185 protein-coding genes and 2 pseudogenes (2 of these 187 only partly in view) are annotated in these 230,686 nt (G+C 60.6%); 88 read left to right on the forward strand and 99 right to left on the reverse strand.

Going from position 1 to position 230,686, the window contains the following annotated elements; all coding sequences use genetic code 11:
• Positions 1-884 carry the beginning of a fatty acid cis/trans isomerase gene (locus AC07NR_RS08350; RefSeq protein ID WP_248740624.1) on the reverse strand. 1,411 nt of this gene lie to the left of the window's left edge, so 884 of the gene's 2,295 nt are visible here — the first part of the coding sequence; its start codon is at positions 882-884; its stop codon lies beyond the left edge, outside the window.
• Between the two features lie 158 nt (positions 885-1,042).
• Between AC07NR_RS08350 and metH the strand changes: the two genes are divergently transcribed.
• Both metH and AC07NR_RS08360 read left to right on the forward strand, forming a co-directional pair.
• Positions 1,043-4,753: a methionine synthase gene (metH, locus tag AC07NR_RS08355; RefSeq protein WP_085710091.1), complete on the forward strand. Its 3,711-nt coding sequence runs from the start codon at positions 1,043-1,045 to the stop codon at positions 4,751-4,753.
• Between the two features lie 100 nt (positions 4,754-4,853).
• Entirely contained in the window at positions 4,854-5,072 is a 219-nt protein-coding gene (locus AC07NR_RS08360) for a DUF2970 domain-containing protein (protein ID WP_065257810.1), read from the forward strand.
• Between the two features lie 6 nt (positions 5,073-5,078).
• Here AC07NR_RS08360 and AC07NR_RS08365 read toward each other — a convergent pair whose 3' ends face one another.
• A complete protein-coding gene (locus AC07NR_RS08365; RefSeq protein ID WP_248740626.1) occupies positions 5,079-6,152 on the reverse strand; it encodes an ABC transporter substrate-binding protein in 1,074 nt (357 codons plus the stop codon).
• 525 nt (positions 6,153-6,677) lie between these two features.
• Between AC07NR_RS08365 and AC07NR_RS08370 the strand changes: the two genes are divergently transcribed.
• Together AC07NR_RS08370 and AC07NR_RS08375 are read left to right on the forward strand one after the other, a co-directional pair.
• Positions 6,678-8,336, forward strand: a complete 1,659-nt coding sequence (locus AC07NR_RS08370; protein WP_495078324.1) for a nitrite/sulfite reductase — start codon at positions 6,678-6,680, stop codon at positions 8,334-8,336.
• Positions 8,320-8,814 carry a DUF934 domain-containing protein gene (locus tag AC07NR_RS08375; RefSeq protein ID WP_007959510.1) on the forward strand — a complete coding sequence of 165 codons (495 nt, stop codon included), beginning with the start codon at positions 8,320-8,322 and terminating at the stop codon, positions 8,812-8,814. The genes AC07NR_RS08370 and AC07NR_RS08375 overlap by 17 nt, the downstream gene beginning before the upstream one ends.
• Before the next feature lie 59 nt (positions 8,815-8,873).
• Here the strand turns inward: AC07NR_RS08375 and sohB are convergent, their stop codons facing one another.
• Positions 8,874-9,896, reverse strand: coding sequence for a protease SohB (sohB, locus tag AC07NR_RS08380; protein WP_305832762.1), 1,023 nt, complete (start codon positions 9,894-9,896; stop codon positions 8,874-8,876).
• A gap of 206 nt (positions 9,897-10,102) precedes the next feature.
• On the opposite strand from sohB, the gene AC07NR_RS08385 reads away from it, so the two are divergent.
• Both AC07NR_RS08385 and AC07NR_RS08390 read left to right on the forward strand, forming a co-directional pair.
• Complete coding sequence (locus tag AC07NR_RS08385; RefSeq protein WP_134826522.1) at positions 10,103-10,813, forward strand: histidine phosphatase family protein; 711 nt, start codon at positions 10,103-10,105, stop codon at positions 10,811-10,813.
• A 48-nt stretch (positions 10,814-10,861) separates the two neighbouring features.
• Positions 10,862-11,179 (forward strand): SCP2 sterol-binding domain-containing protein, encoded by a 318-nt coding sequence (locus AC07NR_RS08390; RefSeq protein WP_010223709.1) that lies wholly within the window; start codon positions 10,862-10,864, stop codon positions 11,177-11,179.
• A 57-nt stretch (positions 11,180-11,236) separates the two neighbouring features.
• On the opposite strand, the gene AC07NR_RS08395 is transcribed toward AC07NR_RS08390, so the two are convergent.
• From AC07NR_RS08395 to AC07NR_RS08455, 13 genes are all read right to left on the reverse strand, one after another.
• The gene (locus tag AC07NR_RS08395) at positions 11,237-11,827 is read right to left on the reverse strand and encodes a hypothetical protein (RefSeq protein WP_248740629.1); all 591 of its coding nucleotides are present in this window, start codon (positions 11,825-11,827) and stop codon (positions 11,237-11,239) included.
• A complete protein-coding gene (locus tag AC07NR_RS08400; protein WP_248740630.1) occupies positions 11,824-12,876 on the reverse strand; it encodes a hypothetical protein in 1,053 nt (350 codons plus the stop codon). The genes AC07NR_RS08395 and AC07NR_RS08400 overlap by 4 nt, the downstream gene beginning before the upstream one ends.
• A gap of 12 nt (positions 12,877-12,888) precedes the next feature.
• Complete coding sequence (locus AC07NR_RS08405; protein ID WP_134826519.1) at positions 12,889-13,416, reverse strand: PAAR domain-containing protein; 528 nt, start codon at positions 13,414-13,416, stop codon at positions 12,889-12,891.
• A 35-nt stretch (positions 13,417-13,451) separates the two neighbouring features.
• Positions 13,452-15,086 carry an ABC transporter ATP-binding protein gene (locus tag AC07NR_RS08410; protein WP_495078325.1) on the reverse strand — a complete coding sequence of 545 codons (1,635 nt, stop codon included), beginning with the start codon at positions 15,084-15,086 and terminating at the stop codon, positions 13,452-13,454.
• Between the two features lies 1 nt (position 15,087).
• Positions 15,088-16,110, reverse strand: a complete 1,023-nt coding sequence (locus AC07NR_RS08415) for an ABC transporter permease (protein WP_495078326.1) — start codon at positions 16,108-16,110, stop codon at positions 15,088-15,090.
• Positions 16,110-17,174 (reverse strand): microcin C ABC transporter permease YejB, encoded by a 1,065-nt coding sequence (locus AC07NR_RS08420; protein ID WP_495078327.1) that lies wholly within the window; start codon positions 17,172-17,174, stop codon positions 16,110-16,112. Before AC07NR_RS08420 ends, AC07NR_RS08415 begins: the two co-directional genes overlap by 1 nt.
• Positions 17,161-19,011, reverse strand: a complete 1,851-nt coding sequence (locus AC07NR_RS08425; protein ID WP_495078328.1) for an extracellular solute-binding protein — start codon at positions 19,009-19,011, stop codon at positions 17,161-17,163. Before AC07NR_RS08425 ends, AC07NR_RS08420 begins: the two co-directional genes overlap by 14 nt.
• Positions 19,012-19,125: 114 nt before the next feature.
• Complete coding sequence (locus tag AC07NR_RS08430; protein ID WP_495078329.1) at positions 19,126-21,780, reverse strand: TonB-dependent receptor; 2,655 nt, start codon at positions 21,778-21,780, stop codon at positions 19,126-19,128.
• A 119-nt stretch (positions 21,781-21,899) separates the two neighbouring features.
• A complete protein-coding gene (locus AC07NR_RS08435) occupies positions 21,900-22,403 on the reverse strand; it encodes an RES family NAD+ phosphorylase (protein WP_248740636.1) in 504 nt (167 codons plus the stop codon).
• Entirely contained in the window at positions 22,400-22,777 is a 378-nt protein-coding gene (locus AC07NR_RS08440; protein ID WP_318653957.1) for an antitoxin Xre/MbcA/ParS toxin-binding domain-containing protein, read from the reverse strand. Before AC07NR_RS08440 ends, AC07NR_RS08435 begins: the two co-directional genes overlap by 4 nt.
• 368 nt (positions 22,778-23,145) lie before the next feature.
• Positions 23,146-26,067, reverse strand: a complete 2,922-nt coding sequence (locus AC07NR_RS08445; RefSeq protein ID WP_495078330.1) for a TonB-dependent receptor domain-containing protein — start codon at positions 26,065-26,067, stop codon at positions 23,146-23,148.
• A gap of 91 nt (positions 26,068-26,158) precedes the next feature.
• The gene (locus AC07NR_RS08450) at positions 26,159-27,109 is read right to left on the reverse strand and encodes a FecR domain-containing protein (RefSeq protein ID WP_495078331.1); all 951 of its coding nucleotides are present in this window, start codon (positions 27,107-27,109) and stop codon (positions 26,159-26,161) included.
• Positions 27,106-27,612: a sigma-70 family RNA polymerase sigma factor gene (locus AC07NR_RS08455; RefSeq protein WP_085710106.1), complete on the reverse strand. Its 507-nt coding sequence runs from the start codon at positions 27,610-27,612 to the stop codon at positions 27,106-27,108. The genes AC07NR_RS08450 and AC07NR_RS08455 overlap by 4 nt, the downstream gene beginning before the upstream one ends.
• Positions 27,613-27,909: 297 nt before the next feature.
• Here AC07NR_RS08455 and AC07NR_RS08460 point away from each other — a divergent pair, with 297 nt between their 5' ends.
• The 4 genes from AC07NR_RS08460 to AC07NR_RS08475 all read left to right on the forward strand — a co-directional run bounded on the left by AC07NR_RS08460 (position 27,910) and on the right by AC07NR_RS08475 (position 32,904).
• Positions 27,910-29,628: a hydrogenase maturation protein gene (locus AC07NR_RS08460; protein WP_495078332.1), complete on the forward strand. Its 1,719-nt coding sequence runs from the start codon at positions 27,910-27,912 to the stop codon at positions 29,626-29,628.
• Positions 29,629-29,712: 84 nt separating this feature from the next.
• The gene (locus tag AC07NR_RS08465; protein WP_085710108.1) at positions 29,713-30,576 is read left to right on the forward strand and encodes a LysR family transcriptional regulator; all 864 of its coding nucleotides are present in this window, start codon (positions 29,713-29,715) and stop codon (positions 30,574-30,576) included.
• Positions 30,577-30,685: 109 nt separating this feature from the next.
• On the forward strand, positions 30,686-31,831 hold the full coding sequence (locus AC07NR_RS08470) for a sterol desaturase/SRPBCC family protein (protein ID WP_495078333.1): 1,146 nt from the start codon (positions 30,686-30,688) through the stop codon (positions 31,829-31,831).
• Between the two features lie 56 nt (positions 31,832-31,887).
• Positions 31,888-32,904 carry an SMP-30/gluconolactonase/LRE family protein gene (locus AC07NR_RS08475; RefSeq protein WP_495078471.1) on the forward strand — a complete coding sequence of 339 codons (1,017 nt, stop codon included), beginning with the start codon at positions 31,888-31,890 and terminating at the stop codon, positions 32,902-32,904.
• Positions 32,905-32,937: 33 nt separating this feature from the next.
• Here the strand turns inward: AC07NR_RS08475 and AC07NR_RS08480 are convergent, their stop codons facing one another.
• Positions 32,938-33,108 carry a hypothetical protein gene (locus AC07NR_RS08480; protein WP_167443776.1) on the reverse strand — a complete coding sequence of 57 codons (171 nt, stop codon included), beginning with the start codon at positions 33,106-33,108 and terminating at the stop codon, positions 32,938-32,940.
• 109 nt (positions 33,109-33,217) lie between these two features.
• On the reverse strand, positions 33,218-33,460 hold the full coding sequence (locus AC07NR_RS08485) for an HP1242/YdcH family protein (protein WP_085710111.1): 243 nt from the start codon (positions 33,458-33,460) through the stop codon (positions 33,218-33,220).
• Positions 33,461-33,665: 205 nt separating this feature from the next.
• On the opposite strand from AC07NR_RS08485, the gene AC07NR_RS08490 reads away from it, so the two are divergent.
• From AC07NR_RS08490 to AC07NR_RS08520, 7 genes are all read left to right on the forward strand, one after another.
• On the forward strand, positions 33,666-34,187 hold the full coding sequence (locus AC07NR_RS08490; RefSeq protein WP_305832747.1) for a DUF4142 domain-containing protein: 522 nt from the start codon (positions 33,666-33,668) through the stop codon (positions 34,185-34,187).
• Between the two features lie 239 nt (positions 34,188-34,426).
• Positions 34,427-35,278 (forward strand): STAS domain-containing protein, encoded by an 852-nt coding sequence (locus AC07NR_RS08495; protein WP_495078334.1) that lies wholly within the window; start codon positions 34,427-34,429, stop codon positions 35,276-35,278.
• Positions 35,279-35,281: 3 nt separating this feature from the next.
• Entirely contained in the window at positions 35,282-35,644 is a 363-nt protein-coding gene (locus tag AC07NR_RS08500; RefSeq protein ID WP_007959463.1) for an STAS domain-containing protein, read from the forward strand.
• Positions 35,641-36,045 (forward strand): anti-sigma regulatory factor, encoded by a 405-nt coding sequence (locus tag AC07NR_RS08505; protein ID WP_085710114.1) that lies wholly within the window; start codon positions 35,641-35,643, stop codon positions 36,043-36,045. Before AC07NR_RS08500 ends, AC07NR_RS08505 begins: the two co-directional genes overlap by 4 nt.
• A complete protein-coding gene (locus AC07NR_RS08510) occupies positions 36,042-37,052 on the forward strand; it encodes an ATP-binding protein (RefSeq protein WP_495078472.1) in 1,011 nt (336 codons plus the stop codon). Before AC07NR_RS08505 ends, AC07NR_RS08510 begins: the two co-directional genes overlap by 4 nt.
• Complete coding sequence (locus tag AC07NR_RS08515) at positions 37,045-37,920, forward strand: sensor histidine kinase (RefSeq protein WP_495078335.1); 876 nt, start codon at positions 37,045-37,047, stop codon at positions 37,918-37,920. Before AC07NR_RS08510 ends, AC07NR_RS08515 begins: the two co-directional genes overlap by 8 nt.
• Complete coding sequence (locus tag AC07NR_RS08520) at positions 37,910-39,853, forward strand: PAS domain-containing hybrid sensor histidine kinase/response regulator (RefSeq protein WP_495078336.1); 1,944 nt, start codon at positions 37,910-37,912, stop codon at positions 39,851-39,853. The genes AC07NR_RS08515 and AC07NR_RS08520 overlap by 11 nt, the downstream gene beginning before the upstream one ends.
• A 31-nt stretch (positions 39,854-39,884) precedes the next feature.
• Here AC07NR_RS08520 and AC07NR_RS08525 read toward each other — a convergent pair whose 3' ends face one another.
• The 3 genes from AC07NR_RS08525 to AC07NR_RS08535 form a co-directional block, all read right to left on the reverse strand.
• Positions 39,885-42,518 (reverse strand): excinuclease ABC subunit UvrA, encoded by a 2,634-nt coding sequence (locus tag AC07NR_RS08525; RefSeq protein WP_495078337.1) that lies wholly within the window; start codon positions 42,516-42,518, stop codon positions 39,885-39,887.
• A gap of 29 nt (positions 42,519-42,547) precedes the next feature.
• Positions 42,548-44,659 carry a hybrid sensor histidine kinase/response regulator gene (locus tag AC07NR_RS08530; protein WP_495078338.1) on the reverse strand — a complete coding sequence of 704 codons (2,112 nt, stop codon included), beginning with the start codon at positions 44,657-44,659 and terminating at the stop codon, positions 42,548-42,550.
• A 132-nt stretch (positions 44,660-44,791) separates the two neighbouring features.
• On the reverse strand, positions 44,792-45,481 hold the full coding sequence (locus AC07NR_RS08535; RefSeq protein WP_085710119.1) for a GntR family transcriptional regulator: 690 nt from the start codon (positions 45,479-45,481) through the stop codon (positions 44,792-44,794).
• Between the two features lie 139 nt (positions 45,482-45,620).
• Here AC07NR_RS08535 and AC07NR_RS08540 point away from each other — a divergent pair, with 139 nt between their 5' ends.
• The 7 genes from AC07NR_RS08540 to AC07NR_RS08570 all read left to right on the forward strand — a co-directional run bounded on the left by AC07NR_RS08540 (position 45,621) and on the right by AC07NR_RS08570 (position 52,915).
• A complete protein-coding gene (locus tag AC07NR_RS08540) occupies positions 45,621-46,706 on the forward strand; it encodes an ABC transporter ATP-binding protein (protein ID WP_265814265.1) in 1,086 nt (361 codons plus the stop codon).
• A 1-nt stretch (position 46,707) separates the two neighbouring features.
• Positions 46,708-47,625 (forward strand): ABC transporter permease, encoded by a 918-nt coding sequence (locus AC07NR_RS08545; protein ID WP_085710121.1) that lies wholly within the window; start codon positions 46,708-46,710, stop codon positions 47,623-47,625.
• Positions 47,622-48,410 (forward strand): ABC transporter permease, encoded by a 789-nt coding sequence (locus AC07NR_RS08550; RefSeq protein WP_085695903.1) that lies wholly within the window; start codon positions 47,622-47,624, stop codon positions 48,408-48,410. Before AC07NR_RS08545 ends, AC07NR_RS08550 begins: the two co-directional genes overlap by 4 nt.
• Positions 48,411-48,425: 15 nt before the next feature.
• Positions 48,426-49,478, forward strand: a complete 1,053-nt coding sequence (locus AC07NR_RS08555; RefSeq protein WP_119429319.1) for an extracellular solute-binding protein — start codon at positions 48,426-48,428, stop codon at positions 49,476-49,478.
• An 85-nt stretch (positions 49,479-49,563) separates the two neighbouring features.
• A complete protein-coding gene (locus AC07NR_RS08560) occupies positions 49,564-50,760 on the forward strand; it encodes an amidohydrolase family protein (protein WP_495078339.1) in 1,197 nt (398 codons plus the stop codon).
• A complete protein-coding gene (locus tag AC07NR_RS08565; RefSeq protein ID WP_495078340.1) occupies positions 50,757-52,244 on the forward strand; it encodes an amidohydrolase family protein in 1,488 nt (495 codons plus the stop codon). Before AC07NR_RS08560 ends, AC07NR_RS08565 begins: the two co-directional genes overlap by 4 nt.
• 11 nt (positions 52,245-52,255) lie before the next feature.
• Positions 52,256-52,915 (forward strand): flavin reductase family protein, encoded by a 660-nt coding sequence (locus AC07NR_RS08570; protein ID WP_114883506.1) that lies wholly within the window; start codon positions 52,256-52,258, stop codon positions 52,913-52,915.
• Positions 52,916-52,954: 39 nt separating this feature from the next.
• Here AC07NR_RS08570 and AC07NR_RS08575 read toward each other — a convergent pair whose 3' ends face one another.
• The 8 genes from AC07NR_RS08575 to AC07NR_RS08610 form a co-directional block, all read right to left on the reverse strand.
• Positions 52,955-53,614 carry a DUF799 domain-containing protein gene (locus AC07NR_RS08575; protein ID WP_085710127.1) on the reverse strand — a complete coding sequence of 220 codons (660 nt, stop codon included), beginning with the start codon at positions 53,612-53,614 and terminating at the stop codon, positions 52,955-52,957.
• Positions 53,611-53,973, reverse strand: coding sequence for a DUF4810 domain-containing protein (locus AC07NR_RS08580; RefSeq protein WP_085710128.1), 363 nt, complete (start codon positions 53,971-53,973; stop codon positions 53,611-53,613). The genes AC07NR_RS08575 and AC07NR_RS08580 overlap by 4 nt, the downstream gene beginning before the upstream one ends.
• 29 nt (positions 53,974-54,002) lie before the next feature.
• Positions 54,003-54,689, reverse strand: a complete 687-nt coding sequence (locus AC07NR_RS08585; RefSeq protein ID WP_167748751.1) for a CsgG/HfaB family protein — start codon at positions 54,687-54,689, stop codon at positions 54,003-54,005.
• 152 nt (positions 54,690-54,841) lie between these two features.
• Positions 54,842-57,940 carry an error-prone DNA polymerase gene (locus AC07NR_RS08590; RefSeq protein ID WP_495078341.1) on the reverse strand — a complete coding sequence of 1,033 codons (3,099 nt, stop codon included), beginning with the start codon at positions 57,938-57,940 and terminating at the stop codon, positions 54,842-54,844.
• A complete protein-coding gene (locus tag AC07NR_RS08595; RefSeq protein WP_495078342.1) occupies positions 57,916-59,331 on the reverse strand; it encodes a Y-family DNA polymerase in 1,416 nt (471 codons plus the stop codon). The genes AC07NR_RS08590 and AC07NR_RS08595 overlap by 25 nt, the downstream gene beginning before the upstream one ends.
• A gap of 7 nt (positions 59,332-59,338) precedes the next feature.
• Positions 59,339-59,956 carry a translesion DNA synthesis-associated protein ImuA gene (gene imuA / locus AC07NR_RS08600; RefSeq protein WP_305832735.1) on the reverse strand — a complete coding sequence of 206 codons (618 nt, stop codon included), beginning with the start codon at positions 59,954-59,956 and terminating at the stop codon, positions 59,339-59,341.
• Positions 59,956-60,573, reverse strand: a complete 618-nt coding sequence (gene lexA, locus AC07NR_RS08605) for a transcriptional repressor LexA (protein ID WP_305832734.1) — start codon at positions 60,571-60,573, stop codon at positions 59,956-59,958. Before lexA ends, imuA begins: the two co-directional genes overlap by 1 nt.
• A 92-nt stretch (positions 60,574-60,665) precedes the next feature.
• Positions 60,666-61,583, reverse strand: coding sequence for a LysR family transcriptional regulator (locus AC07NR_RS08610; RefSeq protein ID WP_423203611.1), 918 nt, complete (start codon positions 61,581-61,583; stop codon positions 60,666-60,668).
• A gap of 103 nt (positions 61,584-61,686) precedes the next feature.
• Between AC07NR_RS08610 and AC07NR_RS08615 the strand changes: the two genes are divergently transcribed.
• Positions 61,687-63,441 carry an amidohydrolase gene (locus AC07NR_RS08615; protein WP_423203612.1) on the forward strand — a complete coding sequence of 585 codons (1,755 nt, stop codon included), beginning with the start codon at positions 61,687-61,689 and terminating at the stop codon, positions 63,439-63,441.
• A gap of 104 nt (positions 63,442-63,545) precedes the next feature.
• A complete protein-coding gene (locus tag AC07NR_RS08620) occupies positions 63,546-64,283 on the forward strand; it encodes a TorF family putative porin (protein ID WP_423203613.1) in 738 nt (245 codons plus the stop codon).
• A gap of 22 nt (positions 64,284-64,305) precedes the next feature.
• Here the strand turns inward: AC07NR_RS08620 and AC07NR_RS08625 are convergent, their stop codons facing one another.
• The 11 genes from AC07NR_RS08625 to AC07NR_RS08675 all read right to left on the reverse strand — a co-directional run bounded on the left by AC07NR_RS08625 (position 64,306) and on the right by AC07NR_RS08675 (position 74,489).
• The gene (locus tag AC07NR_RS08625; RefSeq protein WP_114883524.1) at positions 64,306-64,584 is read right to left on the reverse strand and encodes a DUF971 domain-containing protein; all 279 of its coding nucleotides are present in this window, start codon (positions 64,582-64,584) and stop codon (positions 64,306-64,308) included.
• A complete protein-coding gene (locus AC07NR_RS08630) occupies positions 64,581-65,543 on the reverse strand; it encodes a HEAT repeat domain-containing protein (RefSeq protein ID WP_495078343.1) in 963 nt (320 codons plus the stop codon). The genes AC07NR_RS08625 and AC07NR_RS08630 overlap by 4 nt, the downstream gene beginning before the upstream one ends.
• A complete protein-coding gene (locus AC07NR_RS08635) occupies positions 65,540-66,388 on the reverse strand; it encodes an ABC transporter ATP-binding protein (protein ID WP_495078344.1) in 849 nt (282 codons plus the stop codon). Before AC07NR_RS08635 ends, AC07NR_RS08630 begins: the two co-directional genes overlap by 4 nt.
• Positions 66,388-67,170, reverse strand: coding sequence for an ABC transporter permease (locus tag AC07NR_RS08640; protein WP_495078345.1), 783 nt, complete (start codon positions 67,168-67,170; stop codon positions 66,388-66,390). Before AC07NR_RS08640 ends, AC07NR_RS08635 begins: the two co-directional genes overlap by 1 nt.
• 2 nt (positions 67,171-67,172) lie before the next feature.
• Positions 67,173-68,576: an ABC transporter substrate-binding protein gene (locus tag AC07NR_RS08645; RefSeq protein WP_495078346.1), complete on the reverse strand. Its 1,404-nt coding sequence runs from the start codon at positions 68,574-68,576 to the stop codon at positions 67,173-67,175.
• Between the two features lie 110 nt (positions 68,577-68,686).
• Positions 68,687-68,932, reverse strand: coding sequence for a 4Fe-4S dicluster domain-containing protein (locus AC07NR_RS08650; protein WP_007959413.1), 246 nt, complete (start codon positions 68,930-68,932; stop codon positions 68,687-68,689).
• A gap of 25 nt (positions 68,933-68,957) precedes the next feature.
• Positions 68,958-70,688: a fumarate reductase/succinate dehydrogenase flavoprotein subunit gene (locus AC07NR_RS08655; protein WP_423203618.1), complete on the reverse strand. Its 1,731-nt coding sequence runs from the start codon at positions 70,686-70,688 to the stop codon at positions 68,958-68,960.
• Positions 70,685-71,437: a GntR family transcriptional regulator gene (locus AC07NR_RS08660; RefSeq protein ID WP_119429335.1), complete on the reverse strand. Its 753-nt coding sequence runs from the start codon at positions 71,435-71,437 to the stop codon at positions 70,685-70,687. The genes AC07NR_RS08655 and AC07NR_RS08660 overlap by 4 nt, the downstream gene beginning before the upstream one ends.
• A 95-nt stretch (positions 71,438-71,532) precedes the next feature.
• Complete coding sequence (locus AC07NR_RS08665; protein WP_495078347.1) at positions 71,533-72,501, reverse strand: Gfo/Idh/MocA family protein; 969 nt, start codon at positions 72,499-72,501, stop codon at positions 71,533-71,535.
• Between the two features lie 9 nt (positions 72,502-72,510).
• A complete protein-coding gene (locus tag AC07NR_RS08670; RefSeq protein ID WP_495078348.1) occupies positions 72,511-73,398 on the reverse strand; it encodes a Dyp-type peroxidase in 888 nt (295 codons plus the stop codon).
• A gap of 56 nt (positions 73,399-73,454) precedes the next feature.
• Positions 73,455-74,489, reverse strand: coding sequence for an AraC family transcriptional regulator (locus tag AC07NR_RS08675; RefSeq protein ID WP_085710145.1), 1,035 nt, complete (start codon positions 74,487-74,489; stop codon positions 73,455-73,457).
• 211 nt (positions 74,490-74,700) lie between these two features.
• Here AC07NR_RS08675 and AC07NR_RS08680 point away from each other — a divergent pair, with 211 nt between their 5' ends.
• From AC07NR_RS08680 to AC07NR_RS08690, 3 genes are all read left to right on the forward strand, one after another.
• A complete protein-coding gene (locus AC07NR_RS08680; RefSeq protein WP_423203621.1) occupies positions 74,701-75,648 on the forward strand; it encodes a SphA family protein in 948 nt (315 codons plus the stop codon).
• A gap of 255 nt (positions 75,649-75,903) precedes the next feature.
• Positions 75,904-76,098, forward strand: a complete 195-nt coding sequence (gene relB / locus AC07NR_RS08685) for a type II toxin-antitoxin system RelB family antitoxin (protein ID WP_085710147.1) — start codon at positions 75,904-75,906, stop codon at positions 76,096-76,098.
• A gap of 37 nt (positions 76,099-76,135) precedes the next feature.
• Positions 76,136-76,372: a type II toxin-antitoxin system RelE/ParE family toxin gene (locus tag AC07NR_RS08690; protein WP_240789134.1), complete on the forward strand. Its 237-nt coding sequence runs from the start codon at positions 76,136-76,138 to the stop codon at positions 76,370-76,372.
• Between the two features lie 49 nt (positions 76,373-76,421).
• On the opposite strand, the gene AC07NR_RS08695 is transcribed toward AC07NR_RS08690, so the two are convergent.
• The 9 genes from AC07NR_RS08695 to gspG all read right to left on the reverse strand — a co-directional run bounded on the left by AC07NR_RS08695 (position 76,422) and on the right by gspG (position 98,663).
• On the reverse strand, positions 76,422-88,922 hold the full coding sequence (locus AC07NR_RS08695; protein WP_495078349.1) for a filamentous hemagglutinin family protein: 12,501 nt from the start codon (positions 88,920-88,922) through the stop codon (positions 76,422-76,424).
• A 198-nt stretch (positions 88,923-89,120) separates the two neighbouring features.
• Positions 89,121-90,230: a substrate-binding domain-containing protein gene (locus AC07NR_RS08700; protein WP_248740672.1), complete on the reverse strand. Its 1,110-nt coding sequence runs from the start codon at positions 90,228-90,230 to the stop codon at positions 89,121-89,123.
• A 349-nt stretch (positions 90,231-90,579) separates the two neighbouring features.
• The gene (gspF, locus tag AC07NR_RS08705) at positions 90,580-91,791 is read right to left on the reverse strand and encodes a type II secretion system inner membrane protein GspF (RefSeq protein ID WP_495078350.1); all 1,212 of its coding nucleotides are present in this window, start codon (positions 91,789-91,791) and stop codon (positions 90,580-90,582) included.
• Positions 91,791-93,197 carry a type II secretion system ATPase GspE gene (gene gspE, locus AC07NR_RS08710; protein ID WP_495078351.1) on the reverse strand — a complete coding sequence of 469 codons (1,407 nt, stop codon included), beginning with the start codon at positions 93,195-93,197 and terminating at the stop codon, positions 91,791-91,793. Before gspE ends, gspF begins: the two co-directional genes overlap by 1 nt.
• Entirely contained in the window at positions 93,194-95,566 is a 2,373-nt protein-coding gene (gene gspD, locus AC07NR_RS08715) for a type II secretion system secretin GspD (RefSeq protein ID WP_495078352.1), read from the reverse strand. Before gspD ends, gspE begins: the two co-directional genes overlap by 4 nt.
• Positions 95,563-96,108, reverse strand: coding sequence for a type II secretion system protein M (locus AC07NR_RS08720; protein WP_495078353.1), 546 nt, complete (start codon positions 96,106-96,108; stop codon positions 95,563-95,565). The genes gspD and AC07NR_RS08720 overlap by 4 nt, the downstream gene beginning before the upstream one ends.
• Entirely contained in the window at positions 96,101-97,246 is a 1,146-nt protein-coding gene (gene gspL / locus AC07NR_RS08725) for a type II secretion system protein GspL (protein ID WP_495078354.1), read from the reverse strand. Before gspL ends, AC07NR_RS08720 begins: the two co-directional genes overlap by 8 nt.
• Positions 97,243-98,196 carry a type II secretion system minor pseudopilin GspK gene (gene gspK, locus AC07NR_RS08730; RefSeq protein WP_495078355.1) on the reverse strand — a complete coding sequence of 318 codons (954 nt, stop codon included), beginning with the start codon at positions 98,194-98,196 and terminating at the stop codon, positions 97,243-97,245. Before gspK ends, gspL begins: the two co-directional genes overlap by 4 nt.
• 8 nt (positions 98,197-98,204) lie before the next feature.
• On the reverse strand, positions 98,205-98,663 hold the full coding sequence (gene gspG, locus AC07NR_RS08735; RefSeq protein WP_085610505.1) for a type II secretion system major pseudopilin GspG: 459 nt from the start codon (positions 98,661-98,663) through the stop codon (positions 98,205-98,207).
• A 146-nt stretch (positions 98,664-98,809) separates the two neighbouring features.
• Between gspG and gspI the strand changes: the two genes are divergently transcribed.
• A complete protein-coding gene (gspI, locus tag AC07NR_RS08740) occupies positions 98,810-99,187 on the forward strand; it encodes a type II secretion system minor pseudopilin GspI (RefSeq protein WP_495078356.1) in 378 nt (125 codons plus the stop codon).
• Positions 99,188-99,255: 68 nt separating this feature from the next.
• Here gspI and AC07NR_RS08745 read toward each other — a convergent pair whose 3' ends face one another.
• Positions 99,256-99,477, reverse strand: a complete 222-nt coding sequence (locus tag AC07NR_RS08745) for a hypothetical protein (protein WP_495078357.1) — start codon at positions 99,475-99,477, stop codon at positions 99,256-99,258.
• A 663-nt stretch (positions 99,478-100,140) separates the two neighbouring features.
• Here AC07NR_RS08745 and AC07NR_RS08750 point away from each other — a divergent pair.
• Positions 100,141-100,503, forward strand: coding sequence for a DUF6124 family protein (locus AC07NR_RS08750; protein ID WP_096820019.1), 363 nt, complete (start codon positions 100,141-100,143; stop codon positions 100,501-100,503).
• Positions 100,504-100,687: 184 nt separating this feature from the next.
• Here AC07NR_RS08750 and AC07NR_RS08755 read toward each other — a convergent pair whose 3' ends face one another.
• Positions 100,688-100,990 carry a hypothetical protein gene (locus AC07NR_RS08755; RefSeq protein WP_495078358.1) on the reverse strand — a complete coding sequence of 101 codons (303 nt, stop codon included), beginning with the start codon at positions 100,988-100,990 and terminating at the stop codon, positions 100,688-100,690.
• A 421-nt stretch (positions 100,991-101,411) separates the two neighbouring features.
• On the opposite strand from AC07NR_RS08755, the gene AC07NR_RS08760 reads away from it, so the two are divergent.
• The 3 genes from AC07NR_RS08760 to AC07NR_RS08770 all read left to right on the forward strand — a co-directional run bounded on the left by AC07NR_RS08760 (position 101,412) and on the right by AC07NR_RS08770 (position 103,072).
• Entirely contained in the window at positions 101,412-101,684 is a 273-nt protein-coding gene (locus AC07NR_RS08760; RefSeq protein ID WP_495078359.1) for a hypothetical protein, read from the forward strand.
• A gap of 139 nt (positions 101,685-101,823) precedes the next feature.
• Positions 101,824-102,297 (forward strand): hypothetical protein, encoded by a 474-nt coding sequence (locus AC07NR_RS08765; RefSeq protein WP_495078360.1) that lies wholly within the window; start codon positions 101,824-101,826, stop codon positions 102,295-102,297.
• Between the two features lie 412 nt (positions 102,298-102,709).
• Positions 102,710-103,072: a DUF6124 family protein gene (locus AC07NR_RS08770; RefSeq protein ID WP_096820019.1), complete on the forward strand. Its 363-nt coding sequence runs from the start codon at positions 102,710-102,712 to the stop codon at positions 103,070-103,072.
• Between the two features lie 682 nt (positions 103,073-103,754).
• Here AC07NR_RS08770 and AC07NR_RS08775 read toward each other — a convergent pair.
• Both AC07NR_RS08775 and AC07NR_RS08780 read right to left on the reverse strand, forming a co-directional pair.
• Complete coding sequence (locus AC07NR_RS08775) at positions 103,755-104,141, reverse strand: DUF6124 family protein (RefSeq protein ID WP_085730684.1); 387 nt, start codon at positions 104,139-104,141, stop codon at positions 103,755-103,757.
• 473 nt (positions 104,142-104,614) lie between these two features.
• Positions 104,615-104,866, reverse strand: a pseudogene (locus tag AC07NR_RS08780) (hypothetical protein).
• A 466-nt stretch (positions 104,867-105,332) separates the two neighbouring features.
• Between AC07NR_RS08780 and AC07NR_RS08785 the strand changes: the two are divergent.
• Positions 105,333-107,105, forward strand: coding sequence for an ATP-dependent nuclease (locus AC07NR_RS08785; RefSeq protein ID WP_495078361.1), 1,773 nt, complete (start codon positions 105,333-105,335; stop codon positions 107,103-107,105).
• The gene (locus AC07NR_RS08790; protein ID WP_495078362.1) at positions 107,098-108,987 is read left to right on the forward strand and encodes an ATP-dependent helicase; all 1,890 of its coding nucleotides are present in this window, start codon (positions 107,098-107,100) and stop codon (positions 108,985-108,987) included. Before AC07NR_RS08785 ends, AC07NR_RS08790 begins: the two co-directional genes overlap by 8 nt.
• 353 nt (positions 108,988-109,340) lie before the next feature.
• Here the strand turns inward: AC07NR_RS08790 and AC07NR_RS08795 are convergent, their stop codons facing one another.
• The 3 genes from AC07NR_RS08795 to AC07NR_RS08805 form a co-directional block, all read right to left on the reverse strand.
• A complete protein-coding gene (locus AC07NR_RS08795; protein ID WP_495078363.1) occupies positions 109,341-110,372 on the reverse strand; it encodes a hypothetical protein in 1,032 nt (343 codons plus the stop codon).
• 221 nt (positions 110,373-110,593) lie between these two features.
• A complete protein-coding gene (locus AC07NR_RS08800) occupies positions 110,594-111,298 on the reverse strand; it encodes a DUF6602 domain-containing protein (RefSeq protein WP_495078364.1) in 705 nt (234 codons plus the stop codon).
• A 126-nt stretch (positions 111,299-111,424) separates the two neighbouring features.
• Positions 111,425-111,856, reverse strand: coding sequence for a type II secretion system protein N (locus AC07NR_RS08805; RefSeq protein ID WP_495078365.1), 432 nt, complete (start codon positions 111,854-111,856; stop codon positions 111,425-111,427).
• Positions 111,857-111,989: 133 nt separating this feature from the next.
• Here AC07NR_RS08805 and gspH point away from each other — a divergent pair, with 133 nt between their 5' ends.
• Positions 111,990-112,442 carry a type II secretion system minor pseudopilin GspH gene (gene gspH / locus AC07NR_RS08810; RefSeq protein ID WP_011334577.1) on the forward strand — a complete coding sequence of 151 codons (453 nt, stop codon included), beginning with the start codon at positions 111,990-111,992 and terminating at the stop codon, positions 112,440-112,442.
• Positions 112,439-113,047, forward strand: a complete 609-nt coding sequence (locus AC07NR_RS08815) for a type II secretion system protein GspJ (protein WP_495078366.1) — start codon at positions 112,439-112,441, stop codon at positions 113,045-113,047. The genes gspH and AC07NR_RS08815 overlap by 4 nt, the downstream gene beginning before the upstream one ends.
• Before the next feature lie 155 nt (positions 113,048-113,202).
• Here the strand turns inward: AC07NR_RS08815 and AC07NR_RS08820 are convergent, their stop codons facing one another.
• Genes AC07NR_RS08820 through AC07NR_RS08830 form a run of 3 tightly spaced genes read right to left on the reverse strand, consistent with a single transcriptional unit; the run spans position 113,203 to position 115,409 of the window.
• Positions 113,203-114,141 carry a FecR family protein gene (locus AC07NR_RS08820; protein ID WP_475275235.1) on the reverse strand — a complete coding sequence of 313 codons (939 nt, stop codon included), beginning with the start codon at positions 114,139-114,141 and terminating at the stop codon, positions 113,203-113,205.
• 45 nt (positions 114,142-114,186) lie between these two features.
• Complete coding sequence (locus tag AC07NR_RS08825; RefSeq protein WP_011334580.1) at positions 114,187-114,738, reverse strand: RNA polymerase sigma factor; 552 nt, start codon at positions 114,736-114,738, stop codon at positions 114,187-114,189.
• Positions 114,735-115,409 carry an STN domain-containing protein gene (locus AC07NR_RS08830; RefSeq protein ID WP_495078473.1) on the reverse strand — a complete coding sequence of 225 codons (675 nt, stop codon included), beginning with the start codon at positions 115,407-115,409 and terminating at the stop codon, positions 114,735-114,737. Before AC07NR_RS08830 ends, AC07NR_RS08825 begins: the two co-directional genes overlap by 4 nt.
• 195 nt (positions 115,410-115,604) lie before the next feature.
• Here AC07NR_RS08830 and AC07NR_RS08835 point away from each other — a divergent pair, with 195 nt between their 5' ends.
• Entirely contained in the window at positions 115,605-115,919 is a 315-nt protein-coding gene (locus AC07NR_RS08835; RefSeq protein WP_025109823.1) for a hypothetical protein, read from the forward strand.
• A gap of 46 nt (positions 115,920-115,965) precedes the next feature.
• Here the strand turns inward: AC07NR_RS08835 and AC07NR_RS08840 are convergent, their stop codons facing one another.
• The gene (locus AC07NR_RS08840) at positions 115,966-116,409 is read right to left on the reverse strand and encodes a carboxymuconolactone decarboxylase family protein (protein ID WP_248741893.1); all 444 of its coding nucleotides are present in this window, start codon (positions 116,407-116,409) and stop codon (positions 115,966-115,968) included.
• A 311-nt stretch (positions 116,410-116,720) separates the two neighbouring features.
• Here AC07NR_RS08840 and pdxR point away from each other — a divergent pair, with 311 nt between their 5' ends.
• The 4 genes from pdxR to AC07NR_RS08860 all read left to right on the forward strand — a co-directional run bounded on the left by pdxR (position 116,721) and on the right by AC07NR_RS08860 (position 120,086).
• Positions 116,721-118,157, forward strand: a complete 1,437-nt coding sequence (pdxR, locus tag AC07NR_RS08845; RefSeq protein WP_495078367.1) for a MocR-like pyridoxine biosynthesis transcription factor PdxR — start codon at positions 116,721-116,723, stop codon at positions 118,155-118,157.
• 120 nt (positions 118,158-118,277) lie between these two features.
• Entirely contained in the window at positions 118,278-118,571 is a 294-nt protein-coding gene (locus AC07NR_RS08850; protein ID WP_085711307.1) for a putative quinol monooxygenase, read from the forward strand.
• A gap of 158 nt (positions 118,572-118,729) precedes the next feature.
• Positions 118,730-119,131, forward strand: a complete 402-nt coding sequence (locus AC07NR_RS08855) for a cupin domain-containing protein (protein ID WP_085711308.1) — start codon at positions 118,730-118,732, stop codon at positions 119,129-119,131.
• A 241-nt stretch (positions 119,132-119,372) separates the two neighbouring features.
• A complete protein-coding gene (locus AC07NR_RS08860; protein ID WP_495078368.1) occupies positions 119,373-120,086 on the forward strand; it encodes an ATPase in 714 nt (237 codons plus the stop codon).
• Between the two features lie 70 nt (positions 120,087-120,156).
• Here AC07NR_RS08860 and AC07NR_RS08865 read toward each other — a convergent pair whose 3' ends face one another.
• On the reverse strand, positions 120,157-125,043 hold the full coding sequence (locus AC07NR_RS08865; protein ID WP_495078369.1) for an NAD-glutamate dehydrogenase: 4,887 nt from the start codon (positions 125,041-125,043) through the stop codon (positions 120,157-120,159).
• Positions 125,044-125,559: 516 nt separating this feature from the next.
• Here AC07NR_RS08865 and AC07NR_RS08870 point away from each other — a divergent pair.
• From AC07NR_RS08870 to AC07NR_RS08900, 7 genes are all read left to right on the forward strand, one after another.
• The gene (locus tag AC07NR_RS08870; RefSeq protein WP_085711311.1) at positions 125,560-125,913 is read left to right on the forward strand and encodes a hypothetical protein; all 354 of its coding nucleotides are present in this window, start codon (positions 125,560-125,562) and stop codon (positions 125,911-125,913) included.
• Positions 125,914-126,184: 271 nt separating this feature from the next.
• Positions 126,185-127,144, forward strand: a complete 960-nt coding sequence (locus AC07NR_RS08875) for an AAA family ATPase (protein WP_007913915.1) — start codon at positions 126,185-126,187, stop codon at positions 127,142-127,144.
• A gap of 5 nt (positions 127,145-127,149) precedes the next feature.
• Positions 127,150-128,094, forward strand: coding sequence for a DUF58 domain-containing protein (locus AC07NR_RS08880; protein WP_248740690.1), 945 nt, complete (start codon positions 127,150-127,152; stop codon positions 128,092-128,094).
• On the forward strand, positions 128,091-128,588 hold the full coding sequence (locus tag AC07NR_RS08885) for a DUF4381 domain-containing protein (RefSeq protein ID WP_085734027.1): 498 nt from the start codon (positions 128,091-128,093) through the stop codon (positions 128,586-128,588). The genes AC07NR_RS08880 and AC07NR_RS08885 overlap by 4 nt, the downstream gene beginning before the upstream one ends.
• Positions 128,581-129,660: a vWA domain-containing protein gene (locus AC07NR_RS08890; protein ID WP_192551884.1), complete on the forward strand. Its 1,080-nt coding sequence runs from the start codon at positions 128,581-128,583 to the stop codon at positions 129,658-129,660. The genes AC07NR_RS08885 and AC07NR_RS08890 overlap by 8 nt, the downstream gene beginning before the upstream one ends.
• Entirely contained in the window at positions 129,657-131,393 is a 1,737-nt protein-coding gene (locus AC07NR_RS08895) for a tetratricopeptide repeat protein (protein WP_495078370.1), read from the forward strand. Before AC07NR_RS08890 ends, AC07NR_RS08895 begins: the two co-directional genes overlap by 4 nt.
• A complete protein-coding gene (locus tag AC07NR_RS08900) occupies positions 131,390-133,030 on the forward strand; it encodes a BatD family protein (RefSeq protein ID WP_495078371.1) in 1,641 nt (546 codons plus the stop codon). The genes AC07NR_RS08895 and AC07NR_RS08900 overlap by 4 nt, the downstream gene beginning before the upstream one ends.
• 428 nt (positions 133,031-133,458) lie before the next feature.
• Here AC07NR_RS08900 and AC07NR_RS08905 read toward each other — a convergent pair whose 3' ends face one another.
• Entirely contained in the window at positions 133,459-133,695 is a 237-nt protein-coding gene (locus tag AC07NR_RS08905) for a hypothetical protein (protein ID WP_248740694.1), read from the reverse strand.
• Positions 133,696-133,711: 16 nt separating this feature from the next.
• A complete protein-coding gene (locus AC07NR_RS08910) occupies positions 133,712-145,468 on the reverse strand; it encodes a two-partner secretion domain-containing protein (RefSeq protein ID WP_495078372.1) in 11,757 nt (3,918 codons plus the stop codon).
• Between the two features lie 419 nt (positions 145,469-145,887).
• Here AC07NR_RS08910 and AC07NR_RS08915 point away from each other — a divergent pair, with 419 nt between their 5' ends.
• Genes AC07NR_RS08915 through AC07NR_RS08925 form a run of 3 tightly spaced genes read left to right on the forward strand, consistent with a single transcriptional unit; the run spans position 145,888 to position 151,351 of the window.
• The gene (locus tag AC07NR_RS08915; RefSeq protein WP_248740696.1) at positions 145,888-147,132 is read left to right on the forward strand and encodes an exonuclease SbcCD subunit D C-terminal domain-containing protein; all 1,245 of its coding nucleotides are present in this window, start codon (positions 145,888-145,890) and stop codon (positions 147,130-147,132) included.
• On the forward strand, positions 147,129-150,770 hold the full coding sequence (locus AC07NR_RS08920; protein WP_495078373.1) for an SbcC/MukB-like Walker B domain-containing protein: 3,642 nt from the start codon (positions 147,129-147,131) through the stop codon (positions 150,768-150,770). Before AC07NR_RS08915 ends, AC07NR_RS08920 begins: the two co-directional genes overlap by 4 nt.
• Positions 150,767-151,351 carry a glutathione S-transferase gene (locus AC07NR_RS08925; protein ID WP_495078374.1) on the forward strand — a complete coding sequence of 195 codons (585 nt, stop codon included), beginning with the start codon at positions 150,767-150,769 and terminating at the stop codon, positions 151,349-151,351. The genes AC07NR_RS08920 and AC07NR_RS08925 overlap by 4 nt, the downstream gene beginning before the upstream one ends.
• Before the next feature lie 5 nt (positions 151,352-151,356).
• On the opposite strand, the gene AC07NR_RS08930 is transcribed toward AC07NR_RS08925, so the two are convergent.
• The 8 genes from AC07NR_RS08930 to AC07NR_RS08965 all read right to left on the reverse strand — a co-directional run bounded on the left by AC07NR_RS08930 (position 151,357) and on the right by AC07NR_RS08965 (position 158,020).
• Entirely contained in the window at positions 151,357-151,614 is a 258-nt protein-coding gene (locus tag AC07NR_RS08930) for a hypothetical protein (RefSeq protein WP_495078375.1), read from the reverse strand.
• Positions 151,611-151,823: a hypothetical protein gene (locus AC07NR_RS08935; RefSeq protein WP_248740700.1), complete on the reverse strand. Its 213-nt coding sequence runs from the start codon at positions 151,821-151,823 to the stop codon at positions 151,611-151,613. Before AC07NR_RS08935 ends, AC07NR_RS08930 begins: the two co-directional genes overlap by 4 nt.
• A 254-nt stretch (positions 151,824-152,077) precedes the next feature.
• The gene (locus AC07NR_RS08940; RefSeq protein ID WP_007941320.1) at positions 152,078-152,257 is read right to left on the reverse strand and encodes a hypothetical protein; all 180 of its coding nucleotides are present in this window, start codon (positions 152,255-152,257) and stop codon (positions 152,078-152,080) included.
• Positions 152,258-152,413: 156 nt separating this feature from the next.
• Positions 152,414-153,589, reverse strand: coding sequence for a lactonase family protein (locus AC07NR_RS08945; RefSeq protein ID WP_248740701.1), 1,176 nt, complete (start codon positions 153,587-153,589; stop codon positions 152,414-152,416).
• Positions 153,586-153,894 (reverse strand): DUF5629 family protein, encoded by a 309-nt coding sequence (locus AC07NR_RS08950; RefSeq protein WP_495078376.1) that lies wholly within the window; start codon positions 153,892-153,894, stop codon positions 153,586-153,588. Before AC07NR_RS08950 ends, AC07NR_RS08945 begins: the two co-directional genes overlap by 4 nt.
• Before the next feature lie 198 nt (positions 153,895-154,092).
• Positions 154,093-155,673 carry an aldehyde dehydrogenase (NADP(+)) gene (locus AC07NR_RS08955; protein ID WP_495078377.1) on the reverse strand — a complete coding sequence of 527 codons (1,581 nt, stop codon included), beginning with the start codon at positions 155,671-155,673 and terminating at the stop codon, positions 154,093-154,095.
• A gap of 9 nt (positions 155,674-155,682) precedes the next feature.
• A complete protein-coding gene (gene araD1, locus AC07NR_RS08960; protein WP_495078378.1) occupies positions 155,683-156,675 on the reverse strand; it encodes an AraD1 family protein in 993 nt (330 codons plus the stop codon).
• A 22-nt stretch (positions 156,676-156,697) separates the two neighbouring features.
• On the reverse strand, positions 156,698-158,020 hold the full coding sequence (locus tag AC07NR_RS08965) for an MFS transporter (RefSeq protein ID WP_495078379.1): 1,323 nt from the start codon (positions 158,018-158,020) through the stop codon (positions 156,698-156,700).
• Between the two features lie 193 nt (positions 158,021-158,213).
• Between AC07NR_RS08965 and AC07NR_RS08970 the strand changes: the two genes are divergently transcribed.
• Both AC07NR_RS08970 and AC07NR_RS08975 read left to right on the forward strand, forming a co-directional pair.
• Positions 158,214-159,950: an IlvD/Edd family dehydratase gene (locus tag AC07NR_RS08970; RefSeq protein WP_495078380.1), complete on the forward strand. Its 1,737-nt coding sequence runs from the start codon at positions 158,214-158,216 to the stop codon at positions 159,948-159,950.
• 187 nt (positions 159,951-160,137) lie between these two features.
• Positions 160,138-160,857 (forward strand): FadR/GntR family transcriptional regulator, encoded by a 720-nt coding sequence (locus tag AC07NR_RS08975; protein WP_085711331.1) that lies wholly within the window; start codon positions 160,138-160,140, stop codon positions 160,855-160,857.
• Positions 160,858-160,913: 56 nt separating this feature from the next.
• On the opposite strand, the gene AC07NR_RS08980 is transcribed toward AC07NR_RS08975, so the two are convergent.
• Entirely contained in the window at positions 160,914-163,298 is a 2,385-nt protein-coding gene (locus tag AC07NR_RS08980; protein ID WP_495078381.1) for an efflux RND transporter permease subunit, read from the reverse strand.
• Between the two features lie 28 nt (positions 163,299-163,326).
• On the reverse strand, positions 163,327-164,355 hold the full coding sequence (locus AC07NR_RS08985; protein ID WP_495078382.1) for a WD40/YVTN/BNR-like repeat-containing protein: 1,029 nt from the start codon (positions 164,353-164,355) through the stop codon (positions 163,327-163,329).
• A gap of 325 nt (positions 164,356-164,680) precedes the next feature.
• Here AC07NR_RS08985 and AC07NR_RS08990 point away from each other — a divergent pair, with 325 nt between their 5' ends.
• The 7 genes from AC07NR_RS08990 to AC07NR_RS09020 are packed head-to-tail and all read left to right on the forward strand — an operon-like array spanning position 164,681 to position 169,889.
• Complete coding sequence (locus tag AC07NR_RS08990) at positions 164,681-165,271, forward strand: amino acid synthesis family protein (RefSeq protein ID WP_007957412.1); 591 nt, start codon at positions 164,681-164,683, stop codon at positions 165,269-165,271.
• 31 nt (positions 165,272-165,302) lie between these two features.
• Positions 165,303-166,136, forward strand: coding sequence for an alpha/beta fold hydrolase (locus tag AC07NR_RS08995; RefSeq protein WP_408984860.1), 834 nt, complete (start codon positions 165,303-165,305; stop codon positions 166,134-166,136).
• The gene (locus tag AC07NR_RS09000) at positions 166,133-167,614 is read left to right on the forward strand and encodes an aldehyde dehydrogenase (protein ID WP_495078383.1); all 1,482 of its coding nucleotides are present in this window, start codon (positions 166,133-166,135) and stop codon (positions 167,612-167,614) included. Before AC07NR_RS08995 ends, AC07NR_RS09000 begins: the two co-directional genes overlap by 4 nt.
• 12 nt (positions 167,615-167,626) lie before the next feature.
• Complete coding sequence (locus AC07NR_RS09005; RefSeq protein ID WP_127798405.1) at positions 167,627-168,112, forward strand: flavin reductase family protein; 486 nt, start codon at positions 167,627-167,629, stop codon at positions 168,110-168,112.
• 11 nt (positions 168,113-168,123) lie between these two features.
• On the forward strand, positions 168,124-168,513 hold the full coding sequence (locus AC07NR_RS09010) for a carboxymuconolactone decarboxylase family protein (RefSeq protein WP_007957404.1): 390 nt from the start codon (positions 168,124-168,126) through the stop codon (positions 168,511-168,513).
• 58 nt (positions 168,514-168,571) lie between these two features.
• The gene (locus AC07NR_RS09015; RefSeq protein WP_134826442.1) at positions 168,572-169,324 is read left to right on the forward strand and encodes a GntR family transcriptional regulator; all 753 of its coding nucleotides are present in this window, start codon (positions 168,572-168,574) and stop codon (positions 169,322-169,324) included.
• Between the two features lies 1 nt (position 169,325).
• Complete coding sequence (locus AC07NR_RS09020) at positions 169,326-169,889, forward strand: NUDIX hydrolase (protein WP_114883603.1); 564 nt, start codon at positions 169,326-169,328, stop codon at positions 169,887-169,889.
• A 57-nt stretch (positions 169,890-169,946) separates the two neighbouring features.
• Here the strand turns inward: AC07NR_RS09020 and AC07NR_RS09025 are convergent, their stop codons facing one another.
• Together AC07NR_RS09025 and AC07NR_RS09030 are read right to left on the reverse strand one after the other, a co-directional pair.
• The gene (locus AC07NR_RS09025; RefSeq protein ID WP_495078384.1) at positions 169,947-170,429 is read right to left on the reverse strand and encodes a hypothetical protein; all 483 of its coding nucleotides are present in this window, start codon (positions 170,427-170,429) and stop codon (positions 169,947-169,949) included.
• A gap of 138 nt (positions 170,430-170,567) precedes the next feature.
• Positions 170,568-170,861, reverse strand: coding sequence for a DUF1330 domain-containing protein (locus AC07NR_RS09030; protein WP_495078385.1), 294 nt, complete (start codon positions 170,859-170,861; stop codon positions 170,568-170,570).
• Positions 170,862-170,926: 65 nt separating this feature from the next.
• Here AC07NR_RS09030 and ribBA point away from each other — a divergent pair, with 65 nt between their 5' ends.
• From ribBA to AC07NR_RS09055, 5 genes are all read left to right on the forward strand, one after another.
• A complete protein-coding gene (ribBA, locus tag AC07NR_RS09035; protein WP_085711338.1) occupies positions 170,927-172,036 on the forward strand; it encodes a bifunctional 3,4-dihydroxy-2-butanone-4-phosphate synthase/GTP cyclohydrolase II in 1,110 nt (369 codons plus the stop codon).
• A 166-nt stretch (positions 172,037-172,202) separates the two neighbouring features.
• On the forward strand, positions 172,203-173,228 hold the full coding sequence (locus AC07NR_RS09040; RefSeq protein WP_248740713.1) for an ABC transporter substrate-binding protein: 1,026 nt from the start codon (positions 172,203-172,205) through the stop codon (positions 173,226-173,228).
• Positions 173,225-174,172: an ABC transporter permease gene (locus tag AC07NR_RS09045; protein ID WP_176504839.1), complete on the forward strand. Its 948-nt coding sequence runs from the start codon at positions 173,225-173,227 to the stop codon at positions 174,170-174,172. Before AC07NR_RS09040 ends, AC07NR_RS09045 begins: the two co-directional genes overlap by 4 nt.
• 6 nt (positions 174,173-174,178) lie before the next feature.
• On the forward strand, positions 174,179-174,988 hold the full coding sequence (locus AC07NR_RS09050; protein WP_085711341.1) for an ABC transporter permease: 810 nt from the start codon (positions 174,179-174,181) through the stop codon (positions 174,986-174,988).
• A 16-nt stretch (positions 174,989-175,004) separates the two neighbouring features.
• Entirely contained in the window at positions 175,005-176,159 is a 1,155-nt protein-coding gene (locus tag AC07NR_RS09055) for an ABC transporter ATP-binding protein (RefSeq protein WP_248740715.1), read from the forward strand.
• Between the two features lie 61 nt (positions 176,160-176,220).
• Here the strand turns inward: AC07NR_RS09055 and map are convergent, their stop codons facing one another.
• Together map and AC07NR_RS09065 are read right to left on the reverse strand one after the other, a co-directional pair.
• Positions 176,221-177,012 (reverse strand): type I methionyl aminopeptidase, encoded by a 792-nt coding sequence (map, locus tag AC07NR_RS09060; RefSeq protein ID WP_495078386.1) that lies wholly within the window; start codon positions 177,010-177,012, stop codon positions 176,221-176,223.
• A complete protein-coding gene (locus AC07NR_RS09065; RefSeq protein ID WP_248741922.1) occupies positions 177,009-177,269 on the reverse strand; it encodes a ParD-like family protein in 261 nt (86 codons plus the stop codon). The genes map and AC07NR_RS09065 overlap by 4 nt, the downstream gene beginning before the upstream one ends.
• Before the next feature lie 296 nt (positions 177,270-177,565).
• Here AC07NR_RS09065 and AC07NR_RS09070 point away from each other — a divergent pair, with 296 nt between their 5' ends.
• The 3 genes from AC07NR_RS09070 to AC07NR_RS09080 all read left to right on the forward strand — a co-directional run bounded on the left by AC07NR_RS09070 (position 177,566) and on the right by AC07NR_RS09080 (position 181,317).
• Positions 177,566-178,501, forward strand: coding sequence for a Ppx/GppA phosphatase family protein (locus AC07NR_RS09070; protein ID WP_495078387.1), 936 nt, complete (start codon positions 177,566-177,568; stop codon positions 178,499-178,501).
• 264 nt (positions 178,502-178,765) lie between these two features.
• Complete coding sequence (locus tag AC07NR_RS09075) at positions 178,766-180,142, forward strand: pyridoxal-phosphate dependent enzyme (protein WP_495078388.1); 1,377 nt, start codon at positions 178,766-178,768, stop codon at positions 180,140-180,142.
• The gene (locus AC07NR_RS09080) at positions 180,139-181,317 is read left to right on the forward strand and encodes a cystathionine gamma-synthase (RefSeq protein WP_495078389.1); all 1,179 of its coding nucleotides are present in this window, start codon (positions 180,139-180,141) and stop codon (positions 181,315-181,317) included. The genes AC07NR_RS09075 and AC07NR_RS09080 overlap by 4 nt, the downstream gene beginning before the upstream one ends.
• A 562-nt stretch (positions 181,318-181,879) precedes the next feature.
• Here the strand turns inward: AC07NR_RS09080 and AC07NR_RS09085 are convergent.
• Positions 181,880-182,443 carry a hypothetical protein gene (locus AC07NR_RS09085; RefSeq protein ID WP_495078390.1) on the reverse strand — a complete coding sequence of 188 codons (564 nt, stop codon included), beginning with the start codon at positions 182,441-182,443 and terminating at the stop codon, positions 181,880-181,882.
• A gap of 327 nt (positions 182,444-182,770) precedes the next feature.
• On the opposite strand from AC07NR_RS09085, the gene AC07NR_RS09090 reads away from it, so the two are divergent.
• Entirely contained in the window at positions 182,771-183,085 is a 315-nt protein-coding gene (locus tag AC07NR_RS09090; protein WP_495078391.1) for a hypothetical protein, read from the forward strand.
• A gap of 44 nt (positions 183,086-183,129) precedes the next feature.
• Positions 183,130-183,438, forward strand: a complete 309-nt coding sequence (gene yecR, locus AC07NR_RS09095; protein WP_007950440.1) for a YecR family lipoprotein — start codon at positions 183,130-183,132, stop codon at positions 183,436-183,438.
• Here yecR and AC07NR_RS09100 read toward each other — a convergent pair.
• Entirely contained in the window at positions 183,410-185,047 is a 1,638-nt protein-coding gene (locus AC07NR_RS09100; protein WP_495078392.1) for an ATP-binding response regulator, read from the reverse strand. The genes yecR and AC07NR_RS09100 overlap by 29 nt on opposite strands.
• A 113-nt stretch (positions 185,048-185,160) precedes the next feature.
• On the opposite strand from AC07NR_RS09100, the gene AC07NR_RS09105 reads away from it, so the two are divergent.
• The gene (locus AC07NR_RS09105) at positions 185,161-185,766 is read left to right on the forward strand and encodes a LuxR C-terminal-related transcriptional regulator (RefSeq protein ID WP_495078393.1); all 606 of its coding nucleotides are present in this window, start codon (positions 185,161-185,163) and stop codon (positions 185,764-185,766) included.
• Between the two features lie 12 nt (positions 185,767-185,778).
• Here AC07NR_RS09105 and AC07NR_RS09110 read toward each other — a convergent pair whose 3' ends face one another.
• Positions 185,779-186,054: a DUF2798 domain-containing protein gene (locus tag AC07NR_RS09110; protein WP_495078394.1), complete on the reverse strand. Its 276-nt coding sequence runs from the start codon at positions 186,052-186,054 to the stop codon at positions 185,779-185,781.
• Positions 186,055-186,184: 130 nt separating this feature from the next.
• Between AC07NR_RS09110 and AC07NR_RS09115 the strand changes: the two genes are divergently transcribed.
• On the forward strand, positions 186,185-187,108 hold the full coding sequence (locus AC07NR_RS09115) for a LysR family transcriptional regulator (RefSeq protein WP_495078395.1): 924 nt from the start codon (positions 186,185-186,187) through the stop codon (positions 187,106-187,108).
• A 3-nt stretch (positions 187,109-187,111) separates the two neighbouring features.
• Here the strand turns inward: AC07NR_RS09115 and AC07NR_RS09120 are convergent, their stop codons facing one another.
• Positions 187,112-188,110 (reverse strand): bile acid:sodium symporter family protein, encoded by a 999-nt coding sequence (locus AC07NR_RS09120; protein WP_495078396.1) that lies wholly within the window; start codon positions 188,108-188,110, stop codon positions 187,112-187,114.
• Positions 188,111-188,194: 84 nt separating this feature from the next.
• Between AC07NR_RS09120 and AC07NR_RS09125 the strand changes: the two genes are divergently transcribed.
• Both AC07NR_RS09125 and AC07NR_RS09130 read left to right on the forward strand, forming a co-directional pair.
• Complete coding sequence (locus tag AC07NR_RS09125; protein WP_248740725.1) at positions 188,195-188,983, forward strand: AraC family transcriptional regulator; 789 nt, start codon at positions 188,195-188,197, stop codon at positions 188,981-188,983.
• A 138-nt stretch (positions 188,984-189,121) separates the two neighbouring features.
• Positions 189,122-190,834, forward strand: coding sequence for an amidase (locus AC07NR_RS09130; RefSeq protein WP_495078397.1), 1,713 nt, complete (start codon positions 189,122-189,124; stop codon positions 190,832-190,834).
• Positions 190,835-190,870: 36 nt separating this feature from the next.
• Here AC07NR_RS09130 and AC07NR_RS09135 read toward each other — a convergent pair whose 3' ends face one another.
• Positions 190,871-191,809: a Dyp-type peroxidase gene (locus tag AC07NR_RS09135; protein WP_412546979.1), complete on the reverse strand. Its 939-nt coding sequence runs from the start codon at positions 191,807-191,809 to the stop codon at positions 190,871-190,873.
• A gap of 203 nt (positions 191,810-192,012) precedes the next feature.
• On the opposite strand from AC07NR_RS09135, the gene AC07NR_RS09140 reads away from it, so the two are divergent.
• Positions 192,013-192,990 (forward strand): TerC family protein, encoded by a 978-nt coding sequence (locus tag AC07NR_RS09140; protein WP_495078398.1) that lies wholly within the window; start codon positions 192,013-192,015, stop codon positions 192,988-192,990.
• A gap of 42 nt (positions 192,991-193,032) precedes the next feature.
• On the opposite strand, the gene AC07NR_RS09145 is transcribed toward AC07NR_RS09140, so the two are convergent.
• Positions 193,033-194,133, reverse strand: coding sequence for a polyamine ABC transporter substrate-binding protein (locus tag AC07NR_RS09145; RefSeq protein ID WP_432216914.1), 1,101 nt, complete (start codon positions 194,131-194,133; stop codon positions 193,033-193,035).
• Positions 194,134-194,386: 253 nt separating this feature from the next.
• A complete protein-coding gene (locus tag AC07NR_RS09150) occupies positions 194,387-195,793 on the reverse strand; it encodes a purine-cytosine permease family protein (protein WP_495078399.1) in 1,407 nt (468 codons plus the stop codon).
• A 322-nt stretch (positions 195,794-196,115) separates the two neighbouring features.
• Here AC07NR_RS09150 and AC07NR_RS09155 point away from each other — a divergent pair, with 322 nt between their 5' ends.
• Positions 196,116-196,601, forward strand: coding sequence for a flavin reductase family protein (locus AC07NR_RS09155; RefSeq protein WP_007950450.1), 486 nt, complete (start codon positions 196,116-196,118; stop codon positions 196,599-196,601).
• A 67-nt stretch (positions 196,602-196,668) separates the two neighbouring features.
• Positions 196,669-197,712: an LLM class flavin-dependent oxidoreductase gene (locus AC07NR_RS09160; RefSeq protein ID WP_114883637.1), complete on the forward strand. Its 1,044-nt coding sequence runs from the start codon at positions 196,669-196,671 to the stop codon at positions 197,710-197,712.
• A 152-nt stretch (positions 197,713-197,864) separates the two neighbouring features.
• Here AC07NR_RS09160 and AC07NR_RS09165 read toward each other — a convergent pair whose 3' ends face one another.
• From AC07NR_RS09165 to AC07NR_RS09200, 8 genes and pseudogenes are all read right to left on the reverse strand, one after another.
• Positions 197,865-198,449 (reverse strand): hypothetical protein, encoded by a 585-nt coding sequence (locus AC07NR_RS09165; protein WP_495078400.1) that lies wholly within the window; start codon positions 198,447-198,449, stop codon positions 197,865-197,867.
• A gap of 107 nt (positions 198,450-198,556) precedes the next feature.
• Positions 198,557-198,841 carry a hypothetical protein gene (locus AC07NR_RS09170; RefSeq protein ID WP_495078401.1) on the reverse strand — a complete coding sequence of 95 codons (285 nt, stop codon included), beginning with the start codon at positions 198,839-198,841 and terminating at the stop codon, positions 198,557-198,559.
• A 924-nt stretch (positions 198,842-199,765) separates the two neighbouring features.
• A complete protein-coding gene (locus tag AC07NR_RS09175) occupies positions 199,766-200,227 on the reverse strand; it encodes an SMI1/KNR4 family protein (protein ID WP_248740915.1) in 462 nt (153 codons plus the stop codon).
• A pseudogene (locus AC07NR_RS09180) lies at positions 200,224-200,340 on the reverse strand (deaminase domain-containing protein); the annotation flags it as partial. The gene AC07NR_RS09175 and the pseudogene AC07NR_RS09180, both read right to left, overlap by 4 nt.
• Before the next feature lie 268 nt (positions 200,341-200,608).
• The gene (locus AC07NR_RS09185; RefSeq protein WP_305833679.1) at positions 200,609-201,136 is read right to left on the reverse strand and encodes a hypothetical protein; all 528 of its coding nucleotides are present in this window, start codon (positions 201,134-201,136) and stop codon (positions 200,609-200,611) included.
• A complete protein-coding gene (locus AC07NR_RS09190; protein WP_495078402.1) occupies positions 201,133-209,430 on the reverse strand; it encodes a two-partner secretion domain-containing protein in 8,298 nt (2,765 codons plus the stop codon). Before AC07NR_RS09190 ends, AC07NR_RS09185 begins: the two co-directional genes overlap by 4 nt.
• A gap of 24 nt (positions 209,431-209,454) precedes the next feature.
• A complete protein-coding gene (locus tag AC07NR_RS09195; RefSeq protein WP_495078403.1) occupies positions 209,455-211,161 on the reverse strand; it encodes a ShlB/FhaC/HecB family hemolysin secretion/activation protein in 1,707 nt (568 codons plus the stop codon).
• Between the two features lie 237 nt (positions 211,162-211,398).
• A complete protein-coding gene (locus AC07NR_RS09200) occupies positions 211,399-211,848 on the reverse strand; it encodes a winged helix-turn-helix transcriptional regulator (RefSeq protein WP_495078404.1) in 450 nt (149 codons plus the stop codon).
• 181 nt (positions 211,849-212,029) lie between these two features.
• Between AC07NR_RS09200 and AC07NR_RS09205 the strand changes: the two genes are divergently transcribed.
• The 6 genes from AC07NR_RS09205 (at position 212,030) to AC07NR_RS09230 (ending at position 218,446) form a co-directional block, all read left to right on the forward strand.
• Positions 212,030-212,848: an alpha/beta fold hydrolase gene (locus AC07NR_RS09205; RefSeq protein WP_495078405.1), complete on the forward strand. Its 819-nt coding sequence runs from the start codon at positions 212,030-212,032 to the stop codon at positions 212,846-212,848.
• A 260-nt stretch (positions 212,849-213,108) separates the two neighbouring features.
• Complete coding sequence (locus AC07NR_RS09210; RefSeq protein ID WP_495078406.1) at positions 213,109-214,416, forward strand: flavin-containing monooxygenase; 1,308 nt, start codon at positions 213,109-213,111, stop codon at positions 214,414-214,416.
• Between the two features lie 58 nt (positions 214,417-214,474).
• Entirely contained in the window at positions 214,475-214,891 is a 417-nt protein-coding gene (locus AC07NR_RS09215; protein ID WP_007950460.1) for a RidA family protein, read from the forward strand.
• Positions 214,892-214,918: 27 nt separating this feature from the next.
• Positions 214,919-215,596, forward strand: a complete 678-nt coding sequence (locus tag AC07NR_RS09220) for a DUF1028 domain-containing protein (protein ID WP_495078407.1) — start codon at positions 214,919-214,921, stop codon at positions 215,594-215,596.
• On the forward strand, positions 215,593-216,741 hold the full coding sequence (gene argE, locus AC07NR_RS09225; protein WP_495078408.1) for an acetylornithine deacetylase: 1,149 nt from the start codon (positions 215,593-215,595) through the stop codon (positions 216,739-216,741). Before AC07NR_RS09220 ends, argE begins: the two co-directional genes overlap by 4 nt.
• Positions 216,742-217,030: 289 nt before the next feature.
• Positions 217,031-218,446: a purine-cytosine permease family protein gene (locus AC07NR_RS09230; RefSeq protein ID WP_495078409.1), complete on the forward strand. Its 1,416-nt coding sequence runs from the start codon at positions 217,031-217,033 to the stop codon at positions 218,444-218,446.
• A 68-nt stretch (positions 218,447-218,514) separates the two neighbouring features.
• Here the strand turns inward: AC07NR_RS09230 and AC07NR_RS09235 are convergent, their stop codons facing one another.
• The 3 genes from AC07NR_RS09235 to ptrR form a co-directional block, all read right to left on the reverse strand.
• Positions 218,515-218,943 carry a TOBE domain-containing protein gene (locus tag AC07NR_RS09235; RefSeq protein WP_007950468.1) on the reverse strand — a complete coding sequence of 143 codons (429 nt, stop codon included), beginning with the start codon at positions 218,941-218,943 and terminating at the stop codon, positions 218,515-218,517.
• A 131-nt stretch (positions 218,944-219,074) separates the two neighbouring features.
• Positions 219,075-219,737: a M24 family metallopeptidase gene (locus AC07NR_RS09240; protein ID WP_495078410.1), complete on the reverse strand. Its 663-nt coding sequence runs from the start codon at positions 219,735-219,737 to the stop codon at positions 219,075-219,077.
• A gap of 88 nt (positions 219,738-219,825) precedes the next feature.
• Complete coding sequence (ptrR, locus tag AC07NR_RS09245; RefSeq protein WP_085711607.1) at positions 219,826-220,707, reverse strand: putrescine utilization regulator PtrR; 882 nt, start codon at positions 220,705-220,707, stop codon at positions 219,826-219,828.
• 103 nt (positions 220,708-220,810) lie between these two features.
• Here ptrR and AC07NR_RS09250 point away from each other — a divergent pair, with 103 nt between their 5' ends.
• Positions 220,811-222,202 (forward strand): aldehyde dehydrogenase family protein, encoded by a 1,392-nt coding sequence (locus AC07NR_RS09250; protein ID WP_495078411.1) that lies wholly within the window; start codon positions 220,811-220,813, stop codon positions 222,200-222,202.
• Positions 222,203-222,251: 49 nt separating this feature from the next.
• Here the strand turns inward: AC07NR_RS09250 and AC07NR_RS09255 are convergent, their stop codons facing one another.
• Together AC07NR_RS09255 and AC07NR_RS09260 are read right to left on the reverse strand one after the other, a co-directional pair.
• The gene (locus AC07NR_RS09255) at positions 222,252-223,784 is read right to left on the reverse strand and encodes an MFS transporter (RefSeq protein WP_495078412.1); all 1,533 of its coding nucleotides are present in this window, start codon (positions 223,782-223,784) and stop codon (positions 222,252-222,254) included.
• Positions 223,785-223,857: 73 nt separating this feature from the next.
• Positions 223,858-224,688, reverse strand: a complete 831-nt coding sequence (locus tag AC07NR_RS09260; protein WP_495078413.1) for an oxidoreductase — start codon at positions 224,686-224,688, stop codon at positions 223,858-223,860.
• 129 nt (positions 224,689-224,817) lie between these two features.
• Here AC07NR_RS09260 and AC07NR_RS09265 point away from each other — a divergent pair, with 129 nt between their 5' ends.
• Positions 224,818-225,723 carry a LysR family transcriptional regulator gene (locus tag AC07NR_RS09265; RefSeq protein ID WP_495078414.1) on the forward strand — a complete coding sequence of 302 codons (906 nt, stop codon included), beginning with the start codon at positions 224,818-224,820 and terminating at the stop codon, positions 225,721-225,723.
• Here AC07NR_RS09265 and AC07NR_RS09270 read toward each other — a convergent pair whose 3' ends face one another.
• Positions 225,724-226,893 (reverse strand): acetyltransferase domain-containing protein, encoded by a 1,170-nt coding sequence (locus AC07NR_RS09270; protein WP_495078415.1) that lies wholly within the window; start codon positions 226,891-226,893, stop codon positions 225,724-225,726.
• A 105-nt stretch (positions 226,894-226,998) separates the two neighbouring features.
• Positions 226,999-230,028, reverse strand: coding sequence for a D-2-hydroxyglutarate dehydrogenase YdiJ (ydiJ, locus tag AC07NR_RS09275; protein WP_495078474.1), 3,030 nt, complete (start codon positions 230,026-230,028; stop codon positions 226,999-227,001).
• Between the two features lie 159 nt (positions 230,029-230,187).
• On the opposite strand from ydiJ, the gene AC07NR_RS09280 reads away from it, so the two are divergent.
• On the forward strand, positions 230,188-230,686 hold the 5' portion of the coding sequence (locus AC07NR_RS09280) for a LysR substrate-binding domain-containing protein (protein ID WP_495078416.1). 386 nt of this gene lie beyond the right edge of the window; only the first 499 of its 885 coding nucleotides appear in the window; its start codon is at positions 230,188-230,190; its stop codon lies beyond the right edge, outside the window.

Consider the following 230,686-nt stretch of genomic DNA (forward strand, 5'->3'; position numbering starts at 1 on the left):
GGATAGGTGATGTGGGTCTTGTGCACGATCACGCCCTGCACCGGCCACAGGCGGTAATACACCTGGGTGCCCGGATCGTCATTGGGACGGCGGGTGGCGATCAGATCGATCGGCTGACCGGTGGGCGTGCGCGAACGCACCCACTGGAAGAAATGCCCCGGCTCGCCGTCCTTGAAGTAGATGTGCGCCAGGAACCAGTGTTCGAACAGCCAGCGCCCGACCAGGCTTTCCCGCGCACCTGGCTGGTTGAGCAGGTTTTCCCACTGCACGATCTGCAGCGCTTCCTTGGCACTCGGCGCCAGGCCTTGCTCATCGATCGGCGCGCCGGACGCCAGCCAGCGCTGCAATGTCTGGTATTGCTGATCGGTCAGGCCGGTCACCGCCAGCGGCATACCCTCTTTCGGGTGAGCACCGGCATAGCCGTCGAACTCAGCGGGCATCGCACACATGTTTTCCCGTTGCAGGCCGAGGACGATGTCTTCCGGCAGTTTGGCGTTGGGTGTCAGCGGCGTTTTGTGCCCCAGTTCCAGCATGCGCGCCATCAGTGCGGCCTGGCTGCCCTGGGCGTCGAGCACCGAATAGAAGTCTTTCTGTTGCCAGGCGCGTTTGCCAAAAGCGTCGTAGAACAGCCGCGTGGTCGGCGCTGCCTGAGTGCGCTCGCCATCGTAGACCGGCATCTTGCTCGCGCCACGGGCCGCGCCTTCACCGCTGCCCAGGTTCAATTGGCAGGCAGAGTCGTAGCACGCATGGCAGGCCACGCACTTCTCGGTGAAGATCGGCTGGATGTCGCGGGTGTAAGAAATGGCAGGCGAGATCGCAGGACTTTGCGCCGCCGCGCCAAAGCTCAAAAACAGCAACACCATGCTGACGACGCGGTACGACATATCCCTGATCCTGATCCTGAATAAAAACGCCGCGATTCTACCGTTATGACGCCCGTGCCAACATGAGCGATATTCATGCAAAAGTGCCACATGCTCTAAATCCGCACAGGTTTGTTATGATCCCGCTCCTTCGTCATGGTCTTTTTCGAGTAGTCCCAATGTCCGATCGCAGCGTCCGCCTTCAAGCTCTCAAGCAAGCCCTCAAAGAGCGCATCCTGATACTCGATGGCGGTATGGGCACGATGATCCAGAGCTACAAGCTCGAAGAGCAGGATTATCGCGGCAAGCGTTTCGCCGACTGGCCGACCGACGTCAAGGGCAACAACGACCTGCTGGTCATTACCCGTCCCGACGTGATCGGCGGCATCGAGAAAGCCTACCTGGATGCCGGTGCCGACATCCTGGAAACCAACACCTTCAACGCCACCCGCATTTCCATGGCCGACTACGGCATGGAAGAGCTGGCCTACGAACTCAACGTAGAAGGCGCACGACTGGCGCGCAAGGTTGCCGACGCCAAGACCGCCGAGAACCCGGACAAGCCGCGCTTCGTCGCCGGCGTCCTCGGCCCTACAAGTCGCACCTGCTCGTTGTCGCCGGACGTCAACAACCCGGGCTACCGCAACGTCACCTTCGATGAACTGGTGGAAAACTACACCGAGGCCACCAAAGGCCTGATCGAGGGCGGCGCCGACCTGATCCTGATCGAAACCATCTTCGACACCCTCAACGCCAAGGCAGCGATCTTCGCCGTGCAAGGCGTGTTCGAAGAGCTGCACATCGAATTGCCGATCATGATCTCCGGCACCATCACCGACGCCTCCGGCCGTACCCTGTCGGGCCAGACCACCGAAGCGTTCTGGAACTCCGTAGCTCACGCCAAGCCGATTTCGGTCGGTCTGAACTGCGCCCTCGGCGCCCGTGAACTGCGTCCGTACCTGGAAGAGCTGTCGGACAAGGCCAGCACCCATGTTTCGGCGCACCCGAACGCCGGCCTGCCGAACGAATTCGGCGAGTACGACGAACTGCCGGTGGACACCGCCAAAGTCATCGAAGAATTCGCCCAGAGCGGTTTCCTCAACATCGTCGGCGGTTGCTGCGGCACCACCCCGGGCCACATCGAAGCCATCGCCAAAGCCGTCGCCGGTTACGCGCCACGGCAGATTCCGGACATTCCCAAGGCCTGCCGCCTGTCCGGTCTGGAACCGTTCACCATCGATCGCAGCTCGCTGTTCGTCAACGTCGGCGAGCGGACCAACATTACCGGTTCCGCGAAATTCGCCCGTCTGATCCGCGAAGACAACTACACCGAAGCCCTGGAAGTCGCCCTGCAGCAGGTCGAGGCCGGCGCCCAGGTGATCGACATCAACATGGACGAAGGGATGCTCGATTCGAAGAAGGCCATGGTGACCTTCCTCAATCTGATTGCCGGCGAGCCGGACATCTCCCGCGTACCGATCATGATCGACTCCTCGAAATGGGACGTGATCGAAGCCGGCCTGAAGTGCATTCAGGGCAAGGGCATCGTCAACTCGATCAGCATGAAAGAAGGCGTCGAGCAGTTCATCCACCACGCCAAACTGTGCAAACGCTACGGCGCTGCTGTGGTGGTGATGGCGTTCGACGAAGCCGGCCAGGCCGACACCGAAGCGCGCAAGAAAGAAATCTGCAAACGCTCCTACGACATTCTGGTCAACGAAGTCGGCTTCCCGCCGGAAGACATCATCTTCGACCCGAACATCTTCGCCGTGGCCACCGGTATCGAAGAACACAACAACTACGCTGTGGACTTCATCAACGCCTGCGCCTACATCCGCGACGAGCTGCCGTATGCCCTGAGCTCCGGCGGCGTGTCCAACGTGTCGTTCTCGTTCCGCGGCAACAACCCGGTGCGCGAGGCGATCCACTCTGTATTCCTGCTGTATGCGATCCGCGCCGGCCTGACCATGGGTATCGTCAACGCCGGTCAGCTGGAGATCTACGACCAGATCCCGCAGGAACTGCGCGACGCCGTTGAAGACGTGATCCTCAACCGCACGCCGGAAGGCACCGACGCCCTCCTCGCCATCGCCGACAAGTACAAGGGCGACGGCAGCGTCAAGGAAGCCGAGACCGAAGAATGGCGCAGCTGGGACGTCAACAAGCGTCTGGAGCACGCACTGGTCAAGGGCATCACCACCCACATCGTCGAGGACACCGAAGAATCCCGTCAGTCCTTCGCTCGCCCGATCGAAGTGATCGAAGGCCCGCTGATGTCCGGCATGAACATCGTCGGCGACCTGTTCGGCGCCGGCAAAATGTTCCTGCCGCAGGTGGTGAAATCCGCCCGCGTGATGAAACAGGCCGTGGCTCACCTGATTCCGTTCATCGAGCTGGAAAAAGGCGACAAGCCGGAAGCCAAGGGCAAGATCCTGATGGCCACGGTAAAAGGCGACGTACACGACATCGGCAAGAACATCGTCGGCGTGGTGCTCGGTTGCAACGGCTACGACATCGTCGACCTCGGCGTGATGGTGCCGGCGGAGAAGATCCTGCAGGTGGCCCGCGAAGAGAAATGCGACATCATCGGCCTGTCCGGTCTGATCACTCCGTCGCTGGATGAAATGGTCCACGTGGCCCGCGAGATGCAGCGTCAGGACTTCCACCTGCCGCTGATGATCGGCGGCGCGACCACCTCCAAGGCACACACGGCGGTGAAGATCGAGCCGAAGTACAGCAACGACGCAGTGGTCTACGTTACCGACGCTTCCCGCGCCGTGGGCGTGGCGACGCAGTTGCTGTCCAAGGAGCTGAAAGCCGGTTTTGTCGAGAAGACCCGCGAAGAGTACATCGACGTGCGTGAGCGCACGTCCAATCGCAGCGCCCGTACCGAACGCCTGAGCTACGCCGCCTCGATCGCGAAAAAACCGCAGTTCGACTGGGCTTCCTACACACCGGTCAAACCGACGTTCACCGGCACCCGGGTGCTGGACAATATCGACCTCAACGTCCTGGCCGAGTACATCGACTGGACGCCGTTCTTCATCTCCTGGGACCTGGCCGGCAAGTTCCCGCGCATCCTTGAAGACGAAGTGGTCGGTGAAGCCGCGACCTCGCTGTACAAGGACGCCCGCGAGATGCTGACCAAGCTGATCGACGAGAAACTGATCAGTGCCCGTGCGGTGTTCGGTTTCTGGCCGGCCAATCAGGTGCACGACGACGATATCGAGCTGTACGGCGATGACGGCAAGCCAATGGCGCGCCTGCATCATCTGCGTCAGCAGATCATCAAGACCGACGGCAAGCCGAACTTCTCCCTCGCCGACTTCGTCGCGCCGAAGGACAGTGAAGTGACCGACTATGTCGGCGGTTTCATCACCACCGCCGGGATCGGCGCCGAAGAAGTGGCCAAGGCTTATCAGGACGCTGGCGACGACTACAACTCGATCATGGTCAAGGCCCTGGCCGACCGTCTGGCCGAGGCCTGCGCCGAATGGCTGCACCAGCAGGTGCGTAAAGAGCACTGGGGTTACGCCAAGGATGAAGCCCTCGACAACGAGGCGCTGATCAAAGAGCAGTACTCCGGCATTCGCCCTGCCCCCGGCTACCCGGCCTGCCCGGATCACACCGAGAAGGCCACGCTGTTCGCCCTGCTCGATCCTGAGGCGCAGGAAATGCGCGCCGGTCGCAGCGGCGTGTTCCTGACCGAACACTACGCGATGTTCCCGGCGGCAGCGGTCAGCGGCTGGTACTTCGCCCATCCGCAAGCGCAATACTTCGCCGTGGGCAAGATCGACAAGGATCAGGTGCAGAGCTACACCTCCCGCAAAGGTCAGGAACTGAGCCTGACCGAACGCTGGCTGGCGCCGAACCTGGGTTACGACAACTAACCCGGAGCCCGAACAAAAGACCGCAGCCTGCCCCGCAGGTTGCGGTCTTTTTTCATGGGTTGGCTATGCTTGTCTGACACACACGGCAGACGAGGGATTTATGGACGATCCAGTCGACAACAAGCCACCGACCTTCTGGCAGATGCTGCACAGCGTCATGGCGGCGGCGTTCGGCGTGCAGAGCGGCAAGAACCGGGCAAGGGACTTCACCCATGGCAAGCCCAGCCATTTCATCTTCCTGGGCATTGCGTTCACGGCAGTGTTCGCCCTGACGCTGTTTGGCATCGTGCAACTGGTGGTGCATCTGGCGGGCGCCTGAGCAGCCTCAGTGCATCAGGGTCTGCAGGTTGAACGGATAGCGGTACGAGGCCGGGCGACCCTTCGCCGACATCTTGTGAAAGTGCACGCCGTAATCCGGCGACGTGCCCATGGCCAGCATTCGGCGGGCATGATCCTTGTCGATCAGTTGCAGCAAGGGGATCTGCCGGTCGCGGCCACCGTAGCGATTCAGGTCGACGCCCTGTGCATGGTCGTGCACTTCCACCAGCGCCCAGCCTCCCAGGGTGAAATGACCGCCGAGCAATGCGCTCAAGCGTCCGTCGATCATGGCCTGCAACGCCGCAGGCGAGGTATTGACCGCGCTGAACAGCACGTCTTTGCCCGGCACTTTGCCGATCTCGGAAACCGCTCGCATCGCACCGAAGGCCATTTCGTCGTTGGCCGCCCACACCAATGACACCTTGGGGTAACGAACCAGCAACTGCCGGGCCTGCTCGTAAGCGCGCTGCTGTGTCCAGCCGCCGTAGACCAGTTGCCGCAAACGGACTTCAGGATGTTCGGCCAGCGCCCGTTGCATGCCCTGCTCGCGCAACTGCGACGACGGGGTGATCTTCAGGCCGGAGAACGCCAGCAATTCGATGCTGGCGCCGGGGGCCACCGGTGGATGCAGGCGGATCAACTCCTTCATCAACAGGTAACCGCCCTCCTCATCATTGGGCACGAGGCTGCCGATGCGGTCGGCCCGGTCCCCGACCAGCGCTTGCTGATTGGGGGTCAGCGCGGCATTGACGATAAACAGCTTCACCCCGCTCTGATTGGCCATGCGCAGGATCTGCGGCGCGATGTATTGCTCGTTGGCGAACATCAGATAGTCGGGGCGATCGGGGCCCTGCAAGGCCACCCGGGCCTGGGCCAGGGTCATTTCTGGCTGGCGCTGGGAATAGAGGATCCGCAGATCGACGCCCAGGTCTCGCGCGGCAGCCTGCATGAATTGCGAGTAGCTGACCCAGAACGCCTCGTCCGTGGCACCCGGATTCAGAAACAGCACAGACTCTGCCCGCGCGCCGGCTCCAAAGGCCAGGCCCAGCACAAGCAGACTGATGTGGAGAAACTTGAACATGAAACATCCGGGCCCGGGGAAAAATGGCCGCGCATTATAGCCATTCAATCGCCGGCCATTAGCGCCTGATCCCGCTTTTTGTCCGACAATCGTCGGAAGCGGGCCCGGAGGGGTCGTTTTACTGATGACTGACCCAGAACACCGCTGTGCCCACGACCAGAATGATCAGGAACAGAATGGCCCACGCATCGACACTGCTATCGCTTTTCCTTGCCTTGGTTGGATTGCTCATTGCATCGCCTCTTGTCGGTTTTATCGGTGATTGCAGAAAGACTCGACCACAGTTAAGACGATGATTGTCCGCACGACAAATGTGGGTTAGTTGACACTCATTCCTGTTAGGCGATTTGGTTCTTTACATATACTCAAACATCACTTTTGCGCATAACTGCAAACGGGTATATTGCCCCGGCTCCATTAGGGAGTGCGCGGCCGTGCGCGCGTAATTGCCGAGGCACCATCGGACTCCAGCAAGCGAAAACGCAGCGTTTTCCGAGTAGCCCAAAGCCTGAGAACAGGACTTATATGTACGTATACGACGAGTACGATCAGCGGATCATCGAGGACCGCGTCAAGCAGTTCCGTGATCAGACCCGACGCTATCTGGCAGGTGAGCTGAGCGAAGAAGAATTCCGCCCCCTGCGCCTGCAGAATGGCCTGTACATCCAGCGTTTCGCGCCGATGTTGCGGGTGGCGGTGCCTTACGGCCAACTGACCTCGCGTCAGATGCGCATGATGGCCAAGATTGCCCGCGACTACGACAAGGGCTACGCCCACATCAGTACTCGCCAGAACGTGCAGTTCAACTGGCCGGCGGTCGAAGACATCCCGGACATCCTCGCCGAGCTGGCCACCGTGCAGATGCACGCGATCCAGACCAGCGGCAACTGCCTGCGCAACGTCACCACCGACCAGTTCGCCGGTGTTGCGTTCGATGAGCTAATTGACCCGCGTCCTTGGTGCGAAATCGTTCGTCAGTGGACGACCTTCCACCCGGAATTCGCTTACTTGCCGCGTAAATTCAAGATCGCCGTCAACGGTTCGACCTCCGACCGTGCGGCCATCGAAGTCCACGACATCGGTCTCGAGCCGGTGCACAACGCCGCTGGCGAACTCGGTTTCCGCGTGCTGGTCGGTGGTGGTCTGGGCCGTACTCCGGTGGTTGGCGCGTTCATCAACGAGTTCCTGCCGTGGCAGGACCTGTTGAGCTACCTCGACGCGATCCTGCGGGTCTACAACCGCTATGGCCGTCGCGACAACAAATACAAGGCGCGGATCAAGATCCTCGTCAAGGCGCTGACTCCAGAAGTCTTCGCCCAGAAAGTCGATGCCGAGATGGAACACCTGCGCGGCGGCCAGACCACGCTGACCGAAGCCGAAGTTCATCGCGTCGCCAAACACTTTGTCGATCCGGACTATAAGGCACTGAGCAGTCAGGACGCCGAACTGGCCGCCCTCGACAAGGAACACCCGGGTTTCGCCCGCTGGCGCACCCGCAACACCCTGGCGCACAAGAAGCCGGGTTATGTAGCCGTGACCCTGTCCCTGAAGCCGACCGGGGTTGCACCGGGCGACATCACCGACAAGCAGCTCGACGCCATCGCCGATCTCGCCGACCGCTACAGCTACGGTCAACTGCGCACCTCCCACGAGCAGAACATCATTCTCGCCGACGTCGAGCAGAGCCAGTTGTTCACCCTGTGGGGCGAGTTGCGTGAAGGCGGTTTCGCCACGCCGAACATCGGCCTGCTGACCGACATCATCTGCTGCCCTGGCGGTGATTTCTGCTCCCTGGCCAACGCCAAGTCGATCCCGATCGCCGAATCGATCCAGCGCCGTTTCGACGACCTGGACTACCTGTTCGACATCGGTGAACTGGACCTGAACATCTCCGGTTGCATGAACGCCTGCGGTCACCACCACGTCGGCCACATCGGCATCCTCGGGGTGGACAAGAAAGGCGAAGAGTTCTATCAGGTCTCCCTCGGCGGCAGCGCCAGCCGTGATGCGAGCCTGGGCAAGATCCTCGGCCCGTCGTTCGCCCAGGACGACATGCCGGATGTGATCTCCAAACTGATCGACGTGTACGTGGAACAGCGCACCGAAGACGAGCGCTTCATCGACACCTACCAGCGTATTGGCATCGACCTCTTCAAGGAACGCGTCTATGCAGCGAATCATTAAGAACAACGAGGTCGTCGACGAAACCTGGCACCTGCTGCCCAAGGATTTCAACATCGACGAAATCAGCAACTGCGACGACCTGATCGTCCCGCTGCAGCTGTGGCGTGAACATGCCCGCATGCTCAAGGCCCGCGACGGCGGTCTGGGTGTGTGGCTGGACGCTGACGAAGAAGCCGAGGAGATCGGCGACGACGTGAATGAGTTCCAGGTGATCGCCCTGAACTTCCCGGCGTTCACCGATGGCCGCAACTACTCTAACGCCCGCCTGCTGCGTGACCGTTACGGTTTCAAAGGCGAACTGCGGGCGATTGGCGACGTGCTGCGCGATCAGCTGTTCTACATGCGCCGCTGCGGTTTCGATGCCTTCGCCCTGCGCGCGGACAAAGACCCGTACGACGCCCTTGAAAGCCTCAAGGACTTCTCGGTGACCTATCAGGCCGCCACGGACGAACCGCTGCCGCTGTTCCGTCGCCGGTAAATCCCCGGGTCGTACTCAAAAAAACGCCGGTCATTCGACCGGCGTTTTTTATGCCCGCTTTACCAGAAACGTTGCTGGGTCAAACGGCTCCACCAGCTCAGCAACACGCGATCCACCGAACCGCTGGCCGCCATGCCGATGCGCTCCTGCAGGCTTTTGCGTTCGGCATAGTGCAGGTGATAGACCTCAGACTTTTTCGCCCGGTCCGCCAGGTATTCGTCGCTGGTCTTGAGTTCGTCCACCAGCTGTTTTTCCAGCGCCGCGAGGCCAAGCCAGACTTCACCGGTGGCGACTTCGTCGATCGCCAGCTGCGGGCGATATCGGGCGACGAAGTTCTTGAACAACTGATGGGTGATGTCCAGGTCTTCCTGGAATTTCTCCCGGCCCTTCTCGGTGTTTTCGCCGAACACGGTCAGGGTGCGTTTGTATTCGCCTGCGGTCAGCACTTCGAAGTCGATATCATGCTTTTTCAGCAGGCGGTTGACGTTGGGCAACTGCGCGACTACGCCGATGGAGCCGAGAATCGCGAATGGCGCGCTGATGATCTTCTCGCCGATGCACGCCATCATGTAGCCGCCGCTGGCTGCCACCTTGTCGATGCACACGGTCAATGGCACGCCGGCTTCACGGATACGTGCCAGTTGCGACGACGCCAAACCGTAGCTGTGCACCATGCCGCCACCGCTTTCCAGACGCAGGACGACTTCGTCCTTCGGTGTGGCCAGGGTCAGCAAGGCAGTGATTTCATGACGCAGGCTCTCGGTAGCGGAGGCCTTGATATCGCCGTCGAAATCCAGCACGAACACCCGAGGTTTGCTTTCGGGATTCTTCTTCTGTTTCTTCTCGGATTTGGCCTCGCCCTTGCGCAGGGCCTTGAGCTGATCCTTGTCGAGCAGGCTTTGCTCCAGGCGTTCACGCAAGCCCTTATAGAAATCGTTGAGCTTGCTGACCTGCAGCTGGCCCGCGGCTTTGCGCCGGCCCTTGCTGCGCAACGCAGCAAAACTGGCCAGCACCACCAGAATGGCGATGACCAGTGTGACGGTCTTGGCCAGGAAACTGGCGTATTCAGTCAAAAACTCCACAGTGACTCCTTCAAACGATGCGCCGTTGAAAAACGCGCGCGGGGATGACTCCAGCATACCCATGCACCGCCTCGTCGGCCAGCCGTGAAACCTCTGGAAACAGCCCTGTAACGGGCATTTCAAACAAGCGTATGTTTTTTCATTGACAGCTCTCCATCATCCCCATAACCTCGCCACAACCTTCAACGTACCGGGATGACGCGGACGTGGGCAGCATCTACTTGATTCGACATGGCCAGGCCTCCTTCGGTGCAGACGACTATGACGTCCTGTCGCCGACGGGTGTGCGCCAGGCAGAAATCCTCGGACGTCACCTCGCCGAACTCGGAATCAGCTTCGACCGCTGCCTGTCGGGCGACCTGCGTCGTCAGCAGCACACGGCCAACAGCGCGCTGGAACAGTTCGCCGCTGCCGGCCTGCCGGTGCCTGCTCTGGAAATCGATTCGGCGTTCAACGAGTTCGACGCCGACGCCGTGATCCGCGCCCTGCTGCCGGCCATGCTGCCCGAAGAACCCGAAGCGCTGGACATCCTGCGTAACGCCGCACAGAACCGTGGCGAGTTCCAGCGCATCTTTGCCCTGATCATCGAACGCTGGCTGGCCGGCACCTACGACACGCCCGGCCTGGAAAGCTGGCTGGGGTTCGTCGAACGGGTCCAGGCCGGTCTGAACCGTATTCTCGATCAGGCCGACAACACTCAGAAGATCGCGGTGTTCACCTCCGGTGGCACCATCACCGCCCTGCTCCACCTGATCACGCAAATGCCTGCCCGGCAGGCTTTTGAACTGAACTGGCAAATCGTCAACACCTCGCTCAACCAGCTGAAGTTCCGCGGTCGCGAGGTGGCTCTGGCTTCCTTCAACAGTCATGCGCACCTGCAACTGCTGAAGGCCCCGGAACTCATCACTTTCCGCTGAGTCCGGATTACTGTGACCCTGCTGCAATCAACCAAAAAGGATCGAACCATGACCTCCGTAGCTGATGCCGTAAAAGCAATGCAAGCCAAGTTCAACCCAGCCGCTGCTGCCGGCCTGGATCTGGTCTTCGGTTTCAACATCACTGACGAAGACAAGCACTACGCTCTGATCGTCAAAGACGGCACTTGCGACATCCAGGAAGGCGAAAACGCTGACGCCAACTGCACACTGGTGCTGGACAGCGAAACCCTGAAAGGCATCGTCAGCGGCGAAACCGACGGCATGCAAGCCTTCATGGGCGGCAAACTGCGCGTTGAAGGCGACATGATGCTGTCGATGAAACTGTCCGAGCTGTTCCCGGCGTAAGACGCAGGCCAGCCAAAAACAAATCCCGCCTTGATGGCGGGATTTGTCGTTTCAGCGTCACTGGATGCCGGCGGCGTCCAGCTCCTTGAAGACCTCACGATCGGCGATCTGGGTCTCACTGTCGGGGTACATCAACTGGACGTTGCCCCCGGGGATGATTTCACCTGTCTGCCCATCACGGGCGAAGGTGATGACATACCGCTCCCCCTGATACTTCAAGTAAATATTGTAATAATCCTGTGGTTTATCCGGCGCTGCGAAAGCGCTGTAGCGATAACGAATTCGCGGAACCAGCATCGGCCAGGTATTGCCGAGCAAGTCGCCATTGACCGCCGGATCAGCTGCTTCGAGCGCCACAATGGCAGCCGCTACCACTTCATCGTTGTCGCTCGACTTGAAAGGCAATGGGCGGTTACGCAACATGGTTACGGCGCTTGCCTTGCCCTCGACAACATCACGACGGTACAGGTCGTTACGAAACCATTTTGTTGCATCAAAACGGTTTTCTTCCGGGCTCCAGTCGCCGTAATACATCATTACTTTCTCGCTCATCGCATCTTCCCTTGTGTGCAGATACAAACCCATTGCACTAAAAACCAGCAAAAAAGCCGCTATCACGCCAATGCGCGTGCGAAAACTAACAGTCATGGTTGTGCCAACTGCCCCTTTTTAAACTTCAGTTGCTGCTTCGGCGGCCCCAAAGGCGTGCTGCCTGAACGAACCTTTCCGACAGCGCCGTAATCGTCCAGCGGAAATTTCATGTTCTTTTCGTTTTTCGCTCGACTGTCGGCATGCATCAACAGCTTTTTATCGTTTTCGCTCGCCTGCTCCGGCGGCTGGACCGGGGCTGATTCACCCGGGAGTGCCAGGGTATCGTCCTTTTTGGACAATCTGTATTCAGCAAGACGTCGTTCATAACCGCGCTGCCTGATTCTGAATGCCGATTTGGCTTTGGCATCCGACGCCACACGCTCACGCGCTCCGTCCAGGCCGTCGCGATCTTTTTCACTGCCATACGTCTGGTCATAAAGACTGCGGCGCGGGTAGGCATGAATGGTTGCCCCCGTAGCATCGGCAAGTTTCTGCGCGAGGCTGAGCTCGTAATGTTCCTGACCTTCGCTGACCAGCGCCGTCTCATCCACCCCCAATCCGGTTCGGCAAGCGTAAGAAAAGATGTTGGCGCCCAGAGCAAAGGCCTCAGGCTTCAGCTGACTGGCCTGGGCTGGTCCAAAGCGATAGGTAGCGTCCTTGCCTTCGATTTCATAACCGAACTCGATATTGAACACCACACCATGGGCAAAAATGTCGAGCTGTTTAATCTCGCGCTTTTCTTCGACTCGCTTGTTTATAAAGGCAACCAGTGCGTCCGCGGAATCGATCTCCAGGTATTCGGCTTTGTATTTGTTGACGACAAGCTCTTTGAGCGTCGCGCGCATTTTGGGATCGTATTCGGCTGTAAACAGCAGAAAGAAGGTTTTGTCCGCAGCGCCCTTTTTAATGCCCAGATAGTCTCTCAACTGCCCGACACCCTGGTTGATGAAGCTCATCTTGTTGCCGTAATTTCCGCGAAACTCGGTCCAGCGACTGATGTGATAGGAGCCTACCACCGTCACATAATCGTATTTGAGCGTTCCCGTGACCTGGGTAGTTCCGTGCTGGTCGCTGGTCTGTCCCTGCTTTTTCTTCGGTGGTGGCACGTTCAACTTTCCTTAGTAATCAATGCCCAGGGCATCCAGGTGAGCGGCGGCTTCCTTGCCCCATTGCACGACAATCGATGTCGGATCGGCTGTGAATACCCGTGCCGCGTTACCGTGATTGTCGGTGTGGCCGACCAGACGCTGACCGTCACCGGTTTCGATGCAATAGAGCATGTCGGGAATGGCTTCGCCGGTGCCTTCGTCCACCAGCTGGAAGCGCTCACTGTGCTTGGGTACGGTAATGATCGGCGTGAAAGGAGCGGAGCCGACCTGAGTGCCGACGAACACATCGCCGGAACCGGTAATGATCATGCCGCCATGAGCAGTGGCACTGCCGAGAAAGGCGATGGGCTTGCCATTGATCAGGATGTTGCCGATGCCTTCGGTGACCGTATCACCACACGCCGTGGTGTCGCCGACACGCAACACGGGCATGCCGTTGATGTTCACATCGGGTGAACCACTGGTGCTGGGGTTGGTACCGTGGCCAGTGACCGGACAGGCATTGAGATCGCTCAGGCGCGCGGCAGGCTTTGCCATCGTTTACTTCCGTGTGAGGGCTGGGGACGCGGAATTTACCGGATCTGATCAATTGATGAAAGGCTGCTCTCCTGCCCGGCCTGCACCCTCGTGACCGGTGTCACAAACGAAGCCGCCAGCAATTCCCGGGTGTACGGATGCTGTGCCGAACGAAACAATTCGGCCGTTTCCCCACGCTCGACGACCTCACCGTCCTTCATGACGATCAGGTCGTGGGCCAGTGCCCGCACCACCGCCAGATCATGGCTGATGAACAGATACGTCAGACAGTGTTCCTTCTGCAGACGGCGCAACAGCGCGACAATCTGTTTCTGTACGGTACGATCCAGTGCCGAAGTGGGTTCGTCCAGCAGGATCAAATCCGGCTTGAGCACCAGCGCCCGGGCGATGGCGATGCGTTGCCGCTGCCCGCCGGAAAACTCGTGGGGATAGCGATGACGTGTCGCCGGGTCGAGTCCCACGTCCCGTAACACATCGATCACGGCCTGCTCGCGCTCCCGCGCGTTCAAGTCACTGTGTACCTGCAAACCTTCGGCGATGATCTGCTCCACGCACAAGCGCGGACTGAGGCTGCCGAACGGGTCCTGAAACACCACTTGCAGGCGCTTGCGCAATGGTCGCAGTTGTTTGCCGCTCAAATGTTCCAGCGCTTCACCCTCGAAGCGGATACTGCCCTCGGCATCGATCAGGCGCAGGATCGCCTGTCCGAGGGTGGATTTTCCCGAACCGGATTCACCGACGATTCCCAGGGTCCGGCCACGTTGCAGGCTCAGATCAATGCGATTGACCGCGTGCAGCCAGGACTTGCGGCGCAGCCAGCCACCACCGAGCCTGAAGCGCACGTTGAGATCGCGCACTTGCAGCAGGTCCTCCGCGCCGACCCTGTGCAGCGCCTCGCCGCCGGGTTCGGCATTGAGCAACTCGATGCTGTAGGGATGCTGCGGTGCCCGGAATAACTGCTCGCAAGTCGCTTGCTCGACGATCTCGCCGGCGCGCATCACCGCCACCCGCTGGGCGATGGTGCGCACCAGATTCAAGTCGTGGCTGATGATCAGCAGCGCCATGCCCAGTCGTTGTTGCAGGTCCTTGAGTAACAGCAGGATCTTGCGTTGCACGGTAACGTCGAGGGCAGTGGTCGGCTCATCAGCGATCAATAACTGAGGCTCACACGCCAGCGCCATGGCGATCATCACTCGCTGCCGTTGCCCGCCGGAGAGCTGATGCGGATAAGCCTTCAGACGCTCGTGCGGGTGTTGAATGCCCACAAGGTCCAACAGCTCCAGAATCCGTCTGCGCGCCGCTGCGCCTGCCAGACCTTTGTGCAGCGCCAGACTTTCGCCCAGTTGCCGCTCGATGCTATGCAACGGGTTCAGCGAACTCATCGGTTCCTGAAAGATCATCGCGATCCGGTTGCCGCGCAATTGCCGCAGATAACGCTCATGCACGCCGAGCAACTCTTCGCCCCTATAACGGATGCTGCCATCGATCCGCGTGATGTTCGGGTCGAGCAGTTGCAGGATGCTGTGGGCCGTCACCGACTTGCCGGAACCGGACTCGCCCACCAGCGCCAGGCATTCACCCGGGCGGATGTCGAGGTCGATGCCGTGGACCACTTCCTGGCCTTTGAAGGCAACCTTCAGGTCGCGTATTTCGATCAAATGTTCACGCATATCAAGTCCTCGGGTCGAAGGCATCACGGCAGGCTTCGCCGATGAAGACGAGCAATGAAAGAATCAGCGCCAGCGCAAAGAACGCCGTCAGGCCCAGCCACGGCGCTTGCAGATTGGCCTTGCCCTGACCGATCAACTCACCCAGCGAAGCACTGCCCGCCGGCATGCCGAAGCCGAGAAAGTCCAGTGCCGACAAGGTCGCAATCGCCCCGGTAAGAATGAACGGCAGGTACGTCAGCGTCGCACTCATGGCGTTGGGCAGGATGTGCCGCACGATCACCTGTGCATCGCCGACACCCAGTGCCCGTGCGGCTTTCACGTACTCCAGCCCACGGCTGCGCAGGAACTCGGCGCGCACCACATCCACAAGGCTCAGCCAGGAAAACAGCGCCATGATCCCCAGCAACCACCAGAAATTTGGCTCGACAAATCCGGACAGAATGATCAGCAGATACAGCACCGGCAGCCCCGACCAGACCTCGAGCAAACGCTGCCCGATCAAGTCGACCCAGCCACCGTAATAGCCTTGCAAGGCCCCGGCAGCGATACCGATCAACGCACTGGTGGCGGTCAATGCCAAGGCAAACAGCAGCGATACCCGGGTGCCGAAAATCACCCGCGCCAGCACATCCCGCGCCTGGTCATCGGTGCCCAGCCAGTTGTCGCCGGAGGGCGGGCTCGGTGCCGGTTCCGTGAGATCGTAATTGACCGTGTCGAAACCGAACGGGATTGACGCAAACCACATTCGCCCGCCCTGCCCCTCGATCAGCTCGCGCACCTGGGCGCTGCGATAGTCAGGCTGGAACGGCAGCTCGCCGCCGAAATCCTGTTCGGTGTAGCGTTTGAAGGCCGGGAAGAACCATTCACCTTGAAACGTCACCAGCAAAGGTTTGTCGTTGGCAACCAGCTCACCGCCCAGGCTTACGCCGAACAGTCCCAGAAACAGCCACAACGACCACCAGCCGCGCCGGTGAGTCTTGAAGCGCGCCCAGCGGCGCTGCCCGATGGGAGAAAGTGTCAGCATCAGGCAGCCCTCGCCGTAAAGTCGATACGCGGATCGACCAGCGTGTAGCACAGGTCGCCCAGCAGTTTTATCAAGAGCCCGAACAGGGTGAAGATGAACAGCGAACCAAACACCACGGGGTAATCCCGCGACACCGCCGCTTCGTAGCTCAGGCGTCCGAGGCCGTCGAGGGAGAAGATCACCTCGATCAGCAGCGAGCCGCCGAAGAACACCGTCACCAGCGCCTGGGGCAGTCCGGCGACCACCAACAGCATCGCGTTGCGAAACACATGCCCGTACAGCACCTGCCGCTCACTCAGCCCCTTGGCCCGGGCCGTGACCACATACAGCCGCGAGATCTCGTTGAGAAAACTGTTCTTGGTCAGGATCGTCAGCGTCGCGAAACCGCCGATCACCAGCGCACTGACCGGCAGCACCAGATGCCAGAAGTAGTCCGCCACCTTGCCCCACAGCGTCAGCTCGGCGAAGTTGTCCGAGACCAGCCCGCGCACCGGAAACCAGTCCAGCGCGGTACCACCGGCGAAGACCACGATCAATAGCAGCGCAAACAGAAACCCCGGCATCGCATAACCGATGATGATCGCGGCGCTGCTCCAGACATCAAACGCAGAACCGTTGTGCACGGCCTTGCGGATGCCCAGCGGGATCGATATCAGATAGGTGATCAGCGTCGCCCACAGCCCCAGCGACAAGGTCACCGGCAACTTCTGCCAGATCAGCTCGGTCACCGTCGCGCCACGGAAGAAGCTCTTGCCGAAATCCAGTTGCGCGTAGCTCTTGAGCATCAGCCACAGGCGTTCACTGGCGGGTTTGTCGAAGCCGTACTGACGCTCGATATCGGCCACCAGTTTCGGGTCCAGGCCACGGGTCGCAAGGGACTCGCCGCCAATGGTTTCGACATGGCTTGCACCTACTGCCCCACCGACACCGATCCCCTGCAGACGAGCGATGGCCTGCTCGACCGGTCCACCGGGCGCGGCCTGCACGATCACGAAATTCACCAGCAGAATCGCCAGCAAGGTCGGCACGATCAGCAGCAGACGCCGCAGGCTATAACCCCACATGGGCGAACTCCTTTTGCTGTTTTTGCGCCTGAATGGCGGTCAACGCCGTGGGGCTGATTTCCCACCAGGTGTCGAGACCGGCGTCATACAGCGGTGCAATCCCCGGTCGGCCGAAACGGTTCCACCACACCGTGGAAATGCCCGGCGGGTAATAGTTCGGAATCCAGTAGTAGCCCCACTGCAGCACCCGATCCAGCGCCCGGGCATGGCGCAAGAGACTTTCACGGCTGTCGGCCTGCACCACGCCTTCGAGCAATGCATCCACCGCCGGATCACGCAGCACCATATAGTTGTTGGAGCCTGGATCTTCGGCGCCGTCGGAACCGAAGTAGTTGAACATCTCACGCCCCGGCGCCTGGCTCACCGGATAACCGACGACGATCATGTCGTAGTCGCGACTGCGCACGCGATTGGTGTATTGCGCGGTGTCGACCTGACAGATATCGAAGCCGATGCCGATCTGCGCCAGGTTGCGTTTGAACGGCAGCAGCAGACGCTCGAAGCCTTTCTGGCCGTTGAGAAAGGTAAATTGCAGCGGCTCGCCGGCAGCGTTGACCAGTTGATCGCCCCGGGGTTTCCAGCCGGCGGCCGCCAGCAGTTTCAACGCCTGCAACTGTTGCGCACGAATGTTGCCGCTGCCATCGGTGCGCGGCGCTTCGAACACCTGGCTGAACACCTCATCGGGGATCTTGCCGCGCCAAGGTTCGAGGATTTTCAGTTCTTCGGCGTCCGGCAACTCAGTGGCTGACAGCGCGCTGTGGGAAAAAAAACTGCGCTGGCGCAAGTACATGCTGCGCATCATCTGCCGGTTGCTCCATTCGAAATCCCAGAGCATGGCAATCGCCTGCCGCACACGCCGATCCTGAAACATCGGCTTCTGCAGGTTGAACACGAAACCCTGGGCACCTTGAGCCGCGCCGGGCGCGAGGTGTTCACGCAACAACTTGCCCTGCTCCAGCGCCGCGCCGGCATAACCGATGGTGTAACTGGTAGCGGAGAACTCGCGGTTGTAATCAAAGCCGCCGGCCTTGAGCACTTGTCGCGACACGTCGGTGTCGGCAAAGAACTCCACACTCAACTGATCGAAGTTGTAGAGCCCCCGGGTGACGGGCAGATCCTTGCCCCACCAGTCCTTGACCCGTTGAAATTTCACACTGCGCCCGGCATCCACCGCGCTCACCCGATAAGGGCCGCTGCCGGGTGGAATCTCGAAACCACCACCCTCGGCAAAGTCCCGGGTACGCCACCAGTGCTCAGGTAAAACAGGCAGCACCGCCAGATCCAGCGGCAAGGTTCGGCTGTCGTTGTTCTTGAAGAGGAAGCGCACCTGGGTTGGCGACTCGACCTGCACCTCGGCGACGTCGCGAAACTGTTGCCGGTACTTCAGGCTCCCCTGAGTGGTGAACAGTTCAAAGGTGTAGCGCACGTCCTCGGCGGTGATCGGCGTACCGTCTTCAAAACGCGCTTGCGGATTGAGATAGAAACGTACCCAGCGTCGATCCGCATCCAGCTCCATCCGCTGCGCCACCAGACCGTAGACGCTGTAAGGCTCGTCTTTGCTGCGATAAGCCAGCGGCGCATAAAGCCACCCGTCGATTTCGGCGACGCCGGTGCCTTTGTCGATGTAGGGAATCAGGTGATCGAACGGACCGCTTTCCAGCGAAGAACGCCGCAGGCTGCCGCCTTTGGGCGCATCGGGATTGGCGTAGGCCAGATGCTGGAAGTCCGGGGCGTACTTCGGGGCTTCGCCGTAGACCGTGAGGGCATGCTGAGGCTGCGCAAATATCGCAGGGCTCAGCAGAAGACATACGCCCAGCAAAGTGAGTCTGGAAAACATGGGCAGATCCTTTAACCGCGTGCCTGCCTGATTGTGTTGTGCAACAGGCGGGCACTTTTTATAGGGCCGGTTTTAGAACGATGGGTTACTAAAACCGGCCATGTCTGGTCATTCTCAGAACTTGTAGTTGAGCCGCGTGTACAGCGTTCGCCCGAACGGGTCGCCGTATTTCGGGTCGTAGCCGCTCTGAAAGGTGTAGGTCTGGTTACTGAATGGCGGCTCGCGATCGAACAGGTTTTTCACCCCCAGCGTCACCGCCAGGGTCTTGCGCCAGGTGTAGGTGCCGGCCACGTCCCAGACGTTGTAGGAGCCAACGTAGTCGTGGGTCTCCCGGTCCGAGTCGTGATAACCGCTGGTGTAGCGGTTGGTCAGGCTCGCGCCGAACGGGCCGTGGTTCCAGCTGCCGGTCAGGCTGTGACGCCAGCGGGCCACCGCGCCGGCCGACGCGAAGTCACCCCCGCGAAAATCTCCGAGCTTGTCGATGAAATCGCCCTTGAGCTGCTGCTGATACTCATAACGGCTGACATAGGTTCCTTGCAGGCCAATACCGAAGTCGCCATATGGCGTGCTCGGCAGCCGATAGTCGAAACTGACGTCGACGCCATTGGTCTTGATCTTGCCGAGGTTAGCCAGGCCGGTGACGACGTGATCGATGGAGCCGTCAGGCTTGCGGATCAAGCGTTCCGGATACAGTTCCGGATTTTCGAACACCGCCGACTCGGGGAACTCGGCGATCTGGTTGGCGATGCTGATCCACCAGAAATCCAGCCCGGTGGTCAGGCGATCGAACGGCTGATAAACGAAACCGACGGTGACGTTGCGCGCGGTTTCCGGGCTCAGGTCCGTGTTGCCGCCCGTGGTCCGGTTGAACTGCTGGGCGCAGTCGCGATTGGCGATGCCGCCGTTGCTCGGATTACCCCCGGCGCACAGGCGCGGGTCGTTGTAGTTGGCGTTGGTGAAGGTGGTGAAATTCGGGTTATAGAGTTCATACAGCGACGGTGCGCGGAAACCTTCGCTATACGCGCCGCGCACCACCAGTTCCTTGAACGGCTGGAAACGGAACGAGTATTTCGGGTTGGTCGTGCTGCCGAAATCGCTGTACTTGTCATGCCGCACGGCAGCGGACAACTCCAGGCTGTCGAGCACCGGCACATTGACCTCGGCATATTGCGCCGAGACGCTGCGATCCCCTGACACGCTGCCGTTGGGGTCCACGCCGAGGCTCTGCACATCACCGGCAAACGCGGCGAAATCCTGATGGAAGTCTTCCTTGCGGTACTCGCCGCCCAGCGCCAATGCTGATGGACCAGCACCGAACCAGTCGCCGATCTCGCGGCTGACACGGCCGTCAATCGCCTTCACCCGGCCCACGGCAGTTGCGTAATCACCATCCACCGCGTTGGCCGCCAGCAACGCCGAACCGGCAGCCGTCTGCGGCCCGAACGGGTTGATCACGCCATTGACGATCCCCTGGCTGACGGCGCGGTCGTTCACATAACCACTGCGGATCGTGTTGACCACTTTGTTCTGGTTGTACGAAGCGCCAAGGTTGTAATCCCACCCAACCAGCGTGCCGTCGAAATTCAGCAGCAGGCGCTGACCGGTGTTGTCGTCTTCGTGGCGGCGGGCGCCGACCGCCGTTTCACGCCAGTTCACGTCCACCGGTTGCGTTGAATCAAGGGCAAAACCGCTAGGCCCGGGGGTGATGCCGTTGCCCGGATAAAACGCCGTGCCGGGATTGACCTGATTACCCATCAGGGTGCCGGGACCGATCTGGGTTCGGTTTTTATTGCGCGCCCAGAAGTATTCGAGACTGACGTTGTGATCGTCCGACAGCTTGCCGGTGGCTTTGGCGAAGGCCGAGGTCTTCTCGGTTTCCGGCACCAGATCCAGGTAATTCCAAAGGCTCTGGCGGCAGATACCGTTACGCGACAGCAGACCCGGTGCATTGCAACCGGACCCCGCCAACGGGTTGGTAGCGTTGCTGCCCTGGCTCCAGTTGGCCGGTGATGCCGTGCCGGAGGTGTAATCGAGCCCGCGCCCCGGCTGGTAGTTGTAGGTGTAACCACGATCTTCAGCGGCCAGCCGTTGCTGCTTGTCGTAACTCACGACACCGAAGACGTTGAAGCGATCGTCCTGCAAATCACCGAATCCCCAACTGCCACTGAAATTACGACTTTCACCGCCGCCGGAATGGGTCGGCGTGTCGTAGTTGGTGCTGATCTGGCCCTCGGTGAGGCTGGTCTTGGTGATGAAATTGATCACCCCGCCGATGGCATCGGTGCCGTACAGCGCCGAGGCACCATCACGCAGCACCTCCACCCGGTCGATGGCGGCGAACGGAATGGTGTTGAGATCCACACCGGAGCCATTGATGGCGTTGGTCGCGTTGTTGCTCAAGCGGCGACCGTTGAGCAGCACCAGGGTCTTGTTCGGGCCGATGCCACGCAGGTCGGCGTAAGACGCCCCGCCGCTGCTCGAACCCACCGAACGTCCTGAACCTACGGAGGACTGGTTGGCAGAGATGCGGTTGACCAGCTCTTCAGTCGTCGTCACACCCTGCTTCTGCAATTCTTCCACCCGAAGGATGGTGACCGGTACTGCCGTTTCGGCATCGACCCGGCGGATCGCGGTGCCGGTCACTTCGACCCGTTGCAGTTGAGTGGTCGGTTCTGTGGCACTGCTGTCGGCGGCAATCGCCGGCAATGTGTTGATCGCCAGCAGCAAGGCCAGGCTCAACGGGGATTTAACGGGTGAAAATCGAATCATGAACAGCCATCCCTGCGTTTTGGTTTATGCAGGGATGTGCGATGACCAATAGGGATTTATAGGGCGCGATTTAGACCGTTGGGTGATGAGGTTATGCAAAAAAGAGGAATGTGATTTTCTCAGACCAATTCTGCGTCCCGCAGCAATCGCGTATCCAGCCCGAACCGTTCCTGAGAGACCATCCTGAATTGCCCCTCCGCCAGATCGCAGCTCACCAGCAAGTTCCACGAATGCCGGGTGGCTGCCGAGGGGATCAGTACGAACGGATGCTGGGCGAGCAAAGCATCGGCAAAATCCTGCTGGTTGGGCGACGCCTGTGCCGGGCTCATCCAGTAGGGGTTTGGCAGTTCCTCGGGTTGCACGATTTTCACAAGTGCCTCACTGAGCACCTCAAAGCACGTCAGCACATAGGGACTTCTATCCAGTGCGTTAAAGCTACCATGAGCTGCCACCTCCAGAATGGCGGTAGAGGGATCGATCGAGGCATAGACGACACGCCGGCCGGGCCGGTTCCATCGGCCACCCTGCAGTTCCGAACCAATTCCGCTGTCCCAGGTGCATCGATAAACCTCCGGGTCCAGCCGCCACGCATACCAACGGTCGTCCCAAGGCAACGGGTTCATTGATAAACCCCGTATTTGATTCGGTGCAGATACGCATCGACCGATTGATACCCCAAAGAACTCTCAATCAATGCGACGGGCCTGTAACCGTTTAACCATTTGGTTGCCTTGTTCAACCATTCCTCGGCGCTCGACTGATCGTGGAACACCTCGATGGCGGACTCCAGAGTGTGCGCATACTGGAAGGCGATCATGCTCTGCTGGCGGCTCAGGCGCGTAGGCTCGTCGCTGTTAAGCAAGCGCCGTACGGTTCTGACGGACCTTCCGGTGATGAGCTGCACAAGTTCGCTCTCCCGGTATAGCTCGGACGTTGAAATCATGTTCACAACGTCGCGCAGATCAAAGCCTTCCAGCGCATAACGGATGATGTACATGGTGTCTCTGTCCCATATCCGGCCACGCAGCAACACCTCCACGGGTTTTCCCTCGACCTTCGTCAGACCGGTAAGTCTGGGTGCTTTCGTCTGGGGCACTGGAGCACCCTCCGTAGGGCACCTGGCGTGATCGGCACGCCAGAAATCACGAGGGGAATAAGCAGAGTTTTCGTGCTCGAGATGTGCGGTTCGCATAATCCATCCAATGTCAGGGGCCCGAGCGTTCAGGCCGGTCAGTGACTTCATGTCACGACCGATGCTATAGGCCCCGCTTCCGACGGCCAACCTTAAAAAGTCGTCGGAAATATCCCCGTTTTCGCGCAAAGTCCGGCAACTTCCGTAGGACGCTGCCGGGCGTCTTTCCGCTCTCAACTGCCAAAGTGATAACTCACATCCAGCCACCACTGCCGCCCATACGGGTCGTAGTTGCCGGTCGGGTAATACGGCCAGCCGGCCGAGTCGTCATGTTTGACCTGATTGAGCACGTTGTTCACGGTCAGCCCGACACTCGCCCGGTCGTTCAAGCGATAGCGCGCACTGGCGTTGAACACCGTCCACGGTGACAGACGCCCGTCGCCCGCGCCGTTGGTGACGGAGCCATAACGGATGCCCATCAGGGTCGCCGTGGCCTTCTGATAATCCCAGGTCAGGCTGGCGTTGACCTTGCTGCGCCAGTCGTAGTTGCTGCGCGAAGTGCGCAAGTCCTGGGTCGGGGCTTCGTCCGATTCCTTGTAGAAATGCGACAGCACCAGGGTGTAGCCCAGCGCCGAACTGAACGCACCGTACTGCCCGGCGCCCCAGCGAATGTTGCTCTTGAAATCGAGACCGCTGACCCGCTCGCTGGCGGCGTTGATCGCGTTGACCCGCACCCGCTGCAACTGGTTGGGATCGATGGCGGCATTGCCGGGATTACGATCGACGCGTGCCAGGGTGGACTGACAGTTGGCCGAGTTGATGTCCTGAGTGCCGTTGCGGCATTCGTTCTCTTCCTGCAACAGGCGGTTTTCGTCGACGGTGGTCAGCAGGTCGTCGATTTCCACCCGCCAGAAATCGGTGGAGAAATCGAAATTGCGCGACGGCGACCAGACAAACCCGTACGTCCAGGACTTTCCGCGTTCGGATGCCAGATCCGCCGTGCCGCTCTGGGTGTAATTGACCCGCCCACGATCACAGGCGCCTTCCACGCCCTGGCTGCAGCCGTAGTAGTCGATCTGCGCCGGGTAGTAGCCGTTGCTGTCGGACTGGTAGATGTAATTCAGATCCGGCGCGCGAAAACTGGTGCCGTAACTGCCGCGCAGCAACAGGCTGGTGATCGGCCGCCATTCCAGGCCGAGGTTGTAGGTTTTCTGCTGCTCGGTGCGGCCGCTGAATTTGTATTGGTCCCAACGCCCCGCCGCTGTCGCCAGCACGGTGTCGGTGACCGGAATGCTGAATTCGCCGCCCGCCGCGTAGCGCTTGCGCGAACCGCCGGAGCTTTGTGCAGGCGTCACACCATAGTAACTGCCGTCATTCAGGCTGTCGTCCGGGTCGATGCGGTATTCCTGTTTACCCGCCTCCAGTACGCCGGCAAATCCGACCGCGCCGGCTGGCAGGTCAAACAGATCGCCATTGACCGAGGCGTTGTAACTGGTGGACACCGACTTGCTGCTCTGGGTCAGGTCACCGCGGAACTGCTGCCATTCCTGAGGCGTCAATGGCCGGTCGAGACGCGAAGCATCCGGGGAAAATACCGGGTAGCCGCCACGTGTACCGAGCTGCGGGCCCAAGTAGAAATCCTGGATCGACGACAGCGGCGTATAGCGCGTGGTGCGCACGCTTTTGTATTCCGAGCGATTGGCCGCCAGGTCATAGTGCCAGCCGGTGTCGGCGATCTTGTCCGACAGCCCGAGGGTGCCGGTCCACGAGGTATCGCGCCACTTGCTGTTGTTGCTGGTGCGCCCGCCGATTTCCTCTTCACCGAAGCGCCGATACCAACGCTCCAGATTGCCGCTGTTCTGGTTGATGAAGTCCGGCGACGTGAAGGTCGGGCCACGGGTGTTGTTCTGGATGTGATCGAGGCCATACATCAGATCAGCGAACACCTGACCGCTGTCGCTGAAATGCCAGGTGCCGCGAGTGTAGCCGTCGTAGTTTTCCTTTTGCGTCTGGATCGTCCAGTAATCGTTGTACATCTGGTCGGTGCGGCAGCGCCCGCCGCTGTTGAACAGTTTGTTGTCGAACGTGCCTTGATAAGCACCGCAGCCCGGTCCCAGATAACGGTTGTTGCTCAGGTCGCGACGATAACCGACATCCGCCAGCGGCCCGCTCTGCATGAAGCCCCGGTCATCGGCCCAGATCGGGTCGCGATGGGTCAGCTCAAGCCCGAACAGGCCGTCGAAGTCACCCCAACTGCCGCCGCCGCTGATCTGCAACCGTTGATTGTCACCGCCACCGCGCTCGCTGGTACCGCCCTTGAGGTTGACGTCGACGCCATTCATCTTGTCCTTGAGGATGATATTCACCACCCCGGCAATCGCATCCGAACCGTAGATGGCGGATGCGCCGCTGCTGAGGATTTCGATGCGGTCGATGATTGCCGAGGGAATGTTTGCCAGGTTGGTGAAGTTGACCTTGCCGTCGTACGGCGTCGGGTAATCGGCGACCCGTCGGCCATTGATCAGCACCAGTGTGTGGTTAGGGCCAAGGCCGCGCAGGTTAAGGGCGCTGGCGGCCGGTTGCCAGGTGTTGCCGTAGTCTTCGCCCTGGGTCATGCCGGTGTTCTGGGTTTGCGTGGCGAGCGCGTCGTAAACGTTCTTGTAGCCCCGCGCTTCCATTTCTTCGTGGGTGATGACGTTGACCGGCGTCGCGCCATCGCTCTGCGCCCGGGCGATCCGCGAGCCGGTGACCGTGACCTTTTCCATGCGGTAATCGGCACTGCTGGCGGGCACCACGGCGGCAGCCTTGACCGGTGCGGCGCTCGGCGCATCTGCCTGGCGAATGCTCAAGCCTTGAGCGCCCTGCTCGACTTGCAGACCGCTGCCGAGCAAGGCCTTCTCCACCGCCTGCCGGCCACCCAACGCACCGCGCACTGCACTGCTGCGCTTGCCCTGCACCAGATTCTGGCTGAAAGAAATCGGCACGCCTGTCTGGCGCGAGATATCCAGCAGTACCTCGTCGAGCGCTCCCGGGGCGATATCGAAAGTGAACACCTGAGTGGCGGCGTCTTGCGCCAGAACGGCCGAAGGCACGATGCCCATCGCCAGCGCAGCGGCCAGCGTCAGGCGGGTTGATTGTTGTTTGAATGAGAACATCGAGGGGCTTCCCTGTTGAAGGCGTCTGCAGGGAATGAGCAGTGGGCCGGCGCTTTTTATAGGGGGGCAGATAGACCGGGAAGTTATGGTTTTATAACCGGGCGTCGATGCTCACCCAGTACGGGTTGTGCCAGGTGACGCGAATCGGCAGCGAGCGTTCGAGCAACTGCAAGGTACGGTCGCTGTCGTCCAGCGGATAGAGACCGCTGAGGCGCAGACCCGCAACTTCCGGGCTGAGGTGGAGAATCCCGCGACGATAGCTGCGCAGGCTGTCGATGACTTCGCTCAAGGGGCGGTCGCGCACTTCGAGACGTCCCTGGACCCAGGCACCTTCCTGTCCCTTGCTGCGTTCCAGTGCGAGGATTTCCCGTTCGTTGAACAACAGGCTTTCGCCCGCCTCCACCACTTGCCGTGCGCCGCCGGCAGTGACCACTTCGACCTGCGAATGCAGCATCACCAGCCGCGTCGAATCCTCAGCGCGCTGCACCAGGAATTTCGTACCGAGGGCGCGCATCCATCCGTGTCCGGTCTCGACCACAAACGGCCGGGCCGGATTTTTCGCCACATCGACCAGCAGTTCCCCGCTGCGCAGGGCAAGCAGACGCTCTGCGCTGTCGAATCGCGGCACCACGCGGCTGCGGGCGTTCAGCATCAAGGTACTGCCATCTTCCAGCGTGAATTCGCGTCGCTCGCCTGTTCCGGTCGACAACTCGCCGGCCTCGGGCAACCAGCCATAACGTCGCCCGAGCAGCCCGGCCAGCACCGCGAGGCCGAGCACGCTCAGGCTGCCGCTGATGAATCGACGACGGCTGCTGGAGGGCGCATTCAGGCTGTGCAGCACACTCTCACGGGGCAACCCGCGCAGGTTCGCATGGCGCAACAGATTCAGTCCGCCGCCCATCTGCTCGATGATCTGCTGATGCCGGGGATCCGCCGCACGCCAAGCTTCGAACGCTGCACGCTCTTGCAGGCTGACGTCGCCCGACTGCAACAACGCCATCCATTGCGCTGCTTCGTCGATCAGTGTTTCGTCCGGCCTCATGCCTGCATCGCCTGATAGCAACGTTTGAAGGCTTCGACCATGTACTGCTGCACCCGACTGGTGGAGACGCCGAGGCGTTCGCCGATTTCGCTGTAGGTCAGGCCGTCGAGTTGATGGTAGAGAAACGCAGCCTTGGCCTTGGCCGACAGACCGTTGAGCAAGCGATCCACCGCCAGCAACGCTTCGATCACCAGTTCCCGCTCCTCCGGCGACGGATGCACCGGCTCCGGCGCCAGCGCCAGGCTTTGCAGATAGGCGCGTTCCAGATCCTGCCGGCGCCAGCCTTCGTAGACCAGACGCCGGGCAATCGTGGTCAACAGCGCACGGGGTTCGCGAATAGCCAGCGGATCGGGCAGCGCCAGCACCCGCAGAAAGGTTTCCGAAGCAATGTCCTGTGCGCTGTGCGGGCAGCCGAGGGTACGGCTGACTGCGGCGCATAACCATCGGTAGTCCTTTTGGAACATTTGCCCGATGAGCTGGTAATGCGGGTTGTGACTCCCCATGCCTTACTCCCTGAAAACGGGCTCCACCCGCTGCGAAAATCCATGGATACGCCGGGATCGTCCGGCGTTGATCAGGGCTGCGACTGTGCAATAGCGTCGCGGACATTTGAAGTAATAAAAAATCAGGATATGCAAACCATTGAGCATAAGACGCTTTGTCGCCACGGCAACATTGGCTGACACAACGTTGATCTCGATCAGTGGCGCCCGCCGCGCCTCTCTCTAACCTTGCGCCTCCATCGATAGCCACGGACGGCTCACCGGAGCCTGCGGCTGCCCCTTCAAGGAAGAGCAATCATGCGATCACTCAACATCATTCTTCTGTCTTCGGCGTTCAACGGTCTGACCCAACGTGCCTGGCTGGAGCTGCGTCAGGCGGGCCATTCGCCGAGCGTGGTGCTGTTCACCGATGAAGCCGCCGTGTGCGAGCAGATCGAAAACAGCGGCGCCGATCTCGTGATCTGTCCGTTCCTCAAGGACCGCGTTCCCCATGCGCTGTGGAGCAATCCGCAACGTCCGGTGGTGATCATTCACCCCGGCATCGTCGGTGATCGCGGCGCCAGCGCGCTGGACTGGGCGATCATGCGCGAGCTGCCAACCTGGGGCGTGACCGCCCTGCAAGCGGTGGAAGAAATGGACGCCGGCCCGGTCTGGGCCACCTGCGAATTCAATCTGCCGGCAGGCCTGCGCAAATCCGAGCTGTACAACGGCCGGGTCAGTGACGCGGCGATCCGTTGCATCCGCGAAGTGGTCGAGAAATTCATCGACGGTTTCGTCCCGGTGCCCCTGGATTACACCGATCCCAAAGTTCGCGGCTGCCTGCAACCGAACATGAAACAGGACGACCGCACCTTCAGCTGGCACGATTGCTCGCGCTTCATCAAGCGCTGCATCGACGCGGCGGACGGCCAGCCCGGCGTGCTCGCCAGCCTCGCGGGCGGCCAGTATTACGTGTATGACGCGCACCTCGATCAGCGCACCGGCATCCCCGGCGAGATCCTCGCGGTACATGACGATGCGGTGCTGGTGGCGACAGGTGATCACAGCCTCTGGATCGGCTCGCTGCGACGTAAACCGCAACCGGGCGAAGAAACCTTCAAGCGTCCGGCACGGCATGTGCTGGCCGGGCAATTGGCGGATGTACCGGTGCTGGACTGGTCGATTGCCAACGCGCCATTCAGCGATGAGGCCTATCAGCCGATCCGCTATCGCGAGTCCGGGCGGGTCGGCGAGCTGACACTTGAGTTCTACAACGGCGCCATGAGCACCGAGCAGTGCCAACGCATGGTCGAAGCGCTACGCTGGGCCAAGTCCCGCGACACGCAGGTGCTGCTGGTCAAGGGCGGGCGCGGCAGCTTTTCCAACGGTGTGCATCTGAACGTGATTCAGGCGGCGGAAGATCCGGGCGCCGAAGCCTGGGCCAATATCCAGGCCATCGATGATGTCTGCGCAGAACTGCTCAGCGCACGGCAACTGGTGGTCAGCGGGGTCACCGGCAATGCCGGTGCTGGCGGTGTGATGCTCGCCCTGGCGGCTGACATCGTGTTCGCTCGCGCCGACATCGTGCTCAATCCGCATTACAAGAGCATGGGCCTGTACGGCTCGGAATACTGGACCTACAGCCTGCCCCGCGCCGTCGGCCCGGCAATGGCCGAACAATTGACCCAGGCCTGTCTACCGGTCAGCGCTGCCCAGGCGTTGCAACTGGGCATGGTCCAGGAAATCGGCCCGCGCTGCCCGGACGAATTCGGTTTGTGGTTGCTGCAACGGGCCAATTCGGTACTGACCGATCCGACGTATGCAGCGGTGCGTGAGCGCAAGCTGCGGGTCGATCATGAGTTGATCCGCCAATGCCGCGATAGCGAGCTGCAAGAGATGCAGGAAGACATGCTGTACAACCGCAATCAGTTTGCCGAGAAGTGCCGCAATTTCGTGTACAAGCGCAAGACGTGCTGCACGCCGGCGCGGTTGGTGGAGGACTGGGCGCGGGTGCGTGAGGCTGAGTTGGCCGGTTGAATCCCGATGCAGGTTCGCGATTGCACGATGACGTGATCGCGAACCTGCACCTACAATGCCGACACCTCAATCTCCGGCCCGCCCATGGACATCGACCTCGCCCGCACCTTTCTGGAAATCGTCCGCCACGGCAGCCTCGCGGCGGCGGCGGAAAAGCTGTTCGTCACCCAGACCGCGATCACCGCCCGCGTACAAAAACTCGAAAGCCAGTTGGGCAGCACGCTGTTCGTGCGCAACCGAGCCGGTGCGCGGCTGACTGCCAATGGCGAGGCGTTCGTGGTCTACGCCAATCAACTGGTGCAGACCTGGGAAGCCGCGCGCCGCGACCTGCCGCTGCCCGAGGGCTACGACAACGTGCTGCACATCGGTGGCGAGGTCAGCCTGTGCAACCCGTTGATGCTCAGCTGGGCCGCCGAACTGCGCGAGAAGATCCCCAGCCATGCCCTGCGCATGGACATCCGCGATGGCGAGAACCTGTTGCGTCAACTGGAACTCGGCGTGCTCGACGCAGCGTTGGTCTACCAGCCGGAATACTGGCCGGGCCTGCAGGTCGAGCAAGTGCTGGAAGAGAAACTGATTCTGGTCCGGACACCCAACCGCCCCGCTCCCTACGTGTACATCGACTGGGGCACCGACTTCCGCCGTCAGCACGATGCTGCATTGCCGGAAAAAGCCAAGGCCGCCCTGAGCTTCAACCTCGGCCCGCTGGCCCTGCAATACATTCTGGAGAACGGCGGCAGCGGCTATTTCCGCACCCGTGTCGTTCGCACCTACCTGGAAAGCGGCGCCCTGGAAGTCGTGACCAAGGCTCCGGAGTTCGGCTATCCGACCTACCTCGTCTATTCCCGCGACCGTGATTCGGCGACCCTGCAACAGGCGTTCGATCTGCTGCGCGAAGTGATCAAGGCCGATGACGACTGGTCGCAGCGCTGGAACCCGTTGAGCTGACGACCGCTATGCACCGGAGCATGGCAGTTGTGACCTCAAGGTAGACCCTGCACAAACGGCGGGATCGGCTAATCTGCCGGGATAACGACAATATCCGCAGGTAACCGCAGTGAGGCAGACCACCGAGGCATTTCGCAGCCGCTATCGCGCGGCGATTCATCCGCTGTACAACCCATGGCTGCACGGTGCGTTCGTGCTGCTGTTCGGCGTACTGGCCGTCGGCGCGTTCTGGAGCAGCGTGCAGCAGGTGCGTCCGCTGGAATGGCTGGCGGTGCCGCTGACCTTGCTGTTCTTCAATTTCGGTGTGTACGTGGTGCACCGCCACCTCGGGCATCACAAAAAAGCCTTCGCCAAAATGTTCTACGCCCGCCATGCCGGCGACCATCACAGCTTCTTCACCCCCGGCCACATGACCTGGGACAGTGCCCGCGACTGGCGGGTGATCCTGTTTCCGGCGTGGCTGATCGTGGTGCACACGCTGGTGATCACCCTGCCCCTGTGGTGGCTGTTCGCACAGGTCAACGCCAACGTCGCCGGGCTGTTCGGTGGCTGCATGGTGCTGGGCTACCTCACCTATGAAGTGTTTCACGCCTGCGAGCACTTGCCGGAAAAGCATCCGCTGAGCCGTCTGCCGTGGATTCGCCAGATGCGCCGTCTGCACGAGTTGCATCATCGGCGTGAACGTATGCAGGAGCGCAATTTCAACATCGTCCTGCCGTTGATGGATTACCTGTTCGGCACCCTCTACTGGGAGCCGGAACCCGTCCCCCTCACCGATTCGAGAACGCCCATGACCCGCATGCAGCATCCGATCGACATCGCCGGCGAGCCGATTGCCGTCCTCGCCTACGCCGCCACTGTCAGCCGCTGGCCCGAGTGGCATCCGTCCTCGCTGAAAATCGACGGCCCCGCCGGCCCGTTGCATGCCGGCGCGCGTTTTGAGGAAGACATTCATGCCGGTGGCCGCGAAGGCCATTTGAGCTGGGAAGTCACTGAATACCTGCCGGGCAGGCGCTGGTGTGCCCGGGCTCAGGGCGATCATGGGCTGTCATTGCATCTGACCTACGAATGTTCGGCCGCAGGCGAAGGCACGGCCTTCGTACGTACTCTGGATTACCGCTTCGAAAGTCTGGGTATGCGCATCGCCAATCAGCTGTTGCTCAAACGGCGCATCGAACGTGAGTCGGCGGCCTCGTTGCTGGCCTTGCGCGATATGGCGACCCGGCATCTGGCACTCGCGGGGGCTCACGTGTGAAGCTGCGCCATCTGATCCTGCTGCTGGTGATTTTGATTCTGGCCTTCCTGTTGCTGATGCCGACCAAAGTCGAGCCTGTGGCGTGGAAGCCGCAAGCAGCCCCCTCATTGACTGAAGGAATCTACGCGGACAACCAGCGCCTCAAAAGCGCGAAGCAGGTCGGCCCGGGCAATATCGAAGGCCCTGAGGCGCTGCTGCTGGAAGAGGACTTTCTGATCACCGGCCTGCATGACGGGCGCCTGTTGCGCACCAGCCTCGACGGCCAGCAGCGCCAGGTACTTGCCGATACCGGCGGGCGGCCACTGGGCCTGGCGCGACACCCCAACGGTTTGCTGGTGATTGCCGACGGGGTCAAGGGCTTGCTGTCCCTGGATGCTCAAGGGCGACTGACCGCGCTGACCACTGAAGCCAATGGCCTGAAGTTCGGTTTCACCGATGACGTGGCCATCGACAAGTCCGGGCATTACGCCTACTTCAGCGATGCCAGCAGTCGCTGGGGTTACGGTCATGACGGCGAGGCGATCATCGAACATGGCGGTGACGGGCGTCTGCTGCGCTATGACTTCCAGACCGGCAAGACCAGCGTCCTGCTCGACAAGCTGGAGTTCGCCAATGGCGTGACCCTCGGCCCGGAAGACGCCTATGTGCTGGTCAATGAAACCGGCGCCTATCGCATCAGCCGCTACTGGCTGACCGGGCCGAAGGCCGGCACCCATGACCTGTTCATCGACAACCTGCCGGGGCTGCCGGACAACCTCGCCTTCAATGGCCGGGACCGTTTCTGGGTGGCGCTGTACACGCCGCGCAATCCGCTGCTCGATGGCACCGCCGGGCATCCGTTCGTGCGCAAGATGATCGTCCGGGCGATGACCGTCGTGCCCAAACCGGTGGAGAAACGCGGGTTCGTGCTGGGGCTGGATCTGGACGGCAAGGTCATCGCGAATTTACAGGATGCGAGCGACGGCAATTACTCGCCGATTACTACGGCACGCGAGTATGGCGACTGGTTGTATTTCGGCTCGTTGAAGGCTACGCACATGGCGCGGATGCCGTTGGATGCAGCCTTGAAGTGAATACCGTATCGATTTGCCAGCGATGGCGGACGGTCAGTTGCTGGACCGATCGAACTTGTCCGGATCTTCATCCTCCGGCACCTCGTCGTCCTTCCGCTTTTCTTCCGGATGGCGGACGGTATGTGCTGGACTGTTGGGCTCGGGATGGGTGGGAACCGGGTCGAATGCGCCCTGCTCTTCACTAGGAAATTTGGGATCTTTCATAAGGCACCTCGCAAAGAGTCGCTAAGTGAAGACTCTGTACATTCGAGGTGCCGGTCGTGGCTGTCGTTCCAGTCGTGCCAGCCCCGAAAGTCGATGGCGCGACTGACGGTCAGGTTCGAGCCTGCAATTGCTCGACGATCTTGTCTTTGACCTGCAAGCGTTTCTCTTTGAGTTTCTTCAGTGCGTCATCACTGGGCGCATCCGAGGCTGCCGTCTCGGCCTTGACGACCTCGGCGTCCGCCTGGGAATACTTGTTGATGAGTGCGTCCAGATGTGGATCCTCGGTGCGTCGTTGCTGGATCTCTTCCTTCGTAAGCTTCAAGTCCTGATACAGGTCATGGGTCACCGGCATGGAACACCTCCGTCAATTGATCGGCAGCCGACGCGACCGATTGCGTCAGCCATTACCAGAATGGCCTTGGTTGTACCCTTCTGTCGACCACCTGTCAGACCAGCGGTGGCCGTTCGTCGCCCTGAGGCAAATACGATAAAACCTTACGCCGCAGGCTTCCCTCCATTGAGTAACACCCCCAAAACATCTGCGTGGAGAAACACCAATGGACGGATTGAATCTGCGTCATCTCGCCCTGGCGATCGCCTTGAGCACCGGTATGGGCAGCGCCTTCGCCGCCACCTCCAACAGTTTTGTCGATAACGCGGCGGCCGGCGGCATCGCCGAAATCGAAACCAGCCGCCTGGCCCTGGAAAAGAGCCAGTCGGCAGACATCAAGGATTTCGCCAACATGATGATCACCGACCACAGCAAGGCCAACGATGAATTGGCGGCCATTGCCCAGGCCCACGACATCAAGGTCCCGGACTCCACCACCCTCGTGAAACAGGCCAAGGAGAAGATCCTCGACATGCGCGACGAGTCCTTCGACGCTGCCTACGCCAACAACCAGGTGAAGGCCCACGAAGAAGCCATCGAGCTGTTCAAGAAAGAAGCCAACACCGTGACCGACGACCAGGTCAAGGGCGCTACCGAGCTCAAGGGCTTTGCGCAGAAAATGTTGCCTGGCCTGGAAAAACACTTGGCAGCCGCCAAGGAATTGCAGGCCAAACACCCTTCCAAATAACAACAAGACATACAAAGAGGCCGCCTCCACTGGACGCGGCCTCTTTTTATTGGGCATTCAAAGGTGCGAAAGATCGGCGTCACCGGCCACGCCAACTAGAGTTAACGGGGCATTCCTTGCGCCGGATCAAAAATATCCTCACAGGAACGAACAACTATTTCGAACGGCCAGGGTCATTCACTTCGCGCCGGTCATTTTCCGAAGAGCCGGCCCCCAATTCGCAATGGAGCACGACGCACATGGCAGCACTGCAGAACAGCACACTCGATGCGATGAAAAACAAACAGACACAACTGCTGGGCGAATGGATCAACGGATTGCAGGCCAGCGGCGCCACCCGCAACCTCAAGGAACACGACATACAGCAACAGACCAGCGAATTCCTGCAACTGGTGGTCACTGGCCTGGAAAACGACAACGGCACCAACATTGCCGCGCCGGGCTGGGAAAACACTCGCCAGTTCCTCGAAAAGCTCTCCCACAGCCGCGCGCTGCTCGGTCAGGACTCGCAACAAACCGCCAGTTTCATTTTCTCGCTCAAAGGCCCGCTGTTTGCCTTGCTGCAAAACCATTACCAGGATCAACCGGCGCTGTTGGCCGAACAGCTCTGGGAAATCTCCGAACTGCTCGACGCCTTCGGCCTGCACACCATCCGCACCTTCCAGAAATCCCGTGAAGCGGTGATCAAGCGTCAGCAGGAAGAACTGCTGGAGCTGTCCACCCCGGTGGTCAAGCTCTGGGACGGCGTACTGGCGCTGCCGATGATCGGCACCCTCGACTCGCAACGCACTCAGGTCGTCATGGAATCGCTGCTGCAACGCATCGTCGACACCGGTTCGGAAATCGCCATCATCGACATCACCGGAGTGCCGACCGTCGACACTCTGGTCGCCCAGCACCTGCTCAAGACCGTCACCGCGATCCGCCTGATGGGCGCCGACTGCATCATCAGCGGCGTGCGTCCGCAGATTGCCCAGACCATCGTCCACCTGGGCCTCGACCTGCAAGGCGTGGTGACCAAGGCCAACCTGGCCGACGCCTTGAAGCTGGCCCTGACCCGCCTGGGCATCACCCTCAGCAAAGCGGTTTAAGCGATGGAACGGATCCCGATTCTCCAGATGGGCGACTTCCTGCTGGTGACCATCCAGGTCGACATGCATGACCAGCTCGCCCTCACCCTGCAGGACGATCTGTCCGAGCGCATCAGCAAGACCTCTGCCCGCGGGGTGTTGATCGACATTTCGGCGCTGGACATGGTCGATTCGTTCATTGGCCGGATGATCGGCACCATCTCCGGCCTGTCGAAAATCATGGACGCCGAAACCATGCTGGTGGGCATGCAACCGGCGGTGGCGATCACCCTGGTCGAGCTCGGCCTGAACCTGCCCGGCGTCAGCACCGCGCTGAATGTCGAGCGCGGCATGAAACTGCTTCAGGAACGAGTACGCCAGCAATGACGGTGCGCAGCAGCGGTACGCAACCGATCAACATCGAACAGGACGTGGTGCTCGCCCGGCAACTGGCGCGCAAACTGGCCACCGAGTGCGGCATGCGCCTGATCGACCTGACCAAACTGGTGACCGCCGTCAGCGAACTGGCGCGCAACACCATGGTGTATGGCGGGGGTGGCGACATGGACTGGCAGATCCTCGACGACAACCACAAGGTCGGCCTGCGCCTGACCTTCCGCGATGAAGGCCCGGGCATTCCCGACATCAAACTGGCGATGACCGATGGCTGGACTTCCGGCAGCGGTCTGGGCCTGGGCCTGACCGGCGCCAAGCGGCTGGTGGACGAATTCGAACTGGACACCGCACCCGGCAAAGGCACTCGCATAACGATCACCCGATGGACATGAACATCAGCGGGTCGTTGACCCAGGTCTTGCTGATCGAAGACAGCAGTCAGATCGGCCATGCACGGCGCACGGCGCAGCAGCTCGCCGAGTATCACGGCTTCGATGAACGCGATGCCGGGCGGGTGGCGCTGGTGGCCACGGAACTGGCGAGCAACGTGCTCAAGCACGCCGGTGTCGGCGAGTTGCACCTGCGCGCGCTGCCCCGCGCCAACGGTTTCGGCATCGAGATGCTGGCGGTGGACCGGGCCAAGGGCTTCGATCTGGAGGCCTGCATGATGGATGGCTTTTCCACCGGCGGTACCCAGGGCATCGGGCTGGGCGCGGTGGCGCGGCAGACCGAGGTTTTCGACGTGCATGCCGATGCCCGTGGCGCGGTGCTGCTCGCACGCCTTTATCCACGCAATGACCAGACGCCGGACCTGCGCTACGGCGTCAGCCAGCACTCACTGCACAACGACCCGGCATGCGGTGATGTCTGGCATCTGGCGGTGGATCGCAACAGTATCAGCGCGCTGATCGTTGACGGTCTGGGCCATGGCGAGGACGCCGAACGCGCGGCCCGTGCCGGAGAGAAAGCCTTCGCCCTGGATCCCTTCGCGACCCCGACAATGCTGATGGAAGACCTGCACCGGGAAATGATCGGCAGCCGCGGCGGTGCAGTGGCGTTTGCGCAGTTCCATGGCGAGCGCGACAGCCTGAGCTTCGCCGGTATCGGCAACATCGGCGCCAGCCTCGTCAGCGCCGACAAATCCCGTGGACTGGCCTCGCACCCGGGGATCGTCGGCGGCCAATACCGGAAAGCCCAGCCCTTTGACTATGCTCACGTGAGTGGACATCTATTGATCATGTACAGCGACGGCTTGCAGTCCCGTTGGAACCTTCAAGACTACCCCGGTCTGGTGCATCGCCATCCCGCCGTGATAGCCACCGTCCTGTACCGCGATTTCTGTCGCGGTCGCGACGATGTAACGGTGCTGGTCGTTGCCCTGGAGGCCGCCCATGGCTGAGTCCCCGACTTTGAGCAGTGCAGAACAGAGCGCGTTGATCGCCCAGTTGCAGAGCGAAACCGCGGCACTGCGCGAAGAACTCGATGAAACCAATCAGGGTGTACTGGCCCTGTACGCCGAACTCGACACCCAGGCCGAACAACTGCGTCAGGCCTCGGACCTGAAAAGCCGCTTCCTGTCGTACATGAGTCACGAATTCCGTACCCCGCTGGGCTCGATCCTGAGCATCAACAGCCTGCTGGCCGACGAACTCGACGGCCCGCTCAGCCCGGAGCAACACAAGCAGGTGGCGTTCGTCAGCAGCGCCGCCCGTGAACTCAGCGACATGGTCGATGACCTGCTCGATCTGGCGAAGATCGAGGCCGGGCGCATCACCATTTCCCCGGCGTGGTTCGACATGTTCGACCTGTTCGCGGCATTGCGCGGGATGTTCCGGCCGATTGTCGACGCCACGGCGGTGGACCTGATTTTCGAAGAACCGGTCGGCCTGCCGCGCCTGTACACCGACGACAAGAAGCTCGCGCAGATCCTGCGCAATTTCATCTCCAACTCGCTGAAGTTCACCACTCGCGGCGAAGTCCGGGTTTCGGCACGACTTGAAGGCCAGGACAAAGTGCGTTTCGCCGTCAGCGACACCGGCATCGGCATCGCCGCCGAGCTGCACGGCACCCTGTTCGAGGACTTCTCTCAGGTCGACTCGCCGCTGCAGAAACGCCTGCGCGGCACGGGGCTCGGATTATCCCTGTGCAAGCGTTTTGCGGAGCTGCTGGGCGGCGAAGTCGGCGTGGAAAGCGCACCGGGGGTCGGCTCGACCTTTTTTGTGATCATCCCGTTGGCGATCGCTCTGGAGAACGTCGATGAAACATGACATCCGCCTGTTGATCGTCGACGACAACGTCGCCACCCGCTACGCCCTGCGCCGGCGCCTGGAGGGCCACGGCTACGAAGTGCTGGAGGCCGGTACCGGCGGCGAAGGTCTGGCGCTGATTGCCAGCGAAGAGTTGGATGCGCTGATTCTCGACGTCAACCTGCCGGACATGAGCGGCTTCGATATTGTCCGCGAACTGCGCGCCGACCCCGGCACCGCCCTGCTCCCGGTGATCCATGTGTCGGCGGCGTCGATCCAGACCGGCGACATCATCACCGGCCTCGACGCCGGGGCCGACGCCTACCTGATTCACCCGGTGGACCCGGACGTACTGCTGGCAACCCTGCGCACCCTGCTGCGAGTGCGCGACACGGAAAATGCCCTGCGCGAAAGCGAGGCGCGCTTCCGGGAAATCTTCGTCAATGTTTCGGCGCCGATTGCGGTCATCGATGCAACCCTGAAAGTCCACGAGTGCAACCACGCTTTTGCCCAACTGATCCAGGACAACCGCGACGCGCAGATCCTCGACGAGTGCTTCGCCGAAGATCAGGGCGCAATCCTCAAGGAATTGCGTCTGCGACTGGTGGACGGCGAACGCTGGAAAGGCACGCTGAACATGCGCGTGCAGGGCGAAATCCGCGAAACCCAGTGGCAGATTTCCCCGTACCGCACACCGGAACTGAGCCTGGTGTTCGTCGAAGACGTCACCGAACACCGCCACCGCGAACGCTCGCACCTGGCGCGACTGGACGACACCACCACGCAACTGGCCAAGGAAGTCGCTGACCGGGTACGCGCCGAAGCGCAATTGCTGCAAGTACAGAAAATGGACGCGCTGGGCAAGCTCACCGGCGGCATCGCCCATGACTTCAACAACCTGCTGACCGGGATCATCACCAGCCTGGAACTGATCCAGAAACGCGTCGCCGATGCCCGTCTCGACAAGGTGCAGTTCTACGCCGACGCCGCACTGAATTCGGCGATGAGCGCCGCGTCACTCACCCATCGCCTGTTGGCCTTTGCCCGGCAACAGCCGCTGGACACCCGGCCGGTGGACATCAACGATCATGTGCGTTCGCTCGAAGAATTGCTGGTACGCACCATCGGCGAACGCATCGCCCTCAAGCTTGAGCTGACCACCAAACCGGCCATCGCTCTGGTTGACCCGATCCAGCTGGAAAGTGCGGTGCTCAACCTGGTGATCAATGCCCGGGACGCGTTGCCCCAGGGCGGCAATATCTGGGTCAGCACCTATGCGGCGTACTCCCATGGCGACCCGAATCTGACCGATGGCTCTTACGTGGCGCTGTCGGTGCGCGACGACGGTACCGGCATCGAGCACAGCCTGATCGACAAGGTGTTCGACCCGTTTTTCACCACCAAGCCATTGGGCCAGGGCACCGGTCTGGGGTTGTCGACGATTTACGGTTTCGCCCGTCAGTCCGGTGGCGACGCGCACATTCGCAGCGTCGCCCGGCGCGGCACCGAAGTGACCATCATGCTGCCGGCTACCAGCGACCCGACCGCCGCCGATCTGGTGCCACCTGCGGTGGATCCGCAAGGTTCCGGCGAGCATGTGCTGATTGTCGAGGACATGCCGTCGGTGCGGCTGTTCGTCACTGAAGTGCTGGAGGATGCCGGTTACCGCTGCACCCAGGCCGGCGATATCGAAACCGCGCTGGAGCGCCTGCAAAACGATCCGTCGATCAACCTGCTGCTGACCGACGTCGGCCTGCCGCGCATGAGCGGCCGCGAACTGGCGGACGTCGCCCGGGGCTGGCGCGAGGGGTTGCCGATCCTGTTCATGACCGGCTACGCGGAAACCGCGATCAACCGTCAGGTGTTCCTCGGCGCCGGCATGGACATGCTGGTCAAACCGTTCCAGATCAGTGAATTGCTGGACAAGGTGCGCCGTACGCTCGACGGCGCCTGATACACCGCCATCGCGGGCCCTGACGACGCAGTTAGCGGCTCAAGGCCCGGGCAAGAAACGGCGCAGTCCGGCTTTTCTTGCTCGTCGCCACTTTCTGCGGTGTACCGGCCACAACAATCCTGCCGCCCTGATCTCCAGCGCCCGGACCAATGTCGATCACCCAGTCGCTCTGCGCCACCACGCGCATTTCGTGCTCGACCACAATCACCGTGTGCCCCGCCGACACCAGCGTATCCAGTTGTTCCAACAAGCGGTCGACGTCTCGCGGGTGCAGCCCGGTAGTGGGCTCGTCCAGCACGTACAACGTCGCGCCGCGCTGGTTGCGCTGCAGTTCAGTGGCCAGTTTGATCCGCTGGGCTTCGCCGCCGGACAACTCGGTCGCCGGTTGCCCGAGCCGCAGGTAACCGAGGCCGATATCGCGCAGCACTTCCAGTGAGCGACGGATCGCCGGTTGTTCGGCAAACACCGTCACCGCCTCGTCCACGGTCAATTGCAGCACCTGAGCAATGCTCAACCCCTGCCACTGAATCGCAAGCGTCTCGGGGTTGTAACGTGCGCCATGGCAGGTCGGGCACGGCGCATACACGCTGGGCATAAACAGCAATTCGACACTGACAAAGCCCTCGCCTTCGCAAGTCGGGCAACGGCCCTTGGCGACGTTGAAGGAAAACTGCCCGGCGTCGTAGCCCGCCTCTTGCGCCTGAGGGGTGGCGGCGAACAGCTTGCGTACGTTATCGAACAGCCCGGTGTAGGTCGCCAGATTGGAACGCGGCGTGCGGCCGATAGGCTTCTGATCGACCTGCACCAGACGCTTGATCGACTCCAGCCCGGCGCTGACCTGGCCTGTGCTTGCAGTCGGGGTATCGTCTTCCAGATTGAGCTCTTCCGGCTCGGCGTCATTGTTGCTGCGACCGAGCTGCGCCCCGACCAGCTCCAACAGCGCCTGACTGACCAGGCTCGACTTGCCCGAACCCGAGACCCCGGTCACCGAGGTAAAGCAGCCCAGCGGAAACTCGACGCTGAGGTTGTTCAGGTTGTTGCGGGTGACATCGTCGAGCTTCAGCCAGCCCGACGGTTTGCGCGCGGCGCGGGTTGGCCGTTGCTGTTCGGCGAACAGGTAAGCGCGGGTCTGCGAGTGCTCGATCGTCGCCAGCCCCGGCGGCGGGCCGCTGTAGAGAATCTGCCCGCCCTTTTCACCCGCCGCCGGGCCGACGTCGATCAACCAGTCGGCACGGCGCATGGTTTCCAGATCGTGCTCGACCACAAACACGCTGTTGCCGTCAGCCTTGAGCCGCTGCAAGGCTTCGAACAACGCCTCGCCGTCAGCCGGGTGCAAACCGGCGGAGGGTTCATCAAGCACGTAAATCACACCAAACAGTTGCGAGCCCAATTGTGTGGCCAGGCGCAGGCGCTGCAACTCCCCGGACGAGAGAGTCGGCGTACTGCGTTCCAGCGCCAGATAACCGAGGCCGAGATCGGTCAGGGTGCTGACTCGCTCCAGCAAGTCCTCGGCAATACGCTGCGCGGCCAGGCGTTTTTCCAGCGACAGGTTCGGCGTGTGGCGCACGTCCGGTGCGTTGGCGTGACCGCTGGCGCCATGGGCCACGCGCTGCTGTCGGGCTTCGCGGGTCTGGTTGTGGGTCAGGGTTTCGCCGGTTTCATCGGCGTGTTCCAGCCAGCTCGCGTCCGCCACCGGTTTCAAGACTTCGGCGACTTGCAGAAGCGGCATCCGCGACAACTCGCCGATGTCATGACCGGCAAACGTCACCGACAGCGCCTCGCGCTTGAGGCGCTTGCCATCGCACAACGGGCACAGGCTGCCGAGCATGAATTGCGACACGCGCTTCTTCATCAGCGCGCTTTGCGAATGGGTAAACGTATGCAGGATGTAGCGCCGGGCGCCGGTGAACGTGCCTTGATAACTCGGTTCCATCTTGCGCTCGAGGGCGACGCGGGTTTCTTCCGGCGTCAGCCCGGCAAATACCGGAACGGTCGGGGTTTCTTCAGTGAACAGGATCCAGTCGCGCTGTTTTTTTGGCAGCTTGCGCCATGGAATATCGACATCGATGCCCATGGTCACCAGGATGTCGCGCAGGTTCTGCCCCTGCCAGGCCAACGGCCAGGACGCCACGGCGCGCTGGCGAATGGTCAGTTCCGGATCGGGCACCATCAAGGCTTCGGTCACTTCATAGACCCGGCCGAGCCCGTGGCATTCCGGGCAGGCACCTTGTGGCGTATTCGGCGAAAAATCCTCGGCGTACAGCATCGGCTGGCCCGCCGGGTAACTGCCGGCACGGGAATAGAGCATGCGGATCAGGCTCGACAGCGTGGTCACGCTGCCCACCGACGAACGTGTACTGGGCGTGCCGCGTTGCTGTTGTAGCGCCACCGCCGGTGGCAGACCGTCGATGGAGTCAACGTCCGGCACACCTACCTGATCGATCAGCCGACGCGCGTAAGGCGCTACCGATTCGAAGTAGCGCCGCTGTGCTTCGGCATACAAGGTCGAAAACGCCAGCGACGACTTGCCCGACCCGGACACGCCGGTGAACACCACCAGCGCATCCCGGGGGATGTCGACATCAACGTTCTTCAGGTTGTGTTCACGGGCGCCGCGCACGCGAACCATGCCGGCGGCGGAATTTGAGCTGCGCTTGGAAGTCATTGGCCAGCCTTGGTCAGGGGATTCGAAGCTCAGGCACTGAGCACGGAGCGGATCATCTGCAACAACGCTTCGGGGCCGTAAGGCTTGCCGAGCAAATGGGTGTCGGGGCTGAGCTGGTGATTGCGCGAGATGATGTCGCGGGTGTGGCCGGAAGTGAACAGCACGGCCACCGGCGGCATTTGCACCTTGGCCCAGGCGGCGAGATCAGAGCTTTTGATCAGCCCGGGCATGACCACGTCGGTGAAGATCAGGTCGACCCGGGCGCCTTCCAGCAGCATTTGCATGGCCGCGTCGCCATTCCCGGCGATCAGCACGCGGTAGCCTTCTTCGCGCAACAGCTCCACCGCCGAAGTGCGCACCGCTTCGTTGTCCTCTACCACCAGAATCGTTTCGTTGCCGCCCGCCTGCTGTCGACGTACACCGGGCGTCTCATCGATCAGCGGCCGCAGGCTGCGCGGGAAATACAACTGCACCCGCGTGCCCTCGCCGATCTGGCTGTCGATCTCGACATGCCCGCCGCTCTGTTTGACGAAGCCGAACACCATGCTCAGTCCCAGGCCGGTGCCCTGGCCATCGGCCTTGGTGGTGAAGAAGGGTTCGAAGACCTGCTCCAGCATGTGCGGGGCGATGCCGACGCCGCTGTCACTGACCGAAACCCGCACGAAATCCCCCGGCACGATGCCCTTGCCGGCACAGAACGCCCGGTCCAGCGATGTGTTGGCGGCGCCAAGGACGATGGTGCCCTCGCCTTTCATGGCATCCCGGGCATTGATCGCCAGATTGAGAATGGCGTTTTCCAGTTGATTGCGATCGACGTTGATGTGCCACGGTTCTTCGGGCAGTAGCACATCGATCTGAATGGTTTCCCCCAGTGCCCGTTGCAGCAATTCGCCGACGCCTTCGAAGATTTGCCGTGGATCGCACACCGCCGGCGACAGCGGCTGACGCCGGGCGAACGCCAGCAGTTGCGAGGACAGCTTGGCACCGCGCTCCACCGCCGCCAGCGAGGCGCTGACCCGGCGTTGCACGTTGGCGTTGTTCGGCTCGTGCCGCGCCAGCAGGTGCAGGTTGCCGGCGATCACTTGCAGCAGATTGTTGAAGTCGTGAGCCACGCCGCCGGTGAGGCCGCCAATGGCTTCGAGTTTCTGCGACTGGCGCAATTGCTCTTCGGCGTTGAGGCGCGCTTCCACTTCATCAGCCACGCGCTGCTCAAGGTTGCGGGTGAATTTGAGCAGGGACTCTTCAGCGGTCTTGCGTTCATGGATGTCGATCAGTACGCCAGGGAAACGGTACGGCTGGCCTCGTTCATCGAACTCGCAACAGCCGCTGGCCAGCACCCACAGATGGCTGCCGTCGGCGCGGATCACCCGGTACTCGGCGTTGTAGGGTTCGCCGGTGCGCACCGAATTTTCGACGCACTCCTGCACCCAGGGGCGGTCATCGGAATGAATGTGTGCTTCGGCAATGTGCTGCGGCAGGTTGGTCAGGTCCTGATCCGGGGGGAAGGAAAAGGTCCGGGCGAAGCGCTCGTCCGCCGACAGCACGTTGTTTCTCACGTCCCAGACAAAGGAACCGAGCAATGCCCCGGCATTCAACGCCAGGCGTACTCGCTCGTTGTCGGCACGATAGGCGTCTTCGGCGGCCTGGCGCAGGCGTTCGGACAGCACCAGTTCGGTGGTTTCCACCACCATTGCCATCACGCCTGCCGGAACCCCGGCATCGTTGGCTACCGGGCTGTAATAAAGGTCGAGCCACACGTCCTCGGGCACGCCGTCGCGCAGCAGTACCAGATCCTTGTTGCGATATTCCAGGGTGCCGCCCGCCAGACAGGTGTCGACCACATGCCGGTTGAAATCGGCGACTTCCGGCCAGCCCAGCTCCACCGGTACACCGAGCAGGTATGGATGACGCCCGCCGGCAAAGCGCGAATAGGCATCGTTGTAGATCATGTAACCGGCGTAGCCCCAGAGCATGACCATCGGCAACGGCGAGGCGAGCATCAGTTGTACCGTGTTGCACAGGCTGGCCGGCCAGCTTTCGAGGGGGCCCAGATCCGTGCCGCTCCAGTCGAACGCACGGATTCGCCCGGCCATCTCGCCTTGCCAGCCGTCACACCCATGGCTATCGGATAAAAACTGCATTGGCTGCTTCAACGCCTTGTGGTTGATCCGGTTCAATCGCTGCGCGGTCAAGCGTCGCGCCCGTCTGTTTCGAGCGCACCGGGCAACGATGGTTTCATTAGAGGTATAGCCGATTTCACCCTTACCCGACGCTCAGACTTCGATCAGGTGTTTGAGCGGGTGGTAGCCGGTCTTGAGCTTCGCTGCGACGTCGAGAATCGCCTTCTGGATGCCATCCAGATGCATGCAGGTCAGTTCGATGGCGGCGCTCTGGTTACCGGCCTCGATGTACTCGATCAGCCGCAGGTGTTCGTCATCGCGACAGGCTTCGTGGCTGTCGTCGTCCAGCGCAGCGGCGTACAGCGAAGCGCGGGAAATCAGCTTCTGGAACCAGTCGAGCAGCACCGGGTTGTTCAGGCTGCGGGCCAGTTTTAGGTGGAACTCGCCGAGCAGGTGAATCAGCCGCTCGTGGTCACCAGCCGCATGGGCTTCATCTTCCAGCAGCAAATGCTCGCGCAGGTCCTGCATCGCGGCGGAGTCCTTGCGCCGGCACAGCTCGGTGACGATGCCGATCTCGATCAGACGCCGGGTTTCGAACAGCGAACGGATTTCCTCATCGCTGGGCAGTGACACCGACGCACCTTTATTGGGCTCGGTGGTGACCAGACCGTCGGCCTCCAGCTGCTTGAGCGCGGCGCGAACCGACGTGCGGCTGACATTGAACAATTCCGCCAGCGACGCCTCACCCAGTTTCATTCCCGGACGCAGCGAACGCTTGCTGATCGCCTCGTAAACCCCTTGGTAGACGCGGTCGACCGTGGTTTCCGTTTTCTTTTCGGTCATTTGAAAGCTCCTTCGATGCTGGCAACGCGCCCCGGCGAAAGACTCAGCCAGGGAAATGGGGGTTGCACAAGCAGATTAATCCGGGTATTTCTAAATTGCATTCAGATATTGCATACAATAATTAGAGGATTGCACCATTATGGGTCAACCAATAGCAATTGAAGTGCGTAATGTCTCCAAACGGTACTCCGACGATCCCGGCCTCGCGCCAGCCCTCGACAATGTCTCGGTGAACATCGCCGACAATGAGTTTTTCACCCTGCTCGGCCCCTCGGGCTGCGGCAAAACCACCCTGCTGCGCACCATCGCCGGATTCGAACACGTCAGCGACGGCGAGATCCGTCTGGCGGGCGAAACCGTGAATCACCTGCCGCCGTTCAAGCGCCGGGTCAACACGGTGTTCCAGAGTTACGCGCTGTTTCCGCACATGAGTGTCGCGCAGAATATCGCCTTCGGCCTCGAGATGCAGGGTCTTGATCGCAAGACGATCCCCGGACGGGTCGACGAGATGCTCGCGCTGGTGCAAATGGAGCACCTGGCCGGGCGCAAACCGGCGGAATTGTCCGGCGGCCAGCAGCAGCGCGTGGCTCTGGCCCGGGCTCTCGCGCCGAAACCGAAAGTGCTGTTGCTCGATGAACCGCTGTCGGCGCTGGATTTGAAGCTGCGCAAGGAAATGCAGGTCGAACTCAAGCGCGTGCAGCAGGAAGCCGGGATCACCTTCATCTTCGTCACCCACGATCAGGAAGAAGCCCTGACCCTGTCCGACCGGATTGCGGTGATGTCCGCCGGCAAGATCCTGCAGATCGGCACCCCGACCGACATCTATGAACGCCCGCAGCACCGGTTCGTCGCCCAGTTCATCGGCGACATCAATTTCCTCCCCGGCCAGCTCAAGCGTGGCGACCACAACCAGAACCTCTTCGTGCCCAACGGCATGCCGGTGGAAATCCCCTGCCCGCCCCAAGGCGTCAATGGCAGCAGCGTGCAACTGGCGTTTCGTCCCGAGCGTTCGCAACTGGTCACGGCGGATCAGCCCCATCATTTGCGCGGGGTGATCGAGGCAGTGCTGTATGTCGGCACCGCGACTCTTTACCAGTGCCGCTTGAACAACGACATCAAAGTCATGCTGCGGGAAAACAACGAAGGCCTGAGCGCGTGTCGCGCGGTCGGTGAACCCGTGGCGGTGCACCTGCCGCCCCAGGCCTGCCTGTTGATGGAGGCCTGAGATGAGCGTCAGCAGCACTTCCCCCTCCCTCAACCGTGCTCTGTTGCTCAGCCCGGTGGTGTTGACCCTGCTTGCCCTGATCGCCATTCCGCTGGGGATCATGGGCTACATCAGCCTGCTGCCGCGCAACACCTACGGCGGTGTGGACTGGCAGGCCCAATGGCAACTGCAGAGTTACGTGCAGCTGTTTTTCCAGGAAGGCTTCGACGGCGAACTGGAGCTGAACTGGGTCTACGCCCAGGCGTTGTTGCGCTCGGTGTTCCAGGCCGGTGGCACCACGCTGTTGTGCTTCCTGTTCGGCTTTCCGGTGGCGTTGTGGATGTCGAGCCTGACCCCGCGCCGACGCAATCTGATGGTGCTGCTCATCACCATTCCGTTCTGGACCAACCTGCTGATCCGCAACTACGCGTGGCTGATCATCCTGCGCGAACAGGGCTGGGTCGCCCAGAGCCTCAACGCGCTGTTCCCGAGCGCCGGCGGCATCACCCTGCTCTACAACGACTTCGCGGTCAGCGTCGGCCTGGTCTACAGCTTCCTGCCGTTCATGATCCTGCCGATCTACTCAACCCTGGAAAAACTCGACTGGCGCCTGGTAGAGGCCGCCTATGACCTGGGCGCCAACCGCTGGCACGCGCTGCGCCGGATCATCCTGCCGCTGTCGATGCCCGGGGTGATTGCCGGTGCGTTGCTGGTGTTCGTGCCGAGCCTCGGCGCCTTCATCACCCCGGCGATTCTCGGCGGCGGCAAGACCCTGATGATCGGCAACCTGATCCAGCAACAATTCGGCACCGCACGCAACTGGCCGCTGGGCAGTTCACTGTCGTTCCTGCTGCTGGGGATTCTGCTGTTGTCGCTGGTGCTCTACGCCCTCTACAGCCGCAGCGCGGCGAAAACCCTGAACCGGGGAGCGAAAGCATGATCTCTCTGCACCTGAAAAAACTCCCGGCAACCCGGGAAATCAGCCTGCTGATCCTCGCCTATCTGTACGTGCCGATCCTGGTGTTGATCGTCTACAGCTTCAACGCCAACCGCTCGGCGACGGTGTGGACCGAGTTCTCGTTCGCCTGGTACGGGCGGATCCTGGCCAACCCGTCGATCCAGACGGCGGCGCTGAATTCGATCATCGTCGCGACCATCGCCACCGTTTGCGCCACGGCGATTGCGCTGCTGGCGGCGCTGGCGACTTACCGGCCGTTCTACGGGCAGAAAATGGTCGAGGGCGGAATCAACCTGCCGCTGATCCTGCCGGAGATCGTCACCGCCGTGGCCACCCTGCTGCTGTTCATGGCGCTGGGGATCAAGCTCGGGCTGATGACGGTGATCGTCGCGCACATCGGCTTCTGCATTCCGTTCGCCTACCTGCCGATCCGCGCACGGCTCAACGATCTGGACAAGAGCCTGCTGGAGGCCGCCAACGACCTGTACGCCAACCCGTGGCAGGTGTTTCGCCGCGTGACCTTGCCGCTGCTGTGGCCGGCGGTGCTGTCCGGTTCGGTACTGGCGTTCGTGGTCAGCCTCGACGATTTCATCATGACCTTCTTCGTCGCCGGCCCCGGTTCGACCACGTTGCCGGTGTACATCTTCTCGGCGATCAAGGCCGGTGTGACACCGGAGATCAACGCGATCTCGACCCTGATGCTGGTGATTTCCATCGTTCTCGTGGTGCTGGCCTTCTGGCTCGGCCAACGCGGCAAACAACAATAAACCTGGAGCGCGCTCATGAAAGTCAAAAACATGCGTCTGGCAGTATCCGGTCTGGCCCTGAGTTGTTTCACCGCGTTCGGCGCCCACGCCGCCGAGCCCAAGGAATTGTTCTTCTACAACTGGACCGACTACTACCCGGTGGACCTGCTGGCCAAGTTCGAAAAGGAGACCGGAATCAAGGTCACCATGGACGGCTACGACAGCAACGAAACCCTGCTCGCCAAGCTGCAGGCCGGTGGCGCGGCGTATGACGTGATCGTGCCGTCGCAGTCGATCATGCAGACGCTGATCAAGCAGGACCTGCTGCTGGAAATCGACACCCCGACCCTGAGCAATTTCCAGTACGTCAAAGGCCCGTTCCGCGATCCGAGCTTCGATCCGGGGCGCAAATATTCGGCGCCGTACCTGTGGGGCACCACCGGGTTCTCCTATGACAGCGCCCGGGTGCCGGGTGGCAAGCTCGACGACTCGTGGAAAGAGTTCTTCGAGCCGCGCAAGGAACTGCAAGGCCAGCTCGCCGCCCTCGACACCTCCAGCAGCGTGATCAACGCCGCCAGCCATTACCTGAACGTCGACGAATGCACGGAAAACCCGCAGGACGCCAAGCGCATCCTCGAGCTGCTGCAAAAGCAGAAACCGTTTTTGAAGATGTACAGCTCCGACAACACCGTCGACCGCATGGCCTCCGGCGAAGTGATCATGATGCAGAACTGGAACGGCTCGACGGCCCGCGCCACCTTGCAGAAGAACACCATCAAGTACGTTTACCCAAAAGAAGGCGTGGCGATGTTCCAGGACAACTTCGCCGTACCGAAAAGCGCACCGCATCCGGGTAACGCGAAGATTTTCATCGACTGGATGATGAAACCGGAGAACGCCGCTGCCGTGTCCAACGCGATTGCCTATGCCAACGGGATACAGAGCGATCAGTTGCTGGATGCGAAATGGAAGGTCATGGACGCCATCAACATGCCCGAGGAATACGCTTCGCGGCTGCGTCCGGAGAAAGAATGCAGCAACAAGGCGCGGGAGCTGCAGGATCGGATTTGGTCGAAGCTCAAGGGTTGATCGCCTGACTCAAGACCGCGTCGCGGCCATCGCTGGCTTGCCAGCGATGAGGCCCGCCCAGACAACATAGAAACAGAGGTATGAAATGTCCCACCCCCGCTGGCTCAGAAACATCCGCCCCTACGGCGCTTCCGCCGAAGACCTGCTGATCGAAAACGGCAAATTCACCCAACGCCGCCCGGCCTCGAACACGCCATTGGCCGCCACCGACATCGACGGCCAGAATCAGCTGCTCACCGCCCCGCTGGTGGAAAGCCACGTCCACCTCGACAAGACCTTGTACGGCCAGCCCTGGCGCCCGAACAGCGCCGGCCCGACGCTCAAGGACTACATCAGCAACGAGCGCCGCGTGTTGCGCGAAGTGAAAGCGCCGATTGCCGAACGCGCCGGTGCGCTGCTGGAAAACTGCATCGCCCGGGGTTCGCTGACCATGCGTTGCCACGTCGATATCGACCCGGAATTCGGCCTGCGTCATGTCGAAGCCATGCAACAACTGCGCGAACGCTACAACGACCTGATCGACCTGCAACTGGTGGTGTTCCCACAAACCGGCCTGATCAGCCGTCCCGGCACCGCCGAGCTGATGCGCGAAGCCATGGCCCTGGGCGTGGAAAACGTCGGTGGGCTCGACCCTTGCGGCATCGACAACGACCCCATCGCGCAACTGGATTTCGTATTCAAACTGGCCAGTGAATTCCAGCGCGGCGTCGACATTCACCTGCACGACAAAGGTGAACTGGGCCTGTGGCAGATCGCCCGGATCGCCGATTACACCGAGCGTTTCAACCTGCAGAACCGGGTGATGATCAGCCACGCCTATTGCCTCGGCATGCTGCCGTGGAGCCAGGTCAGACCCGTCGCCGAACGCCTTGCTGCACTGGGCATTTCGCTGATGAGTTCGGCGCCGGCCGACTGCGCAGTGCCACCGTTTTTGGCGTTGCGCGAGACCGGGGTCAACGTGTGCCTGGGCTCCGACGGCATCCGCGATGCGTGGTCGCCGATGGGCAACGGCGACATGCTGGAACGGGCGATGTTGCTGGCGTTCCGTTTCGACCTCGGCAAGGACGATGAATTGGCGGCGGCGTTCGACGCGGCGACGGTCAATGGTGCCCGCGCATTGGGGATCGAGGGTTACGGCTTCGACATTGGCAAGCCTGCGGACTTTCTGCTGATGCCCGTCGAGACCCTCGGTGAAGCCGTGGTCGCGCGACCTGTACGTCAGGTCTATCGCGGCGGCGAACTGATCGCCAGCGGCGGTCGCTTGCTGGGCAGCCGTCTGTGAAACGGATCGGCCTGAAGGCCGGTTGCGTGGTCGGTTTCGACGGCACGCAACATGTGCTGTGGCGTGACGGCGAAGTGGTGTTTGTCGGCTCGCGCATCGAGTTTGTCGGGCGCGGTTATCAAGGGCCCGTAGATGAGTGGATCGACTACGGCAACGCACTGATCGGCCCCGGCTTCATCGATCTCGACGCCCTCGGCGATCTCGATTCCACGGTACTGACCCTGGACAACGGCGATGAACGCGCCATGGGCCGGATGTGGTCGGCAGAGTATCTGGCGGCCGGCCCGCGTGAGTCGTTCAACCCCGAGGAAGAGATTTTCAAATACCGCTACGCCTTCACCCAGTTGATCCGCAACGGCATCACCACGGCGATGCCGATCACTTCGATGTACTACCGCGAATGGGCGGAGACCTACGACGAATTTGCGGCCGTCGCCGACGTGGCGGGTGAACTGGGGCTGCGCACCTATCTCGGCCCCTGCTACATGAGCGGCATGAGTTACTGGCGCGCCGACGGCACCCTCGCCCATCACTGGGATGAGGCTCGGGGCCTGGCCGGGCTCGACGCGGCCGAACGATTCTTCAAGGATTTCGATGGCGCACACGCGGGGCTGATTCGCGGTGCACTGCTGCCGGATCGCATCCAGACCTGCACCCCGGCGCTGCTGCAACGTACATCCGCCTTGAGCCGCGAACTGAATGCACCGATGCGTCTGCATTGCTGTCAGGCGCCCGGTGAAGTGGCGATGGTCGAGCAATTGCGTGGCACCTCGCCGTTGGGCTGGTTGCAGCGACTGGATTTGCTTACACCGCGCAGCCTGTTGCCCCACGGCATCTACACCTCAGGCGATGACGATCTGCAGCGGGTCATTGATGGCGGCGCCAGTCTGGTGCACTGCCCGCTGGTGTTCGCCCGCGACGGCGAGGCACTGAACTCGTTCGGCCGCTATCGCGCCAAAGGTATCAACTTCGCCCTCGGCACCGACACCTGGCCGGCGGACTTGCTGGCCAACATGCGCCACGGTTTGAACATCGCGCGGTTGATGGAGGGCGGCCCGGCGCTGACCAGCGGCCTCGACTTGTACAACGCTGCAACACTCGGCGGCGCCAAGGCTCTGGGCCGTGACGACCTCGGTCGCCTGGCACCCGGCGCCAAAGCCGACATCACCGTATTCAGCCTGCGTGGCCTGCATCTGGGCCCGTTGTTCGACCCACTGAAAAACCTGCTGCTGGCCGGGCGCGGCGACGACTGCATCGCCAGTTACATCGACGGTCGCTGCGTGATGCACGACGGTCAGGTCAACGGTGTCGACTACCCGGCCCTGCAACGCCAGGCCCAACGCCAATACGAAAAACTGATGCGCAGCCACAGCGACCGGGCTTTTGGCCGACCGGACTGGAAAACCCTGTTCCGGCCAGCCATTCCGTTCGCCGATGACTACAGCGCCGAAGCGCCGTTGAGCGCCATCGATCCACTTCTTTAGAGATATCTGCCATGCACAGCTTCGATTTCAGCCAACTGAGCCCACGGGAAAAATACAAGATTCTGATCGGCAGCGTGGTGCCACGCCCGATTGCACTGGTCACCACCATCGACGGCGAAGGCCGGGTCAACGCGGCGCCGTTCAGCTTCTTCAACGCGCTGTCGGCGGACCCGCCCATTCTTGCGCTCGGCGTGGAGAACTACGGCGACCAGAGCCCCAAGGACACCACGCGCAATATCCAGATGAACCAGGAATTCACCGTCAACATCGTCAACGATGCACTGGTGGAAGCCATGAACGTTTGCGCGGTGCCATTCGCACCGGGATTCGATGAGTTGACCGCTGCGGGCCTGACGGCGATCCCCGGCACCTCGGTCAAATGCCCGCGTATCGGCGAAGCACCGGTGGCGCTGGAGTGTCGGCGGATGATGGCGCTGAACATCGGTCAGTCGCGGGAGATCATTTTTGGCGAGGTGTTGATGGCGCATGTGCGCGACGAGTTGATCGACCCGAAAACCCTGTACATCGATCAACTGGGGCTGGATGCGATCGGGCGCATGGGCGGCCATGGTTATGCACGGACCCGGGATTACTTCGATCTGCCGACCCGCTCGTTGCAAGCGTGGACGGAAGCACCGGGGGGTGGCGAGCGGTTCTGGCCTGGCAAATAAAAAAACGGCCCACCGAGGTGGGCCGCCGTGACAGGTCGATCAGTCAGTGCCGTACTTCGGCGACCGCGGCCCGTACAGCAGGCCTGCCGGATGTCCGGCCGACAGCAGTCGATTGCTGGCCACACCGGCAATCGGGTAGCCGGCATCGGTGGAACTGTTGACGATCTGTTTCACCGCAGCGGTGATCAGCGCGCCAATCAGGCCGCCGCCACTGTTGTTGCCACCCTCTTCGCTCGACGCCCGGGCCGCACCGGTCCACAGGGTGGCACCGGTTTTCAGGTCCACCAGTTTGGCGCTGGCGGTCACTGCGGTTTCGCTGCTGATCACCATGTAGCGCGTGCCGTATTCGCTGACGGTGATGTACAGCGCCGCGTCGGCACCGAAGATTTCGTGCAGTTTGTTGACCGGCGCCTGATGAATGTCATCCGGCGTGGTCAGGCCGTTCTGGCGGAACGTCTCGTCGACCAGGGTAATCGGCAGCACGTAGTAACCGGCCTCGGCCAGCGGGAACGTCACTTGCGACAACAGGCTGTAGGACGCCTTGACGTCCGGCGAGGTGTTCAGCGGCGGCAATACCAGAATGGACTTCGGACGCGCTTGCTTGTACGCCGAATAGTCCACGGTTTTCGGTGCGACGCAGCCACCGAGAACGGTCAGCGCCAGCCCGGCGGCCAGCAGTTTCAAGGCACGGGAGATCATTTGGCGTCTCCGGTCTTGGCGTTCTTGAGCAAGAAGTCCATGTAGGTGCCGGACTCGGGGAACAGGGTCTTCTCGGTGCGCAATTGCTGCACCATCTGATCGTCCTTGCCCATGCTCAGGTACAGCAGACCGAGGTGTGCGTGGTAACCCGGCGGTACGGGCTTGCCGCTGGCGCGGATTTTTTGCAGATCGGCTTCCAGCGCTTCGGCCTGGGCCTCTTTCGGCGTTTCGCTTTTGAAGTATTCGTAGACTTGTGGCTGGTAGCCTTCCCACTGGTACAGGGTTTGCGGGCTGCTGCAACCGGCCAGCAAGGCGCTGGCGGTCAGGGCCATCAGCGACCGAGACAGGGACAGATTCATGGTGTGTTGCTCCTTGCGATGGGCGTCTATCAGTTGCCCGGTTTCCAGGCGCCGGCGTTCATGCCATCGACCAGGCGATTGATCGCCTCGCGCATGGCCAGATCGAGGACTTTGCCGTTGAGGGTGGAGTCGTAGGCAGCGGTGCCGCCGAAGCCGATGATTTCGCGGTTGGACAAGGCGTATTCGCCGGCGCCCTGGGTCGAATAGACCACTTCGGAAGTGCTGATGTTGACGATGTTCAGGTTGACCTTGGCGTAGGCGACCTGAGTCTTGCCACGGCCGAGAATGCCGAACAGCTGATGATCGCCGGTCTCTTTGCGGCCGAACTCGGTGACGTCACCGGTGACCACGTAATCGGCGCCTTTCAGACGCTGGGCCTGGCCCTTGATCGCCGCTTCCTGCTGGATTTCGCCCATGTTGTCGCGGTCGAGCACGGAGAAACGGTTGGTCTGCTGCAAATGAGTGATCAGGATGGTCTTGGCCTGGCCGCCGAGACGGTCGACGCCGTCGGAGAAGATCCCGCGCATGTAGCTCGAACGGTTGTCGAATTTGCCCACGGCCATCGGGATACGGACACCGGTCCAGGCTTGGGTGGCGCTTTCCACCTTGGCCACCGGCAGTGCGCGGGAGCTTTCGGTGGCGCAGCCGGAAAGCGAGCCGGCCAGAGTGCCGAGGACGGCAATCGCAACGCCCGAGACCAACATCCGGGAGATCATTCTCACTGTGCATTCCTTCTGAAAAATGATGTGTCCCGGCACGGCAAAAATCGTGGGGGATCGGGAAAGGGCCGGCATTATGCCAAAGTGCCATCAGTGAGGACAGGTTTTTTTGACGTCAGTGAATTGGCTTTCTGATCACCCAGCAGACATCAGTGGAAATCGCGGCTTTGCACCCGAATCCCTTTGAGCAACGGGCTGAGATCGCTCAAGCGTCCGGCAATCAAGTGCCGCACCTCGCCTTCGCGCTCCCAGCGACCATCGACCTTGAGCAGTTGCGAGCCGACCAGCACCTGACGCTGACGCTCGGCCAGATCGCGCCAGACCACCACGTTGACGTTGCCGAACTCGTCTTCCAGGGTCACGAAGGTCACGCCACTGGCGGTGGCCGGGCGCTGGCGGCCGGTCACCAGCCCCGCCACGCTGACCGGCCGGCCGTGCTCGACCTCCAGCAACTCCCGGGAACTGCGACAGCGCCGCGCCCGCAACTCGTCGCGCAACAACGTCAGCGGGTGCGGCCCCAGCGTGGTGCCGAGGGTGGCGTAGTCGGTGAACAGGTCTTCGCTGACACTCGGTGTGGGCAGCCGCACATCGGGCTCCTCCTGACTCGGCAACCCGGCAAACAGCCCGAGCTGCTTCTGCACCCCGGCCACCTCCCAGCGTGCCCGATGACGGTGACCGGCCAGGTCGCGTAACGCACCGGCATCCGCCAGCAACGCCTGGGCCCGACTGTCGAGCCCGGCCCGGTCACCCAGATCGGCGACATCGGCAAACGCACCCCTCGCCCGAGCCTTTTCAATGTTCCGCGCATCGTCCTCGCGAAAACCCTTGATCATGCGCAAGCCCATGCGAATCGCCGGTTGCTCGCCGGTGATCGGCTCCAGGCTGCAATCCCAGTCGCTGGCGCGCACGTCCACCGGGCGGATCTGCAAATGATGCCGGCGCGCGTCCTGAAGAATCTGATCCGGGCTGTAGAAACCCATCGGCCAGCTGTTGATCAGCGCACAGGCGAACGCCGCCGGTTCGTGGCACTTGAGCCAGCAACTGGCATAGGTCAGCAAGGCAAAACTGGCGGCATGGGACTCGGGAAAACCGTAACTGCCGAAGCCCTTGATCTGCTCGAAGATCTGCGCGGCGAATTCCGGGCTGTAGCCGTTTTTCTTCATGCCGGCGGCCAACCGCTCCTTGTGAGGTTCCAGCCCGCCGTGGCGTTTCCATGCGGCCATGGAACGCCGCAACTGGTCGGCCTCGCCAGGGCTATAGTCGGCGGCGACGATGGCGATCTGCATCACCTGCTCCTGAAACAGCGGCACGCCGAGGGTGCGCTTGAGCACCACTTCCAGTTCCGGGGACGGATAGGTTTCCTTTTCTTCCTTGTTCCGGCGGCGCAGGTACGGATGCACCATCCCGCCCTGGATCGGCCCCGGCCGGACGATGGCCACCTCGATCACCAGGTCGTAGAAGTTCTGTGGGCGCAGGCGCGGCAGCATCGACATCTGCGCCCGGGACTCGATCTGGAACACGCCGATGGTGTCTGCGCGACTGATCATGTCGTAGGTCGGGCGATCGTCAGCCGGGATGGTGGCCAGGCTCAGATCCTGGTTGCGATGACGACGCAGCAGGTCGAAACAACGACGAATCGCGCTGAGCATGCCGAGAGCAAGGATATCCACCTTGAGCAGCCCGACCGCATCGAGGTCGTCCTTGTCCCACTGGATGATCGTGCGGTCGGCCATGGCGGCGTTTTCCACCGGCACCAGGGTGTCCAGCGGCTGCTCGGAAATCACGAAACCGCCGGGGTGCTGCGACAGGTGCCGGGGGAAGCCGATCAGTTGTCCGGTCAGGCTCAGCACCCGGTGCAGGATCGGGCTGTCCGGGTCGAAGCCGTTTTCACGCAGGCGTTCCACGGGTGGCGTCTCATCGCTCCAGTGGCCGCAGCAGTCGGCCAGCGCATTGATCTGGTCCGGCGGCAACCCCAGCGCCTTGGCCACATCACGGACCGCGCCGGCAGCGTGATAGGTGCTGACCACCGCCGTCAGCGCCGCACGACGGCGGCCATAACGACGGAACACGTATTGCAGGACTTCTTCGCGGCGCTCGTGCTCGAAATCCACGTCGATGTCCGGCGGCTCGTTGCGTTCTCTCGACATGAAACGCTCGAACAGCAACGTGGTGCGATCCGGGTCGATCTCGGTGATGCCCAAGGCAAAACACACCGCCGAGTTGGCCGCCGAACCGCGACCCTGACAGAGGATTTTCTGCTCCCGGGCGTAGCGCACCACGTCGTGCACGGTGAGGAAGTAGCTTTCGTAGCCGAGTTCGGCTATCAGCTCCAGCTCATCGTCGATTTGCTTGAGCACCTTGGGCTGTGCGCCTTTCGGCCAGCGCCAGGCGATGCCTTCTTCGGTCAAATGACGCAGCCAGGAACTGGCGTCGTGTTCCTCGGGCACCAGTTCTTTGGGGTATTGATAGCGCAACTGACCGAGGTCGAACGTGCAGCGGCGGGCCAGCCTCACAGATTCGTCGAGCAGGTTCTGCGGATACAACTCGCGCAACACATCGAGGCTGCGCAAATGTCGTTCACCGTTAGGGTGCAGGCGCAACCCGGCTTCGGCCACCGGGACGTGGTGACGGATCGCGGTCATGGTGTCCTGCAAGGCCCGCCGGCCACGAGCGTGCATGTGCACATCGCCGCTGGCCACCGCTGGGATCTGTACTTCATCCGCCAGACTCAGCAGTGCGGCCAGCCGTTGCTGATCGTTCTGCCCTCGATGCAATTGCACCGCCAGCCACAGCCGTTCACCGAAGGTCTGTTTCAGCCAACGCCCCTCTTCCACGTCATCGACCGCATCCGGCACCCACAGCACCAGCAACCCCGGCAACGGTTCACTGAAATCTTCGCGCAGTATTTGATACTGACCTTTCTGGGTGCGCCGTCGAGCCTGGGTGATCAAGCCGCACAGGGCCTGATAACCCTCGATGTTCTCCACCAGCAACACCAGTTTCGGGCCGTTCTCGATGCGCATCTCGCTGCCGATGATCAGCGGCAGCTCCACGGACTTGGCCGCCTGCCAGGCACGGACAATTCCGGCGAGGGTACATTCATCGGTGATCGCCAGCGCCTGATAGCCGTGTTTTTTCGCCCGTTGGAACAACTCCAGCGCACTGGACGCACCGCGCTGAAAACTGAAGTTCGACAGGCAATGCAGCTCGGCATAACCCTGATTCACGCGAACCAGCCCTGCAGCCACAACGGGCCGCCCTCACCCACAGCCCGGTACGCCCAGCCTTGCTGGCCGGCGCGGTTCTGGATCAGGTAATAATCGCGGCGCACGTCGTCACCGTCCCACCAGCCGGACTCGATCCGTTCCGGGCCCATGAGGATGCGCGCCGAACCTTCGGGCACGGACTGCGGCTCGCCCAACAACCAGCCCGGACGCTGCACGCCCGGCAACGCAGCACAAGGCTGCTTGTCATCGGCGTTCTGCCACGCGCACTCCGGTCGATGATCGGCCTGGAAGCGCAGCCCCTGCACCGCCTCATCCCCCAGCCGTGCGCGCAAGCGTTCGCGCAGTTGCTCCCAGGGCAACGTCTGCTGCGGGCGGTCGTCGAACAGTTCCTGAAACTGCGGCACGAAACTCGGCAGATCCTCGGCGCGCAGACGAAAACCGCGCACCGGGGCTTCGACCTGAACCTGCTCCAGCCGGCCACGGGCCAGTTCGAAGAGCATCGCCGGGTCGCGCTCGGCGCTGAGCAGGCCGACCTTGATCAATGTGTCCGGCAACCCTGCATGCTCCAGATGCAGATCGAAACGCTGCACGCCGCTGTCCCGTCCGCACAGAAACGCTGACAGATCCCCCGTCAAACGACGCAACGGAAACAGCAGCGCCTGATGGGACTGCACGTCGAAATTGAGTTCGATGCGCACGTCGAAACGATCCGGCGGCAGGTAGAACGCCAGCGCCAGCGGCCGTGCGCCGAACAGCGTGTCCAGATGCTTGAGCATCGGCGCCTCGAAACGCCGGGCCAGAGCCTGACGCGGCAAGCTTTGTACCTGATGGAGGTGGCGCAGGCCCATGCGCGACAGCGCCGTGGCTACACCCGGTTCAAGCCCGATGCGGTCGACCGGCAATTGCCCGAGGTGATGGCGCAGGGCTTCACCATCCGGCACCACCAGGCCGTCATAGGCGTTGGCCAATACACGCGCCGCCACCGGGTTGGGCGCGGCGACGATGCGGTGACGAAAGCCCAGCTCCGTCAGCTCCGTGCGTAAGCGCGCCTCGAACTGCGCCCAGGAACCGAACAGCCCGAGGCTCGACTCGATCTCGAACACCACGGTGCGCGGATAATGCACGCTGACCTGGGCGCTGAAGCGATAGGCCCAGGCGGCAAGAAATTGCTGCCAATGCTCGACCTCGGCCGCATCGTAATCGACGGTGACAAACCCTTTACTCATGGCCTGCGCCGCGGTCATCGACTGCCCCGGACGCAAGCCCAGTGCCCGCGCCGCCGGGTTGACCGCTTGCAGCACCCGGCGCTGAGCCGGGCCGCTGAGCAGCGCCAAGGGTTGCTCGGGATCGGGGCGCTGACGCAGCACGGCGTCGAGGGCCAATTGCGGGAACAGAATGCAAACCCAGCGCATGGCGACCTCAATGCCCCACAGCGAAGGCAATCGGTGCGGTACGCGCCAGTCCGCCCCGGCATTTGAGTACGCGCAATTGCGCCGGGCGCGCATCGATGGCAATCCGCAACGCGGCTGGCGACGGGTTGACCGCTTCGCTCAATGGCCGCCACGCGAACGCCAGGGTCTGGCCGGTTTCCGCCGCCACCTGCAAACGGCGCAAGGCGCGGTCATCGGCCTTGTGCGGCCAGCACAGCACCGCGCCGCAACTGCCCGAGCGCAGGCATTGCTCCGCCGCCCACAAGGCATCACGCTCACTGGCCTGGATTACCGACAACTGCCGCAGATCGACCCCGGCATTGGCCCAGGCCTGCGGGTATGGCACGAACGGCGGCGCCACCAGCACGATGCGCTCGCCCGCCGCCGACAGCCGCGCCAGGGTCGGCCACACCAGTTGCAGTTCGCCGACACCGGGCCCGGCCAGGAGGATTTCGCTCAGCGCCGCTTCCGGCCAGCCACCACTGGGCAAGGCTGCGTCCAGCGCCGCATGCCCGGTGGGTTGCGGGCTGACGGTGGGTGGCGCAGGCCGGCCCTTCCAGATCTGGCCGCCATTGAACAGCGTATCCAGCGCAACGACGGCACCCATCAGCCTTGCCTCACCAGACCGCAGAACACGCCTTCGATGGCCAGGTCCTGATCGTCACGCACCACAATCGGCTGGTACGCCGGGTTACGCGGCAACAGGCGAACCTCATCGCCGACCCGCTCGAAGCGTTTGATGGTGACTTCGCCGTCGAGCCGCGCCACCACGATCTGGCCGTTGAGTGCCTCGGGGTTGCGGCGTACGCCGACCAGATCGCCGTCGAGAATCCCGTCCTCGATCATCGAGTCGCCCTGCACCCGCAGCATGTAGTCGGGCGTGCGGGAGAACAGCGCCGGATCGAGCATCAACCGATTGTGGATGTCGGCATCGGCGCCGATGGGCGCACCGGCAGCCACCCGGCCGAGCACCGGCACTTCAAGCAGTTCCGGTCGCGCCGGCTGCCCGAGCAGGCGAATGCCCCGGGCCTGATGCGGATTGACCTCGATGAACCCGGCTTCGGTGAGCGCCAGCACATGCTTGCGCGCCACGCTGCGGGAGGCAAAACCAAAAGCCTCGCTGATTTCAGCGAGGCTTGGGGGCTGACCGTGTTCGGCGATGCGTTCGCGGATAAAGGTCAGGATGGCGGTACGGCGGGGAGTCAGAGTCGTCATGGAGTACATTTGTACTCTTGTGGGAATTTCCTGACAAGCACCGCCAGTCAGCTCAAATCCTGTGACTGATCGTTCCCACGCTCTGCGTGGGAATGCAGCTGTCAGTTCAAACCGCGTTCGGCGAGAAACCCTGCGATGTAGTCGATAAACGCCACAACCTTGGCCGTCGCCCGCCGATGACTCGGGTACACCGCCAGAATGTGCGGGCCGAAGCTGTCTGGATCGATCTCGTAATCAGCCATGACCCGCACCAGTCGCCCGTCGGCGATGTACGGCGCGGCGCTCCACAGCGGCGTGTGCAGCAAGCCGCGCCCGGCCAAAGCGCTGGCCAGCAACAGGTCGTAATTGTCGCTGCGCAACAGCGGCGCCGCCGGTTGCGCCAGGCTCAGGCGCTGGCCGTCGCGCTCGGCCCACCAGAATTCGCGGCTAAGCAACGGATGTCGGTACAGCAGCCATTCATGCTGATCGAGGGTTTGCGGCGTCACCGGCAAGCCCTTGCGCGCCAGGTATTCGGGGCTGCCGCACAGCGCCAGGCGATTGCTGCCGACCACCCGGGCAATCAGCCCCGGCAAATCGTCATGGCCCTCGCGCAGCGCCAGGTCGTAGCCGCTTTCCAACAGATTGACGAACTCGTCGCACAAATCCACTTGCAGGCTGATCTGCGGGTATTGCTGCAAAAAGCCGTCACACACCTGATCGAGAAACGCCCGCCCGTAAGCCAGCGGCGCGGTGATTTTCAGGCTGCCGCGCAGGCCGTGTTGCAACTGTTCGATTTCTTCGCCGGCCTCATCCAGCCGTTGCAACACCTGACGTGCGGTTTCCAGATAGAGCCGGCCGATTTCCGTCAGCAGAATCCGCCGCGTGCTGCGCTCGAACAGCCGCGCGCCAAGTTCGGACTCCAGATGATTGACCGCTTTGGTCAGGGCCGACGGGGTCTTGCCCAGTTGCTCGGCAGCGCGGCTGAAACTGCCGAGCTGCGCGGTGACCACAAACATTTTCAGTGCACCCAGCTTGTCCATGCTTTTTCCATTCAGGCAAAAACGTTTTTCGTGAGGGAGGCGTTCTGTCGGGCGTTGGCAGCCACTAATCTGGCCATCAGACGCAATAACAAGGAAATGTTCAATGAAAAGATTCATCCCGCATTTCAGCAAAAACCTGTTGATCGCCGCTGTGAGTTTTGCCTCGATGGAAGCCATGGCCGCCACCGATCTGGTGCTGCTCAACGGCAAGATTTTCACCGCCGACCGCGCTCAACCGCAGGTTCAGGCGCTGGCCGTGGAGAACGGCAAGGTGCTGAAAATCGGCACCGATGCGCAGATCAAGACCTTGATCGAACCCGGCACCCAAGTGATCGACCTTCAAGGCAAGGCCATGATGCCCGGCTTGATCGACAGCCATTCCCACGCGATTTTCGGCGGACTGGAAATGGTCTCGGCGAACATGGAAGACGAGGTGGTCGAACTCGACGAACTGGAAAAACGCCTGCGCGGCTGGCGTGACGACGGCAAGGCCCGGCATGGCGATGTGCTGAGCGTGGCCGGCATGAGTTCGGCGTACTGGGCCAAGGCTGAAGCGCTGGGCAAGATCTTCAACCATGGCGAATGGGCCGACGTGCCGGTGGTGTTCACCGGCAGCGATCACCACACAGCGTGGGCCAACAACGTGATGCTCAAGCGTGCGGGCATCGACGCCGCGCTGCTGAAAACCCTGCCGGACGCGGAAAAAGACACCATCGGCAAACTGGCCAGCGGTGAGCCGAACGGCTTTGTGGTCGATGCCGGTTGGGATCGGGTCGCCTCGAAAATGCCGGTGCCGAGCCCTGCCGACCTGCTCAAGGCTGCGCAATCGGCGGTGCGCTTCAACAACAGCCTCGGCATCACCGCGTGGATGGACCCGGCCGCCAACGCCGCGCCGGGCGAGCCGGTGTTCGCCCTCAAGCCCACCGAGAAAACCGTAGGCGTGCTGCCGGCCTACAAGGCCCTGTCGGACAGCGGCGGCATGACCGCCCACGTTGCCGCGCTGCTGGTGGCCAACCCGAAAAGCGTCCCGGCCGATCTCGACACCCTCGACAAGGTACGCCAGCAGTTCCAGGGCATTCCCAACCTGACTTTGCCGGGAATCAAGATCTTCGCCGACGGCGTGATCGAATACCCGGCCCAGAGCGCGGCGATGATCGATCCCTACAGCAACTCGCACAAACAGGGCGAACTGCTGATCGATCCGCAGCACTTCGGCGAACTGGTCAGCGCCATCGACCAGCGCGGCTGGCTGGTGCATATCCACGCCATCGGCGACCGCGCGGTGCGCGAGTCACTGAACGGCATTGCCCAGGCACGCAAGGACCGACAGAGCGGCGTGACGCACTCGATCACCCACCTGCAAATGGTCAATCCGAAGGAATTCGCCCGGTTCAAACCGCTGAACGTGATTGCCTCGATGCAACTGCTGTGGGCCAGCGCCGACGACTACACCACCGACATGATCAAGCCGTACGTCAGCGCCCTCGCCTTTCGCTATCAATACCCGGCGCACTCGCTGCTCAAGCAAGGCGCGACGATTGCCGGCGCCAGCGACTGGCCGGTGTCTTCGCCGAACCCGTTCAACGCCATCGCCCAGGCCATCACCCGCACCGGGCCGCTGGGCGTGCTCAACGCCGACGAACGCCTGGACCGCGAAACCATGTTCTACGCCTACACCGTCAACGCGGCGCGTACCATCGGCCTGGAGCAACAGATCGGCTCGCTGAGCCCCGGCAAGCAGGCCGATTTCATCGTGCTCGACCGCGACGTGTTCAGCGTCGATGACAAGGCGCTGCATGACACGAAGGTGCTGCAGACCTGGTTCGGTGGTCGTCAGGTGTACGCCCCTACCCTCTAATAACAATCGCCGTCCCCCCCCTGCCCGCCCCCACGCCAGCCGCCGGGGTCCGGCGCAGCCTTGCCTGCTTCCTGCCCATAACAATCACAACATCGGGACTTCACATGAAAGCCATGCCTCTGCTCGCCCTCACTTCCTTGAGTCTGTTGCCTTTGAGCAGCCACGCGATCCCTCTGAACGATGATTTCGCGGTACTGGTGGATCTGACCCTGGCCAGCGACTACCGCACCCGCGGCATCTCCCAGACCCAGAACGATCCGGCGGTACAGGCCGGTTTGACCCTGGCCCACAGCAGCGGTCTGTACCTCGGTGCGTGGAGTTCGAACGTCGATTTCGGCGGTGGCCTGAAAACCCGTCAGGAGGTGGATTACTACGCCGGCTGGCTGTGGCAGGCCACCGAGGATGTGAGCCTGGACCTGGGCACCATCCGATACGCCTACCCCAAAGAAAGCCAGTTCAATCAGACCGAGGTCTACGGGATTCTCGGCGTCTACGGGGTGAAGCTTGCGGCTTACTACTCTAGTGACGCCCCGGGCATCGACAGCAAACAGAGCTCGCTCTACAGCTACATCGGCTATGAAACCGAATTGCCGTTCGATTCCGGGCTGAAGCTGCGCTACGGCAACATGGACTTCAAGGACCCGCATCTGTACTCGGCGTCCGGGCATGGCGAAGAGTCCTACCGGGAGTGGGAAGTCAAACTGACCCACAACCTGGCCGATGTGGTGCTGGGCCTGAGCTACATCGACACCGACCTTTCGCAGAGCCAATGCCTGAGCAACTGGGGCTTCAAGGATGTGTGCACGGCGACGGTCGTGGCCAGCGTCAGCAAATCCTTCTGAGCCCAGGTTGATTGCGGTGAACCTAAGGTGTGAGTTGCGCCAGGTACTGCCACGGATAGATCCCGCGTTGATGGCCGTCGCTGAACACCAGTTGCAATCCGTAACCCTGCTGGTTGAGTTCGATCACGCGCACTCGATCATCCACCAGCGGAGCCGAACCCCGCAGGCGAAACGCCCGGCATTGCGAGCACGGACACTGGCGGCGCAGTTCGGCATGGTCGAGCAACTGCTCGCGGCCGTCCGGCCAGCTCAGCCGCAAGCGGTGTTCACTTTGGGAATTGCCGATCGCCAGCGGATTCATTGCAGCTGACTCAAGGCAATCCGCACGGCTTTGCGCACTTCCGGGTCGCCGTCATCCTGCGCGGCCTGCAACGCCGCCACGGCGCCGCGATCATTCAACTCGCCCAGCGCCAGCGCCGCTTCCTTGCGCAGGTTGCTGATGCGATGGCCGAGGGTGTCGATCAGGGCGTCGAGGGCCGGCACGTAACGCAAACGACCGAGGCTGCGGGTGGCGCGCAGGCGAACCTGCCAGTAGTCGTCGCCCAAGGCTTCGATCAGTGCCGGGCCTGCATCGGTATGGCCGACTTTGCCGAGGGTGGTTGCGGCCTCTTCGCGCACTTGCCAGGCGTTGTCCTGCAAGGCCTGACGCAAGGCCGGCAGCACATCTGCGCCACTCGCCAGGCCCAGGGCGCCGGTGGCTGCGCGACGTACTTCGGTGTCAGGATCGGCGCTTGCCAATCGGGCCAAGGCTGGCAGTGCGTCGAGTTGTTTGAGCCAACCGAGCACGCCCACGGCTTCACGACGGACACTGGCGTCGGCATCGTTCAGCGCCTGAATCGCGGCCGGCGCAGCGCCGGGGAAACGCAACTCGCGCAAGGCCCGGAACGCGGCAATCCGCACGCTGGTTTCGACATGAGCAGTCCACGGCAGAATCACCCTCCCCGCCGCTTCGGTCTTGAGCAGGCTCAGGCTCTGCGCCGCAGCGGCTTGCACCGCTGGCGACGGATCCGTCAGCGCCTGGCACAGCGCTTCGACCACCGGTTCGTCTTCCCAGGCTTCCAGCAAACGCGCCGCTTCGGCACGCACCTCTTCGGCTGGGTCTTCAGCCAGTCGCTCGACCAGCCAGAGCAAGCCGTCCGGTTCTTCGAGGTCAGCCAGGTCAATCAAGGCAATCCGGCGTACTCCCGCGTCATCAGCCGTCAGGCGCGGTTGCAGGGCGAGAATGTCGTCGTTATCGGTCACAGCAAAAAATGAGGTCACAGGGCAAATCTCGGCAAGGCGTTTTCAGGAGGCAAACCGAGCGGGTTGAGGCGCGGCAGCGGTCGGTCGTTGTCGTGGCGCAGCAGGTCTAGGCAGTGGCGCTTGAGGCGCGAGAACTCGTGGCTGGTGACCAGTCCGGTGGTGCGTGGACGGGGGAAATCCAGGCGCAGGTCTTCGATGATTCGCCCCGGCCGTGCGCTCATCACCAGCAAACGGTCGGCTAGGAACAGCGCCTCGTCGATGTCATGAGTGACGAACACCACGGTGGTGCGAATCCGCGTCCAGATGTCCAGCAGCAGTTCCTGCATGTTCAGGCGGGTCAGCGCATCCAGTGCGCCGAAGGGTTCGTCCATCAGCAATAGCCGTGGGCGATTGACCAGCACCCGGGCGATTTCCACCCGTTGCTGCATGCCGCCGGAAAGTTGATCCGGCCAGCGCTCGGCGAAGCCTTCGAGGCCGACCAGATTGAGGATGTCATCGGCGGCGCGATGGCGCTCGGTCTTGCCGATGCCGCGCATCTTCAGGCCGAAAGCAACGTTGTCGCGCACCGTACGCCACGGGAACAACGTGTGATGCTGGAACACCATGCCGCGCTGTGGCGACGGGCCGGACACTTCAGTGCCGTCGACTTTCAACTGCCCGCCATGGGGTTGCAGATGCCCGGCCAATGCGCCGAGCAAGGTCGACTTGCCGCAACCGGACGGGCCGAGAATGCACACGAACTGGCCCGGTTCGATCTGGCAATCCAGCCCCTGCACCGCTTCGAACGCCTGCCGGCCTTCGCCGAGGACGATGGATAACTGGCGGATGTCGATCCGCCCTTCCGGGGTTTGCATCACGCTCATCAGGCTTTTCCTCGTGGTCGGTGCCAGGGCGTGAACAGCCCGCCCAGGCGTTTGATCAGCAGGCTGCTGCCCATGCCCAACACGCCGATCAGCAACATGCCGACCACGATGTCGGCGTAGTTCTGGATGGTGTAGGACTCCCAGGTGTAATAACCGATGCCGAACTGGCCGGAGATCATTTCGGCGGTCACCAGACAGAACCACGACGTGCCCATGCCGATGGCGAGCCCGGTGATGATGCTCGGCGCAGCGCCCGGCAGGATCACTTCCAGCAGGATCGCCCGGCGCCCTGCCCCGAGGCTTTTCGCCGAGGCGATCAACCGTGGATCGACACCTTCGACGCCATGCACGGTGTTGAGCAGGATCGGGAACAGTGCGCCGGTGAAGGTGATGAACACCATCGACAGTTCGGATGACGGGAACATCAGGATCGCCAGAGGAATCCACGCCACGGCGGGGATCGGGCGCAGCACTTCCAGCGGTGGCAGCAGCAGGTCTTCGGCCCATTTCGAGCGGCCGATGGCCAGGCCAAGGGCGATGCCGATCACCAGTGCGGCGAGGTAACCGGCGAAGACCCGGCCGAGGCTGGCGCTCAGGTGCTGGATAAGCTTGCCAGAGTCGCCGAGGCCCAATGCGGCTTCGATCACGGCCAGCGGGGTTGGCACGTTGGCGAAGGTGACGAGGCCGAGGTTCCAGTGGTGGCTGGAGGCGAGTTGCCAGAAGAGCAGGCAGAGCAGCAGTGAGGCGGCTCTTGATATCCAGCGTCCTTTTGAGATTTTCATGATTAGCGACTGACCACGGCCTGCGCGGTGGCATCGGTGAAATCAAACACCTTGCCTCCCTGCGCCGAAGCAAACTGCTGCGCCTGCCCTTTGAGCAGGAACGCACTCAACCGCCCCTTCGCATCACTGGCAAACCACGCCTGCTCCGCCAGCAACTTGATCCCGCTGTCACTCGCCTGCGCATACACCGCCCGGATGTTCTTGCCTTCCGACTTCAGGCCCGCCAGTGCGGTAAACGCCTCTTCAGCCGAGGCATAACGCCGAACCTTGTCCTCCCCCCGCACCCAGATTTCCGCGACATGGCTGAAATCAGAAATGGCTTTCCCGGTCACCGCATCGACAGACTTCAACGGCGTCTGCGAGTAATTGGCCAGTTGCGCGGTGTAATCCAGATTCGAGGCCTTGAACGCCGCGCGAATGTACTGATCGTCGATAAAGGTATTCAGGTCGAGCCCGCGATCGGCCTTCTTCAGCAGCTTCAGCGTGTCGATGGCAGTGCCCACGGCCTGGCGATATTCCGGTTTCCAGCTCAGGTCGCGAGTCTGCACGCCGAGCGGGCCGTGGAACAGGTAATTGACCTCGGCATCGACGCCGGTGACTTTGGCGATCAGTTCGCTGTACTTCTCCGGTTCGGCGGCCAGCAGTTGATTGGCCTCGATGCTTGCGCGCAGGTAGGCGACGACGATTTCCGGGTACTTTTTCGCGTAGGCCTGATCGACCAGCGCACCGTGGAAGGTCGGCGCATTGGCCTGGGCGCCGTCGTAGATCTTGCGGGCGAAGCCGCGGCTCGGGAACAGCTCGGCGAACGGCACGAAGTCGGCGTGGGCGTCGATCTTTCCGGCCTGCAACGCGGATCCTGCGACCTCCGGCGGCTGAGCGATGATGTTCACGTCCTTGAGCGGATCCCAGCCCTGCTCGGCCACGGCGCGCAGCAACATGCCGTGGGCGGTGGAGGCGAACGGCACGGAAATGGTCTTGCCCTTGAGCTCGCTCAGCGACTGCACGCCGGACGCGCTCGGCACCACAATGCCGTTGCCGCTGCCCTTGATGCTGCCCGACAGCACGCTGATGAACAGGCTGTGCTTGCCGGCGGTTTCAAACGCCACGCCATTGAACGCGCCGGGGAAATCGGCCATGGCGCCGAAGTCGAGTTTGCCGGCGACCATCTCGTTGGTCAGCGGTGCGCCGCTGGTGAAGTTCTTCCACTGCACGTCGTATTTGGCGTCCTTGTAGGCGCCGTCGTGGGGCAGGTATTTGTCGAGCAGGCCCAGCTCGCGGATCAACAAACCGCCGGCGGCGCAGTTGATGGTGGTGTCCTGGGTGCCGATGGCAATGCGGATGGTTTCGGCCGAGGCCGACAGGGTGAACGAAGCCAGTACCAGACCGGCGATTGCTGCACGCAACATGGTTGAATCCCCTCGAATCATTTATTGGATGTTCGTCTCCGCCGCGATCAGGGCGCGGTGGGAAACGAGGGGTGTCTTGAATCAGGCGTCCGGTGTTGCCGGATAGCGTTTTAGCGGAGCAGGTACGGGATTTCGACTTTCACCGCACCGGTCGGGCAGTCCTTTTCGCACGGCATGCAGTACCAGCATTCATCGAACGCCATGTAGGCCTTTTGCGTGGCCGGGTTGATCGCCAGCAGGTCCATCGGGCAGACGTCGACACACACGGTGCAGCCTTTTTCGGCGATGCATTTGTCCTCGTCCACGGTGACGGGGGCATTGGAGCGGAAGAAGATTTCCTGGGCTTGATAGGCCATGGTCCGGACTCTCTCTAGTGATGGCTCAAGCGGCAAAAGCGCCGACCCGAAGGCGGTCGTAGGCCTGCATTTCCTCGGCATCGAGGGGGATGATGTAAGGCTCGACGGCTTTCTTGAAACTGGTCATGCGCCCGTCTTCGCCCTTCTTCAGGTGGCAGTGGCAGAACCATTCGCGGTCGTCCCGTTGCGGGTGATCGACGCGGTAGTGGTACAAACCCCAGCGGCTTTCGGCGCGGAACAGCGAAGCGCGCGCAGCCATTTCGGCACAGTCGCGGATCACGCTGGTTTCCATCGCGCGCATCAGTTCGTGGGCGTTGTTGGCCTTCATCTCGTTGAGATCGCGTTCGATGTCGCTAAAACGTTGCAGGCCGATTTCCATCTTCTTCGTCACTTTCGGCGGTTGCAGGTAGTCGTTGACGAAGCGCCGCAGCTTGTACTCGACCTGCGCCGGCGGCAGCCCGTGTTCGCGGTCCAGCGGTGCGTAGACCCGGGCCTTTTCCTTTTCGATCTGCTCGGCATCCAGCGCGGAGAACTCGCGCCCGGCGACAAACTCCGCCGCGTTGTGACCCGCAAACCAACCGTAGGTGAACGCGCCGAGCATGTAGTTGTGCGGTACGGCGGCCATATCACCGGCCGAATACAAACCTTTCACCGACGTCTCGGCGCGCTCGTTGACCCACACGCCGGATGCCGAGTGGCCGCTGCAAAAACCGATTTCCGAGATGTGCATCTCGACCATCTGCGTGCGGTAATCGGTGCCGCGATTGGCGTGGAACTGGCCACGGCTCGGGCGCTCGTTGCTGTGCAGGATTTCCTCGATGTTCTGGATGGTTTCCTCGGCCAGATGATCGAGTTTGAGGAACACCGGGCCATTGCCGCTTTCCAGTTCCTGGTGGAATTCCCACATCATCTGCCCGCTCCAGTAGTCGCACTCGATGAAGCGTTCACCCTTGTTGTTGGCGGTGTAGCCACCCAAAGGGCCGGTGACGTAGGCGCAGGCCGGGCCGTTGTAATCCTTGATCAGCGGGTTGATCTGGAAGCACTCGAGGTTCGCCAGTTCCGCCCCGGCGTGATATGCCATCGCATAGCCGTCGCCGGCGTTGGTCGGGTTTTCGTAGGTGCCCATCAGGTAACCCGAGGACGGCAGACCGAGGCGCCCGGCAGCGCCGCAGGCGAGGATTACGGCTTTGGCCTTGATCACGTGGAAGTCGGCGGTGCGGCAGTCAAACCCCATCACACCGTTGACGGCACCCTCCTCGTCGGTCAGCAAACGGGTGCAGACCAGGCGATTGGTGATGCTGACCCGTGCGCGTTTCAACTGGCGATACAGGACTTTCTTGATGTCGTGCCCTTCCGGCATCGGCAGCACATAGGCGCCCATGTGGTGGACTTTCTTCACCGCGTAATCGCCGGTTTCGTCCTTCTCGAACTTCACGCCCCAGCGGTCGAGCTGCTCGATGGTTTCGAAACTGTGCGTCGCATAGGCGTACACCGCCGCCTGATTGACGATGCCGTCGTTGGCGATGGTGATTTCCTTGGTGTACTGCTCCGGTGTCGAATGGCCGGGAATGATCGCGTTGTTCAGGCCATCCATACCCATGCTGATCGCGCCACTGCGCTTGACGTTGGCCTTGTCGACCAGCAGCACGCGCAGATCCTTGTTCCGTTCCTTAGCCTTGATCGCCGCCATCGGGCCGGCGGTGCCGCCGCCGATCACGACGATGTCGTATTCCTGTTCGAGTGTCGTTCGACTCATGCCTGCTCCCCTTTTTGCCGGTCGATCCGCAGGCGGTACTGGAACGCATCGCCACGGTAGTAAAGGTGTTCGAAATCCAGCGGCTGGCCATTGGCGTCGTGGGTCAGACGCTCGATGCGCATGATCGGCGAGCCGGCCTCGACGTTCAGCGCCTGGGTCAGGTCGCTGTCGGCCAGCACCGCGTCGATGGCCAGATCGGCGTGGCCGAGGGCGATGCCGCAGTCGTTTTCGAGGATCAGGAAGATGTCGCGGGTCACCAGATCAGCCTTCTCCAGCCGTTCGCCGACGGCTTTGGGCAGGTAGGTGATTTCCAGCGAGATCGGCTCGCGGTTGATCAGCCGTACGCGTTTGATCTGCGCGACGATTTCGCCTTCGGCGACCTGCAAACGCTCGGCGACCAGTTTGTCGGCGGCGATGAATTTGAAGCTGCGCAGGCGGTTGATCACCTCGTAGCCACGGCCGGTCATGGACTCGGCGAGGCCTTGCAGGGTGCTGACGTTTTGAAAGGTCTTGGGCTTGGCAACGAAGGTGCCTTTGCCGTGGATCTTGAAGATCAGCCCTTCTTTTTGCAGATCGCCCAGCGCCTGGCGCACGGTGATGCGGCTGACCTTGAACAGCGTGCCGAGCTCGCTTTCGGACGGCATCTGGCTGTCCTGCGGGTATTCGCCGTCGAGAATCCGGGCGCGCAGCACGTCGCGCAGTTGGGTGTGTAGAGGAACACTGCCCAGGGAGAGAACGTTATCGGTCATCACGGGATCACTTGTTATAACGAGTTATGACGTGATCTTAGAGACGTTATGACAAGCTTGAGAAATACCGAATGAGCATAAGGTTAGATGCGCCTTCAGTGGCGCTTGAGGATCCGGTCCATGACCCAATCGGTCTTCAGGGCCTCTGCCCCGGTCGCCGGATGCTGTGATTCGCCGCAAATCTGCGCGTTCATGCCCAGCACGTGATGCCACTGGATATGTTCGTGATGGGGGATTTCCAGGCTGATGACCTCTTCGGCATGCAGTTCGACCGGATGCTCGTCGAACACCGAAAACCCGATCCGCCCTTGGCTGCCGATGATCTCGACCCGATCCTCGCGCCGGTCCGCGACAAAGCTCCAGCAGCCCATGCCCAGTGCGCCCGAGGCAAACCGCCAACTGGCGCTGACCGCATCTTCCGCCGCGTACAACCCGGCCTGACGCGCGGTGAAACCGGCGACTTCAACAATGTCACCGAGCAGATACTGGAACAGATCGAAACCATGGCTGGCCAGATCCGCGAAATAGCCGCCACCGGCCACCGTCGGATCGGTGCGCCAGTTGGCGCTGCCGTCCAGATCCCTGGGCGACGGCGCCTTGGTCAGCGACCAGCTCAGGTGTCGTATCTCGCCGATCCGCCCCTGCTCCAGCCATTGCCGAACCTGCTGGAAGCGCGGCAACGAACGGCGGTAATAGGAGACGAACAGGTGCAGACCGGCATCGGCGAACACCTGCTGCATCTCGCGGCTTTGTCCGGCGTTGAGGGCCATGGGTTTTTCCACGCAGCAATGCTTGCCGGCAGCGGCGACTTTCAGGCTATAGGCGTGGTGACTGTCGGGTGGCGTGGCGATGTACACCGCGTCCACTTCGGGGTCGTTGATCAGGGCATCGACGTCGGTGTAAGTCCGGGCGATGCCGTGGCGCGCCGCATAATCGGTCACGGATTCGAGGCGTCGCCCCATCACCGCCACCAACGCCGAGCCGGGCGCCTTGTAAAAGGCCGGCCCGCTCTTGCGTTCGGCGACACTGCCGCAACCGATCATGCCCCAGCGCACCACGTTCATCGTCACGCCTTAGCCGATGCGCAGTGCGCGCAGGTCGAGGTGGCCGTTTTGCAGCGGCGGGCACCAGTAGTAGCCGCCAGTGATCGGCCGGCTGATGCGGTACAGACCGTCGGTGATGCCGTCTTCCAGACCGCTCATGCGGCGCAGTTGCGCTTCGAAGGCATCGAGGGAGAAACCGAACGCCAGGAACATCAGACCGGCGCGCTCACCTTCGATCCACGGCATCGAACGGCGCACGACGAAGGCTTCCGGGGCGAAGCTTTCCTGGGCGGTGCGCTTGACGTGGGCGGACACCGGGGCGTCGTCGATCTCTTCGTTGTCGCTCAGGCGACGGCCCATGATGTTGTCCTTGTCTTCGGCGGACAACGCATGGAAACCCTTGAGGTCGTGCTGCCACTGCTGGATCGCGGCGAAGCTGCCACCGACCAGACCTTCGGCGCCTTCACTTTGCAGTGCGGCGGCGATGGCGGCTTCGTCATGCGGGTTTTCGGTGCCGTCTTCATAACCGGTGAGGTCATGGCCGTCCTTGTGGCGGAAGGCTTCCTGCATCTGTACCAGACGCAGCGCCGGGGCCAGTGCGGCCTCAAGCGCGGTGCTGCGGTTGAGCAGATCGCCACGGTCGACACCGTGCAGCCAGACCCACAGGGCGTGCTGGGTCGACGGGTTTTCCACGCCGACGCCGGTCAGCGCAGGGAAGCTGCGCAGGCCGTCGATGTTCACATTCAGGGCCTTGGCCAGGGATTCACCGAAACCGACCACCGCCGACTTGCCGTCCACCAGGTTCAGCAGGTTGTCGATCGCCTGCGGCAGCGCTTCAACCGACTCGAGGGCGAAAAACAGGTGACGTGCTTGTGGCGGAACTGGGGTGGCGAGGATGCCCGGCTGGTAGTAACTCATGTCGACTCCTTGGAAAGAGCGCGGAGTTTAACTGTAGCCGGAGAGTTTGTGGGGGATCAGATGACACACTCGTTGCGCCACGCGCTCGGGCTTTTGCCGGTCCAGCGCTTGAACGCCCGACGAAAACTGCGCACGTCGCTATAGCCAACTTCCTCGGTGATGCGCTCGATCGGCATGTCGGGATTGGCCAGCAGGCTCATGGTGCGGGCCTGGCGCACTTGCTCCAGCAGCGCCTCGAAAGTCAGTGAGTGCTCGGTCAGCCGCCGGCGCAAGGTGCGGCTGCTCATGTTCAGGTCGCCGGCGATCTTTTCGATATGGCTGCCCCGGCTCAGGTCTCGGGCAATGGCGCGCTCCACAGCCTGGATCAGATCGAGCTTCTGATGGACTTGCGCCGCTTCCAGCTCCAGCAACTTGACTGCCTGACGCAACGCCAGCGAATGATGGTTGGGCAGGTTCACATCCAGCCATTGCACGTCGATCAGCATGCGGTTGTGCAGGCAGCCGAAGCGCACGTCCGGCCCCAGCAGCCGCCGGTATTCATCAACGTAATCCGGCGCGGCATGCACAAACTCCACGGCAATCGGCTTGAACGTCTCGCCCACCAGCGCCCGGCCGTAGACCAGCAGGCTGGCGTAAAACTCTTCGACGGCGAATATCTGCACCTCAGCGAACGGCAAACGGCATTCCACGTCGACGTACACTTGCTCGCCCACCACATCCACGCTGATCACCACGATCCCGCCGGACGTGTGCTGATGGCGAATGCCCAGCTCGAACGCATCACGCAGGTTCTTGCACAGCGACAGCACATGCCCGAGCAACCCCAGTGTGCCAAGCACATTTTGCGCGCCGACCCACAGCCCCAGCCCCTGATTGGGCAAGGCCTTGAGCGCCCGCTGGATCATGGCCACGGCCTGGCGATAGGAAATCCGCTGCGACGGGTCCTGCAGATCCTCGACGTCAAAGCCCAGGCCACGGCACAGGCTTTGCGGCTCGATGCCCTTGTTGGCGGCGACTTCGGCCAGGGTCTGCAGCAGAAATGGCGACACCAGCGCCAGATCGAAGGTGGGGTCTTGGAGTTTTGCGTTCATGGGGGCTGACATTCCGGATCACGCTGAATTGTTATTTTTGTTACCGGTTATGTCGAAGGAAGTTAGCACAGGGTTGATGAAGTGTCCGCAGAAGCCCCCTTCCGTGTCCGCCAATACCCTGCCCCGGCGTGCGCCAAGGGCTTATTTCTATAGTGGCCGGGCGTCCTGCGCGCCGGCGGTGCGCCCAAACACAATAATAATGAGGACGGACATGACCCCGAACCGCGCGACATTCCCTGTGCGACTGGCGCTGAGCCTGCTCGGCTGCGCCACCACCCTGCCGGCGCTGGCCACCGAAGCCGGCGTCGACAACATCGGCCCCGGCACCGACGGCTTCTTCATGCTGCCGCTGGAGGTCGACAGCCTTCCCGAGAACATGGTCGCCTTCAACCTCTACTACAACCATTACAAGGCGACCAAGCTGAACATCAGCTCGTTCGGCGGCAAGGTTCCGAATGTCGAGATCGAATCCACGGCGGTCATCCCGCGCATCGACTACTTGAGCCCGGTGCGGGTGTTCGGCGGACGCCTGGCCGGCTACATCGCCCAGCCGTGGCTGAAGCAGGAAGTCTCGGTGTTCGGCCAGAGCGACACCCGCGAAGGCATGGGCGATACCACCATCGCCCCGATCATCCTGTGGGACATGGGCAAGAACCTGACGCTCGGCGCCGCCGTGGAAATCACCGTGCCCACCGGCGAATACAGCGTCGACCGGCTGGCCAACACCAGCAACAACTTTTACACCTACAAGCCGCTGTTCTCCTTCACCTGGCTGCCGACGGACAAGACCGAAGTCTCGATGAAGACCACCTACAGCTTCAACGAGAAAAACAAGGACACCGACTACAAGTCCGGGCAGATCTTCCACTTCGATTACTCCGCCAGCTACAAGATCACCGACGACCTGATGCTCGGCGTCAATGGCTATTACCTCAAGCAGACCACCGACGACAAACAGTTCGGCCACACCGTGCAGTTCGCCGGCCAGGACGTTGACGACGGCGTACGCGGCAAGGTGTTCGCCATCGGCCCGGCGCTGCACTTCACCTTTCTCAAGTACGCCAGTGCGGAAATCCGCTGGGCCAGGGAGTTCGACGTGGAGAACCGGCCGGAGGGCGATATGTTGTGGGCGAAGGTGAGTATTCCCTATGCGTTTTGAGCGCATTTGTAGGAAAACGCGCCTGAATGTGTAGCCGGAAAACCTGAAAAACACTGGGGTGGAATAGGCCTACAACGGCGGTCGAGATTGCCGGACAACGGAGGGAAACGTCCTGCAGATTTGAAAGGGGGGACTTGCAGATACTGGGTCCCGCTACCTCATGGTTCCTCAAGGGCTCATGGGGTGCATCGTCTGCCAGTGACGACAATGGGCCCTTCCCCCCTTAGACTGCTGAAATTGATCACGGAGATCACTATGAGCATATTGCATTCCCCGTTCTACTCTGACTTCGACTCCGAAGAAGAGGCAGAGAGCTACGATCGCTGGTTTCGTGCCAAGGTGCAGGAGGCACTGGATGATCCTAATCCGGGCATTCCCCATGAAGAAGCCATGATGCGGCTCGACCAACTATTAGAAGAGAGACGCAAGAATCGACGCGCTGCCGCTTGAATGGAGCGAACAAGCTCTGGACGATCTGGCTGACATTATCGATTACGTTGAACAATACAACTCAAACGCTTCAACGGCTCTGCAGCACAAGGTTGGTGCAGCAACGCAAAGGCTTTCATCAATCCCTTATGGTTACCGGTCCGGTCGAGTGCCAGGCACTCGGGAAATGGTGGTCAATCCAAACTATCTGCTGGTCTATCGAGTGAACGGGCGCATCAAAATACTGACGTTAGTCCACACCCGACGACAATACCCACGAACCTCATCAACCTAAAAAAAGGGCGGCCAAATGGCCGCCCGAAGCGTACTACACGAGAGTCCTTTTACAACGTCAGCTGCCCCCGCTCCTCCTCGGTCAGCTGCTGTTTCGCCTGTTCATCCAGCACCCCGGCGCCCAGCACCTGCACCGGGCTGTTGGGGTTGTAGCCCGGCGTCGGTGCACGGCTCGCGCCGTCGCGGGTCGGGGCCAGTTGCTCGTTGCCGAAGCTCAGCACCTGCACGGTGAACACCGAGGCCTGGTTCTGGCGCGACGCGGCTTGCTGCTGACGGGCGACGTCTTCTGCTGCCTGGGTCGCCGATGACGCGGCGGAACTGGCCGAGGTGATCGCCCCGGTATTGACCGCCGAGACCACCGGCACACCGGTCGCCTTGCCCTGCACCGAGATGTTGGCGGCGTTGACCACCGTCAGCGCAGCGATGTTGACGTTGCCCGAGACGCGAATCCCCGCCTCGCCCGCATCGATGGTGCCCAGCGGCGCGATCAGGTCGATATCCCCCGGGGCCACTTCGGCAATCGGATTGAGCGTGGCGATACCGGCGCCGGTGCTCGGCACCGATGGCGACAGGGTCACGTTGCCCCAGGTGTCGTACACGCGTTTCGGCGGCGTGTAGACCACGGTGGTTTTCGAGCCGCGACCGGCGTTGATGTCGCCCTTGGCGGACCAGCCAAGGATCGAGCCGCCAAAAGTGGTCATGATCCGGCTCTGCCCCAGCAGAATGCTGCCCTCGGAGTAGAGCTGAATATTGCCCGAGCCCTGGGTGATGATCCCCGCCGTGGACGGCGGCGCCGCGCCCTCGATGCCGAACACCTGACCGCCGCCCGGCGTGAGCATCTGGATGTCGCCGCCGAACAGGGTTTTCACCCCCGCTCCGCCGTACATCGTGATATCGCCGTCATAACGGACCGGATTGCCGGCCACATCGGTAGTCGGGAACAGCGCCGCGATGGCGTTGCGACCGCGCAGGTAACTGCCTTTGCGTGGGCCGCCAACCTGGTTGTACTCCAGGCCACCGGCACGCAGTTCGGCGAAGTACACCTGGCGGGCGAAGATCGCTTGTTCGGCACTTGGCAGCGCAGCGAAGAAGGTTCTGGCCTGTTCTTCACTGCCGCTGAAGCCGTAGCCGAGGGTCAGCCAGCTTTGCAGTTCACCGAGGTAGTTTTTCACCACTTTGCCAGGTTGCGCGGCAAGGGACAGGTTCGCGTCAGCGAGATTGTCCCGGCTCAGGTAACGGGCGATGAAACGTCCGTAATCCGCACCTTGTGCACCGATGCCGGCCTGCAACACGACGCTGGCGCCGGGTCGACTGTCGCCCTGCACAATCGGCCCGAGGCTGGTGATGCTCGCGCGATCTTCCATGAGGATATTGCGCCCGGCATTGATGTCGAGCAGGCCGGGGCCGGTGATGTCGAAGCTGCTGTAGAGAATGTCGCGCCCCGCCGAGACCCGCGAAACATCACGCGCACCGTTGTGGACGAACAGGTTGCCCGAAGAGGCAATGGTTTCGCCGTTCCAGCCCAGATCCGACGGCGCAGCAGTCGGTTTGCCCAGGTCGGTGCCGGCCGCGACGATATCGCGACCGGCCAGCATCCACACGGGCGCAGCCGCGACATACCAGGTGCGCAGTGAATCGCTGAAGCGCAAGGTTTCACCGCTGCGCACACCGACCAGATCACCAGCCAATGCGTAAAAACGTGCCGGTGCCTGCACACCGCTGGTGCCCGAATACGTGTCGGCACCAAATGCAAACAACGGATAACTCAGGTTCTGACTCGGTGCCACGCCATCAACGCTGTAATTGCTCAGGAGCGGCTTACTGCTGCCGTATTGCGCATAGCCGCTGAACGCCGGCGCGAACGGCGTGGCGATGGCCGCCCGGCTGGCGCCGGACTGATCGATGGCATAGCCGCCGGCGTAGATCGAGTCGCCGGCCAGCATCTCCAGTTGGCCAGCGGTTGAAGGTGCCAGTACCAGCGAATAAGCCGATGCAGCTGGATACGCGCTGGAGACAGACACCGCAGACGCGCCGGCATAGATCGAACCCTGACCGGCCACGGCGCGCAAGATCGACGGGTAGACAAAGCGCAGATCGCTCGGCGAGCTGTTGCGATTCGTCAACGGCCCCTGGGTGCTGGTCTCGGCCAACTGGGTGCTTGGAGTCAGATTGCCCCCGACTGAAAACAGATCGATGGCGGTGTGGTCGGTCCACAGCGAGAAGCCCGCCAGCCCGCCTCCGCCATGCACGACGCCGGCGGCATCGGTGAACGGCGTGCTGTTTTGCAGACGCACACGCCCCGGGTCCGCCGCGCCACCGAGCACCAGATCGCCACGGGTGCTCAGGCGCATGCCCGAGTCACCCGGGATCAATACCAGACCACCGGTAGCAACGCCCAAGGTCGAGGTGAACGGGTCGAAGGCCCGGGTTTCGCGCGCATCCTGCAACGCCGGTGCCGCACCGTATTGCAGGTTGATCGCGCCGAGCGCCCCGCCTGACAACTGCGCCGCGCCGCGCAGGTTGATCAAGGCACCCTGCAAATCATGGTTCGGTGAGCCATTGCCGTTCTGCCCTGTGCTTGCTTGCCGCGACGGGTTGAGCGTGCCGCCGATGCGGATATCCATGTCGCCGCCACCGGTCAATTGCAGGCTGCCGTCGCTGCCGACCCGTCCGGTGCTGCCGACCGCAACGATCAAGCCTTGGCTGCGCGGGTTCAACCCGGTGTCGCCCAACGGCCGGAGCATGCCGCCGTCGCCGCCGGCGCGCAGGCTGACATTGCCGCCACCCAGCGCACCAAAACCCGTGAAGCCGACCAGATAAGGGCCGCTATCGGTACCCTGATCCGGTAGGGGTTGGGTCGCATAGCTGCCAAAGTTGATCCACCAGGCAGTCGGCACATCGCTGTTGCCGGTGCCCTGGCGCCAGAGCCAGTTGCCCACCGAGACGCTGGCAACCTGCTCGCGAAGCTTGGCCAGGGGGTTGAGGCTGCGACGGCCCACGGCGTCGCCGGACACCGAGCCGCCGGCATTGATCGTCAGGTTGCCGCCCCCCTGCGGATACCACGCCTGATACAGGCTGTCGCTACCGCCGTTGACCCATTTTTCATAATCGGCGCCCTGGCTCCCCAGCACCGAACCGTTGTCGGTCAAGGTGCCACGGCGCAAGTTGTAGCGCGGATCGACGTCGCTCGATTGAGTGCCGGCGGTGTAAACCCCGAACGGCGAGTCCATGCTCAGGTTGCCGGCCGCCAACAGGTCGAGATCGCCGGTGCCGGTGCGCAACACGCTGAACATCTGCGAGTGAGTCGTGGTGCTGATGCCGCCCTTGTTCGGTGCGCAGGAAAACGGATCCGCATCACACCACCACAGGTCGCCCTCGGCCACCGGTGTGCCCGCCGGCATCCCGGCAATGTTGTCCGGCGCCCAGAGGAACTTGGCCGGCAACAGGCAGGCGCCGGGGAACACGTCACACAAATACAGTTCATCATCGCTGACCACCGTGCCTTCCGGATAACCCATCGGGTTGCCGTCGACCCAGGTCGTATCGAGTTTTTTCTCGGTCACTTTCAAGCCGTAGTGGGTATCGGCCAGACGCAGGTTGCCGTCACTGGTCAGCGGTTTCAGTGCGCGGCTGTCGGCGGCATCCAGGTCGGAGCCGGCTACCAGACGCATCGACCACGACGTGCTGCCCGCCGGCAACATGCTCGCCACGGCCCAGTTACGACCCTGTTGAGTGGTGTTGGTGTAACCGCGCAGTTCAATGAAAGCCGTACCGTCAGCCAGCACCACATCGGTCATCGACGGAATCAGCGAGCCACGCAGCAGCGCCAGCGCACCGCTCAATTTGACCCCGCCAAGCACGTTATCCGCACCGAGCGTGCCCGGCAGCGGCACGCCTTTGGGCCAGCGCAGGGCTTGCAGTGCGGTGGCCGTGTTCAAGCGGGTGCCGGCGCCCAGGCGACTGCCGATCGGCAAGGTCACGTCCTGTGTGAGCAGAGTGCCGGCCGCGTACAGCAAATTACCCGCCGAGTCGTGGATGGCGGCGGACAATACGCTGCCGGCATTCAAGGTGTACGCACCGGCCAGAACCGCCTGGGTCGGCAACAGTGTGCCGCTGGCGAAGGTGGCCGCCTGAATCGGCAAGTCGTAGTTCAAGGTCGTGCCGCTCGGGAACAGCGTACCCTCGGCCAGCGTCACACCGCTGCCCGGCACGATCAGATCGCCGCCGAACGGCTGCACGCCCGGCAGCAGTTTCCAGCCGGCGTCATCCACGGTTTCCGGCGGCGGCGCGAAACCGTCGTTGATACTGCCGTAGATATCGAGGTTGCCACCGGCCCGCATCACCAGACTTGCCGACTCACCGGAGCCATACAGCGCAGTTCTTTGCGTGTGCGGGTTGAGGCTCGCGTAGCGATAGCGCGACAGGTCGATCTCGCCTTCGACCAGCAGATCGCCGTCGGCGGTCTTGCTGACGATTTCCACGCCCGGGCGCAGATGGAAGGCATCGCGGTAGGTCGCGTTGTTCAACCCTGCCAGTTTGCGTTGCAGCAGGTCACTGTTGCCCAGCGCCGCGTTGATGAAGGCGTCGCTGTCGCCATGAATCCGATCGAACAACGCCTGATCAATCACCTGATACGGGCGGCCGCTCGCTGCCGGATCAACGCCGTCGCGGGCATCCGTGTAGCGGCGCACGGCGTTGAGGCCAATGGAGCGAGCGCCTTGGATGCTCAGCGTGCCATTGGCATCAATCGCGATATCACCGGCGCCCAGACGCGGCGCGTTCAGCTCCAGGGTGCCCCGTGCACGACCATCGTTTTGCCCGGGCAGATTGCCCAACGCGGCATCGGTGCCGTGGCGCAAATCGATCCGCGCGCCGGAGGCCAGCGTCAGCACGCCCGCACCGGAATCGAGCTCGACCATCGCCCGGTTCGGCGCATCGATGATCTTGCCGTAGCTGTCGACCCGCAGCACTCGACCATGAGCGTCGAGGACCGAACTGCCGCCCAGGGTCAAACCGTTTTTGCCGGACAGACGAATGCTGCCGACCCGCTCGCCACTGGCATCGATAGTGCCGGCCACGCTCAGGTGGCCATTGTCCAGGGAGACATTGACCTCGCCGGCACGCAGGCCATCGCCGATAAGCAGATCGCCCTGTTTGAACTGGAAGCTGCGACTGCCGAACACCTGGCCGTCGTTCAAGCGCTGGTTGAGCGCGGCAAATTGCTGATTCAGATCGCCGCCCAGTTGCTGCGCACGAATCTCCACGCCCCCGGCCTTGTACGGCACCCAGGTGCCACCGGCATCGTAATGACCGCTGCTGGCGCCGAGGATCTGGCCTTGCAGATCGACCACCCCGGCGCCCGCCCCCAGCGCCACCGCGCTGAGGTTGCCGGCCTGATTGTTCTGCGCCGACAGGTCGATGCGCGAACCGGCTGCCTGACGGATATTGCCGCTGTTGCTGAAGAGCGATACGTCACCGCCCCAGCTGTATTTGTTGACGTCGTTGAATGGCAAGGTACGCCCGGCCAGATCCAGCTGTGCATTGCCGGTCAGGGTCAGGTCATTCTCGGCCTTGACCACCAGTTTGCCGCTGGCCAGCGCAATCCGGCTGTCGAGGACAATATTGCGTGCATCGAGGGTCAATTCCGCGCCCAGCGCATCGGCTGCCGCGCCGGTGGCGCTGCCGGTCAGGGTCAGGTTATTGCCCGCCTTGAGCGCGTTGATCGAAGCCGCTTCACCGGTCAGCAACGGCGTACGCAACGTGAGGTTGCCGCCGCTGTAGGCATAGCCCTTGACCGGGTCGTATGCGCCCTGCTCCTGATACACCGCAAGACTGCCCTTGTGATTGGCGGTGATGCGCTCGCTGGCGCTGAGATTGACGTTGGCAAACCCCAGCGCCAGACGATCGTTCTGATCCAGGCCGCTGGGCTGCGGATTCGGCCCGTAGCCGAATTCGATCCGCTGCGCTTCAACCTGCAGGGTTCCCTGTCCGGTGCCGGCGCCACCACTGACCACGGCTCCCGGCGCCTGAGTGGCACCGTTCCAGGTCAGATTGGCGGTGCGCAAGGTGGCTACATCCTGGCTGCCGCCCTGGCCGTAGATCGCCGGGGTCGTCAGGATCAGATTCTGCAGTTTGCTCTGGCCGGTTTGCGGGTCCAGCGTATCGAGCGTGGTGGTGCCAAAGAAGTTGAACGAGTCGCGAGCGGTCAGGTTCAGCGACTCCAGGGCCGGTGCCCCGAACTGGGTGTCGCCCTGCAGCAAGCGATTGAGCACGTTCTGGCTGAGGGTCAGACCGACCGGCACGCGTCCCGCCGCATCGACCAGGGCTTGTGTATTGCCGATATTGACCGCGCCGACCGCCAGGGTCAGGTGGCGGGTGCCGAAACGCACCGCCTCATCAAGTTCGAAGTGGTTGTCGGTGGCAGCGCTGATACTGCCGTTGGAATACAGGATGGCCGGATTACTGCACGGCGCCAGCGTGCAGGTGCCGATATGGATACTGCCGGCACCGGTCAAGTCGACGGCTTTCTCCGGCGCCAACACGCTGTTCCAGCCATTGGAAACCAGCAGCAGGCTGGCTTTCCCCGGCTGGTAGACAAAGCCGTCGGTGGAGTCGAACGAGACATCGCCGCGCCCCAGGGTATTGATCCCCGCCCCGGCCTCGACGGTAATGCCGCCGCGGGTGTTCTGAGTGCGCAACATGACTTCCGGCGCCGAGAGGATCGCGCCTTCACGCAAGAAAATGTCGGTGCTTGAGCCGCCGTTGACGAAGGTCACGATATTGCCGCCAGCGCCGTAGTCCACGCTCGGAGCCGAGCCGATGGCCAGACGTCCGGCATTCAGACGGTTGAGGCTGTCGGCATACAGCGAGACACCTTGAAAACCCGGCGTCGGCTCATGGCCTGCGCCCAGCACTTCGAGCACGCCGATGGACTGTTCGCGTACCACGGCCGTGCCCGTAACGCCGCCCTCGGCGGGCTGAAACAACACCTGGCCGTTGAAATCCAGGGCAATGGCAGGCTTTTCACCATGCTCCAGATTCAGACTCAGGGTTTTGCCATCCATCGGTGCCAGTGCCCGTGGTATTCCACGCCGCGCCGCATCACTGGTGATGAACTGGCTGTAGCTGGTTTCGTTGTATTGCGAGTAGCGGCGCAGCACATCGGCCGACGTCAGCGTCAGCGTGCTCGGCAGACTGTCACGCACGCCGGTATTGGCAATCGACATCCGGCCGCTGCTGGTCCATGAACCATTGCGCATCTGCAGCGCGCCCCCCATGGCCGCCGGCGTCGCCTGGCCGTTGACCTCGACCCGGAACGCCCCGGGCAGCAAGGCGAATGTCGAAGGCAGCAAGGTATAGGTGCCGGCCGGCAAACCCGGCACACCCGCACCGATCGTGACCTGTTGACCGATGCGCGGATCGACTGCGCCAGCCTCGGCGACCACCGGGGCATAGACACTCTGATTGCCCGGCAGGATTGCGTAGACCGGGTTGCTCCCCAGGCCCGGCAGGCTGAACGTGCCGTCAGCGGCATTGCGCACCAGCGGGTTATAGCGGGCATCGGTGGAACCGCCACGCCCGGAGACGAAACCGGCGCCGCGCAGATCCCCCCCGCCCGACAGGTCAATCACCGCGCCTTGCGCGACATCCAGGTACTGCGACTGCACGGTCACCCCGGCCGTGGTGCCGACGATGCCCTTCAACACCACCGGGCTGCCGTTATAGCGGTAATCGATGCCGTCGGTCGTGCCGCCGTAAGGCATGACCAGTCCGGCGGCGCTGACCGACGTGAGACTGCCGGGCAACAACGTAACCTCACGGGTCTGCACCGACTTGCTGCTCTCACCCAGGGTAATCAGGCCGAGCGGTGCCCGCACCACCCCGCCCTGTTCGATGTGGCTGGCGGCGAGGATCAACTCGCCGAACACCGAGTAAGGCAGTGCAGCCGGGACGCCACCCTGAGCGAAAATGCGCAAGGTGCCATCGCTCGGATCGGTCTGCTGGTGGAAGCCGGCGCGCACTCGGGCGTGGATCCCGCTCACCGGATAAATCTGTGCGGCGCCGAGGTTCAAGTCACCCGCCGTCCACAGGTCGGCATAGGTTTGCGTGGAAGAGCCGATGAACCGCAGGTCGCCCTGACTGGCCAGCGTGACGTCGGCAAAGCTGCGGCGACCGACTTCAAGGGCCGGCGCACCGAGTTGCAGGATATTGCCCTTGGTGCCGAACGACAGGCTGTTACCAATATCCAGCAGGTCGGCGCTGGCGGTGAACTGCGCCGCCGAGACGTCGGGCGTCGGCGCATGCATGACCCGAGGGCGGATAAAGGCACTGGAGTCGTAATACGCGCCCGGCCCCAGCAACCGCAGATAAGGCGCAGACAGATTGATCCGCGCATTGCCGCTCGAACCCTCGGCCAGGGAAATCGCGCCGGCGTACAGGCTCAGACTCTGATTCAGATGCAGATTGACGTCGCCATCGAACGAAATCAGGCCATTGCTCAGCAGGCCCAGATGATCGAAGCCGCCGGCCATCAAGGCATCGGCACTCAGCCGGGCACTGCCGTAAGTCAGCATGGGCGCGGCGTCACCGGGTGCAAGATCGGCCGCCAGGGTGGTCTTGCCGGCGCCCTGGCCGATGATGATTTCCCGTGGCCGCCGGACCTCGTTGCTGGCGGTATTGATGCGATACAGCGGCGTTTCCAGGGCGATGTCCAACCGTCCGCCACCGGCGCCGGCACCACCGGCTGTGGCGCGCAGGTCGCCGTCGATGAACAGGCCGTTGTAGGAACTCAGGGAAATCCGCCCGCCGTCGGTGGCAACCGTGGTTGGCCCCTGCCCGGCAATGTCCAGCACCGCCTGGGTGCCCGAGGCGTCAAGGCGCGCACCCTGGCGCACGATCACATACGCGTCGGCCGATGTCGCGGTGGCCTTCTTCGAATCGATTTCACCGCCAATGACGATGCTGCCGCCCTTGCCGACCTGGCCGTACACCCTTCCCAAGGCATCGACCGCTGTGGCGGCGCGCGCCGCTACATCGAGCACCGCGTGCTCACCGATCCAGATTGAGCGGTTGTGCGCCTGTATCGGCGCTTCCTGCTGGCTCTGGGCCGGGTCAATGTTGCCGAACTGCTGCTGGCGAATATCGATCGTGCCGCCCCAGGCCTGCAGCGTACCGTCAACGGTGATCTGCCCCGCCCCGCGCAAATTGATGCGCTGCCCCGGATCGACGCTCAGGCGTGAACCCGTGCCGAGGGTCAGTGTGGCGTTGCCCGGATCGATCAGCCCCACGAGGGTGGGACCGGCCTGCAACGACAGGCTGGCGCCGGCACGTTGGGTCAACAGCGCTTTGGTCGGGTTCTCCTGATACAGCGTCGGTGTCCATAGTTCCAGCGCCGTGCGCGGATCGCCGCCACTGACCCGGTTCGCAGCATCGTCAGTAAAACGATAGACCGGTGTGGTCACATCGATCTGCGTGTCGCGGGCCACTTCGAGGCCGTTCAGGCCAATCACGCTGTAGGCCGAAAAGCCTTTACCGAACAGGCTCGGCGCCAGTTGCAGCGTCGACTTCGCCGGCGCTTCGTCAGCCGCGCCGATCATCACTTTGCTGGCCTGCACCAACAACGTACCGCCACCCGTCACGCCGTAGCCGCGCAACTCGCCATCAAGATTGAGTTGCGAAGTGCCGGCGGCACTGTTGGCTGCCGACTCCAGCGTGACACTGCCGCCCTTGGCGCCACGGGTCTTGCCGTTGGCCAGGATCGCCCCGCCGGACGACACATCGAGCAGGCTGCCGCTCTGGATATCGATGTCGCCGCTGCTGCGGATCGAAATCAACCCGCCATCCAGCCAGGCCAGACTGGCCGCGTCGTCGGGGTTGGTGCGTTGATTGCTCCACAGCCCGCGGGTATCGAGTTGCACGCCATGGGCCACGGTGACCCGTTCCGGATGGCCAGCGGCCGGGGTGATTCGGGTGTCGGTAACGCTGCTGGTCTGCAACTGATTGAGCACGTTGCCCAGGCGGATACTGCCGCCACGGGCACTCAGGTCAGCATTGACCTGAACATCCGGCCCGTACAGGGTGATCTCGCCACCGGCATCGACCTGCAACGCGGCGTCCAGGGTAATGCGATCCTTGGCCGCGACCTTCAAGGTCCCGAGCCTGAAGCCGTTGAGTTGTCCGGCGTCGAGGAACAGCTTGCCCTTGCGTGCGTCGGAGACCGCTGTCAGCAGATCCCGGTCAGCGCCGTCGAGCATCGGTTCGCCACCGATCTGCACCTGATCGAGCAGCGGGTTCAGCCCATACAACAGACCGCCGGCCGCCGCCACATACGCCGGGTCATAGCTGCCGACGATCAGTTGTGCGCGACGCGCCAGCGCAGTCTGGCTCTGTGCATAGCCATCCAGCGGCGCACGCGGCGCCTGAGTCTGGCGCTCGCCCTGATACACCTCGCCGAGCAACTGCCCGTCGAGCACCGCATTGGTCGTGCCGATCACCAGTTGCCCGGCATCGCGACCCACGGTATAGCCGGATTCGCGGCGCGATTGCGGGGCAATCAACGGGCTGTAGTAGTAACTGGTCTGGCCCCAGCGTTCACTGCTGTCCTCATAGCCTTTGTACAGGCCGGTGTAGAGCATGTCCCCCGGTGCCCGCGAGACTTCGTACAAGCGCCCGTCGGCACCACGCAACCAGCTCTGGCGGATCTCGCCGCTCTGCACATCGAGCGTGCCGCCAGACAGATTGATCAGCGAGCCCTTCTCGGTGACCACATCGTTGCCGGCAAAACTCACCGCGCCCCCCTGGGCCATCCACTCGCCGATACTGTGGCCCTGAGTGCCGAGATAGCCGCCGACCTCCAGCAAGCCACCGGCGGTGTACCAGCGATCCGTCGCATAGCCGTTGGTGCCCGCCGGTACATACACCAGTTCACGCACATCGACCCACACGTCATTGCTGTTGAGCGCACCTTTTTCGCGGTTGACCGACGCGTCGCGCTGCTCATTGCCCTGAACGTTGATTTTGATGTTGTTGGATTCCATCGCGACTTTCACGCCGATGGCCCCGGACACATCGATCAGCGCCCCGTCGCGCACCAGACTGCGTCGCCCTGCCGCCACGGCCACCTGGCCGCCGGTGGCGAGGGTGATCGAACCGTTCTGGAACTCGACACTGCCACCGCTCTGAATCTCGATGCGCGACTGATCGCTGCGCACCTTGTTGTTGGGGCCGACGCCGGTCAGTGCGGCTTTTTGTTGGCTGTCGAGCGCGGTCAGATCACTGCTGTCGAGCATGATCGCCGTGGCACTGCCCTGCCCCAGCGTGACACTGCCGCTGGTATCGGTCGCCGGGTTGAGCAGGTGAATGGTGCCGCGCGTGGCCACCGAAGTACTGGCCAGCAGCACACCGTTCTGCACGACTTCGTGGCCGGTCAGGGTGATGTCGCCGGTGGCGGCCTGGATCAAGCCGTTGTTGCTGACCTTGCCGGCACCGCTGCCACTGTTGAAGCCGGGAATCACTTCGCTGCCGAAGGTCGTGGAGAAGCCGTTGCCCTCGGTGCCCGAGCCTTTGCGGATGTAGAAGCGGTCACCGGCACCGAGCACGGTCTGGCCCTTGGCGGTGCTGATGCTGCCGTCGTTCTGCACTTCGCTGCCGAGCAACAGTGCGTAGCCACCGGCATCGGTGGACGTCGCGGGGCCGGCGGTCTGGATCGATGCGCCGCGCTCGACCAGCACCTTGCCGGCAGCGTCGGTGAAGGTCGGCTGGCTGCCGCTGCTGTCGAAATACAGGCCCCGGTCACGGAACTGAATGTCGGTGATGTTCGCCGCGGCGGCCACCAGGTTGCGCACGTTGACCTGGCTGCTGCCGCTGAACACGATGCCGTTGCGGTTGATCAGCATCACCGTGCCGGCGCCCTTGATCTGGCCCTGGATCTGGCTCGGACGCGCAGCCGGATCATTGACCCGGTTGAGCACCGCCCAATTGGCCTGCTGGGCGAATTCCACAGTGGTGTTGCGCCCGACGTTGAAGGTTTCCCAGTTGAGAATCGCCTTGTCGGCGGTCTGCTCGATGCGCACATTGGTCTTGCCGTCGGCCTGGGTCTGCTGCGGGCCTTTGGCGTTCTGCCAGCCTTGCGCGAGGCTGTTATCGACTTGCAGGCCGCCGGCGCCCAGACCGTCCGGCACCACCTGCACCGAACCCAGCGCCGCTGCGCGACCGGCCGCCTGCGCCGCTTGTTGCGCGGCAATCGCCGCGACCGTGTTGTTCAAGGTCTGTATCGAACGCTGCAACTGCTGGTTGGCCCGCTGTTGCTGCGCCAGCGGTGGGGTCATGCCCGGCAACCCGCCGCTACTCGGGCGGGCTGCTGCCGCTTGCTGTGCAGCGCCCTTGGCGGCGAACCAGTTCGAACTGAACGCCGTCTGCGCCTGCGCACCGCCCGCCACCAGACACAACGCCACGGCCTGGGCCAATGGCTTGAGCAGCCACAGCGCCGGGTCTATGGCATCACGTTTTAACGACTGAACGCGGGTACGGCGACGGGATGGGCGAGCGAGCATCACTACGAGTCCTTTTGATTGCCGCAGGTCGGCGACAACCTGCTGTTACGACATAGGCGGTTGGCGAGGGACGCGACCGAACCGATGTCACACAAACTTCATGATTGAGGTGTAATTGCCCGCCCCGGCCATCCGTGACGAGCAAAAAAAATGGCAGCCCCGAAGGGCTGCCATTCGTGTTGCGGGTTAACGCGAAGCTTACAAAGGACGACCGATAGCGTTGCACACGCTGGCGTTGTTGATGTCCAGGTTGTTGCCGCTGGTGTTGGTGATGAAGTTGGCGGTAACGGCGTTTTTCCAGTTGGTCGGAACAACGCTGAAGCCGTGGCTGATGGTCGCTGCAGCGTTGCCCGGCACGCTGTAGTGAGTGGTCAGGAAGGATTTGATGTCAGCGGCCACGGTTGCATCCTTGTAGCACTGGCCGAAGATCAGGTTGGTGTAGGCAGCGATCGGGTAACCGCTGGATGGGTTGGCGACAACCGGTGCCCACTGGGCAGGGTTGGACGGTGTGGTTGGCAAGGCAACCGAAGACAGTGCGGTGGTCACGTTACCCGGGGTCGGCTGCACGCCGTTGACGCGCGATACCACAGCGTTGCTGCTGGCGTTCACGCCGTCCGGACCGACATAACCGATGGAACCGTCAACCGCGTTCACCGCAACAGCGACGTCAGCAGTGTTGGCAACGCCGACAAAGCTCGATGGCAACGCGGTACCGGCTGGCAGCAGCGAGTTGGCGAAGGTCGAGTTGACCGAGAACTTGGTGTTGCAGACGTTGTTCAGGTGACGGGTGAGGATTTCCGAAGTGCCGCTGGAAGTGGTGCGGTAAACCACACGAACCGGGGTGGCATCGGAGTTGCCCAGCAGTTGACCCCAAGTGGTTGCAGTACCCGAGAACACGTCGCACAGCTGCTGGCTGGTCAGGTTCAGAGCGGTCTGGCCGGCCTTTTTGTAAGGGATGGCGACCGAAGTGGCGACCGATGGCAGTTGGATCAGCGGGCCGTACGAAGCACCGAAGTTGGTGTTGTAGGTGCTGATTTCCGAGGCGCTGAGGATCGAGTCGCTACCGGCGAAGTGTACCGAACCGGTGGCGCTGAACAGAGCCGAGTTGTTGGTCAGGAAAGCGGTCTTGCCAGTGCCGCTACCGGTGCCGGCGTAGGTGAAGTTGGCTGGCAGGATGCTGTTGCTAGAGCCTTTGTACAGAGCAGCAGGCAGAGTCGCGCCACCACCGGTTACGTTGGCGGCCATGGCCTGGGCGGAAGCCAGGGCAGCGACGGTCAGGGAAGCTGCGATCAGAGTGCGCTTGAACATGAAGAATCTCCTTTTCAACTAGGTTGGGAACACAGGTTTTCGGATTGCTTGCATGACACTGGGAGGACTCACCGCTGACCTTCGCAAGCGGGGTCCGTGGTTAAGTCGCACTGAGAAATTCGCAGTTTCCGGTGACAGATAAAGGAAAAAACCTCGGGAGGTGCGAGGTGATTTTCGAGGGATTTTCTCGGGTGTTCTGCTGGTTATCCGGAGTGTCTGCGGCGGGCTTTTCGAGGGAATCGGCCACAGCCCTTGAAGGGCCGTTGCAGATGACAGAAAGGAGAACCCGAGGACGGTTGCTTCCGCGCTCGGGTGATAGTTGGACGAGAGGAAAAAAGATTGGAAAAGTTTACTGCACCAGCTGATTGATCTCGATGATCGGCAGCAGCACCGCCATGACGATCACCAACACCACCCCGCCCATTACCACAATCATCAGCGGCTCCAGCAATGCGGTCATGCCCATCGCCCGGCGTTCGATATCGCGGGACAGGGTTTGTGCCGCACGCTCGAGCATCGGCGGCAGCGCACCGGTTTTCTCGCCGCTGGCGATCAGGTGAATCAGCACCGGCGGGAATACGTTCTCCACTTTCAGCGCCGCCGCCAGGTTGACGCCCTCGCGCACCTTGGCGGTGGCCTCATTCACGCTCAGGCTCAGACGATCATTGGACAAGGTCTGCCGCGCCGCCTCCAGTGCCCGCAACAACGGCACCCCGGCGCCGCCGAGAATCGCCAGCGTCGAGGCGAACCGTGCGGTGTTCAGCCCCAGCACAAACCGCCCGATCAGCGGCAGCTTCAGCACCCGATGATGCCAACTCAATCGCGCCGCCGGATTGCGCAGATACAGACGCCAGCTCCAGAAGGCACCGGCCATGATGCCTGCGCACAACCAGCCCCACGCGCGGATGAAATCACTGGCATTGAGCATCGCCAGCGTCAGCCCCGGCAGATCCTGCCGCGCCTGAGAAAACGCGCTGACCACCTGCGGCACCACGTAGCTGAGCAGGAAAATCACGATGCCGATCGACACCAGCCCGACCACGCCCGGATAGATGAATGCGGTGAGGATCTTGCCGCGCAGGTTGTTGCGTTCCTCGATGTAATCCGCCAGCCGTTCCATCACCTGCGCCAGATCTCCGGACTCCTCGCCCGCCGCAATCAGCGCCCGGTAAATCTCCGGAAAATCCCGTGGCCGTGCCGCCAGCGCTTCGGCCAGGCGCATGCCGCTGCGCACGTCGGCACGAACGGCGCTGAGGGTGTGGGCGATGTGTTTTTTCTCGGCCTGTTCGACCGTGGCGCTCAGTGCAGCTTCCAGCGGCAGACTGGCGCCGAGCAGGCTCGACAGTTGCCGCGTGGCCCAGGCCAGATCGTTGTCCGAGAGCTTGGCGCTGAACAATCCACCACCGCCGTGCTGGGAAACGTTGCTTTCCTTCTCCACCGCCAACGCCGTCAAGCCGCGACCGCGCAGCACGCCAAACGCAGCGCCCTGACTGTCCGCCTCGAGATGCCCGGATTCGATCTTGCCGCTGGCATCGGCGGCTTCAAAACGATAGCGATTCATCAGGCGTCCCGTGTCACACGAAGGATTTCTTCCGGCGCCGTGGCACCGCTTCGAATCCAGCGTTCGCCGTCCTCGCGCAGGCTGAACATCCCGGCCTTGCTCGCCGCTGCGCGCAACGCCTGCTCCCCTGCCCCTTGGTGAATCAGCGTGCGGATGTCGTCATCGATGCAGAACAATTCGTGAATGCCGGTTCGGCCGCTGTAACCGGTGTGATTGCACGCCGCACAACCGACCGGGCGCCAGGTGCCGGGCGTCGCCGGATCTTCCTGTTTGCACTGATTGCACAGCCGTCGAACCAAGCGCTGGGCCAGAACCCCGAGCATCGACGAGGCCAGCAGAAACGGCTCGACGCCCATGTCGACCAAACGGTTGACCGCCGACACCGCGTCGTTGGTGTGCAGGGTCGCCAACACCAGGTGACCGGTCAGCGAAGCCTGCACCGCGATCTGCGCGGTTTCGAGGTCGCGGATCTCGCCGATCATGATGATGTCCGGGTCCTGCCGCAGAATCGCACGCAAGGCCAGGGCAAACGTCATGTCGATCTTGGCGTTGACCTGAATCTGGCTGATGCCCGGCAAGTCATATTCCACCGGGTCTTCCACGGTGAGGATGTTGCTGGTGCTCGCATCGAGTCGCGCCAGCGCCGCATACAAACTCGTCGTTTTGCCGCTACCGGTCGGGCCGGTGACCAGCACGATGCCGTGGGGCTGACGGATCAGGTGATCGAGCTTGGCCAGCACCTGCGCGTCCATGCCCAGGGTTTCCAGATGCAGGCGTCCGGCCTGCTTGTCGAGCAGACGCATCACCACCCGCTCGCCATGGCCGGTGGGCACGGTGGAAACACGAATGTCGATCGGCCGCCCGGCGACGCGCAACGCAATGCGCCCATCCTGCGGCAAGCGTTTTTCGGCGATATCGAGCTGGGCCATGATCTTGATCCGCGACACCAGCGCGCCGTGCAACGCCTTGCGCGGCGAGACCACGTCGCGCAGCGTGCCGTCGACCCGGTAGCGCACCACCGAATGGGTTTCGAACGGTTCAATATGAATGTCGCTGGCCTCGTCCCGCGCCGCTTGCGTGAGCAAGGCGTTGATCATGCGGATCACCGGCGCGCCGTCCTGGGTGTCGAGCAGGTCGGTGATTTCCGGCATGTCCTGCATCAGGCGATCGAGATCGACTTCGTTTTCCGCCGCCCCGACCACCGCTGCTGCGCTGCCGGTATCGGCATAGGCCGTGGCGAGCAAACCGTCGAGTTCCTCATCGCGCACCCGCTCAAGTTTCGCCGCGCCGAACTGCCGCCGTACTTCGCTGATCGACCAGCCCGGCGTCGACGGGCACACCGTCAGCACGCCGTCACGCAGCAGAATCCGCTGCGCCTTGGCCCAGGCGTAAGGCAAGCTGCTCATAACCGCGGGCCTGCTTCAATCGGCACAGCCTTGATGACCGCGCGCGGCCCGGAAGTCGGAACGGCTGCCGGCACACCCTGCGCAGCGGTCGGCAATTGCGGCGCCTGCATGTCCGGCATCGCCCAGCTGCGTTCCGGTTGCAGACCGCCCTGAGCGCGGCGCATGAAGTCGTAGCGGTTGAGGGTGATGCTGCGGCCCGCCGCGCTGTCGCGGATGATGTACGGGCGCAGGAACACCATCAGGTTGGTCTTGGTGATCGAGCGACGTTCATTGCGAAACAGCGCGCCCAAACCCGGAATGCTCGACAGCCATGGCACTGCGTCATTGCTCTGGCTGTAGCCGTCCTGCAGCAGACCGCCGAGCACCATGATCTGCCCGTCATCCAGCAGGATGCTGGTGTCGATCGCCCTTTTGCTGGTGACGATCCCCGCCGAAGTCGAAGCCGCCGAAGCGCGTTCGTCGATGCTGCTGACTTCCTGATAGATGTCGAGCTTCACCGTGCCGCCCTCGGAAATCTGCGGCCGCACGTTGAGCTTCAAGCCGACCTCTTCGCGGGTCACGGTCTGGAACGGGTTGTTGCTGGTGCCCCCGCCGCCGGTGACATAGCTGCCGCTGACAAACGGGATGGTCTGACCGACGAAAATGCTCGCGGCTTCGTTGTCCAGGGTCAGCAGGTTCGGCGTCGACAGCACGTTGGTACCGCCCTTGCTCTTCAGCGCCCGGGCCAGCACTTTCAAATCGAGAATCTTGCCGATGCCGGGGATGTCGACGGTGCCGTTGACGTAGCCGAGGTTCAAACCTTTGGGCAACACATCGACACTGGTCTTGCCGTTGACGTTTATCCCCGAGCCGCCAAGGTTGGCGCCGCCGATCACGCCATTACCGGCCAGATTGCCGGTCTGCCATTGCACGCCGAATTCGCTGGCATCGTCCTCGCCGACTTCGACGATCAGGCTTTCAATCACCACTTGCGCGCGGCGCTGGTCGAGCAAATCGATCACTTCACGCAGGTTGCGGTACAGCGGTTCCGGCGCGGAAATCAGCAAGGTGTTGGTGGTCGCGTCGGCCTGAATGGTCACGCCGCCGGCGCTGAAGGCCACGTTCTGTTCGCTGTTTTGCGCATTGCTGCTACCACTGGTGGCGCTGCTGCCCTGAGCGTAGCTGCCGCCGGTGCTGCCGTTGTTGGTAGTTGAAGTCGAGCCGTTGGTTTGCGTGCCGCTCTGGCCGTTCTGCCCACCGTTCGAATTAGTGGAACTGCCCATGGCGCTGAGCACCGAACGCGCACTGTCGCTGGTGCCGCTGTCGCTCTCGCCGGTCAACAGTCCGCGCAGGGCCTGCGCCAGTTTGCCGGCCTGGGCGTTGCGCAGATACACCACGTGCAGATTGCTCGGGTTGCTCTGGGCGTTGTCGAGTTTGTAGATCAGGTTGCGCGCCAGCTCCGTGCGCTCGGGGCTGCCGGCGCGGATGATGATGGTGTTGGAGCGCGGGTCGCCGATCACCGCGATTTTCTGGGTCGGGTCATTGCCCGGTGCGTCGAGCAGGTCGGCGACCATCGGCGCGATGTCGGCGGCGATACCGTTCTGGATCTGCACCACGTCGGTGTCGATGGCGGTCGGGGTGTCGATGGTCTGGATCAACTGGGCGACGCGCGTGAGGTTCTCGGCGTAGTCGGTGACGACAATGGTGTTGTTGCCCGGATAGGCGTTGATCGGGTTGTTCGGCGACACGATCGGGCGCAGCACCGGGATCAGGTTCACCGCGTTCTCGTATTGCAGGCGGAACGTGCGGGTGAGCATGCCGTTGCCGGCCGGTTTGTCGGCGCTGTAGATCGGCCCGCCGAGCAACTTGGCGTCGGCCTCTGGCACCACCTGCGCCACGCCGCCGACATCCACCACGCTGAAGCCCTGCATGCGCAACGCCGCCAGCAGCATGTCGTACGCCTGATGCGCCGGCACCTGACCTTCGGAGACCAGCGTCAGATTGCCCTTGACCCGAGGATCGACCAGAAACTGCTGGCCGGTGGAGCGCGACAACGCCCGCACCACCGCTTGAATATCCGCGTCGACAAAATTCAGCGTCACCGGTTGATCGCCCAACGGATTGGCCGGCAACGTCGTGCCCCGCGCCGAACCGCCACTGCGAGCGCGTTCGGTGATGTTGTGCAATTGCTTCGGCGCAGGTCTGGCCTGAGCCTGCGCCCGCTCGCGGTCGAGCACCGCGTCGCCACTGCGCTGGGTGTTGGCCAGCGGCCGGCCGAGTTCGCTGTCCACCAGCAGCGGCGGTTGATTCGGTGGTGTGGTGTTGCTGCACGCGCTCAATGCCATCAACAGCATCGGCAACGCCATGCGTTTGGATCCTGACCCCTTCATGAAGCTTCCTTAGCGCCCAGCGCCTGATCCATGCGTACGGTGCCCGACAGAGTGCCGGCCGTGTCATCGGTCGCGGCGTCGTCTGCGCGTTGCAGACGGGCCTCGACCACTTGCAGTGAAAAATTCCGGGGTTGGCTCAGCAGCCAGTCGAGCACGGCGTCGGCCGGTGCGGCGTCGAAGGTCAACTGCCAGCCGGCGGATGCGGCCGCCAATTGGTAATGGCCGCCCAGTCCGCTGGCCTGCAAGGTCTGTTGCAGCGACTGCTCCAGGCTCTGCCCGTCGGGGCGCACGCTGACGTCGCGCAACAGCACTTCCAGCGCTTCGGCCTGGGCGCGCAATTTCGGGGTTTCGACTTGCGAGGCGGCGATCTTCTTCAGCGGCGGTTGAACCAACGCCACCCACACAAACAGCCCCAGCAACAGCGCCGCCATGCCGCCGACCATGCGTTTTTCCCGCACGGCCAACGGCTGCCAACGGGCCTGCAACTGAGCATTGAAGCGCTGCCAACCGGCGCGGTATTTCGCAAGCGAGGGGCTATTCATCTTCGGCTCCGCTGCTGTCGTCGTTGTCGGTGGCGGCGGTCGCCTCGCCGGCCGGACGCAAGACCCAGCCGTCGTCATTCGGGCTGATGCTGATGCCAGCCTGGGCCAGCGAGCCTTGCCAGTCCTTGTCGTTGCCCGAACGCCGGGCCTCCGGCAGCAGACTCAATTGCAACGCGCCGTCGACAAACTCCAGCCGCTGCACCGTCCCGGCCATGGACGGCATGCCGCTGCCAGCCTGCAACACCAGCCGCGTGAAATCCTGCCCCGGCGCATCCACCGCGCCTTGCTGGCGCGCAGCAATTTGCTGACGGGCCTGTTGCAGCGGATTGAGGATCACCGGCAACTCGGGGAACGCCTGCTTCACCCGCTGCGCCATCTGCGCCTTGAGCTGCTGGCCCTGCCCGGCCTCGCGGGCGGCGTACAGGTTCAAACCGATCACCCACACCGCCAGTGCCAGCGCACAGCAACCGAGCGCCCTGCCCCAACCACGATGCTCGGTGCCCGGTTGCTGAAGGCCGCCGTGCAGGCCCCAATTCGGCAATGGGCCGGCGTTTCGCTGTGTGTCGGTCAATATCGATTGCACCGCTTCCGGCGCTCCATCACCGATCCAGTGCGCCGGCAGACCGGTTTCCAGCAGCCACGCTTCATCAATCATCGGCTGCACCTGCGCCGCATTCGGGCCATGGCGCAGCAACAGATGATCGTCGTGCAGGCAGCCAACGCCGCCCGCCATCACCGGCAAACTGTAGGCCGCCGGGTACAGACCTTTGAGGTTCAAGCCGAATTGCCCGAGGTACTGCAAATCCTTGCGTGCTACCCAAGCAATCTGCACCTGGCCGCTTTCATTGCGAGCACTGTGGGCGATGTGCATCTCGGCGCTGTCACCGAGCATCAAGGCCTGCGCCGCACATTGCACCGCCGCAGCAGTTTTGTTCGCGGGCAGCGGCGGCAAATCGATGCTCGCCAGCAGGCTGTCCGACGGGTGCAGAAAACATACCAGCGGTTGCTTCGGCAGCGCGCCAAGTCGCACGCGTTCCTGGCGTGTGACCTGCCCCTGACGATCCAGCCACGCACACTCCACTTCACTGTCGAGACTCAGCTCCGCCAGTGGCGGCAAACTCACGCGCAACTGGCTCATACGCCCACCCGCGACCAGATCACCTGCGGCAAACGATCCTGACTGCGATGCAGCAACGCATCGAGGCTGACCCGCCGCTGATCACGCCGCGCCTGCCCGCGCAGCCGGAACCAGTCGCTGGTGATGCCGACCTTGACGCTGGTGATCTCCAGTTGCGGCAGTCGCAGACGATTGACGAAATCCCCGCGATTGACGAACCAGCGCCCGGCGTCACGCTCATTGATCAGCGCCTGCGCCCGCTCCAGCGACAGCCCCGGCACATAAGCCGCGAGCACTGGCGCCGTGGCGGTGTTGCCGTTGAGCCAGGTGGTCGCCGGAATCACCGTCAGGTACGGCGCCAGCTTCGCCAAAACCGCATCGTTGACCCCGTCGACACTGCGCAGATCGTCAAGCGTGCGCAGCATCGGCAAGGTCGGCGATTGCGGTTTGCGCGACGCGGACGGCGACGTGGCGCGCCCACTGTCGAAGGTGTTTTTCGCCACAGGCTTGTCCACCACTTGGGCATTCAACAGGTGCGGATAAGAGCCGATCACCCGCTGACTGATGCGGCGGCTCAAGCCGCTGCTGACACCAATCAACTCGCACAAGCGCTCGAACGCCTGCACCTGCGCATCATCGATCCGCTCGTTGGCCACCAGATTGCGCAGGTTGAACTTGCCCTGCTCGTCCTCCAGCCGCCCCTCGAAACCCTGGGTGTTCAAGCGCTGCGCCCAGGGCTGATCGAGTCGGGTCAACGGATCGCGCTGCCGCGCATCCCACAACAATTGTCGGCTGATCTCCAACCCGCCGTGCAACACCCAACGGCCCTGCACGCGCAGTTGTTCGGCTTCCAGCGCCCGGGTCGAAACGCTCTGGCGCGTCAGCATGCCGGCGGCGATCACCGCGACCACCGCCGCGATCAGCAGCGCACTGATGATCGCCATCCCCTGCTGGTTCGATTGGCTGTTCATGACCGGCCTTACAACTGCCAGGAACCGATGTCGGCATTCACACCGTCGCCGTCAGGCTGGCCGTCGGCGCCGAGGGAAAAGATGTCGATCTCGCCGTTGGCGCCGGGATTGAGGTACTGATAAGGACGACCCCACGGGTCATTCGGCAGGCGCTCCAGGTACGAGCGCCAGTTGGTGTTCTTCGCATCGGCCGGCCGCTCCACCAGCACCTTCAGGCCCTGGCTCTGGCTCGGGTAAGTGCCGTGATCGAGGCGATACAGCTTCAGCGCCTGCATCAACCCGCCAATGTCCTGCTTCGCCGCCGTGGCCCGCGCCTGATCCGGCCGGTCGAGCACCTTGGGCACCACCATCGCCGCCAGAATCCCGAGAATCACCACCACCACCATGATCTCGATCAGCGTGAAACCCTGCTGCCCACGGGGCATCCGGCTCGGTCGACTGGGCTGTTTGAATTGCGCGATATCCATCTCGTCATTCCCTGGCTTGATTCGATTCGACGCGCAGTGTTGCAAGAAGATATGTCAGGGATGTTGAAAATCCTCGGGTGTTTTCGTCGTCAAGCCGTCAAGCACGGGCGTTAGCGTCAAGGGCTGCCCGACTGCCCGAGCCCCCGATGCGCACCCCCTCCCCGCAAGCCGGATTCACCCTGATTGAAGTGCTCGTCGCGCTGGCGATCATCGCCGTCGCCATGTCCGCCGCTGTGCGTGTGGCGGGGTTGATGACGCAGAGCAGCGGGGTTTTGCGGGATCGCTCGATTGCGATGATTGCGGCGCAGAGTCGGATGGCTGAACTTCGGTTGGAAGGGAAATTGCCGATGGGGGTTAAGGCGATGGAGTGTGATCAAGGGAGGTTGTTGTTGCGGTGTGAGCAGGTGATCGGGGGGGCGGAGAATGGGCGGTTGCTCAAGGTTGGTGTGCATGTGTTTGATCGCAGCCATGAAACGCCGGCGTTGGCGAGGCTGGAGACGTTGCTGAACAGTCCTCAGGACTGAAGATTGGGTTTGTTTAAACGAGAGGGCTGATCTATTTTCCGAGATAAATCAGCCTCTCTTTTTGTCAATCATCTCTTCTCGGTTTGATATTCAACATGTGAAATATTGATGGTAATTCCTTTGTTGGCCGTGGCCATTCTGGGCGAGGCTAAATCATAGACCACCCGAAAGTCTTCACCGATACGGCTCTCGGAAATTACGTTAAAACCGTACTGCGCCCGAAACCAAGTTACCAAGCTAGTCACATCAGATGGCACATTACGCACTAAAACTTCTGCTGTTGTTCCCATATCGCAACCCCTCCCACAAAGTAAGTTTCATTTATCCAGAACATTAGACAACAAGCACCATGATCAAGGGTCGACAGGCTCCAGCCAACTGTCATTTATTACAGTCTTTTATATCGATTTTGAATTACCAGCCAGTAAACATATTCCCGAAAAGAGCATTATTTTATTTACTGCAAAAGTGTGTACCGCCAGCTATCGGATTAGTTTGTGACAATCAGATAGCCCCAAAACTTTTGACTGCTGCACTCTAAGTTTTCCTGCTGGTCCTTTCAGAAAAAATTGCCGCCTTCTATTTCATATGTTTAACTAAATCGTCGAAACACGTTTAAAGACACCAACCGTTACTTCCTGAAGGCTACAACGCCTTGCGTCATTGCCTACGACTGCGCCAGAATCCGCCGGCTTGTGCGTCCAGGGTGCGGGTTTTATCGTTTCCGGGTCACTGAAAAACAGTGATCGGGTTTGGTAGCCCGCACATGAGAGTTGCACAGCATCACCATTCGCGGCGTCGTTTCGTCTCGGCTTTATGGTGGTCATGCACAGGGCACCTTCGGGTGCGCCGGGTTCCTCATGTGCCGGTCTACCAACCTGAGCATGGCCGCCACCTTCGTTTGGTAGCGAAATTGGATGGCCTCCCTTTTTGAAGCATGAGGAGTTACATCTATGATCAAGCCAACACCCAACCCACCAGAAACCGATCCGGTTTCACCCTACAAATTCCCCGACTCCCGAACCCTCAACGAGGCCGCCGAACGCGCCCTCGACCACTACCTCACCCCACAACAACGCATCATGGGCAGCCACACCAAACACGACCCCATGTTCCTGGCCAACCCCGCCTACAACAGCGAATCCCTCCTGGCCAACGCCAGCGAATCCCTCGATTCCGCCAGCGAAATGCTCAGCAACTTCGCCGCGATTCTGGAACCTGCGCACCGCAAGACTGCGCTGGGGATTGCGCAGGTGGTTATGGTTGCGGGGCTTGCTGTGAATCAGGCGTTGGATCATGTTGAGGTGAAGACGTGATCGGCTGAGCGCTGTAGCTCAACAGCTAGAAAGAAGTGGCCGAGGTTGTCAGCTGTAACCAACAACTTCGGCCAATTGAACAGTGCAATTGTTCCCAGCACGGCTTTAGACTCTCTGTTTGGTCGCGAGTACCATAACGCCCCTCGCATTATGCGAAACCTTGGAAAAGGTAAGCTGTAATTACTCAGAATTCTTCCAACCACGGCAACTCAACATCAACCTCACATTCTTCGTCGCTTATTGACAGCCCTAGATTTATCTTCTCTGGTATTGGAGTCGTTATACTCGACACATTGACTTCGATAATTGCCGTAATCTCCTCGCTTGAGCCCCTTTCTTCGGTTCTTTCAAGATCATCCTCTACAATTCTAAGTTTCCTCGACCAAATAGTAATCTTACTCACTGAAATTTCGGCTTTTTCAAAGCCTTTTTTGAGGTCACCTGCGCTTACGATACTGGGTGCCGTTACTAAAACCTTCCTGATCATATGGAGTTTTCCTTTGATGTTTAAGTACACCTCAAGCGTCCTCCCAGATGGGCACTAATGCCAACTGTCAGAAATATCAGGTAGCTAGACGTATTTGAGATAGTCATTACAGCGAATGGCTTCTACGCCAAGGCCGCGCTAGATATTTAGAGAAATTGGTAAGGACCAGATAAGGGGACAGTCTCTGAGGGATCCTGCGTATGGTCGCCCCCCTCGTTTGGTAGCGAGGGGGATTGACTCCAATTCAATCAGTACTGGAACAAAGGTGGAACAACGGAACAAAGGAAACTGATTTATTTTATGGAAATAATCAGTCCCCTTCTTTACGTTTTGGGTGTCAGTTGAAAAGAGTCGGAATAAAGCTCCAGAGATCATGGAGCACGCCGACAACAGATCTATAGGCCAGAAATCCGGAGTCGGGATGATTGCAGGCAACGTTTCATATCTTTGTCCGGTTTGTGGATACACCGGGCTTGAAGAGGCTCCGTACGACGAACTGGGCTGCTCTTCGTTTGCCATCTGCCCGTGCTGCGGTACGCAGTTTGGCTACGACGACACGACCGCGGCTCATGCTGAATTGCGTAGATCATGGATCTCCAGCGGGATGCTCTGGTGGAGCGAAGCGCAAGCGACGCCGAGCGGTTGGGACCCGATAAGGCAACTACAGGCGTTCGAAAAAGACATCCAGGTATGAACCTTTCGCCGCACATGGTCAGGTAGGAGACATTGCTCCCAGACCAAATAAACGGATGTGACAAGGATGACTATGCTATCGGCTTGCCCTAGCCGAAAAATCGTCAACCGATGCCGTTTACGAAGCAATGGAGTGCGGGATGAAAATCATCGCTTTTGTAGCTATCTATCTCGCCGGTGGGATTGCCCTGTTTCCCCTCCTCGACCTCTTTCGTCCGGTAGGCATTTCTCTCGACCAATTCTATTCGGAGTTTTACCTCAGCTCCGGCGTTGATGTGGCACAACGGCTAAGCCTGAGCTTCATCTACGCAAGCGCGTTTCATCTGGTGCGGTCTGCCTTGTTTTCTGAATCCGCAAAAAGCTGGGTGCACACGACCAACATCAAAGACCTTTGCTATCTCGCCTTACGGTGTTTGAGTACTTTTTGCATCAGCCTGGTGAGCCTCGGACTGGTTGGAAAAAGCACGCAAAAAGCGCCCTACACGGACTTTCATCAGTATTTTACTTTTCTGGTTATCTGCATGCTCGCGGGCGCTTGGGCGTGGGGGCTCAAGGACTTTTTGATAGGCGTCATTTATTACGTCGCAAGAAAAATCACGAGAACGACGGAATGAAGGAGCGCCGAGTTATTCCGGACAGGAAAATTGGCCTCCTTTTGCCATTTGTTTAACCAACTCCCAGATGCTCGTTTAAAGACACCCTCCGTTACTTCCTCAAGGCTACAACGCCTTGCGTCATTGCCTACGACTACGCCAGAATCCGCCGGCTTGTGCGTCCAGGGTGCGGGTTTTATCGTTTCCGGGTCACTGAAAAACAGTGATCGGGTTTGGTAGCCCGCAGCGCTGACGCATTGCGTCACCTCATGCAGTTGCATTCATGCGACTGGATTTATGGTGGCCATGCTCAGGGCTTCTTCGGAAGCGCCGGTTCCAGTGCTCCGGTCTACCAACCTGCGTATGGTCGCCACCCCCTCGTTTGGTAGCGAGAGTGGTTGACTCCAATTCAATCAGTACTGGAGTTACATCAATGATCAAACCAACACCCAACCCACCAGAAACCGACCCGGTCTCCCCCTACAAATTCCCCGACTCCCGAACCCTCAACGAAGCCGCCGAACGCGCCCTCGACCACTACCTCACCCCACAACAACGCATCATGGGCAGCCACACCAAACACGACCCCATGTTCCTGGCCAACCCCGCCTACAACAGCGAATCCCTCCTGGCCAACGCCAGCGAATCCCTCGATTCCGCCAGCGAAATGCTCAGCAACTTCGCCGCGATCCTGGAGCCTGCGCATCGCAAGACTGCATTGGGTATTGCGCAGGTGGTTATGGTTGCTGGGTTGGCAGTGAATCAGGCGTTGGATCATGTTGAGGTGAAGACGTAAGCGGCTGAGAGCTGTAGATCAATAGCTAGAAAGAAAATGGCCGAGGTTTTCAGGTCTAACTGACAGCCTCCGCTAAAGGGACGGTCCAGTTTTTTCCGACACGTTTCAACGACAGATTCAGACATCACCCATTTCTGCGATTCACGGTCTACTCCTTTTGGCCATTAGCGTCCGTTGCCTCTGCTCCGAGCGTCTAGTAAAAGGACTTATCCAATTCCCGATACTGAAGCGAATTTATGAATAACGGCCATGGTCAACGTGTTTGTAATCGATGTGGCGAGCTCATTACGGCTTACTGTCCATCGGTTGAAACGCTAGCGATCATCGGGGTCTTCCACAAGAAGGGTGACCAAGCCGTAGTAGATGAGATAGTCCGTCGAGAAAATATTGATCCGGATATCGTTTGGGAATACTTCCGCCATCGAATGTCACCTCTGTGCGAGCAAAAGCTTGCCCACTGCCCACACTGCGGAGGGCAGTCGAGGACTTGGCGTGCGCGCCAATGCATGCATTGTTTTAGAGACTGGCACTGACGCAAAGCTGTTATCGAGTTGCCGGATGCGCCTTCATAGCCAGATAGCGGCGACGCGGGTTAAGCAACAAAAAGGGGACCGATTGAAATGAATCAGTCCCCTTTTTCACGATTCGACTCGCTCGCGAAGGCGCCAGAATTGATACCAGCTTAATCAGCAGGTGATCCCGAGGTCTGCTTTACCGGCAATTGCAAATTATCCAACGCCCGATTCACCGCCAACTCTCCGAGCATGATCAACTGCGCAATGCCCACCAACGCCCGACGCTGCGAGGCCGGCACCAGACTGGCGATGTTTTGGGCAATGGTTTGGGCCGAAGCGAGAGTTTCACTGGCATCAATCAGCAGTTCTTCGTTTTTGTTGTCCGCAGTCACGGCATACATCCCGCGGGTTCTGCGTGGGGGCGGCGTGGAGCCGGGCGGACAGAGGTAATGGTCGAGCGCGCGGTCGGCGGCTTCGTGGAGTTTTCTGGAATCGATGGATTCGTAGGGGGAAACCGAGTCGGTTTCAGGCGGGTTGGGTGTTGGTTTGATCATGGTGAAGCTCCATTTTTATACCTGGTGGAACCACCAACACCTGTCGCTAAACAAGTAAGGGTGGCAGCTGTACGCGGGTTAGCGAACCGAGAGGTATAAGACCCGGCAGACCCGAAGGTCTCCCACGCACAGCCACCATATCGTCATCGCAAAAATCTGCGACAAACGGGAGCGTCGTTGAACTTATACCTGGTCGGGTCGCTAAACCCGGTCGCTGGGTTGCCAGCGACACGTAGACGATAAAGACCAGGTACAAAGCGCACAAGCCGGCGGATTCTGGCGTAGCTGTAGGCAACGGCGCAAGGATATGTAGCCTGAGAGAGTGTCTGGAGATGTCTTTTTAAACATAAGTGTTTATCGAGGCCTGATTCCGTCACTTATCCTTCAACAGACCCGTCCCGTTATCCCAACAGATGGAGAAAAGTGGCCCAGATTGCCAGTCGTAACTGACAACCTAGGCCATATGAACAGCTCTATTTTTGCCGGCAGATCTCGACGTCATCCTGAGTTTTCAGGTCTGTGTCGATTCCCAATCGGTACCAGCAGTAATCAGTAATCCACCCCCGCTCCTCTGCTGTCAGGCGTTATATCTTCCTGATCTCTCCATCGTTGGCGTGGATGTTGTAGAACTTCATCCGAAACGTAGGGTGCTTCTTGATGAGGACAACGGTCTCGATGTCTCCGTCCTCAAGGGCTTCGTAGTAGCTGAAGTAGAACATCGTCATCGCGGCAAGGATTGCTGCGATCAGAAGCTTTCATTCCTTTGACGCCGGTGCTTGAGGCTGAATAGCTTTCAGCATGAAAGAGGATTAATCGAATTTCTGCAAATAAATCAGTCTCCGTTTTTTGTCCGCGTTTTTTATGGTTTAGGCTGCGGACAGCCTCTCCATTGATCCGTTCCGGATTTGCTCAACTCCGGTTCAAAGTGGAGAAGGAGCTGCTGATTCATAGCCGTTCCTTCTAAAAGCTCAGGTGCTACAACCAGTTATAAAAAGTTGAGCAAAAAAATCCTGTCGGTCGCTTTTAGTGCCTAAAATTGACGAGCGCTCTACGTCGTAATCGGCCGCTTCATGAGGTGCAGGGAGAGGTCAATCGTAGGCTTTGATGGAGCACAATTCATGATGGTCGTACAGTACGCTTTGAACAGCCAATCTCCTAAAATATCAATCATTTCGTGAGTATAGGTACCTTATGATTCTGATAGATTTCGTTAGAATTTCCGGATTCAGGGGTATCTGCTCATTGGAGCTCTCGCTTCGGCCTATGACTGTGTTGCTTGGCACGAATAACGCCGGTAAAACCTCCATTTTGAAAGCTTTACAGCTTGCGGTAGGGGACTACTCCCGCTTTTTAAGTGATGAGGATTTTTTTATCGGCCAGAATGGACAGGAAGCGACTGAGATTATTGTCGATGTGCGGATCATACCGGTTGACGACTCTAATTTACGTGCTACTAGCTTCAACGAAGCTTGGGCAACGGAGTTTGGGGATAAAATCAAAGCAGAAGCAGATGGAAAGCAATTCGTAGCTTTGCGGACAAGGTCGAAGAAAAATCTAATAAAAGGCGGCTTTGAAACTGCTCGATATTCCCTAGAAAGGTGGAACGCTTTTGATAACTGGGCGATCGAGAGAAATAAAGAAACGCGGCTAAATTCTAGACTGTTGTGCCTTCCTGTAATTCCAATTGAAGCTCAGAGAGATATTCATTATGAACTTCGAGAGCGCTCCTCGTTCGTAGGGAGGCTGCTTTCCGGTGTCGTTTATGATGCGGAGGAAGTTCTGGCATTAGAAGAGCTCATACGCGAGGTCAATGATCTAGCTGTTGAAAAAAGCCCTGAGCTTAGGCTCTTGAAGCAACATCTTAGCGCTCTTACTAAATCATTTTCTGGTGAGGGAAGTGCCGAACTCAACCCTTTACCCAAGAAAGTAAGGGACTTGTCAAAGAACTTTTCAGTCAGTTACGGCGAATCCGCGGAAAATACATTTTCTATGGAATATCACGGTATGGGGACGCGAAGCTGGGCGTCCCTCCTTACTGTAAAAGCATTCATCGAGATAGCCTGTCGAAATCACGAGGAAGAATCAGAGCCATTTTTTCCAGTGATTACTGCTGAAGAACCGGAGGCTCATTTACACCCGAATGCACAGCGCACTCTGTATCGACAACTTTCTGACAGTCCGGGGCAAGTGATCGTCAGCACTCATTCGCCCTACCTAGCGGGTATGACTGACATCATGAATATCAGGGCTATTTCACGAGCCCCACACGGATGCAAAGTCAGTCAGGTAGCGTACAAAATGACGCCTGATGAAGTTCACATGCTTTCGAGAGAAATAATAAACAAGCGAGCCGATATACTTTTTTCGAAAGCTATAGTGCTTTGCGAGGGCGTTACAGAAGAACAAGTTTTACCAAGCCTTTTTGAGATCTATTCTGGCTTCACCATGTGTGAAATTGGCGTATCCTGCATTAGCGTAGGCGGAAAAAACTATGCACCATTTATTAAGCTTGCATGTAGCTTGGGAATTCCTGTCTTTGTAGTTAGCGATAACGACGGAAACACCCAGCTTGAAATAGAAGCACAAATAAGCAAAATAAAAAAAGACTCTCTCCTTGAACTTGCTGATGATTTGTTTGGCATCTCGTATCTAAGCCAAGGAAACGACTTTGAATCTGAAGTGTTTACCTCCTTGGGACTAAAATCCGAAATCATTGAGGCCTTGGTAAAGTGTGAAACCAAAGGTTCTACAAACATTAATTGGGTAAGTGCGAAACATCGAGAGCTATCTGCGCTGCGTGATCCTGATATATTAATTAAAATGAGAGAGCTTAAAGCGTCATACTCGGGTTTTTTAGGTGATATATTAATACAGAATATTGCCGAAAGAACCAAGGAACAGCGTATTCCTCGTGCAGCTCTTGAGGCTTTTGATAACATTAAAGAGTGGCTAAGATATGATTAAGCTATCTGATAAACAGGCTGAGATTGTCTATGCTCCGCTCAATACATGTATGCAAGTTCTTGCTTCGGCTGGTTCGGGGAAGACAAGGGTCCTGACGGAGCGCATTAGGCATATTTTAGGGTCAACAAAAAAAGATGGTGTAATCGGGCTGACTTTCACTAATAAAGCTGCCGATGAAGTGAACTCGCGCCTCGAGGATGCACCTGAATACTCCGACCGCTGCTGGATATCCACAATCCACTCAGTAGCGCAAAGAGTAGTTGATCAGTATGGGCACACGATAGGCCTTCCCTCTGAGTTACATATTTACGAAAGGGATGAGGACAGAAAGGCAGTCTTCATTCAGTCACTAGTGGATGATGGTCTTGATGTCGACAACTTTCTGGGGATTGGCGAAAAACCAGCATCAAGAACAAAAGAAATTCAGCGATACATGGAGGAGTTTTCATTCATTAAGCGTGCGTTATTGACAGAAGTCGAAATTATATCACGGCACGCAAGCAACTCTTTATTCCTGTCTATATATAGAAAATATCAAGAAGCACTCCTGGAGAGCGGCGGCATTGACTTCGACGACATTTTAGTTTTTGCACATAAGATTTTAGTAGAGCAAAGTTGGTGCGGGGACATTTACAGAGCAAAGTATAAGCATATATGCGTGGACGAAGCTCAAGACTTAAATAAGGCTCAGTATGAGTTCATTAAAGTTTTAGCCGCAGGAAAAATAAAAAGCGTAATGTTTGTTGGGGATCCAGACCAGATGATATTTGGGTTCAATGGCTCATCCAAAAAATTTTTATGCGAACGATTTATGGAGGATTTTTCCCCGTCGCAGTACAGACTGATCGAGAATTACCGCAGTTCTTTGGCGGTTATCGAGTGGGCAAATAAATTGCGTCCTGGTTCTCAGTTAGGTATGACTATCGCGCTGCAAGGTATCGCTCAGATTCAGGCATGCGACGATGAAGACGCAGAAGCTAAATGGATTACCAACACTATCACCCATATATTATCTACGGGTACTCATGAGGAGATTGAAGGGACTATTACACTAGAAAATATAGTGGTTATTGGTAGAAATAGATTTGTTTTCCGAGCTCTCGAAACAGCACTTGGTAACGCAGGAATTGACTACTATGTTAAGCGCGGTGAGAGGCTTCAGCTACCCACCTCTGTGTTTGGAAAAATTCTTGATTTGGCTATAAGGTTAAAGTTGAATCCGAAAGATTGGTTGGATGGCGGGCGCTTGTGCGAAGCTTTAGATATTGATAAGAATCAGGCTTGGGGTGATTCTGGCGTGCTAATTGATTTGGCCGAAGAGCTTGGATCAAGAGGTGAGCTGCTTTCTAGCGTATACGGAGATTTGTTGTTGGCTATCAACGAACTAGATAGCGAAACTCCTAATATACCCAAGCTTTGCGTTAATTTTTCAGCCACTTTATCCTCTCTGATTGCGAGCTCCTCAATAAAAGAGGCGGAAGTTGAACGATCTTTAGCAGAGCTCGAAGAATTTCGAGGGTGCTGGACGACCTATAAAAAGAAAGGGTTAGGAGAATCATTAGGTGCGTTTAGAAACTCTATGGCGTTAGGTCAACTCAGTGAGCCTTATAATAAGACGGGCCTAACTTTAAGTACTGTTCATACGATGAAAGGGCTCGAAAAGGATATAGTTTTTGTATTGGGCATGTGTGAAGGCGTTTTTCCGGATTATCGTGCTGTGACACCAGAAGCGGTTGAGGAAGAAAGAAATAGTGCTTTTGTCGCAATAACACGCGCTAGGCGTTGGGTTTTTGTTTCACATCCTGGAAAGCGTTTGATGCCTTGGGGAGATATCAAACCTCAGCGACGCTCAAGGTTCGTTGATGAATTACTAAGATCCTGATTTAAGTTCCCATGGTGCGGGCTAGATTCATCGCCCGCACGATATTACCAGACATATAGAGTTATTTTTTCGAGGGAAATTAGTATCAGGCCATTATTCCTGAAAGTCGCAACCTATTGACAATTATTCGATTCAGCTCACGCATTTAAGGTTGCAACAATCTAAACACCCATGACTTCGCGATTAAAATCAGAATCGACTCGATTTTCAAAGGCGTATCGAATGACTGCTATTGGCTGAAAGCGAATCAAAGGGACGAAACAAAGGCGACTGATCTATTTACTGCCCCCCTTTTGGAACGTATGCCTAGTGAACAACAAATCAGCCAACTTTTCTTTCTTTTATTTTTCCTATTAATCATTGTGACTTTGAGGCTCAGCCTCATAAGGTTGAAAACAATAAATACCCTCACACTGAAGCCGACTAACAACATAACTTGGAATTGCCAAACCATTCAGAATAAAATCGGGCGCCTCGCCCTCTACAGTGTAAGCTTGAAGTTCATTATTATAGTGCCGCACCGTTCTAGAAAACTCTATAAAAGTCTTATCCGGCTTAGGAGACTGTGGGTTCTGACACAAAATACAGAATGCTTCACTTAGCAGCCAATGCCCGCTCAACTTATCTTTCAATGCTGGATCTTTATGGCGATGGTAGAGATTAGTTAACAATACGAGATCAACTCTATCGTAGGCAGTTGTATCTGCATAAGACTCAAGCGTGAACAACCCTTGCGTACCATACAAATAAGAGTACCACTTCTGCATATCCATAGCATCATCACACCCCACGACAAGTACATTCAACTCATTATCAGGAGTTACAGGGGCGAATTTCTCATGCGCAGAAACGAGAAAACTTTTAAGATTATTATCCATATGTCGCTGTCGAGACAGCACATGGCCACCGCTAAAAAACAAGCTTTCCAGGTCTTTTACGACATTATCGAAATCGCTAAGACGGCCTAACGATCCAATTTTAAAGCCATCACTTTCATCTATCGCGTGTTTTTTAGAAAAATCGGCGCACTTTACCTCCACATTATATTTAAAACCTTCCACTCGGACTGAACAGTCTACATCTTTCGGCGGATTGACCTTATCTTCATAGATAAATCCATCAGAAAAGAACCTCGCAAAATGAGCACACACGGTCACCTCTACCGCTGCCTGTATATAGGCCTGCTCACTAACATTATCAGACTTCAAACCAAGCTTATTAAAGCAGAGACTTTCTCTTTCCGAGAGATTCATATGAGGCGCTAAATAATTAATAGCCTCAACAAGTCCGGAAGCATAGCTTTTAGTCGATACAAACCTATTATTCAGATCAAACTGCAAAGTCGTTACTTTTGAATTCATTCCATCCCCCGCCTTACTCGACATCTTCCCCTCCCAACGCCAGCATAGCTTAGATAGCCGTTAAGTCATATCGCCCTACTCGATTTGCTTCGCGTCACAACCGATTAAACTTAGATTATTTTCACAAACTTAGCTTTTAGATGAACATCAAAGGGGACAGATTTATTTTCGGAAATCAAACCACCCCGAGTTCTCGACCTACTTACTAGGAATAGATCCGCCCCCATTCGTCCCCCTAGATGACTCTATGAGATATACGACTCCCACTGCACCCCCCGCATCACTAAGCGCCCTGTAACTTTAGACAATAGTGCAAGCAGGCGTGCAAGGCCAACGGCAGGATCATTGAACGCAAGGTAAGTATCTGAGCCACTCACACCAAACAAAACACCTTCATTCTTCACAAGAATTCCCTTTGTTAAATCAAAGTAAACATCTGGCTGACGCGCCTCTTGCAGCGCTACCAGGGTTTGTTCAATGCTCTCTAAAGGAGATCCGCCATATGTGAGAATAACGTTCAATATTCGGTTATAAGGCCAATCCAAGTCACCCAACTGCACACCTTCAAGCGTACTTGGAGAAAGTGCTTTAACGCTCTCAATATTGAGAAACACAGCCTCAAGGACAGATGGCGTTATATCTGTTTTAATCTCGAAAGTTGCAACGGTTCCTTCTTGAAATATGAGATCATGGCCGCTAGCAAATGGAAGTCTAGGCATGGACTTCAACATCAGAACAATATCTTGTTGTTTAGAACGCCGCCCCTCCGAGTCAATAATCACTCCGCTTACGACGCTGGTCATTTCCGGAAGATGTGCAAGAAGGAAGTCTTGAATAAGCCGCTCTCGCGCTGAACCTGCTGTGACAGAGTGCCCCAGCACCTTAGTCATTTCGTATTGAGCATTTAGGGCTTTTACAGCCCCATGACAGTATTCAACTAGTGGCTTCACTGACCTGCTCCCTGCAAGGAAATAGTTTTCGGGATTGTCTACTAATCGGTAGACAGCTGCAAAGAAACCAAACCCAATACAACTCAATGGCTCCGCTGACCGGAAGTGATCATTCACCCAATTAAATCATGGCCTCGTGAGGCTCGGCATCTCCACCCCCTCCCCCAACCTCTCCACCCCCAGCCTCACCCTATCCCCACCTTGCTCAATCACCACCCCATCCCCCTCCACCGCCACCAACCTCACCCCAGGACTCACCCGCTCCCCCTGCAAAAAACTCCTAGGCGGCCCGTCATTCAGGCTAAGTATCGCCACCGCCCCCCGACTCCCCGCCATCACCCCGCTCACCTTGATCTCCACCGGCGCCGTGCGGTTGGAAAACCACTGCAACGCCGGGTTATCGCTGCGCGCAGCGAGCAGTTGCGGCGTGGCCGCCGGGGTGTGGGATTCGGCGGTGGTCAGGAGCAGGGATGACCAGGTGGCGATGCCGACCAGGGCGGCCAGCAGTGCGGCGGCCTGGATGATTTGGGGGGGTGAAAAGCGTGCGGTGAATCTCATGGGCTGAATCTCCTTTTAGTCCCGGTGACCAGACTACGCGGCAATTCTCACGGTTTTATTTCACACGCCTTACATGTTGGCCGTGCAGGATGGTTTTTTGGGACGGGGCTGGACGCAAGGGAGTGCGCATTCGATGAACCGGTGCAGGCAGCAGGGTTTTACGCTGATCGAGTTGATGGTGGTGCTGGTGATCATCGGGATCGCCAGTGCGGCGATCAGTCTGAGTATCAAGCCCGATCCGTTGCAGTTGCTGCGCAAGGACGCCGAGCGCGTGGCGCAGTTGCTGCAGATTGCCCAGGCTGAGGCCCGCGCCGATGGGCGGCCGATTGCGTGGTTGAGCGATGGCAAAGGGTTTCGGTTCAGTCGGCGCAGTGACAGTGGCAAGGGCTTTGATCATTTCGATCGGGACCCGCAGTTGCGGCCGCGTCCCTGGCAGAGTCCGAAGCTGGAAGTGCGGGTGGAGCCGAAGCAGAAAGTGGTGCTGAACGCGGAGTGGATCAATCCGCCGCTGCAGTTGACGCTGTCTGACGGGCTCAATCGGTTGAGTGTGCTGCGCGATGCTTCGGGCCGGATTAGCGTGCAATGAACAGACAACAAGGTTTTACGCTGATTGAGGTGATGGTCGCGATTCTGTTGATGGCGGTGGTCAGTCTGATTGCCTGGAAGGGGCTGGACAGTGTCACTCGCGCCGACAGCCATTTGCAGGCCAGTGGTGAGCAGAGTGACAGCCTGTTGCGGGCGTTGAATCAGATGCAGCGGGATGTGGAAATGCGCGCCGGGATCGAGCTGACGGAGCCGAAGAAGGTCGGCGCCGAGGATGAACCGGCGACCGCGCCGCCTGCCGTTACGGTGCGCAGCAGTGACAGCAAGGGGTTTCGGCTGGACATCATTCGTAGCGCGGCGGATCAGCCGGGGGCGTTGCAGCGGATTCGGTGGTGGCTAAAGGGGGATACGTTGTATCGCGCGGTGGCGCCGGCGCGTAGTCGGTATCCGTTGCCGGCGCCTACGGCTGGGGTGGCGGTGTTGGGTGAGGTGAGTGATTTGCAGGTGCGGGTTTGGGAGATGGATAAGGGGTGGCGGCAGTTGAGCGGGAATCGGCGGGAGGATCCGTTGGGGTTGGAGGTGAAGTTGACCCGGCAGACACCGCAAGGGCCGGAGAAGTACCGGCAAGTGATGGGGCCACTCCAATAACCTGGTTCACTGAGATCCCTGTGGGAGCTGCGGTGCGACGATTCGACTTGCCAGCGATGGGGTCTTCACATCCAACATTTCATTGCCTGACATACCGCTATCGCTGGCAAGCCAGCTCCCACAGGGTTCTATGGTGTTTGTGGGGGTTGTGTTAGTTAGCTGAGGACTACGACGCCGCCCGGCAACTCGGTGCATTTGACGCCGTAGGCATCGCGGATCAGTGCGCCTACGCCGGCCAGTTGGTCGAGGGAGAAACGTGCCTGTACGCGGCGCTGGCCGAGCTCTCGGTTGAGCAGTAGCAACATCCCCGGGCGATAGCGGTTGATCTCGTCGATCATCTGGCTCAGGGTCGCGCCGTTGAACACCAGCATTTGCTGCCGCCAGTTAGTCACCGCCGCCGTGTCGACGCTTTGCACGGTGCCAACCTGTTGCGCGTCGTAGGTCAGTTGCTGGCCTGGTTCCAGTCGCAGGCTGCGGCCTTCGACTTCCACGTCCACCGCGCCATCGAGGCACGTCACGCACACCTGTTGATCGAGGTTGCGCAGGTTGAACCGCGCCCTGCTCGCCCGCAGCCATCCGCCACCGGCCTGCATCGCCATCGGCAGCCGTGCGGTCTGCACTTCGACTTCGCCGCTGACCAGTTCAAAGCCTTGCACGCCCTCATCTACCGAACGCTGGTTGATGCGGGTCTGGGTGTTCAGTTCCAGGCTCAAGCCATCGGCCGGTTCGACGCGGCGTTGCTGGCCGACTTCGGTGATGTAATCCGCGCCGAGCCCGGAGAACCCGCCCGGGATCGTGCCGCGCACCAGCAAGAACGCCGCCGATGCGGCAATCGCGCCGCCGAGAAAGGCCCGGCGTCCGAACCGTCGTGGCGCCTGCATCGCTTCTGCCGCCGGTTGCAGCAGGTGCCACAACGCCTTGCACTCTTCGAAGGCGCGGGCGTGTTCGGGGCTTTGGGCGCACCACTGGCGCAGCGCTCGGGCGTCGGCGACCGTGGCGCGGCCGGAGGTCAGCAGGATCAGCCAGTCGCGGGCTTCGCTTTGCAGACGCTCGGCAGGCGTGGGCTCGGCAGGTGTCAGACGGAAGATGTTCAAACGCACAGGTACTCGACGGGTTGATCGGGACACTAAATCGGAGCTTCATTCACTAGACGGTTTTCCGGCCCCGCGACCGAACCGCTGAAACACTTTTCTTTCCAGTTTGGCCGCGCAGTGTCCGAGGGCAGCCTTGATTTCCTTCTCGACCATGCGCGTGGAAATGCCGAAACGCTGGGAGATTTCCAGGTGCGGCGCTTCTTCCAGCCGTGCGGCGATGAAGATCCGGCGGCGCCGGGCCGGCAGTTCGTAGAGGGCGCTGAGCAGGGACTGGATTTCCTTTTGGCCGCCGACCACGCGCATCGGGTCCAGCGCTTCGTCGCTGACTTGCAGCAGTTCTTCGACTTCGCTGCCGGTGAGCAGCCGCGCATCGGCCTGGCGGCGGTCGGCGGCGATGTTCAGGGCCATGCGATAGAGGTAGGCGTTGGGCCGCAGCAGGTTCGGCGGCGCTTCCATGCGGTCGACCCGCAGGTAGGTTTCGTGCAGCACGTCGTTGGCCAGGTCTTCCGAGCCGAGACGGCGTCGCAGGCGCACCCGAAAGTCCTCGTAGGACGTCAGGAACAGCTGGACCATCGAACTTTGTCCGGCGTCTTTCATCCCCCGGAAACTCCTTCCCATTGTGTGCATTCCATGCGCTTTCCTGACGATTCGGGTAACAACAGCAACGTGACTGGCTGGCGCAATGCGCCGGGTGTCGGCCGGTCGATCTTGAGCGTGTGAAAACTGTCTACCAGCGCTGCATCGCGCCGAACATCGCCGGTCGAGGTGACCAACCGGTTGTGCTGCACCACGCCGTCGCGCCCGATCCACAGCTGTAACACCGCGCGAAAACTGCCGGGCCGGGTCAACGGCGAGCGGCACAGGTTGCGTTCAATCGCGGCCTGCACCGCCGTGGCGTAGCTGCGGTTGACCGCTGCGCTGGCGGGGGTCGGTTTCTCCGCCGGCAATGACACTTCCTCGACTTGCGCCACTTGCAAGGTGAACGCGTCGTCGCGGCTGTACTTGGCCATCAACCCACTGCCACCGAGCATCCGCCGCAATGCTTCGGCGGCGGTGAATTCGCCATCCACCGCCAGGGAGCGTCGACCGCGACTCAACTGGCTGTCGACCAGCACCGCCATGCCGGTGGCGCGGCTGAACTGATCAAGGGCGCGGGCCAGTTCCTGGGCCGGGATGTGCAAGGTCAGGCGCATCGTCGCCGGCACCGGGTCGGCGCTGGCGCGGCTCAGAAACAAGCCAAGCAGCAGCCCCAGACAGAGCTGGCGCATGAGCGCTGAGCGCACAACATCCTCCCTGGCACGGCCTCGCTGCACGGCTGATGTATCCCTGAAAACCGTCATCCTGAGGGCTGTTTATGAATCTGGTGTGACGGCCACTGCAAAAAAACCATCACGGGATCGGCGCGCCCGTTGCACTAGACTCTTGAGCTAGAGCGGCCCCTTCGGGCCGGCCAGGAGGCCAGCATGAAATCACTGTGGACATTGGCGCTGAGCGGGCTGTTATTGACGCTGTCGGGCGGCGTGCATGCCGAGCAGGCAGTGGGTTGCGTCGAGGTGACCGTGGGCGGTTACAAGGCGCCGAATTACGACTGCCTGAGCCAGCAGATGGGCAACAACCCGGACGGCGCGGCGGCTGCGCAGAAGAATCAGGAAGCGATGAATGTGCCGGTCAACAAGCGCCCGCCGAATCAGGTGGGACTAGCAACGCCGGCGGCTACCAGTACGCGGATGGGCAATACGTTTGGCACGTCGGTGAAACCGCAGCGGCCGCCGAACTAGTGTTTACCTGTTCCTTCCCACGCTCCCGCGTGGGAACGATCATCAACTAGTGATCGCTGGGAACTTGCCGAAAACTCACCGCCAGGCGATTCCAGCTGCTGATGGTGCTGACGGCCATGGTCAGGTCCACCAGTTCGCCTTCGTTGAACTGTGTCCGCGCCTGCTCATAGACGTCATCCGGCACATGACTTTCCGCCAGCAGCGTCACCGCATCGGTCCACGCCAGCGCCGCCCTCTCGCGCAGGTTGAAGAAGCCGCTGTCGCGCCAGACCGCGATGGCGTACAGCCGCCGATCCGTCTCCCCTGCCCGCCGCGCTTCCACCGAATGCATGTCGGTGCAGAAGGCGCAGCCGTTGAGTTGCGAGGCGCGGATCTTGATCAGGTGCAGCAATGGCGCCTCGATGCTCAGGCTGCTGGTCAGCGCTTCCAGGGCAATCATTGCTTTCATGGCTTTGGGTGAAGCGCTGTAGTAATCCAGACGCGGGGACATGGGCGGGTCTCGGGCAGCAGAAGAGTGATTTCACGGTAAGCGCTGACAGGCCAGGGTTACAGCCCCAATTCGACGGAAAACCGGTACACCACTGATTAATGCCAAACACAAATCCTTGTGGGAGCTAGCCTGCTAGCGATGGCGCTTTGTCTGCATCATCAATGGTGACTGACAGGACGCTATCGCGAGCAGGCTCGCTCCCACATTGGATCGGGGCCAATTTCGGGTATTTGTGATGCGCAACTACTGTCGACAGCGCATTCGGGAGTAATCTGGCCGGCACACTCAATTTCCCGGAGAGCCTCGTCGGTATGGAACTTCATGTCGTGATCAACGGCCGCAAGGATCTGGCCGGTCAGTTGTATCAGCAGCTGCGCGGCGCCATTGAATCCGGGCGTCTGGCCGCGGGCACGCAACTGCCGCCGAGCCGTTTGCTCGCCGAGCAACTGGGGATTTCGCGCAAGACCATTTCCGACACTTACGCGCAGCTGACTTACGAAAACTTCCTCACCGGCGTCATCGGCAAAGGCACCTACGTCAACGCCCGCTCGACGCCGGTGCAGCGCAAGCAAAGTCATTCCGAGCTGGCCAGTGCCGAGGTGATCGAGAGCTGGTGCAACCTGCCGGTGTTCCTGCGCCATCCGACGCTGGAAGGCTCGCTGCGTTACGACTTTATTGGCGGCGCCACCAGCAAGGGGCAATTCCCCCACGATGACTGGCGCCGCTGTGTGTCTCATGCGATGCGGCAAATGGCGGGTTCCAAGGGTTTCTACAGCGTGGCGGAAGGCTTGCCGGCGCTGCGCAATGCAATTGCCCGGCACATTGCGTTCTCCCGTGGCGTGAACTGCCAGGACGAAGACATCGTGGTGTGCAACGGCGCGCAACAGGCACTGGACCTGATCGCCCGGGTGCTGCTGCGCCCCGGCAGTCTGGTGGCTATGGAAGATCCGGGTTATCCGCCGGCGCGGCTGCTGTTCGGCACCCATGGCGCGACGGTAGTCGGAGTGCCAGTGGATGCGGAAGGGATTCAGGTCGAGCAGATTCCCGACGGCACTCGGTTGATCTACGTGACGCCGTCGCACCAGTTCCCGCTGGGGATGCCGATGAGCCACGCCCGGCGCGAGGCCTTGCTGGCCCGGGCCTATGAGCTTGGCGCGATCATCATCGAGGACGACTATGACAGTGAATTCCGCTACGAGGGCCGGCCGACCGATTCACTGCACAACCTCGATCAGCGCGGCATCGTCGCTTACGTCGGCACCTTCTCCAAGACCCTGCTGCCCGAGCTGCGGCTCGGCTACGCGATCCTGCCGCCAGCGATCCTCGAAGCGGTGATCCGCGCCAAGCAGCTCACCGACCTGCACGCCTCCACCCTGCCGCAATGGGCGCTGGCCAAGTTCATCGCCGAGGGTTGTCTGCTCAAGCACATCCGCCGCTGCCACACCGTTTACGCCCAACGCCGCGAGCGGATCCTGGCGCGCATGGCCACCGATCTGTCGCCTTGGCTGGAGGCCGTGCCGGCCAGCGCAGGCTTTCATATGGCGGTGTTCTGCCGGGTGCCGATCGACTTGCCGTTGGTGATCGAACTGGCGAAAAAGGTCGAAGTCGGGCTGTACGCCATCGACGGCTTCTATTACCAGCAGCCGGCCAGAAGCGGGATGTACTTCGGTTTTGGCGCCATCGAAACGCTGGATATCGATATCGCGCTGGACCGCCTGCGCGACATTCTGCAACAGGTCGCCGGGTAGATTGGTCTAACGGATTACCCGCCGATTGGTTATTGGTGATCCGGGGGTGCAGGCCTATTCTGCACAGGCGTTATCCCTCAATGAGCAGGATTCGTCCGGCCTGATTCAGGAGTGTGAGCAATGTCCAACGAAGTGATCAACACCGTACAGGTGCAGGCTGCGGCCGGCCGCTCCGAGGAGCTGGGCAGGCAGTTGCAGAAGATCGTCGAAACCCTTCGCGAAACGCCGGGCTGCGATTCCTATCTGGTCGACCGTTGCCCTGACGACAGCCACCGCTGGACGGTCAGTGCTCGTTGGCAGTCGGAGGCGGCGATGCAGGCGCACTTCAACCGGCCTGAGGCGCAGGGGTTTATTGATTTGATCGACAGTCGGCTGGCCAATAGCGTGGATTTCAACTCGTTTCCGATCGTTTGACTTACTGACGCCATCGCTGGCTTGCCAGCGATGGCGTATCTAAATGCGCTGAATTCTCCCAGATTGGTCACCCGATCTTCCCGAATATTGGCCGTTTGAATGCATCACTTCGCGGACTACTGTGAAAGCCGACTCCCCCACTTCACAGGTGACCCGCCATGAAACTCCTGCCCATTTTCGCCGCCGCTCTCGCCCTGTCTGTTTCTGCCGCCGCCATGGCCCACGACGCCTCCGAGAAGGTCTCGGTCCTCCAGGACCAGATGCTGAAAAACGTCCCCGGCAAGAAAGCCATGATGATCGAGGTCGACTACAAACCCGGCCAGTCCTCCATCGCTCACAAACACGACGGCACCGCCATGGCCTATGTACTCGAAGGCGAAGTGACTTCCCAGGTCAAGGGCGAACAAGCGATCACCTACAAGAAGGGCCAGTTCTGGTACGAACCCGCCGGCTCCGAACATCTGGTGTCGAAAAACGCCAGTAAAACCAAACCTGCCAAGTTGCTGGTGTTCATGGTGCTGTCGCCGGACGAGCAAGTGTTGATCCCCTTGAAAAACTGATGGTTGTTTAACCAGCCATAAATAAAAGGCGCAAATTGTTGATTTGCGCCTTTTTTATTTCTCGCGGCAATTAGTCGAAAACGCTTACAGCCAATAAAACTATTGCATGACAGTCATTCAGCAAATTGTCAGGTTGTTTTCAGTTTGGCGGGAGTAGTCTGAGGCAACTGTCGCCGATTCTATTTAATGAACCCCGACATTCCTGACTTTCCGACTGAAGTTGCTTCACGGGAGACTCACCATGAAACTTGCCTTTGCCAGTACCTTGGCGATATCGGTTTTAGCGTTGTCCGCCTGTTCAGTTCCTACCGCCCCCAAAGCGGTTTCCTCCCTCGACACACTGTTCACCCAACCCGTCGGGCGCAGCAGCGCCGCTCAGGTCAAAAGCGGTCCCGGTGTCTCGTTGGGCGTCGTCTACAGCCCGAGCACCCAGACCAACCGCGAATACCTGCGCGAGTATCAGGCCAACGCCGGCACCGGTTTCGGCCAGAGTTTGCTGGTGCAGCCGATCCACGACGCCTACGTCGCCACCTCAAAACCGGACATGGCGGTGGATTGGGTGAAAGCCTCGCTGCAACGCCAGTTCGGCTCGGTGACGGTGTACCCGGACATGCAGAGCCTGCGTGCGGCCAACCCGGATGTGGTGGCGATCGTCGACACTCATAGCCAGTTGATTACCTCGCGCAGTTCGGACATCAAGGCGGATGTGAGTGCGGACTTCTATGACGGCAAGTTCAACTATATCGGGACGGCCAAAGGGTCCGAGGCGAAAGAGTTGACGCCGGTGTGGGCGGACTTCAAGCGTTCGGATGAGATTGTTGCGGATATTAATCAGCAGCAGGAAGTTCAGGTCCGGGCGCTCCAGAAGTTTGACCAGTCGCTCAGTAATTTGCTGACCAGGCCGACAGATAAAGTGTCGATGCTTGATAACAAACAAGGACATAACTTGCAGTAACGAGAAAACCATCGGCCATAAAAAAGCCCCCGCATCTCACAATGCAGGGGCTTTTTCATTCAACGGCTACTCAAGCAAGCTCAAGCTCCGCAGTCGCCGCAGCAGGCACGACAGCCTGACCGCTCAGCGCCACGTCGTTCAGCTCACGGTTGGCCACCGCGTACATGGCGTAGTCGGTGCCGCTGGCGGCACGGATTTCCACCAGCATGGCGCGCCAGCGCTGGATCATCGCGTCGTGTTGCGCCATCCACAGCCCCAGACGCTCTTCCACGTCCAGGTTGCCGCCGCCCGCTTGCAGAACGGCGATGGTGATCGCGCGTTGCTGCCAGTCGACGTCGTCGCGGAACGCTTCACGGGCCAGGGCCTGCCAGTTGTTTTCAACCGGCAAGGCGCTGATCTGCGAGATGTACCAGGTGATGTCCAGCGCGCTGCCCACGGCGAAGTACGCCTTGGCCACTTCGGCCGGATCCTGGCCAGTCACGTCGGCCGCTTCGATGATCGGCAGCAGCGTGTAGAGGTGGGTAGTCCCCGCCACCATACGCGCCAGCAGTTCCGGTACACCGGCAGCCACGTAAGCCTGATAACGCTCCTGCCAGTTTTCACGGATTTCGCCGCTCAGCAGTTCGTCCAGTTTCAGGCCCAGCTCCTTCAGGTGCGGACCGAAATGCGCGACGTCACGGGCAGCGTTCTGCTCGTTGCGACGGGCACGCAGGAACCAGCGCGTAGCGCGACGGCCCAGACGCATCAGCTCGTCCATCAGCTCCAGTTGCACGTCAGCGGAGACCTGATAGTCCAGCGCTTCAATCTGACGGAACCAGTGCGGGAGGTGGAAGATGTCACGCACGATCACATAAGCGCCGGCCACGTTCGCCGGGGTCATGCCGGTGGACTCTTTGAGTCGCTGAACGAAGGTGATGCCCATGTGGTTGACCAGATCGTTGGCGATCTGGGTGCTGACGATCTCGCGCTTCAGACGGTGACGACGCATGGCATCGGCGAACTTGCTGACCAGGCTCGGCGGGAACGCGGTTTCCATGTCGCGGGTCAGGTAGTCGTCGTCCGGCACCAGCGAGTCCAGCAGCTGCTGCTTGAGGTCGATCTTGCTGTACGAGATCAGCACCGACAGTTCCGGACGCGTCAGGCCCTTGCCCGTCGCGGCGCGCTCGGTGAGCTGCTCCTCGGTCGGCAGGTACTCGATGGCGCGGTCCAGCTTGCCACGGCCTTCCAGATCGCTCATCAGGCGTTTGTACTCGGCGGCACGCTCGTAGGCACGGCGGGCAGCCAGGGACAGAGCCTGGGTCTGCTTGTAGTTATTGCCCAGCACCAGACCACCGACTTCGTCGGTCATGCTCGCCAGCAACTGATCGCGTTGCTTGCCGGTCATGTCGCCGGCCTGAACCACTTCGTTCAGCAGGATCTTGATGTTCACTTCGTGGTCGGAGCAGTCCACGCCGCCGGCGTTGTCGATGAAGTCGGTGTTGGAACCGCCGCCATTCAGACCGAACTCCACACGACCCAGTTGGGTCATGCCGAGGTTACCGCCCTCGCCCACAACCTTGCAGCGCAGCTCGTTGCCGTTCACGCGCAGTGCATCGTTGGCCTTGTCGCCGACATCGGCGTGGCTTTCGCTGCTGGCCTTGACGTAAGTACCGATACCGCCGTTCCACAGCAGATCCACCGGTGCCTTGAGCAAGGCGTTCAGCAGTTCGGTCGGGGTCAGCTTGTCGGCCTGAATGTCGAAGCGCTCTTTCATCTGTGGCGAGATGGCAATGCTCTTCGCGCTGCGCGAGAAGATACCGCCGCCTTCGGACATGATGCTGGTGTCGTAGTCGGACCATGCCGAACGCGGCAGGTCGAACATGCGCTGACGCTCGACGAAGCTGGTGGCCGGGTTCGGGTTCGGGTCGATGAAGATGTGCAGGTGGTTGAACGCGGCAACCAGTTGCAGCTTGTCGGACATCAACAGACCGTTACCGAATACGTCGCCGGCCATGTCGCCGATGCCGACCACGGTCACGCTGTCTTCCTGGACATTGATGCCGCGCTCGCGGAAGTGGCGCTGTACGCCGACCCACGCGCCCTTGGCGGTGATGCCCATCTTCTTGTGGTCGTAACCGGCCGAACCACCGGACGCGAACGCGTCACCCAGCCAGAAGCCGTAGTCGATGGCGATGCCGTTGGCGATGTCGGAGAAGGTTGCAGTGCCCTTGTCCGCCGCGACCACCAGGTACGGGTCATCGTCGTCATGACGCACGACGTTGACCGGCGGAACCAGTTTACCGTCCTTCAGGTTGTCGGTGATGTCCAGCAGGCCCGAGATGAAGATGCGGTAGCAGGCGATGCCCTCGGCCGCGATCTCGTCACGGCTGCCGCCCAGTGGCAGGCGACGCGGCAGGAAGCCGCCCTTCGCACCCACCGGCACGATGACCGAGTTCTTCACTTGCTGGGCTTTTACCAGGCCCAGGACTTCGGTACGGAAGTCTTCTTCACGGTCGGACCAGCGCAGGCCACCGCGAGCAACGTTGCCGAAGCGCAGGTGCACGCCTTCGACGCGTGGCGAGTAAACGAAGATTTCGAACTTCGGAACCGGCTTCGGCAGCTCAGGGATCAAGTGCGGGTTGAACTTGAAGCTGAAGTACGACTTGTTCTGGCCGTTGGCGTCGGTCTGGTAGAAGTTGGTACGCAGGGTCGCTTTGATCAGGTCCAGGTAACGACGCAGGATGCGGTCTTCGTTGAGGACTTGAACGTCGTCCAGCGCGGTCAGGATCGCTTGTTCCAGACGCAGTTGCTTGTCGTCCAGATCATCGCTGCCCAGCTTGCGTGCCAGGTAGAAGCGGGTCTTGAACAACCGGGTCAGTTCACGAGCGATGTCGGTGTGGTTGTTCAGGGTGCTGGCGATGTAACCGAGGTCGAAGCCCAGACGGATCTGCTTCAGGTAGCGAGCATAGGCACGCAGCAGCGCGACGTCGCGCCATGGCAGGCCGGCGGTCAGCACCAGACGGTTGAACGCATCGTTTTCGGCGTCGCCGCGCACGATGTGGACGAACGCGTCCTGCAGGGTGTCATTGAGCTGCTGGATGTCCAGGTCCATGCCTTCGGCGGCAGTGAACGCGAAGTCGTGGATCCAGAACTCGCGGCCGTTGTTGTGACGCAGGCGATACGGGAACTCGCCCAGCACGCGCAGGCCGAGGTTTTCCAGGATCGGCAGCACGTCGGACAGCGCCAGCGGGGTATCGGCGTGATACAGCTTGCAGTGCAGCTCGCGCGGGCCGGAAGCCAACGGCTGGTAGAAGCTCATGGCCAGCGGCTTCTTCTCGCTCAGGTTGAGCAGGTGCTGCATGTCGACCACGGCCGAATGCGCAGCGAAGCGCTCGCGGTAACCGGCCGGGAAGCCTTTAGGGAAGTCGGCCAGCACGTTGGTGCCGTTGGCTTCGCCGAAGGTTTCGACGGTCAGGGCGGCGTAATCGTCCTGCCAGCTGCGGCAGGCCTGGATGACTTCGTTTTCCAGTTGCAGCGGGTCGATGTCGATGCGGTTTTTCGGATCGACGCGCAGGATCAGTTGCACGCGGGCCAGCACGGACTCGGAGAAGAAGGTCCAGAACTCGCAGTCGGTCGCCTTCAGGCGCTCCATCAACACTTGCTGGATTTTCTGGCGAACTTCGGTGGAGTAGATGTCGCGCGGCACGTAGGCCAGGCAGTAGCAGAAACGACCGTACGGGTCTTTGCGCAGGAACACGCGGATCTTGTTGCGTTCCTGGATCTGCACGATCGACATCACGGTGCTGAACAGTTCGTCGACCGGGGTCTGGAACAGGTCGTCACGCGGCAGCACTTCCAGAACCTGGGCCAGTTCCTTGCCCAGGTGAGCCTTGGCCTGGAAGCCGGAGCGACGCTCGATTTCCTCGACCTTACGGCGGATGAACGGGATGACACGTACGCTTTCGCCATACACCGACGAGGTGTACAGGCCCATGAAGCGGTGTTCCTTGATGACTTTGCCGTCGGCGTCGATTTCACGGATCGACACGTAGTCCGGGTAGGCCGGACGGTGTACGCGGCTCGGGTGTGCAGCCTTGGCGAACGACAGCAGGGTCGGTTCGCGCAGGTAGTTCACGGCGTAGTCTTCGATGTGGCGGTCTTCGTTGGTCAGACCGGTGCGCAGCATCTTGGTCAGGCCGAGGAACGAATTCTGGTCGTATTCGATGTGGCCGCCATCGGCCTGATCGACCACGGTGAATTCTTCGTAGCCGAGGAAAGTGAAGTGGTTGCCCACCAGCCATTCCAGGAAGCTCTTGATTTCGTTCTTCTCGCCGGCATCGACGGCGAATGCGCTGTTATCGAGCTTGGTGAGGATTTCCTGCACCTTGGCCTTCATCGGCTCGAAATCGGCGACCGCGACGCGGACTTCACCCAGAACCTGTTCCAGTTCCTTGCTCAGCACATTCAGTTCGGCCGCGTTGGCGCAGCGGTCGATTTCCAGGTACATCAGCGACTCGTGCAGGATGCCTTCGCCGGTGGTGCCCTTCGGCAGGATTTCCAGCAGTTCGCCCTTGCTGCCACGACGCACGCTGAGCACGGTGGTCTGCAGGGTGTGAATGCTGTAGCCGCGGCGGTTCAGCTCGGTGCGCACCGAGTCCACCAGAAATGGCAGGTCGTGGTGCAGCACTTCGACCGCGGTGTGGGTCGACTGCCAGCCGTGACGTTCGTAATCGGGGTTGTAGACGCGCACTTGCGGTTGCGCGTGATCGAAGCGCTCAAGCAGGCGCCACGCAGAAAGAGTACAGCCAGCGAGGTCGGAGAGGCGACGTTGGGTCAGCTCGTCCAGGGAAATGATGCCGAAGAATTGTTCAGCGAACAGCGCCACTTGTGGCAGTGCCTGTTCACTGATGTGCTGCGCCAGTGCCGCTTGCAGTTGGTGCTGGAAGTCGGCTTTGCTGGCTGCGGTGAAGAACGCCATCTGTGGTACTCCGCTTGGGCTTGTTATTGATGGAAAGCGTCGCGTACAAAACCCCTTTCGGGGCGTTCCGTCGCCCTGTTCCTGAATCTCGGGCAGAGGAAACAGGGTGACAGGTGGGTGAAGCTGGACGAGACACTCAGGTCACATTCACCTTCCATGAATGGGCATCTGCAAAAACGACTGTCCGGCATCATTTTGGAGCCTGCGACAATGCCTTTACGGGTGCTCATCCGTTGCGCAGCTTAATGGGTGCGACAATGTGTCTGCTTGCGGTGCTGCGACATATTCGGTCATTGGCACGTAAACCCGGGCAGGCGCATCGGTAAACACTAGCATTCATGGGACGGAACGCCGGTCTGAATCCCCGGTTTTACGGTACAGGCGTGCCAGAAATGACCATTGACCTGTGTCGCGTTCGCGACACATCCTCTGACACTCTCACATGCAGAAATTCCCGGGGGCTGGCAGAATCGCGCCCAATTGCGACCAACAAGCCCGCCGAGGCAGGAATTCCCCATGCAAATGACCACCGCCCTTTTGATCGTCAACCCGTGCGACGACGAAGAAGACAACATGGCCATGCTCTGCTGCCACAGCGACAAGGGCGAAATGTTTCTGATGAGCCGCTATCCGGACGAGGATGAGCTGGAGATCACGCTGGATGGCGAGCCGTCGACCCTCGATGGCGTCAAGGTCACCCTGACCAAGACCCTGCTGAAGATCGAAATCGCGGCGGCGGATGCCGATGCGCTGAATGGCGATGATGTGCTGGAAATCACCTACAACCCGGACATGGTAGATCTGGCCGAGGTCGAGGAGACCCTTAAGAACATTCTTGATGGTACTGGCACCTTTATCAGCCAGATTTGAGGGTGTCGGCACTGGCCCTATCGCGAGCAGGCTCGCTCCCACATTGACCGTTTAAACTCGGTCTATTGTGGGAGCGAGCCTGCTCGCGATGAGGCCCGAAAAAACACCACATCTCCCCCCGCCCTACAAATTTCCAACAATTGCCCCGGTCATTTCCCGCACTTTGCGCAAAATGCCGTTAGTCGCCACCCCCTGCGATGGATTAAAGTAACGCCCCCAGCCCCGGCGTTATCCGAACGCCTGTGGCCACCCTTTCCAGGAACAGTCATCGATGGAACATCGTGAAGCGCTGCTGGCGCTGCGAACCTTTCTTTCAACGCAGATTCTCGGCCAGGAAAAACTCATCGAGCGCTTGCTCATCGCCCTCCTCGCCGACGGCCACATGCTGGTCGAGGGCGCTCCGGGTCTGGCCAAGACCAAAGCGATCAAAGAACTCGCCGAGGGCATCGAAGCCCAGTTCCATCGCATCCAGTTCACCCCGGACCTGTTGCCGGCCGACATCACCGGCACCGAGATCTATCGCCCGGAAACCGGCAGCTTCGTGTTCCAGCAAGGCCCGATCTTCCACAACCTGGTGCTGGCGGACGAAATCAACCGTGCCCCGGCCAAAGTGCAATCGGCGCTGCTCGAAGCCATGGCCGAACGTCAGGTCAGTGTCGGGCGCAGCACTTACGAGCTGTCGCCGCTGTTTCTGGTGATGGCCACGCAGAACCCGATCGAGCAGGAAGGCACCTATCCGCTGCCTGAAGCCCAGCTCGACCGCTTCCTGATGCACGTAAAAATCGGTTTCCCGGACGCCGCTGTCGAACGCCGGATCCTGCAACAGGCCCGGGGCGAAGCCCTGAACGGCGAAACCAAGCCCGAGCGCCGGGTCAGCCAGCAGGCGATCTTCGCCGCACGCAAGGAAATCCTCGGTCTGTACATGGCGGACGCCGTGGAGGAATACCTCGTGCAGCTGGTGATGGCCACGCGCAACCCGGCGAAGTTCGATCCGGAAATGGCCGAGTGGATTGCCTATGGCGCCAGCCCGCGCGGCTCCATCGCCCTTGACCGCTGCGCCCGCGCCCACGCCTGGCTGGCCGGTCGCGACTTCGTCAGCCCGGAAGACATCCAGGCTGTGCTGTTCGATGTGTTGCGTCACCGCATCATTCTGTCGTTCGAGGCCGAGGCCGCCGGCATCGATCAGGATCGGGTGGTGCAACGGATTCTCGACGTCGTAGCCGTCGCTTGACCCCCATGAACGCCTCACTGCCGTCCGAACCCGGTATCCGCATCTCCCTCGCCGAATTGATCGAGATGCGCCACCGCGTGCGCGAAGTGCAGCTGTTTTCCACGCCGAGCCAGCGCAGCCCGCTGATCGGCCTGCATCACTCGAAATTCCGGGGCCGTGGCGTCGACTTCGATCAGGTGCGGGTCTATCAGGCCGGCGACGACGTGCGCACCATCGACTGGCGCGTCACCGCACGAACACAGGAGCCGCACACCAAGCTCTTCCATGAAGAACGCGAGCGACCGATTTTCATCATGGTCGAGCAAAGCACGCGGCTGTTCTTCGGTTCCGGGCTGATGTTCAAATCGGTGCTCGCGGCGCAAGCGGCGGCGCTGATCGGCTGGGCTGCGCTTGGCCACAACGACCGGGTCGGCGGACTGGTGTTCGGTGACAACGAGCATTACGAAATCAAACCGCGCCGCAGCAAGCAAAGCCTGCTGCAACTGCTCAACCGCTTGGTGAAGGTCAATCAATCACTGCACAGCGAGCGGGAGCCGGATCGCGATGCGTTTGGTGTCGCGTTGCGCCGGGCCCGTGAAGTGTTGCGCCCGGGCAGTCTGGTGATCGTGATCTGCGACGAGCGCGCCTTGAGCGACAGCGCCGAGCAGCAACTGAGCCTGCTGTCGCGCCATTGCGATCTGCTGATGCTGCCACTGTCCGATCCGCTGGACCACGCCCTGCCCGCCGCCGGGCTGCTGCGATTCGCCGAGCGTGGCGCACAACTGGAACTCGACACACTGAATTTCGATCTGCGCCAGACCTATCGCGCCCAGGCCGAAGCGCGCATCGCCCGCTGGGAATTGCTCGCGCAGAAACTGCGGGTGTTGCTGATGCCTCTCAGCACCCAGAGCGAAATGGTCGAGCAGATGCGCGAGTTCCTCAACCCGCAGCGCCCGGGGAACGGTCGATGAACGGCCTCGAACAACTGCAACCGCTGATTTCCCCGCCACCGATTGCCTTCTGGCCTCCGGCGCCGGGCTGGTGGTTGCTGCTTTTGCTGCTGCCGCTGATCGGCTACGCGTTGTGGCGTCTGCGCCGCTTCATTCCGATCAAGAAGAAACCCGTCGTGCGCGCCGAAATCCCGCTTGATCCGGTGCGCATTGCCGCGCTCGCCGAACTGGCGCAAATGGTCAAACCCTACGACGGCGCACCGGCTGGCGCCTGGCTGCAGCAGCTCAACGGCCTGCTCAAACGCCTGTGCCGCAACCATTACCCCTACAGCCAGAGCCATACGCTCAACGGGCGCAAGTGGCTGGCGTTCCTCGACAATCGTTGCCCCGCCGCCGGCCTGACCCGCTGGATGGTGCTCGTCGAGGGCGCTTACAAACCCGAATGCAAACTCGACGACAAGGCCATCGCCGGCCTGACGCAAGCCGTCGATACGTGGATCCGCAAGCATGTTTGAATTCGCCTGGCCGTGGATCTTTGTGCTGTTGCCGCTGCCGTGGCTGATGCGCCTTGTGCTGCCGGTGGCCGACAGTGGCGAGCCGGCGTTGAAAGTGAGCTTCCTCGGTGATCTGGAAGGCCTCGCCCGCCGCCGCGCCCGGGCCAATCTGCCGGCGTGGCGCCAGCAGGCACCGTTCATGCTGCTGTGGCTGTTTCTGCTGATCGCCGCCGCACGCCCGCAATGGCTGGGCGAGCCGTTGCCGATTGCTGCGAGCGGTCGCGATCTGCTGGTGGCGGTGGACGTGTCCGGTTCGATGGACTTCCCCGACATGCAATGGAACGACGAAGACGTCAGTCGCCTGTCGCTGGTCCAGCATTTGCTCGGTGACTTCCTGGAAAGCCGCGACGGCGACCGGGTCGGTTTGATCCTGTTCGGCAGCCAGGCTTATCTGCAAGCGCCGCTGACGTTTGACCGGCGCACCGTGCGCGTGTGGCTCGACGAAGCGCGGATCGGCATTGCCGGCAAGAACACCGCGATTGGCGACGCCATCGGTCTGGCCCTGAAACGCCTGCGCATGCGCCCGGCGCAGAGCCGCGTGCTGATTCTGGTGACTGACGGCGCCAACAACGGCGGAGAGATCGAGCCGCTGACCGCCGCAAAACTGGCGGCCAACGAAGGCGTGAAAATCTATCCGATCGGCATCGGTGCCGATCCCGAAGAGAGCGGCGCCACCGCACTGCTCGGCGGTAACCCGACCCTCGACCTCGACGAGCCGGCACTCAAGGCCATCGCCGACGCTACTGGTGGCCGTTATTTCCGTGCCCGCGACGGCAAGGAACTGCAAGCGATCAAGGACACCCTCGACCAACTGGAGCCGGTGGCCCAGCAACCGACCCAGGCGCGCCCGGCTCAGGCCTTGTATCAATGGCCACTGGCATTGGCGTTGCTGTTGAGCATGTTGCTGGTCGCCCGTGAATTGTGGCCGGACAACCCGCTGCAACGGCTGTTCACCAAGGAGCTGTATCTGCAAAGCCCCCTGCCTGACTGGCGCGAGCGCCTCAAGCGTTTGCGTCTGCGGAGGCGCCGATGATCGCCCTCTGGCCGCACTGGTTCCGTCCTTGGTGGTTGCTGCTGTTGCCGCTGCTCGGCTGGCTGATCTGGCAGCTCTGGCACCGGCAGAAACGCGCCGGGCGCTGGCAGATGATTCTGCCGCCGGCGTTCCATGCCGCGCTGCTCAGTGGCGGCAGCGGTCGCGACAGCAAACTGCCGTGGGTTGCATTGGGTGTTGCGTGGTTCCTGACGATCCTGGCGCTGCTCGGGCCGAGCTGGGAGCGGGTCGAACAAACCAGCCAGAAGCCGGCGGATCCGCTGGTGGTGGTGCTGGAGCTGACCCCGGAAATGCTCGCCACCGACTCGCCGCCGACGCGTCTGGAACAGGCCCGGCGCAAACTGTTCGATCTGCTCAAAGCACGCAGCGATGCGCAGACCGCCATCGTCGTTTACGCGGGCAGCGCCCACACGCTGGTGCCGCTGTCGGATGATCTGGCGACCAGTCGCAATCTGCTCGATGCCCTCAAGCCGTCGCTGATGCCGGAGAGCGGCCATCGCGCCGATCTTGCCGTGAGCAAGGCGCTGACCTTGCTGGAACAAGGGGCGCTGGGTCAGGGCCGTATTCTGCTGATCGGCTCTTCGCTTTCGGAAGAAGAACGCCAAGGCATTCGCCGCGCACTGAGCGGGCAATCGGCGCAGCTGCTGATGCTCGGCATCGGCACCGCCGAGGGCGCGCCGATTGCTCAGGAGGACGGCAGTTTCCTCAAGGATGCCCAGGGTGCGATCCGCGTGCCGCAACTCGACAGCCCCGGCCTCGGTGCCTTCCTCAATTCCGTAGGTGGCGAGTATCACAGCGCGCGGCTGGATGAATCGGACTTGCGCAGCCTCGGTCTGCTCGATGGCCCGCGCAGCCTGCGCAATGACGGTCAGACCCTGCGCCTCGATACCTGGGCCGATCAGGGTTACTGGCTGCTGTTGCCGCTGTTGCTGCTTGCAGCGTGTGCCGGGCGCCGTGGCTGGTTGTTCTGTCTGCCGCTGCTCTTCTGCCTGCCGCAACCGAGCTACGCTTTCAGTTTCGAAGACCTTTGGCTGCGCCCTGACCAACAGGGTTTGCACCTGCTGAAACAGAAGCGTCCGGCCGAGGCCGCGCAACACTTCGAAGACCACCAGTGGCAAGGGCTGGCGTTGTACGAGGCCGGCGATTACAGTGGCGCCGCCGAGCGTTTCGCCGAGGGCAGCGATGCCCGCGCCCACTACAATCGTGGTAACGCCCTGGCAAAAAGCGGTGAGCTGGAAGCGGCGATCGACGCCTATGAACAAGCCCTGGAATTGCAGCCGGACTTGCGTCCGGCACTGACCAACAAGGCACTGGTGGAAAACCTGCTCAAGCAGAAAAACACCCCGCCGCCCGCCGAGCCCGAGAAGCAACCGACGCAGCAAAACGTGCCGGGCGACGAACCACCGCCCGCGACCGCGCCGCCACCGGCGATCAAGAATGACGCGCAAAGCGAGGCCCAGCCTGCGGAGTCGGCCAACGAACCGCCGCCGACCACCCCGCCACAGCCAGGCCCCAACGAACTACCGGACAGCGCGCCGGACGCGGAACAGAATACGGCCCCGACGCTGAGCCCCGGTGAGGACAACCTCGAAGGCGAGCAGCGTCAGGCACTGGAACAATGGCTGGGCAAGATCCCGGACGATCCGGGCGAACTGCTGCGACGCAAATTCTGGTACGAACAGCAACAACATCAGGATCAGGAAAACACTCGATGACCCGTTTCACCGCACTCTTGCTACCCCTGCTGATCTGCACGGCCACCGCTCAGGCGGCCGAGCTGACGGCCAGTGTGGATCGCAGTCGCCTGAACTCCGGCGAGACGGTGGAACTCACCCTCGAATCCAACGATGTCACGCAGTTCGGCAAACCGGACCTGACCCCGCTGGAACCGCTGTTCGAAGTGCGCGGCACGCGTCAGGTCAACCAGCTGAACACGCTCAACAACGAGAACCGCGCCACCACCCGCTGGATCATCACCCTGCTGCCGAAACAGAATGGCAGCGTTGAAATTCCGTCATTGAAACTGGGTGAAACACAAAGCCAGCCGATCACCGTACAGGTGGTGGAAAGCGACGTAACCGAAGAAAAGAACGTGCTCGACCCGGTGTTCATCGAGTCCAGCCTCGACCAGAGCAACGTCTATGTGCAGGCTCAGGCCGTCCTGACCCTGCGCATCTACCATTCGGTGTCGCTGTACGACGACAGCAGCGTCACCCCGTTGCAGATCACCGATGCACGGGTTGAACAGCTGGGCGATACACGCACCTACGAAAAAGACATCAACGGCGTGCGACATGGCGTGATCGAAATGCGCTATGCGATCTTCCCGCAGCACAGCGGTTTGCTGACCATCACCCCGCAAACCTTCAGCGCCACACGGGTGGACACCCAGCCTGCCAAGGACGCCAACGCACAGGGTCCGAAACCGGGCAAGGTGTTGCGAGTGACCTCTACGGAAATCCCGCTGACGGTCAAACCTAAACCCATCACTTATCCGGCCGATGCGCCGTGGCTGCCGGCCCGTAGCCTGAGCCTGAGCGAGAGCTGGAACCCGGAACCTGATCACTCTCAGGTCGGCGACTCCCTGACCCGCAGCCTGACCCTCAAGGTCGAAGGCCTGGCCAGTTCGCAACTGCCCGCCCTGCCGGCCACCGAGGCCAACGGCCTGCGTCGCTACCCGGATCAACCGGTGCTCAATAATCAGAGCAGTGAGCGTGGCCTGATCGGCAGCCGTGAAGAACGCGAAGCTTTGGTGCCGAGCCGCAGCGGTTCGATCGAACTGCCGACCGTGGACGTGGTGTGGTGGAACACCTTCGAAGATCACCTGGAACACACCAGCCTGCCGGCCCGCACCCTGCAAGTGGTGAACAACCCGAGCCTGCAGGTCGACACCCCGGCTGGCAGCGCGCAATCCTTCAACACCGCCGACAGCGAAGCGCTGTGGTGGTGGAAACTCAGCACGCTGATCCTCGCCTGCACCACCCTCCTCGGCTTCGGCCTCTGGTGGCGCGCCCGCTGGCAACCGGCAATCCTGCGCGCCGCACAAACCGGCCCGAGCCCGCGCACGCTGCTCGACGACATCAAACGCGCCAGCCAGGCCAACGACCCGCAAGCCACCCGCCAGGCGCTCGACGCGTGGGCCCGTCAGCAGCCGGAGACTCTGGCGGATATGGCAGCGCGTTTTGTGCCGTTGTCGGATGCACTCGATGGTTTGAACGGCGCGCTCTACAGCGAGACCGGGCAGCATTGGCAGGGTGAGGATCTGTGGCGGGCGATTCGCACGATTCCGACGGCGGAGCGGGTGCAGGATCCGGTTGGGGATAGTGGGTTGCCGCCGCTTTATCCGAAGTAAGCGAAAGAACACCAGCAAACGACATCAAACGATGCCGCACGTCGCGCTCGAATTTGTTTCTGGCACGATCCGCAGACCACTCGACGTGGTCTGCCCTCCTTCTTTATTTGCTTGTAAGCAGATGCTCGAGATTCAACACCGACACTCGCCCTGCCTGGTTGTTTTCCTGCTTTGCTCGCTCGATGGCCGACGCAATCAGAGCGAAGCACTTTCCCGCTTCCACACCTGAGCTTGTCATCGACCTGATCGCGTCCAGCGCCGCATACCTGACGGTTTCACTTTCGTGAAACATGACATCCAGCAATACAGCCAGGACGCGTTCATCAGTAACATTAAAAAGGGGACAGATTTATTAATCAAATAAATCTGTCCCCTTTTACTTTTTTTTCTTTTGTCTCTTGTCAGTCCCTTTGTGAATTTCCTGGTGGTTATTTATTGAAAAGCTCATACACCCATTTTGCCAATATTTCCGGCGATGTTGATTCTTTCCTCATGCATTCTTGCCCGCGATCTTTCGCAACAATAGCCAACCCCCCTTTTTCGGAAACCTCAATATACGGACCTCCAAATTCATCTACTTCAGTATCTAAAGGAAAACTCTCATAGGGGTTTCCTTGCTCCCGCGCATATTTGAAAAAACAATCGGTTAGCTGCTCAAAGTCCATCGCTAATACCCTCAAGTTACTTTATCTGTTTGATGTAACCTTGCGTCACCAACTCGTCAATGCTCATTGGCAATTGATACTGCGTCCCCATACCAGGTTTTCCAAACCAAGGGGATGCAGGTCCAGCGTTTACACCTGGGATGGGCTTCAAGACTTCATACTGCCTATAAGGAGAATTCAGGCTTGAGTCAGGCAAGGCGCGATTTTCAAACGGTACGTCAATCGGAGCCGCAAATTTACCCTGATCATTGAAGTTACCTTTATCATCATAACGACCACCAAATCTGTCAAACGTACGACCCGGCTGGAACTCGGTAATCGTCGGCTCCCTATGGAACCCCCCGTCAAAACCATTATTTTCTTTTGTTGGCCAATCAGGGCTTCCGTCAGGTTTCACCCAACGCGGATCAACACCCATCTTTTCAGCAGTCGCGACCTGCGCTGTCGTCGGGTTGACCACTGGCCCCCGCTCCCAGCCTTTTGGTCCTCCACCGCCCCCTTTTGAGCCACCAGTTCCTTCTCCCCCCTTCGTCCCGCCCTTCCCACCTCCAGGCGTTTTGATCGTCGGCGCGATGGCAGACACGCTCTGCGCTAGACCTTCAACAGCCGCCATCGCCAATTCATGACTGATACCGAGCGTCTGGACCAGCGTGTCGGCAATAGCTGCAACCGTATGCCCGGCGGTAATGCCCGCCAGCATGTTCTGGAAGCCATAGTTCTCGGTGATCAGCAGATCAAAGAGGTGAGCGGCTTCAGGTGATGCAGAAGCGGCCAGGTCTTTGAGTTTCTGGGCTTTGCTCTCCGCGTCGGCAACCAGACTGGAGAAGGGACCGCATCGATCCGGATTGGATGCACACTGTGCGACCGCCTCAATATCCTGTTTCTGGCTCAGCTCATGGTATTCGCCATAAGCCTTGTTTGCGCAGGTCGAGTCGTTTCCGCAGTTGATCATCTCCTTCGCAGCGCGCTCAAGATCCGAGTGCGACAGGTAGTTGTACTGCGTAGCCGTGGCCGCAATGTTCGCAGCGATATTGGGGTCGGTCCCGGCAAGCACAGCAGAAAGCACGGCCATCAACTGCGACATCGCCAACAGGTTGGCTTTGGACTGACCGGCCCCCGGCATATTCGGATCGTAATCGGCAGGCAGTATCAAATCCGCCAGGTATTGAACCATGGCCTCGTTCGCGCCACCCGCCAAGGCTCCGGTCTTGAAGTCTCCGCCCATGGCCATGGATTTCAGACCACCCACAAGCGCGTGCGCTGCAATCTTGGTCGGGCTTCCATCCACCAGATTCAAATTGCCGATTTTGTTGGCCGCCAGAGCACCGCCGATGTCGATAACAGCACCCAACATATTGTTGATGAAGTTATCGCCCAGGCTGCCGCCCTGCAGAGCTGTCTGGGCAAGCGTGTCGGCACTGGTCTTGAGAACCACCTGCCCTGCGCTGTTCCAGTCGAACCCGAGTTCGGTCGGGTTGTAACCAAGACCTGTACCGATCCCGCCCAGCATCCCGGAAAGCACATAGCTCTGGATGTTGTCGCTGCTGAAGACGTCTTTGAGCACCGAGCCCAAATCACCTTTGTTGCTGATCGCACTATTGGCGGCGGTGGTCTCGACGGCTATCAGAACCGCGTTGGCAACACCTGCGGTAAAGGTTCCGGCAGTGGCACCAATCAAACCTGCGCCCGCGCCCCCGGTGACCGCTGCGAGCACAATGGCCAGAACCAGTTGCGCAGCTACACCCAGCCCGGAGTTCGAGTACTTGAAGCTCTTGTGAATTTCCTCGACACGGCGCCAGTCAACGTCGCCCCGCAGTTCCGCCTCTTTGAGCCAGGCCAGTTTTGGATCAGCCGCGACCATGGTGTCGATGGTCTGACTGACACTTTGCTGGTCGATCTTTTTGATATCGATCTTCAAACCGTCAACAGCTTTGATGACGAGTTTGCCGTTGGCTGTCAGCTCGCTTTGGCGCAGGGTTTCATCCGTATTGCCCTTGCCTTTTGCCGAGTTCCATCCCGCGTTGCTGTTGCTCTTGGTATGGCTCTCATCGTGTAGATCCTTGACCCCTTCAAATGTGATGGAGCCACCACTGTCGAGCGTGATGTCGTGACCACTATCCAGTTTCGCCACTTGATAGCGCTGATCACCGGTACTTTTCAGGGTCAGGTCGCCACCCGAGGTGATCTCACTGCCCACGTGCGTGATGTTGGTGACTTCATCACGCTTGGTTTTGAGGCTGCCGAAACTGCCCTTTTTCTTCTTGTCGTAAAGCGAGTAATCCGAGTCCTGTTTGGCCAGGACCTCCAAATTGTTCCCCGCCACCAGATACGCCTCATCGCCCGCCGTCACACGACTGGACACCACACTGAGGTCTTTACCCGCATCCAGCCTGACGTCGCCGCCAGCCGAAATACCGGACATGACCTGGCTGACATGATCCTCCTGGACCGTGAGCTTCTTGCTCTTCGACAGTGAGTGGGTTTCGTCCGCCGCCGAAGTGATCAGCAAGTCTCCCGTGGCCTTGATCGATGCATCGCGCTTGGCATCGATCTGGCTCGCAACAACGGCGATATCACGTTTGGCATCGGCCTTGAAGTCGCGCCCGGCGTCGATCTCGGCACCCAGTTGGGTGACGTCGCTGCTGTTGTGGCGGTCGTCCTGGAAAACGCTGTTGTTGACCTGGACGGATGAAACGTTGATGTCGCGCCCGGCATTCAGGACCATGTCCTGGCCACTCTTCATCACGCCGCCGGCGATGTTGATGTCTTTGGCCGCTTTGACGGTCAGGTCATTGGCCGCTTCGATCCTTGCCGCGTTGTCGGCGTAGTCATGATGCTGGGTGCCAAACCGGGTGCTGTTGTCGGAGGAGGTGATCGTGCGTTCATTGGTCACGTCCCCGGTGCGAGTGGTCAGGTTCACATCGCGGCCGGTGATGATGCCGCCGGACTTGTTGACGATATTGTTGGTCGCCAGCAGGTCCAGACGGTTACCCGCCTCGATCAGGCCGCTGTTGACGATGTCCTTGCTGGCTGTCGCCGACAGGTTGTTCGTCGCCTTCAACGTCCCGACGTTGTCCAGGTTGCCGCCGGCAATCAGCGTCACATCGTTACCTGCAATCAGCGCGCCGGTCGGGCCGAGGCGGCCGTTGGCCTGGGCCAGGTACAGCACCGGCACCAGCACTTTTTCGCCGTTCACTTCGTGCTCTTCGAGCCAGACGATGTCGTGGGTCAGCGCCGCCACCTGTTCGGCCGTGAGGCCCACGCCCACCGACAGGTGGAGGGAGTCCTTGCTGGCGATGGCGTTGTCCATCAGGTAGCGGAACATGTCCTCGTTGTTGCTGCGACCGTCGATGAAGGCCTGGCCGGTTCGGGCGGTCACTGCTTGCTGGACCAGACGCTGTTCGAACAGACCGTCACCGAGGCGCTTGGCGCTCTGATCGGGGTCGTAACCCAGCTTGCCGAGCAAATAGTCCGAACTCATGAAGGACTTGAGGTTGGTCAGCGCCGGGTTGGTTTCGATCAGGTATTTGTGGCCGTTGGCCGGGGCCTTGGTGTCCGGCAGGCCGGTTACGCGAGTGACCGGTCGAGTGTCGACCGACTCCCGAGCATCATTGCCCCGACCGCTACGGCCCGGACCGGCGGGCGTTACCGGGAGATTCACGTCGAGCGTGCTGGCAACCGCCTTGACCATCGTCGGGTCACGTCTGAAGGTGTCGACGGCGCGAGTGCTGTCAGAGACCGGCGCGGGCGTGTCGACCAACAAGCTGCGCGGGCCACCGCTGCTGCCTGCGACCAGATGCTGCTCGGCGTTGACCGACTCACCGGCCACGGTCCAGGTCGGTGATGGTCCGGTGGCGACGACCGGGGCAAGATCACTGGCCCCCTCGGTGCTCATACGGAACAGGCCTTTGTCGCCGGTTGGCAGGGAGAAGCCCGGCAGGGTCAGCGGGTTGACTTGCTGTTGCGCCAGATCAGGCGGCAACTGGCTGTTGACCCGGATGACGGTTGTGCCGGTCGCGCCCACGTTGGTGTTGCCGACCTTGTTGGCACCGCCGGTGGAGCCGTAATCCTGATGGATGACGCTGTTTTTCAGATCCTGGGTGGCGGTGATCGATACGTTGCCGCCAGCCTGGATGACGGCGTTGCGACCGGAGTTTACGCTGCTGCCATCGCGCGCGATTTCCTTGTCGTCCCTCAGCTCAAAACCCTGCAATCGGGTCGGCATTTGCACCAGGTTATTGGCGTCGTACTGAGATTGAAGGCTGGTGTTACCCCAGGCGTATCCGGACAGGGTAAGGTCGCTGACCCCCTTGTTCGTCACGGAATCCTTGATCGTGATGACACGGATCATGCCACCATCATGGCCTTTCTCACGTTCGGTGCCGGAGGTCACGACACCCTGAGCGAATTGGCCAGTGCCGTCGATGTAGTAGACGTTGGGGAAATCAGGGTTGTTACGCTGGTTGTACGCCACCACCTCAGGCATGAACGTGTTGAACGAGCCCGAGTCGATTGCACCGGTGCGATAGATACGCGTCCGTTCGACGCTGCCACTGACCGCGCCGACGTTCCTCATATTGGTGGCGTTGATGGTGATGTTGCCCGACGCACTGAGGGTACTTTTGCTGTTGAGGAATTCACCGCCGTTGAAAACGAAATCGCCACCCGCCCTCAACAACGAGGACGCCGTGGTGTCGTTGTCCTGACCGCCCTCGAACACTTCACGGGCAATCAGGTTGACGTCGTAGGTGCCACCCGAGCAATCGCCACACTGCACGGCGATGAAGCCGGACACCAGCTTGCGATTCAGAGCGAAGTTTTGCGTGCCGTCATCGCCGGAAGTACGGTTGGCGAAGTTGGCAGCGTCGATCTTGAAAGTCTTTCCACTTTCCATCGAGCCCGACAGGTTCGAGACCTGGCTGGCCTGCGCAGTGCCATAGCCCTTGATGGTCACGTTGCCCAGACCGTAGAAGTCGCCGTTCTGGTTCGTCAGATTGCCAACACTCAGCGTCATGTCGTTGCCGCTGAAAATCAGCCCGCGATCATTGAGCAAACTGCCGGTATTGATGTTCAGGTTCTGCGCCGCGCCCAAGGTGCCGTAGTTGGCGACACTGCCGGCGTTGACCGTCAGATCTTCACTGGACGTGATGCGGCCCGAGTTGATGAGTGCTCCACCGGTACTGATCGTCGACGATCCGCCACTGGCGATGCTGCCGGCGCCACCGATATTGACTTGCGCGGCGCTCAGGTTCAGCCCGCGCAGGCTCGACATCCGGCCATTGCCGCCATAGGTGCCGCTCAGTTGCATGTCGATGACGCCATCGCTGGCGAGAAGACCGTCGTTGCTCCAGTTGCCTCCGCGTATCTGCAGAAGATCGGAGGCCAGCAGTTTGCCGCTGGCACTCTGGCTGAATTGCCGGACATTCACGTTCAGGCGTCCGGCCTGGATCACGCTGGAGTTGTTCCAGGTGTCAGCCGTCAGATCGAGCAGCCCGCCCGTGGTGATGCTGCCACCCGCACCGAGCACATTGGCCGTGGAGATATCGAACCGGCCACGTCCGACATGGTTGAGCTGGCCCCCCTCGTTGAGGAAGCTACCGACGGCCAGCGTCATATCGGTGTTGGCGGTTTCCAGCACACCATTGCGGTTGTCGAGCAGACCGCCAATCTGGAATTCGGTCTTGCCGTCAGTCCCCAGCGAGCGCAGGCGACCATTCTGGTTATTGACGCTGGCGGCTTTGACGGTCAATTGGCTGTTGCTTTCAATGACACCCGCGCCGTTGCTCAATGCACCGCTCAAACCGAAGTCGATGCGTTGACCGGCGATCTGCCCGGCGCCGTTGTCCAGGCTCGAGCCCGTTACGCCGACCAGTCCCTTGGCATAGATCACGCCATTGCGGTTATCGAATGCGGCGGTAGTAATGTTCGCGTCGGTGCCTTGCGCAGAGAGACGCCCGCCGTTGTTGTCGAGGCCGGCCAGTGCCGACAGCTTCAGGCCCTGCGCCTGGATGACGCCACCCTGGCGGTTGTTGTTCAGGTCGAAACCGTTGCGCAGTACGCCGACGGTTCGCGCCTCGAGCGCGCCCTTGATGCTGGACAGAATGCCGCCACGGTTGTCGATGTTGGCCGCGCTGACAACCACACTGCCCTCTTGGGCGATGACTTTGCCGCTCTGGTTATCGAGGTCGCCCGCGATATCGAGGGTCAGGCCGGTCTGGCTCTGGATCGCCCCTTTACCATTGGCGAGGCTGGCGGCTTTGAGCTGCAAATCGGCGTTCTGGCTGTAGATCAGGCCGTCGCCATCGTTACGCACCGCTGCACTGGCGGTGATCTGCAATTGATCCTTCGCCGCAATGGTGCCGGCGCCGCCGTTGTCGAGGGAGCCGGTCAGCAGTTGCAGTGAGCCCTGGCTGGCGATCTGACCGTTGCGGTTGCTTAAATCCGTGACGCCTTTGATCACCACCGGGCCTGTGCCGGCCAGTTTGCCGGCGTTGTTGTTCAACTGCCCCGCCAGGTTCAGGGTGATCGCATCGTTGGCAGCGAACTTGCCGGCGCTGTTGTCCAGGCTAGAAGCGCTGGCGTTGATCGCCCCGAGTGCGTTGATGGAGCCATCGGCGTTGGTCAGCGCAGCGCTGGTGATGTCCAGTGCGGCGCCGCTGTTGATCAAGCCGCCCTGATGGTTGTCGAGTGCGCCATTGAGCGTGAGGGTCTGCCCCGCCACGCTGCTGAGGATGCCCTTGTTGCTGTTGTCCAGACTGCCGGCCTTGACGTCCAGATTGCCTTGCGCGACCAGTGCGCCGGCGTTGCTGTTGAGCAGCGCGTCCTTGAGCTCGACGCTCACGTCACCATTGCGGCTGGACAGCGTGCCGCTGTCGCGGTTGTCCAGACTGTCACCGTTAACGCTCAGTGCCTGCCAACCCGACATCAGGCCATTCCGGTTGGTCAGTGTGGTGCCGCTGATCTTCAGTTTTTCGCCGCTGATCAACTTGCCGGCACTGTTGTTCAAGAGCCGCCCGATGACATCAAAACCCAGGTTGCTGGAGATTTCGCCATCCTGGTTGTTCAGGTCGCGCAGGCGTTTGAGGGTCAGCGGTCCCTTGGCGGTCAGCAAGCCGTTGCGGTTGTCGAGATCGCCATTGGTCAGATCCACGGTTACGGCTTTGTCGCCCAGCAGACGCCCGCCGTTCTGGGTCAGCGAGGTCAGGGTCAGATCGATGTCACCGCTGGCGGAGACTTCGCCACCGTTGCTGGAGTCCAGGGATTTCGCCGTCAGCGACAGGCTGCCCTGACTGTTGATCAAACCTTTGTCGCGGTTGTTCAGCGCCATGGCATCGAGCGTAACGGCACTGACGCCCTGCAATATGCCGCCCTGGTTGTTCAGGTCGGCAGTGCGGACGCGCAGCGCCTGCGCCGCACTCGTCAGGCCATCGCTGTCATTGCGCAACAAGCCGTCTACGGTGAGGTCGAGGTCGCCACGGCTGATCAGGCTACCGCCGCTGTTGTTCAGGCTGGCACTGTGTGCGTCGATGGTGGCGGCGCCGATCAGGCCTTTGACGTTGTCCAGTGCCTGGGCGATGCGCAGGGTCAGACCCTGAGTGCTCAGAACTTTGCCGTTGCTGTTGTCGAGGTTCTGCGCGGTGAGGGTGAAGGCTTCGCCGCTGGAGATTTGCCCGCCCTGGTTGTTCACGTCATTGAGTTGCTTGAGCAGCAGACTGCCCGGGCTTTTGATAAGGCCGTTCTGGTTGTTCAACTGTCCGTTGTTCATGTCCAGGATCAGACTGGAATTGCTGAACAGCTTGCCGCCCTGCTGATCGAGCCCGGTGACCGATGCCTTCAACGCACCCTCACTGGCGATCTGGCCGCCATCACGGTTGATGACCTGGCCGGCAACAAGATTGAGCGTATCGGCACTGCTGAGTCGACCGGTGCTGTTATCAAATGCCCCCGTGGTGACGGTGACGGCCTTGCTGGCACTCAGGGTGCCGGCCTGGCGGTTGTCGAGGCTGCTGCTGGAGAGGATCAGAGCCCCATCGGTAACGATCGCACCGCCCTGGTTATCAACCTTGCCGCTGCTGTCGAGCGTCAGGTCCGAGGCACTGGACAGGCTGCCCCTGACGTTGGTCAGTTGCGAGGTTTTGACGGTCAACAGGTTTTCGCTGCTGACGTTGCCCTGGCTGTTGTCGAATGCACCGGTCAACGTCAGGCCCATGGCCTGTTGGCTCACCAGCTCCCCGCCACTGTTGTCCAGCGAACCGCCCTGTACACCGAAGGTTGTGCCGGCACTGATCAGACCCTTGTTGCGGTTGATCAACTGTTCGACGGTCAACGTCAACGCCTGGCCGGTGAAGATTTTGCCCGCGTCGCTGTTATCAAGCTTTTTACCGGTGACCTGCAGATCGCTGTTGGTGCTGATTTCACCGCCACGGTTATCCAGGTCAACGACATTCAAGGTCAGGGCCTTCGTCGAGCCCACCAGACCGTTCAGGCGGTTGTCGAGCGCTTCGGCATCGATTTTGAGCACGCCCGTAGCGATCAACTGGCCGTGCTGGTTGTCGAGTTTTTTCGCCTGCACCGTCGCATCGGATTTGCCGACAATGTTGCCGGCACGGTTATCCAGAGTCTGATCCGTGGCGAGCGTCAGTTGGCCGTCGCTGCTGATCAAGCCCTCGCGGTTGTCCAGGCTGTCGCTGTGGCTATCCAGCGATGCCGCGGAAATGACACCTTTGGTGTTGTTCAGCGCTTGTGCGATACGCACGACCAGACCTTGCTGGCTCAGCAGTTTGCCGTTGCTGTTATCGAGGTCATGGGCAGCGAACGTGAAGGCTTGCTGGCTGGAGATCTCACCACCCTGGTTGTTCACGCCATTGAGTTGCTTGAGCAGCAGTTCGCCGTGGGCGTTGATCAAACCGTTCTGGTTGTTCAACTGACCATTGTTCAGGTCGAGACTCAGACTGGTTTTGCTGAACAGCTCACCACCCTGCTGATCGAGCCCTCGCACCGACGCATTCAGGGCGAGTTGACTGGCGATTCGACCTTTCTGGTTGTTGACCTGCACCGCAGTGAAGTCCAGCGAACCGCCGCTGATAATCCGCCCACCCTGGCTGTTGTCGACGTCACCGGTGACGATCCGGCTGGTATCCTTGCCGGAGATCAGGCCTTTCTGACTGTTATCGAAGCTGGCGCTGTCGAGTGACAGGGTGCTGTCGGTGCTGATGGCACCGTTGCGGTTGATGAGCGCGCCATTGCTGGTCAACGCCAGCGCACCGGCGCTGCTCAGGCTGCCGGTGCTGTTATCGATCCGCCCGGCATTGATGGTCAGTTTGCCTTCGCTGCTGATCAGGCCTTGCGTGTTGATCAGTGCATCATCGAGTGTAATCGACAGCCCTTTGAGGCTGTCGAAGGTGCCGCCGCTGTTATCGAGCGATCGGCCACTCAGGGTCGTTGCACCCTTTGCAGCGATCAGGCCTTTGTTCTGGTTGATCAGCCTGGCGACGACCAGCCCCAGGTCGGTATCGGTCAGAATCTTGCCGCCATCGCTGTTGTCCAGTCGCTGGCCCTTGATGTTCAACAGCTGGCTGCTGGAGATCTCGCCCGCCCGGTTGTCGATGTCGTCCACCGTAACGGTCAACGCTTTCTTGCTGCCGACCAGACCGCCATTGCGGTTGTCGAGTGTGCTGCCGGTCAGGCTCAGATTGCCCTGCGCGACCAATGCTCCACCCTGCTGTTGCAGTAGACCGATCGTGGCGATCAAATCGCCTTGGCTGGAAATCCGTCCTGCGGCGTTCTGCACTTCGCCGGCCTTGATGCTTACCGCACCCACCGCACTGACCAGACCCTTGGTGTTGTCCAGCCGCGTACCTTCGTAGGCAATGCCGGCCTTGCCGATGATCAGCCCGTTGTCACGGTTGTCCAGGCGATCGACCGTCAGCGTCGATGCCCCATCGGCCTGGATCAGCCCGCCACGGTTGTCCGCCGTATCGCTGCGCAACTGCAGCGTACCCTTGCCGGAAACCTTGCCATCACGGTTATCGAGATGCCCTGCCCGCACATCGATAGCGCCTTTGGCGGTGATTTCACCCTTGTTGCGGTTGTCGAGCAGACCGCCGACACGCACCACAAGTCGCCCGTCACTGACCACTACCCCGGCGTCGCGGTTATCGAGACTGCCGGCCTTGAGGTCGAGTGCCAGCGCCGAACCGAGCACACCGTCGCGATTGTCCAAGGCGGCGCTCAGATCGATGTTGAGCCCAAGATCGCCAAGAACCTGACCGCCGACGTTATTCAACGCCGTACCGTTGAGTCGCGTGACCCCGGCACTGGAAACCTCGCCACTGCTGTTGTTCAACTGACCGATGGTGGCTGTCACGCCCCCCTTGCCGTTGATCAAGCCGCGGGTATTGAGCGCCTGATTGGCGGTGACGTTAAGCGCACCATTGCTCAGGACTTGACCGTCATTCTGGTTGTCCAGTGTCCCGGCAACCACATTGAGGTTTTGAGCCGCACTCAGGGTGCCACCCTGGTTGCTCAGGACCTGCGTGGCATTCACCGCAAGATTGCGACTGGCCACGATGCTCTTGCCGTTGTTGACGACAGTTTGCGCACTCAGGCTCACATCACCGTTGGCATTGCGACCGCCATCGGCATTCACCCCGGCTTCGATGACCCCACCGTTGGTGATTTGCCCACCGGCGCTGAGGTTGATGCTGTCCCGGGCCGCGAGGGTTTGCTGGTTGTTCAGATTGCCTTGGGTTTGCACGTTCAGTGCCGTACCGGCGTAGACCGGTCCACGCGCATCGAGGCTGGCGGCTTTGACGTTGACTGCGCCGGTGGCCGAGGTATCGACCATGCTCAATTGACCGTTGGCATCGAGCTGGATGTCGCCGCCGCTGGCAATCAGCTTGCCGTCGAGTTTCACCCCGACCCCGGCCTCTGTGCCGACCAGTTTGATCGCCCCGGCGTACATGCCGCCCAGTGCCGAGGAGTCGATAGCCAGCTGTGGCTTGGCGCTGCCGTCATCGGCGCGGGCCGTGGCATTGAGGTTGTCGGCGTTGACGTCGTTGCGACCGGCGATGATGGCGAGGTTTTTCGCCTGAATCTCGGCGTTGATCTTCGCGCTGCGGGTGATGATTTCGAAACGGTCGACGTTGGTCGCATTGAGCCCGGCGCCTTCGATGGCGACCGAACCCTGATCGACCTGGAACCGGTCCAGTCGGCCGCTGCCATCGAGCACCGGTTTACCGGTGGTCAAGGTCACGCGCGGCGTATTGATGAAACCGCAACCGTTGCAACTGATGCCGTACGGGTTGGCAACGATGACTCGCGCCGACTGCCCTGCCACTTCGGTGTAACCGCGCAGCTGGCTCGGGCTGCCGCCGATGACCTCGTTGAGAATCGCCTGGGCCGACCCGCTGTTCTTCAGGTGCGGGTTATCAATGATGTAGCCGCCCAGTTGAGTGGAGGAAGCCTGACTGGAACCGTTGTTGAGGATGACGCCCTGGGCGCTGACGTTGTACTCATGAAACTGGTTGTGCGACAGGCCGCTGCCGTTAGGCGTGGCGATGTTGATGATTTGTACGCCGTTACCGGCGCGGTCGAGGGTGGTGCCGGGGTTGGCCACCACGATGCCGTCGGCCTGGGCCCACATCGGTTGCCAGAACATGACGTTGGCCAGCAGAAACGCCAGCCCGCGCTTGGGCATGCCCCAAAAAGTATCGCGTTTTTTTACGGCCGCAGATGGCAGGCGAGCGAGAAAGGCGTACTGGCGAACGTCCATGTCGAAGGTCTCAATGCAACAAACGGAAATGGGCAGGCAGACCGCAGGCGCAGCGCTTCCCGACAGGCATTCACACGACGCCGGTCGACCGAGAAGTGAGTAAGAGGAAAAGTTGCCGGGGCAACCTGGATGTAGCGGGATCGGTCACGGAGCAGGCCGCGACACATCTGCCAGCTCCCTCATAGCAGCACACTGATGTCACAATAGTGGCGCGATATTAGATGGCCACTATTTTGGCGTCAATTAATGTGTGAGTCCGTGCAAGGTTGCCGACGAACGGTAGTAATACAGTCATACTTTTCGGGAGATGGCTTCTAAATTCCCGATCGGCCCACCTGTCCCAATAATCTGTAAACTCCCCCTCTTTCGCCGCTTTCATATCCACGCGGCCATTACCTTTTTTTATTGCGGAGTCAGCCTTGCGTCTGTTTCACACCTCCGACTGGCACCTTGGGCAGAACCTGCACGGCCAGGAGCGCGATTTTGAACACAGCTGTTTTCTCGAATGGCTGCTGCGCCAATTGAAGCTGGCGCAGCCGGACGTGCTGCTGATCGCCGGCGACATCTTCGACACGGTGAACCCGCCGGTCAAAGCCCAGGAACGCCTCTACGATTTCATCGTGAGCGCCCACGAGCAGCAGCCGTTGCTGACCATCGTGATGATTGCCGGCAACCACGATTCCGGCTCGCGGATCGAGTTGCCCGCGCCGTTGATGCGGCGTTTGCGTACCCATGCGTTGGGCCGGGTGTTGTGGCTGGACGACGGCCAGCTCGATTCGGAACGCCTGTTGTTGCCGCTGCCGAATGCGTCCGGCGAGATCGCCGCGTGGTGTCTGGCGCTGCCGTTCCTGCGCCCGGCCGAAGTGACCGGCGCACAGCTGGGCGACAACTATTTGCGCGGCATTGGGCAGGTGCATGAATGGTTGATCGAAGCGGCCAACGCCAGGCGCCAGCCAGGCCAGGCGCTGATCGCCATCAGCCACGCGCACATGGCCGGCGGCTCGGTGTCGGAAGACTCCGAACGCAGCCTGATCATTGGCAACGCCGAAGCCTTGCCCGCCAGCCTGTTCGGGCCGGGCATCAGCTATGTCGCCCTCGGCCATTTGCACAAGCCGCAGAAGGTCAATGGCGAAGAACGGATTCGCTACAGCGGCTCGCCGATTCCGTTGTCGTTTTCGGAAATCAGTTATCAGCACCAGATTCTCGACGTCGTGCTCGACGGAGAAACCCTGGTCAGCGTCGAGCCGATACTGATCCCCCGTTCCGTCAATCTGCAACGCCTCGGCCCTGCGCCGCTGGCGGAAATCCTGCTGCAACTGGCGGACCTGCCGAACATTGACCTGCTGGCCGAAACCCAGCGCCAGCCGTGGCTGGAAGTGCGCGTGACCCTCGACGAGCCGCAACCGGATCTGCGCCATCAAGTCGAAAGCGCCTTGCAAGGCAAGGCTGTACGACTGGTGCGAATCGCCGCCGAATACGCCGGCAACCGTGGCGCTGACAACGCCGAGGACGGCAGCGCGCTGATCGAGCTGGATCATCTCACCCCGCAGGAATTGTTCAGCCGCGCCTGGCTCGACAATTACGGCAACGAGGTCGATGAGCAAACCCTCAAGGACTTCGCCGAACTGCTGCAAGACGTACAAATGGAGGGCGAGCAGCCATGAAGATTCTCGCCATTCGTTTGAAGAACCTTGCTTCGCTGGCCGGCCCGTTCGAGATCGACTTCACCGCTGAACCGCTGGCCAGCGCCGGCCTGTTCGCCATCACCGGCCCCACCGGCGCCGGCAAAAGTACCCTGCTCGATGCCTTGTGCCTGGCGTTGTTCGGCGCAGTACCGCGTCTGAACAACACCGGACGTGACGCCAAGGTGCCGGACGCCGACGGCGAAATCGCCACCGGCGATCCGCGCACCCTGCTGCGGCGTGGTACGGGCGAAGGGTTTGCCGAGGTGGATTTCGTCGGCGTCGATGGCCGCCGTTATCGCGCGCGCTGGGAAGCCAACCGCGCCCGGGAAAAGGCCGGCGGCAAGTTGCAGGCCAGCCGCCAGAGCCTGCGCGACATCGATCAGGATCAACTGCTCGCCAGCCAGAAAGGCGAGTACAAGGTTCAACTCGAAGCCGCGCTGGGCCTGAACTTCGAACAGTTCACCCGCGCCGTGCTGCTGGCCCAGAGTGAGTTCAGTGCGTTCCTCAAGGCCGATGACAACGACCGCAGCGAACTGCTGGAAAAACTCACCGACACCGCGCTGTACACCCGCCTCGGCCGGCGCGCGTTCGACAAGACCAAAGAAGCCCGCGAAGCCCACAAGCAGTTGCAGGATCAAGCGACCGGCGTGACCCCGCTGCCGCCCGAGGCCCGCGCCGAACTCGACGAACGCTTCAATGCTGCCCAGCAGCAATTGAAGTTGCAGCAGGCCCAGCTCAAACAGCTTGAGCAGCAGCACACCTGGCTCAAGGATCTGCACCTGTTGCAGGACGCGCAGCAGGCAGCCGCCGAGCAACTGCAGAGCGCCGAACATGAGCGCGAAACGCTGGCCGGCGAACGCTTGCGACTGACGCGCCTTGAACAGCTCGCCCCGCAACGGCACCAGTTCGCCCGCAAGGCTGAAATCGACGCACGGCTGACGCCACTGGCGGCGCAAATCAGCGCGCACACCCAACAACAAGATGAGCTGACTGAACGTCAGGCTCAACTTGAACAAGACATGAGTGCTGTACAAATCGCCCTGACCGAAGCGCAGAAGCAACAGAGCGAAAGTGCGCCGCTGTTGCGCCAGGCCTTCGATGAGCAAAGCACCCTCGCCCGTCTGGCCAAGGATGTTGCTTCCGGCACCGAGGCAAAGCAGGCCGCCGAACAGGCCAGCACTGAGGGCCAAAGCGCAATCCAGACCCTGCTCGATCAGCAAAAGCAGGTTGCCGAGCGCCTGCAACGCATCGCCGCCGATCTGGAGCAAAGTGCTCATCTGGCACCGTTGAGCGAAGCCTGGAATGCCTACCGCGACCGCTTGCAGCAACTGATGCTGATCGGCAACCGGTTGAACAAGGGCGAAAGCGAACTGGCGAGTCTCGAACAGAACGCCACCCGCGCCACCGAAGAACTGGCCACGCAAAAGCAACAACTGGAAGTGCTGTTCAAGGAGGCCGGCGCCGAGCCGGACGCGGTCGCCGAGCAGATCGGCATTCTCGGCACTCTGCTGCAGGACAACCGCAAACAACTGCGCGCCTTCGAAGATCTGACGCGCCTGTGGGCCAGTCAGCAGGAACTGGACAAACGCAGTGCCGAGCTGCAACAGCGCCAGCTCGATGCGCAAGAGGAGCGCGAGCGCCTGACCCAGGACGGGGTGAAAACCAAGTCCGAACTCACCGTCGCCGAACAGACCCTCAACGTCACCCGCGAACTGCTCGAACGTCAGCGTCTGGCCCGCAGCGCCAGTGTCGAAGAACTGCGTGCACAGTTGCAGGACGACCAGCCGTGTCCGGTCTGCGGCAGCAACGATCATCCGTATCACCAACCGGAAGCCCTGCTGCAAAGCCTCGGTCGTCACGATGAAAGCGAACAGGCCAACGCGCAGCAAGCGGTCGATCAACTGAAGGAAAAACTCACCGAACTGCGTACCAGCGTCGGTGGCGTGATTGCTCAACAGAAAGAGTTGCTGCAACAACAGGAACAACTGGCGGTACAACAGCAAGCGCTGACGCCGAGCATCGAGTCTCATCCGCTGGCAACCCAGTTGCTGAATCAGGACAGCGACAAGCGCGCGGCCTGGCTGACGCGCCAGAACGATCAACTGAACCAGAGCATCACCCAGGACGAACAGCGCCAGACCGCCCTACTCACTCTGCAACAGGACTCAGCACGCCTGACTCAGCAATTGCGTCACGCCGAAACCGCGCACCAGCAAGCGGCGCAGCACCTGAGCAATCAACAGCGCGAGCTGAGCGCTGACCGGCAGCGTCTGGACGAAGAACTCGCAGCCTTCGCCACGCTGTTGCCTTCCGAAACTCACGAAGCCCTGCGCGCCGAACCGGCCGCGACCTTCATGCAGCTTGACCGGCAGATTGCCGAGCGTCTGGCGCAAGTCGATCAGCAGAAGGAAGAGCTGGCTGAACAGCAACAACGCCAGCAGACGCTCGAGAAGGAACAGGATCGTCAGCAGAGCCGTGTCCAGCAGCTGCAAACCGCTGAGCAACAGCTCAACGCGCTGACCGCTCAGCAACAGGCCAGCCAGGAGAAACTGGCGCAATTGCTGGGCGATCACAATTGTGCTGAGCACTGGCAGCAGCAGCTTGAACTCGCGGTGGAACTGGCACGCAACGCCGAATCCACCACGACTCAAGCACTGCAAGGCGTGCGCACGCAACTCGTGCAAATCGCCGCCGAGCTCAAAGCGCAGCAAGAGCGTTTGCAGGCACTGGAAACCGAAGACCGCGATCTGGCGGGCAAGATTGCCGACTGGCGCGCTCGCCATCCGGAACTGGATGACGGCGGCCTCGAAGATCTGTTGCGGGTCGATGACGCGCAGGTCGGTGAGCTGCGCGAGCGTTTGCAGCGCAACGAAAAGGCCCTGGAACACGCCAAAGTGCTGTTGCAGGAACGCGATCGCCAGTTGCTCGAACATCAGGCGCAGCACAACGGCCACCTCGAAGCCGAACAACTCACTGTCGCCCTCGCCGACGTACAGAACCAGTACGGCGTCAGTGAACAGCTCTGCGCCGAACTGCGCGCCGAGCAAGTCGAAGATCAGCGCCGGCAGAACGCCAACTCCGCGCTGGCGCAGCAGATCGCCGATGCCTATGCCGAATATCAGCGCTGGGCGCGGCTCAATGCCTTGATCGGTTCGGCCACCGGCGACACCTTCCGCAAGATCGCCCAGGCTTACAACCTCGACTTGCTGGTGCATCACGCCAACGCGCAACTGCGGCAACTGGTCAAACGCTATCGCCTCAAACGTGGCGGCAGCATGCTGGGTCTGCTGGTGATGGACACCGAAATGGGCGACGAACTGCGCTCGGTGCATTCGCTGTCCGGCGGTGAAACCTTCCTGGTGTCGCTGGCTCTTGCATTGGGTCTGGCGTCGATGGCATCGAGCACGCTGAAGATTGAATCGCTGTTCATCGACGAAGGCTTTGGCAGCCTCGATCCGGAATCCCTGCAACTGGCCATGGACGCCCTCGACGGTTTGCAGGCTCAAGGCCGCAAGGTCGCGGTGATTTCTCACGTGCAGGAAATGCACGAGCGGATTCCGGTGCAGATTCAGGTGCAGCGCCAGGGCAATGGTTTGAGCACACTGGAGGTGAAATGAACACGTTGTATTCGTTCCGCCGCTGCCCGTACGCGATGCGGGCGCGGATGGCGCTGCGCTATTCGGGCGTGCCGGTGGAGATCGTCGAAGTCAGCCTCAAGGCCAAACCGGCGGAGATGCTGGCGATCTCGCCCAAGGGCACGGTGCCGGTGCTGGATGCCGGTGGTCAGGTGATCGATGAGAGCCTGGAAATCATGCGCTGGGCGCTGGCGCAGAATGATCCGGATAACTGGTTGCTGGGTGACGATTCAAGGATTGCCGAGTTGATCGAAGCCAACGATCAAGTGTTCAAGGTGCATTTGAATCGCTACAAGTACGCCGAGCGTTATCCGGAACAACCGATGGAGGTTTATCGCGCCGAAGGTGCGTTGTTCCTGCAGAGGCTGGATGAGTTGCTCGAAGACCACGACTACTTGTTGACCGATCATCCTTGCCTGGCCGATATCGCGCTGCTGCCCTTCGTCCGCCAGTTCGCCCATGTTGATCGTGACTGGTTTGCGACAACACCTTATGAAAGATTGCAGGCGTGGTTACAACGCTTTCTTGAGTCGGATCTGTTCACCGCCATCATGAAAAAGTAAGCGCCTTACGCCAGCACCTGGCACATGCCGATGGCCGAGCAATCCACTTGGAACGGTCCGAAAAAACTCGCTTCGTTTTTCACCGGTGGATTGCCGGCCAGCAGCCCCAGCGCATTGGCCCGTTCGATGTTGTGGGCGATGGTGTGGTTGGCCTCTATGGCCCGGGCCAGCCCGCCGACCGAGCCCTGGCCGAATCCCAACAGGGACGCGCCATTGGTCATGATCGCCAGACCGGCGATGATCCAGAATCTGTAGCCTTTCATGCTCCGACGGCTCCCGCGAGTTCAACGGAATCCACCGCTGCGTTTTGCGAGCGAAGTTCGAACTGGACGCCGGGATGCGCGACCTGGATCGGCGCATCGAAGCTGTGTTGCGACTGGGACGCGAGGCTGACGAACAGCACCATGACCAGGTACAGACCGATGGCCAGATAGGCGCCGCGTTTGGCGGAAGTGATGATTGAACTGGCCATGATGTGTGCTCCGTGGACAATGTTTCGACGCCCACAGAATCAATCAAAAAAGCCGTGGCAACCACTCAGCGTTTGCCATAGTAACCATCAGCTTCGTTGATTATTTAGCCGGTCTATCTCGCCGTTTGAAAAAGTCTATCGCCTGACAATACACACGCAAAAAACTGCCCAAGGCTGCGATCTTTTGATTTTGCTTTTGATAAACAAGATCAAAGGATCGCAGCCTTGGGCAGTTCCAGGGCGTGACGGAAATTTCAGTGTTGGGCTTTGTGATCCAGTGCGGCATAGAAGTTGGCGCTCTGTTGCAGGTATTTCTGGGTGTAGCTCTGGGTGTGGGATTTTTTGTCGCTGATTTCAACGTTGGCGCTGGCTGGCAGAGCAACGGTGGCAGAGATGGCAGAAGCGGCGATAACGGAGAAGAGATTGAAATTCATGGCGGTAACCCTCGAGTTCGGTTGGCTTGCTTGCCCGGTTGGGCCGTGAAGCAAACTTAACGCTCGAGGGTTGCTGCGTTGAAATGCTTTGCACCATTACCTGTTATCAGCAGGATTAATACAAAGCGTCAGGCCCCGTAGACCGGGGCCTGCGGCTTATTGACGCACGAGAAACTTGAGGTCGCTCGGGGCGTCCATCGGCAGTTTTTGCACGGTTTTGCCGAGCAGACCGGTCTTGCCGTCGCGTTCGACCACGACAATCTGGTTGCTCTTCTGGTTGGCGATCAGCAGGAATTTGCCGCTCGGATCGAGGCTGAACTCACGCGGGTGATCGCCTTCCACCGAACGTCGCTGCAGTTCCTTGAGCTGGCCGCTGGCCGGGTCGATGGCGAACACCAGCAGCTGATTGGCAGTGCCACGGTTGCTGACGTAGAGGAATTTGCCGTCGGAGGACGCGTGCAGCGCCGCAGCGGCTTTGTCCGACGTCGGCTGGCCCGCCGCCAGATCAACCATTTGCGTCTGGGTCAGCACGCCGTCCTTGTAATCGAACACGGCAACCTGGGCGCTCATCTCCATGGTCAGCCAGGCATGTTTGCCGTCAGCGCTGAACAGCAGATGACGCGGCCCGCTGCCCGGAGGCAGTTGCACCGAAGCGGTTTTCGCCGGAGTCAGCGGCAGGTCCGGATTGGCTTTCGGGTCGAACTGGTAGACGAAGACTTTGTCTGCACCCAGGTCGTTGGAGAACACATAACGGCCATCCGGCGAGGAAATCGTCGAGTGCACGTGGTTCGAGGCCTGACGCTCGGGATTGACCCGGCTAGCCGGGTGCGCGCTCATCTGCACCACCGGTTTGAGCTTGCCGTCGCTGCCCACCGGCAACACCGCGAGGGTGCCGCCCGGATCTTCAACCACCGAGTAGTTGCTGACGAACAGATGGCTTGCATCGCCGCTGAGGCTCGAATGGGTAGGCTCGTTGCCCAGGCTCTGCACCTGATTGATCAGGGTCAGGGCGTGGGTCTTGGGATCGATCGAATAACTGCTGACGCGACCGACCGGGTCTTTCTGGCCCGGGCCGTTTTCGTTGACCACGAACACCCGGTGCTGATCCTTGGACAGGGTCAGCCACGACGGGTTTTCGCTCTTGATCACCTGCAGCGGTTTGGCGTCGATCTGGCCGGTGGCGCTGTCGAAGTTCATCCGGTAGAGGCCCTGGCTGGTGCCGGCGGTGTAGGAGCCGACCAGCAACTGGAAGCTTTCGGCCGAGGCACTGGACAAGCCCATCGCACCGACGCTGCCGGCCATCAGCAACGGCCAGAATTTACGCATGTTCATTCGGTTTCATCCTCGTCGTCGGCGCTGCTGAGTACATCACCGAGGCAGACCAGACGGTGTTCGCCGACGGTTTTGGTGTCGCTGGCAAAACCGATGATCAACCAGCTCTGCAGGTCCTGGTCGAACGTCGCCGCTTCAACCTGGGCCGGTGTGAACTCCCAATGCTTGGCCGTCCGGCCATCGATGCACTCGATATGCAGGTTATCGTCTTCATCGAGGGCGAATTCGAAGGCGTGCAGGCCGTCGATTACGACCATACCGCAGTGTTCGAGGGCGTTGAGAAGGGTGTCTGGTACGGCAGTCATGTCGATCATGTCTTTCAGGGGGAAAGTGGCAATGATAGCTCAAAGCCTCGCTCTTGATCGTTCCCACGCTCTGCGTGGGGATGCAGCCCGGGACGCTCCGCGTCCCTTCCAAAGCTGGAACGCGGAGCGTCCCTTGAGGCGTTCCCACGCGGAGCGTAGGAACGATCAACAAAGCGCAGCGTGGGAACGATCATGTGGTTAGAGGGCCTCGCGGGAAGGCTTGCCGTCGACCAGCCGCTGAATCCGCAGCGGGTTGGCGTTTTTCAACGGTTCCGGCAGCAGGCTGTCGGGGTAGTTCTGGAAGCATACCGGGCGCAGGAAGCGATCGATGGCCAGGGTGCCGACCGACGTACCACGGGCATCGGAGGTCGCGGGATAAGGGCCGCCGTGGACCATCGAATCACACACCTCAACGCCGGTCGGATAACCGTTGAGCAGGATCCGCCCGACCTTCTGCTCCAGCAACGGCGTCAGTTCCGGGAACTGCACGAAGTCTGCCGGCTCGCCGATGAGGGTCGCCGTGAGCTGACCATGCAGCCCCAGCAGCGCCGCACTCAGTTGCGCCTGATCAGCTACCTCGACGATCACCGTGGTCGGGCCGAACACTTCCTCCTGAAGCACTTCATCCCCATTGATCAACAAACCGACATCGGCCTTGAACAGTTGTGGTTGTGCCTGATTGCCTTGCTGCGGGTTGCCGGCCAGATGCTCGATGCCGGTATGCGCCAAGATTTTTTGCAGACCTTTGCCATAGCTGCCAAGGGTCCCGGCATTGAGCATGGTTTGCGCCGGTTGATCGCCGATCAGCGCAGCGACTTGCTCAACAAACGCCGTGAACTGCGGCGAACGAATGCCGATCACCAGGCCCGGGTTGGTACAGAACTGACCACAGCCCTGCACCACCGACGCGGTCAGATCACGGGCGACGGTTTCCGAACGCACGGCCAGGGCCTGGGGCAATACGATCACCGGATTGATGCTCGACATCTCGGCGAACACCGGGATCGGTTGCGGACGCGCGGCAGCCATGTCGCACAGTGCCCGTCCGCCCTTCAACGAACCGGTGAAACCGACGGCTTGAATGGCGGGATGCTTGACCAGCCACTCGCCGACGCCACCGCCGTAGATCATGTTGAACACACCGGCCGGCATCGCGGTTTTCTCTGCTGCACGAATCACCGCGTCGGCCACGAATTCGGCCGTGGCCATATGGCCGCTGTGGGCCTTGAACACCACCGGGCAACCGGCGGCCAGCGCCGACGTGGTGTCGCCGCCAGCGGTGGAAAATGCCAGTGGAAAGTTGCTCGCGCCGAACACCGCCACCGGGCCGAGGCCGATGCGGTACTGACGCAGATCGGGACGCGGTAGCGGTTGACGATCCGGCAGCGGCAGGTCGATTCGCGCGCCGTAGAAATCACCGCGCCGCAGGACTTTGGCAAATAGCCGCATCTGGCCGCTGGTGCGGCCACGCTCACCCTGAATCCGCCCGGCAGGCAGAGCGGTCTCGCGGCAGACCACCGCGACAAAATCATCGCCCAGCGCATCCAGCTCATTGGCGATTGCATCGAGGAACTGCGCGCGTCGTTCGGCGCTCAAGCTGCGATAGGCCGGGTAAGCAGAAGCGGCAGCTTTGGCGGCGGCGTCCACTTCCTCCTGCGTCGCCTGAGTGAAATTGTGAGGGAGCGCCTCGCCCGTCGTGGCGTCGATGCTCTGCAGTTTGACGCTGCCCGCCGCGCTGCGACGCCCGCCGATGTAGTTGTGACCGAGAATCTGAGTCATGGGATCTCCTTAAAGGGTGCCGATGCTGTCCGGTTGGAAAACCGCTTCAACCGAGGCGATGCCGTTGACCAGCGGCGCACCGAATTCGGCCTGGCTGATCTCGAACACGTCGCCCGGCTGAGTGCGGATGCCATCGGCGAATGACAGGGTCGCGGTGCCGAAGAAATGAATGTGCACGTCGCCCGGACGCAAGAATTGGCTGTACTTGAAGTGGTGATATTCGAGGTTCGCCAGGCTATGGCACATGTTGGCCTCGCCACTGAGGAACTCGTTCTGCCACAGCACTTCACCGTCGCGCAGGATGCGGCTGGTGCCGGCCAGATGTTGCGGCAATTCACCGACGCGCAGCTCCGGGCCGTAGCTGCAACTGCGCAGTTTCGAGTGAGCCAGGTACAGGTAGTTCTTGCGCTCCATGACGTGATCGGAGAACTCGTTGCCCACCGCGAACCCAAGGCGATACGGCTTGCCGTCGTGGCCGATAACGTAGAGGCCAGCCATCTCCGGTTCTTCGCCGGCGTCTTCGGCAAACGGCGGCAACGGAAACGGCTGACCGGGACGCACAACAATGCTGCCGTCGCCCTTGTAGAACCATTCCGGTTGCACCCCGGCCTGCCCCGCCGCCGGTTTGCCGCCCTCCACACCCCACTTGAAGATGCGCATGGTGTCGGTCATTGCCGCTTCGTCGCCGGCCTGCTGGTGCATCTTGTCCCGGGCCGAGGCGCTGCCGAGGTGCGTGAGGCCGGTGCCGCTGACCAGCAGGTGCGCCGGGTCCGGGTGGTCCAATGGCGGCAGGATGCGCAGGTCTTTGAGCAACTGCGCGTAATCGTGGCTGATACCGAGGCCGAGGGATTGCACTTGCTGCGCCAATGTACTGCCGGCTTCAATCGCGGCCAGGGCGAGATCACGGACCGTGCGCGCATCCTGCACTTCGCGCACCAGACTGCCCTCGACCACCCCGACACGGCGCTCGCCGTTACTTAATTCGAATTGAACCAGATGCATGATGTTCTCCTGTTGAAACAAATCAGGTGCGCGTCGCACCGCGTGCACTCGCCGCAAATTGCTCGACCGGCAGCACATGCTTGCGCTCCAGCAAGCGATAAACGACGCCCGTCAGAATCAGCCCGAACACCATCACCCCGGACAGGAAGTACAGGCCCGAAGCGAGGTTGCCGGTGTATTCCTTCAACGCGCCGATCACGAACGGTCCGATGTAACCGCCGAGGTTGCCCACCGAGTTGATCAAGGCAATGCCCGCCGCCGCACTGGCGCCGGCAAAGAATCGCCCCGGCAGCGTCCAGAACACCGCCGTGCAGGAAAACAGCGCGAACGCCACCAGACACAACGCCGCCAGTTGCGCCACCGGCAACGACAGCCAGGCGCTGAGGAACAGGCCGAGGGCGCCCAGCACATAAAGCACCGCCAGATGCCCGTAGCGATCATTCATGCGGTCGGAACTGCGCGGCACGATCAGCAGCCCGACGATGCCGAAAATGTACGGCACCGATGACACGAAACCGGTCACCAGATCGCTGCCGCCGAACTGTTTGATCAGGGTCGGCAGCCACAGACCAAGTCCATAGATGCTCAGGGTCACCGGCAGGTAGAACAGCGCCAGCAACAACACACGTTTGTCCTTGAGCGCATGCAATGGATTGCCGTGGCGGGTCTGGCCGTACTCCTGCAGATCCTTTTTCAGCTCACCGGTCAGCCAGTCTTTCTCGGCCTGGTCCATCCATGTCACTTGCTGCGGACCGTCCGGCAGCCAGCGCAATACCGGCCAGGTCAGCAGGATCGCCGGGGTGCCGATGACGATGAACAGCCACTGCCAGCCATGCAGACCGAGGATGCCGTCCATGCCCAGCAGGCCGCCGGATACGGGGCCGGTGATCATCATCGCGATGGGTTGGGAAAGGATGAACAGCCCGAGGATCTTGCCGCGATGGCGCACCGGGAACCATTGGGTGATGTAGTACAGAACGCCGGGAAAGAACCCCGCCTCCGCCGCGCCGAGCAAAAAGCGCATCACGTAGAAACTGTGCGGGCCCTGGACGAAGGCCATGCCGATGGTGATCGCGCCCCAGGTGATCATGATCCGCGCGAACCAGCGCCGTGCACCGAAGCGTTCGAGCATCAGGTTGCTGGGGATTTCCAGCAGAAAGTAGCCAATGAAAAACAGTCCGGCACCGAGGCCGTAGGCGGCGTCGCCGATGCCGATGTCGGCGCCCATGTGCAGCTTGGCGAAGCCGACGGCGGAGCGATCCACATAGGCGATCAGGTACAGCAGGATCAGGAAGGGAATCAGTTTCAGCGTTATGCGCCGGACAAGCCGCAGTTCCTGGCTCATGGGATCGGTCTCCGATTGTTGTTTTTATGGAACCTCGGGGGACGCCTCTCACGGAAAACCGCCAGGGCCATCCCTCCGTCGAAAACGACTATATAGTAATACTAATTACCCAACAACACTTCCAAACCGTCGATTTTGCGCTTATGTTTAGCTGAATCTCGCAAACAATAGTCTTACAATAAGAGAATCGATCATGTCTGATAAGCAACCCACCCTGCGCTCCGCCCAATGGTTTGGCACGGCCGACAAGAACGGCTTCATGTACCGCAGCTGGATGAAGAATCAGGGCATCGCCGACCATCAGTTCCATGGCAAGCCGATCATCGGCATCTGCAACACCTGGTCGGAGCTGACACCGTGCAACGCGCACTTCCGCCAAATCGCGGAGCACGTCAAACGCGGTGTGATCGAGGCCGGCGGCTTTCCGGTGGAATTCCCGGTGTTCTCCAACGGCGAATCAAACCTGCGCCCGACCGCCATGCTCACCCGCAACCTGGCGAGCATGGACGTCGAGGAAGCGATTCGCGGCAACCCGATTGACGGCGTGGTGTTGCTGACCGGTTGCGACAAGACCACGCCGGCGTTGTTAATGGGTGCGGCCAGTTGCGACGTACCGGCTATCGTTGTCACCGGCGGGCCGATGCTCAATGGCAAGCACAAGGGCAAGGACATCGGCTCTGGCACCGTGGTCTGGCAGCTCAGCGAACAGGTCAAGGCCGGCACCATCACCATCGACGACTTCCTGGCCGCCGAGGGCGGCATGTCCCGCTCGGCTGGTACCTGCAACACCATGGGTACCGCCTCGACCATGGCCTGCATGGCCGAAGCACTGGGCACTTCCCTGCCGCACAACGCGGCGATTCCGGCGGTGGATGCGCGGCGTTACGTGCTGGCGCATATGTCCGGCATGCGTGCGGTGGAGATGGTGCGTGAAGACTTGAAGCTGTCGAAGATCCTCACCAAGGAGGCCTTCGAAAACGCGATCCGGGTCAACGCAGCGATTGGCGGTTCGACCAACGCGGTGATCCACCTCAAAGCCATCGCCGGGCGCATCGGTGTCGAGCTGGATCTGGACGACTGGACGCGTATCGGTCGCGGCATGCCGACCATTGTCGACCTGCAACCGTCCGGGCGCTTCCTGATGGAAGAGTTCTATTACGCGGGCGGCTTGCCGGCTGTACTGCGCCGTCTTGGCGAGGCCAATCTGATTCCGAATCCGGACGCACTGACCGTCAATGGCAAATCCATAGGGGAGAACACCAAGGAGGCACCGATCTACGGCGAAGACCAAGTGATCCGAACCCTCGACAATCCGATTCGCGCCGACGGCGGGATCTGCGTGTTGCGCGGTAACCTGGCGCCGCTGGGCGCAGTGCTCAAACCGTCCGCCGCCACGCCGGAACTGATGCAACACCGTGGCCGCGCCGTGGTGTTCGAGAACTTCGACATGTACAAGGCGCGCATCAACGATCCGGAACTGGACGTCGATGCGAACTCGATTCTGGTGATGAAAAACTGCGGGCCGAAGGGTTATCCGGGCATGGCCGAAGTCGGCAACATGGGCTTGCCGGCCAAGCTGCTGGCCCAGGGCGTGACTGACATGGTGCGCATCTCCGATGCACGCATGAGCGGCACGGCGTACGGCACCGTGGTCTTGCACGTCGCCCCGGAAGCGGCGGCCGGCGGGCCTTTGGCGGTGGTGAAGGAAGGCGACTGGATCGAGCTGGACTGCGCCAGCGGGCGTCTGCACCTGGACATTCCGGACGCCGAACTGGCGGCGCGCATGGCGGATCTGCAACCGCCGCAGCAGTTGTTAGTGGGGGGTTATCGTCAGTTGTATATCGACCATGTGCTGCAGGCGGATCAGGGGTGTGATTTTGACTTCCTCGTCGGTTGCCGAGGGGCTGAAGTGCCGCGCCACTCCCATTAACACCGCCGTTCCCTGTGGGAGCGAGCTTGCTCGCGATTACGATTTATCATCCAACATCCAGGTTGGCTGACACTCCGCTATCGCGAGCAAGCTCGCTCCCACATTTGCTTTGTGTATCTGCCTCAAGATTGTGTGGTGCCTGCTATGATGCGCGGCATCTCCATCGCTCAGGATCGTGCCGTTCCCCATGGATTACCGCAAACCTTCCGACCGTAAAAGCATGCACTCGCGCATCGTCCAGGAACTGGGCATGCAGATCGTCTCCGGCCGTTTTCTGCCTGACGACAAACTGCCCGCCGAAGCCTTGCTCTGCGAGGAATACGCGGTCAGTCGGCCGGTGTTGCGCGAAGCCACGCGGGTGTTGGTGGCCAAGGGGCTGGTGTACTCGAAGCCCCGGGTTGGCACCGTGGTAAAACCGCGCCGTGAATGGCACATGCTCGACCCGGACGTGCTGCACTGGCTGATGCAAAGCAGCCCGCAGAACGAGTTCTTCAACGTGCTGACCAGCGTGCGCAGCATCATCGAACCGGCCGCCGCCGCCCTCGCCGCCCAGCACGCCACGGATGCCGACATCGCCGCCATCGGCGAAGCCTACCAACGCATGGAAGCCGCGCCGACCCCGGAAGCCTTGCTGCAACCGGATCTGGACTTCCACAGCCGCATCGCCGACGCAACCCACAATGATTTGCTGGCGAACCTGTGCAACATGTTGTCGGTGGCGATTGCCGAGGCGTTGAAGCATTCCAACCAGCGGCCGAATCTGCATGAACTGGCGTTGCCACGGCACAAGGCAATATTGACCGCGATCGAGAACCGGGATGCGTTGGGGGCTCGGCATGCGACGTTGGTGCAGTTGGATGATGCGCGGAGTGCGTTGAGTGTTGTGCTCGGCACCGAACTGTCCTGAAGCCATAAAAAAGCCGCAACCCTTGGGTTGCGGCTTTTTCGTTTCAGGCTCGCCGATCAGTGGGCAAACAACGAATTGCCCTTCTGCCCCGCCAGTTTCTCAGGCTTGATCAGGAACTTGGCCAGTGCCGGCAGCAGCCACAGCGCACCGAACATGTTCCACAGCAGCATGAAGGTCAGCATCAGGCCCATGTCGGCCTGGAACTTGATCGCCGAGAAGATCCAGGTGCACACGCCGATGGCCAGGCACAGACCGGTGAACAGCACCGCTTTACCGGTGGATTTCAGGGTCTGGTAATAGGCTTCCTGCAACGGCAGGCCGGCACGCAGGAAACTTTCCAGACGGCTGTAGATGTAGATGCCGTAGTCCACGCCGATGCCCACGCCCAGCGCCACCACCGGCAAGGTTGCGACCTTGACGCCGATGCCCATGAACGCCATCAGCGCGTTGCCCAGTACCGAGGTCAGTACCAGCGGCAGCACGATGCACAAGGTCGCCGCCCAGGAACGGAAGGTGATCATGCACATCACCGCCACGCAGATGTACACCAGAATCAGGATGGTCAGCTCGGCCTGTTTGATGACTTCGTTGGTGGCCGCTTCGATCCCGGCGTTACCGGCCGCGAGGATGAACTCAAGACCGTCCTTGTTGTTGTCCTTGGCGAATTCCTGCACGGATTTCACCGCACGGTCCAGGGTTTCCGCCTTGTGATCGTTGAGGAACACCAGCACCGGTGCCAGCGAGCAACTGTTGTTGTACAGGCCGTCGGCACGGGCGATGGAGTTGTTCAGCACGTCCGGGTTGCGCGACAGGGTTTCCCATTTCAGGTTGCCCTCGTTCATGCCCTTGATCATCTGCTTGGACACGGTCACCAGCGAGATCGCCGACTGCACGCCCTCGGTGTTCTGCATCTTCCACATCAGCTCGTCGATCGGCGCCATGGCCTCGTAGCGCGAGCAGCCTTCGGACTTGGTCTTGACCATCACCACCAGTACGTCGGAGCTGGTGGAGTAGTTGTTGATGATGAAGTTGTTGTCCTTGTTGTAGCGCGAGTCCGGACGCAGTTCCGGCGCGCCCTGATCAAGGTCGCCGATCTTCAGGTTCTGGCTGTACCAGAGGCCGCCACCGAAGGCGATCAGGGCCAGCGCGATGGACACCGGTGCGACTTTCGGGCTGGCGAAATTCGACAGCAGGCGCCAGAACGGGTGTTCGCGGTTCGCGTCCTTCTTGCTCTTGGCGATGGCGCGCTTGCTGATGCCGACATAGGAAATCGCCACCGGCAGCAGGATCAGGTTGGTGAACACGATCACCGCCACGCCGATGGACGCGCCGATGGCCAGTTCACGGATCACGCCGATGTCGATGATCAGCAGCGTGATGAAGCCCACCGCATCCGCGAGAATCGCGATCATCCCCGGCAGGAACAATTGCCGGAACGTGCGCCGCGCCGCAGTCAGCGCGTTATCCGCCTCGCTCGATTGCAGGGCGATACCGTTGATCTTCTGCACGCCGTGGGAAATCCCGATGGCAAAGATCAGGAACGGCACCAGCATCGAATACGGATCGAGACCGAAACCGAAAAAGTGCATCAACCCCAGTTGCCAGACCACCGCCACCAGCGTGGTGCTCAATACCGCCACGGTACTGCGCAGGCAATTGGTGAACCACAGCAGCAGGATCAGGGTGATGACGAAGGCGATGCCGAAGAACATCACCACCATCACCAGGCCGTCGATCAGGTCACCGACCTTCTTGGCGAAACCGACGATGTGGATCTTGACGTTGGGGTTCTGCGCTTCGAACTTGTTGCGGATCTTGTCTTCCAGTTCATGAGAGAACTGGCGGTAGTCCAGCGCCAGCAACTTGCCCTGGTCCTGCGGGTCCGGGTAGGACTCCAGCAGCGGGATGTCGACGATGCTCGACTTGAAGTCGTTGGCCACCAGACGCCCGACCTGACCCGACTTGAGCACGTTGTTGCGCAGCATGTCGAGGCTGTCCTGGGAGCCGTCGTAGCTCTGCGGGATCACTTCACCGCCGGCGAAACCTTCCTCGGTCACTTCCGTCCAGCGTACGCTCGGGCTCCACAGCGACTTGAGGCCGGAACGATCGACGCCGGAGATGTAGAACACCTCGTCGTTGATCTGGCGCAGGGTCTCCATGTACTCCTTGGAGAAGATGTCACCGTCCTTGGCCTCCACCGAAATGCGCACGGTGTTGCCCAGGTTCGTCAGATCGTTGCGGTGCTCCATCATCTTCTCGATGAACGGATGCTTGAGCGGGATCATTTTTTCGAAGCTGGTGGACGGGCGGATCAGCGTCGCCTGCCAGAACAGGAAAATACTGACCAGCAGGCAGATCACAATCACTGCCGGGCGGTTGTTGAAGATCAGGCGTTCGAGGAACGTCGCCTTGTCCTGATGATGAGTGCTCAAGGAAGTCATAGCCCCGCCTTCTTATTATTGATTCGGCTCATTTGCCCAGCTCGGTGCCGTTTGGCGTGGTGGTGTGGACGCCACCCTGCCCGCTCAGGATCAGGTTGCCGTTGCCGGCGGCGGTGACCGACGACAGCGAGATGCGATCCGGGCGGTTGAACACGCTGAAGGTTTCACCGTTGTCGCTGCTGCTGATCACCGTGCCGCCGTTGCCGACGATGATGATCGAGCCGTCGTCGAGCCGCGTCGCTCCGGAGAGGCCGAACTCCAGCGCACCGCGTGCAGCCTTGAGTTCGACCTGCTGCCAGGTGCTGCCGAAATCGGTGGAGCGGTAGAGGTTGCCGCGCAGCCCGTAGGCCAGCAGCGTGGAAGGCTGGGCGGTGCCGATCACACCGAACAGCGAGCCCTGATACGGGCCTTCGATTTTTTCCCAGGTCTGGCCCCAGTCGGCGGAGCGGAACATCGCGCCCTGCTCGCCCACGATGAACAGCCCGGCGTCCTTGACGGCGGCGATGGCGTTGAGGTGGAACTGGTCCTGGTTGTCGAGGCGGTCACTGACGTCCTGCCAGTTCTTGCCACCGTCGGTGGTTTCCAGCAAGGCACCGTAGGCACCCACGGCCAGGCCGTTGTTGAGGTCCTTGAACCAGAGATCGAGCAACGGCGATTCGCGCTTGAGGTCTTCGAACTGTTTGGTCCAGGTCTGACCGCCGTCTTCGCTGGCGAGGATCTGCGCGTCATGGCCGACGGCCCAGCCGTGCTTGTCATCGACGAAATACACCGCCGTCAGCAACTGCCGGCTCGGCACCTTGGCCTGGGTCCAGGTCTTGCCCTGGTCGTCGGAGTAGAGAATGTGCCCGCGATCCCCGACCGCCACCAGCCGTGAACCGGCGTGAACGACATCGAGCATCAGGCTTTTCGGGGCCTTGGCCGATTCGATGGCGTAGACCACGTCGGCAGGCGCTTCGGCAGCCAGGACAGGCGCCGACAAGGTGGCAAAGCCCAGCAGAGAGAGTGCTGTGGCCAGCAACGCGGTGTTGCGTAACGCCGGCGGGCGGCAACGACTCATAGACCTTCCCCTATTTATTATTGTTAGGCCATTCGGCCTTCAAGGGCGCCGCAAGTGTGCTCCGGCGACGGCTGGTCAGAAGCATAGTCCTGAAACCCGCAATCCAGAGCCACTTCGGAAGCTGGCTCATCCTATCGGGCATTCGAAACGTCTGACAATCGGCGCAACGTTATCTTTTGTTAACCGAAAGGGATTACAGCGGCGGCTGAATGCGCGGGCATTCGTCCGACTGATGGACGGGAATCTTGCGTAGGGGACTTGCACGATCGGTATTATGGTATACCATCAGACGCACAGACACTCTTAATCCCCTACGGAGCAGCTCATGAGTTTCGAAATTCGCAAGATCGTCAGCTATGTCGAAGAGACCTTCATTGAAGGCGGCAAGGCTTCCGACACCCCGGTGACCATGGTGGGCCTGGCCGTCGTGATGAAGAACCCGTGGGTCGGCAATGGCTTTGTCGAAGACCTCAAGCCACAGATCCGCGCCAATTGCTCCGACCTCGGCGCGATGATGGTCGAGCGTCTGGTGGGCATCATCGGCGGCGCCGAGAAGATCGAGGCTTACGGCAAGGCTGCGGTGGTCGGTGCCGATGGCGAGATCGAACACGCCTCGGCGGTGATCCACACCCTGCGCTTCGGCAATCACTACCGCGAAGCGGTCAAGGCCAAGAGCTACCTGAGCTTCACCAACAAGCGCGGCGGTCCGGGTACTTCGATTCAGATCCCGATGATGCACAAGGACGACGAAGGTCTGCGCTCGCACTACATCACCCTGGAAATGCAGATCGAAGACGCCCCGCGCGCCGACGAAATCGTCGTGGTGCTCGGTTGCGCCGACGGTGGTCGCCTGCATCCGCGCATCGGCAACCGCTACATCGATCTGGAAGAACTGGCCGCCGAAAAAGCCCAGTAATCACAATAAAAAGGCATTGCAGGAGCGCTCCATGATTCGGCATACCGCTGAACTCACCCCGGCCGGCACCAGTTATCTGGCGACCGGCCAGGGCCACCCCGTGGTGTTGATCCACGGCGTGGGCCTGAACAAAGAAATGTGGGGCGGCCAGATCGTTGGCCTGGCCACGCAATACCGGGTGATCGCCTACGACATGCTCGGCCATGGCGCCAGCCCGCGTCCGGCCAGCGGCACCGCCCTGCTCGGTTATGCCGATCAGTTGCTGGAGCTGCTCGACCACCTGCAATTGCCGCTGGCATCGGTGATCGGTTTTTCCATGGGCGGTCTGGTGGCGCGGGCCTTTGCCCTGCATTACCCGGAACGCCTGAAAAGCCTGGTGGTGCTCAACAGCGTGTTCAACCGCAGCGAAGAGCAGCGCGCCGGCGTCATCGCCCGCACCGCCCAAGCTGCCGAACACGGGCCGGATGCGAATGCCGAAGCGGCACTGTCGCGCTGGTTCAGCCGTGAGTATCAGGCGGCCAACCCGGCGCAAATCGCCGCGATTCGCCAGACCCTGGCCGGCAATGATCCGCAGGGTTACCTGACCACCTACGAATTGTTCGCCACACAAGACATGTACCGCGCCGACGACCTGGGCAGCATCCAGGCGCCGACGCTGATCGCCACCGGCGAGCTGGACCCCGGATCGACCCCGGAAATGGCCGAGCAACTGGCCGCGCGCATTCCTGGCGCGAAGGTTGCCGTGTTGCCCGAGCAACGGCATATGATGCCGGTAGAGTCGCCTCGGCTGGTGAACCAGACGCTGCTGGAATTTCTCGAAACCGCACACGCCCGACAAAACCATATAAAGGGGATCGTTGCATGACTCTCGCACGCTTCCAGATGTGCATCGGCGGAGAATGGGTCGACGCCCTCTCCGGCAAGACTTTCGAAAGCCTCAACCCGGCGCTGGCCGAGCCTTGGGCTGAACTGCCCGACGCCGATGAGGCCGATGTCAAACGCGCCGTGCAAGCCGCGCAGACCGCCTTCGACAGCCCGGCATGGCGCGGCCTGACCGCCACCGCGCGCGGCAAATTGCTGCGTCGCCTCGGTGACCTGATCGCCGAAAACAAGGAACAACTGGCGCAGCTGGAAAGCCGCGACAACGGCAAACTGATCCGCGAAACCCGGGGTCAGGTCGGTTATCTGCCGGAGTTTTTCCATTACACCGCCGGCCTCGCCGACAAGCTCGAAGGCGGCACCCTGCCGCTGGACAAGCCCGACCTGTTTGCCTACACCGTGCACGAAGCCATGGGTGTGGTCGCCGCGATCATTCCGTGGAACAGTCCGCTTTACCTGACCGCGATCAAACTGGCGCCGGCACTGGCCGCCGGTAACACCATCGTGATCAAACCGTCCGAACACGCCTCGGCGACCATTCTGGAGCTGGCGCGCCTGGCCCTCGAAGCCGGGATTCCTCCTGGTGTGGTCAATGTCGTCACCGGTTACGGGCCGAGCACTGGCGCCGCCCTCACCCGTCATCCATTGATCCGCAAGATTGCCTTCACCGGCGGCGCGGCTACGGCCCGGCATGTGGTGCGCAGCAGCGCCGAGAACTTCGCCAAGCTGTCGCTGGAACTGGGCGGCAAGTCGCCGAACATCATCTTCGCCGACGCTGATCTCGATAGCGCGATCAACGGCGCCATCGCCGGGATCTACGCGGCGTCCGGCCAGAGCTGCGTATCCGGTTCGCGACTGCTGGTGCAGGACGAAATCTACGACGAGTTCGTCAGCCGACTGGTGGAACGCGCCCAGCGCATCCGCATCGGCAACCCGCAGGACGACAGCAGCGAAATGGGCCCGATGGCCACCGCGCAGCAACTGGCGGTGGTTGAGGGTCTGGTGGCCGACGCCATCGCTGAAGGTGCGCGTCTGCGTCTGGGTGGCAAACGTCCGAGCGGTGTGGGCGATGGCTGGTTCTACGAACCGACGCTGTTCGAATGCGACCGCAATTCGATGAAGATCATGCAGGAAGAAGTCTTCGGCCCGGTGGCCTCGGTCATCCGCTTCAAGGATGAAGCCGAAGCGCTGGCGATCGCCAACGACTCACAGTTCGGCCTCGCTGCCGGCATCTGGACCCGCGATCTGGGCCGCGCCCATCGCCTGGCTCGGGACGTGCGTTCGGGGATCATCTGGGTCAACACCTACCGCGCGGTGTCGGCGATGGCACCGATCGGCGGCTTCAAAAACAGTGGCTATGGACGCGAAAGCGGCATCGATTCGGTGCTGGCCTACACCGAACTGAAAACGGTGTGGATCAACCTCTCTCAGGCGCCGATGCCTGATCCGTTTGTGATGCGCTAGGAGTCCAGCGACATGATCGAACCCGGCATTTACAAAGACGTCATGAGCTCGTTTCCGTCCGGGGTCACGGTGGTCACCACCCTCGACCCGGACGGCGGCATCGTCGGTATCACCGCCAGCGCCTTCAGTGCGCTGTCGATTGATCCGGCGCTGGTGCTGTTCTGCCCCAACTACGCTTCCGACACCTACCCGGTGCTGCGCGACAGCAAGCGTTTCGCGATCCATTTGCTGTCCGCCGACCAGACCGCCGAGGCCTATGCCTTCGCCGGTAAAGGCAAGGACAAGGCCAACGGCATCGAGTGGCATTTGAGCGAGCTCGGTAATCCGATCCTCGCCAAGGCCACGGCGATCATCGAGTGCGAACTGTGGCGTGAATACGACGGTGGCGACCACGCGATCATCGTCGGTGCAGTGAAGAACCTGATCCTGCCGGCGCAACCGGTGACGCCGATGATTTATCACAAGGGCAAGCTCGGTGCGTTGCCGACACTGGGCTGAGCGGAGGACACATGAGCAACGAAAAGTATGAGCAAGGCCTGAAGATCCGCACCCAGGTGCTGGGCGAAGCCTATGTGCAGCGCTCCATCGAGAACGCCGACGACTTCACCCGCCCGCTGCAGGAAATGGTCACCGAATACTGCTGGGGCCACGTCTGGGGACGCGAAGGCCTGTCGCTCAAGGAGCGCAGCATGATCAACCTGGCGATGATCTCCGCGCTCAACCGCCCGCACGAACTGAAACTGCATGTGCGCGGCGCCTTGCGTAACGGCCTGAGTCGTGAGCAAATACGCGAAATTCTGCTTCAGGTCGGTATTTATTGCGGCGTCCCGGCAGCCGTGGACAGTTTCCGGCTCGCCCGTGAAGCCTTCGCCGAAGCCGACGCCGAGGCCTCCAGTTAACCCCTCGGCTGTTTGAATGCCCGTCTGGCATGGACAGCCAACTTAAAGAGCGGACCCCATGAAACGCCTGCCACTCGACGACAGCTTCAAGGTCAATCGCAACCCCGTCACCCTGCGCGAAATCGTGCTGGATAAACTGCGAAGCGCCATCATGAACTTCCAGCTGCTGCCGGGCGATCGCCTGGTGGAGCGCGATCTGTGTGATCGCCTGGGCGTGAGCCGTACGTCGGTGCGTGAAGCCTTGCGTCACCTGGAATCCGAAGGCCTGGTGGAGTTTGCCGACGCCAAGGGCCCGCGCGTGGCGATCATCACCCTCGCCGATGCGGTCGACATCTATGAGCTGCGCTGCGTGCTCGAAGGCCTGATCGTCCAGCTGTTCACCCTGCGCGCCAAGGCCAAGGACATCAAGGCCCTGGAAAAAGCCCTCGACGAGAACCGCAAGGCGCTCAAGGACGGCGAACTGCAACAGGTGATCGACTCGGTGCAGGGGTTCTACGACGTGTTGCTGGAAGGCTCGGGCAACCATGTCGCGGCCACTCAGTTGCGTCAGTTGCAGGCGCGCATCAGCTACCTGCGGGCGACCTCGGTGTCCCAGGAAAACCGTCGCGGCGCGAGCAACCAGGAAATGGAAAAAATGGTCGAGGCGATCAAGAGCGGCGACGCACTCGCAGCGCATCAGGCCTGCGTCGATCACGTCCGCGCTGCGGCTGCCGTGGCCCTCGAGTACCTCAAGCGTAAACAGGAAGAGACCGGCGCCACACCGGCGATCACCCTGCCCATCGCACTGAAAGAACCGCGTATAGGTCACTGACATGTTCAGCCCGAGCTTTTGCCCGAAATGCGGTGGCGCCGACCTCGGTCAGCAGGTGCCGCCGGGCGATACGCACGAGCGCCTGATGTGCCGCGGCTGCGGCTACATCCACTATGTGAACCCGAAGATCATCGCCGGCTGCATCATCGAGCAGGACGGCAAATACCTCCTGTGCCAACGGGCGATCCCCCCGCGCCCGGGCACCTGGACCCTGCCCGCCGGTTTCATGGAAAGTGGCGAAACCACCGAACAGGCCGCCCTGCGCGAAGTCTGGGAAGAAAGCGGCGTGCGCGCGGAAATCGTCTCGCCCTATTCGATCTTCAGCGTGCCGAAGATCAGCGAGGTCTACATCATCTTCCGCGCCCTCGCACTGGAGATCACCGGCCAGTACGGCCCGGAAACCCGGGACTGCAAATTCTTCGCCCCCGAAGACATCCCGTGGGAGCAGATCTACTACCCGGCAATCCGGCAGATCCTCGAACGCTACATTGAGGAACGCCAGGCCGGGGTGTATGGCATGTACATGGGCAATGACGACAGCGGCAAGATTCATTTCATGCGTTGATTAAACGTCACTTGCCAGAGATGCAGAGCCGGGCCTGGGGCCTCGACAGTTGTTCACTCAATCCGGCATCGCACGAATGATATCCGCCAGATCATCTTTGGTGATTTCATTGGCTTTGAGAGCAGCGGAGATGTCTTTCTTGGAGAGTGGGAAACGCTTGAAGATGTCTTTCAAGGTATCGGCATCAATATTGGCCAGCCAAAGAGGATCGATAAAAGAACCGCCATATTCAGGCTTCATTGGGACTTCTTCGTGGGCAATGGCACCTTTGTGATTCAGATACACCACATAACGATCGTGCCCTTCAGGAAAGCTTTTATCGTGATATAGCGTTGTCCCCATCGGCAGGACATAGTAATTGTCATCGCCACCTTGCCCTTCGATCAGCAGGGGTTCTTTGGTTTTAACCATCTCCAGATCGCGTCCCTTCGCACTGTTCCCGAAAATCAGAAAAGCCAGAAAGACTGCATTTAAATATAGTGCAACCACCAGCCAGAGGCCTACTCGCCCACCTGCAAACATTCCTTTTGTCATGCGCATCAATATTCCCTTAGAGTCCACCGTGCAGAACCTCAGGCATTAAATTCCGTCCGGCGGACGATCTCCTGATCCAGAAAAATATCAAAAGATCGCGGCCGCGTTCGATTCTGTAGTTCCTGCGGGTTTGCAGGCAAGACGTTACGGCGCCATCCCCTCCACAATAATGATCTCCGCCCTCGCCCACTCCTCGCGGTAGCTTCTCGCCTCCTGATACGCCACCGAGCGATAGCACGCCACTGCCTGCTCGTAGCTGTCGAACTCGATCACCACGCTGCGCTGGGGCGTCGTCCGGCCTTCCATCGCTTCGCTGCGCCCGCCTCTGGCCAGGAACTTCGCGCCGAACTCGGCGAACGCCTTCGGCGCGCGCTGGGTGTATTGGCTGTAGTGATCGGGATCGGTGATGTCCACGTGAGCAATCCAGTACGCCTTCATAGTGACCTCTTGGTTGAATTTGTATTATGGTATACCACGAATTCCATCCACATCGAGAGTCCAGCATGGCCTTCAACAGCATCGAAGAAATCATCGAAGATTATCGCCTCGGCAAAATGGTGTTGCTGGTCGATGACGAGGATCGGGAAAACGAAGGCGACCTGCTGCTGGCCGCCGATCGTTGCACGCCCGAGGCGATCAGTTTCATGGCCCGCGAGGCTCGGGGGCTGATCTGCCTGACGTTGACTGACGATCACTGCCAGCGCCTGGGGCTGGAGCAAATGGTGCCGAGCAATGGCAGCGTGTTCAGTACCGCGTTCACGGTTTCCATCGAAGCGGCGGTCGGCGTGACTACCGGGATTTCCGCCGCTGACCGCGCTTGTACGGTGGCCGCTGCGGTGGCGCCAAATGCTCGCGCTGAAGACCTGGTGCAGCCGGGCCATATCTTCCCGCTGCGCGCCAAGGAAGGTGGCGTGCTGACCCGTGCCGGTCACACCGAGGCCGGTTGTGATCTGGCGCGGCTGGCCGGGTTCACGCCCGCCTCGGTGATCGTCGAGGTAATGAACGACGACGGCACCATGGCCCGCCGCCCGGATCTGGAAGTCTTTGCGCGCAAGCACGGGATCAAGATCGGCACCATCGCCGACCTGATCCACTATCGCCTGAGCACCGAACACACCATCGAGCGCATCGGCGAGCGGGAGTTGCCGACGGTGCATGGCACCTTCCGTTTGATCACCTTCGAAGACCGCATCGAGGGTGGCGTGCACATGGCGATGGTCATGGGTGAATTACGCCGTGAGGAACCGACGCTGGTGCGCGTGCATGTGATCGATCCGCTTCGCGATCTGGTCGGCGCCGAGTACAGCGGGCCGACGAACTGGACGCTGTGGGCAGCGCTGCAACGGGTCGCGGCCGAGGGCCATGGCGTGGTCGTGGTGCTGGCCAATCATGAATCGTCGCAGGCGTTGCTGGAGCGGGTGCCGCAACTGACTCAGCCGCCACGGCAGTTCAGCCGATCGCAATCGCGGATCTATTCGGAGGTCGGCACCGGGGCGCAGATTCTGCAGAACCTGGGCGTCGGCAAGCTGCGCCACCTGGGCCCGCCGCTGAAATATGCCGGGTTGACCGGCTACGATCTTGAGGTGGTCGAGAGCATTCCGTTCACCGAATAACCCCGTTTGCCAGATAGCCGGTAAGGCAAAGTGCTTGCACAATGTTTGGAATACCATAATATGATATTCCATAGACCGGACGACCTGAAAAACCGTCCAGCTACTGCTCCCGACAGGCGGGCAACAACGCAAGCCCGCTCAAAAACACAACAATGAGGGCGTAAAAATGGTGTTGAACAAAGCTGCAACCGCGATCTTTCTTGCGGGACTGCTGAGCGTGACCGGTCAGGCCGCGATGGCCGCCGAGAGTGTGAACTTTGTCAGCTGGGGCGGTAGCACCCAGGATGCGCAGAAACAGGCCTGGGCTGATCCGTTCAGCAAGGCCAGCGGCATCACCGTCGTGCAGGACGGCCCGACCGACTACGGCAAACTCAAGGCCATGGTCGAAAGCGGCAACGTGCAATGGGACGTGGTCGACGTCGAAGCCGACTTCGCCCTGCGCGCCGCCGCCGAAGGTCTGCTCGAACCCCTCGATTTCAAACAGATCCAGCGCGACAAGATCGACCCGCGCTTCGTCAGCGACTACGGCGTCGGTTCGTTCTTCTTCTCCTTCGTCCTCGGCTACAACGAGGGCAAGCTCGGCGCCAGCAAGCCGCAGGACTGGAGCGCGCTGTTCGACACCAAGACCTACCCCGGCAAACGCGCCCTGTACAAATGGCCGAGCCCCGGCGTGCTCGAACTGGCCCTGCTCGCCGACGGCGTGCCGGCCGACAAGCTCTACCCGCTGGACCTGGATCGCGCCTTCAAGAAACTCGACACCATCAAGAAAGACATCGTCTGGTGGGGCGGCGGCGCGCAGTCGCAGCAACTGCTGGCTTCCGGTGAAGCGAGCATGGGCCAGTTCTGGAACGGCCGGATCCATGCCCTGCAGGAAGACGGCGCACCGGTGGGCGTGAGCTGGAAACAGAACCTCGTAATGGCTGACATCCTGGTCGTGCCGAAGGGTTCGAAAAACAAGGACGCGGCGATGAAGTTCCTGGCCAGCGCCAGCAGCGCGAAGGGCCAGGCCGACTTCTCCAACCTGACCGCCTACGCCCCGGTCAACGTCGACAGTGTGCAGCGTCTGGACTCGACGCTGGCCCCGAACCTGCCGACTGCCTACGCTAAGGACCAGATCACTCTTGATTTCGCGTACTGGGCCAAGAACGGCCAGGCCATCGCGACACGGTGGAACGAATGGCTGGTCAAATGAAAATGGCGGCCACCGCGTCCCGTCCCTCCACTGCCACCGGGAGCGCCGCCAGCGCTGCCGGGTCGGCCGCCGGAAAAAAGGCCAGTGCCATGGCGCCAGCCCCGTCCCTCAAGCAACGCTGGCGCGGCGCCGGCAACCTCGCGCCGGCGCTGCTGTTCCTCGGCCTGTTCTTTCTCGCGCCGTTAATTGGCCTGCTGTTGCGCGGCGTGCTGGAACCGGTGCCAGGCCTTGGCAACTATGAGCAACTGTTCGCCAACTCGGCGTACGCCCGGGTGCTGTTCAACACTTTTTCGGTGGCCGGACTGGTGACGGTGTTCAGCCTGCTGCTGGGCTTCCCGCTGGCCTGGGCAATCACCTTGGTGCCACGGGGCTGGGGTCGCTGGATCCTCAACATCGTGCTGCTGTCGATGTGGACCAGCCTCCTCGCCCGCACCTATTCGTGGCTGGTGCTGCTGCAGGCTTCGGGCGTCATCAATAAAGCCTTGATGGCCATGGGCATCATCGATCAGCCGCTGGAAATGGTGCACAACCTGACCGGGGTGGTGATCGGCATGAGCTACATCATGATCCCGTTCATCGTGCTGCCGTTGCAGGCGACCATGCAGGCCATCGACCCGATGATCCTGCAGGCCGGTTCGATCTGCGGCGCCAGCCCGTGGACCAACTTCTTCCGGGTGTTCCTGCCGCTGTGCCGGCCGGGTCTGGCATCCGGCGGGTTGATGGTGTTCGTGATGTCGCTCGGTTACTACGTCACCCCGGCGCTGCTGGGCGGGGCGCAGAACATGATGCTGCCGGAGTTCATCATTCAGCAGGTGCAGTCGTTCCTCAACTGGGGCCTGGCCAGCGCTGGCGCCGCGTTGCTGATCGTCATCACCCTGGTGCTGTTCTACTTCTACCTGAAGCTTCAGCCGGAATCCCCGGTTGGCGCCAGTAACGCGAGGTAAGCCGACATGCTCCTGACTCCCAATGCCATGAGCCGCCGGATGCGCTTCGGCCTGTACGCCACCACCGGGCTGATCGCGCTGTTTCTGCTGCTGCCGATTGTGTTCATCGTGCTGCTGTCGTTCGGCTCGTCCCAGTGGCTGGTGTTCCCGCCGCCGGGCTGGACGTTGAAATGGTACGGCCAGTTTTTCTCCAACGCCGACTGGATGAACGCCGCAGCGGCCAGCCTCAAGGTCGCGGTGCTGACCACGATCTGCGCCGTGGCCCTCGGTTTGCCGACTGCCTTTGCGCTGGTGCGCGGGCGCTTTCCCGGCCGGGAAATGCTCTACGGCCTGTTCACCCTGCCGATGATCGTGCCGCTGGTGATCATCGCCGTGGCGGTGTACGCGCTGTTCCTCAAGCTCGGCTACACCGGGACGATGTTCGCGTTCGTCGTCAGCCATGTGATCGTCGCGCTGCCGTTTACCATCATCTCGATCATCAACTCGCTGAAGCTGTTTGATCAGTCGATTGAAGACGCGGCGGTGATCTGCGGGGCGTCACGCCTGCAAGCGGTGTTCAAGGTGACCTTTCCGGCGATTCGCCCGGGGATGGTCGCCGGCGCCCTCTTCGCCTTTCTGGTGTCGTGGGACGAAGTGGTGCTCAGCGTGATGATGGCCAGCCCGACCCTGCAAACCCTTCCCGTGAAAATGTGGACCACCCTGCGCCAGGACCTGACGCCCGTGATCGCCGTCGCTTCGACGCTGCTGATCGGCCTGTCGGTGTTGGTCATGGTGATCGCCGCCGCGCTGCGCCGGCGCAACGAAATCAGCGCCTGAGCGCCAGGAGTACGACATGAGTGCCGTGATCAAAGACGCATCCCAGCAGAACGACAAACCCCTGGTCAGCCTGCGCAACCTGAACAAGCACTACGGCGATTTCGCCGCCGTGGACAACATCTCGCTGGACATCAAGGACGGCGAATTCCTGACCTTCCTCGGCTCCAGCGGCTCGGGCAAAAGCACCACGCTGTCGATGCTCGCCGGCTTCGAAACCCCGAGCAGCGGCGAGATCCTGGTCAACGGACAGTCGCTGGTCAACGTACCGCCGCACAAGCGCGACATCGGCATGGTGTTCCAGCGTTACTCGCTGTTCCCGCATCTGTCGGTGCGCGACAACATCGCGTTCCCGCTGGCGATCCGCAAACTCGCGGCGGCCGAGCGTGACAAACGTGTCGATGCGATGCTGAAACTGGTGCAGCTCGAACAATTTGCCCATCGCCGCCCTTCACAATTGTCCGGCGGCCAGCAGCAGCGAGTCGCCATCGCCCGTGCGCTGGTCTACGAGCCACGCATTCTGCTGATGGACGAACCTCTCGGCGCGCTGGACAAGAAACTGCGCGAAGACTTGCAGGACGAGTTGCGCCAGCTGCACCGCCGCCTCGGCATCACCATCGTCTACGTGACCCACGATCAGGAAGAAGCCATGCGCCTGTCCCAGCGCATCGCGATTTTCAGTCACGGCAAGATTGTCGGGCTCGGCAGCGGTTATGACCTTTATCAGAATCCGCCGAATGCGTTTGTGGCGTCGTTCCTCGGCAACTCGAACTTCCTCAAACTAAAGGCTCAGGGCAACGGCGCGGCGAGTTTTGAAGGGCAATCGCTGTCGATTCGCCTGACTGCCGGATTGCAGACCGGGCAGGATGTTTTGCTGATGGTGCGTCCGGAAAAGGCTTTGGCGTTGAGTGTGCAGCAAGCGGCCAGCGAGCCGTTGGCGGCCGGTTGGAACGAGGTTTCGGCGAAGGTGGTCGAGGTGCTGTTTCTGGGCGAGAGCCAGACGTGCAGTGTGGTCACGTCCGGCGGGACTTCGATGACGGTGAAGGCGTTGTCGGCGGCGGGGATGCCGTTGAAGGCTGGCGATCCGGTGCAGGTGCGTTGGGCGACAGCCGATGCCTGCGTCTACACCGAGTGGGCCGAAAGCGACTTGAACAAAGCGGCGGGCGCTCACTGACCTGCGGACTTTTCGCGTGTTACTTGCGGCCACCGCAACGTCGGGTTGCGGTGGCCTTTTTTTAAACGATGGCCGTCAAACCTTCGATCTGATCCGGCCAAACCGTCAACACCTCAAACCCGTCCTCCGTCACCGCCACCATGTGTTCCCACTGCGCCGACAGCGAGCCATCCTTGGTCAGCACCGTCCAGCCATCCGGCATGTTCTTCACATGGCGCTTGCCGGCATTGAGCATCGGTTCGATGGTGAAGATCATCCCCGCCTTCAGCTTCAGGCCCTGATTCGGATAACCGTAATGCAGCACTTGCGGCTCATCGTGATAGACCTTGCCGATCCCGTGCCCGCAATACTCGCGCACCACACTGAAACCTTCGCGCTCCGCCAGGCTCTGGATCGCATGACCTATGTCGCCCAACGTGGCGCCCGGACGCACGACGCGGATGCCGGCGCACATGGCCTCGTAAGTGGTCTTGATCAGATGCTGCGCCTCGGCTGAAGCCTCGCCGACCACGTACATGCGGCTGGTGTCACCGAACCAGCCGTCCTTGATCACGGCGATGTCGAGATTGAGGATGTCGCCATCCTTCAACGGCGTGCCCGATGGAATGCCGTGACAGACCACATCGTTGACCGACGCGCAGACGGTTTTCGGGAAGCCGTGATAACCGACGTTGGCCGGAATGGCTTTCTGCACATTGACGATGTAGTCGTTGCACAACTGGTCGAGCTGATCGGTGGTGACCCCGGCCTTGACGTGGGGCACCAGCATCGCCAGCACCTTGGCGGCCAATTGCGCAGCCACACGGGATTGGGCAATTTCGGCCCGGGTGTTGATCTTGATCGGGTTTCTCATGCCTTGGCTGCCTCTTTGACCGGTACGTTCTGCGCGGCATCGGCCAGGGCACAGATTTGTTGCAGATCCAGACCACCGGCTTGCTCGGCGCGAATCAGCAAGCGGCAAATGGCGTGGTGATCGAGGTCGGGATACAACTCGGCGAGCATGCCGATGCGCATCCAGTGCTCGGCCTGCGCGTTGATCGAGCGGCTCAGTGCGTTGCTGGAGATGCGCAGATTTTCGTGCATGTCCTCTGAAATCTTTACGATGCCCATGGCAAGATCCGATATGGAATATATATGGAACGTATATTAATCGGGCATTCCTTCGAATTGCAAATTTCGCTGACCAGTCAAATCGCAGGCAAAAAAAAGCTGCCAAAGTTGGCAGCCAAAATCATGAAAAGCACGCGATGTATTGAGGGCAAGTATGGGCACCCGATAATGACACTGTCATGACAGCGCTAAATTCATTGAACCGCCCTCCCCGCGTCATCAGGTTGTCATCGAAGCCATTGCAGAATCCTCGCAAACCGCCCGGGCCTGGGGCGGTGGATTTTGCAAGGATTCCCATGAAAGAAGACGCCTCGCTGTTTGCTGCCATCGATCTCGGTTCGAATGCGTTTCGCATGATGATCGGTCAGTCGGTCCGCAGCAGAAAGGGCTTCATGATTCAGGAAGTGAAAACCTTGCGTGAACCAGTGCGGCTGGCGGAAGGATTCGATGGCCGGGCGCTCGACGAAATGGCGCTCGATCGCGGCTGGCAGGCCTTGGCGCGGTTCGGCAAAAAGCTGCGCGGTTTCGAACCGGGCCGTGTGCGGGCGGTGGCCACCAGCGCCGTGCGCGAGGCCGACAATGCGCAGTTGTTTCTCGGCAGTGCGGAGCGGCATCTTGGCTTTCGCATCGATGTGATTTCCGGGCATGAAGAAGCGCGTCTGGTCTACGCCGGTGTGGCCCACACCTTGCCGGTCGCCGATGACATGCGTCTGGTGGTCGACATTGGCGGCGGCTCCACCGAACTGATCCTCGGCCAGGGCTCCCAACCGTTGCTGACCGAAAGCATCGCCATCGGCAGCGGCACCCTGAGCGCACGCTACTTTCGCAATGGCGATATTTCCCCCGGCGCCCTTCAAGAGGCCGAGCGGGTGGCCATCCTGCAATTCGAAAAGGTCGCCCGCCGCTATCGCGCCCAGGGCTGGCAGCAGACTATCGGTTCCTCGGGCACGGCGCGGATGCTGGCCAAAGTACTCAAGGCCAATCGCCTGAACGACTTCGGTCAGGGCGGCATCACCTACGGCGGCCTGCTGCGGCTGTCGCTTCGCTTGCTGGAAGTCAGCAATGTTCGGCATTTGAAACTCGCCGGCCTGCAATCCCATCGTCAGAGCATTCTGCCTGGCGGTCTGGTGGTCATGCTCGCAGCCTTCAAGGTGTTCGGCATCGCGCAAATGGAGCCATCGGAACCCGGTTTGCGGCTGGGTGTTCTGCACGGTCTGATGAGCAACCACTGATCGGTTTTCGCTGCCGGATATTTATCGTCAGATCAAGCCGTTCATGACGCTGAAGACGCCCTTTGAATACTCGATGACGCCTTCGTATAAACCTCGGTAAATCGCTCCCTTCCCTTCCCTTCTCTGATTTCGTTCTATGGTTAGATCGAAATGGCTGAATTGCACGCTGACTAATGGTTGCGACAGTTGATGTCTGCGCCTATGTTGCACGCGAGCTTTTCCCCCGCGAATGGAACGCGATCAACACCACAAAGAGGTGAAGAAATGTCAAAGGAATCACGCCCTGCCGTACTTGGGCTGATCGGCAATACTCCGCTGGTACAAGTCACTCGCTTCGATACCGGCCTGTGCACCCTGTTTCTCAAGCTCGAATCCCAGAACCCCGGCGGCTCGATCAAGGATCGCATCGGCCTGGCGATGATTGACGCCGCCGAACGCGACGGTCGCCTGCAACCCGGTGGCACGATCGTTGAAGCCACCGCCGGCAACACCGGCCTGGGCCTGGCACTGGTTGGCCGCGCCAAGGGCTACCGCGTCGTGCTGGTGGTGCCGGACAAGATGTCCACGGAAAAAGTCCTGCACCTCAAGGCCATGGGCGCCGAAGTACACATCACCCGCTCCGATGTCGGCAAGGGTCACCCCGAGTACTATCAGGACGTCGCCGCCCGTCTGGCGAAAGACATTCCCGGCGCCTTCTTCGCCGACCAGTTCAACAACCCGGCCAACCCGCTGGCCCACGAATGCAGCACCGCGCCGGAAATCTGGGCGCAGACCGAGCATGATCTGGATGCCATCGTGGTCGGCGTCGGTTCCGCCGGTACGCTGACCGGCCTGACCCGTTTCTTCAAACGCGTACAACCGGACCTCGAGATGGTCCTGGCCGACCCGGTCGGTTCGGTCATGGCTGAATACAGCCGCAGCAAGCACTTGGGCACCGCTGGATCGTGGGCGGTGGAAGGCATTGGCGAGGACTTCATTCCGTCGATCACCGACCTGTCGAGCGTGCGCAGCGCCTACTCGATCAGCGACGAAGAAAGCTTCGATCACGCCCGTCAGTTGTTGAAAGCCGAAGGCATTCTCGGTGGTTCGTCCACCGGCACCCTACTCGCCGCCGCGCTGCGTTACTGCCGTGAGCAGACGGTGCCGAAACGCGTGGTCAGCTTCGTCTGCGACACAGGTACGCGCTATCTGTCGAAGGTCTACAACGACCAGTGGATGACCGATCAGGGCCTGTTACAGCGCAAACGCTACGGCGATCTGCGCGACCTGATTGCCCGACGTTTCGAAGACGGCAAAGTCGTCAGCGTCGGCCCGGACGATACGCTGATGACCGCGTTCCAGCGCATGCGTCTGGCGGATGTTTCGCAACTGCCGGTGCTGGTGGAAGGCAAACAACTGGTCGGTGTGATCGACGAATCGGACATTCTGGTGCGCGTACACGAAGATGCCACGCTCTTCAGCAAACCCGTCGCCAGCGCGATGACGGACAAACTGCAAACCCTCGCCCCCGCCGCGACCCTGGCTGAACTGGAAGCCGTGCTCAGCAGCGGCCTGGTGGCGATCATTGCCGACGCCTCGGGCTTCCACGGCCTGATCACCCGCGTCGACATGCTCAACCAACTACGGAGATCCCTTGCATGAGTCAGCACGACAAGAACGCCCGCCCGCAGGGTTTCGCCACCCGCGTGATCCACGCCGGACAAACGCCGGACCCGACCACCGGCGCGCTGATGCCGCCGATCTACGCCAACTCCACCTATCTGCAAGACAGCCCCGGCGTGCACAAGGGCTTCGACTACGGCCGCTCGCACAACCCGACGCGTTTTGCCCTGGAGCGTTGCGTGGCGGACCTGGAGGGCGGCACCCAGGCGTTTGCCTTCGCTTCCGGGCTGGCGACGATTTCCACCGTGCTCGAACTGATCGATGCCGGCTCGCACATCGTCTCCGGCAATGATCTGTACGGCGGGACTTTCCGCCTGTTCGACAAGGTGCGCCAGCGCAGTGCCGGGCATCGTTTCAGCTACGTCGATCTGGCCGACCTGTCGGCGTTCGAGGCTTCGCTGCAGGACGACACGCGCATGGTCATGGTGGAAACCCCGACCAACCCGCTGCTGAGCCTGTCCGACCTCGCCGCCATTGCGCGCATCTGCAAGGCCCGCGGGATTATCTGCGTGGCCGACAACACCTTCGCCAGCCCATGGATCCAGCGTCCGCTAGAACTGGGTTTCGACATCGTGCTGCACTCGACCACCAAGTACCTGAACGGTCACTCCGACGTGATTGGCGGCATCGCGGTCGTCGGTGACAACCTTGCACTGGCCGAGCGCCTGGGCTTCCTGCAGAACGCCGTCGGTGCCATCTCCGGCCCGTTCGACGCGTTCCTCACGCTGCGCGGTGTGAAGACCCTGGCGCTGCGTATGGAGCGTCATTGCAGCAACGCGCTGGAGCTGGCGCGCTGGCTGGAGCAGCAGCCGCAGGTCAAACGCGTCTACTACCCGGGCCTGGAATCCCATCCGCAGCATGAACTGGCGAAGCGTCAGATGCGCGGTTTCGGCGGGATGATTTCCCTGGATCTGAACAGTGATCTGGCAGGCGCCCGGCGCTTCCTGGAAAACGTGCAGATCTTCGCCCTGGCCGAGAGCCTCGGGGGCGTGGAAAGCCTGATCGAGCACCCGGCGATCATGACCCACGCCACCATCCCGGCGGAAACCCGTGCCAAGCTCGGCATCGGTGACAGCCTGGTGCGTCTGTCGGTGGGCGTCGAGGATATCGAGGACCTGCGTGCGGATCTGGCGCAAGCGCTGGCCAGCATCTAACCCGCAGAAACGTCAAAGCCCGCACGAAGCGGGCTTTGGTGTTCGAGTAGGCGGCCAGTGCTGGTCTCTGGCTTACGAGGTTTCTCAGGACTCCCACAGTACAGGCAATGTGCTCTGCTGCTTCACACGGCATAAGGGCTGGAACCCAGCGCGGGGTTCTTTCTAACCGTGTACCCTTCGGAACGCGCCCAACGCTTCCTCGCTATCCGCTTGCGCATCAGTCTGCGTCTTCGCCTACATTCTTGAGCCTAGCAAACACGCCACTTTGCGCTACGCGGCTTTTAGATTGATTTTCTTCTAGCGCTTGTCTGCAAGGAAGTTAACCGACTATCGCCTTCGCGCTCCTTGAACCTGCCACCCGATCGGGGCGAACTATACTTTTCGAGTTCGCTGTTCAGGTTTCATGCAAAACGTCGACACCCGTGCGCCTTGCGGCGCGCCCGTGCCAATCGCCAATCTGGTTAACCCCGGGGCCAACGAGCCACACCGTCAACCGACGGGCAATGCTCGGATGCTGGGTGGCTGATGGGTCGTGGAGAAAATCATGAAACACAAGCTTTGGTCAGGCATGGTCCTGGCGGTCGCTGCAACAGTGGTGGTGATGCCCGAAGTCTGGGCGGCGCAGGCGCAGGCTGTGGCGTCTGACGGGGCGGATCATGTGGGTGCGGGTTCGGTTGCCTCGGATGGTTCGGATCACGTGGGCGCCAAGGCCGTCGCTTCTGACGGAGCGGATCATGTGGGTGCCGGGGCAGTCGCCTCCGATGGCGCCGACCATGTAGGCGCTGGCGCAGTCGCATCCGATGGCGCCGACCATGTAGGCGCTGGAGCAGTCGCATCCGATGGTGCCGATCACGTGGGCGCTGGGGCAGTCGCTTCCGATGGGGCCGATCACGTGGGCGCTGGCGCAGTCGCTTCCGATGGTGCCGATCATGTGGGCGCTGGGGCAGTCGCTTCCGATGGGGCCGATCACGTGGGCGCTGGTGCAGTCGCTTCCGACGGGGCCGATCACGTGGGCGCTGGTGCAGTCGCTTCCGATGGCGCAGATCACGTGGGCGCCGGCGCAGTCGCCTCTGATGGGGCCGACCATGTGGGCGCTGGCGCAGTCGCTTCCGATGGCGCCGATCATGTGGGCGCTGGAGCAGTCGCTTCCGATGGCGCAGACAAGGTGGACGCCAGACGGCTCGCCTACTCTCGCCGTGGCGTGGGCTCCGATCAGGTCGCGTCTGCCCTCATGACCGGCAGTTATTCAGACCAGTTCAACAGTCCTCAGTAATGCTGTTCGGCGCGACCGGCGGCCTGCCGGTTGCGCCGAACTAGCACATTTGTGCTAATCGACCACCCCGTTCCCTGGCGTTATATTCCCTCGCAACCCCCGACACTCCCCAACATTGCCGCTGCGCAGTGCGCGGGATCGTTGTGCCTGGAAAAACAACAACACCAAGGAAGCAACACCATGAACCTGTACCTCAACTTCGCCAGAATCACGGTGCTCGGTGCCCTGCTTATCGGCGCCGCCGGTTGCCAGACCGCCAAGCCCACCGAAGACAGCATGCGCGAACGGGCCCAGACCGTCATCGGCAAGCCCGTCTCCAAAATCGGCAACATCCGCAACGACAGCACCCTGACGTATTACACCGCCTACACCGCCGCCGGCGAATACAACTGCGAACTGCCCAGTGGCGCAATCATCGCGGTCGCCAGCATGGGCATCATGACGCCTCCACTGTCTTGCCTGCCCAAAGGCGCGTCGCCGATTCCGGTCCAGTAAACCGTTCCATCGCCTTCTCATCCGGTAAAGGATTCCGTTCGATCATGAAAACACTCATCGCCACCCTCAGCCTCGCCGCCGTCGTGCTCACCGGCTGCGCCACACCGAAACAATGGGAAGCCACCGGCGGCAGCAAGACCGACGGCGTCGTCCAGGTGTCCTATGAACTGGGCCAGTTCGAAAGCGGGCAAACCTCCGCCGCCCAGGGATTGGCCACGGCCGAAGGACGCTGCAAGGTCTGGGGCTACAAGAGCGCCGAAGTGTCCGGCTCGGAGAAAAACATCTGCCGCACCATGGGCCAGTACAACTGCCTGCAAACCACCATCACGCAGGACTATCTGTGTAAGCGCTGACCGCTTCGGTCTGCCGGTCGCGCAGCGCACGCAAGGTCGCGCGCAGCTCGGCCGGGCGCACCGGTTTGGACAAAATTGCTATCTGGCGGTCATGCAGGGCCGCCTGGATTTTTTCGATGTCATGCCCGGTGATGATCATGGCCGGCACCGCAAAACCCCGCTGACGACGAACGTCATCGATGCACTCGATACCGGTGCTGTGCGAACCAAGGTCATAGTCGGCGACGATAATGTCGCAGTCGGTGACCAGCCCCTGCCCCGTCAACTCGGCCTGCACGACGCAGCCCCAACGTTCGAGCAACGCCGACGTCGCCAGCAGAACGTTATGGTCATCCTCCACCAGACACACCTTCAACCCCGTCAGCAATCCGACCTGACGAACCTCGTCGCGACTGACCGGAAACTGTGGCGCCGCCCGTGGCAATCCTTGCAGCGTCACGGCCGTGCCATGCCCCAGCCGCGAGCGAATCAACACATCGACACCGATCATCTGCCCCAGCCGCTTGACGATCGACAGGCCCAGCCCCACGCCTTCAACGTCCTTGTCGCGCAGTTGACGAACCCGATAAAACTCCTCGAAAACTTTGGGCAGATGTTCCTCGGCGATGCCGCTGCCACGGTCATACACCACGATGGACAACCCTGCGCCCTTTCTGCGCACGCCCACCAGCACCGGCCGCTGCGCGCCATATTTGAAACAGTTGGACAACACGTTCTGCACCATGGTCGCCAGCAAGGCCGGATCCGTGTACACCCAATGCTCGCAACGGTGCAGACGCAGATCCACTCCGGCCCAACGCGCTGCTTCGGCATTCTGGCGAATCAGTTCCGTCAGCCACTGCCCCAGCTCCAGCGTTTGCATCCTGGGTTGAACCCGGCCGTTATCGAGGGTGTACAGATCGAGGATCGAGCGGAAAAGCTGCGACACGTTAAGCAGCGACCGGTCGATATTGTCCACCAGCCGCCGCTCATCCTCGCCCAGCCGCGATTCGCGCAGGCACGCGGTAAACAGGCCGATGGAGTGGATCGGCTGGCGCAGGTCATGACTGGCCTGGGCCAGGAATCGCGATTTCTCCAGGTTGGCCGCGACGGCTTCTTCAGATGCCTTGCGCGTGCGCTCCAGCAACAGGTGCGCATACACCGGAATCACCGTGCTGGTGATCATCAGCATCAGCACCATGAACGGTTGCGCCTGCCAGTACGGCGTCAACCGATAGACCGCCAGCAGCGCGAGCAATGCCAGCACCGTGGCGATCGCCAGATAGCGCGAGCCGTAGCGCATGCCGTTGCCGAGGTTGACCCAGACCATGACGGCATAGATGGGCAGCGCAGCCTCGCCGCCGACCACCAGCCCGAAACTGGTGCCGGTGTAATCGTGGACCATGCCGAATATCCGCCGCGCCGGATAATGCCCCGGCCAACGCACGATGGCCTGACGCAGCCCGACGGAGGCCAGCAAAAACAGGGCAATGTAAGTGACCACCGGCAGATAGGTATCGAAGCGCTGGCCCGGCAGGAAACCGAGCACTCCCATGTACACCAGCGCGATACTGGCGATGATGATGCGCAGATTGGCCTGGTCGAGCTCGGTGTTCTTTTCGAACTTCATGGGGAACGTCCTTGTGCGGCAATCGTCAGAATCAGCACGAACCGACAGGCAACGCCTTCGCCCGGTGCTAAGGTGCACGCCGTGAGAAATGTCGACCCAGGGAGGGTTGTGCCATGACATGCCGAATCATCATAGCCGACGATCATCCGCTGTTTCGCGAAGCGATGGTGCGCACGGTAAGTCGTCTGTTGCCTGAGGCGCAGATCGAAGAAGCCGGCGATCTGGAGGCGGTGCTCGCCCTGCTGCCTTCCGGCGATGAGCCGGACACCTTGATCCTCGATCTGCGTTTCCCCGGCCTGACTTGCGTCAGCCAGCTCGGCGAACTGCGCCGGCGCCTGCCGCGTACCACGCTGATCGTGGTGTCGATGGTCGATGACGAGGCACTGATCGGCGAAGTCATGACGGCGGGCATCGATGGTTTCATCGGCAAGAACATTGCCCCCGACGAGATCGGCGAGGCCATCCTGTCGATCCGCGAAGGCGAAGTGCTGGTGAAGTTCGCCCCGTCGGGCCTGCTTCCACTGGAAACCGGCACCGCCCTCACCCCGCGTCAGCAGGATGTCCTGCGGCTGATCGCCCAGGGCAAGACCAACAAGGAAATCGCCCGTGAACTGGATATTTCCCCGTTCACGGTGCGGATTCATGTGTCGTCGTTGTTGCGGGCATTGAATGTGCCGTCGAGGGCGGCGGCAGCGGTGAAATATTCCGGGGCGATGTAACGTATTTCTGCGTCAGCGGTGCGGGTGCACCGTCAGCGCCACCAGTTTCACCACGATTGGCCGGACCACCAGGATGCACAAAAACGCCACGGGCATTGCCAGTTTGTAGGCGTGCAGTGCATTGCTAAGGTAGTCCGACTCAATGCCGGAGTTTGCTGCGGTGATCACCAGTGACATCAGGAACGCCATGATGGTCGCCATGTACAACGCGAACACGTACGGCGTGGCACGGGCAGACAGCTTGCGCGGGCTGAGTGCGGCGATGGTTGAGGGAAGTCGCTGATTCATGTCGGTCCTTGTTGTTTGAAATGCTCGGGCGTCGAGCACCCTAACAACCCGAGCATCCGGAAACTAGACGGATCATCGTGAGGACTTTATAAACAAAATCTTATGAATATTCAGTGACCGGGATCCGCACATGAATCTGCTGGGTGCAATCGATTGCTTTATCAAAGTCGTTGAGGCGGGATCGATCGTCGGCGCCGCAAAAGTCCTCGGGGTCAGCGCTGCCGCCGTCAGCCAGACGCTCAACCGCCTGGAGGCTCACCTCGACACACGCCTTCTGCAACGCACCACCCGCAGCATGGCGCTGACCGAAAGTGGCTCGGTGTACTTCGAGAAAGTGAAGCGTATAGCGCTCGATCTTGAGTCCGCGCAGAGCGCCATCAGCCACCCTCAGACGCTACTTCAAGGGCATCTGAGCATCGCCTCCACCGCCGGATTCGGACGCCACGTACTGGCGCCGGTCATTGCCGGTTTCGCCGAGCGCTACCCGCAGCTGACGCTCGAGCTCTCGACCACCGACCGCAAGATCAATCACCTGCATGAAGGTATCGACCTGAGCCTGCGCATCGAGCCGCAACTGGAGGATGGCATCATCGCGCGCAAAGTCGCGACAGTGCCATTCGTGATTTGCGCCAGCCCCGGTTATCTGCAAAGGGCCGGTTACCCGGCTACCCCGGAAGATCTTCCGCAGCACGCCTGCCTTGCGTTCCGTTACCCGCTGGACGGGCGCTTCCTGCGCTGGTGGTTCATCCGCGACGGTCAGCGCTTCGAAGCACCGATCAATGCAACCGGGATCAGCGACGACATCGATGCCCTGGCGCAGATGACGGCTCATGGCGCGGGCATTGCGCGACTGGCCGAATTCGTTGCCGCCCCCTACCTGGAAAGCGGTGAACTCGTCCGGCTGCTTGAACCCGGCGACGGATCAAACCTTGCCGTCACTGCCCCTCTCGAAATCTACGCCTGCGTGCAGGAGCGCGCCGCCATGACCCCCAAGGTCAAGGCATTTACGGACTATCTGTTTGAGCATCTGCAAACACGATGGCCCGTTCGCTGATTGTCAAGGATCAACCTGCGCCATCAGTTCCTGCACTGACTCCTGGCGTTTCGCATAACGCTGCGCCAGCACCGCACAGACCATCAACTGAATCTGGTGAAACAACATCAGCGGCAGAATCAGCACACCGATGGTGCTGCCGGCAAACAACACCTGCGCCATCGGCACACCGGTGGCCAGGCTCTTTTTCGAGCCGCAGAACAGGATGGTGATGCGGTCTTCCAGGTTGAAGCCGAACAACTTGCCCAGCAGCGTCGACGCCAGCAGCACCAGCCCCAGCAGGATGCAGCAGGCCACCACGAGACCGAGCAGGTCAATCACCGGAATCTGGTGCCAGATGCCTTCGTTGACGGCTTGACTGAACGCGCCGTAGACCACCAGCAGAATCGAACCCTGATCGACGAACTTCAGCCAGTTCTTGTTGCGACCGACCCAGGCGCCGATCCAGCGACGGGCGATCTGACCGGCGATGAACGGCAGCAGCAGTTGCACGCTGATCTTCAGGATCGCATCGACGGTCGAACCACCGTCGCCATGCACGTTCAGCAACAAGGTCACCAGCAACGGCGTGAGAAAGATCCCGAACAGGCTGGACGCAGCCGCGCTGCAGATTGCCGCCGGAATATTGCCCCGGGCCAGCGAGGTGAAGGCAATGGCCGACTGCACCGTAGCCGGCAATGCACAGAGGTAAAGCATGCCCATGTACAGGTTGTCACCGATCATCGGCGACAACAGCGGTTTGAGCGCCAGCCCCAACAGCGGGAACAGGACAAAAGTCAGGCTGAACACCAGCAGATGCAGGCGCCAGTGACCGGCGCCAGCGATGATCGATTCACGGGAAAGCTTGGCGCCGTGCAGGAAAAACAGCAGCGCAATTGCAATGTTGGTCAGCCAGCCGAAGCCGACCGCGACCTGGCCGCTGGCGGGCAGGAAGCTGGCAAGCAGCACCACGGCGACGAGGGTCAGGGTGAAGTTGTCGGGCAGGAATCTTGGGCGCGTCATGGTTTGTTCATCCGGGGGTTGCCAGTACGTGGAAGCGACTCTAACGTGACTGGAAATTACCGACTAACGCCGAAGAGCCGCAAGATGCCGCCAAAAGGACACGACAAGAGCGTCAGACGCAGCATTCCCGGGCTGCCGAGCCTGCCGCGTCCGTTGTATGGGCGCACCGAATCGCTGCCCAATCGAGCCCTGACCCGGCGCCATAGCCATCCATGGGTGCAATTGTCTTACGCGATCCAGGGCGTGCTCGAAGTGCAGACCGCCGCCGGTCGTTTCGTCGCCCCGCCGGAGCGCGCCGTGTGGATTCCGGCGGGGGTGCCGCATCGGGTATTCAGTTCGCCGCACACGGAAATGCGCAGTCTGTACATCGATTGCAGCGTGGCGGGTTGGGCGCTGGAGCGTTGTCATGTGCTCGGCGTCAGCGATCTTTTGCGGGAGCTGATCCGGGCCTTCAGTCAGATTCCTGTCGAGTATGACCAGAGCGGCCCTCACGGACGCCTGGCACAGGTGATCCTCGATCAATTGGCCGAAGCCCCGCAAATCGACCTGATGCTGCCACTGCCTCAGGACATCCGTTTGCGGCAGATTTATCAAAGTCTCGAGCAACATCCGGAACAGCAGACCACACTCAGTCACTGGAGCGAAAAGCTCGGCGTGACTGAGAAAACCCTCAGCCGGCTGTTCTTGCGTGATACCGGTCTGACCTTCCGCGCATGGCGCCAGCGCTTGCGTTTACTGGGCGCGCTGACACCGCTGGAGCGTGGCGAGCGGGTCACCGAAGTGGCTCTGGCCTGCGGTTATGATTCGACATCGGCGTTCATCGCAGCCTTTCGCCAGCAGTTTGGCGAGACGCCTGGAGAATTTTTTCGCTAATTTTTGTCGATATTTATCGAATTAGGACATGCCAATCGACAAACTTCAGGGTAGAGTTTCGTCCATCAAGAATGATTGACACGTTTCGACGATAACAATGATCAACCACCCTTTAGCGAACCTGTCGGCGGTAACAGCATGATCGAAGTCACTGAAGTCTCCATTGCTCAACTGCGCTCGGCGCTCGAATCCGGCCAGACCACCGCGGTTGAACTGGTCCAGGCCTATCTGGCGCGTATCGATGCCTATGACGGCCCGCAAACCGCCACCGCCCTGAACGCGGTGATCGTGCGCAACCCCGAGGCCCTGAAGGAAGCCGAGGCGTCCGATGCCCGTCGCGCCAAGGGCGAAACCCTCGGTCCGCTGGACGGTATCCCCTACACCGCCAAGGACAGCTATCTGGTCAAAGGCCTGACCGCTGCGTCCGGCAGCCCGGCATTCGCCGATCTGGTGGCCCAGCGTGATGCGTTCACCATCGAGCGCCTGCGCGCCGGCGGTGCGATCTGCCTGGGCAAGACCAACATGCCGCCGATGGCCAATGGCGGGATGCAGCGCGGGGTCTACGGCCGCGCTGAAAGCCCGTACAACGCCGCTTATCTGACTGCGCCGTTTGCTTCCGGCTCGTCGAACGGTGCCGGCACCGCCACTGCTGCAAGCTTCTCGGCATTCGGTCTGGCGGAAGAGACCTGGTCGAGCGGTCGCGGCCCCGCATCCAACAATGGCCTGTGCGCCTACACGCCGTCCCGTGGGGTGATCTCGGTGCGCGGCAACTGGCCGCTGACGCCGACCATGGACGTGGTGGTGCCGTACGCACGGACCATGGCCGACCTGCTGGAAGTCCTCGACGTAGTTGTGGCCGAGGACGCCGACACCCGTGGCGACCTGTGGCGCCTGCAGCCCTGGGTGCCAATCCCGAGCGTCGCCTCGGTGCGCCCTGCTTCCTACCTTGAACTCGCAGTGAAAAGTGACGCTCTGGCTGGCAAACGCCTGGGCGTGCCGCGCATGTACATCAACGCCGACCCTGAGGCCGGCACCAGCGACGAGCCAGGCATCGGCGGCCCGACCGGGCAACGCATCAACACCCGCGCCTCGGTGATCGACCTGTGGAAACAGGCTCGCCAGGCCCTCGAAGCTGCCGGCGCGGAAGTCATCGAAGTGGATTTCCCGCTGGTCTCCAACTGCGAAGGCGATCGTCCGGGCGCACCGACCGTGTTCAATCGCGGCATCGTCTCCAAAGAGTTCATGCACCACGAACTGTGGGACCTGTCCGGCTGGGCCTTCGATGATTTCCTGCGCGCCAACGGCGACCCGAAACTCAATCGACTGGCAGATGTCGACGGGCCGAAAATCTTCCCGCACGACCCGGGCACCTTGCCCAACCGTGAAGGCGACCTCGCCGCCGGCATGGACGAATACGTGCGCATGGCAGAACGTGGCATCACGCCGTGGGATCAGATCCCGACGCTGCCGGACGGCCTGCGCGGTCTGGAAAAGACCCGCAAGCTCGACCTCGAAGACTGGATGGATCGCCTCGGCCTCGACGCCGTGCTGTTCCCGACCAACGCCGACGTGGGCCCGGCGGACGCCGACGTCAACCCGGCCTCGGCGGACATCGCCTGGAGCAACGGCATCTGGGTCGCCAACGGCAACCTCGCGATCCGCCACCTCGGCGTGCCGACCGTCACCGTGCCGATGGGCGTGATGGCTGACATCGGCATGCCGGTGGGGCTGACGTTTGCCGGCCGTGCCTATGACGACTCGACGTTGCTGCGTCTGGCAGCGGCGTTCGAAGCGACCGGGTCGAAACGACTGGTGCCGCCACGCACGCCAGCACTGGCGGCAGGCAAGTAAATGCAAAACGGCGGGATCAATTGATCCCGCCGTTTTTTATCGCTCTGCCAGCTCTTCCAGCAAATCCGCCGAAGGCACGAAGAACAGACTGCCGGTGACCGCCGTGCTGAAGTCCAGCAATCGATCGTAATTGCCGGGCGGTTTGCCGACGAACATGTTTTCCAGCATCTGCTCCAGCGGTTCCGGTGAACGCGCGTAACCGATGAAGTAAGTGCCGAATTCACCTGCGCCGGGCCGGCCGAACGGCATGTTGTCGCGCAGGATTTTCACCTCTTCGCCATCCTTGGTGATGGTCGTCAACGCGCTGTGGGAGTTGCTCGGCTTGACCGCGTCATCCAGCTCGATATCGGACAGCTTGGTCCGCCCGATCACCCGTTCCTGCGCTTCGACCGGCAATTCGTTCCACGCCTTCATGTTGTGCAAATACTTCTGCACCAGCACATAACTGCCGCCGCTGAACGTCTGATCTTCATCGCCTACGAGGGTGAAATGCTCGGCTTTGCGACCGACCGGATTCTCCGTACCGTCGACAAAACCGATGATGCTGCGCATGTCGAAATAGCGGAAACCCTGCACTTCGTCGGTCACCGCCACGGCGCCGTCCAGCGCCGACATCAGTTGCGTCGCCAGCTCGAAACACAGATCCATCTGATCCGCGCGAATGTGCAACAGCAGGTCGCCCGGCGTGGAAACGGCACGCCGCCCTTCTACACCGAATTCGCGAAAGTCATGCAGCGACGCCGGTCGCGGACTGCCGAACAGACGATCCCAGGCGCTGGAAGAAAACCCGCAGACGCAGGACAGATTGCCCGAAGGCACGCGCTTGCCGACCGAGCGTGTCAGGCCTGCGATATCGGCGCACCAGCCGCGGACCTTTTCGGCCGCCTCGGCTTCGGCGTTGAGGGTCGCCACAATGAAGATCGCAGCGCTGGTGATCGGGCTGCAGACGGCTTGAGGATCTGGCGTGTCGATGATCGTCGCTCCTGGCGTGATGGACTGGCTCGACAGCGAGGTTAGCAAAGAAGTGTTGAATGAAGTATTACCCGCATCTGCCCATCTCACCTGACACTTCGTTATTCACGAACAATACCCACGAAATAAACGATTTTTCTTCGTCGGAATTCTCCTACTAGCATGGCCCCGTCTACCCCGAAAAACATAAAGACAGGGAGAACGACATGCACCCCATCAACATCGGCGAACCCTGGATGTGGGCCGCCTTCATCGTTTTTGTCCTCGCCATGCTGGCCGTTGACCTGTTTGTCTTCGGCGGGCGCAAGGCCCATCGGGTCTCGGTACGTGAAGCCTCATCCTGGGTGATTGCGTGGTGCATGCTGGCGCTGGCTTTCGCCGGGTTGCTCTGGTGGTATCTCAACGGCGAATTCGGCCCCGAAATCGCCAAGGTCAAGACCCTGGAATTCCTCACCGGTTATCTGATCGAGCAATCGCTGTCGATCGACAACATGTTCGTGTTCGTGATGATTTTCGGCTACTTCGCCGTGCCGCCGGAGTTGCAGCGCAGGGTGCTGCTGTACGGCGTACTCGGGGCGATCGTGATGCGCGCGGCGATGATCTTTGCCGGGGTGTGGCTGGTGTCGCAGTTCACCTGGCTGTTGTATGTGTTCGGCGTGTTCCTGATCATCACCGGGATCAAAATGCTGGTGTTCGCCGAACAGCAACCGGACCTCGATAACAATCCGCTTCTGCGCTGGGTGCGCGGCCATCTGCGGATCACCAACGGTTTTCATGGCGAGCGCTTTTTCGTGCTGCAGAACGGCGTGCGCTGGGCCACGCCGATGTTTCTGGTGCTGGTGCTGATCGAGGCCAGCGACCTGATGTTCGCGGTCGACAGCATCCCGGCGATTTTCGCGGTGACGACCGATCCGTTCATCATTTTCACCTCGAACATCTTCGCGATCATGGGCCTGCGGGCGTTGTACTTTCTGCTGGCGGACATGGCCGACCGCTTTCACCTGCTCAAGTACGGACTGGCGCTGGTGCTGGTGTTCATCGGCGGGAAGATGACGGCGATGCCGTGGTTCCACATGCCGGTGGAGTGGTCGCTGGCGATTGTCGGCGGGGTGATACTGGCGTCGGTGTTGCTCAGTCTGGTGCTGACGAAGAACAAATCGCCCGAAGAAAGTCAGGCGAAATAACGGCCGAGGGAGCGAACTGGATGCGCTCCCTCGGCTTTGAACTTACTTATCGGACTTGATGCTGGTCCAGACTCGCGTCCGCACCCGTTCCAGCTTCTGTGGCAATGGCTGCACCACATACAGCGTCTTGAGCGCCTCGCTGGTCGGCGTCAGGTTCGGGTTGCCGGTAATTTCCTTGTTGATCAGCGGCAGCGAGTCCTTGTTGGCATTCGGGTAGCCGAGGAAGTCGCTGATCGAAGCGATGACCTTCGGATCCAGCAGGTTGTTGAGGAATTCGTGGGCCTCTTCAACGTTCTTCGCGCTCTTCGGAATGGCGAAGGTGTCGAACCAGATCGGCGCGCCCTCCTTCGGCAGGCGCCAGTCGACCACCACGCCGTTTTTCGCCTCTTTGGCGCGGTTGCCGAACTGGTAGAAGCTGCCGGAATAACCGATAGCCACACAGATGTCGCCGTTGGCGATATCGGTCATGTACTTGGCCGAGTTGAAATAGGTGACGTAAGGGCGAACCTTGAGCATCAGGTCCTTGGCTTTCTCATAGTCCGCCGGGTTCTGGCTGTTCGGGTCGAGCCCCAGATAATGCAGAGCCAGCGGGAGGATTTCCGAAGGCGAATCGAGCATCGCCACGCCGCAGGATTTGAGTTTTTCCATGTTCTCGGGCTTGAACACTAGATCCCAGCTGTCCACCGGCGCATTCTCGCCCAGCGCAGCCTTGACCTTGGCCGGGTTGAAACCGATCAGCACCGTGCCGACCATGTACGGCACGCCGTACTGGTTACCGGGATCGTTGGAATCAAGCAGCTTGAGCAGCGCCGGGTCCTGGTGACTCCAGTTCGGCAGTTTGGACTTGTCGAGTTTCTGGAACACGCCGGCCTTGATCTGGGTATCGAGGAACTGGTTCGACGGCACCACCAGGTCGTAGCCGGAGTTGCCGGTCAGCAACTTGGCTTCGAGGGATTCGTTGGTGTCGAAGGTGTCCCAGGTCACTTTGATGTTGCTTTTGGCGGCGAAGTCCTTGGGCACCGACGGCAGGATGTAATCCGCCCAGTTGTATACCCGCAGTTCGCGCTGTTCGGCCTGCACGGCGCCGGCCAGCAGCGTCAGCCCGCAAACAGTAGCGCCCAGAATGCGTTTCATCGTGACCATATTGTGTTTCCCCGAATGCAGCGTGAGTCGATGGTTTTTATGTTCTGTACACGGCAGCGGCTGTCAGGTCAGCCAAGGGCAAGGAAGGTGCAGCGTCTTGTTGTGGCTTCGATTCTTGCCGACAAGCGCACAAGGCGCACAGTAGCCGATTGGCCAAAAGGGGATCGATATGGCCAATTTGCGTGACCGTCAGAATACTGAAACGACAATGCCCGGCGAGTGGCCGGGCATTGTTTGAACAGACGGCGATCGGTCAGTCAGTGAAACCCAACTTTGTCGCCCTGCTCTGCTGCGTCTGCCCGCGCGTCGCCAGGCAGTAATACAACGGGCACGTCACGATCAGGCCGACCAGCCATGACAGGTCCGCGCCGTCCACCAGGTTGGCGTAGGGGCCGACGTACAACGAAGTGTTGGCAAACGGCAGCTGCACGATGATGCCGATGAAATAGGCAATGATCGCGTGCAGATTGAAGCGCCCGTAGATCCCGCCATCGGCGCGGAAGATCGAGGCGATGTCGTAGCTGCCGCGCTTGATCAAGTAGAAGTCGATCAGGTTGATCGACGCCCACGGCACCAACACCAGCAGCAACGCCAGAATCAGGCCGATGAACTCGGAGATGAAGTCTGCCGAAGCCCCCAGCGCCACCACGCAGCAGCCCGCCAGCACGACGCTCGACAAAATCACCCGCACCTTGATGCTCGGCGTCCACTGGCTGGCGAAGGTCTGGATCGAGGTGATGATCGACAGCACCGCGCCATACAGATTCAGCGCGTTGTGGCTGATGATGTTGAGCAGGAACAGCACCATCAGAATCGGCCCCAGCCAACCGGTGGACTGCTTGACCGCCGCCATCGCCTCGGTGCCTTCCGGCGTCGCCAGCACCGCTACTGCGCCGAAGGTGAACGACAGAATCGTGCCCAGCGTGGCGCCCAGATAAGTCGCGATAAATGGCTTGCTGATCCCGATGTCCGCCGGCAGGTAACGGGAATAGTCCGAGACGTACGGCGAGAAACTGATCTGCCAGATGATGCCCAGCGACACCGTCGCCAGCCACCCGGACAGATTGAAGCTGCCACGGGTAAAGAAGTCCGCCGGCAAGTCATGGGCAAAGATGTAGATGAAGCCGGCCAGCAACGCGCTGCCCATCACCCAGGTGCCGATGCGGTTCAGTGTGTGGATGAAGTTGTAGCCGATCACGCCGATGGCCGTGGCGCTGAGGGCGCCGATCAGAATGCTCAGCGGCGCCGGCACCGACGGCGCAATGCCGACGATGGATTTGCCCGCGAGCACGATGTTGGAAATGAAGAAACCGATGTAGATGATCGCCGCGAAGAACACGATCAGCAGCGCACCATAACGCCCGAACTGGCCACGGCTCTGCACCATCTGCGGAATGCCCATGCGCGGGCCTTGCGCCGACGCCAGGGCGATCACCACCCCGCCGATCATGTGCCCCAGCGCAATCGCCAGCAGCCCCCAGAACAGGTCGAGATGAAACACCTGAACCACCATGGCGCCGGTGACGATGGGCAGTGGCGCAATGTTGGTGCTGAACCAAAGGGTGAATAGGTCGCGGGCCTTCCCGTGGCGTTCCGCGAGTGGGACGTAGTCGACCGTGTGATTCTCGATCAACGGATCTTGCCGGGACATCTGGGACATATATGAACTCGATTGGGTCTGTTCTTATCGTTGTATGAAGCCAAACCGGGGACGATCCTGGTCGCCCCTCAGATGAACACCATATTATGGTATTCCAACATTTTCACAAGACTGATCCGCTGTTTACGGCGGCAACTGATCCGGCATCCTCCCCGATAGCCAGGCTTTACGGCTAGACGAAAGCCCCGTAAATGTTGAGTTTCCGACGAATGCACCACGTTTATCGTTTCACCAAAAAAGCGCTTGCAATCGATGTATTACGGTATACCATCAGACCCACAAACGAATAAAAACACGCTTCACCGCACTCGAGGATTGACCAATGATCGATGCTGCCGTCTACAAACAAGTCATGGGCTCGTTCCCGTCCGGCGTCACCGTCATCACCACGCTTGATGACGACGGCCAGATCGTCGGCTTGACCGCCAGCGCTTTCAGTTCGCTGTCGATGGACCCGGCCCTGGTGCTGTTCTGCCCCAACTACAGCTCCGACTCCTATCCCGTCCTGATCAAGAACAAACGCTTCGCCATTCACGTGTTGTCCGGCGGCCAGCAGAGCGAAGCCTATGCGTTCGCCCGCAAAGGCAAAGACAAGGCCCAGGGCATCGAGTGGACACTGAGCGAACTGGGCAACCCGATCCTGGCCAACGCGACAGCTATCATCGAATGTGAGCTGTGGCGCGAATACGAAGGCGGCGACCACGCGATCATGGTCGGTGCGGTGAAGAACCTCATCGTGCCCCAACAGGACGCCGGCCCGCTGGTGTATTGCCACGGCAAGATGGGCGCCCTGCCCGCTTTCGCCTGATCCGCACAATTGCATTTAAACAGGCCTGCATGCGACCGGCCGACCACAAGAGATTCGAGGTAGCGTCATGAAATTTTCCCTGTTCGTACACATGGAACGCTGGGACGAAAGCGTCAGCCACCGTCAACTGTTCGAAGACCTGACCGAACTGACGTTGATGGCCGAGGCCGGCGGTTTCAGCACCGTGTGGATCGGCGAACACCACGCCATGGAATACACCATCTCGCCGAGCCCGATGCCGCTGCTGGCCTACCTCGCCGCCAAAACCACCACCATTCACCTCGGCGCCGGCACCATCATCGCGCCGTTCTGGCACCCGCTGCGGGTCGCCGGTGAATGCGCCCTGCTCGACGTGATCAGCAACGGCCGGATGGAAGTCGGCCTGGCCCGTGGCGCCTATCAGGTGGAATTCGACCGCATGGCCGGCGGCATGCCTGCTTCCAGCGGCGGCCAGGCGCTGCGGGAAATGGTCCCGGTGGTGCGCGCCCTGTGGCAAGGCGACTACGCCCACAATGGCGACATCTGGAAATTCCCTACTTCCACCAGCGTGCCGAAACCGATCCAGCAGCCGAACCCGCCAATGTGGATCGCCGCCCGCGACCCGGACTCCCACAACTTCGCCGTGGCCAACGGCTGCAACGTGATGGTCACGCCGCTGATGAAGGGCGATGAAGAAGTCCTCGACCTGAAAAACAAATTCCAGACCGCGCTGGACAACAACCCCGACGTGCCACGTCCGCAATTGATGGTGTTGCGTCATACCCACGTGCATTCAGTGGATGACCCGGAAGGCTGGAAGGTCGGCGCTAAAGCCATCTCACGTTTCTACCGCACGTTCGATGCATGGTTCGGCAACAAGGAAGTACCGGTGAACGGCTTCCTCGCTCCGAGCCCTGAAGAGAAATTTGCCGGTCGGCCGGAGTTTGAGCTGGAGAGCCTGCACAAGACGGCGATGATCGGCACGCCGGAAGAGATCATTCCGCGGATCAAGTACTACCAGGAACTGGGGGTGGATGAGTTTAGTTTCTGGTGCGACAACAGCTTGCCGCATGCGGAGAAGAAAAAGTCGCTGGAGTTGTTTATCAAGCATGTGGTGCCGGCGTTTCGTTAACCAATCTGCTGATTGTATGTACCCAATAAAAACGCCCTGATAATCCAGGGCGTTTTTTGTGCCACGCTTCGGAAGCTAATTATTTCCCTGACGTTGATTTTTTCGGTTGGCAATAAATGTACATATCAACGAGGGCGCGACAGTGACCTTCTTTATAAAAATCTGAGTTTCCAGTAATCGTACCCTGCTACAACCCAGTACCGTTCACTCGTCGGAATCAAAAAGCTGAAATCCGCATTCGCTGCAGTCCAGCCCGGCTCGACCAGTTCCTCATGAACACGCACATCATCCATGTGCATGAATATTTTTCGATCAAAATTGATATAAAAGCTTGGAAGGCGTGAACCAATAACATTGGCGCGCTTGTATAAATCAGGCGTCAAGCCCTCGCCTGTCAGATAGTAACGCTCAATGCTTTCAAAAAGCTTCGCATCTGCCCCGATAAAATCGCGTAAATCGTGTGAAGACAGAATTTTTCCGTTTGAGTCATGGAGATACTTTGGAAAGTTATCTGCAGTCATTTTGAGGATGCCGCCTCTGAACTCCTTGCAAGCAAGCTCATATTGCTCGAGCGTTATACTCCCGGTATTCAAGTAAGCTCGATAGTCTTTTTCCGCATCCAGGGTGAAGTTATATTTTTCGTCTACGATCCAAAAACTATTGCCTTCACAAACAAAGAAGCAAATGTTTTTATCACCGCTCCACAGCTCATCAAAAATTGCTTGGTTGACTTTCATTCCCTGGGCTCCTTCAAGAAACGCTCTAAAAATCAAACAGGCTTAGTGATTAAATCTGCCTACCTCCGGACCCTGAAGGATCTTATGGTGGAGCAGAGTTAAGGCACCTACCCTTCAGCTCGTTCGACTGGCATACCGCTGTATGGATTACCAACATCGTTGCCGAACTCGACAATTGCGCTTTTGACTTGCGCGAAAACATCCGGAGACATATCGAGCGCGCTTTGATTCTTCATAAACTCAAAAAAGCTCACGAGCCCAAGGCGCGCACAAACGCTGATTGCTGCATCAGCCACATCGAAATCAAAGCCGTCCCACGAAGAGTTCAGAATCCCCTCAACTTTCTTTTTTACCGAAAAAGGGGACAGATTTATTAAATTAAACAAATTCACCCCCTTCTCCCACTAGAACCAATCAAATTCTATCGAGTCAAGAATTTTTTGGAGTTTAATGGGATCTGCCCCTCCCCCAAAAAAGTACTCGTTCCCACCAAAGTCTTTTAAATCGTCCGGAGTACCTTTCCAATAAAGTATAAAAAAATTTCTCATCCAATACATCTTCTAAAGCTCCGCCATCTTGAAATGTCGAAACTCTAATGTAAGGCCCATAAACTTCATCGATACAAACTAAAATCCGCTCACCAGTCTTCGAGTCGATCACGTCTTCAATCCCACTTTATGCTGTCGACTACTCTAACTCTTCCTTCGCCTGAAATGTATTTCAAATAAATCCGTCCCTTTTTGCTTTTCGGCCCCCTTTCCTTTTGCATTTCAGCCCGCTTATTTTCGATCTATTTTTACATTTACATTCTACATAGATTTATAAATTCATCGAGCGGAAGCACTACCCCCTCATCTGCTGAAGGCAAGAGCACGTCGTGTATTTTAACTACTTCCATCTCAAAATCGATGACAACATCGAACAAAAAACGAAAGGGGACAGATTTATTAAATCAAATAAATCTGCCCCCTTTTCCTTTGGCTAATGGCTGTCTTCTTGCTTTTCCCGCTTGCGCTCAATACCCAACGGCAAAACTATGCTAAGAGCTTGCATCGAGGATTGAAAAATACAATGCCTCACTTGACAAAAAATGGGACGGATTTATTTAATAAAATAAATCCGCCCCCTTTTTCTTATTACTCCCCAGCCTTTGGGCGACCGTTTTCCAGAACAAAAGGGGACAAGAACAAAAGGAACAAAAGGGGCAGATTTATTAAATCAAATAAATCTGTCCCCTTTTTTTCGAAATCAAATAAATCTGTCCCCTTTTTTTCGCTTACTTTTTTATTGTATTTGAAGTCGTACCTTTAACCGAGTCAATTCAAGTCCGACCATTGTGCAAGATGGCTTTCTATTGATGCCATTAAAAAGCCTGAAAAGCTATCCCAAGCTTTAGCGGCCGAACTTTGACCTTCAAAGAATTGAAATACTGGCGGATCATCAGAGACGGGTAGAAAATAATTAATTTCATATCCTTGATGCATGCAGAAGACCTTAGCATCAGCAGGTAAAAGACCAGAGAGACTTAACTCATCAAGCAATTCTTCCGCCTCCAACTTCAGGTCAAGTAATCTCGGATAAAATATATCTACACCACAAAAAATCTTACCAGCCGAGCGTCCCGCAATCGTCAAAAAATCACGATATGCCAACGGAATTTCACAACCAAAATGTTGCTCGACTGATGCAATATCCACTTCGGAGCAACCAACAATATTGGACTCTGAAATCACTCCTCGCTGCACTAACTCGTGAAAAATATCCCGAACGTTCTTCATCTTGGCTTTCCTGTTTCTACGTTAACAATCACTCCAGGGAACCTTTGTTGAAACTGACTTATAACCCCGCTGCATGAAACGCAGACAGGCAGCTCTGAGTAAATATTCACGACCCCTTTCGACGAAGGGGTTCAGAAACAAAAGGGGACAGATTTATTAAATTAAATAAATCTGCCCCCTTTTTCCGTCCCCTTTTTTCCTTAAATAAATCTGTCCCCTTTTTTCCTCTGGGGGAGTACCTTTTTCAGGTGCTCCTTTTGTATCAGTCGAACCTTTCCCAGATCCAAAACCTGCAGTAAAAAAGGGGACGGATTTATTAAATCAAATAAATCCGTCCCCTTTTCTGTCAAATCAAATAAATCTGCCCCTTTTTTTCTTTGACTAATTAATCAGTTTCTCCAAAACCGACATTTCTACTGAACTCAAACAAGAAACATCAATGGAGAGCAATTCACCATCCAAGGAAACTCCAAAACAAACATTACCACTCTTTACAAAGCGCGATACGGATGCCTCCCGCCTGAAAACAACCGCAACATTGCTGACTCCCATAACAAGATCAAAATCTGCGGAGAAATCATCCAAAAAATCATCTGAGTAGCCACCTTCCCCACTCCACTCCCTTACATCGCATACGGGAACACCCAGAGCGACCGAATCGGCCTCAGACAAACCCTCGCCACTCAGAAAGCTAACAGAAGCAACAGTAACGACAGTTACACTTACAATCACCCCGGATGACCTACTTACCCCGATTTCAAGCAGGGAGGTCTTTCCATTACCTCCCCGCCAATAAAGTGGCGGCAGCCTGCAATCCGGATCAAATCGAATCGAGAGCGGCACATACTCGTCCACGATTACTTCAGGGGCTTTCTTCTCAGAAATATTATTTATTTTCAACATGATCATTTATACAGCGCATGCTTTACAACCGGGAGCACATCACCCGGCCGCCCAGAACTGAATATTAACTCCCAACGCCCTACCTGCATAACTTCACCATATTTAATCCCTTGAGTAGCAGCATTATTAAGAGCTTGTTGAAAGCTCCCCAACATCGCCTGACTGCTTAGACTGGATGTATGCGACAGTCCATTTCGTGTCAAAAATTCTTCCATGTGCTTTGTAGCATTCGGGTGAACCCAGAAGCTACCCCCGTCTGTACTGATTTCGAACGATTTCGGTATCGAGGTACCATTGAGAGATGGCTGAGTAGGTTTTATTTTGTCCCAGATGGTACTCGTTACCTTTGTTCCGCCACCTTTGCCCCCGCCCAGCATCCCACCCATCACTGCTAAAAGATCACTCAGCCATCCAGCACTTTCGGGGGAAATACCCTTGTTTATCAAGTCAAGCTGTGACTGCGCCTTCGTCAACGTAGAAATCGCGGAGTTATTCTGAAGCTGAAAACGATGTAGATCCTCCTTAAACATAGATGGAATACTGTCGTCAAAATACATCTGCGCAAGACGCTCTTGCAAACTATAGCGATCATTAAGAAGATCACCGTAGTATTGAAGGCATTGCCCTATATTGGCTTTGCACATCGATGCCAAGGCATCATCATCAGATACAGACTGATCCCTTATGCTTTTTTTAACCTCGGCACAATTTCCTTTTTTTTCACAAGTACGTGCGAAACTCTCCAGATCATCTAACTCTTGATGCCCGGCAAAGTTATACTGGGTTGCATTACTGGTAATCCATGCCGTTTGTTGCAACGTGGTGGCGTCCGTATTCCCCAGCGCAGTAGCCGACAACACCCCAACAATCTGCGACCCCATCAGCAGCAGGTCAGGATTACCCTTGAACCATTTGTTCATCTCGCCAACAAGCGCTTCGTTCGCGCCAGCCGCCAATGCGCCTGTGGCAAAATCCCCGCCGGTCATTTCAGAAAGCAGTCCCCCCACCGCCGCGTGGATGATCACTTTGCTCGCAGTACCATCATCAACAACACCCTGAGTGAGATCACCCACAAGGTTGAAGCTGAACGCCGCTACAGTATTGAAAAGTGCGGTTTTCAATACATCACCGACGCTTGCATCGCCTCCTACTGCTTTGGTGATCAGTGCAGAGGTACCGCCTTGAATTATCTGGCTGCCTGCGAACCTGCCAACGCCTTCCCAAGTCGCCAATGACGGCCCAAGCAACTTGCCGGTGTTAGGGTCGTATTTCAAACCCGTCAACTTAGTGAGGTACTCAGACATCAATCCGGCTGTCACTCCGGAAATAACGTAGCCCTTCAATGCATCGGGTGAAGTGACGTCCGCAAAAACAGCCCCGAGATTTCCGCCATTGTTGATGAAGCTGGTTGTTGCGTTCGTGGCTGCTCCTGCCGCGACTGCGGCAAGACCAGCAGCCCAAGCGGTCCCCATACTCGCACTCAGTGCGGTGAACGCAGCGGGGCCGACAAAGGCTGCCATGATGATTGCAATGATCATCTGCGACGCCGGGCCAAGACCCGAATTGCTGTATTTGAACGACTCGTGAATCTCTTTCACTCGCCGCCAATCAACATCCCCCCGCGCCTCGGCATCCTTCAGCCACGCCAACTGCGGATCCGCCTTGACCATGGTGTCGATGGTCTGGCTCACCGACTCCTGGTTCACATCCTTGATATCAATCTTCAGCCCATCAACCGCCTTCAACACGATGTTGCCCTTGGCAATCATCTGGGTCTGGCGCAGGGTTTCGTCGGTGTTGCCGCGCCCTTTGGCCGATACCCACGCGGCGTTGTTGTTGGTTTTGGTGTGGCTCTCGTCATGCAGATCCTTCACCCCTTCAAAGGTGATGGAACCGCCGCTGTCCAGGATGATGTCCTTGCCGCTATCGAGCTTGGCTACCTGGTAGTGCTGATCGCCTTTGCTGACCAGCGACAGGTTGCCGCCGGTCTTGATCTCGGTGCCGACGTGGGTGATCTGGGTGACTTCGTCGCGCTGCAGTTTCAGGTTGCCGAAACCGCCCTTCTCCTTCATGTCGTAGAGGGTGTAGTCCTTGTTTTGCGCGGCCAGCAGGATCAAGTCGTTGCCGGCGTAGACGTAGGCTTCATTGCCCGCGCTGATCTTGCTCGCCACCAGCGTCGTGTCGCGACCGGAGCTGGTCTTGACGTCACCACCGGCGATGAACTCGGCGGCTTTCTGGACGGTGTGATTGTCTTCTTCGTGGACGCGTTTCTTGCCGTCCTTGCTGTGGGTTTCGACGTTGTGTTCGTCACCCGCCGAGGACAGGTAGATGTCGCGCTTGGCGTCGGCGGTCAGGTTGCCCTTGGCCTCGGCGGTGCTGGCCACGACGTTGAGGTCGCGGCCGGCGTCGAGCTTCAGGTTGCCACCACTGTTCACACTGGAACCGAGGTTTTCCACGGTGGTGGTGATGACTGAGCGATGGCCGCCCTCGAACGATTCGTGCAGTTCGCTTTCGTTGCGCGTCGCCAACAGGTTGATGTCGCGGGTGGCGCTCAGGGTGGCGTCGCCGCCGCTGCTGATGGACGAGGAGTTGACGAGGTCGTTGCCCGACTTGATGGTCAGCGTGTCGCGTGCGCTGATGTTGCCGCCGTCGTCCACCAGGGTGCGCATGCCGTGACCGTCGCGTACGGCGACGGCGGTGCGATCGTTGACGATGTCGCCCTTGAGGCTGGTGAGGCTGACCTGATTGCCGCGAATCTCGCCGGCCAGCGCGTTGCGGATGCTGTCGGTGGCCATGAGCGTGATGCGCTCGTTGGCTTCGACCAGGCCGCCCTGGTAGAGGCTGCCTTTGACGTCGACGGACAGATCCTTGGTCGCCTGCAACGTGCCGACGCTGACCAGATCATTGCCCGCAATCAGCTCGAGGTCGCGCCCTTGAATCAGACTGCCGCCGCGCACGTTGCGTGATTCGGCCTGGGCCAGATAGAGCACCGGCACCAGCACTTTCTGGCCGTCGACGATGCGCTCTTCCATCCACACGATGTCGTGGGTCAGTGCCGCCACTTGCTCGGACGTCAGGCTCACGCCCACGGACAGGTTCAGCTCGTTCTTGCTGGCGAGTGCGTTATCCATCAGATAACGGAACTGTTCGTAGTCGTTGTTCAGGCCACCGGCAAGGAAGCGCTGGCCGGTCTGGGCCATCACTGCATCGCTGATCAGTCGCGTCTCGTAGCGGCCATCGCCGAGGCGGCGAGCCGTTTCATCGGCGCTGAAACTGAGTTTGCCCAGCAGGTAATCGGAACTCATGAACGGCGCGGACTGGGTCAGCTCCGGGTTGGTTTCGATCAGGTAATGGCTCTGCGGATTCGAGCTCTGCACGAACAGGCCGTACGGGCCTTTCGGCAGACGGAACGTCGAGGAAGCTGTCGGATCGACTGCGGCAAACGGCACGCCCTTGAAATCGACCGGAACGAAGCTGATCTGCTTCACCCCATCTGCGTCGACGCGTTCGATTCGGGTGACGTCTTTCGGCGCCTGGGCGCTGGCGTCGGTGCTGTGTTTGCCCAGGTTGATGGTGACGCCGCCGACGGCGGTTGTCTGATCGCTGGACAGCTTGCCGGTCAGTTGGTCATAAGTGTTGTCGTAGAGGGTGCCGTTCTGGATGCTGTGAGCGACGTCCAGTTTGACCTTGCCTCCGGCCTGAAGCACCGACGAGTAGACTTTTTCGGGGGTATCGCCCGTCGTGGTGACATCACTTGTCTGCAAAAATCGTTCATCACTCGAACGACTGACCAACTCGTTGAAACGTTCCTCATCAAAGTGACCCGCCGCAGTCGCTGCGTTGAACGCTGGGATGTCGGTGAACTCCATCTTGTCCCAGAGGCTGTTGTCGATGTGCCCCGGTGTACCGATCTTCACTATCCGTTGGCCCGAGCGCGACATTGCGCCCTGGTTCAGCAGGCTGTCGGCCGTCACGGTCAGATCGCCGTTCGCCGCCAGCAGGCTGTAGCGGTTTTCGACGTTATTGGCATGAAGAGTGAGGTTCTTGCCGGCGACAAACCGCGCCGCCCGCGAGTCTTTCAGGACTTTGTCACTGAACTCGGTGGTAATCGTGATGTAGCCACGCTTCCAGCCATCCCCGCCGCCGCAATGCTGGGCGCAGACCCAGCTCAGGCTGCCGGACGATGGCCCCGAAGCGATTTCGAATTCGGCCTTGGCGTTTTCAAACGAAACGGCGTTGATGTCGATATCACCTTCGCCTTCGACGGTGCCCGACAGGTTACTGAACGACGCCGCCCGACCTCCGCCCACGGCGTCGAACGTCAGCTTGCCGCGGCTGTAGATATCGCCATAGAAGTTGCTCAGGCTGTTGCCGTGCAACTCCATGGTGCCGCCGCTGAACAACAGCGTGTCGGGGCCGTTGCTGATGCCATTGGTGGCGTTGAACAGCAGGTTGCCTTGAGCGCCCAACGTGCCTTTGTTGTCGATCCGTGCAGCGGAGACCGTGAGGTTCTGATTGGCAATCAGTCGACCGAGGTTGTCGAGAGTGCCGCGCAGGGTCAGCTCGGTGTCACCACCGCTGACCAGGCGACCGTCCTGCTGAATCAGGTCATTGGCGCCGATAACGAGTTTCTGTTTGGCGGACACGCGTCCGCTGTTGATCAGGTTGCCGCCGAGGTTCAGCGTCAGGTCGCCGTCAGTGGCCAGTTCACCGGCGTTGTTCAGACTGGCGACGTTGAGCTTGAGCGACGAAGCACTGGCGATGCGATCCCCGACATTGAGGTTCAAATCCTGCGCGCTGGTATAGGTCAGGCCACCGTTCAGTTGCCAGGTGCCCACGCCATTGACCGACGCGATATCCCAGACGCCGTTGCCCAGACCGGTGAGGCTGCCTTGAGAGCCAGTCAGGTTGGTCAGGTCCAGATCGAACAGCCCTTTTGCGGCGTGACGAACGCTGCCGCTGAGGTTGTTGAGCTGAGCACCGCCAAGCTCCAGATCCTGACTGCCGATCTCGATGACGCCGTTCTGGTTGTTCAGGTTGCCGGTCAGTTTGATTTTGCTGGAGGCGCCGCCCAGTGCGCGGATCTGCCCGCCGGCGCTGTTGTTCAATTGACCGCTGATGAGTTTCAGATCGGTTGCCGACTCGATCAGCCCGCCCTGATTGAGCACCTGGCTGACCGCTTCGAATGCCAGTCGATTGCCGCTGATCTCTCCGCCCGCGTTATCCAGGCTGGAGCCATCGAAAATCACCTGATCTTTGCCGAACAGCTTGCCGGCATGGTTGGTCAGGCGTGTCACCGTCAGCTTCAAGTCACCCAGCAGGCTGGAAATCAATCCGGCCTTGCCATCGACTGCGCTGTTGTCGAGGTCGGCGCTGGTGATGTTCAGGGTGTCGGCCTGTAGCGTACCGCCCTGGTTCTGCAGGCTGCCGGTGCCCAGCGCCAGTTCTGCGTGGCTGCCATTGGCGAGGATCGCACCCTGCTGGTTCAGCAGGGTGTTGCCGACGATTTTCAGGCCATCGCTGCCGGCAATGATCTGGCCCGCATTGCGGTTGTCGATGGACGTACTGTTGATGTCCAGACGTTTGCCGCGCAATGTGCCGCCGCGGTTGTCGAGTTCGACCAGTTGCTCGAGCAGCAGATGCTGCTCACCTGCGTCGACCACGCCCGTGACGTTTTTGAAGACACCAGCGATGTTCAGCGCAATGTCACCGCCCGTGCCGACGATGCCGCCCTTGTCGCTGTTGTTCAGCTGTGTTGCGGTGACTTCGATGGTTTTGCCGAGCAGGACACCGGCGCTGTTGTCGACCGTGTCGCTTTCAATGTAGAGGTCAGCGTCGCTCTGGATCCGGCCCTTTTGATTGAGCAGTTGCGCCTGGCCGGCAACAGCGTGCTTGAGAATCAACCGGGCACCGTCGACACCCGCCGCCAGCAGACCGCCCTCGCCGTTATCCAGGCTGGCGGCTTGCAGGTTGAGGCGATCGCCAATCACCCGCCCGCCACGGTTGTCGATGTGGCCATCGCGAGCGTTTACCAGCAATTGTTGCGCGGCCAGCACGCCCTTGCGGTTGTCGATACTGCCGGCCTGTACGTCCACGTCACCCTTGCTGGCTTGCAGTCGACCCAAGGCATTGTTCAGGTGCTTGTTGACCACCAGCGTGAGCTGGCCGCTTTCGGCGCTGATTGCGCCTTTGTCGTTGCGGGTGAGATTGTCCAGCGTCGCATCGACAACACCGCCGAGCAGTTGGCCATTGGTGTTATCCAGATCGCGGGCGGTCAGGTTCAGGCTCGTGTTGCCCTGAATCAGGCCCTGGGTGTTGTCCAGGTCTTCGCTGGTCAGCACGCTGTCATCAGATGAAATCGTGCCCTGGGTATTGTCGAGTTTGCCGCGACTGGTGACCTCAAGGGTTTTGCCGGTCAGGCTGGCATTACGGTTGTCGATGCTCCGGGCCGCGACGCTCAATCGATCGGAGGCCTGAATCTTGCCATCGTGGTTGACGAGGTCCTGATCCAGCGTCAGGTCGACCTTGCCGTTTTCGGCACTGATGACTCCTTTGCCGCTGTTATCCAGCCGGGTGCCGGTGATCCGGATCGAATCGGCCGCCAATGTGCCGCCCTGATTGAGCAACTCGGCGCCCGATACAACGAGGTCGGTCTTTGCCTGGATCTTGCCTTTGCCATTGTTCAGACGTTCGTGGGCGACGACTTTGGTTTCGCCCTGGCTGGCAGCAATCAGGCCGCCAGCGTTGTCGAGTTGTCGGGTATCGAGATCCAGACGTCCGGCAATGATTTTGCCGTCGTCGTTTTGCATTGCCCGAGCATTGAGTTTCAAATGGCCGCCGGCGATTTCGATTCGGCCCTTGCGGTTGTCCAGACTGTCGACGGAGAGCGTTGCCGCCTGGCCGTCGGCGAAGCGGATCAGACCACTGAGGTTGACGATTGCCGGGACGTTGAAGGCCAGGCTGGTCTCGCCGTAAATCCGTGCGTCAGCCCCTTGGTTGACCAGTCGAGTGGCGCCCAGCGCAACGGTTTTGGCCTGGACGATACCGTTCTGGTTGTCGAGCAAACCTGCAGCACTGGCGCTCAGGGAGCGACTGGCCAGCAGGCTGCCACGGTTGCTCACCGCGCCACTGTTGATGGCAACATCGCCATTGCCGTTACGGCTGTTGTCCGCGTTCACTCCGGCTTCGATCACGCCGGCGTTGGTCAGCGTGCCGCCGCTGGTGAGGCGCACGGAATCCCGTGCAGCGAGGCTTTGCTGGTTCACCAGGTCTTGTGCGGTCTGCACAGCCAGTTGCGTGCCAGCGTAAACCGCCTGTTGGGCTTCAAGACTGTTGGCCTTGATGTCGATCGCATTGCTGGCCGTGGCCTTGGCCATTGTCAGCTGGCCATTGGCGTCGATCTGGATATCCCCGGCGCTGGCCGCCAGTTCGCCCGCCAGTTTCACGCCGACACCCGCCTCGGTGCCCACCAGTTTGATCGCCCCGGCGTACATCCCGCCGAGTGCCGATGAGTCGATCGCCAGTTGCGGTTTGGCGCTGCCGTCGTCGGCCCGCGCGGTGGCGTTGAGCGTTTCGGCGTTTACATCGTTGCGACCGGTGGTGATGTTCAGGCGTTTGGCGTGGATCTGAGCGTTGATTTGCGCACTGCGGGTGATGATTTCAAAGCTGTCGACAGCGCTGGCGTCCAGACCTTTGCCGTCGATGGAAACGCTGCCCTGATCCACCTGAAAGCGATCCAGACGTCCCGCGCCATCCAGCACCGGTTTGCCGGTGGTCAGGGTCACGCGTGGTGTATTGATGAAGCCGCAACCGTTACAGCTGATGCCATATGGGTTGGCAACGATTACGCGCGCCGACTGCCCTGCCACTTCGGTGTAACCGCGCAACTGGCTCGGACTGCCACCGTTGACTTCGTTGAGGATCGTCTGCGCCGCCGCGCCGCGCAGATTCGGGTTGCCGAGAATGATCCCGCCCATCTGCGTCAGTTGGGTGCGACCGGTCGCGTTGTTGAGGATGACGCCTTGAGCGTCCACGTTGTAATCGTGGAACTGGTTGTGCGACAGCCCCGCGCCGTTGGGCGTGGCGATGTTGATGATCGGCACGCCGTTGCCGGCCCGGTCGAGCGTGGTGCCGGGGGCACTGACCACGATTCCGTCCGCTTGCGCCCACATTGGCTGCCAGAACATGACGTTGGCCAGCAGGAACGCCAGACCGCGCTTGGGCATGCCCCAGAAGTGATCGCGTTTTTCATAGGCAGCAGAAGGCTGCCTGGCCAGAAAGGCCAGGTGGCGAATGTTCATATCAGAAACTCAAAGCAGGCGGAATTAGAGGAAGAAATCCATGCAGAAATAGATCGGCGCTTCGCGCTCGGTCAGCGCGGCGGGTCGTTCCAGGGAATGGGCGAAGGTCACACTGGCTGCCACATGCTGGCCACGAGCAAACAACTCCAGCGAGTTGCTCGACATGCGTCCGTGCTGGTCACCGTTGTAGCGATCATTGCGAATCACGCCCTGGTCGTAGCCCAGGCTGGTGCCGTATTCGGCGAACACCGGACGCAGCCATTCGGCGGTCACCGGGCGTGCCCAGCGCAGGTCATTGCGCCAGTAGCCGCCGCTGTCGCCGGATAGCGATTGATCCTTGTAGCCACGGACCGATGACAGTCCGCCAAGGCTGGTGCGCTGCGGACTGAACAGCACGTCTTCACTGCGCTGGCCGGTCATCAGGCTGCTGAAGGTGAGCGACTCGCCCCACAGCTTGAACGGCTGCAGATAACTCAGGGTTGCGGTGTATTTGCGGTAGCGCGCGTCCGGCTCGCCGGGGCCCGGATCGTGGCTGCCCTGGGCGTCGAATGCGCCGATGCCCTGCTGCATGCCGGCATCGAAGTTGACGAAGGCACTGCCGACACGGCGTCCGTGGTTGAAGCCGAACTGCGCTTCGCTGATGCGGTTGCTGCTCAGGCGCAGTTTGCTGTCTTCGATGAAGTTGTTGCTGCGCAAGTACGACAAGCCAGTGCTCAAGGACGTCTTGCTGACGGCGTCGCGGTGGATCACACGCTCGGCGCGAAACTGGTGGTTTTCACTGTCGCCGGTCTGCTTGAAGTTGTAGCCGTTGGCGGCGATCTGCGAGCGGTATTCGCTCTGGCTGTAGGTGTAGCTGAAGTTCCACCAGCCCCACGGCAGGTTGTAATTGAGCATGGCGTTATTGGAGGTGTGCTGATGGTCTGTCATCGCATCGTGACCGCCGCGCAGGCTCAACTGATCGGCCAGGCCCAGCGGGCTATCCCAGTCGAACGTGGTGCCCCACTGCTGCTCGCCGGTGCTGCGCTGGCCGTCGTTGCTGCGCGACAACCCGACACGCCAGGGCTTTTGCGGGGTGTTGTTGACCAGTACATCACTGCCACCGACGTTCTTGCCCGGTGAGAGCTCCATCTTGGCCTGATTGGACGGCAGGCGATTGAGCTGGTCGACCATCTGCTCGATCTCGCGCAGGTTGACCAGTTCGCCGGCCTTGCCGGGAAACGCCATCGACAGCTCACGCTCGGAAAGTTTGCTGTTGTCGGCACCTTTCAGGCTTTCGAGTTTGCCTTCGACCACCAGCACTTTCAGGTGCCCGGCGGACAGGTCCTGTTGTGGCAGGTAGGCACGGCTGGTCACCAGCCCCTTTTCGATGTAGTGGTCGGTGATGACTTTGAGCAGTTCATTGAGCTGCGGCACGCCCAGGCACTGGCCGATGTAAGGCTTGAGCAGGCGCGCCTTGTCGCTCTCTGACAGGCTGTCGGCGCCTTTGAGTTCGATGTCCTTGATCGGGAAGCAACGGGTGTCGGTCGGCGCCGCCGGTTGAACTGGCCTGGCTTCCTTGCCGGGCAGATCCTTGAGTTCTTCGAGACGCCGCTGCTGCTCTTCAAGCAGGCGGTTCTGGCGGTCGCGAATCAGGTCGGTGTCACCGGGGGTGGGTGCAGCGGATACAGCATTAAGTGGAGAAAGGCACAGCAAAGCCAGGCACAACCTCGCCACGAGGGCGGGTGAGGACATGTTCGATCCCTCGAGACGGAAAACGATATCAGAATAGTGGCGCCATGTTAAAGTGCCACTATTCTGGCGTCAATTTAAGGATTTACCGAAATAGTGTTGCCGACGAACGGCATCGGTGAAATCGTCCGACTCCGACAGAGATGCAGGAGGTTTCGCAGATCAACCAAGGAAAACCGGCCACAGCATCGGCGAACGTTCCGAGAAGCGAAACATCCGACAGATCCGGCTCACTTAACCTCAATGCTCAACAGCCTGTTTCGTCGCCACATCCTCCGGCGCCAGTACCCGGCCATCGGCTGACAGCAACTCCAGCTTCCTGATCGGCTTCCCCTTCTGCGCATCGACCATCACCGACCCCGGTTCACCGGGCTCGAACATGAATTCCCCACCCCACTGCGACAGCGCGACGATCACGGTTTGCAGCGCCCGGCCCTTTTCCGTCAGCACGTACTCCTTGTAAGCACTGCCATCGGACGCCGGCACCAGGCGCAGGATGTCGCGCTCCACCAGGCCTTTGAGGCGAACGCTCAAGATGTTCTTGGCGATTTCCAGACTTCTCTCGAAATCGCCGAAACGACGGATGCCTTCCAGCGCATCGCGGACGATCAACAACGACCACCAGTCGCCGATCAGGTCCAGCGTCCGGGCGACCGGGCAGGCATTGCCGGCAAGGCTTTTGCGCTTCATTTCGGGTTTCTCCAGCAATTCGGCAGGTTCGATTCGGTTGCATCTTACAACCCGCGCTGCAAAACCGATAACGCCATGCGCCCCGAACTTAGCACCTGCGTACAAGTGGCCGAGCTGCTTTGTCGCGATAGTGATTGCTGCCATCACGGCATCCACACAGGCCCATACCCAAGGAGTTTCCATGAGCACGTTCACCACCCAAGACGGTACCGAGATCTATTTCAAGGACTGGGGCAGCGGCAAGCCCGTGCTGTTCAGCCACGGTTGGCCGCTGGACGCCGACATGTGGGAATACCAGATGGAATACCTGAGCAGTCGCGGCTACCGCACCATCGCCTTCGACCGACGCGGTTTCGGCCGCTCTGCTCAACCGTGGACTGGCTACGACTACGACACCTTCGCCGACGACATCGCGCGGTTGATCGAGCACCTCGATCTGCGTGACGTGACCCTGGTCGGCTTCTCCATGGGCGGCGGTGATGTCAGCCGCTACATTGCCCGCCACGGCAGCGAGCGCGTTGCCGGGCTGGTGCTGCTGGGCGCGGTGACACCGCTGTTCGGCAAGAAACCGGACTTTGCCGAAGGCGTCGACAAGTCGGTGTTCGACGGGATCAAGGCCGGCCTGCTGAAGGACCGTGCGCAGTTCATCGCAGACTTCAACGCCCCGTTCTATGGCACCAATCAGGGCCAGAAAGTCTCCGACGGCGTGCTGACGCAAACCCTGAACATCGCCCTGCTCGCCTCACTCAAAGGCACCGTGGATTGCGTCACGGCATTCTCGGAAACCGACTTCCGCCCGGACATGGCGAAAATCGATGTGCCGACGCTGGTGATTCACGGTGACGGTGATCAGATCGTGCCATTCGAAACCACCGGCAAACGGGCCGCTGAGCAGATCAAGGGTGCCGAGCTGAAAGTCTACGCAGGGGCGCCGCACGGCTTTGCGGTTACCCATGCGCAGCAATTGAATGAAGACCTGCTGGCGTTTCTCGATCGCTGAGTCCGTGTGATCCGAACACGCCCTGCAAAGGGCCGCCGACAGCCCTGTCGGCGGCCCTTTTTTTTCGTTGTCCCGGATTCCGGTGCCATGGCGAGGCCTAGCATTTACGGGGCTTTGAAGCCTCTGCATCACGTTTTTATCTTCACATGCCAGCTTAATAATATTTTACCGATAACCACCCCCTCCCTAGTCTGATCCCAAGCACAGAGAACAGGTCGACAGCGGCCTGAATCCAACGGCCTCGTGAGAAGGGATCAGAGATGACCACTGAAATAATAAAAACAGACACGCTTGTTGTCGGCGCCGGTCAAGCGGGTGTGGCCATGAGTGAACACCTGAGCAAACTCGGGGTGCCGCACCTGGTGCTGGAGCGCAGCCGCATCGCCGAACGCTGGCGCACCGGGCGCTGGGACTCGCTGGTGGCCAATGGTCCGGCGTGGCACGACCGCTTTCCGGGAATGGAATTCGATGACGTCGATCCGGATGGTTTTGCCCACAAGGAACGCGTCGCCGATTACTTCGAAGCCTATGCGAAGAAATTCAATGCGCCGATCCGCACCGGCGTGGACGTGAAGAGCGTGGTGCGCAATGTCGGGCGTCCGGGCTTCACCGTCGAGACTTCCGAAGGCGTGATCGAAGCCGCCCGCGTCGTCGCTGCGACAGGTCCGTTCCAGCGTCCGGTGATCCCGGCCATCGCGCCGAAGGATGAACGCCTGCTGCAGATTCACTCGGCCGACTATCGCAACCCGCAACAACTGCCGGCCGGCGCAGTGCTGGTGGTTGGTGCCGGTTCGTCGGGCGTGCAGATCGCCGACGAATTGCAGCGTTCGGGCAAGCAGGTTTACCTCTCGGTCGGTGCCCATGACCGCCCGCCTCGCGCTTACCGCAACCGTGATTTCTGCTGGTGGCTCGGCGTACTCGGCGAGTGGGACCAGGCTGCGATGAAACCCGGCCGCGAGCACGTGACCATCGCCGTCAGCGGCGCCCATGGTGGCCGCACTATCGACTTTCGAGGTCTGGCCCATCGCGGCATGACCCTGGTCGGCGTCACCGAATCGTTCAGCGACGGCGTGGTGACCTTCAAGCAAGACCTGCGCGACAACCTCAAGCGTGGCGACGAGAACTACCTTGCGCTGCTGGATGCCGCCGACGCCTACATCGAGCGCAACGGCCTCGATCTGCCGCTGGAACCGGAAGCCCGGGAAACCTATCCGGACCCTGAATGCGTGAAAAACCCGCTGGCCGATCTCGATCTGGCCGCCGCCGGCATCACTTCGATCATCTGGGCCACCGGGTTTGCCGTGGACTATTCCTGGCTGAAAGTCGCGGCGTTCGACGACAACGGCAAACCTCAACACCAGCGCGGCGTTTCCAGCGAAGCGGGTGTGTATTTCCTCGGTCTGCCGTGGCAGTCGCGACGCGGTTCGTCGTTCATCTGGGGCGTGTGGCACGACGCCAAGCACGTGGCCGATCACATCGCCACCCAGCGCAAATACCTGGCTTATCGCGATGCCGAGCAACGCGAAGCCGCGCTGCACAACAAAGCCGCCGACACTGTCGACGCTTGATTTCCCTCTTCCATACCGGCGCCTGTCGCGCCGGGTTCGATTTCGTCAGGAGCCTTACATGAGTCAGCCAACCCACACCCGCATCCGCATGTTCAACACCAAGGACACTTACCCGAACCAGACTCTGGACAACGATCTGTGCCAGGCCGTGCGCGCTGGCAACACCGTGTATGTCCGTGGTCAGGTCGGCACCAATTTCGACGGTGAACTGGTCGGCCTCGGCGACCCGCGCGCGCAGACCGAACAGGCGATGCGCAACGTCAAGCAACTGCTTGAAGAGGCCGGCAGCGACCTGAGCCACATCGTCAAGACCACCACTTACCTGATCGATCCACGCTACCGCGAACCGGTGTATCAGGAAGTCGGCAAATGGCTGAAAGGCGTGTTCCCGATTTCCACCGGGCTGGTGGTGTCGGCCCTGGGTCAGCCGCAGTGGCTGATGGAGATCGATGTGGTTGCGGTGATTCCCGAGTAATTCGACCTTAGCGAAAGGAGGCCACACATGACATTTTCCATCGCCGCTCGCTGCCCCGAAACCGGACAGTTCGGCATCGCCATCAGCTCCTCCAGCATCGCCGTCGGTGCCCGCTGCCCGTGGCTGCTGCCCGGTGTCGGCGCGGTGTCGAGCCAGAACATCACCCTGCCCTCCCTCGGCCCGGAAGTGCTCGCCCTGATGGAGCAAGGCCTGGCGCCCGAGGCGGCGCTGGACAAGGTGCTGACCCGCAACGGCTACAGTCAGTACCGGCAGATCACGGCAATCAACCACCTCGGCCAGACCGCGCATTTCAGCGGCGCACAAACCCTTGGCGTACACAACGCGGTGTCGGGCGAACAATGCGTGGCGGCGGGCAACATGCTCGCCGGACGCTCGGTGATCGAAGCCATGGTCAGCGCGTTCGAAGACGGCGAAGGTCAATTGGCCGATCGCCTGCTCAAGGCCTTGCACGCCGCACAGGCCCTGGGCGGTGAGGCAGGCCCGGTGCATTCGGCAGCCGTGGTCGTGGTCGGCGAGTTGACCTGGCCCATCGTCAACCTGCGGGTGGACTGGGCCGATGTAGACCCGATCGGCCAGTTGCAGAAACTCTGGGATGCCTATCGTCCGCAGTTGCAGGACTACATCGACCGCGCCCTCGATCCGGCCAAGGCGCCGGGCTACGGAGTTGCCGGAGACGACCGATGAGCGACAGCGTCGCGTTGCTCAAGACGCTGGTGGGGTTCGACACCACCAGCCGCGAGTCCAACCTGCAATTGATCGACTTCGTGCGCGACTATCTCGAAGGTTTCGATGTGCCGTGCGAGCTGATCTACAACGATGAGCGCAGCAAGGCCAATCTGTTCGCCACGATTGGCCCGGCGGATTTGCCTGGCATCGTGTTGTCGGGGCACACCGATGTGGTACCTGCCGATGGTCAGCCATGGACCGTGCCGCCGTTCGAACTCAGCGAGCGTGACGGCAAGTTGTACGGTCGTGGTACGGCGGACATGAAGGGCTACATCGCCTGCGTGCTCGCATTGGTGCCGTCGTTGATCGAAGCACCGTTGCGCATGCCGGTACACATTGCCTTGTCCTATGACGAAGAGGTCGGTTGCCTCGGCGTGCGTTCGTTGCTCAAGGTGCTGGAGCAGCGTCCGGTCAAACCGCTGCTGTGCATCATCGGCGAACCGACCGAACTCAAACCGGTGCTCGGGCACAAGGGCAAGCTGGCGATGCGCTGCGATGTTCAAGGCCACGCCTGTCATTCGGCCTACGCGCCGCTCGGGGTCAACGCCATCGAATGCGCCGCCGAATTGATCGGCGAGCTGGGACGCATCGGCCGGCAACTCAAGGATGAACATCTCGACCCGCGTTTCGACCCGCCGTATTCCACGGTGCAAACCGGCGTGATCAGCGGTGGCAAGGCGTTGAATATCGTCCCCGCCGATTGCCGTTTCGACTTCGAAATCCGCGCCCTGCCCTCGCAGGATCCGGCGATTGTCGCGCAGCAACTCAAGGCTTACGCCGAACAGCAAATGCTGCCGCGCATGCGGGCCGTCAGCGAGCAAAGCGATATCCGATTCAGCGAATTGTCGGCGTATCCGGGGCTGGCGACGGATGCCCGGAGCCAGGCGGCGCAATTGATCGACACGTTCTGTGGCTCGGACGATTTCGGCACCGTGGCTTTTGGCACCGAGGGCGGATTGTTCGACGCCGTGGGTATTCCCACGGTGGTGTGCGGTCCCGGCAGCATGGATCAGGGCCACAAGCCGGACGAGTTCGTCAGCCTCGATCAGCTCAAGGCCTGCGATGCGATGCTGCAGCGGATGCTGGCTTCGATTCGCCTTTGAAAAACCGGTCTGGCTGCTGGATTCAAATTCGCAGCCAAGCCGCAATATCACCGACAGACAGCTGCTCCAATGGAGGTCAGCTGCGTTGCCGTTCATGGCGCTGAAACGCCCGAAACAGAGCGCTTTCAGCTGACCGAAGAGCCTCGTATTTTTAACGTCTGAAGCAACAAAACTACTAATTTATCTCTCACCTTTCCTTGCCCATGATCGAACCCAACAAGAAATGCGCCGTCCGTGCCGGCGCTCACTGAAGTACGTCCACGTACTCGTCCTTGCCTTGGAGTTCGTCATGGCCACCTCTGCAACAACGTCCGCACCGCTCATTGAGAAACACACGATCGGCTACGTGCCGCCCGAAGATCGCCACGGAAAGGTTCGGGATCTGTTCACCCTCTGGTTCGGCGGCAACATCGCGCCGTTGCCCATCGTCACCGGCGCCCTCGGCGTGCAGTTGTTTCACCTGAATCTGCTGTGGGGCATCGTCGCCATTCTGGTCGGCCATCTGGTCGGCGGTGTGCTGATGGCGCTGCACTCGGCGCAAGGCCCGCAGATGGGCATCCCGCAGATGATCCAGAGTCGTGCGCAATTCGGCTCCCTCGGCGCACTGCTGGTGGTGTTGATTGCCGGCGTCATGTACATCGGCTTCTTCGCCTCCAACATCGTACTGGCCGGCAAGTCGCTGCATGGCGTGGTCGACAGCGTTCCGGTGCCGGTCGGCATCGTCATCGGCGCACTGGGTTCGGGGATCATCGGGATCATCGGTTACCGCTTCATCCACGTGCTCAACCGCATCGGCACCTGGGTGCTGGGGATCGGCATCGTAGTCGGCTTCGGCTACATCCTGACTCACATACAAACGGCTGACTTCCTCACCCGTGGCAGTTTCAACCTTTCGGGCTGGCTCGCGACGGTGTCGCTGGCAGCGCTGTGGCAGATTGCGTTTGCGCCGTATGTGTCGGATTACTCGCGCTATCTGCCAGCCAATGTGCCGGTGGCCGCGACGTTCTGGACCACTTATCTCGGTTCCGCGCTGGGCTCCAGCCTGTCGTTCATCTTCGGTGCCGTCGCCGTGCTTGCAACGCCAGTGGGCATGGACACCATGGATGCGGTGAAACTCGCCACCGGCTCGATCGGCCCGCTGATGCTGGTGCTGTTCCTGCTCAGCGTGATCAGCCACAACGCGCTCAACCTGTATGGCGCGGTGCTGTCGCTGATCACCCTGGTACAGACTTTTGCCTACCGCTGGATTCCGACCGCCAAGAGCCGCGCGGTGATTTCGCTGATCGTGCTGCTGGCCTGCTGCTTCGCTGCGGTGGGTGCGTCGTCGGACTTCATCGGCCACTTCGTCGACATGGTGCTGGTGCTGCTGGTGGTGTTGGTGCCGTGGACAGCGATCAACCTGATCGACTTCTACGCCATCCATAAAGGTCAGTACGACATCGCCTCGATCTTCCAGGTCGACGGCGGCATCTACGGCCGCTACAACCCGCAGGCCTTGCTGGCGTATGCGATCGGCATCGTGGTGCAGATTCCGTTCATGAACACGCCGCTGTATGTCGGCCCGGTGTCGGCGCACATCAACGGCGCGGACCTGTCGTGGCTGGTGGGGTTGCTGGTGACTTCACCGTTGTATTTCTGGCTGGCGAGTCGTGACAGTGCTTATCGTCGGCGGCTGATGACCGGGAAGCTGGCGGGCAGTCTCTGAGATAGATAAAAAAATGCCCGGTTCGGCAAACCACCGAACCGGGCATTTTTATCGAGTCACGCGTTCGATCAGGCCGGCACACCCAGAATAATGTGCGAAGCCTTGATCACCGCCGTGGCACTGACGCCAGCCGCCAGACCCAGTTCGTTCACGGCGTCGCGGGTCACGATCGAGTAGACCTTAGAACCGCCGGCAAGCTCGATCACCACCTCGGCGTTGACCGCGCCATCGGTCACGCTCAGCACCTTGCCTTGCAGGCAGTTACGGGCCGAAAGGCGAATGTCGCTGGATTCGGTCATCAGCATCACCCAAGGCGCCTTGACCAGGGCAACGGCTTCTTTGCCCACCGCAATGCCGAGGCTCTTGAGGCTGGCCAGGGTCACGACCGCAACCAGCTTCTCGCCGCCCGGCAGGGTCAGGACGACTTCGGCATTGACCGAGCCTTCCTGAACTTGGCTGACCTGACCTTTGAACACGTTGCGGGCACTGACTTTCATGATGGACGTCCTTTTGTTGACTTTGGAGTTAGGAAACGGCCTGCATCATCGAAGCAATCGCTATGTAGTTACAACTACAGCGCTGCACCTCTTTGAACATCGACTCCTGACTCTAGCACCGCCAATGTGAGTCAGATCAACAGGTCTTCATAGAAAGCGCCGTAAGGAAGCTCAGGGTGTTCGATCTGGATTTCCAGAATCCACACACCGGCATTCGGCGCCTGATCGAAATCACCGAGATTGCCGCCCCGATAGATCGCATGAGGAAAATCACTGACCCGGTGGCCCTTGATGTCCAGATTCAGTTTCCAACCCATCGCCTCAGCCTGATCGGTGGCGTAGCGATACAGTTCGACACCGGTTACGCCTTGACGCCAGAAGGCCTCGACCTTGTCGAAGAGTTCCTTGGAGGCTGCCGCACAGGCGATCATTTGCGGATCGGAACCGGTGACGAACGTCGCCCCGGCATCGCCTTCGTGGCCTTCCCAGACCACGCCCATGTCGATGAAGAAAATGTCGCTCTCGCCCAGCACCGGATCGCCGTCGGAGCGCTCCTTGAAAGTCTTCAGCGTATTGGCGCCGAAGCGGATCAGCAGCGGATGCCAGATCCGGTCCATGCCCAGCTCGACGAGAGTTTCCTTGCCACGTGCATGGGCTTCGGATTCGCGCATGCCGGGTTTGATCACCTTGGCGATCTCGTCCACGGCCTTCCAGGTCAACTGCTGGGCGTGGCGCATGGTCTCCAGCACAAAACGCTCACCTACTGCTTCTTTACCGCTCAGGGCTGTGGTCATCGCTGATTCCTTCTGGCTAATCGCTTGCGCTGTATAGTTTTTTATATTGCGAAACAGGACGCCTAAGATACAACCATGACACAAAGTGTCAATTCTCTTCTGCACGCACCACGCCGCGCTCCTCGAGCAAGCGCACAAACATGCTCAGACTGCGCGACACCGTGCCCCGCCGCCACACCAGCCACGTGGTCAGATAGCGAAAATCCGCCGCCAGCGGCCAGACGCTCACCGTCGCGCAACCCGGCATGCTCTGCAGCATGCTGCGCGGCATCAGGGCCAGACCCGCCCCCGCGCTGACGCAGGCGAGCATGCCGTGATAGGACTCCATTTCGAAGATCTTGCCGGGTACCGCCGCGTCGGTGCTGAACCATTTTTCGAAGTGATGGCGATAGGAGCAGTTCGAGCGGAACGCATAGATGTTCTCGCCATTCACGTCCGCAGCGCGTTTGATCGGCCCGTGATGCAGCGGCGAGATGATGACCATTTCCTCTTCGAATGCCGGAATGCCTTCCAGTGCCGGGTGCAACACCGGGCCATCGACAAATGCGGCCGCCAGGCGCCCGGAAAGCACTCCGTCGATCATCGTCCCGGAGGGGCCGGTCGAGAGGTCCAGATCGACCTTCGGATGCTGCTGGTTATAGGTCGCCAGCAAACCAGGAATCCGCACCGCTGCCGTGCTTTCCAGCGAGCCCAGCGGGAATGCACCTTGCGGTTCCTCGCCGGCCACCGTAGCGCGCGCCTCTTGCACCAGGTCGAGAATCCGCCGCGCGTACTCGAGAAAACTCCAGCCGGCGGGCGACAGACGCAATCGGCTTTTCTCGCGGATGAACAGGTCGACGCCCAGATCCTCTTCCAGCTGCTTGATGCGCGTCGTCAGGTTCGACGGCACGCGATGGATCTGCGCCGCCGCCGCGCTGATGCTGCCGTGTTCGGCTACGGCCTTGAAGATTTCCAGTTGCACCAGATCCACAGTCATTCTCCAATCGTGAAAGAAACGCTCTTTATTATTCAGTTTCCAGAAATCAAACGCCACCCTACTCTGAGCGCATCCACTGACCTCGCAGGACGATGCCATGAGCCCGATTTCCAGCCAGACCCACGCCATCTCGATCAACCCCGCCACCGGCGAGCAGATCGGTCACTACGCCTTCGAATCCGCCGAGGCCCTCGATGCCGCGCTGACCCGTGCCGCCTTCGGCTTCGGCAAATGGAAACGCAAGCCTTTGCAGGACCGCTCCCGCGCACTGACCGCCCTGGCCGGTGCTCTGCGCGACAGCAGCGAAGCCATGGCGACCATGATCACCCAGGAAATGGGCAAGCCGATCGCCCAGGCCCGAGGCGAAATCGAGAAATGCGCCAAGCTCTGCGAGTGGTACGCCGAACACGGTCCGGCCATGCTCAACGCCGAGGCGACTCTGGTCGAAGGCGGCAAGGCGCGCATCGAATACCGTCCGCTGGGGCCGATCCTCGCCGTGATGCCGTGGAACTTCCCGATCTGGCAGGTGCTGCGCGGTGCAGTCCCGGCGCTGATCGCCGGCAACACCTACGTGCTCAAGCATGCACCGAACGTGATGGGCAGTGCCTATCTGCTGCGCGATGCCTTCACCCGCGCCGGGGTTGCCGATGGCGTGTTTGAAGTGATCAACGTCACCCCGGAAGGCGTTTCGACTGCCATCGCTGACCCGCGCATCGCCGCCGTGACCCTGACCGGCAGCGTCCGCGCCGGCATGGCCATCGGCGCACAGGCCGGTGCCGCGTTGAAGAAATGCGTACTGGAACTGGGCGGCTCCGATCCGTTCATCGTGCTCAACGACGCCGACATCGATGAAGCCGTACAAGCGGCAGTGATCGGTCGTTACCAGAACTCCGGCCAGGTCTGCGCCGCCGCCAAACGCCTGATCATCGAAGAAGGCGTGGTCGAAGAGTTCACCCGCAAATTCGTCGAAGCCACCCGCCAGTTGAAGATGGGTGATCCGTTGTCCGCCGACAACTACATCGGCCCGATGGCTCGCTTCGATCTGCGTGACGAACTGGATCAACAGGTGCGCGACACCCTCGAAGAAGGTGCCACCCTGCTGCTCGGCGGCGGCAAGGTCGAAGGCGCAGGCAACTACTATGAACCGACTGTGCTGGCCGACGTCACCGACCGCATGACCTCGTTCAAACAGGAACTGTTCGGCCCGGTGGCCTCGATCATCACCGCCCGCGATTGCGCTCACGCCGTGGCCCTGGCCAACGACAGCGAGTTCGGTCTGACCGCCACGATCTACACCGCCAACGTCGCCCTGGCCCAGCAACTGACCAGCGAACTGGAAACCGGTGGCGTGTTCATCAACGGCTACTCCGCCAGTGACCCGCGCGTGACCTTCGGTGGCGTGAAGAAAAGCGGTTTCGGCCGTGAGCTGTCGCATTTCGGCGTGCGCGAGTTCTGCAATGCGCAGACCGTGTGGCTGGATCGCCGCTGATCCGCTGAGAAAAAGCCCGGAAGCGTTTTGCGCTTCCGGGCTATTTCATTTACGCCGCAGCCTGTCGTGGTTCCGACACCGTCCGATCCTTGCTCAACAGCCCCAGCACCACGGCTGCCGACGCCAGGGTGATGAGCGTCAGAATGTGCAGCAGATACTGGAACGCCGAAGCGTAACCTTGCACCAGACGTTCATTGGCCAACCCTGGAATCGTGTTGATTGCGTGAGCCATGTCGCCTGTCGTCACCCGGTGCGCGGTTTCGGCAATCAATGCAACGTCGGCGCTGCCGGCCACCGATTGCAGATCGGCATGCAGCAGCGAGGCAAGCATCGCCGCCACGCTGGCCAGTGCAATCCCCTCACCCGCCACCCGCACCGTATTGAAGATCCCGGCCGCCATGCCGGCGCGCTCTTTCGGCACCACGCTGACCGACAGTCCGTCCATCAAGCCCCACGGCAAACCTGCGCCGATCCCGATCAACACCATCGGCACTACCAATGCGAATTTTGATTCGCCGACGTTGTACAGACTCAGCCAGTGCAGCCCCACGGCGGCAATCAAGAAACCCACGCCCGATAAAATACCGGCCGAAACAAAGCGGGTCATCGAAGCCGCAAGTATCGGCACCACCAGCATCGGCGCCGACAGCGCCAGCAACAGCAGGCCGGCATCGATTTCACTCAAGCCTTCGACGCCGATAAACCGCAGCGGCAGCATCACCACCAGCACGATGTAGCAAAAGCAGGTGCCGATCGGCAGCATCTGCACCCCGATGAAGCGCGGAAAACGGAACAGCGTCAGATCGAGCATCGGGCGTTTGACACGCATTTCGATGAGGACGAACAGCGCCAGCAACAACGCCGAAGCGCCCAACAGACCGATCACCAACGGACTGCCCCAACCGCTTTCGGGTGCCTGGATCACACCGAACGTGAACAGCGCGAGCATCGAACTGAACGTCACGGTGCCTGGCCAGTCGAGACCGCTGGCGTCGGGATCGCGGGTTTCACGCATGCGCGGCAGGCCGAACACCATTGCGATCACACCGATCAGCGCGGTGAAGACAAAGATCGCGCGCCAGTTGAACGCCTCGATCAGCGCCCCGGCCACCAACGGCCCGAACGCCAGACCGATGCCAAACGTAGTACCGAGCATGCTGTAGGCACGAGTGCGCGCGTGGCCTTCGAACTCCTGCGCCAGCGCTGCCGAACCACTGGCCAGCGCCGCCGCCCCGGCCACGCCCTGTATCGCCCGAAGCACATCCAGCCAGAACACCGAAGGCGCCAGGCTCTGGGCAATTGATGCCCCGGTGAACAGCAGCATGCCGGCGGTGAACAGGCGTTTGCGTCCATAGACATCAGCCAACGCCCCCGCCGCCATCAGCAGACTGCCGAACGACAACATGAATGCATTGGTGATCCAGGTCAGCGCCACCGGACTGCCGCCCAAGTCACGGCCGATGGCCGGCGTCGCCACCGCGCCACCGGTAAAACTTAACGGAAGCACCAGTGCCGACAGGCAAATCGCCGCGAGAATCAGCCGCTTATCGCGCGCGTCATGGTATTGGGAGACGGTTTTCATGATTTCATCCAATGAAAAAAATGAGGCTGCGATCAACAGAGCGCAGCCTGCGATGGCTTCAACGGGGGTTGTGTCAGTCCTTGAAATCCGTGGACAGTGCCAGCTCATTCCACTGCGCCAACTCCTGCGCCACCAAGCGGTTCTTCGCCTCGATTCGCGCGACGGTGTCGCTACCCAGCGCCAGCCGTTGCGGCGGGTTCGGTGCATTGACCAGCGCCAGCATGGCTTCGGCAAACTTCACCGGATCGCCCGGCTGCGCATGATTGGCGGCTTCGGCGAAAGTACGCATCTTGCCCACGGTTTCGTCGTAGTCCGGCAATACCAGCGCGGTCTTGACCAGCGATTGTTCGTCGAGGAAATCCGTGCGGAAGAAACCCGGTTCGACCACCGTGACATTTATGCCCAGTGGCGCCAGTTCCTGATGCAGCGCTTCACTGATGCCTTCCACCGCGAACTTGGTCGAGCCGTAGACACCCCAGCCCATGTAGGCCTGATAGCCACCGATGGACGAAATGTTGATCACCCGTCCGCTGCGCCGGGCGCGCATATGCGGCAGCACGGCGCGAGTCACGTTGAGCAGGCCGAAGACGTTGGTGGCGAACAGGCGCTCGGTTTCGCTGGCGCTGGTTTCTTCGACGGCGCCCAATACGCCGAACCCGGCATTGTTGATCAGCACATCGATGCGGCCGAAACGCTTGATCCCCTCTGCCACCGCCTGGTGGGCCTCGTCTTCACGGGTGACGTCCAGACGCAACGCCAGCAGGTTCGGGGGCTCGCCGAGACGATCCGTGATGTCCTGCGGTTTGCGTGCGGTGGCAATCACCGTATCGCCGGCACGCAGGGCATGTTCTGCGATGAGGGTGCCAAAACCACGGGAAGCTCCGGTAATCAGCCAGGTACGCATAACAACTCCTCCTGTCAGTGACCCTGACGTTTTGCCGGGCCTTCTCGATGAGTTGATGCGACTTTAAAGCCATGCTACTGATGCGATAATCCCAACAAAATTACATGGCTTTGTGAAAGGTGCTCATCAATGAAAAATCCGTCCACGACGGATCTGTCGATCTTTCTGAGCATCGCCCAGCATCTGAACTTCAGTCGTGCAGCGGTGGATCTGGGCCTGACACCTTCGGCACTGAGTCACTCGTTGCGGGCTCTGGAAAACCGCCTCGGCGTGCGCCTGTTCAATCGCACCACCCGCAGCGTGGCGCTGACCGAGGCCGGCGAACGGCTTTACGCGCGGCTGAAACCGGCGTTTCGCGATATCGAAGATGCGCTTGAAGACCTCAACCATTTTCGCGACAAACCTTCGGGCAACCTGCGCATCACCTCCGGGCGCCAGGCATGCGAACTGGTGCTGCTGCCGATTGCCAGCGAGTTTCTGCAGGCCTACCCGGACATTCGTCTGGAAGTGGTCGAAAGCGATGCGTTGCTGGATATCGTCGCTGCCGGATTCGATGCCGGCGTACGTTTCGGCAATCGGCTGGAGGCGGACATGGTGTCGCTGCCCATCGGGCCGAACCTTCGCTCAGTGGTGGTCGGCTCGCCAGCGTTTTTCCAGCGACATCCCGCACCTCAGAAACCGGAAGACCTGCATACCCTGCCCTGCATCCGCCATCGGTTCCCGAGCGGTTCGATGTACCGCTGGGAGTTCGAACGCGGTGGCATTGAACAGGAAATCGAAGTCAACGGCCCGCTGACCCTGGGCGATGTGAGCCTGATGGTCGGCCCGGCGTTGCAAGGCCTGGGACTGGCCTATGTGTTTGAAGACATGGTCAGCGAACACCTCGCGGCCGGGCGTCTGGTGCAGGTGTTGGCGGACTGGTGTCCGTACTATCCCGGGCTGCACCTGTATTACCCGAGCCGACGCCATGTACCGGCGCCGCTCAAGGCTTTCATCGACTTTGCCCGCAATGTTCGCGACGGCAAAACCGGGTAATTACAGATACTTCAACCAGGCGATGTCCCGGCGCCGAGCCTTGAGTGCGGAGAACCATCTCACTGCCGGGAACAGCGCAATCGCCAGCACCATCGCCGCCAGCCACACCGCCGCCACCGACGAGAAACCGAAATAACTGCCCTGATTAAGCCCGACCAACGCCACACCGATCAGGTACAGCACCTTCAACACATACAGGTGCAGCAGATAGAAAAACATCGGCGCCGAGCCGAACACCGTCAGCCAGCGAATCCAGCGTCGCTCCTGCGAGCGCTCGAACACCAGCAACAGCAACAGCCCGACGCTCACTGTCAGCGTGATGAACAACAGCGACGGCGGGTATTTGGTGATGTTGAAGAAACTCATCAGGGTTTGCAGGCTGCTGTCATTGATCGACCACGGTTTCTCGCCGTAACCGTTGACCAGCCGCAGCGCCATGAAACCCAGCAGCCCGGCGAAGCCACCGATCAACAAGCGCCGCTGCCGCACACCTGAATCGGCAGCGCGAGCGAACCACGGCCCCAGCGCGTAACCCAGACCGATCACACCGATCCACGGCAGTAACGGGTACGAGGTGCGCAGGCGCAAGGTCTCGCCCGCCTCGATCCAGCCCCGGTCATGCAGGATCGCCCAGGGCACATGCAGCGCCGATTCCGTTCCGAAATGCACACCATCGAGCAGGTTGTGCCCGGCGATGATCGCCAGGCTCAGCATCAACAACAGCCAGCGTGGCAGCCAGACCAGCAGCGACAGCGCGATCATGCTCAGGCCGATTGCCCAGATCACTTGCAGATAAATCACGCTCGGAGGCAACTGAAACGTCCAGGCGAAATTCACCAGGGTGAATTCGAGCACCACCAGGAACAGACCACGTTTGAACAGAAAGGCACTGACATCGGCCTTGCCGTCGTACTTCTCCCCGAACAGCCACGCCGACAACCCGGTCAACAGTACGAACACCGGCGCGCACAGATGCGCCAGGGTGCGGCTGAAAAACAGCGCCGGCTCGGTGCTGGCGATGTCCATCGGATCGGACACCTGACGATGCAGCAGAAAGGTTTCGCGCACGTGATCCAGCAACATGAACAAAATTACCAGGCCACGCACCGCATCAATGGACAACAACCGGCCAGTCGCCGGCGGGACGTTTCGGGGAACAGCAAGGGTCATGAAGGGTTCGCAATCGAGTGAGGAGTTCGACCGGGCCGGGTGCAATCGGCCCGAATATTTGCGTTACCTTATAACATGAAAGGTCGCTTCAATTGCCAACGGTTCTCAAGCAGAACGCAGCCTCTCAAGCAGCACCTGCAACGGATGACGCACCGTCCGGTCGGCCTGGCGCTTGACCTGGCTGCGGCACGAATAGCCGGTCGCCAGCGCTTCACCCCGCTCTACCGGCGCCTCAATCTGCTTCGCCCAGGACTGCTCGTAAATCACCGCCGAGGTTTCGCGATTGCGGGCTTCGTGGCCGTAGGTGCCGGACATCCCGCAGCAACCGGTGGCCTGGGTCGTCAGCTTCAAACCGACACGTTCGAACACCTGCTCCCATTGCCGGGTCGCGGCAGGCGCGTTGGTTTTCTCGGTGCAGTGCGCGAGCAGGCGGAAGGTTTCCTCGCGGTGCTGATCGGCTTGCTCCGGCATGACCTTGAGCAGCCACTCCTGCACCAGCGCCACCTCCGGGCATTTTTCCATTCCCGGCACCTTCAGATATTCCTGGCGATAAACCAGCGTCATCGCCGGATCGAGCCCCACCAGCGGCACCCCGATCCCGGCCAGTGCGCGCAGTTGCCCGGCATTGCGCAACGCTGCGCGATTGAACGCCGACAGGAAGCCCTGCACATGCAGCGGCTTGCCGTTGGCGCTGAACGGTGCCAGATAAACCTGATAGCCCAGTCGCGAAATCAGCTCGATCAGATCCGCCAGCAATGGCGCCTCGAAATACCGGGTGAACGCATCCTGCACCAGCACCACACTGCGCTCACGTTGTGCCTGAGTCAGCGCCGAAAGCGCCTCGACCGACGCCGGCTGAACCTGCCAGCGACGCATGGCCGCGTGGAAATCGAAACGACTGAGCAACGGCACATCGACCATGCCGCCAAGACGCTCGATCAAACGACGGCTGAACGAGGCGCCCATCAAACCGTTATAGAGAAACGGAATCCGCGCCATGTACGGAATCGTGTACTCCAGCGAGGCGATCAGATAATCCCGTGCCGGCCGCAGGTAACGGGTGTGGTACAGCTCGAGGAACCGCGAACGGAAGTCCGGCACGTTGACCTTCACCGGGCACTGCCCCGCACAGGACTTGCACGCCAGGCACCCGGCCATGGCGTCGTACACCTCATGGGAGAAATCCTTTTCCTGGGCGCGGCTGTTGCGCCAGCGCTGCAACAGCGTGCTGAAAAACGGCGGACGGCGACTGGCATCGGACAACACATCCACACCCGCCTCGCCCTGCAAACGCAGCCATTCGCGAATCAGCGAGGCGCGGCCCTTGGGCGATTGCGCACGCAGGCGAGTAGCTTTCCACGACGGGCACATCGCATCGTCGGGATCGAAGTTGTAGCAGGCGCCGTTGCCGTTGCAGTGCATGGCCGCGCCGTAGTCCTGCCAGACTTTCTCGTCGATCTGCCGATCGAGTTCGCCGCGCAGGGTCACTTCGTCGATCTTCAGCAATGCCGCACCGGGAATATTCGGTGTGGCAATCTTGCCCGGATTGAACTGGTTGAACGGATCGAACGCCGCCTTCAACGCTTGCAGTGCCGGGTACAACGCGCCGAAGAAGGCCGGCGCGTATTCCGAGCGCAGGCCTTTGCCGTGCTCGCCCCACAGCAGGCCGCCGTAACGCTGGGTCAGCGCGGCGACGCCGTCGGACACCGGTCGCACCAGTGCGGCTTGTTGCGGGTCTTTCATGTCGAGAATCGGCCGTACGTGCAGCACACCGGCATCGACATGGCCGAACATGCCGTATTGCAGATTGTGGCTGTCGAGTAGGTCGCGCAGTTCGGCGATGTATTCAGCCAAGTGTTGCGGCGGCACGGCGGTGTCTTCGACAAACGGCTGCGGCCGCGCTTCACCGGCGACGTTGCCGAGCAAACCCACCGCACGCTTGCGCATGCCGTAGACGCGATTCACCGCCGCATGACCGACGGCCAGCGTATGGCCCAATCGCTCGACTGTGGCGTCGTTGCCCAGATGCTGGACAAAGGCCTCGACCCGACCTTGCAGCTCCTCGGGATCGTCGCCGCAGAACTCCACCAGGTTGATCCCCAGCGTCGGCCGGTCGGCGCTTTCCGGGAAATACTCGGCAACGCCGTGCCAGACGATGTCCTGCATCGCCAGCAACAGCACTTTGGAGTCGACGGTTTCAATCGACAGCGGCTTGAGCGCCATCAACGCCCGGGCATCGCGCAACGCGTCCATGAAACCGGCGTAACGAATGTTCACCAGCATGGTGTGCTTGGGGATCGGCAACACGTTGAGCTTGGCCTCGACCACAAAGCCCAGCGAACCCTCGGCGCCGCACAGCACGCTGTTGAGGTTGAAACGGTTGTCTGCCTCGCGCAGGTGCGCCAGGTCGTAGCCGGTCAGGCAGCGGTTGAGGTCGGGGAAGGTTTCCCGGATCAGCTCGCCCTGCTCATCAATGATCTGCCGCGCGCAGCGATACACCTCGCCGGCCCGACCCTCACGGGAGCACTCCGCTGCCAGCTCGCTTTCTTCCAGTGGGCGGCCGTGCAAGCGCTCGCCACCGCGCAGGACCATGTGCAGTTCCAGCACGTGGTCGCGGGTCTTGCCATAGGTGCAACTGCCCTGGCCGCTGGCATCGGTGTTGATCATGCCGCCGACGGTGGCGCGGTTCGACGTGGACAGCTCCGGGGCGAAAAACAGCCCGGCGGATTTCAGTGCCGCGTTCAGTTGATCCTTCACCACGCCGGCCTGCACCCGCACCCAACGCTGTTCAACGTTGATTTCGAGAATGCGGTTCATGTGCCGCGACAGGTCGACGACGATGCCGTCGGTCAACGACTGGCCGTTGGTGCCGGTGCCTCCGCCGCGAGGTGTTATCACGACTTTCTGGTACGCCGGCTCGGCAATCAGGCGTGCCAGCAGCGCCACGTCGTCGGCGTCGCGCGGGAATACCGCTGCTTGCGGCAAGCGCTGATAGATCGAGTTGTCAGTGGCCAGCACCACTCGGCTGGCGTAGTCGGCACTGATTTCGCCACGAAAGCCACTGGTTTCAAGGGCTTTGAGAAACTGTTGGTAGTCGGTGTTCAGCGTGGTGGAAGGCGACAGCTGGGCAATCATCGGGCGTGCAATCTCGGTCAAAAACGGGCCGTGTGGCGGTGAACAGTTGTGCGCAATGAATGATTGCGTCACGCTCCCGCCATCTCATAGGCCTTATGTTCATTGCAGAGCGATGCCGGGACAACCGTAAAATCGACCCGCAATCCATGACTAAAACGAATGAATCCGCGAACTCTCACTCCCTCGATGTCATTGCTGCTGGCGTTTGAAGCCGCCGCACGCCATGAAAGTTACACCCGCGCCGCCCACGAACTGTCGCTGACCCAGAGCGCGGTCAGTCGTCAGGTGCAGATTCTGGAAAAGATGCTCGGCATGCGCCTGTTCAGTCGCGAAGGCCGGCGGGTGATCCTTACCGACGTCGGGCGCATGTACCAGCGCGAACTGTCCGAAGCCCTTGGGCAGATCCGCAGCGCAACGCTGCAGGCCATGGCGTTTGGCTCGGGCATTCACAGCTTGCGCCTGGCGACTCTGCCGACCTTCGGCTCGAAATGGCTGTTGCCACGCCTGAAGGATTTCTACACCGCGCACCCGGGCATGACCGTGCATCTGCATTCACGCATCGAAACCATCGACTTCGATACCAGCGAAATAGACGCGGCGATTTGCGTGGGTGGCGGTGACTGGCCGGGGCTGACTGCCCACCGCTTGCACACCGAAG

Source organism: Pseudomonas sp. GW821-FHT09C09 (assembly GCF_059418105.1).

Coding starts and splice junctions, on each gene's coding strand:
- metH (WP_085710091.1), top strand. CDS start 1,043: ATGTCCGATCGCAGCGTCCGCCTTCAAGCTCTCAAGCAAGCCCTCAAA.
- AC07NR_RS08360 (WP_065257810.1), top strand. CDS start 4,854: ATGGACGATCCAGTCGACAACAAGCCACCGACCTTCTGGCAGATGCTG.
- AC07NR_RS08365 (WP_248740626.1), bottom strand. CDS start 6,152: ATGTTCAAGTTTCTCCACATCAGTCTGCTTGTGCTGGGCCTGGCCTTT.
- AC07NR_RS08370 (WP_495078324.1), top strand. CDS start 6,678: ATGTACGTATACGACGAGTACGATCAGCGGATCATCGAGGACCGCGTC.
- AC07NR_RS08375 (WP_007959510.1), top strand. CDS start 8,320: ATGCAGCGAATCATTAAGAACAACGAGGTCGTCGACGAAACCTGGCAC.
- AC07NR_RS08390 (WP_010223709.1), top strand. CDS start 10,862: ATGACCTCCGTAGCTGATGCCGTAAAAGCAATGCAAGCCAAGTTCAAC.
- AC07NR_RS08395 (WP_248740629.1), bottom strand. CDS start 11,827: ATGACTGTTAGTTTTCGCACGCGCATTGGCGTGATAGCGGCTTTTTTG.
- AC07NR_RS08405 (WP_134826519.1), bottom strand. CDS start 13,416: ATGGCAAAGCCTGCCGCGCGCCTGAGCGATCTCAATGCCTGTCCGGTC.
- AC07NR_RS08410 (WP_495078325.1), bottom strand. CDS start 15,086: ATGCGTGAACATTTGATCGAAATACGCGACCTGAAGGTTGCCTTCAAA.
- AC07NR_RS08415 (WP_495078326.1), bottom strand. CDS start 16,110: ATGCTGACACTTTCTCCCATCGGGCAGCGCCGCTGGGCGCGCTTCAAG.
- AC07NR_RS08420 (WP_495078327.1), bottom strand. CDS start 17,174: ATGTGGGGTTATAGCCTGCGGCGTCTGCTGCTGATCGTGCCGACCTTG.
- AC07NR_RS08425 (WP_495078328.1), bottom strand. CDS start 19,011: ATGTTTTCCAGACTCACTTTGCTGGGCGTATGTCTTCTGCTGAGCCCT.
- AC07NR_RS08430 (WP_495078329.1), bottom strand. CDS start 21,780: ATGATTCGATTTTCACCCGTTAAATCCCCGTTGAGCCTGGCCTTGCTG.
- AC07NR_RS08435 (WP_248740636.1), bottom strand. CDS start 22,403: ATGAACCCGTTGCCTTGGGACGACCGTTGGTATGCGTGGCGGCTGGAC.
- AC07NR_RS08440 (WP_318653957.1), bottom strand. CDS start 22,777: ATGTACATCATCCGTTATGCGCTGGAAGGCTTTGATCTGCGCGACGTT.
- AC07NR_RS08445 (WP_495078330.1), bottom strand. CDS start 26,067: ATGTTCTCATTCAAACAACAATCAACCCGCCTGACGCTGGCCGCTGCG.
- AC07NR_RS08450 (WP_495078331.1), bottom strand. CDS start 27,109: ATGAGGCCGGACGAAACACTGATCGACGAAGCAGCGCAATGGATGGCG.
- AC07NR_RS08455 (WP_085710106.1), bottom strand. CDS start 27,612: ATGGGGAGTCACAACCCGCATTACCAGCTCATCGGGCAAATGTTCCAA.
- AC07NR_RS08460 (WP_495078332.1), top strand. CDS start 27,910: ATGCGATCACTCAACATCATTCTTCTGTCTTCGGCGTTCAACGGTCTG.
- AC07NR_RS08465 (WP_085710108.1), top strand. CDS start 29,713: ATGGACATCGACCTCGCCCGCACCTTTCTGGAAATCGTCCGCCACGGC.
- AC07NR_RS08475 (WP_495078471.1), top strand. CDS start 31,888: ATGCCGACCAAAGTCGAGCCTGTGGCGTGGAAGCCGCAAGCAGCCCCC.
- AC07NR_RS08480 (WP_167443776.1), bottom strand. CDS start 33,108: ATGAAAGATCCCAAATTTCCTAGTGAAGAGCAGGGCGCATTCGACCCG.
- AC07NR_RS08485 (WP_085710111.1), bottom strand. CDS start 33,460: ATGCCGGTGACCCATGACCTGTATCAGGACTTGAAGCTTACGAAGGAA.
- AC07NR_RS08490 (WP_305832747.1), top strand. CDS start 33,666: ATGGACGGATTGAATCTGCGTCATCTCGCCCTGGCGATCGCCTTGAGC.
- AC07NR_RS08495 (WP_495078334.1), top strand. CDS start 34,427: ATGGCAGCACTGCAGAACAGCACACTCGATGCGATGAAAAACAAACAG.
- AC07NR_RS08500 (WP_007959463.1), top strand. CDS start 35,282: ATGGAACGGATCCCGATTCTCCAGATGGGCGACTTCCTGCTGGTGACC.
- AC07NR_RS08505 (WP_085710114.1), top strand. CDS start 35,641: ATGACGGTGCGCAGCAGCGGTACGCAACCGATCAACATCGAACAGGAC.
- AC07NR_RS08510 (WP_495078472.1), top strand. CDS start 36,042: ATGAACATCAGCGGGTCGTTGACCCAGGTCTTGCTGATCGAAGACAGC.
- AC07NR_RS08515 (WP_495078335.1), top strand. CDS start 37,045: ATGGCTGAGTCCCCGACTTTGAGCAGTGCAGAACAGAGCGCGTTGATC.
- AC07NR_RS08520 (WP_495078336.1), top strand. CDS start 37,910: ATGAAACATGACATCCGCCTGTTGATCGTCGACGACAACGTCGCCACC.
- AC07NR_RS08525 (WP_495078337.1), bottom strand. CDS start 42,518: ATGACTTCCAAGCGCAGCTCAAATTCCGCCGCCGGCATGGTTCGCGTG.
- AC07NR_RS08530 (WP_495078338.1), bottom strand. CDS start 44,659: ATGCAGTTTTTATCCGATAGCCATGGGTGTGACGGCTGGCAAGGCGAG.
- AC07NR_RS08535 (WP_085710119.1), bottom strand. CDS start 45,481: ATGACCGAAAAGAAAACGGAAACCACGGTCGACCGCGTCTACCAAGGG.
- AC07NR_RS08540 (WP_265814265.1), top strand. CDS start 45,621: ATGGGTCAACCAATAGCAATTGAAGTGCGTAATGTCTCCAAACGGTAC.
- AC07NR_RS08545 (WP_085710121.1), top strand. CDS start 46,708: ATGAGCGTCAGCAGCACTTCCCCCTCCCTCAACCGTGCTCTGTTGCTC.
- AC07NR_RS08550 (WP_085695903.1), top strand. CDS start 47,622: ATGATCTCTCTGCACCTGAAAAAACTCCCGGCAACCCGGGAAATCAGC.
- AC07NR_RS08555 (WP_119429319.1), top strand. CDS start 48,426: ATGAAAGTCAAAAACATGCGTCTGGCAGTATCCGGTCTGGCCCTGAGT.
- AC07NR_RS08560 (WP_495078339.1), top strand. CDS start 49,564: ATGTCCCACCCCCGCTGGCTCAGAAACATCCGCCCCTACGGCGCTTCC.
- AC07NR_RS08570 (WP_114883506.1), top strand. CDS start 52,256: ATGCACAGCTTCGATTTCAGCCAACTGAGCCCACGGGAAAAATACAAG.
- AC07NR_RS08575 (WP_085710127.1), bottom strand. CDS start 53,614: ATGATCTCCCGTGCCTTGAAACTGCTGGCCGCCGGGCTGGCGCTGACC.
- AC07NR_RS08580 (WP_085710128.1), bottom strand. CDS start 53,973: ATGAATCTGTCCCTGTCTCGGTCGCTGATGGCCCTGACCGCCAGCGCC.
- AC07NR_RS08585 (WP_167748751.1), bottom strand. CDS start 54,689: ATGATCTCCCGGATGTTGGTCTCGGGCGTTGCGATTGCCGTCCTCGGC.
- AC07NR_RS08595 (WP_495078342.1), bottom strand. CDS start 59,331: ATGCGCTGGGTTTGCATTCTGTTCCCGCAATTGGCCCTCGACGCCGTG.
- imuA (WP_305832735.1), bottom strand. CDS start 59,956: ATGGGTGCCGTCGTTGCGCTGGATACGCTGTTCAATGGCGGCCAGATC.
- lexA (WP_305832734.1), bottom strand. CDS start 60,573: ATGTACTCCATGACGACTCTGACTCCCCGCCGTACCGCCATCCTGACC.
- AC07NR_RS08610 (WP_423203611.1), bottom strand. CDS start 61,583: ATGGACAAGCTGGGTGCACTGAAAATGTTTGTGGTCACCGCGCAGCTC.
- AC07NR_RS08615 (WP_423203612.1), top strand. CDS start 61,687: ATGAAAAGATTCATCCCGCATTTCAGCAAAAACCTGTTGATCGCCGCT.
- AC07NR_RS08620 (WP_423203613.1), top strand. CDS start 63,546: ATGAAAGCCATGCCTCTGCTCGCCCTCACTTCCTTGAGTCTGTTGCCT.
- AC07NR_RS08625 (WP_114883524.1), bottom strand. CDS start 64,584: ATGAATCCGCTGGCGATCGGCAATTCCCAAAGTGAACACCGCTTGCGG.
- AC07NR_RS08635 (WP_495078344.1), bottom strand. CDS start 66,388: ATGAGCGTGATGCAAACCCCGGAAGGGCGGATCGACATCCGCCAGTTA.
- AC07NR_RS08640 (WP_495078345.1), bottom strand. CDS start 67,170: ATGAAAATCTCAAAAGGACGCTGGATATCAAGAGCCGCCTCACTGCTG.
- AC07NR_RS08645 (WP_495078346.1), bottom strand. CDS start 68,576: ATGTTGCGTGCAGCAATCGCCGGTCTGGTACTGGCTTCGTTCACCCTG.
- AC07NR_RS08650 (WP_007959413.1), bottom strand. CDS start 68,932: ATGGCCTATCAAGCCCAGGAAATCTTCTTCCGCTCCAATGCCCCCGTC.
- AC07NR_RS08655 (WP_423203618.1), bottom strand. CDS start 70,688: ATGAGTCGAACGACACTCGAACAGGAATACGACATCGTCGTGATCGGC.
- AC07NR_RS08660 (WP_119429335.1), bottom strand. CDS start 71,437: ATGACCGATAACGTTCTCTCCCTGGGCAGTGTTCCTCTACACACCCAA.
- AC07NR_RS08665 (WP_495078347.1), bottom strand. CDS start 72,501: ATGAACGTGGTGCGCTGGGGCATGATCGGTTGCGGCAGTGTCGCCGAA.
- AC07NR_RS08670 (WP_495078348.1), bottom strand. CDS start 73,398: ATGAGTTACTACCAGCCGGGCATCCTCGCCACCCCAGTTCCGCCACAA.
- AC07NR_RS08675 (WP_085710145.1), bottom strand. CDS start 74,489: ATGAACGCAAAACTCCAAGACCCCACCTTCGATCTGGCGCTGGTGTCG.
- AC07NR_RS08680 (WP_423203621.1), top strand. CDS start 74,701: ATGACCCCGAACCGCGCGACATTCCCTGTGCGACTGGCGCTGAGCCTG.
- relB (WP_085710147.1), top strand. CDS start 75,904: ATGAGCATATTGCATTCCCCGTTCTACTCTGACTTCGACTCCGAAGAA.
- AC07NR_RS08695 (WP_495078349.1), bottom strand. CDS start 88,922: ATGCTCGCTCGCCCATCCCGTCGCCGTACCCGCGTTCAGTCGTTAAAA.
- AC07NR_RS08700 (WP_248740672.1), bottom strand. CDS start 90,230: ATGTTCAAGCGCACTCTGATCGCAGCTTCCCTGACCGTCGCTGCCCTG.
- gspF (WP_495078350.1), bottom strand. CDS start 91,791: ATGAATCGCTATCGTTTTGAAGCCGCCGATGCCAGCGGCAAGATCGAA.
- gspE (WP_495078351.1), bottom strand. CDS start 93,197: ATGAGCAGCTTGCCTTACGCCTGGGCCAAGGCGCAGCGGATTCTGCTG.
- gspD (WP_495078352.1), bottom strand. CDS start 95,566: ATGAAGGGGTCAGGATCCAAACGCATGGCGTTGCCGATGCTGTTGATG.
- AC07NR_RS08720 (WP_495078353.1), bottom strand. CDS start 96,108: ATGAATAGCCCCTCGCTTGCGAAATACCGCGCCGGTTGGCAGCGCTTC.
- gspL (WP_495078354.1), bottom strand. CDS start 97,246: ATGAGCCAGTTGCGCGTGAGTTTGCCGCCACTGGCGGAGCTGAGTCTC.
- gspK (WP_495078355.1), bottom strand. CDS start 98,196: ATGAACAGCCAATCGAACCAGCAGGGGATGGCGATCATCAGTGCGCTG.
- gspG (WP_085610505.1), bottom strand. CDS start 98,663: ATGGATATCGCGCAATTCAAACAGCCCAGTCGACCGAGCCGGATGCCC.
- gspI (WP_495078356.1), top strand. CDS start 98,810: ATGCGCACCCCCTCCCCGCAAGCCGGATTCACCCTGATTGAAGTGCTC.
- AC07NR_RS08745 (WP_495078357.1), bottom strand. CDS start 99,477: ATGGGAACAACAGCAGAAGTTTTAGTGCGTAATGTGCCATCTGATGTG.
- AC07NR_RS08750 (WP_096820019.1), top strand. CDS start 100,141: ATGATCAAGCCAACACCCAACCCACCAGAAACCGATCCGGTTTCACCC.
- AC07NR_RS08755 (WP_495078358.1), bottom strand. CDS start 100,990: ATGATCAGGAAGGTTTTAGTAACGGCACCCAGTATCGTAAGCGCAGGT.
- AC07NR_RS08760 (WP_495078359.1), top strand. CDS start 101,412: ATGATTGCAGGCAACGTTTCATATCTTTGTCCGGTTTGTGGATACACC.
- AC07NR_RS08765 (WP_495078360.1), top strand. CDS start 101,824: ATGAAAATCATCGCTTTTGTAGCTATCTATCTCGCCGGTGGGATTGCC.
- AC07NR_RS08770 (WP_096820019.1), top strand. CDS start 102,710: ATGATCAAACCAACACCCAACCCACCAGAAACCGACCCGGTCTCCCCC.
- AC07NR_RS08775 (WP_085730684.1), bottom strand. CDS start 104,141: ATGATCAAACCAACACCCAACCCGCCTGAAACCGACTCGGTTTCCCCC.
- AC07NR_RS08785 (WP_495078361.1), top strand. CDS start 105,333: ATGATTCTGATAGATTTCGTTAGAATTTCCGGATTCAGGGGTATCTGC.
- AC07NR_RS08790 (WP_495078362.1), top strand. CDS start 107,098: ATGATTAAGCTATCTGATAAACAGGCTGAGATTGTCTATGCTCCGCTC.
- AC07NR_RS08795 (WP_495078363.1), bottom strand. CDS start 110,372: ATGTCGAGTAAGGCGGGGGATGGAATGAATTCAAAAGTAACGACTTTG.
- AC07NR_RS08805 (WP_495078365.1), bottom strand. CDS start 111,856: ATGAGATTCACCGCACGCTTTTCACCCCCCCAAATCATCCAGGCCGCC.
- gspH (WP_011334577.1), top strand. CDS start 111,990: ATGAACCGGTGCAGGCAGCAGGGTTTTACGCTGATCGAGTTGATGGTG.
- AC07NR_RS08815 (WP_495078366.1), top strand. CDS start 112,439: ATGAACAGACAACAAGGTTTTACGCTGATTGAGGTGATGGTCGCGATT.
- AC07NR_RS08825 (WP_011334580.1), bottom strand. CDS start 114,738: ATGAAAGACGCCGGACAAAGTTCGATGGTCCAGCTGTTCCTGACGTCC.
- AC07NR_RS08830 (WP_495078473.1), bottom strand. CDS start 115,409: ATGCGCCAGCTCTGTCTGGGGCTGCTGCTTGGCTTGTTTCTGAGCCGC.
- AC07NR_RS08835 (WP_025109823.1), top strand. CDS start 115,605: ATGAAATCACTGTGGACATTGGCGCTGAGCGGGCTGTTATTGACGCTG.
- AC07NR_RS08840 (WP_248741893.1), bottom strand. CDS start 116,409: ATGTCCCCGCGTCTGGATTACTACAGCGCTTCACCCAAAGCCATGAAA.
- pdxR (WP_495078367.1), top strand. CDS start 116,721: ATGGAACTTCATGTCGTGATCAACGGCCGCAAGGATCTGGCCGGTCAG.
- AC07NR_RS08850 (WP_085711307.1), top strand. CDS start 118,278: ATGTCCAACGAAGTGATCAACACCGTACAGGTGCAGGCTGCGGCCGGC.
- AC07NR_RS08855 (WP_085711308.1), top strand. CDS start 118,730: ATGAAACTCCTGCCCATTTTCGCCGCCGCTCTCGCCCTGTCTGTTTCT.
- AC07NR_RS08860 (WP_495078368.1), top strand. CDS start 119,373: ATGAAACTTGCCTTTGCCAGTACCTTGGCGATATCGGTTTTAGCGTTG.
- AC07NR_RS08865 (WP_495078369.1), bottom strand. CDS start 125,043: ATGGCGTTCTTCACCGCAGCCAGCAAAGCCGACTTCCAGCACCAACTG.
- AC07NR_RS08870 (WP_085711311.1), top strand. CDS start 125,560: ATGCAAATGACCACCGCCCTTTTGATCGTCAACCCGTGCGACGACGAA.
- AC07NR_RS08875 (WP_007913915.1), top strand. CDS start 126,185: ATGGAACATCGTGAAGCGCTGCTGGCGCTGCGAACCTTTCTTTCAACG.
- AC07NR_RS08880 (WP_248740690.1), top strand. CDS start 127,150: ATGAACGCCTCACTGCCGTCCGAACCCGGTATCCGCATCTCCCTCGCC.
- AC07NR_RS08885 (WP_085734027.1), top strand. CDS start 128,091: ATGAACGGCCTCGAACAACTGCAACCGCTGATTTCCCCGCCACCGATT.
- AC07NR_RS08890 (WP_192551884.1), top strand. CDS start 128,581: ATGTTTGAATTCGCCTGGCCGTGGATCTTTGTGCTGTTGCCGCTGCCG.
- AC07NR_RS08895 (WP_495078370.1), top strand. CDS start 129,657: ATGATCGCCCTCTGGCCGCACTGGTTCCGTCCTTGGTGGTTGCTGCTG.
- AC07NR_RS08900 (WP_495078371.1), top strand. CDS start 131,390: ATGACCCGTTTCACCGCACTCTTGCTACCCCTGCTGATCTGCACGGCC.
- AC07NR_RS08905 (WP_248740694.1), bottom strand. CDS start 133,695: ATGGACTTTGAGCAGCTAACCGATTGTTTTTTCAAATATGCGCGGGAG.
- AC07NR_RS08910 (WP_495078372.1), bottom strand. CDS start 145,468: ATGGACGTTCGCCAGTACGCCTTTCTCGCTCGCCTGCCATCTGCGGCC.
- AC07NR_RS08920 (WP_495078373.1), top strand. CDS start 147,129: ATGAAGATTCTCGCCATTCGTTTGAAGAACCTTGCTTCGCTGGCCGGC.
- AC07NR_RS08925 (WP_495078374.1), top strand. CDS start 150,767: ATGAACACGTTGTATTCGTTCCGCCGCTGCCCGTACGCGATGCGGGCG.
- AC07NR_RS08930 (WP_495078375.1), bottom strand. CDS start 151,614: ATGAAAGGCTACAGATTCTGGATCATCGCCGGTCTGGCGATCATGACC.
- AC07NR_RS08935 (WP_248740700.1), bottom strand. CDS start 151,823: ATGGCCAGTTCAATCATCACTTCCGCCAAACGCGGCGCCTATCTGGCC.
- AC07NR_RS08940 (WP_007941320.1), bottom strand. CDS start 152,257: ATGAATTTCAATCTCTTCTCCGTTATCGCCGCTTCTGCCATCTCTGCC.
- AC07NR_RS08945 (WP_248740701.1), bottom strand. CDS start 153,589: ATGAACATGCGTAAATTCTGGCCGTTGCTGATGGCCGGCAGCGTCGGT.
- AC07NR_RS08950 (WP_495078376.1), bottom strand. CDS start 153,894: ATGACTGCCGTACCAGACACCCTTCTCAACGCCCTCGAACACTGCGGT.
- AC07NR_RS08955 (WP_495078377.1), bottom strand. CDS start 155,673: ATGACTCAGATTCTCGGTCACAACTACATCGGCGGGCGTCGCAGCGCG.
- araD1 (WP_495078378.1), bottom strand. CDS start 156,675: ATGCATCTGGTTCAATTCGAATTAAGTAACGGCGAGCGCCGTGTCGGG.
- AC07NR_RS08965 (WP_495078379.1), bottom strand. CDS start 158,020: ATGAGCCAGGAACTGCGGCTTGTCCGGCGCATAACGCTGAAACTGATT.
- AC07NR_RS08970 (WP_495078380.1), top strand. CDS start 158,214: ATGTCTGATAAGCAACCCACCCTGCGCTCCGCCCAATGGTTTGGCACG.
- AC07NR_RS08975 (WP_085711331.1), top strand. CDS start 160,138: ATGGATTACCGCAAACCTTCCGACCGTAAAAGCATGCACTCGCGCATC.
- AC07NR_RS08980 (WP_495078381.1), bottom strand. CDS start 163,298: ATGACTTCCTTGAGCACTCATCATCAGGACAAGGCGACGTTCCTCGAA.
- AC07NR_RS08985 (WP_495078382.1), bottom strand. CDS start 164,355: ATGAGTCGTTGCCGCCCGCCGGCGTTACGCAACACCGCGTTGCTGGCC.
- AC07NR_RS08990 (WP_007957412.1), top strand. CDS start 164,681: ATGAGTTTCGAAATTCGCAAGATCGTCAGCTATGTCGAAGAGACCTTC.
- AC07NR_RS08995 (WP_408984860.1), top strand. CDS start 165,303: ATGATTCGGCATACCGCTGAACTCACCCCGGCCGGCACCAGTTATCTG.
- AC07NR_RS09000 (WP_495078383.1), top strand. CDS start 166,133: ATGACTCTCGCACGCTTCCAGATGTGCATCGGCGGAGAATGGGTCGAC.
- AC07NR_RS09005 (WP_127798405.1), top strand. CDS start 167,627: ATGATCGAACCCGGCATTTACAAAGACGTCATGAGCTCGTTTCCGTCC.
- AC07NR_RS09010 (WP_007957404.1), top strand. CDS start 168,124: ATGAGCAACGAAAAGTATGAGCAAGGCCTGAAGATCCGCACCCAGGTG.
- AC07NR_RS09015 (WP_134826442.1), top strand. CDS start 168,572: ATGAAACGCCTGCCACTCGACGACAGCTTCAAGGTCAATCGCAACCCC.
- AC07NR_RS09020 (WP_114883603.1), top strand. CDS start 169,326: ATGTTCAGCCCGAGCTTTTGCCCGAAATGCGGTGGCGCCGACCTCGGT.
- AC07NR_RS09025 (WP_495078384.1), bottom strand. CDS start 170,429: ATGCGCATGACAAAAGGAATGTTTGCAGGTGGGCGAGTAGGCCTCTGG.
- AC07NR_RS09030 (WP_495078385.1), bottom strand. CDS start 170,861: ATGAAGGCGTACTGGATTGCTCACGTGGACATCACCGATCCCGATCAC.
- ribBA (WP_085711338.1), top strand. CDS start 170,927: ATGGCCTTCAACAGCATCGAAGAAATCATCGAAGATTATCGCCTCGGC.
- AC07NR_RS09040 (WP_248740713.1), top strand. CDS start 172,203: ATGGTGTTGAACAAAGCTGCAACCGCGATCTTTCTTGCGGGACTGCTG.
- AC07NR_RS09045 (WP_176504839.1), top strand. CDS start 173,225: ATGAAAATGGCGGCCACCGCGTCCCGTCCCTCCACTGCCACCGGGAGC.
- AC07NR_RS09050 (WP_085711341.1), top strand. CDS start 174,179: ATGCTCCTGACTCCCAATGCCATGAGCCGCCGGATGCGCTTCGGCCTG.
- AC07NR_RS09055 (WP_248740715.1), top strand. CDS start 175,005: ATGAGTGCCGTGATCAAAGACGCATCCCAGCAGAACGACAAACCCCTG.
- map (WP_495078386.1), bottom strand. CDS start 177,012: ATGAGAAACCCGATCAAGATCAACACCCGGGCCGAAATTGCCCAATCC.
- AC07NR_RS09065 (WP_248741922.1), bottom strand. CDS start 177,269: ATGGGCATCGTAAAGATTTCAGAGGACATGCACGAAAATCTGCGCATC.
- AC07NR_RS09070 (WP_495078387.1), top strand. CDS start 177,566: ATGAAAGAAGACGCCTCGCTGTTTGCTGCCATCGATCTCGGTTCGAAT.
- AC07NR_RS09075 (WP_495078388.1), top strand. CDS start 178,766: ATGTCAAAGGAATCACGCCCTGCCGTACTTGGGCTGATCGGCAATACT.
- AC07NR_RS09080 (WP_495078389.1), top strand. CDS start 180,139: ATGAGTCAGCACGACAAGAACGCCCGCCCGCAGGGTTTCGCCACCCGC.
- AC07NR_RS09085 (WP_495078390.1), bottom strand. CDS start 182,443: ATGATCGGCGCCATCGGAAGCGACTGCGCCAGCGCCCACATGGTCGGC.
- AC07NR_RS09090 (WP_495078391.1), top strand. CDS start 182,771: ATGAACCTGTACCTCAACTTCGCCAGAATCACGGTGCTCGGTGCCCTG.
- yecR (WP_007950440.1), top strand. CDS start 183,130: ATGAAAACACTCATCGCCACCCTCAGCCTCGCCGCCGTCGTGCTCACC.
- AC07NR_RS09100 (WP_495078392.1), bottom strand. CDS start 185,047: ATGAAGTTCGAAAAGAACACCGAGCTCGACCAGGCCAATCTGCGCATC.
- AC07NR_RS09105 (WP_495078393.1), top strand. CDS start 185,161: ATGACATGCCGAATCATCATAGCCGACGATCATCCGCTGTTTCGCGAA.
- AC07NR_RS09110 (WP_495078394.1), bottom strand. CDS start 186,054: ATGAATCAGCGACTTCCCTCAACCATCGCCGCACTCAGCCCGCGCAAG.
- AC07NR_RS09115 (WP_495078395.1), top strand. CDS start 186,185: ATGAATCTGCTGGGTGCAATCGATTGCTTTATCAAAGTCGTTGAGGCG.
- AC07NR_RS09120 (WP_495078396.1), bottom strand. CDS start 188,110: ATGACGCGCCCAAGATTCCTGCCCGACAACTTCACCCTGACCCTCGTC.
- AC07NR_RS09125 (WP_248740725.1), top strand. CDS start 188,195: ATGCCGCCAAAAGGACACGACAAGAGCGTCAGACGCAGCATTCCCGGG.
- AC07NR_RS09130 (WP_495078397.1), top strand. CDS start 189,122: ATGATCGAAGTCACTGAAGTCTCCATTGCTCAACTGCGCTCGGCGCTC.
- AC07NR_RS09140 (WP_495078398.1), top strand. CDS start 192,013: ATGCACCCCATCAACATCGGCGAACCCTGGATGTGGGCCGCCTTCATC.
- AC07NR_RS09145 (WP_432216914.1), bottom strand. CDS start 194,133: ATGGTCACGATGAAACGCATTCTGGGCGCTACTGTTTGCGGGCTGACG.
- AC07NR_RS09150 (WP_495078399.1), bottom strand. CDS start 195,793: ATGTCCCAGATGTCCCGGCAAGATCCGTTGATCGAGAATCACACGGTC.
- AC07NR_RS09155 (WP_007950450.1), top strand. CDS start 196,116: ATGATCGATGCTGCCGTCTACAAACAAGTCATGGGCTCGTTCCCGTCC.
- AC07NR_RS09160 (WP_114883637.1), top strand. CDS start 196,669: ATGAAATTTTCCCTGTTCGTACACATGGAACGCTGGGACGAAAGCGTC.
- AC07NR_RS09165 (WP_495078400.1), bottom strand. CDS start 198,449: ATGAAAGTCAACCAAGCAATTTTTGATGAGCTGTGGAGCGGTGATAAA.
- AC07NR_RS09175 (WP_248740915.1), bottom strand. CDS start 200,227: ATGAAGAACGTTCGGGATATTTTTCACGAGTTAGTGCAGCGAGGAGTG.
- AC07NR_RS09185 (WP_305833679.1), bottom strand. CDS start 201,136: ATGATCATGTTGAAAATAAATAATATTTCTGAGAAGAAAGCCCCTGAA.
- AC07NR_RS09190 (WP_495078402.1), bottom strand. CDS start 209,430: ATGAACATTCGCCACCTGGCCTTTCTGGCCAGGCAGCCTTCTGCTGCC.
- AC07NR_RS09195 (WP_495078403.1), bottom strand. CDS start 211,161: ATGTCCTCACCCGCCCTCGTGGCGAGGTTGTGCCTGGCTTTGCTGTGC.
- AC07NR_RS09200 (WP_495078404.1), bottom strand. CDS start 211,848: ATGAAGCGCAAAAGCCTTGCCGGCAATGCCTGCCCGGTCGCCCGGACG.
- AC07NR_RS09205 (WP_495078405.1), top strand. CDS start 212,030: ATGAGCACGTTCACCACCCAAGACGGTACCGAGATCTATTTCAAGGAC.
- AC07NR_RS09210 (WP_495078406.1), top strand. CDS start 213,109: ATGACCACTGAAATAATAAAAACAGACACGCTTGTTGTCGGCGCCGGT.
- AC07NR_RS09215 (WP_007950460.1), top strand. CDS start 214,475: ATGAGTCAGCCAACCCACACCCGCATCCGCATGTTCAACACCAAGGAC.
- AC07NR_RS09220 (WP_495078407.1), top strand. CDS start 214,919: ATGACATTTTCCATCGCCGCTCGCTGCCCCGAAACCGGACAGTTCGGC.
- argE (WP_495078408.1), top strand. CDS start 215,593: ATGAGCGACAGCGTCGCGTTGCTCAAGACGCTGGTGGGGTTCGACACC.
- AC07NR_RS09230 (WP_495078409.1), top strand. CDS start 217,031: ATGGCCACCTCTGCAACAACGTCCGCACCGCTCATTGAGAAACACACG.
- AC07NR_RS09235 (WP_007950468.1), bottom strand. CDS start 218,943: ATGAAAGTCAGTGCCCGCAACGTGTTCAAAGGTCAGGTCAGCCAAGTT.
- AC07NR_RS09240 (WP_495078410.1), bottom strand. CDS start 219,737: ATGACCACAGCCCTGAGCGGTAAAGAAGCAGTAGGTGAGCGTTTTGTG.
- AC07NR_RS09250 (WP_495078411.1), top strand. CDS start 220,811: ATGAGCCCGATTTCCAGCCAGACCCACGCCATCTCGATCAACCCCGCC.
- AC07NR_RS09255 (WP_495078412.1), bottom strand. CDS start 223,784: ATGAAAACCGTCTCCCAATACCATGACGCGCGCGATAAGCGGCTGATT.
- AC07NR_RS09260 (WP_495078413.1), bottom strand. CDS start 224,688: ATGCGTACCTGGCTGATTACCGGAGCTTCCCGTGGTTTTGGCACCCTC.
- AC07NR_RS09265 (WP_495078414.1), top strand. CDS start 224,818: ATGAAAAATCCGTCCACGACGGATCTGTCGATCTTTCTGAGCATCGCC.
- AC07NR_RS09270 (WP_495078415.1), bottom strand. CDS start 226,893: ATGACCCTTGCTGTTCCCCGAAACGTCCCGCCGGCGACTGGCCGGTTG.
- ydiJ (WP_495078474.1), bottom strand. CDS start 230,028: ATGATTGCCCAGCTGTCGCCTTCCACCACGCTGAACACCGACTACCAA.